A 223,580-nucleotide genomic window follows, 5' to 3' on the forward strand; every position below is an offset into this window, starting at 1 on the left:
GCCCTCGCTCTGGACGGCCTCGACCACCGCTTCGCGCAGGCGCTGCCAGTACTCGGGGGTCATGTTGGCGCTGTCGATCAGCGGCGCCATTTCACGAAAGCGCCAGGCCGGTACCGGCAGGTCGGGACGGGTGTCGAGGTAGTCGCGCATCCGGGCTTCGAAGCCGGATGCCGGGGCCAGCCCGTCGGCACTGGCCTGCATGCCGATGGTGCCACCGGTGTAGAGCACCATGACGTGCTGGGCGGCAGGGTAGGTCGAAGGGTTCATGGGATTCTCCGAAACGGTGAGTTCCTGTGGGAGCGGGCAAGCCCGCTCGCACATTTATCGAACTGTAACCGACGGGTGCAGAGGATGCGCCCGTCGTTCACCCGTCAGCGTTGCGCTGTGGGCGCGCCTTGCGGCTCGGCCTGGGCGGCGGCCGCAGGTTCGGCGGGCCAGGCCTTCAGGTCCAGGTCCAGGTCGGCGAATTTGCGCGAGTCGAACACAGGCTGGTCGACGCCGGCGCGGCGCTGCTCGTCGTAGTCGCGCATCACGCGCATGCCGACTTTGAACAGCATGGCCAGGGCTACCAGGTTGACGAAGGCCAGGCAGGTCATGGTGATGTCGGCGAAGGCGAACACGGTCGACAGGTCCTGCATCGAACCCCATACCACCAGCGCCAGCACCAGGCCGCGGAACAGCATCAGCACGGTGCGGTTGCGGGTGAGGAACTGCAGGCTGTTCTCGCCCAGGTAGTAGTTGTAGAGGATGCAGGTGAAGACGAACAGCGACAGCGCGACGCTGACGAACAGCCGACCCCAGTCACCGACCACGGCAGCCAGCGAGTTCTGGGTCAGGACGATGCCGTCGCCTTCGAAGCCGGGGGTGTAGAAGCCCGACAGCAGGATCAGCAGCGCGGTGCAGGTGCAGATCACGAAGGTGTCGAGGAACACGCTGAAAGCCTGGACCACGCCCTGGGCGCCCGGGTGCTTCACGGCGGCCACGGCGGCGACGTTCGGCGCACTGCCCAGGCCCGCTTCGTTGGCGAACACGCCACGCTTCACGCCCATGACGATGGCGCTGCCGAGCAGGCCGCCGAAGGCCGGGTCGAGGCCGAAGGCGCTCTTGATGATGGTCTCCAGCATGGCCGGCACTTGTTCGATCTGGGTGCCGATCACGTACAGGGTCACGGCGATGTAGGCCAGGGTCTTGATCGGGACCAGCAGGTCGGACACCGCGGCGATGCGCTTGATGCCACCGATGAAGGTGATGGCCAGCAGCAGCGCCAGGACGATGCCGGTGTGGCTAGGGTCGAAGGCAAAGGCGTCCTGCAGCGAATGGGTCACGGTGTAGGACTGCAGGCCGATGAAGGCGAAGCCGTAGGTGACCAGCAGCAGGATGGAGAACACCACCGCCATGCCTTTGAGCTTCAGGCCGTGCTGGATGTAGTAGGCCGGGCCGCCGCGGTACAGGCCGTCGCCATCGGCGCGCTTGTAGACCTGGGCCAGGGTGCATTCGAAGAAGCTGCTGGACATGCCCACCAGTGCGGTCACCCACATCCAGAACACGGCGCCCGGACCGCCCAGGGTCACGGCGATGCCGACGCCCGCGATGTTGCCTGCGCCCACCCGGCCGGCGAGGCTGAGCATCAGCGCCTGGAACGAGCTGAGCTGGCCGCCGCTGCTTTTCAGGCTGTCGCGGAACACCGCGAACATATGGAGGAAGTGGCGCAATTGAACGAAACGCGAGCGGATCGTGAAGTAGCCGCCGAGCCCGACAATGAGCACGATCAGCACTTTCCCTGAGAGGAAGTCGTTGATGACTTCGAGCATGGAGTATTCCTCGCTGTTTTTTGTGTAGGCAAAAGCAGAGCGGACAGAAACACCTTGTTACACCGCTGATTGCACGCACGGCAAAGCGGTGGGGCGAGTGTTCGTCCCGGTTCTCTATTCGCGGGTTGTTATTAGTTCGGGTTTCCCGTGGGTTGGAGCCTCGTTACCGACGGCTGTCCACGCGAAGAGGGGGCGCACTATACCGGTGCGCGGGCTTGCCGTCTGCATGTAGCGCGTCGAACCGAGGAACGGCAGGAGGGCGTGAGGCTGAATCGGTTCTTGTGAAATCTCCCCAAACCCTTGCGACAAGGGCCTGGAGAGAGGCTGCCGGCATGGCGGGCAGGCTTGCTCCCGTTCGTCCGCGCAGCGTTGGCGATAGTTAGAAGTAATAACCGATGTTCAGGTTGGTCCGGTAGTACCAGCGATTGCTGCCCGAGGACGTGGCGCTGGTGAAACCGCTGGCGTTTTCCGCGCCGCCATAGGGGTTGGCGTTCCTGGCCCAGGTCAGGTCGAGCCAGGCCATCACCGGCATTGCCAGGAACTGCGCGCCCAGGGTGAACATCTGCGAGTCGTCCCACTCGCGCTGGTCCTTGCGCATCAGGCTGTAGTCGCTGTAGAGCTTGATCTTCTTCAACTGGCCCAGCCGCGGGGTGTGGATGTCGTATCCCAGGTTCAACGCGCCCACGCTGGCGCGGGCGGCGATCAGGTAGGCCGGAGTCAGGCCGTTGCCCCCCATGAGCACCGAATGCTTGCTGACACCTGTGGGATTCTTCGGATCGAACTGGTAGCGGATGGCCTGGCTGGTCAGGGTCCAGGGGCCGTGGTTGACCACGGCATGCAGGCCCACGGCCCAGTAGTCACCGTTGTCCCGGGTGCTGGCGTTGTACAGCCGGGCGCTGGCCAGGGAGGCGCCGATCTCGGTTTTCCAGTCTCCCTGGGTGAGGGTCCTGGCCAACCGGGCATTGAGCTGATGGCGTTTCTCATTGTCCTGGCGCGATTGCACGGCGGCGATGGCGTTGTCGTCCAGGTCAGCGTAGCGGCCCACCTCCGGCGAATAGCGCAGGCTGCTCGGCAGCATGCGCGGGAAGTAGGCCAATTGCAGGTCCCAGTCCGCATCCTTGTAGCTGTACTTCAAGCCACTGCCGGCACTGGAGCCGTAGCCGAGGAAAAACGGGATGTGATAGCTCCAGCCGAACTGCGGGTAAGGCTCCAGCCCGAATGGCTTGAACGGTGCCCCCAGTTGCAGGCTGGCCTGGGGGCTCAGCTGGTAGCCGATGAAGCCGCGGTCGATGGAGCGCTTGCCATCGTCCTGGAACCAGTAGCCCAGGTCGCTGTAGAAGTCGCGGTGCCGGCCCTGGATATCCAGGCGGAAGGTATCGAACAGGAACCGGCCGTTGTTCTCGGTGGTGTCCCAGTGTTCGTCGCGGTAGTTGATGCGCAATGCGCCGCCGATATCCAGGCTGCTGTGGCCATCCGCGCTGTTCCAGGAAACATGCGGGAAGGGCTTGTTGGCGGCATTGAGGCGCACCGGCTCGGAAGGTACGGGTTCGGCGGCGAAACCGCTGCAACCGATCATTGCCAGGCAGGCGCCCAGGACATGACGCTTCATCTTGACCTCTCCTTTGCTAAGAGCCGCTCTTTTTCCGGCAAACCGCGCCATTGCCCGGGTTCGACGAGGGGCTGGGCGGTGGTTGGTTTTATCGGTGAACCGCTGTTTTCCCCATGAGCCGCCAGGGCCGTGAGCAGAAACCGTGCCAGTGGTTTTGAGTGCCCTGTGCTTTGGATTTATCTTTTAAAAACAATTGTTTAAATGCGAAACGCAAGGCTTGTACAGCCCTTGGAACATGCGCTGCCGGCGGTAACGGCGGCGGCTGCGCAAGTGCGTCTTTATTGCACCTTGGGTGCTACCCCGAGGGCTGGGCGTTTTGCCTGTGAACCAGCGCCGGACGAAGCACAGGCAAGAAAAAGGTCTGGTTCCCGGACCGGCCTGAAGACTTGGCCGGTACGCGGGCCTGGCGCCTGCATATAGCGCATCGAGCCGAGGAGTGGCAGGAGTACGGGACGCTGCATCGGTTCTTGTGAAAGCTCTCCAGACCCTTGCGCCCAGGGCCTGGAGAGAGGCTGCCGGCATGGCGGGCAAGCTTGCTCCCGTTCGTCCGCAGCGCTGGCGAGGGTCAGAAGTAATAACCGATGGTCAGGTTGGTCCGGTGATACCAGCGATTGCTGCCCGAGGACGTGGTGCTGGTGAAGCCGCTGGCGTTTTCCGCGCCGCCATAGGGGTTGGCGTTCCTGGCCCAGGTCAGGTCGAGCCAGGCCTTCACCGGCAGCGCCAGGAAATGCGCGCCCAGGGTGAACATCTGCGAGTCGTCCCACTCGCGCTGGTCCTTGCGCATCAGGCTGTAGTCGCTGTAGAGCTTGATCTTCTTCAACTGGCCCAACCGAGGGGTGTGGATGTCGTACCACAGGTTCAGCGCGCCCACGCTGGCGCGGGCGGCGATCAGGTAGGCTGGACTGAGGCCGTTGTTACCCATGAGCACCGAATGCTTGCTGACACCTGTGGGGTTCTTCGGGTCGAACTGATAGCGGATGGCCTGGCTGGTCAGGGTCCATGGGCCGTGGTTGACCACGGCATGCAGGCCTACGGCCCAGTAGTCACCGTTGTCCCGGGTGCTGGCGTTGTACAGCCGGGCGCTGGCCAGGGAGGCGCCGATCTCGGTTTTCCAATCGTCCAGGATGAAGGTCCTGGCCACCCGGGCGTTGAGCTGATGGTGTTTTTCATTGTCCTGGCGCGATTGCGCGGCGGCGTTGGCGTTAGCACTCAGGTCGGCGTAGCGGCCCACTTCTGACGAATAGCGCAGGCTGCTCGGCAGCATGCGCGCGAAATAGGCCAATTGCAGGTCCCAGTCCGGGTCCTTGTAGCTGTACTTCAAGCCGTTGCCGGTACTGGAGCCGTAGCCGAGGAAAAACGGGATGTGATAATTCCTCCAGTCGAACTGCGGCGTGGCATCCAGCCCGAATGGCTTGAACGGTGCCCCCAATTGCAGGCTGGCCTGGGGGTTCAACCGGTAGCCGATGAAGCCGCGGTTGATGGAGCGCTTGCCATTGTCCTGGAACCAGTAGTGCAGCTCGCTGTAGAAGTCGCGGTGACGACCCTGGATAGCCAGACGGAAGCTGTCGAATAACCAGCGACCGTTGTTTTCCGTGGTCTGCCAATGCTCGTCGCGGTAGTTGGTGCGCAATGCGCCGCCGATATCCAGGCTGCTGTGGCCATCCGCGCTGTTCCAGGAAACATGCGGGAAGGGCTTGTTGGCGGCATTGAGGCGCACCGGCTCGGAAGGTACGGGCTCGGCGGCGAAACCGCTGCAACCGATCACTGCCAGGCAAGTGCCCAGGGCATGACGCTTCATCTTGACCTCTCCTCTGCTAAGAGCCGCTCTTTTGTCCGGCAACCCGCGCCAGCCCACTGGTTCGGCGAGTGGCTGGGCGAGGTCGGTACTGGCGGCTTCAGGTCATGGGCGCTGGTTGGTTTTATGGGTGAAACGCTGTTTTCCCATGAGCCGCCGGGGCCGGAGCAGAAACTGTGCCAGTGGTTTGCAGTGCCCTGTGCTTTGGATTTGTCTTTTAAAAACAATTGTTTAGATACGGAACGCTAGGCTTGTGCAGCCCATGGAGCGAGCGCTGCCAGAAGTAACGGGCGAGGCTGGGCAAGTGCGTCTTTATTGCACCTTGGGTGCTACCCCGAGCGCTGGGCGTTTTGCCGGTGGACCAGCACCGGGCCGGGCACAGGCAAGAAAAAAGGCCGGTCCCCGGACCGGCCTGAAGCCTTGCAGTGAAGCCGGGGCGCTGCTCTACAGGTCCAGCACCAGGCGCTGGCTCTTGCAGCCGGAAACGCAGACCATCATCGAGCGGTTGGCCGCTCGCTCGGTCTTGCTCAAGACCGCATCACGGTGGTCGATCTCGCCCTCCAGGACGCGAGTCTCACAGGAACCGCAGACACCCTCCTGGCAGCTATGGTCGATGTCGCAGCCAGCATCCAGCAGCACCTGCAACAAGCTTTGGCCAGAGCCGACCGCGAGGGTACGCCCGGATTTGCGCAGCTCCACGCTGTACTGGCTGCGGGCGTCTTCACTGGCGACGATCTCGCCGGCACTGAAGCGCTCGATATGTGCGTGGGCATAACCCAGGCGCTCGCAGGTATTTTCGAAGGCATCGAGCATGGGCGTCGGCCCGCAGCAATAGAAATGCGTGTCGCCCGGATAGCCGGCCAGGTAGTTCGCCAGGTCCGGGGGCAGGCCCTGCTCGACGTCGAAGTGATAACGCACCGTTGCCCCGAGCTGGTCGATGGTCGCCACCAGCGCCGCCTCTTCGCGGGAGCGGGCGCAGTAAAGCAATTCGACGGATTTTCCCAGGGCCAGCAACTGGCGCAACATGCAGTAGATCGGCGTGATGCCGATGCCCCCGGCCACCAGCACGCTGTGCCCGGCGCCAAGGTCCAGGGCGAAGTTGTTGCGTGGCGCCGAGATCGGCAACGTCATGCCTACCCGTAGCTCGCTATGGATGTACTCCGAACCACCGCGGCTGCTGCGATCGCGCAGGATGCCAATGTGGTAGCGGTCCTCGTCGCTGGGGGCGTTGAGCAGCGAGTAGCTGCGCACCAGGCCGTTGCCCAGGTGCAGGTCGATATGGGCGCCGGCCTCGAAAGCCGGGAACCGGGTATCGCCCACCGGCCGCAGCTCGATGCTGATGATGCCCTGCGCTTCATAGTGCAGGCTTTGCACCCGGGCGTTGAGGAGCGGGGATTTGCACATCGTTCACCTCTTTCAGGACGACGGTGGCGGGGTCGCTCCCCCGCCGGCCGGGCTCATGCCAGTTGCTTGGTATCGATCAGTTCCAGCTGGTCCTTGGCGGCGCTCTTCAGGTAGCGCCGCAAGCGCACCACGCCCAGGTCATGCTGGTAGAGGTTTTCCCGCTGGTTGGCGTCGGCCTCCATGAACTCCAGCAGCACCCGGTCCTGCTCCAGCACCACCCAGTGGCGCGCCTCCAGGCGGTTCTTGTAGAGAAAGCGCCAAGTGTCGCGCTGCCAGCCGGTCAGGGGCCGGCAGCGCCAGTGGAAGACTGCGGCCAGGCTGCGGCTGGCCGGGGTGTAGCTGCCGATGATGGTGAAGTTGCCACCCGGGCCGCCGGTCTTCGGATAGGGGATTTCCAGGCGTAGCCAGTGGCAGCCGTTGTCGAGGAACTCGGTCCAGTCGAAGTTGACCCCGCGCTGGCCTTCCTTCTCGAAGACGAAACCCTGTTCGGTATCGCGGGTGATGAAGCGTGCGGTCGCTTCGCCCTCGCTCATGGAGTGGGACATCTTGTGCAGGTAGGTGCCATGCATCGGGTCCATGACGTTGTCCAGCACATAGCGATAGTCGCCTTGCCATTCGGTGTAGCAGAGGAAGCTGCTCCATTCGGGGCTGCTCAACTGCTCCGGCAGCACCAGTTCCGGCGGCTGTTCCAGATGCGGGTCGCTGGCGTTGAACAGGAAGATCGCCCCGGCGGCCTCGCGGGTATGGAACATGCGTGTGGGCCGGCTGCCTTCCAGCTTGCAGCCCGGGCTGCCGGGTACCTTGAGGACAGTGCCATCGCAACGCACTTCGATGCCGTGGTAGGGGCATTGCAGGCGATCGCCCAGCACCGGCCCCTGGGACAGCGGTGCACCACGGTGTGGACAATGATCTTCCAGGGCATGGACGCTGCCATCGTTGTCGCGCCACAGGGCGATCTTGTAGCCCAGGCGGCGGATGGAAACCGGTTTGTCGCCCACCTGGTTCGCCGGCAGTACCGGGAACCAAAGGTCCTTCAGGCCATTGGCCAGGTGTTGTTCAACAGGATCGACGGTCAGTTGCAGGTTCATTTCTTATTGTCCTCCGAAGGGTCATTCGCCCAACCGCGCCATCAGGGTTTTATAGGCATCGGTCGTCCATTGGCCGCTGGTCAGCGGGCACGGCGGTCCGGCCTGGTCCAGATGCGCGAGCAGCGCCGGCAGTTCGCTGATGCCATTGCCGAAGGCGCGTTCGATGGAGTCTCCCAGCAGGTCTTCGAACGGCGTGCTGGGGCGCTTGCGAGCCTGGTGCGGCTCCAGGTACGGGGCAGGGGTGGTCATTGCATGGGCTCCTTTACAGGTTCTGCTCAGGTCTTGGGTTTGTCGGTCAGGAACTTGCCCTGGGGCGCCTCGACGTGCTGCTGGCGCCGGGTGTGGCCGTCGATGCCGCCGGCGATCGCCCATTCGGCGAACACCGTCGGGCCAGGTTCGAAGCTGCGCGGTTGCCATTCGCCGGTCAGCTGGTCTTCGTCGGCGTAGTACTCCACCAGTGCGCCGGCAGGGCTCTTGAAGTACCAGAAGAACGCCGATGAGACCGGGTGCCGGCCCGGACCGATCTCGGTGGCCCAGCCGCTGCGGGAAATGTGCATGCCGCCGCCGAACACCTCATGCACGTCGCGCACGGTGAAGGCCACATGGTTGAGTCCGGCCCTGGGGGCAGGCAGTTGCAGCATGAACAGGTCGTGGTGGCCACCTTCCTCGGCGCTGCGCAGGAAGGTCCCGCGGTTGGGGTAGCGATCCGAGGCCTCAAAGCCCAGGCGCTGGTGGTAGAAGACTTCGCAGGCATTCACGTCAGTGACGAAGAACACCACATGGCCCACCTCGATCGGGGTCGCGCGTTCGTAGATCGGTGCCGGCTTGTTGATCCGTCCCTTGACCTGCCAGGTGTTGTGGCCGCTGCACTCGATATCCAGGGGGCGCTTGCGACTGACCTGCAGGCGGATCGCCAGGCCGTTGGGGTCGGTGCAGCCGATGCGGCCGTCGCCCTCGACGAACCCCGGATCGTTGGCGATGCGTTGCCGGTACAGATCCAGGTCGGCGGCGCAGGACACGCCCCAGACCACTTCACGCACCGTGGACCCGGCCTCGATGGCCGCAGGCAGGGCCGGGTCGTCGAGATGTGCCAGCACCACCCGGCAGCCGTTGAGGGTTTCGAACACCGCCCGGTCGCTGCTCTGTTCGACCAGGTCCAGGCCCCAGTCGCTGAAAAAGCGCGTGCAAGTGGCGAGATCCTCGACCCCGTAAGTGACTTCGTCGATGCCAAGAACACTCATGGCGCTACCTCGCGCGACAGGCCGGCCCAGGCCAGCGGTTGTTGATTCATGCCCCAGTACAGGCTCTTCTGCTCCATGTACTGGAGGATTCCCAGGCGCCCCTTTTCCCGGCCCAGGCCGCTGTCACGCCAGCCACCGAATGGGGTGGAAATGGAGAATTGCTTGTAGGTGTTGATCCACACCGTGCCGGCCTGGAGCTTGCGCCCCAGGTCCCAGGCGCGTTTGTAGTCGCGGCTCCAGATGCCGGCGGCGAGGGCGTAGAGACTGTCGTTGGCTTGCTCGAGCAGCTGTGCTTCGTCGGTGAATGGCAGGGCCACCAGTACCGGGCCGAAGATCTCTTCCTGGCAGACCTGCTGGCGGTTGCTCAGGCCTTCGAGAATGGTCGGTGGGTAGTAGAAGCCCCGTTCGTAGGCAGGCCCGCCGAGGCGTTCGCCACCCAGGCGCAGGCAGCCGCCAGCCGCGAGGCCCATGGCCACGTAGCGTTCCACCGATTGACGGTGCTCGGCGCTGATCAACGGTCCCATCTGGGTCCGCTCGTCTGCCGGATCGCCGACCCGCAGCTGGCTCGCCGCGTCCACCAGCCGCTGCATGAACGGGTCGTACAGGTGTTGGGCGACGAACAGGCGCGAGCCGGCGATGCAGGACTCGCCCGAGGAACTGAAGATCCCGTACAGCACCCCGGCCACGGCATGTTCGAGGTCGGCGTCGTCGAGCACGATGGTCGGCGACTTGCCGCCGAGCTCCAGGGATACCGGCATCATCTTGTCGGCGGCGATATGGGCGATGTGCTTGCCGGTGCGGGTGCCCCCGGTGAAGGACACCCGCTTCACCAACGGATGCCGGGTCAAGGCGTCGCCCAGCAGCGAACCCTTGCCCGGCAGCACGCTGAGCAAACCCTTGGGGAGCCCGGCTGCATCGCAGATATGGGCCAGTTGCAGGGCTAGCAGTGGGGTGATTTCCGCCGGCTTGAGCACCACCGCATTGCCGGCGGCCAAGGCGGGAGCCACCTTCTGTGCCTCGCTGGCGATGGGCGAGTTCCAGGGGGTGATCGCCGCGATCACGCCCATGGGCTCGTACAGGCTCATGCTGACGAAGTCCCCCCGGGAAGGGGTGATGGTTTCCTCCAGGGTTTCACAGGCAGCGGCGAAGAACTGGAAGGTACCCGCGGCGCTGGCCACCAGGGCCCGGGTTTCATTGATGGGCTTGCCGTTGTCCTGGCGCTGCAATTGCGCCAGGTCCTCGCCGTGCTGGCGGATCAGCTCGGCGATGCGATACAGCACCGCAGCCCGTTCATGGGGTTTGCGCTGGGCCCAGCCGCTATGCAGGAACGCCTGGTGTGCGCCCTGGATCGCGTCTTCGACATCCTGCAAGTCGGCGGCATTGAGCCAGGCCACGACTTCGCCGGTGGCCGGGTAGCGGCTGGCGTAGCGTTCGCCCCGGCCAAGGCGCCATTGGCCGGCAATGCAAATGGGTAAAGACGAGTCTATGGACATAAAAGAACCTCGTTGTAAGCGGCAAGCGGCAAGCGGCAAGCGGCAAGCGGCAAGCGAAAGCCAGGGCCGCGCGGTGCGTTCCTGCTTGCCGCTGCTTGTTCATATCGATATGCCATGGGCGTGATTGCCCAGGGCCCGGATGATGCTGTAGACCGTCAGCGCCGAAGTCTTGGGGTTGGCCGCCAGGGGCCTGCCCCGCAGGTTCAGCTCGAAGCCGCCGAAGGCGCCGCGGGCCTGGAACTGATGAACGTTCTCCTCGCTGTGGGGATCGGCGATCAGGGTCACCCGGGTGCGATCCAGGCCGATCCCGGCCAGGGACAGGGTGGCGGCGACGTTGGCGTTGCGTGGATACAGGCGCGCGGCTTCCCGGGCGCTGCCCTGGAAGATCACCGTGGCTTCGCTGATGTGCTCCAGGTCGCAGGCCTGTTCACCGGGCGTGTTCTTCCAGGCTCGCGGTGGCTTGCGTCCGGTGTAGTCCACCGAGTCCAGGCCACCGACCCTGGCCGCCGATAGCGCATCGATGCCGCCAATGGCTCCGGGTAACAGTTCGATGCGGGTATTGCCGCGTTCGGCCGCGGCTTCCAGGCGCTCCACCAGGCCCGGCTGCGAGAGCGCGCCCACCGAGACGATCAGGCAGGCGATGCCTTTCTCCAACGCCGGCAGTACATGTTCCTCCAGGGCCTGGTGCCCGGCGCATTCGAGCAACAGGTCGGGGCGGGCGTACTCCGGCAGGGCGGTGACCACCTGGGGTGGGGACGAGCGCCGGGCCAGGCGTTGGCCGATCGCCTCTTCGGAGCCGGGCGGGACTATCACGCGCTCCACCAGCAGGTGCGGGTCTTGTTCCAGCAACTCCAGCACGCCGAGGCCAATGGCCCCGCAGCCGATCATGGTGATATGCAACATGGCGCGCTCCTCAGGCGTTGGTTTTCTGGGCTTGGGTTTCACTATTGGGCGGTCCGGCGAAGCAGGTGGCGAAATTGCCCACGCTGAGCATGTCGACCTCCAGCAAGAACGGGCCGGGTTCGCCCTGGGCCCGGTCCAGGGCCCCGGCGAAGTCCTTGAGGTCGCTGACCAGGGCGTGGCGCAGGCCGATGGCCGCGGCGAGCTGGCTATAGTCCGGGGTGTGCAGGTCGACGTAGCAGTGACGACTGCCGTAGATCGCGTCCTGGATATTGCGGATGACCCCGTAGCGCTGGTCGTTCATCAGCAGGATCACCAGGTTGACGCGCTCCTGGACCAGGGTCGCCAGTTCCCCGAGGTTGAGGATGAAGCCGCCATCGCCGGCCAGGGCGAAGACCTTGCGCCGTGGAGCATTGACCGCTGCGGCCACGGCGGCGCCAATGCCCATCGCCAGGCCCTGGCCGATGCCGCCACCGAGGGCGTGGATCCCGGAGCGCGGGTGACATAGGGTCAGCAGGCGGTTGCCCCAGATGCTGTTGGACAGGGTCACGTCGCGGACCCAGGTGAAGTCGCGGCCCGTGCCGGCTTGCAGCTGCTCGACCATGGCCGAGTAGGGGCCCAGGTCCCCTAGCAGTTGCTGGCGCGAGGAGGCGCGCACCGCCTTGAGTTCGGCGAGGAATTGCGGGTCGCCGCGCAGGCGTCCCTCGAGCCGCTCGGCCAGGCCTTCCAGGGCCAGGGCGGCGTCGCCGCAGACGAACAGCTCGCTGGCGTAGCTGCGACCTTCGATGGCCGGGTTGGCGTCGATGCGCAGGATCCTGCGCGGCAGTTTCAGGCTGTACTTGAAGGTTTCGTTGCTGCGCAGGCGCGAGCCGGCCACCAGCAATGCATCGCAGCTTTGCAGGAACTGCTCGACCTGCTTGTTCTGCGAGAAGGCGCCGAGGCAGCGTTCATCGTCTTCGTTGACCACCCCCCGGCCCTGGGTCGAGGTGATCACGCCAAGACCGAGGTCCATCAGGCGCTTGACCTGTGGGCCGGCATGCCGCGCCCCGCCACCGAGCCACAACAGTGGACGCCGGGCAGTGGCCAGGCGCTCGGCCAACTGGTCCAGGGCTTCTACGGCGGGCACCGCCAACGCCACCGGCAATGGCGACAGGTCGGCGGGCATGGGAATCAGGCTCGCCTGGATATCGATGGGGATCTCCACGCTCACCGGGCCGGTGGGCGCGGTCAACGCGGTCTGTACCGCCAGCTTCAGGGTGCTCAGGGCGGTTTCCACGCTGCGCACGCGAAAGGCCGCCTTGGATACCGCCTTGAGCATGGTCAGCTGGTCGCGGGCTTCGTGGATGTAGGCCAGCTCCTGGTCCAGATAGGGAGTTTCGATCTGCCCCGTGAGATGCAGGAGCGGAGTCCCGGCGGTGAGCGCCTCCACCAGGGCGCCAGCGGCGTTCCCGGCGGCGGTGCCGGTGGAGGTCAGGCATACGCCCAGGCCGCCGCTGGCCCGGGCATAGGCGTCGGCCATGTTGGTCGCGCCGGCCTCGCCCCGGGCCATCACGAAGCGGATGTTGCCGCGCACGGCGAAGGCATCGAGGATCGGCATGTTGTGGATCGAGATCACGCCAAAGGCGGCCTTGACCTCGCATTGTTCGAGAAAGGCGGTGATGACGGCACCGACGGTGACCATGGGTTCGTTACGCATGACGGCAGAGGCCTCCGGAAACATCGATATGGCTGCCTGTGGTGTAGGCCGACAGGGGCGAAGCCAGGAACAGGATGGCTTGGGCCGCCTCGGTGGGCTGGCCCAGGCGTCCCAGGGGAATCTGTTTGCGCAGGGCCAGCTGGCTGGTCCATTGCTCCCAGTCGAGGTCGTGCTGCTCCCGGGCCTCGAAGCGCCGGCGCCACTGCGCGGACTCCACCAGGCCGATGAGGATGCCGTTGACCCGGATATCCTCGGGTGCGAACTCGGTGGCCATGGAGCGCACCAGGTTCATGACCCCGGCACGCGCCGCGGACGTGGCCACCATGTGCGGTTCCGGCTGGCTGGCCAGCAGCGAGTTGACGCAGACGATGGCCGCCTGGGGCTGGCTGGCCAGTTGCGGCTTGAAGGCCCGCACCGGGTTGATCACCGAGAAGAACTTGAGGTTCAGCTCCTGGTTCCAGGCGTCGTCGCTGGTCTGGGCGAAGGTCGACACCCGACCCTGGCCGGCGTTGTTGACCAGCACGCTGGCCGGCCCCAGGGTCTCAAGGCTAGTGCTGGCGAAGGCGGCCACGGCATCGGCGTCCAGGACGTCGCAGGCCTGGGCGAGCAACGCCGCAGTGGGGAAGCGCCGACGCAGGTGCTCCTCGGCGTTGGCCAGCCGATCCGGGTCGCGACCGCAGAAGGCGACCTTGGCGCCGGCTTGCAGCAACAGTTCGACGCAGGCCAGGCCGATGCCCGAGGAACCGCCGGTTACTATGGCTACACGGTCTTGCAGTCGATAAGGGTGCATTTCAATCCCTCATCAAGGCGGTGACGCGCGGCTGCCCGTCGTGGGCGGCGCTGTTGTAGTTGAGCAGGCGCGACAGCTCATCGGCGCTGCGGCGTACCTGCAGCAGCAATTCGTTGTAGTTCAGATGGCCGACCTGGATGGTGGGAATGGTCACGCCCAGGGCGGCGGCCGTGCTGCCGCTCTGATCGCGAACCGGTGCCGCGACGGTGGAAATGGTCGTTTCGAAGAAACCTTCGCCGCTGACGAAACCGCGCTGGCGGTCGGCCTGGACCATGTCGAACAGTTCCAGCACGGTTTTCGGCGTGCTGGGGGAGTGCTGCTCCAGGTGCTCTTCCGGGTACAGCTCACGCAGCTCCGCCAGGGACAAGTCCCCCAGCAGCACGCGGCCAAGCACCGTGGCATGGGCCGGCAGGCGGGTGCCGACGCTGACCGCGCTGGAGAACACCGAGGGCGGCGAGACCTTGGCCACATAGACGATCGAGCGGCCGTCACGCACCACCAGGTTGCTCGGGTAGTTGAGGCGGTCGCACAGGCGCGCCAGCAACGGTTGCCCCAGTTCGGTGAGCTCCAGGGACGCCAGGTACTCGAAGCCCAGGCGCAACACCGACATGCCCAGGCGGTACTCGTTGCCGTTGCGGGTGACGAACCCCATGGCCTCCAGGGTGGCCAGCAGGCGGAAGATGGTCGAGCGCGGCAGCGCCAGGCGCCGCGCCAACTCAGGCGCGGTAAGGGTACGGTTGCGCCGGCTGAATTCGCATAGCAGCAACAGGCCTCGTTCCAGGCCCGGGACGATGTATTTGTCCTGCGGGTCCTTCAGCAGATCCGAGTCGCTCATGGACAGTCACCTTTCAAGCAGGGAGTAAGGAGGGCAGCCAGGCGCCCGGCGACCTCATGGGGTCGTTCGATGGGGCTGGCGTGACCGGCGTCGGCGATGACCTGGAAGCTGGCCCCCAGTGCCTGGGCAATGAGCCGGCAGCTGACGACGGGGGTGATCTGGTCGACATCGCCGCAATGCACGGTGCATGGCATGGCGGGGGCGCCGTGGCGCAGCAGTTCATCGCCACAGAGCAACTCGATGGCCTGGCGATAACCCTGGGGATTGAGCCGGGCCATGTTCCACTGGGCCCAGGCGCGGGCCTGGGCCGTCGCCCTGGGCGAAACCAGGTCGGGGCCGCGCTGCTGGGCAAGGGCGGCCAGGCCCAGGTACTGCAACTGGTCCAGGCGCTGCTGACGCACTTCCCGACCCACTTGCATGCGTTGCGCCTCGCCATACCCCCGGGCCGGGCTGATCAGTGCCAGGCGCTCGACCCGGCGCGCGCCTTCGGTGCAGGCGTAGGCCAGGGCGGGCAACGCACCCAGGGAGTGACCCACCAGCAGGCAACGCTCGACCTGCAGCGCGTCGAGCATCTGGCCCAGGCGTTCGGCATAGTCCTCGGCCTTCGGGGCCGGGCTGGCCAGTGGACTGGATTCGCCGTAGCCAGGAGCATCCCAGGCGATCACCCGGGCGTGGCTGGCCAACTGCAGGGCCACCTGGAGCCAGGAGGCCGCCGTGGAGCCGATGCCGTGCAGCAGCACCACGACCGGACCCTGGCCGCACTCGCGCAGGGCCTGCTGGCCGCCGGGCAAGGGCAGGCGGCGCAGGGCGAAGTCGGTCTCCAGCCGAGCCTCCAGCTCGGCGGTGAGCGATTGGGAGCGATTAGCGCTATCCATGACCCTATCCGCGCTTGATCGAGGCCAGGGGATGCTCTGGCGGATAGGTGGGAGTGATGGGTTTCTTCGCGCCGAGCATCACGCACATCAGCGCGTCCTCGTCGCCGATATTGATTTCCTCGCGGTAGACCCCTGGCGGTACCGAGACCAGATCGCGCTCGTTAAGGATGGTTTCATACCGCTCGCCGTCCTTTTCCAGCACCAGCTTGAGCTTGCCGCGCAGGACGAAGAACACTTCCTCCACATCGATATGCAGGTGTGGCGGACCTTCGTGGCCAGCGGGAATGACCATGGTGGAGAAGGTGAAGTGCTCGGCCGCCACGGTATTGGCGTCGTTGTTCACCCCGGTGCCACCGGTGCCGATGTAGCGCATTTGCGCGCGCCGGTACTTGGGGTCGTAGTCGGCCTGGAACTTCAGCGCGTTCCAGTCGTACTTGCGGGTCTGGTAGCGGGCGATGCGGGTGTTCATCCAGCTTTCCAGGCTGGCTCCCGCAGGGCGGTCCCAGCTCTTGGCTTGATGGTTCGCGGATAGATCGGTCATGGCGGTCTCCATTCAGGGCATGACGAACCCGCCGTTGACCGGCAGGGTTTGTCCAGTGATGAAGCGGGCAAGGTCGGACAGCGCGAACAGCACCGCGCCGCTGACGTCCTCGGGAAGCTGAGCGCGCTGCAGGGCACGCTGGTCGCGGTACAGGAGGTGGCGGGCTGTGGGCACGTAGGCGGTGGCTTCCACCTGTACCAGGCCCGGGGCGATGGCGTTGACGGTGATTGCGTCGGCGCCCAGCTCCCGGGCCAGGCTGCGGGTCATGGCGATGATCGCGCCCTTGCTGGCGACATAGGCCAGCAGGTTCGGCGCACCCCACAGCGGGGTATCCGAGGCCAGGTTGACGATGGCCCCGCGTCCACTGGCGCGCAGGGCCGGCAGGCAGCCCCTGGTCATCAGCCAGGTGCCGCGCACGTTGACCTGCATGACCTGGTCCCAGGTCTCGAGGCTCAGTTGTTCACAGCTCTTGCCGCCGGAGTCGGTGATCGAGGCATTGTTCACCAGGCCATCCAGGCCACCGAGCAGATCGATGGTCCGCGCGATGCATGCCTCGACGGCGACCGGGTCGGCCAGGTCCAGGGCCAAGGCGTGGACGTGCAGTTCCTGGCGGCGCAACTCGGCGGCGGCTTGTTGCACCTGCTGTTCGCGGATGTCGGCGATGACCACCCGGGCCCCGGCGCGGCCGATGGCCTCGGCGAAGGCGTAGCCCAGGCCGCGGGCTCCGCCGGTAACCAGGACTCGGCGGCCCTGGAGCAGTCCGGTCGAGGTATTCATCATTGGCTACTCAGCATGGCTTTGGGCAGGTAGTGCAGGACGCGCTTCTCGGCCCAGACCACGGCGCCGTAGGCCACCACCCCGATCAGGGTCAGCATGGCGATGGCGACGAACACCCCGGCGGTATTGCCCTGGCCTTCGGCGTCCACCAGCAGGAAGCCCAGGCCCTGGTTGCCGCCTACCAGCTCGCCGACGGTGACGCCGATCACCGCCAGGGTCGAAGCGATGCGCAAGCCGGAGAACAGTGCGGCCATGGCGGAAGGAAACTCCACCAGGCGGAAGATCTGCCAGCGGCTGGCGCTCATGGTGCGTACCAGGTTGATCATGTCCGGGTCGACGGTACGGATCGCCGACAGCACGTTGATCATCACCGGGAAAAACACGATCAGGATGGCGATCAGGATCTTCGGGTAGACGGTGTAGCCCAGCCACATCACGAACAGCGGCGCGAAGGCCACCTTGGGGGCGATCTGCAGGGCCAGGATGTATGGCGAAAGCACGGCCTCGGCGGTGGGCGAAAGCCCCAGGGACACGCCGATGGCCAGGCCCAGCAGGGCTCCGAGACAGAAGCCGACGATGATTTCCAGGGCGGTGAGCAGCGTGTGCTGCCAGAGGTTGCCGGTTTGCCACATCACCAGGCTTTCCTGAAGCACGCGGCTGAGCCTGGGCATGACGAATTCGGGCATTCCCAGAAGCCCCGGGCCCCATTGCCAGAGCAACAGGAACACCAGGAGCAGGGCGACGCTGCCGAGCACTGAGTTATGGGCAAGGGTTTTCATCCTGGTCGCTACCTCGAAGGTTCCGGCCGTCATTGCGCGGCCATGGGGCTGTCGATGAACTGATTGGTGTAGAGGTCCTCCAGACGTGGTGCCTGGCTGACGATGCCTTCGCTGACGTAGAACTGGCGTATCTGCTCCATGCGCTGCGGGTCGATATGCCCCAGTACCTGCTGGCTGGCGTAGACGTGCTCGACGTAGAGCCGCAGGACCCGCTCCACGGCCTCTTCCTTGCCGGCGTAGGCGGGTACCGCCTTGACGAAGACCCGGGCGGCGTCCCGAGGGTCCTGGATGACGTCGCGCATGCCTTGCAGGGTGGCCTGGACCACTCCACGCACCAGTTCCGGCTGCTCGCGGATCGCCTTGTCGGAGGCGAGGATCGCCTGGGCCATGCTTTCGAAGAGGGGAATCAGTCGCACCTCGACCCCGGCGTTCTCGACATTGGTCACCCAGTCCGGCGACGCCGCCATGGCCTGGGCCTTGCCGGCGGCGAACAGCTGCCAGACCCCGGAGGGGCCGGCGGCCTGGATGTCCACGTCGTTCTTGCCCAGGCCGACTTTGCGCAGGGAGGCGAGCAGGGAGTAGTAGATGTTGTCCGAGTAGGACATCACGGTCATGGTCTTGCCCTTCAGGTCGGCGATGCCGGCGATCCCGGCACCTCGTCGCGTCGCGACCTGGGCCAGCCCGCCGTTGCCCAGCAGCGCCACGGCCCGGACCGGGATGTCGTTGGCCCGGACCACGATGGAGGTCTCGCCCATGGCGCCGCCTATCAGGGCGTTGCCGGCACCGAGTTGCTTGGCGACATCGACTCCGCCCTTGGCGGCGATGAAATTCAGTTCGAGGTCATGGGCGGCGTAGTAGCCTTTCTCCTTGGCGATGATCCAGGGGGCGAAGGCCGGCAGGTTGGGCGGCGCCGGCAGCAGGTAGGTGACCTTCACCGGTGCGGCCAGCACTCCCTGGGCCAGGCTCAGGCCGAGCGCGATGGCTGCGGCCTGGGCGAATCTTTGAAGCAGCGACTTGGGCATGGGGAACTCCTGAAAGCGTTGCTGGGGTGGATCAATGCAATTCGAGGTCTTGGCCGACTTGCAGCAACTCCATCAGGCGCCCCACCAGTGGCCCGATCTGCGGCAACTTGCGGCGTTCCAGCGGGTTGTCCCGCAAGGGCAGGTCGATGGGGATTTCCTCGACGATGGTTCCCGGACGGGCACTCATGACCAGCAGCCGGTCGGACATGGCGATGGCTTCGATCAAGTCGTGGGTGATGAACAGGGCGGTCTTGTTGCTGTCGGCGAGCATGCGCGCCATGTCCTGCTGCAGGATCATCTTGGTCTGGGCATCGAGGGCCGAGAACGGCTCGTCGAGGAACAGCACCTGGGGATCGACCGCCAGGGTCCGGGCCAGGGCCGCGCGCTGGCGCATGCCCCCGGACAGCTGGAATGGATAGTGTTCGGCGAACCCCTTGAGGTGGCAGCGTTCCAGCAGGTCGTTGGCCACTGTCGCGCGGGTGGCGATGTCCACGCCCTGGATCTCCAGCCCCAGTTCGACGTTGCGGCGGATGCTGCGCCAGGGCATCAGCAGATCCTTCTGCAACATGAAGGCGACCTGGCGTACGGGGCCGGTGACCGCTTCGCCGCCGACCAGGACTTCGCCTTCGCTGGGCAGGTAAAGGCCTGAGCCCATGTTCAGGAGGGTGCTCTTGCCACATCCCGATGGGCCGATGATCGAGACCACTTCGCCCTTGCGGATCTTGAAATTCACATTGCGAATGGCGAAGGCGGAATTGGATTGGCCTTTGTTAGGAAAACTCTTACCAACGTTTCGGAATTCTATTTCCGTAAGTCCCGGTTCTTCTCTAGGAAGTTGCGGATTGCATTGTTGGGCGACGGCATACATCTCTTTCACAGCCATGGGAATTATTCTCTGGTCTGTTTTTTAGGTGATACGCCGTTTAGTGCATGAACAATGCCAGTGAAATACTCTTCGGCTTGATAGTCTGGTTTGGCCTTTTATATCAATTGGTTGTGAGTTTTTAGTTGTATTTTTAATGTTTTATATATGAAACGCTGTTTATTATCTGGCACGAAAATTCCCAGCGCCGCGAGACACTCTATGAATGGAGGTTGTTCCAGGTAACGCGATTTTATTAATTAATGGGTTATTTGTTTTATATGTGAAACGGCGCAAGTAAGAGTTCTTGATGTTGCAAGCTCAAAGAGTTGTCGGAGGGTAGTTGCCCATTGATGCGCATGAGCTGAACAAGAGGCGCTGGCAGGTTTCCAGCAGGCACTGGTCCAGATTCTGCATTGGCGCCCGCGGCGTGGCGCAGCTTCAGGCCGGGAATTGTTCAAGGTGCTCTTGCACCCACTGCACCAGGCGTTCGTCCAGCTGGGGCAGGTGTTGGCGATAGGCGTCCTGGCAGGCGCAGAACCCTGGGTCCTGGTTGATCAGGTTCGTCAGTTCGATTGGGGCTGTTGCGGGCTTGTGGACAGCGCGTAGGTGGTCTTGGCGCCGGCTGGCCTGCTCCAGGCTATCGGCGAGGGCATGTTGTTGGAGCTGGCGAAATTGGGCGAGGGCTTCGGGCAGGTGGAAGTACAGGGCGCTATCGAAGCCTTCCCAGCTTTCGTAGGCCAGCCACTCGTGGAGCACCATGAAGCAGCGCAGTGCTGGAGGCAGTTGCGCCAGCTGGTCGAAGTCCAGCCAGTACTGGCGGGGCAACGCCTGGGCGGTTTCGATGGCCTGGGCGATCAGGTCCACGGCCTGGCCCGGGTCCCGATGATGCTTGCGCAGGATGCGCTGCGTCAGGGTGAAGCGCGCTTGTTCTATAGCGTGCAGGGCGCGGTTCAGGTCGTACTCGGCGCCATGCAGGTACTCCCGGGCTTGTTCGGCGGGCAGGCCGGTCTTTTCCACCAGCACCTGCAGCAGCTCAGTTTTGTAGAGCTCGGCTGCTTGCTGCGGATCGCCTGCGCAGCGTGCGAGCAGTGCCTGGGCGTGGCGCAGGCCGATGGGGATCAGGGCGCGTAGCTGTTGCAGGGCATGGGTGTGCGTCGGGTCCATCGACAGGGTGCCTCGGGGGTGGAGCGGCGGATTATCCACCGTGTTGGCCGATTGTGCTTGGTCAAAACCTGGATCGGTGGCCGTCGTCGCATGCGAGCAGCGTTCTTGCCGAGGGAATCGCGGTACCTGGTTTGCGGCCACTGCGGTGCCGTTCGCAGACTCGCGCTTGGCAGCGGCTACAGGATCGAGGCGCGGTTGGGGCGGGCGAGTGCCGTGGCAGGGAAAATCCCAGGCAAAAAAAAGGGCCTGGAGACGAATCTCCAAGCCCTCAAAAGGTGAGAGGTGTCTAGTCCCTCAACCTGGTGAGCGGTGTTGCATGTTTCGGTGTCGCGGCGGTTACGCCTTCAGCGGAACCAGGCGCGGGGCAATCATGTTTTCCGGACGCAGGATGTCGTCGAGCATGGCGTCGTCCAGCAGGCCTTCTTCGCGAACCAGTTCCAGTACGCCGCGGCCGCTTTCCAGGGCGATGCGGGCGATACGGGTGGCGTTTTCGTAGCCGATGTACGGGTTCAGCGCGGTGACCAGGCCAATGGAGTGCTCAACCAGCTCGCGGCAACGGGTTTCGTTGGCGGTGATGCCGGTGATGCAGTGCTCGCGCAGCATGTCCATGGCGCGTTGCAGCAGGCGGATCGAGTCGAAGATCTTGAAGGCGATCAGCGGCTCCATCACGTTCAGTTGCAGCTGGCCGCCTTCGGCCGCGATGGTCAGGGCCAGGTCGTTGCCGATGATCTGGAACGCCACCTGGTTGACCGCTTCCGGGATAACCGGGTTGACCTTGCCGGGCATGATCGAGCTGCCGGGCTGGCGCGCTGGCAGGTTGATCTCGTTGATGCCGGTACGCGGGCCGCTGGACAGCAGGCGCAGGTCGTTGCAGATCTTCGACAGCTTGACCGCGGTGCGCTTGAGCATGCCGGAGAACAGCACGAAGGCGCCCATGTCGGAGGTGGCTTCGATCAGGTCGGCCGCCGGGACCAGCGGTTGACCGCTGATGGTGGCCAGGCGTTGCACGGCCAGGTTCTGGTAGCGCGGGTCGGCGTTGATGCCGGTGCCGATGGCGGTACCGCCCAGGTTGACTTCGGTCAGCACTTCCGGCGCCAGGGTCTTCAGGCGGGCCAGGTCTTCACCCAGGGTGGTGGCGAAGGCGTGGAACTCCTGGCCGAGGGTCATCGGCACGGCGTCTTGCAGCTGGGTACGGCCCATCTTCAGGACGTGGCTGAACTCTTCACCCTTGGCGGCGAACGACTGGATCAGGCTGTCGAGGCTGGCCAGCAGTGCGTCGTGACCCAGCAGCAGACCCAGGCGGATCGCGGTCGGGTAGGCGTCGTTGGTCGACTGCGCCATGTTCACGTCGTTGTTCGGGTGCAGGTACTGGTATTCGCCCTTGCTGTGGCCCATGGCCTCCAGCGCGATGTTGGCGATGACTTCGTTGGCATTCATGTTGGTCGAAGTGCCAGCGCCGCCTTGAATCATGTCCACCACGAACTCTTCGTGGAAGTCGCCGCGGATCAGGCGGGCACAGGCCTCGCTGATGGCCGCGTGCTTGGCCTCGCTCAGGTGACCCAGTTCGCGGTTGGCGTCGGCAGCTGCCTGCTTGACCATCGCCAGGGCCACGACCAGTTTTGGGTAATGCGAAATCGGAACGCCCGAGAGGCGGAAGTTGTTTACCGCTCGCAGGGTCTGGATGCCGTAATACGCTTGAGCCGGTACTTCGAGTACGCCAAGCAGATCTTTTTCTGTGCGGAAAGATGCAGCGGAGGACATGACGGAAATCATCTCGGTAGGGACCCGGTCAGTGCCGGGAGCGCTGCGAATCCTAGGGCTAAGGGAAATTTTGGGCCAATGCTGTTAAACACTGGCCTATGCATATTCGGCATAATGCCCGTGTGACGCCGCGTTGCCGGCAAGCGTGTGACCTAAAATGGTGCGTGTCCGGGAGGACGTGATGAATCTGGAAAGCAAATGGCTCGAGGACTTCAGTGCCCTGGCCGCCACCCGTAGCTTCTCGCAGGCCGCCGAGCGCCGCTTCGTGACCCAGCCGGCGTTCAGCCGGCGCATCCGCAGCCTGGAGGCCGCCTTGGGCCTGACCCTGGTCAATCGCTCGCGCACGCCGGTGGAGCTGACGGCCGCCGGCCAACTGTTCCTGGTGACGGCGCGCACGGTGGTCGAGCAGCTCGGCGAGGTAGTGCGCCATTTGCACCACCTGGAAGGCGGGCAGGGCGAGGTGATGCAGGTGGCGGCGGCCCACTCCCTGGCCCTGGGCTTCTTCCCGCGCTGGATCGCGCAACTGCGCAACGAGGGCCTGAACATTGCCACTCGGCTGGTGGCGACCAACGTCGGTGATGCGGTACACGCCCTGCGTGAAGGCGGCTGCGACTTGATGCTGGCCTTCTATGACCCGGACGCAGCCTTGCAGATGGATTCGGAAATCTTCCCTTCGCTGCACCTGGGGCACACCGAGATGCTTCCGGTCTGCGCCGCCGATGCCCAGGGCAAGCCGCTGTTCGACCTGGAGGGCGAGTCCAGCGTGCCGCTGCTGGCCTACAGTGCCGGAGCCTTCCTCGGGCGCTCGGTCAATTTGCTGCTGCGCCAGCGCAACCTGCGATTCACCACCGTCTACGAGACCGCCATGGCCGATAGCCTCAAGAGCATGGCCCTGGAAGGCCTGGGCATCGCCTGGGTCCCCCAGTTGAGCGTGCGCGCCGAGCTGGCCCGGGGCGAACTGGTGGTGTGCGGTGGTGCGCAGTGGCACGTGCCGCTGGAGATTCGCCTGTACCGCTGCGCCCTGGTGCGCAAGGCCAACGTGCGCCTGCTGTGGCGCAAGCTGGAGAGCGCCGCGGGGCAGGGCACGAGCAACCCGTGACCTTGTAGCCGCTGCTGAGCCGGCGAGGCTGCGACAAGGCCTGCTGGGCCTCCGGGTAGATGGCCGGCTGGACCTTTCTGCGATCGCTGCGCGCCTTTGCGCAGCCTGCGGCAGCCGCTACGAGAAACCGCCAGGGTCGCAGGGATTTCCAATGCGGGGCGGCTGACTTCAAAGTCAATAAAACCGGGCCTTTGGGCAAAAAAGGCCGGGGTGTCGCAGGTGGTCGGTGAGCGTGCGTTGCGAACATTTTTTTGGGTATACTGCGCGGCCTCCAGCCGGTTCGCCTGGCTAGAATTCGTACAACAAGCCACGCCATTCGCGTGGCTTGTTGTTTTTTGACGCGCCTGCGGGCGCCCAGAGAGAAAGAGGCACGACGATGAGTGCACTGGTTGGCGTGATCATGGGCTCCAAGTCCGATTGGTCCACCCTTAGCCACACCGCGGATATGCTGGACAAGCTCGGCATTCCCTACGAGGTGAAGGTGGTTTCTGCACACCGCACCCCGGACCTGCTGTTCCAGTACGCCGAAGAAGCCGAGTCGCGCGGCATCGAGGTGATCATCGCCGGCGCCGGTGGCGCGGCCCATTTGCCGGGCATGTGCGCGGCCAAGACCCACCTGCCGGTGCTGGGCGTGCCGGTGCAGTCCTCGATGCTCTCGGGCGTGGATTCGCTGCTGTCGATCGTGCAGATGCCCGCTGGCATCCCGGTGGCGACCCTGGCCATCGGCAAGGCCGGTGCGATCAACGCCGCCCTGCTCTCGGCGAGCATCCTGGGCGCCAAGCACCCGCAGTTCCATGCGGTGCTGAAAAAATTCCGTGCTGAACAGACAGACAGCGTCCTGGACAATCCAGACCCGCGCGTCGCCTGAGGTCGTTGACGATGAAGATCGGTGTAATCGGTGGCGGCCAGCTGGGCCGCATGTTGGCCCTGGCGGGAACCCCGCTGGGAATGAACTTCGCTTTCCTCGACCCGGCCCCGGATGCCTGCGCAGCCGCCCTGGGCGAACACCTGCGGGCCGATTATGGCGACCAGGACCACCTGCGCCAGCTGGCCGACGAGGTGGACCTGGTGACCTTCGAATTCGAGAGCGTGCCGGCCGAGACCGTGGCCTTCCTGTCGCAATTCGTGCCGGTCTACCCGAGCGCCGAGGCGCTGCGCATCGCCCGTGACCGCTGGTTCGAGAAGAGCATGTTCAAGGACCTGGGGATTCCCACCCCCGAGTTCGCCGACATCCAGTCCCAGGCCGACCTGGACGCCGCAGTGGCGCGCATCGGCCTGCCGGCGGTGCTCAAGACCCGGACCCTGGGCTACGACGGCAAGGGCCAGAAGGTCCTGCGCAGCGCTGCCGATGTCGAGGGCACCTTCGCCGAGCTGGGCAGCGTGCCGTGCCTGCTGGAAGGCTTCGTGCCGTTCACTGGCGAAGTCTCGCTGATCGCCGTGCGTGCCCGTGATGGCGAGACCCGTTTCTACCCGCTGGTGCACAACACCCACGACAGCGGCATCCTGCGCCTGTCGGTGGCCAGCAGCGATCACCCGTTGCAGGCGCTGGCCGAGGATTATTCCAGCCGCGTGCTCAAGCAACTGGACTACGTGGGTGTGATGGCGTTCGAGTTCTTCGAGGTGGACGGCGGCCTGAAGGCCAACGAAATCGCCCCGCGGGTGCACAACTCCGGGCACTGGACCACCGAAGGCAGCCAGTGCAGCCAGTTCGAGAACCACCTGCGGGCGGTTGCCGGCCTGCCGCTGGGCTCCACCGCCAAGGTGGGCGAAAGCGCGATGATCAACTTCATCGGCGAAGTACCGCCGGTGGACCAGGTGATCAGCATCGACGACTGCCATCTGCATCACTACGGCAAGGCCTTCAAGGCCGGGCGCAAGGTCGGCCATGCCAACCTGCGCTGCGCCGACCAGGCGACCCTGCAGGCGCAGATCCTCAAGGTCCAGGCGCTGGTCGCCAAGTAACAAATCCACCGGCTGGCGGGAACCTTCGTTTCCCGCCGTTCTCTGATAGCAGGATGCCAAGGCGCTGACTAGGCTTTGGTTTACCCACTCCTACAGAGGAACAGCCATGGGCATTATCGGAACCATTTTCATCGGCTTGATCGTTGGTCTGCTGGCGCGTTTCCTCAAGCCGGGAGACGACAGCATGGGCTGGATCATGACCATCCTGCTGGGTATCGGCGGTTCGCTGGCGGCCACCTACGGCGGCCAGGCGCTGGGTATCTACCAGGCTGGCCAAGGTGCCGGTTTCTTCGGGGCGCTGGTGGGCGCGATCGTGCTCCTGGTGATCTACGGCTTCATCAAGAAGAACTGAGCCGGTGCGTCGGTCCCCCTTCGCCGCTCGCGCGGAGGGGGCGATTTTCTTCATCTGAAACTTCAACGCAGCCCATGGTTTGGGCACTAGAATGCCCGCCTTCTTCCGTCCTTTCCCTTGACCGAGCCCCACCCTCATGCGTCGTCTCTTGTTGACCCTCGTTCTGCTGGGCTGCGGCCTGGCCCAGGCTGCCGAACTGCCGGAAACCGACTGGCTGGAACTGATGCCCAAATCGGACCAGAAAGCCCTGGAACAGATGCCGGAAATCGATCACAACTCGCCTGAAGCCAACGGCACCTTCACCCAGAAAGGTGGCTTGAAACAGAGCAAGGGCCTACCAGCGGTGATGTATTCGACCAAGACCGTGGCGGCCATGAACGGCAAGCAGATCCGCATCGGTGGCTACCCGGTGCCATTGGAGGCCGATGCCAAGGGTCACAGCACGCTGTTCTTCCTGGTGCCATACCCGGGGGCCTGCATCCACGTGCCGCCACCTCCGCCCAACCAGCTGGTGCTGGTGCGTTTTCCCAAGGGCGTGAAGCTCGATGATATCTACACCCCCCTGTGGGTGACCGGCACCCTGAAGGTCGAGAAGGTCAGCAACGATCTGGCGGACGCCGCCTACGCCCTGGACGCGGCGAAGGTGCGGGTAGTGCAGGATTCGGATCTGTAGCCGATAGGAGGGTTGGCTGCGGGGAAGGAGCGACTCCTTCCCCATGGCCTGCAGTCAGAGCGCGAGGCTGTCGATGCTCACGCTCAAGGTGTGGCTGGCGCCGGGAGCCAGGGTCACGATGTCGTCCATGACGTTGGCGGTCTCGATGCACAGCATGCGCTGCCAGCCATCGTCGGCCATGTCGCTGAACTGCGCGGCGCGAGCGATCCATGGGTTCCAGATCACCGCAGTGCGCGAGCCCTGGCTGGCCAGGCGGATGCGCCGCTGCCACTGCGGGTCGACGATCGCCAGCTGCGCCGGCGCATCCAGGTAGATGCGGTCGGTCTCCCCGGCAAAATGCAGGTCGCCGTCCTGGCGCTTGGTCGTCCAGTCTTCCAGGGTCTCGATGTAGTCCAGCCCGTCCACGCCCTCGACATGCACCTGGCGCACGTCGCTGACCGCGAAGTAGCTGTGCAGCGCCTGGCTGATGCTGACGCTTTGATTGCCCAGGTTGTGGCTGCTCAGGCTGATGTGCAGTTGCTGGTCGAGGCGGATGAGCAAGCTGGGTTCCACCTGGTGCGGCCAGCCGGGAAAACCTCCGGCGGGGCAGGGCAGGCGCAAGCGCACCAGCAGGCTGTCGCCTTCGCTCTCGATGCCTTGCAGTTCCCAGTCGGTGGCGCGTACCAGGCCGTGGGCCGGTGCCGCGTCGTCGCCCTGGCGCATGGCCTGCACGCTTTGCGGATTGCGCGCGAAGTTGCCGAACCACGGCCAGCACACCGGGACGCCGGCGCGGATGCTCTTGCCGGTCTTGAACTGCGCTTCTTCGTTCAGCCAGATCAGCGGCGGTTGCCCGGCCACCTGGTAGCTGAGGATGTGCGCGCCCTGCTGGGCCACCAGCAGTTCGGCATCGCCGTGGCGGATGCGCCAGCAGTTCAGTTGGTCCAGTTGTACTGTTTCAACGTGGGGCGTAGGCATGGCGGTTCTCGTTCAGAAGGCTTGGGCTGCCATGGACTTCCAGGCAGCCTGCGGGTTCAACGTGCCCTGGGCGGGACCGAGCGGGTACGACCGCTGCCGTCGATGGCGACGAACACGAATACCGCCTCGGTGACTTTGCGCCACTCGCTGGACAGCGGATCGTCGCTCCACACTTCCACCATCATCTGGATCGAGCTGCGGCCGATCTCCAGGGTCTGGGTGTAGAAGGACAATTGCGCGCCGACGGCCACCGGTACCAGGAACGCCATGCGATCGATGGCCACGGTGGCTACCCGGCCACCGGCGACGCGACTGGCCATGGCGGTGCCCGCCAGGTCCATCTGGGCCACCAGCCAGCCGCCGAAAATATCGCCGAAACCGTTGGTTTCACGTGGCAGGGCGGTGATTTGCAGGGCCAGGTCGCCTTGCGGGATTGGATCTTCTTGTTCGAGCTCTATCATGCCGAGGGGCCTCTGACCCGTGACGCTTCATGGGTACTTCAGGTGAATAGCCGTCTTCAGGAAAAACGATTCAGCCCGAACATACTACGTTCGTCACGTTCTTTCGAAGGCGTGCTAGCGGGAAACTCTGCGAAACCGGCTGCTCATGCACAGGAAGAAGCATTGCGCGCCGGGCACCTGGAGTGGGGCATGCACTGGTATTCCTGTCTGGTCTTGCTGGCGCCGGGCGGTTGCCGGCGGTCATGAGTATAACGACGTTTTCGCACAACAACCCTTGCCGGGAGCGGCTTTGCGCGCCGGGCCCTGCGAGTATATCGGTCGATAGACTCCGCGACGACCCGTCTGGTTCGCAATTTTGTGCGTCATTTGTGCGTCGCTGTGTAGGTATTCGAACAATTTGCTATCGTGCCGAACCTGCCAGGCCCCAACCAGAGCTGTTGCGGCTTCCAGAACCAACTAATAAGAGAAGCCCCTTGCCATGACCACTGTGCCCTCCAGCGCCGCGCAAGCAGCGCCTCCCGCTCGTCCCTTGACTCGTAGTGACTACAAGACTCTTTCGCTGTCCGCCCTGGGCGGCGCGCTGGAGTTCTATGACTTCATCATCTTCGTGTTCTTCGCCACCGTGGTGGGCAAGCTGTTCTTCCCGGCGGACATGCCCGAATGGCTGCGCCTTATGCAGACCTTCGGCATCTTCGCCGCGGGCTACCTGGCCCGGCCCCTGGGCGGGATCGTCATGGCCCACTTCGGCGACCTGCTGGGGCGCAAGAAGATGTTCACCCTGAGCATCTTCATGATGGCGGTGCCGACCCTGATCATGGGCCTGCTGCCCACCTACGAGCAGATCGGCCTGTGGGCACCGGTGCTGCTGTTGCTGATGCGGGTGATCCAGGGTGCGGCCATCGGTGGCGAAGTGCCCGGGGCCTGGGTGTTCGTTTCCGAGCACGTACCGGCGCGGCACATCGGCTATGCCTGCGGCACCCTGACCTCGGGGCTGACTGCCGGCATCCTCCTGGGCTCGCTGGTGGCCACGGCCATCAACAGCATCTATACCCCGGAAGAAGTGACGGCCTATGCCTGGCGCGTGCCGTTCCTGCTGGGCGGGGTGTTCGGCCTGTTCTCGGTGTACCTGCGTCGCCTGCTCCACGAGACCCCGGTATTCGCCGAGCTGCAACTGCACAAGGCCCTGGCCCAGGAGCTGCCGCTGCGGGCGGTGCTGCGTGACCACCGCGGCGCGATCCTGATCTCCATGCTGCTGACCTGGCTGCTGTCGGCCGGGATCATCGTGGTGATCCTGATGACCCCCACCGTGCTGCAGACGGTCTACAAGTTCTCGGCGATCACCGCCCTCGAGGCCAACAGCCTGGCCATCGTGTTCCTGAGCCTGGGCTGCGTGCTGTTCGGCAGCCTGGCCGACCGTTTCGGCGCCGGGCGGGTATTCGTCTTCGGCAGCCTGCTGTTGCTGGCCTCGTCCTGGGTCTTCTACCACGTGCTGCAGGACAACCCGCACCTGCTGTTCCCGCTCTACGCCCTGACCGGCCTGTGCGTCGGCCTCGTCGGCGCGGTGCCCTACGTGATGGTGCGGGCCTTCCCGGCGGCGGTGCGCTTCAGCGGTCTGTCGTTCTCCTACAACCTGGCCTACGCGATCTTCGGCGGGCTGACGCCGATGGTGGTGACCTGGATGCTCAAGAGCAGCCCCATGGCGCCGGCCTACTACGTGGCGATCATCTGCGGCATCGGCCTGCTCTCGGGGCTGTATCTGTGGAAAAAGGGTCGCTGAAACCTGCAGCCGTACCTGCATGAACGGCGCGCTGCGGCGCTTGTGAAAAAAAGGCCGGCTCGCGGGTATCGCGATGCTGGCCTTTCATCTAATTGTCATATTCCGGACATAGAGTGTTCACACGGCCTACAGATACTTGGCCCCGACTTAACACACCCTATCTGCTAGGAGTAAGGCATGAAACTGAAGCGTTTGATGGCGGCAATGACCTTCGTCGCCGCTGGCGTTGCGACTGCCCACGCGGTTGCCGCTGTCGACCCTGCTATCCCGAGCTACACCAAGACCACTGGTGTGTCGGGCAACCTGTCCAGCGTCGGTTCCGATACCCTGGCCAACCTGATGACCCTGTGGGCCGAGCACTACAAGAAAGAATATCCGAACGTAAACATCCAGATTCAGGCCGCTGGCTCCGCCACCGCGCCACCCGCGCTGACCGAGGGCACCTCCAACCTGGGCCCCATGAGCCGCAAGATGAAGGACACCGAGCTGGCCGCCTTCGAACAGAAGTACGGCTACAAGCCAACCGCCATCCCGGTTGCCGTGGACGCCCTGGCCGTATTCGTGCACAAGGACAACCCGATCCAGCACCTGACCATGGAACAGGTCGACGCGATCTTCTCCTCGACCCGCCTGTGCGGTGCCAAGGAAGAAGTGAAGACCTGGGGCGACCTGGGCGTGAAGGGCGACCTGGCCAACAAGCCAGTGCAGCTGTTCGGTCGCAACTCGGTATCCGGCACCTACGGCTACTTCAAGGAAGAAGCCTTGTGCAAAGGCGACTACAAGCCTAACGTCAACGAGCAGCCAGGTTCGGCTTCGGTCGTGCAGTCCATCAGCTCCTCGCTGAACGGCATCGGCTACTCGGGCATCGGCTACAAGACCGCCAGCGTGAAGACCGTGGCCCTGGCCAAGAAAGGCAGCAGCGACTTCATCGAAGACACCGAAGAAAACGCCCTGAACGGCAAGTACCCGCTGTCGCGCTTCCTGTACGTCTACGTCAACAAGGCCCCGAACAAGCCTCTGGCCCCGCTGGAAGCCGAGTTCGTGAAGCTGGTCCTGTCCAAGCAGGGTCAGGAAGTGGTCGTGAAGGACGGTTACATCCCACTGCCAGCCAAAGTCGCCGCCAAGGCCCTGGCTGACCTGGGTCTGAAAGAGGGCGCATAAGCCGCCGCCGAAGGTCCGGCCTGGCCGGACCTTCTTGCAGCAGCCGGCCACTGGGTCAACTGCCCCGGCCGGCTCCTGTCACCTCCATTTTCTGTCCGCTGCCGGCCCAGCCATGCGGCGGATTTGTTGCGTCACTGCATTGTCATCTTTCTGTCATACAGGATCGCTAGGGTGTGCGCATGAATGATCTGGCCAATTCCACCATGACTACGACTTCTCCCCCCAAGCGCATTGACTTCAATACGCCTGAACTGCAACGCAAGCGCCGCATCCGTGCGCTCAAGGACCGCCTGACCCGTTGGTACGTCCTCGTCGGCGGCCTGGCCGTCCTGGCGGCGATCACCCTGATCTTCTTCTTCCTGGCCTACGTCGTCGCCCCGCTGTTCCAGGGCGCCGAGCTGACCTCCAAGGACCCCCTGACGCCCGCCTGGATGCAAGACGCCGGCAAGCCCCTGATGTTCTCCCTGGAAGAGCAGAACCAGGTCGGCATGCGCGTTTCCGACAAGGGCCAGGCGCTGTTCTTCGATATCGATAACGGCGCCGAGCTGCGCAAGGTCGACCTGCCGATCCCTGCGGGCACCCGCGTCACCTCCATCGGCAAGGACCAGCCCGGTATCCCCATGGTGGTGGTCGGCTTGTCCAACGGCCAGGCCCTGGTGTTGCGCCACACCTACAAAGTCAGCTACCCGGATGGCAAGAAGACCATCTCCCCGGCGATCGAATACCCCTACGGCGAAGCCCCGATCACCCTCAATGCAGAAGGCGGCGCGCTGGAGCACGTCAACCTCAACGCCAGCGATACCACGCTGGTGCTGGCCGGCTCCACCGGCTCGCAGCTGCATGTGCTGAAGCTCTCGCGCGAAGAAAACATGATGACCGGCGAGGTCACCAGCGAGCAGAGCGCCATCGACCTGCCGCAGATGACCGAACCGGTCAAGGCCATGTACATCGACCCACGCCAGCAGTGGCTGTACGTGATCAACGGTCGCGCCCAGGCCGACGTCTTCAGCCTGCGGGACAAGAGCCTCAACGGTCGCTACAAGCTGCTGGAAGACGCCAACACCGAAGTCACCGCCAGTGCCCAATTGGTGGGCGGTATCTCGCTGATCATCGGTACTTCCAAAGGTGGCTTGGCCCAGTGGTTCATGGCCCGCGACCCGGACGGCGAGCTGCGCCTGAAGCAGATCCGCACCTTCCAGATGGGCACCGCGCCCATCGTCGAAATCACCGCCGAAGAGCGCCGCAAGGGTTTCGTCGCCCTGGACGCCGCCGGCAAGCTCGGGGTCTTCCACAGCACCGCCCACCGCACCCTGCTGGTGGACCAGGTGGTGGATGGCCAGGGCCTGTTCGGCCTGTCGCCTCGCGCCAACCGGGTGATCGTCGAGGCCGGTGGCAAGCTGCAACCCCTGGTGCTGGACAACCCGCACCCGGAAGTGTCCTGGAGCGCGCTGTGGAGCAAGGTCTGGTACGAGAACTACGACGAGCCCAAGTACGTCTGGCAGTCCACGGCGGCCAACACTGACTTCGAGCCCAAGCTGAGCCTGTCGCCGCTGACCTTCGGCACCTTGAAGGCCGCCTTCTACGCCATGCTGCTGGCGGCCCCGCTGGCCGTGGCCGCGGCGATCTACACCGCCTACTTCATGGCCCCCGGCATGCGCCGCAAGGTCAAGCCGGTGATCGAGCTGATGGAGGCGATGCCGACGGTGATCCTCGGCTTCTTCGCCGGCCTGTTCCTGGCGCCCTATGTCGAAGGCCACCTGCCGGGCATCTTCAGCCTGCTGGTGCTGCTGCCGATCGGCATCCTGGTGGCCGGCTTCACCTGGAGCCGGCTGCCCGAGTCTCTGCGCCTGAAGGTGCCGGACGGCTGGGAGAGCGCGATCCTGATCCCGGTGATCATCCTGGTCGGTTTCCTCTCGCTGTACCTGAGCCCGTTCATGGAGAACTGGTTCTTCGGCGGCGACATGCGCATGTGGATCTCCCACGACTTAGGCATCACCTACGACCAGCGCAACGCCCTGGTGGTGGGCCTGGCCATGGGCTTCGCGGTGATCCCGAACATCTACTCCATCGCCGAAGACGCCGTGTTCAGCGTGCCCCGTGGCCTGACCCTGGGCTCCCTGGCCCTGGGCGCCACCCCATGGCAGACCATGACCCGCGTGGTGATCCTCACCGCCAGCCCGGGCATCTTCTCGGCCCTGATGATCGGCATGGGCCGCGCCGTGGGCGAGACCATGATCGTGCTGATGGCCACCGGCAACACCCCGGTCATGGAGATGAACCTGTTCGAAGGCCTGCGCACCCTGGCGGCCAACGTCGCGGTGGAAATGCCGGAATCGGAAGTCGGCGGCAGCCACTACCGCGTGCTGTTCCTCTCGGCGCTGGTGCTGCTGTTGTTCACCTTCATCATGAACACCCTCGCCGAGCTGATCCGTCAGCGTCTGCGCAAGAAATACTCGTCGCTTTAAGAAAGGTAGAAGTCTGTGAAACAGAACTCCCTCAAAGACTGGTTCAAGAGCGGCGCCCCCGGCGTCTGGATCAGCGGTGGCGCAGTGTCCATCGCGGTCATCATGACCATCGGCCTGCTGGCGGTGATCGCCGTGCGCGGCCTGGGCCACTTCTGGCCGGCGGACCTGGTGCATGCCAGCTACGACGTGCCTGGCCAGGCCAATCACCTGGTCGTCGGTGAAGTGGTGCAGAAGGAAGAAGTGCCTCGGGCCCGCCTGAAGAGTGCCGGCTTGCCGGTGCCCGACCAGGGCCCCGAGTTCATGACCCGCGAGTTGCTCAAGGTGGGCAACCGCGACCTGAACGGCAGCGATTTCACGTGGATCGTCGGCGAATGGCTGACCAACCAGAGCTACCCCAAGGAACTGATGGCCATCGAGCGCCGTGAGTGGGGCAACTTCTACGGCTACCTGGTCAACGTCAAGGAAAACGGCAAGGTGGTCGCCGAGGGCGAAGCCGCCTGGCCCGAGCTGCAGGCGCGGATCGACCGGGTGAACAAGCTGGCGACCCAGCTCAAGAGTCTGGAGAAGTCCGACATCGGCGCGATCAACGCCGGCCTGGAGCGCATCCGCCTGCACGGTCGCAAGCTGGAACTGGCTGGCAAGCTGGATGCCGCCGCCCAGGCCGACATGGATGCCGAGCGCGCCGAACTCAACGCCCGCTACCAGGACATCGAGGCCCGCTTGAGCGAGCTGCATACCCAGTTCAACCGCGACAGCCTGACCGCCCGCGATGCCAACGGCAAGGAAGTGGAGATCGGCCTGGGCAAGGTGGTGCATGCCTACCAGCCGAACGCCATGGGCACCTTCACCAAGGTTGGCTTCTACTTCAGCAAGGTCTGGGAGTTCCTCAGCGACGACCCGCGGGAAGCCAACACCGAGGGCGGGATCTTCCCGGCCATCTTCGGCACCGTGATGATGACCCTGATCATGGCCATGATCGTCACGCCGTTCGGCGTGCTGGCGGCGGTCTACCTACGTGAATACGCCAAGCAGAACGCCCTGACCCGGGTGATCCGCATCGCGGTGAACAACCTGGCGGGCGTACCGGCTATCGTCTACGGCGTGTTCGGCCTGGGCTTCTTCGTCTACGTGCTGGGCGGGTCCCTGGACCGCCTGTTCTTCCCTGAGGCACTGCCGGCGCCGACCTTCGGTACCCCGGGCCTGCTCTGGGCATCCCTGACCCTGGCGCTGCTGGCGGTGCCGGTGGTGATCGTGGCCACCGAGGAAGGCCTGGCGCGGATCCCGCGGACCGTGCGCGAAGGCTCCCTGGCCCTGGGCGCGACCAAGGCCGAGACCTTGTGGAAGATCGTCCTGCCCATGGCCAGCCCGGCGATGATGACCGGCATGATCCTCGCCGTGGCCCGTGCCGCCGGCGAAGTGGCGCCGCTGATGCTGGTGGGTGTGGTGAAGCTGGCGCCGTCGCTGCCGGTGGATGGCAACTACCCGTACCTGCACCTGGACCAGAAGATCATGCACCTGGGCTTTCATATCTACGACGTCGGCTTCCAGAGCCCCAACGTCGAGGCCGCGCGGCCGCTGGTGTACGCAACCGCGTTGCTGCTGGTGCTGGTGATCGCCGTGCTCAACCTGTCGGCGGTATGGATCCGTAACCACCTGCGCGAGAAGTACAAGGCGCTGGACAGCTAAAGCCATTAGCCACAAGCGGCAAGCTACAAGCCGCTTTTGCTCAAAACTTGCGGCTTGCAGCTAGAAGCTTGCAGCTACGAACGGAGTGAGACCGATGCAACACGAAACCCATACCCACGGCATCAACATGTCCGCCCTGGGTCGCGACAAGCAGAGCTTGAGCCTGGAGCAGGAAACCGTGGCGATCGAAGTGCCCGGCCTGAGCCTGTTCTACGGCGAGAAGCAAGCGCTGTTCGACGTCAGCATGAACATTCCCAAGCAGCGCGTAACCGCCTTCATCGGCCCGTCCGGCTGCGGCAAGTCGACCCTGCTGCGCACCTTCAACCGCATGAACGACCTGGTGGACGGTTGCCGCGTGGAAGGCGCCATCAACCTGTACGGCAACAACATCTACCGCAAGGGCGAGGACGTGGCCGAGTTGCGCCGCCGGGTGGGCATGGTGTTCCAGAAGCCCAACCCGTTCCCCAAGACCATCTACGAGAACGTGGTCTATGGCCTGCGCATCCAGGGCATCAACAAGAAGCGCGTGCTCGACGAAGCCGTGGAGTGGGCACTCAAGGGCGCGGCCCTGTGGGATGAGGTCAAGGATCGCCTGCACGACTCGGCCCTGGGCCTGTCCGGTGGTCAGCAGCAGCGCCTGGTGATCGCCCGCACCATCGCCGTGGAACCGGAAGTGCTGCTGCTGGACGAACCCTGCTCGGCCCTGGACCCGATCTCGACCCTGAAGGTCGAGGAACTGATCTACGAGCTCAAGTCCAAGTTCACCATCGTCATCGTGACCCACAACATGCAGCAGGCGGCGCGGGTCTCGGACTACACCGCGTTCATGTACATGGGCAAACTGGTGGAATTCGGCGACACCGACACCCTGTTCACCAATCCGGCCAAGAAACAGACCGAAGACTACATCACCGGACGCTATGGCTAGGAGCAGCTACAAGCCGCAAGCTTCAAGCGGCAAGACAGAAGCGGTAGGCGATATCCGGATCAATATTTAACTGCTTGAAGCTTGCGGCTTGAAGCTTGCAACTTTCGCGGAGCGAACCATGATTTCGAAGGAAGGCTTAACCCATCACATCTCTCAGCAGTTCAATGCCGAGCTGGAAGAGGTGCGCAGCCACCTGCTGGCCATGGGCGGGCTGGTGGAGAAACAAGTCAATGACGCCGTCACCGCGCTGATCGAGGCCGACTCCGGGCTGGCCCAGCAAGTGCGCGAGATCGATGAGCAGATCAACCAGATGGAGCGCAACATCGACGAGGAATGCCTGCGCATCCTCGCCCGTCGCCAGCCTGCGGCTTCCGACCTGCGCCTGATCATCAGCATCTCCAAGTCGGTGATCGACCTGGAGCGCATCGGCGACGAAGCCACCAAGATCGCCCGTCGGGCCATCCAGCTGTGCGAGGAGGGCGAGGCCCCACGTGGCTACGTCGAAGTGCGGCATATCGGCGACCAGGTGCGCAACATGGTGCGTGACGCGCTGGACGCCTTCGCCCGGTTCGACGCCGAACTGGCCCTGTCGGTAGCCCAGTACGACAAGATCATCGACCGCGAGTACAAGACCGCGCTGCGCGAGCTGGCCACCTACATGATGGAAGACCCGCGCTCTATCTCGCGGGTTTTGAGCATCATCTGGGTATTGCGCTCGCTGGAGCGGATCGGCGATCACGCGCGCAACATCTCCGCGCTGGTGATCTACCTGGTGCGTGGCACCGATGTGCGCCACCTGGGCCTCAAGCGCATGAAGGAAGAAGTTGAAGGACCGGCTGGCGATTCGGCTAATGTTCCGGGTGAAGCTGACGATAATTAAGATTGCCCGAGAAGAGCGCCCGGCCTTTTGGCCGGGCGTTTTTGTTTGCGGTCCTTGAATTTGAAAAGCAGCACCCGCGAACGAAAAGTCCCGGCGTGACTGAAGAGTTTTGGCAAAGTGCCATCAGCCAGCGTTATGCTTGCCGGGATTTTTAGAGGGGTGGTCGATGAGTAAGGTAAGTGTGTTGGTGGTGGACGACGCGTCGTTCATTCGTGACCTGGTGAAGAAGTGCCTGCGCAACTACTTCCCGGGCATCAAGATCGAAGACGCGGTCAACGGCAAGAAGGCCCAGGCGATGCTCGCCCGCGAAGCCTTCGACCTGGTCCTGTGCGATTGGGAAATGCCGGAAATGTCCGGCCTGGAACTGCTGACCTGGTGCCGTGGCCAGGAAGCGCTCAAGGCCATGCCGTTCGTCATGGTGACCAGCCGGGGCGACAAGGAAAACGTGGTGCAGGCGATCCAGGCCGGGGTTTCCGGCTATGTCAGCAAGCCCTTCACCAACGAACAGCTGCTGACCAAGGTCAAGCAGGCGCTGAACAAGGTCGGCAAGCTCGACACCCTGATGAACAGCGCTCCGACCAAGATGAACTCCGCCTTTGGCAACGATTCCCTGAGCGCCCTGACCGGCGGCAAGGCCGAGGTGGTCGCCCCGGCTGCGCGGCCAGCCGCTCCGGCAGCCGCTGCACCAGCCCCGGCTGCGGCGCCATCCCGTGGCCTGCTCAACAGCCCACCGGTCAAGGCACCTGCCGCCGCCGCTGCCGCCAGTGGCGGCCGTGGCCAGGGCCAACTGCGCCTGCCTGGCGGCACCCAGCCTTGCGTGATCAAGGCCCTGAGCATCAAGGAAGCGCTGTTGGTGGTGAAGCGCACCGATAACCTGCCGCAGGTGCTGGACAGCGCAGTACTGGATCTGGAGCAGGGCGAGAACGCCGAAGTGGCCCGGCTCAATGGCTACCTGCATGCGGTAGTGGCGCACGAACCGAAGCCCGACAGCGAGTGGCTGCAGCTGACTTTCCGCTTCGTCGACCAGGATGCGCAGAAGCTGGACTACATCTCGCGCCTGATCGCCCGCGGCACCGCGCAGAAGCACTTCGTTCCAGGCGCGGGCTGATCCTCGCCGGCCGCTTCGCTGTAGGAACTGCCAAGCCCGCTCCTACAGCGAAGCGCAAATCTGCTGAAAACACTTTTCCACGCCGATTTTCTGCCAGCCACCCAGGCCAGCGGCTGCGTTATCCCCAATCCCGCCAACAATCCGCACCTTCGGCTGCAACCCCAGGCCACAGGGGCTTGACCGTTCCTCCCGCCACCTTCCGCCGTACGTCTGATTAACTGTCCTGCACTTGATTTATATCTATTTGGATATAAATTGCCGGAAGCGCTCTACCTGATTCACCCTTTGCAGCCATGCGTTGAAACAACCCCGTGCGGCCAGCCCTGGCAGTCTTGATTAGCCTTGTTCCTGGTCACTGACAGGAGAAGTTCGATGCCCAGGCACAAGGATGTGGTGTTTGTCGGGAGCGCGCTGCGGGATCTCAGGGCATTCCCTGAAGATGCCCGTCGGGCTGCCGGGTTTCAGCTGGATCTGCTGCAGCAGGGCGAACAGCCCTACGATTGCAGGCCGGTGAAAACCATCGGCCCGAGTGTCTTCGAAATCAGGATTCATGAAGATTCAGGGGCGTTTCGGGTGTTTTATGTGGTCAGGCGGCCTGCAGCCATCTATGTGCTGCACGCGGTGCGCAAGACTACCCGCAAGACCGAAGCGCGGGATATCGAGCTGGCTCGTGCCAGATTTCAGCAAGCAGGTTCATGCCATGACTGACCAACAGATCAACCCGCGCTTTGCCAGCGTCTGGGATGCCCTTGAAGCCACCCCCCAGGAGGCCGCCAACATGCGCCTGCGGGCCAAGCTGATGCTGGAGCTGGGCAAGACCGTGCAGGCCTGGGGGCTGTCGCAGAAGGAGGCGGCCAAGCGTCTCAACATCACCCAGCCCCGGCTCAACGATGTGCTTAGCGGCAGGATCAACAAGTTCTCCCTCGATGCGCTGGTCAACCTCTGCGAGGCCGCGCAACTGGGGGTGGAGATCCGCTTCGACGTGGGCGGTATTGGGCCCCTGGCACCCGCCTGATTCATACAAGCTCCATATCAGGCTGCTAGCATGGTTTTTCCCCTGCCAAGAAACTGCTCAATGTTCGTACGCCTGCTGTTCCTCTGCGGCTTGTCCATGGTCGCCAGCTCGCTGGCGGCGATGACGGTCTACAAGTCCGTCGACGCCGACGGTGTAGTGTCCTACAGCGACCGGCCTTCGCCGGGAGCGCAGGCGTTCGTGTTCCGCGATCGCATGGAGGAACACCTGGAGCGCCAGGTGCGGCTGGATATCCAGAAACACAGGGGCGTGGATGCGCTGTACGTGCGCAACGACCTGCATGGGCCGGTGGAGGTGGAGCTGGGGTTCGCCAGCCTGAGCAACGTCAGCGGCGCGCCGGCGCAGCCGATCCGCCGGGTGCTGCCAGCCCGCAGCAGGCAGCGCCTGGCGCTCTTGACGGCGACCCGGGCCGACCAGCCCTTGAGCTATGTCCCAAGGTTTCGTTACTCCCTGGGCGACCCGGGAGGAGCCGTGCAGGCCTACCGCTACCCCTTGCCCTGGCGGGGTGGGCCGTTTCGCCTGACCCAGGGCGCCAACGGCCAGTACAGCCATTCCAGCCCCAAGAGCCGTTATGCGATGGACATCGCCATGCCGGTGGGTACGCCGATCATCGCGGCCCGAGGTGGGATGGTGGTCAAGACCGAGAACGCCCAGAGCGGTCGGGGCGACAACCCGGCCGGCAACTTCGTCCGGGTGCTGCACGACGACGGCACCATGGGCGTGTACCTGCATCTCAAGCAAGGTTCGGTGAGCGTGCGCGAGGGCCAGCGGGTGGCGGTGGGCAGCCCGCTGGGGCTGTCGGGCAATACCGGCAACAGCAGCGGGCCGCACCTGCACTTCGTGGTGCAGCGCAATACCGGGTTGGGGCTGGTGTCGATTCCCTATCAGTTCGACCAGCCCCTGGGGGATTTGCCGAACTTCGCCCTGGGCAATAAATAGGGCGTGAGTGGCCGGCCGGCTCGCACAGGAGCCGACCGGTGCGGGCTCGATCAGTCGAGCATCAGGACCTTGGCCAGGATGATCTTCGGCCCCTTCATCTTCTTGATGATGATGCGCAGGCCTTCGACTTCCAGCACTTCTTCCTCTTCAGGCACCCGTTTCAGGGTCTCGTACACCAGGCCCGCGAGGGTTTCGGCCTCGATATGGTCCAGGTCGATGCCCAGCAGGCGCTCGACCTTGAACAGCGGGGTGTCGCCGCGTACCAGCAGCTTGCCCGGCTGGTAGGCGAGGATGCCGCGCTCGGTCTTGCGGTGTTCGTCCTGGATGTCGCCCACCAGCACTTCCAGCACGTCTTCCATGGTCAGGTAGCCGATCACCTTGCCGTCGGCTTCCTCCACCAGGGCGAAGTGCGAGCCGCCCTTGCGGAACTGCTCCAGCAGCTGGGACAACGGCATGTGCCGCGATACTCGCTCGAGCGGGCGGGTCAGCTCGGCCAGGTTGAACGACGCCGGGATATGGTCCAGCGCCGCCAGCTCCAGCAGCAGGTCCTTGATGTGCAGCAGGCCGACGAACTCGTTGCGCTCGCTGTCGTAGACCGGGTAGCGGCTGAACTTGTGGCGGCGGAACAGCGCCAGGACTTCCTTGAGGGGCGCCGTGGACTCGACGCTGATCAGGTCTTCCCGGGAGTTGGCCCAGTCCACCACTTCCAGCTCGCCCATCTCCACCGCCGAGGCCAGTACCCGCATGCCTTGGTCGCTGGGGTCCTGGCCACGGCTGGAGTGCAGGATCAGCTTGAGCTCTTCACGGCTGTAGTGGTGCTCGTGGTGCGGGCCGGGCTCGCCCTGGCCGGCGATGCGCAGAATGGTGTTGGCGCTGGCGTTGAGCAGGTAGATGGCCGGGTACATCAGCCAGTAGAACAGGTACAGCGGTACCGCCGTCCATAGCGACAGCAGCTCTGGCTTGCGGATCGCCCAGGACTTGGGCGCCAGCTCGCCGACCACGATGTGCAGGTAGGAAATGATGAAGAACGCGGTGAAGAACGATACGCCGCGGATCACTTCCGCAGAGTTGACGCCCACGGCGCCCAGCAGCGGTTCCAGCAGGTGGGCGAAGGCCGGCTCGCCGACCCAGCCCAGGCCCAGGGAGGCCAGGGTGATGCCCAACTGGCAGGCCGACAGGTAGGCGTCCAGCTGGCTGTGTACGGTGCGCAGGATCTGCCCGCGCCAGCCGTTCTTGTGGGCGATGGCCTCGACCCGGGTCGAGCGCAGCTTGACCATGGCGAACTCCGCCGCCACGAAGAAGCCGTTGAGCAGGACCAGGAGCAGAGCGAAGACAATCATGCCGAAGTCGGCGAACAGAGACGCGAGGGTAAAACCAGGGGAAGGGTCCATGATGGGGTTTTGCGGATTCCATGTATTCGAAAAGAGGGTGACACGGTGCCTGGAGGGCAGGCACAAGCTACGCAATGTAGCGGCTGACAGGGCGGTTGCCTAGGGGGCAGGCCGCTGTCAGCGCTGGTCGGTCAGGCTGGCGATGCGGTTTTTCTTCATCTGGGCCGGGGCGAAATGGCAGGTGAAGGTGCTGCCATGGCCCAGCACGCTGCTGATCTCCAGGCGGGCGCGGTGGCGCAGCAGCACATGCTTGACGATGGCCAGGCCCAGGCCGGTGCCACCGGTATTGGAGTTGCGGCTGGAGTCGACCCGGTAGAAGCGTTCGGTCAGGCGCGGCAGGTGCTTGCTGTCGATGCCGATCCCGGAATCCTGCACGCTCAGGTGCGCACCCTGTTCGTCGCCCCACCAGCGGATGCGGATGTTGCCTTCGGCCGGGGTGTACTTCACAGCGTTGAACACCAGGTTGGAGAAAGCGCTGCGCAGTTCGGCCTCGCTGCCCTTGAGCAGTACCGAGGCATCGGCTTCCAGGGTGATGTGCTGGTTGCGTTCGCCGGACAACGCCTGGGCATCGCTCTTGATCGATTGCAGCAGCGTGTCGATGGGCACCGGATGGTTGTCCGAGGGGTAGTCGGTGGCCTCCAGCTTGGCCAGCAGCAGCAGGTCGTTGAGCAGGGTCTGCATGCGCCCGCCTTGCTGCTGCATCTGCTGCAGGGCGCGGCTCCAGCGCGGGTTCACCTCGTCGACGTTGTCCAGCAGGGTCTCCAGATAGCCGCAGATCACCGTCAGCGGCGTGCGCAGCTCGTGGGACACGTTGGCGATGAAGTCCTTGCGCATCTGCTCCAGCTGGTGGATGCGGGTGACGTCGCGCACCAGCATCAGGTGCTCGTTGTTGCCGTAGCGGGTGATGTACAGCTGGATGCGCACGCGGTCGTTGGCCGGGGAGGGGATCTCCAGCGGCTCGGCGTAGTTGTCCTGCTCGAAGTATTCCTTGAAGCGTGGATGACGCACCAGGTTGGTCACCGGCTGGCCGCTGTCCTGGGGCGTCTTGAGGCCCAGCAGGGTCTCGGCGGCACGGTTCCACCATTCCAGGTTGCCGTCGCTGTCGAGCATGATCACCGCATCCTTGAGCGCCGCGGTGGACTCCTGGACGCGGTCGATCACCGCTTGCAGGCGCCCACGGACCCGCTGGTCGCGGCGTTGCAGGTGGTAGATGCTGTCGAACACCTCGCCCCACAGGCCATAGCCGTCGGGTGGTGCTTCGTCGGGCTGGTGCAGGCGCAGCCATTCGTGCAGGCGCAACAGCTGCTTGAGGGTCCAGGCCAGGTAGATCCCCAGGCCGGCGGCCAGGCTCCAGCCGTAGTAGCCGCTGAGCAGCCCCACCAGCAGGCAGCCGGTGAGCAACAGCAACATGTGGCGAATCAGGGTGCCATGCCAGTTTTGATTCACAATCGGTCCTTCGGACGGTGAAAAGTTTCAAGCTGCAAGCTGCAAATCAAAGCAGACGGGTTCCTACTTGCCGCTTGTAGCTGGCAGCTTGCAACTGCTTTCAACCTTTGGTTGAAAACCGATACCCGGTGCCGCGCACGGTTTGTACCAGATTTTCGTAGGCATCCCCCAGTGCCTTGCGCAGCCGGCGGATATGCACGTCCACGGTGCGCTCCTCGACGTACACATTGCCGCCCCAGACTTGGTCCAGCAGTTGGCCACGGGTGTAGGCGCGCTCCTGATGGGTCATGAAGAACTGCAGCAGGCGGTATTCGGTGGGGCCCATTTCCGCCGGCTTGCCGTCGATGGTCACCCGGTGGCTGATGGGGTCCAGCAGCAAGCCGCCGACTTCGATGGGAGCCTCGCCGTCGGACGGGCCGGCGCGGCGCAGCACGGCCTTGAGCCGGGCCACCAGCTCGCGGGGGGAGAACGGCTTGGTGATGTAGTCGTCGGCACCGACCTCCAGGCCCTGGATCTTGTTGTCCTCTTCGCCCTTGGCGGTGAGCATGATGATCGGGATGTCGCCGGTCAGCTCGTCACGCTTGAGGCGGCGCGCCAGCTCGATGCCCGAGGTTCCCGGGAGCATCCAGTCCAGCAGGATCAGGTCCGGCTTGCGGTCGACGATGATGGCATGCGCCTGCTGGGAGTTCTCTGCCTCCATGCAGTCATAGCCGGCCATTTCCAACGCAACGGCGATCATCTCGCGAATGGGCGCTTCGTCGTCAACGATCAGAATGCTTCTGCCAACCATGCTTGAACCTCTTGTCATTCAACTGTCTTGCGCCGCATTAGATAACGGAATTATTGCAGTCGTGTGACAGTATTTCAGGTCGCGGGGCGTGGCGCAGCTTCCTCGACTAAGCTTGGGGTCCGATTCCTGACAACCACAAAAGAAGGTTTCCATGACTCTGTTCAAGCAATCCCTGAAAGTCCTGCTGGTGGGTGCCGCCCTGGCCCTGCCGACCCTGGCCCTGGCCGCCGAGCCGGCGATGAGCAAGGACGGCATGCTGGTGGATCACAAGGGCATGACCCTCTACACCTTCGCCAAGGATGCCGATGGCAAGTCCATGTGCAACGACAAGTGCGCCGCCAACTGGCCGCCGCTGATGGCCGAGGCCGGCGACAAGGCCGAAGGCAAGTGGACGGTGATCAAGCGCGACGACGGCAAGATGCAGTGGGCCTATGACGGCAAGCCGCTGTATGGCTTCGTGATGGACAAGAAGGCCGGCGACATGACCGGCGAAGGCAAGATGGACGGCGCCTGGAAGGTCGCCAAGCAGTAATCCCACCTGTGGCGGCTACAGGTCCTGTAGCCGCTGCTGAACCCGCCAAGCTGCGCAAAAGGCCCGTGGGGCCTTGCCTGGCGCTCCCGGCGAACCTCTGGCGGCCTCTCAAGTGCGCTGTGTCCCTCCAGGCCCAGGTCCGAACGCGGCACGAGCCTTCGACAGCGGCTATACGGCCCTAGCGCAGGGCGTAGTCCAGGACCACGCCGATGAAGATTGCCATGCCCGCCCAGTGGTTGTGCAGGAAGGCCTTGAAGCATTTCATCCGGTCGCGATCCCGGGTGTACCAGAACTCCCAGGCGAAGCACGCCGCCGCCACTACCAGGCCCAGATGGAACCAGCCCCCCAGGTCGAACCGCGCGCCCGCCAGCAGCAGGCAGGCCAGGGACAGGCCCTGCAGGGTAAGGATGATCACCCGATCGGCCTCGGCGAACAGGATCGCCGTGGATTTCACGCCGATCTTCAGGTCGTCGTCGCGGTCGGTCATGGCGTAGTAGGTGTCGTAGCCCACCGTCCACAGCAGGTTGGCGATGTACAGCAGCCACGCCGTAGCCGGCAGTTGGCCGTCCTGGGCGGTGAACGTCATCAGGATGCCCCAGGAGTAAGCCGCCCCCAGCACCACCTGCGGGTAATAGGTGTAGCGCTTCATGAAGGGGTAGCAGGCGGCCAGGGCCAGGGCGCCGAACGACAACCAGACGGTGGTGGCGTTGGTGCACAGCACCAGCAGGAAGGCCGTACCCATGAGCACCGCGAACAACACCAGGGCCTCCTTGGCGCTGACCTTGCCGGTGGCCAGCGGACGCTGGTCGGTGCGCTTGACCTGGCCGTCGACCTTGCGGTCGGCGAAGTCGTTGATCGCGCAACCGCCGGCCCGGGTCAGGACCACGCCGAGGCCGAAGATCAGCACATGGCCCAGGGATGGCGCGCCCTTGGCCGCGATCCACAGGGCGCTGAGGGTCGGCCACAGCAGCAGGTAGATGCCGATGGGCTTGTCCATGCGGGTCAGTTGCAGGAAATCCCAGGTCCGCGGGTGCAGGCGGTTCAGGGACTGGAGCAGGCGCAAGTACATCAGCAAGCCTCCGATTGGGTCTCTATGGCGTGCCACAGCCCGGGCAGGAAGACCTCGGCCACCAATAGGCTAAGAGGCCCGCGATCGAAGCGCGAGCGCCGGCCCCACAGGTCGCTGGCAGCGACCTGGGCGGGCAACCACGGCTGGGGATAGCGGCAGACTTCGATGGGCTGGCGAGTGAAGGCTTCGTCGCAGAACAGCAACTCGCCCAGGGACCGGCTACCCAGTTCGTCGATGTTCAGCCCGCCGTCTTCGAGGGCACTGCGGGCGGCCACGCTGCGGGCGAATACCCAGGCCTCGCCATGCCCGCGCAAGTACACCTCGCGGACCCAGCCCTGGCTGTGCTCGGGCAGGCCCAGGGCGGCGCACTCGTCGCTGCGCAAGGTTTGCCATTGTTCCACCAGCGGCGTGACGCTGAAGCCATTGTTGGACAGGCGGGTCAGGCGTCGGGTCAGCGATCCTTCGTCGAACAGCCAGTTGGCGACCAGTGCGCCGGGAACAGGGGACAGACGGCTTTGCACCAGCCAGGTCGGGGCCGGCGCGGGGGGCATTGAGTGCGGCACGGTGGTTCGTTATTGGCAGCAAATGAGGCGGCGAGCTTAGCACGGCCACCGGTGGTTTTGATTGACCGGGGACGCCAGGCGGCACGAACGTGCTTGCATCTGCCGGTAGCGACCAGTAAAAAACCCCAGTGCCGGAAGCTGATCAGCGTGGGGACCTTCCAGAGTCGACCCATCGACCGCCCCGCCGGCAAAGCCTGAATGCTCGAGGATATGCATCGATGAAGAAGTGGCAGTGTGTGGTCTGTGGCTTGATCTACAACGAAGCGGAAGGTTGGCCGGACGACGGTATCGCGCCGGGCACCCGTTGGGAGGACGTGCCTGAAGACTGGCTCTGCCCGGATTGTGGCGTGAGCAAGACCGACTTCGAAATGATCGAGATCGCTTGATCGACTTTTGCAGACAATGACCAATAACAAGGAGCAGGGAATGAGCGCACCGGTAGTGATCGTAGGGACGGGCCTGGCGGGGTACAACCTGGCCCGGGAATTTCGCAAGCTCGACGGCGACACGCCGCTGCTGCTGATCACCGCCGATGACGGTCGTTCCTACTCCAAGCCGATGCTCTCCACCGGCTTCGGCAAGAACAAGGACGCCGATGGCCTGAGCATGGCCGAGCCCGGTGCCATGGCCGAGCAGCTCAAGGCCGAGGTACGTACCCATACCCGGATCAGCGGCATCGACCCGGGCCACAAGCGCCTGTGGATCGGCGAGGAAGCGGTGGTCTATCGCGACCTGGTCCTGGCCTGGGGCGCCGAGACCGTGCGGGTGCCGGTGCAGGGCGATGCATCGGACCTGATCTTCCCGATCAACGACCTGGAAGACTATGCGCGCTTTCGGGCCGCCGCAGCCGGCAAGCGCCGGGTGCTGCTGCTGGGAGCCGGCCTGATCGGCTGCGAGTTCGCCAACGACCTGATCCTCGGTGGCTACGAGGTGGACCTGGTGGCGCCTTGCGAGCAGATCATGCCGACCCTGTTGCCTGCGGCGGCAGCGGCGGCGGTCCAGGCCGGCCTGGAAAGCCTGGGCGCGCGCTTCCACCTGGGCCCGGTGCTCAACCGCCTGCAACGCAATGCCGACGGCCTGGAGGCCCATCTGTCCGATGGCCAGGTGATCATCTGCGACCTGGTGGTCTCGGCCATCGGCCTGCGCCCGCGCATCGACCTGGCCGCCGCTGCCGGGCTGATGGTCAATCGCGGCGTCGTGGTGGACCGCGAGCTCAAGACGTCCCACTCCAATATCTACGCCCTGGGCGACTGCGCCGAGGTCGATGGCCTGAACCTGCTGTATGTGCTGCCGCTGATGAGCTGCGCCCGGGCCCTGGCGCAGACCCTGGCCGGCAACCCGACTGCGGTCAGCTATGGCCCGATGCCGATCACCGTCAAGACCCCGGTCTGCCCGCTGGTGGTGTCGCCGCCGCCACGGGGCATGGAAGGCGTCTGGACCGCCGAAGGGCAGGGCGCCGACGTTCGGGCCCTGTGCCGCGACGCCAGTGGCCAGCTGCTGGGCTACGCCCTGACCGGGGCCGCGGTGATGGAAAAACTGGCCCTGAACAAGGAGCTTCCGGCGCTGCTGGCCTGAATACCGGTCGTTCTGTCGGAATAACCGGGTTTTTGCCTTCACAAAGCTCGCCCGGAGACTGGCGCCACTCTCCAGCGCGTGCCATCCTCACTCCCGTCTGCCGCAGTGTAGAGCCTGCGGCGCCTTGGGCGCTGTTCCCGTGAACAGCACGGACATAACAACAAAAAACCGTCAAAGAGGCTTCACACTATGCGTAAACCAGAACTCGCCGCAGCCATTGCTGAAAAAGCAGACCTGACCAAAGAGCAAGCCAACCGCGTGCTCAACGCCATCCTCGAGGAAATCACCGGGGCCCTGCATCGCAAGGACAGCGTCACCCTGGTCGGTTTTGGCACCTTCCTGCAACGTCATCGTGGCGCCCGTACCGGCAAGAACCCGCAGACCGGCGAGCCGGTGAAGATCAAGGCCAGCAACACCGTGGCATTCAAGCCTGGCAAATCGCTGAAAGACAGCGTCAATCCATAAGCATTGAGTGCTCTCCCGCCAGCGGGGGCGCACAGGGGGAAATAGGCACGCCGAGCGCATCGGGTGCCTATTTTTTTTGCCTGCCGCAAACCAAAGGCTTGGCTTGCGAAGGCCTGTGGGCGTGGCTAGGATGCCCGCCTGTTTGCGTCGCGACCCAAGGCCAAGGATGACCCGCTCGATCAACAACTCCCCGCTATCGACCGACTTGCTGCGCCGTCTGTTCGTCCCGGCCTGCGTCGCCGGTTTCCTGGCCCTGGGCCTGCCGTCGGCTCTGGCCGGCAATCAGCCGCGCCTGGAACAGATTGGCTATCGCGAGGCCCTCAGCTGGTTCCACAGCCAGAAGTACGACGACACCGGCTCCTGGATCTGCGGTTACTCCCTGGCTCGCGAAGACTACAGCGTGGCGCCCAAGGCCCCGCGCTTGTTGGTGGAGGTGGCGCAGCGTTTTCTCTACCTCAAGACCGGCGGCCAGTTGCTGGAGCTCACGGGCGCGGTGCAAAGCCCGGAGCGTAGCGAGTACCAGAATCTGGGCGCGGGTATCCGGATCACCCTGGACATTCTCAAGCGCAACAATTTCAGCGAGTACCAGGAGTCCCACGATCGCCAGGTGCTGGCACGCATCGAAATCAACGATCAGGTCCAGACCCTGACCCTCAAGGGGCAATCGTGCGGCACCTGAACCTGGCCGGCCTTGGCCTGCTGATCGCTTGCAGCGTTTTTTCCGTCCGGGCCGATGAGTCGGCTCCGGGCCAGGGCTGCTACGGCTACCTCACCGAGATGGTGCGTAGCAGTGATTATCCCTACCGTGACTTCACCACCCCGGACAAGCTCAAGCTGCTGGTCGATCGGGATGATGGCCAGCAGTTGAGCCTGCAGCTGTTCTATGAAACCTCCGGTAGCGGGATCATCGGCTGGGTCCGTTATGACGTGGCGCGACAAGCCTTGTGGAACGTCACCATCGATCCCGAGGAACCTCGAGCCCTGACGTTCGATCGGCGCTTGGCCAAGGCCTATGCATCCTGCCTGGATGCGCGCTGAGCCCTGGCCGTGCATCAGCACGGACGATGCTGTGTTAGTTCAAAGTTGCCGACGGGTTCCTTGATTGTTACCGGGCATTGCTTGAAGATTTGCCGCAGAACGACCCTCCCTTTTCAGCATGGAACGCCAGCCCTTGTCCTCTTACCGTCTCCAAGAAGCCGATCTCGACATTCCTGACTCCTGGCAGGACCAGAGCATCAACATCTTCAAGCTGCCCGCGGTCGGCGGTGCCCAGGAAGCCAGTTTCGTCATCAGCCGCGACCCGAGCCAGGGCGACGCCTCCTTCAGCGACTACGTAGCCCGGCAACTGAGCAGCGCCGAGCAGCAACTGCCAGGCTTCAGCCTGATCAAGCGCTGGGACTTCGACATGCACGGCCACGCCGCCGTGTTGCTGGACTACAGCTGGAAGCGCGAAGGCCGCGAGCTGATGTTGCGCCAGGTGTTCGTCGAACGTAAGCCGGCGGTACTGATCACCACCCTGACCACCACGGTCAACGACCTGCCCCATCACGAGCCAGCCTGGAAGCAGGCCATGCAGAGCCTCAAGCCGCAGCCGTCGGTGGCCTGACTGCAAAGGTTGCGGAGTACGCGCTGAATAGCCTGGTAGCCACGCTCCCGCGGAGGGAGTCGGCCAGGCTCCAGTGAGTGGCCAGCGAGGCCTTGACCGGCGCCAGAGCTCTTGAGTTCGACTTGAATGGGACGATCTTCAGCTTCCAGGGAGCAATATGAAGTTCAGCGCTCTGTTCGTCAGCCGTGAGGAGCTGTTCTCGATGGGCGTCGAAGAAATTTCCGGTCAGTACTACCTCTCCTTCCCGGTCAGCAGCGGCGTGGTCGATTACGAGGAGTACTACACCATCGACCGGGCGACTTTCGAGTTGTTCGAGAGGGATATGCAGGCCGCGCTGGAGTTCGTCACCCGCGCCCGGAAGCAGGAGCTGGACCAGTTGCTGATCATCAAACCGGGCAAGAGGCGCGGTACGGCGATCTGACCCGGCCAGCCTCGATCTTCAGGCATTGTTCCGATAGGGCACGAAGCGCCGTTCGGCACTGTAGAGGCCCAGGCCCTTGTCGCCCTTGAAGCCGCTATCGATCAGTCGATCGGCCAGGCCCGAGCTGAGCAGCAGGTCTCCAGACTGCGCCTCCCTGGCGATCTGGCCCATATCGGGCACCGCATCGAGAAACCAGGTCTGCTTGAAGTAGATGATGTTGCCGTCATCGTCGCGCTCGGCTTCGGAGCGTCCGTGGTCGATGGCATTGACGGCCCTGGAGGCATTGACGATATAGAACGGCTCGCTGATCTGCTGGCCGTCGGCAGTGATGCTGCGCGGTTGGAGCAGTTCGATGTCGCTGCCCGCATGCTCGCGCAGAAAGTCCGCCAGTCGTGCGGATACCAGGGGCACGCTCCCCAGCAGCCACAGGCAGTCCAGCGCCAGCAGTTTCTTCACCGTGCACTGGAAGAACAGTGGTGGTTTGTCCATCGCTGCCGGATACGGCTCGCCTTCCAGCAGGGCCAGGTAGTCGAAGTCGGAACCGGAAGTCTCATATGAGCCGCTGTCGGCGTCATAGGAGCCAATCAGTTTCTCGTTGTAGTGGATCGGGGCTTTCCAGCTCAGGATCATCTCGTTGTCCCTAGTCGTAATAGGCGCCCGGCCGGGCGTTCTTGTTCAGTTGTCGATCGCCCGAGCGCAACAACTTGCGCTCATCGGCGACGATCTTGTCCAGGGCCTTGCGGTACTGCTCCTGGGTCCATTTGTTCTTCTTGCCGAGTTTTTGTGCCTGGGTCATTTTCGTCGCCAGGTTTTCGCTGACTCGGCTTGCATGGCGGCCCTGGTGGATCGACCTTTTCTTGTAGGTCAAGGCGGCCTTGTTGTTCGGCAGGAAGATCTTATTCTGCCGGCTCTGCAGATCGTAGCCAGCCAGCTTAAGCAATGGATGGTTCTTCGTGCTGGGGTGCTTGTCGCTGAGGATATGGTGGTCCTGGAAGCCTTGCTTCTTGAGCGCCTTGATCTTCCTGTTGATCGACGCGGTGCAGCTCCAGCCCAGCGGGTCGATCCAGCCGAAGGGATTGGGAGCATAGAGGTAGAGGTTCAGGCCACCATCCAGGCCAATCGGGTCCGGTGTGGTAAAGCGCCCTACGTCCGGGTCATAGAAGCGGAAGGTGTTGTAGTGCAGGCCGATCTCACGGTCCAGGTATTGTCCCTGGAAGCGCAGGTTCTGCTCTTCGATGTAGTAGGGCTCACGTGCTTCTTCCCAGGTGTTGCCCCAGATCCGGTAGCTGGCCTTCCAGACGTTATGGCCGTCGACCTCGGTCAACTGCTCGGGCAACCCGCTGAAGTCGTTATGGTAATACCGGACTTTCTGCGCGGCACCTTGGCCATCGACCCGGGCCAGGGGCTCGTCACTGTCGGGGGCGTAGATGTAGAGGCTGTCCAGGCGGCTGCTGCGCTCCTGCAACAGCTGCATGCCATCCCAGGTGAAGTGGGTCTGCTCCAGGAGCTGGCCCTGGCTGTCGTAGAGGCTCTTGGCAACGCGCCGGCCGAACGGGTCGTAGCTCATGCGCACCAGTGTCTGGCCTGCGGCGCCCTGGTTGCGCACTTCCACCAGGCGATGCTCGGCATCGTAGGTGAAGAGCTGCAGGCCCCGGCTGGTGCTGCGTTTTTCGATCATCCGGCCGAAACCGTCGTAGCGATAGCGTTTGTCCTGGTAGGTCAGCAGCTTGTTGTGACGCACCAGCCCGCCGGATGGCCGCGACGGATCGAGCAAATTGGCCGCCGCGTCGTAGCCGAAGGTTTCGTCCTGACCGTTGGCGCGGTTCTGGCTGGCGATGATCAGGCCGCTGGCATCGTAGTGCAGCAATTGCCTGTCTTGCCCGTGGGGCTGGCGCTTCATCCGCCCGATCAGGTTGTCGCCAGGGTCGAACTCGAAATGCTTGTGCAACTCCAGCGCTGGATTGCCCTGAGCCTGGGTCGGGTGTTGCAGGCGTGCGCGCAGGCGACCCCCGCGATCATATTCGCTGCGCGTGCTGATTCGGCCCTGGGTGCGCAGCACCTCGCGATGCAGACGGTCGCGCTCGAAGTCGCTGATGACCTGGCCGTCGAGGTTGATCTGGTGCAAGTGACCACTGCCGTAATACAGGCGATTGAGCCAGCGGCCATCCGGTAGTTGGGTGCGAGTGAGGTTGCCCAGCTCGTCGTATTGGTAATGCAGGTTACCGCTGGGGTTGTGTTCTGCGAGCAATTGGCCGATGGCATCGTAGGCGAACGCCAGTTTCTGTTGCTGGCCGGCCTTGTCGGTGAATGTCACCTCGGTCAGCTGGTCCAGGACGTCGTAGCCATAGAGCGTTTGGCCGTCGCTGGTGATCTTGCCGACCAGGCGGCCAATCGCGTCACGCTGTAGCTCATGCACGATGGGGTCTATCGCCGTGGATTCTGCGCTTGGGGGTGCGGGAACGAATTCCAGCCGGGCAACCTGGTCCAGGCGGTCGTAGACGAAGCGGCGGGCGCTGCCGTCCAGATCCTGCTGTTGCACCAGGCGGTCACCGGCATCCCAGGTGAAGCGGTAGCTTTCGCCGTTTTCATTGGTCAGTGCCAGCAGGCGGCCAAAGACATCGTACTCCAAGCGTACCTGCCGCCTCAGTGGGTCGATACGCAGTTGTAGCTGGCCCCGGTGGTCGTACTGGTAGGCGGTGCTCTGGCCTGCCGGGTCGGTGTATTGGGTCAGCAGGCCGCTGGCGTCGTACTGGTAGCGTTCGCTGCGTCCGTCAGGCAACTGGTTCTGCAGCAGGTTGCCCTGGACATCGTGCTCGAAGACTTGGCGCTCGCCGAGCGCGTTGGTGATGACTTGCAGATAGCCCTGACGGTCATAGCTGAAGCTGGTCGGGTAGCCGGAGCAGTCCACATGCCTGAGCAACTGGCCCTGGTCGTTCCAGGCCAGGGTCTTGCTCTTGCCGCTGGCATCGATGATTTCCAGGACCTGGCCGCGCCCGTCATGGTGATAGCGGGTGCTGTGTCCCAACGGGTCGGTTTCACGAATGCAGTTGCCACGCTCATCGTATTGATAGGTCCAGGTATTGCCCGCGGCGTCGGTCTGCGCCAGCGGCAATGCCCAGTGCTCCAGCCAGAGGGTCGACTCGGTCCGCCCCAGGGGGTCGACACTGCGGCAGAGGTTGCCGGCCTCGTCGTACTGGTACTGGTACTGCCCGCCCTGCGGGTCGGTGGCGCCAAGCAACTGGCGTTCCTCGTTCCACTGGAAATGCCAGGCCTGTCCCAGGTTGTCCTGGTACTCGGTGATCTGCTGTTGTCGGTTCCAGCGGCGCAGGCTCTGGCGCTGCAGGTTGTCGGTCACCCGCGTGAGCCCTGCCTGCAAGTCGTATTCGTAGCGAAACTCCTCGCCAGCGTCGGTGGAGTGGCGCACCACCCGCCATTCGCGCTCGTCGATGCAGGCCCACTCGTAGAAGCAGCGCAGGCCGGTAGGCAGTCGGTGCTCGATCATGCGCCGACCGCTGTCATAGGCGAAGCGTCGCTGCACCTGCTGGCTGATGTCCTGAACTTGCGCCAGGTCACCGCGATCGTCATAGGCATAGCTGGCCAGCAACTGGCGCTGCCGGTCGGGATAAAGGCGCTCGATGCGTGCCACCCGGGCCGGCCACTGAGTGCTGTAGACCAGCTCGGCCTGGACCTGGTCGAAGGTGTCGCGCAGGCGCTCAAGGCGCCCGCTGGTGTCGTAGTCCAGGTAAATACGGTTGTGGTTGCGATCGCCCAGCTGGTTCAAGCGCAGCCGCTGTGGGTTGGCCGGACTGGGCTCGAACAGGCGGTACAGCCCATCTTCGCTTTCGATCAGCAGGCGCCCATCGGGATTGCGCCGTACGCTGAGCCCTTCGCCATCACTGAACACCGCCGAGCCCAGGGGAATCGAGCCCATGTCGATGCGCCGTCCCTGCTCATCGGTATAGACCAGTCGCTCGCCGCCCAGGGGATGTGCTTGCAGCTCGACGCAGACTTCGTAGCGCACGCTCCAGCCCGCGCCGAACAAGCCGTCACGACGCTCGTCACGGCTGTTGTAGACACGCTGCCAGTCGATGGGCAGGACGCCGGGCAGCGCGAAGTCCAGGTCGTCGTCATCGCCCAGTACCTTGGCCCCGGTGGCCGCATGCACCGGATTGGTCGAGCTGACGATAGCCTGGGTCAGGGCGCTGGTGGCCTGGCTGACCACGAAGGAGTTGACCCCCGACATCAGCATGCACGGCAGGTTGCTCCAGAACTTGCCCTTGCCGCCCTTGAGCATCATCAGCACGGTCAGCGCCAGGCCGATGCCCGGAGTCTTGCCGCTGCGGATCTCGCGCACCACCACCGAGCCGCCACCGATGGTCACGTCGGGGGAGATGGGGCCGGCCGATACCACCTTGGCGTCACAGGTGCTGCGATCGCCACTGCGTACCGCCGGCTGGCCGTTGATGCTGACCTTCTCCGAGCCTTCGGCCAGGTACTGCGGTGGCATGGGCGGGTGCTTGGTGCAGGTGATCAGGTCCTGGTCCCTGGGCTCGGAGCCGGGAGCAGGGGTGGCCACGGTGGGCCGCCACATCTGCGAGAAAAACTCCTTGGCCATGTCGATGAAGCCTGGTTCTTCCTCCGGGGTCGCCGATGGGCTGTCGGTGCTTTCGCCTTCCTCGGCGCCGTCACCGCTGATCCGGGTCGGTGGCGCGATCCCGGCGGCCCGGGCCGCGGGGATGTTGTTGATCTTGGTGTCGTCGGAGCCGCTGGCGATGTTGGCCTGGATCGAGGGCGGGAACAGCGCGTTACCTATGTCCTCGCATAAACTGCTCAGGCCCTTATCGGCGCCGGTCTTGCTCATGGCCACGCCGACCACCACGCTGACCACCAGCCCCAGGACGCAGGCGCCGAGGCCGCCGGTGGCCAGGCTGACGCCTACCGCCGCGGCCACGGCCATGGTGGCCAGAGTGCCGATGGCGATGGTAGCGGCTGCCTCCAGTACGCCGCCGAGGATGTCGGCCATCATCGAGGTGTGTTCCAGCCCGTCGCCCAGGCGGGCGGCCCAGAGTGCATCAGACATGCGCGAACCTCAGCCCAGGACCAGGGTGTTCTTGATCTGCTGCCAATGCGCGGCTTCGGCGTCGCCGAGTTTCTGGGCCTTGACGTAGCTCATGGCGAGCATTTGCCGGGTGCCGGGTAGCACCAGCGCCAGCTGGTACTGGAATACGCGCTCCTTGCCCTTGGTGAACTGGCTGCGCAGCTCCATGGCCTGGATGTCCTTGGCTGGTCCCACCAGCACCGGCTGGGGTTCTTGCACACGCAGTTCCTGCACCTGCTGCTCCAGGCGTTGCAGCTGGCTGGCCAGGTTGCTCTCCAGGGTTTCGTCAGCGGCCAGCAGGCTGCGGCTGACGATCAGCGAAGTGCCCAGGGCCGGGAACTTGAGGATGTTGATCGAGGCGTCCTGCAGTTCGCCGGCTGGCGGCTGGAACTGCAGTTCATTGAGGCGATAGGTCATGACCCATGTGTCCTTTGATTAACCCTTGGGGGCGGGAAAGACCGCGTTGACCTTGGCAGTGATGGCGCCTTGTACGCCCTGGCCCTCGGTGGTGGTGCCCGGACCGCCGCCATTGTTCAGGTGCAGCACGCCGCCGGTATTGATCTGCGCGTCGCTGGAGGCGTGGACGCTGATGTTGACCCCACACAGGTTGATCTGGCCGCTGGCGTTGAGCTCCAGGATGCTGGCGCCGCAGACCAGGCGCAGGCGCTCGCCGACCTCGATCACGTAGCTCTGGCCGATGCTGTCGAGTTTCTTCTCGCCCACCGCCAGTTCATCCACGTGCCGGACGATGCGCACCCGCTTGTTGCCGATGGTCACGAACTCGTCGTGGCCGATGCTCTTGTTGCGGTTGTTGCCCACCGAGTGGCTCTCGTTGACCTCGACCACGATGTCCTGGTTGCGCTCGGCATGGATGTACAGCTGCTCGGCGCCCTTCTTGTCCTCCATGCGGATTTCGTTGAAGTTGGCCGGCGAGCCGCCCTTGCTCGAGCGGCTCTTCATGCCGCTCTGGGTGGCGTTGGCCGGCAGGTCGTAGGGCACGCTCTGCTCGGCGTTGTATACGCGGCCGGTGATGATCGGCCGGTCGGGGTCACCCTCGAGGAAACTGACGATGACTTCCTGGCCGATGCGCGGGATCTGCATCGAGCCCCAGTTCTTGCCGGCCCAGGCCTGGGACACGCGGATCCAGCAGGAGCTGTTTTCGTTGGACTGGTCATGGCGATCCCAGTGGAAGTGCACCTTGACCCGGCCGTACTGGTCGGTCCAGATCTCCTCGCCGGAAGGGCCCACCACCCGTGCGGTCTGCGGGCCCTGGACCAGCGGTTTGTGGGTGCTGGAAAGGGGCCGGAAGCTCTGCTGGGAGTCGATGCAGGTCAGGTGGCTTTCGAACTGCGCGCCACCGCCGCCGCCACCGCTTTCCAGGCTTTCCTGGACCACGTAGTAGCGGATGCCGACGATCAGGTACTCGCGGTTCTGGTCCTGGCGGCTGAAGCCGGTGAGGCTGAACAGGTTGCCCACTCCCAGGCCACGGGCGTTGCCGCTGAGCTCGATGCGCTCGTGCAGGCTTTGCAGGGCCTCGATGCGGGTCTGCGCATAGTGCTCGCCGTCGCTGCTCTGCACGTAGGTGCCGGGATAGTCGTACAGCGGGTAGTCGCCGGCGGTGTGCGGGCGCGGCATGGCCGAGCGTACATCGATTCGCGCGCTGGGCCGCTGGAAGTCGTAGTCGTTGAGCTCCAGGGAGCCGGGCTGGACTTCCTGGGCCAGGTGCCAGTCGAAGATATGGTCGCGCTCGCGCTGCTGTTCATCACGCGGGTAGTAGGGCACCGAGGCGTAGCCGGGCACGCTGCCGTGGGCACCGTAGGCGTCGGCGAGCACCAGCACATGGCGGTCCTTCTCGTGGCGGAAGAAGTAGTAGATGCCTTCCTGCTCCATCAACCGGCTGACGAAATCGAAGCTGGTCTCGCGGTACTGTACGCAGTATTCCCACTCGCGGTAGGGACGGCTCAGGGCGTCTTCGAAATCCGAGAAACCCAGGTCGCGGAACACCTGCTTGATGATCTGCGGAATGCTCAGGTTCTGGAAAATCCGGCAGTCGGAGGTGCGGCTGAGCAACCACAGCCAGGGCCGCAGCGTCACCTGGTAGCTGGCGAACTGGCCGGTGTCGACGTTCTGGCTGCAACGCGCCACGATGCCGTGGAAATGCCGCTGGCCGCCGCCGTCCAGTTGCACGCTCAAGCCCATGGGCTTGCCCAGAAGCTGGTTGAGGTCGATGGCCGCGTCGCTGGAAGTCAGCTGCAGCTGGTAGTCGAACAGGCGCCCCAGCTCCTCGCCGCCGCCCATGCTCTTGAGCAGCAGGACATCCGGGCCCAGGGGGCAGTTGACCTGCGCCAGTCGTGTGGATTGCTGAAATAGCATCGTCAGTCTCGTTGAGGGGGAAAGCAGCGGCAAGCTGCAAGTTGCTGGCTACAAGCCTGCCGCTGATGCTTAGTTTGGCTCGCTGAAGTCGTAGTGCAGTTCGTTGTCCCGCTGGCTGATGCGCACTCCGGCCAGGGCCTTGCCTTCGAGCATGCGCGTGAGGAACTCGCGGCTCATGTCCGGCAGCAGGCTGTTGGTCAGGATGGCGTCGATCATGCGGCCACCGCTTTCGGTCTCGGTGCAGCGCGAGACAATCAGGTCGACCACCGCGTCGTCGAAGTCGAAGCCCACCTTGTGGGTGCTCTCCACGCGCTTCTTGATCCGTCCCAGTTGCAGGCGGGTGATGGCCTTGAGCATCTCGTCGCTCAGCGGGTAATAGGGGATGGTCACCAGGCGGCCCAGCAGCGCCGGCGGGAAGATCTCCAGCAGCGGCTGGCGCAGGGCCTTGGCGATCTCTTCCGGCTCCGGCACGTCCTGCGGGTTCTTGCAGACATCGGCGATCAGCTCGGTACCCGCGTTGGTGGTGAGCAGGATCAGGGTGTTCTTGAAGTCGATCATGCGGCCTTCGCCGTCTTCCATGACGCCTTTGTCGAATACCTGGAAGAACATCTCGTGCACGTCCGGGTGGGCTTTTTCCACTTCATCCAGCAGCACCACGCTGTAGGGCTTGCGCCGCACCGCTTCGGTCAGCACGCCGCCTTCGCCGTAGCCGACGTAGCCGGGCGGGGCACCCTTGAGGGTGGACACGGTGTGGGCTTCCTGGAACTCGCTCATGTTGATGGTGATGACGTTTTGCTCGCCGCCGTACATGGCCTCGGCCAGGGCCAGGGCGGTCTCGGTCTTGCCCACCCCGGAGGTGCCGGCGAGCATGAACACGCCGATCGGCTTGTTGGGGTTGTCCAGGCCTGCGCGGGACGTCTGGATGCGCTTGGCGATCATCTGCAGGGCGTGGTCCTGACCGATGATGCGCTTCTTCAGGTGCTGGTCGAGGTTGAGCACGGTCTCGATTTCGTTGCGGGCCATGCGACCCACAGGAATCCCGGTCCAGTCGGCCACCACCGAGGCCACCGCCTGGTAGTCCACGGTCGGCAGGATCAGTGGGTTCTCGCCCTGCAGGGCGCTGAGGCGTTGTTGCAGGTCCACCAGCTTCTCGCGCAGGCCATGGCCTTCATCGCCCGCATCGCTGTCCACCAGGCCGACGTTCTCGCGCAGTTGGGCACGGGTGGCCAGCAACTCGTCCACCAGGGTCTTTTCTTCGCTCCAGCGGCTTTCCAGCTCGGCCAGGCGCTCACGCTCGGCGGCCAGCAGGTTCTCGCTGTTGACCTGGCGCTGGCCGATGGCGACGCCGATCGCCTGTTCCCGGGCGATGATCTGCAGCTCGGTTTCCAGGGCCTCGATGCGCCGGCGGCTGTCGTCCACCTCGGCCGGCACCGCATGCAGGCTGATGGCGACCCGGGCGCAGGCGGTGTCCAGCAGGCTCACCGATTTGTCCGGCAACTGGCGCGCCGGGATGTAGCGATGGGACAGCTTGACCGCCGCCTCCAGGGCTTCGTCGAGGATCTGCACCTGGTGGTGCTGTTCCATGGTCGAGGCCACGCCGCGCATCATCAACAGCGCCTTGTCTTCCGACGGCTCGGCCACTTGCACCACCTGGAAGCGCCGGGTCAGGGCCGGGTCCTTCTCGATGTGCTTCTTGTACTCGGCCCAGGTGGTGGCGGCCACGGTGCGCAGGGTGCCGCGGGCCAGGGCCGGCTTGAGCAGGTTGGCCGCGTCGCCGGTGCCGGCGGCGCCACCGGCACCGACCAGGGTGTGGGCTTCGTCGATGAACAGGATGATCGGCTTGGGCGAAGCCTGGACGTCCTCGATGACCTGGCGCAGGCGCTGTTCGAACTCGCCCTTCATGCTGGCGCCAGCCTGCAGCAGGCCGACATCGAGGCTACGCAGTTCGACGTCCTTGAGCGCCGGTGGCACGTCGCCGGCGACGATGCGCAGAGCGAAACCTTCGACCACGGCGGTCTTGCCCACCCCGGCCTCGCCGGTGAGGATCGGGTTGTTCTGCCGGCGGCGCATGAGGATGTCCACCAGCTGGCGGATCTCTTCGTCACGGCCGACGATGGGGTCGAGCTTGCCGCTGCGGGCCTGTTCGGTCAGGTCCACGGTGAAGCGCTTGAGGGCTTCCTGCTTGCCCAGGGCGCTGGGGGCCATGGCGCCGCTGGCTTCGCCGGGCACCGCGCCGGCATTGAAGCCGTCGCTGGCGGCCAGGGCGTTTTCCGGCGAGTCGCCGATGTATTCGTCGAAGCGTTCGGCCAGGGTCTCGACCTTGATCTTGTCGAACTCCTTGGACAGCCCCAGCAACGCATGGCGCAGGCTTGGGGTCTTGAGGATGCCGATCACCAGGTAGCCGGTGCGTACCTGGCTTTCGCCGAACATCAGGCTGCCGTAGACCCAACCGCGCTCCACCGCTTCCTCGACGTGGGACGACAGGTCGGTGATCGAGGTCGAACCCCGGGGCAGGCGGTCCAGGGCCTCGGTCAGGTCCTTGGCCAGGCGCGCCGGCTCCAGGTTGAACTGGCGGATGATGCGGTGCAGGTCCGAGTCCTGCAGCTGCAGCAACTGATGGAACCAGTGGGCCAGCTCCACATAGGGGTTGCCCCGCAACTTGCAGAAGACCGTGGCGGCTTCGATGGCTTTGTAGGCAACGCTGTTGAGTTTGCCGAACAGCGCCGCGCGACTGATTTCACCCATGCTCTGTGCTCCTTGGTGTTTGTGAGGTAGTGGCCTGATCGGCGTAGTGCCGGGCCAGAATGAGGTCTTCGGCATCGCTGCCGGGGCGCCCGAGCCAGGTGTTGAAACCCAGGCGCTGGCGGCCGTCGAGTTGCAGTTTGGGGACCTCGTCCTTGCGCAGGACCAGGTTCAGGTCCCAGTCCAGTTCGTGGCCCAGGTATTCGGCGACCCAGGCCACCAGTTCCTTGAACTGCTGGCCGTCGGGGAGCATCCCCAGGTAGTCGTCCAGCTTCAGCGGGCCGAGGCGGATGCGGAATTTGTGCTGGCGATCCCAGACATGGCTGCCCAGGCAGAAGTCCACTCCCAGCTGGTGGGCCTGGACCCCGACCCGGCTGCGCTCGGGCAACTCCAGCCATTGGCCGACGTATTCCTCGATCGCCACCGGCAGGCCGAAATACTCGCCGATGATCGCCCGCAGGCCATCGGGGTAGCGGGTCTGGGCCGAGAGGTGGCCGCTGTAGTGCAGCTTGGCGGTGTCGGCGATCAGCCCCTGCTTGAGCAGGCTTTGCATGCCCCGGCCGCTCAAGGCCGCCAGGCGCGCCGACCAGTAGTCGTCGTCCGGGCGGTCGTGGCTGACCGTTGGCCGGGCTTCGGCCCAGGCGCGATAGAACAGGCTCAGCAGGCGATGGTGGAACACGTCCAGGAAGCGCTTGCTGGTGCTGTCGGCGTTGTTGCGCTGGCGCTCGCGCACGTATTCGGTGAAGTGCAGCGGCATCGGCCCGTTGGGCCCGCCCAGGCCGAAGAAGAACTGTTCCAGGCGAGTGCTGGCGCCATCGTTGCCGGGGGTGACCGAAGCCAGGGTCGCCGGGGCGAAGGTGCAATCGGCCTGCTGGCCCAGGCGCAGCGGATCGTCCGCCAGGCGCAGGGAGTGACCGAAGCGCGGCAGTTGCGGCGACAGGCATTCGATACGCCGCAGGGCCTGGAAGAAGTCGTACTCCCAGGGCTCGGCGTGCATCGCCGCCAGCGTATTCAAAGAGTCGGACGACGTCCGGGCTTGGCTTTCCATCGCATGATCTCGCCGCGTTCGGTGGTACGGATCACCGTCTCGGTAAAACTGTTGATCGACACGTAGCGTGCCAGGAAGCGTTCGAACACTGCCCCGAGCAGGAACACCCCGGTGCCGCGAAACGCGTTTTCATCGAATTCCAGGGTGATCTCCAGGCCCCGTCCGAAGACGATCGGCCCGGGCATCGGCAGGCGCCGGGTCACCGCCTTGCTGCTGACTTCGCGCAGGCCTTCGATCTGTAACTGCAGGGCCGCGTCGTTGCTGTCGCCATACAAGCGCAGCAATTCGCGCAGGGCCGCCGCGCCCTGGCCCTGCTCGGCGAGCGACAGGTAGTTCAGCGACAACTGGCTGATCAGGCGCCAGGCCTTGCCGTCATGGGCGTGGCTGGGACGTGGCCGGCTCGGTCCGGCCAGGCAGCGGATGGCCTGCACCGGGGCGCTGTCGGCCAGGGTGAAGTCGGTCTTGCCGCTGCCCACGTTCATGAACAGCGGCAGGTCGCGGTTGGTGCACAGGGCGCTGACCCCGAGCTGGCGCAGGTCATGGCGATAGGGCGCCTGCTGGCTGTCCACCAGGCTGACGAAGGATTCGCTGCCGATGTAGGTCGAGCGCGGGCCGTTGCGGCGTTGGTCGCTGGACAGCACCCGGGGCTCGCGCCGCAGGATGTAGTAGGCCTGGTCGCGGCCGTAGCGTGACGGGTCGCGCACCGCATAGAACGGCAGGAACGGCTGCTCCGGCCCCGTGCCGTGGCCGCTGAGGGTGCTCAGCGAGTGCACTTCATAGTCCATCGGCCGGGTACGGTCGGCGATCACATGGTGCTCGTTGACCCGGTCGGACAAGTGGATACGGTCCAGGCGCTTGGGAAACAGGTTGATCGCCGGGGTGCAGAAGGGCACGAACTGGCTGCTGCCGACGCTGCCTTCCAGGCTCTGCTCGAAGCGCTCGAACAGCACGATCAGCTCCAGCTCCTGGCCGGCACAGCGCTGGACGGCGCGGCCCAGCTGGGCGAACTCGACGAACAGGAAGCGGTTGGGCAGGGCGAAGTATTCCTGCAGCAGGCGGTAGCCCTGGAACGCCTGGGGCACCACGGGCAGCGCCGCATCGCGATCGTCGAAACCCCGCGAGCGCAGGGCGTCCTGGGGCAGGCGTTCGACCCAGTCGCCGCCCGGAGCCCGGGCGAAGATCGCGCAAGCGTTGCCCAGCAGTTGTTCGTAGAGACGGAACGGCAGCTCGTCGTTGCCGTTCAGGTACAGCGGCAGCTCGTCCAGGGCCAGGCTGCAAAATGGCAGCTCGGCACCGGTGCGCAGGGTCAGGCGCAGCCCGGCCTTGGCCTTGGGCTCGCTGGCGGCCAGGCGCCCGAGCACCGCCGAGGGGTTGCCGAAGTATTCGGCCTGGCTCACCTGCAGCGGCCACAGGGTCACCGGGTGGGCGGTGCGGTATTCGCAGCAGGTCTGGGTGTCGCGACCCAGGGCCGCGCGCAGGCTGGTGCCACGCTCCAGGGTGAAGCCGCTGCCCAGGCTGCCTTCATCGGGATCGGCCTGCAGTTGCACCACGGTCATCGACGGGGTCGGCGCCAGGTAGTGCGGGTAGGCGATCTCCAGCAGGTTATGGGTGAAGGTCGGGTATTCGGCATCGAGCTTGAGTTGTACCCGTGCCGCCAGGTAGGCGAAGCCTTCCAGCAGGCGCTCGACATACGGGTCGGCGCAGTCCATGCCCGACAGGGTCAGGCGGCTGGCGATCTTCGGGTATTCCTTGGCGAACTCCGCGGCGCTCTCGCGCACGTGGTGCAGTTCCTGGTTGTACAGGTCCAGCAGGCGCGGGTTCATGAGCGCCTCCGGGAGTCGCCCTGGACCACCCGGACATGTCCGGATTCCAGGTCCATGTCGGTTTGCAGCAACAGGCGCAGGGGCATCGGCTGTGCCCACAGGTCGCCTTCGATCTCGAAACTCAGGGCGTTGTGGTTCATCTCGCCAGGCGCGGTGCGCGCACGGACCCGCAAGGTGTTGCGCAGGATCCGCGGTTCGAAGGTGGCGATGGCCTGGTGGATCAGGTTCTCCAGGGCCGGTATATCGATGCTCGACGCGCTGTACCCGGCCAGGGCCGGCAGGCCGTAGTTGACCACCGAGGTGCCGGCGGGGGTGTGCAGGGTGGCGTCGGCTTCGAGCAATGAGGTGGTATTGAGCAGCCAGGCGAGATCGCGCAGGACCGAGGCCTTGAGCTGGCTCAGGGACAGGACGCGCTTGTCCGGGCTTTCTTTCAGGTTGCCGGGTTCGTCGTCGGTCAGACGATCCAGCAGGGAAGGTTGCAAGCGATCGCGGGCGGCGATGTCGGTTACCACGGGGTTCGCTCCAGGATCGGATTGCGCAGGCAGGACGTCAGGAAAATGAATGCAGCCTCAAAACGCGCCAACCTGTAGCCGCTGTCGCAGGCCACCAGACCCGGGACGTTGCCCGGGCCGGTTGCCTGCGATGCGGCCGCAGTGGATCAGCGCTTGGTGTTCGAGCGGATGTTCCAGCCGTACTTGATCGGGCCGCCGTCCTTGGTGCCGTCGGCTTTCTGCGGCTGGTACTCGACCGCCACCTGGGCGAAGTTCAAGGTGATGTTTTCGGTCAGGCGATCATCGCTGCCCGAACCGCCGGTGCTCAGGGAAGTGATCAGCACTTCTTCCAGGTCGATGATCATGTACTCGACCTGGCTTTCACCGCCGGCCTTGCGCACGGTCAGGCGCACCTTGTCGATGTGCTTGCCGCTGGAGCAATGCATCATCAGGTTCGGCGAAGCCTTGTCGACGTACTTGGTCAGCGACAGGTCCTGGATGTTGACCTTGCCCGCGCCACCGCCACCGCCTACGTGCATGTTGCCGGACTGGGACATGCCCCAGCTCCAGTTCAGCACGTCGATTTCGTCCTTGTGGGCTTTGTCCATGGACTCGCCCTTGATGTCACCGATCTTGATGAAAATATCAACAGCCATGTTTTCTCCCTGTGTGGCCCTTGCCACGATGTTTGTTCAGCTTGGCGGCCGCTGCCGGCGTTCGGGCAGTGGCCGCTAGTTGGGGTGTCAGGCGCCTTTTGCCGATGGCAGCTTGGAAACCAGGCGCAGCGAAACGGTCAGTCCTTCGAGCTGGTAGTGCGGGCGCAGGAAGAACTTGGAGTTGTAGTAGCCCGGGTTGCCCTCGACTTCCTCGACCACCACTTCCGCCGCGGCCAGCGGGTGCTGGGCCTTGGTGGTCTCGGTGGAGTGCGCCGGGTCGCCATCGACGTAGTTGAGGATCCAGTCCTGCAACCAGCGCTGCATCTCGTCCTTCTCTTTGAAGGAGCCGATCTTGTCGCGCACGATGCACTTGAGGTAGTGGGCGAAGCGGCAGGTGGCGAACAGGTACGGCAGGCGCGCGGCCAGGTTGGCGTTGGCGGTGGCGTCCGGATCGTCGTACTCGGCCGGTTTCTGCAGCGACTGGGCGCCGATGAAGGCCGCAAAGTCGGTGTTCTTCTTGTGCAGCAGCGGCATGAAGCCGTTCTTGGCCAGTTCCGCCTCGCGCCGGTCGGAGATGGCGATCTCGGTCGGGCACTTCATGTCCACGCCACCGTCGTCGGTGGGGAAGGTGTGCGCCGGCAGGTTCTCTACCTCGCCGCCGGACTCCACGCCGCGGATCCGCGAGCACCAGCCGAAATGCTTGAACGAACGGTTGATGTTCACCGCCATGGCGTAGGCCGCGTTGGCCCAGGTGTACTTGGAGCTGTCGGCGCCGTCGGTGTTTTCTTCGAAGGCGAAGGCTTCCACCGGGTCGGTCTTGGCGCCGTAAGGCAGGCGTGCCAGGAAGCGCGGCATGGTCAGGCCGATGTAGCGCGAGTCTTCCGATTCACGCAGGGAGCGCCAGCCGGCGTATTCCGGGGTGGTGAAGATCTTGGTCAGGTCCCGTGGGTTGGACAGTTCCTGCCACGAGCCCATGCCCATCACGGTCGGCGAAGCCGCGGAGATGAACGGCGCGTGCATGGCCGCGCAGACCTTGGACAGCTCGCCCAGCAGCTCGACATCCGGTGGCGACTGGTCGAAGTAGTAGTCGCCCACCAGGCAGCCGTAGGGCTCGCCGCCGAACTGGCCGTATTCCTCTTCGTACATCTTCTTGAACATCGGGCTCTGGTCCCAGGCCGTGCCCTTGAATTTCTTCAGGGTCTTGTGCAGCTCCGGCTTGGAGATGTTGAGCACGCGGATCTTCAGTTGCTCGTCGGTCTCGGTGTTGTTGACCAGGTAGTGCAGGCCGCGCCAGGCGCTTTCCAGCTGCTGGAATTCCGGGTGGTGGATCACCTGGTTGACCTGGGCGGTGAGCTTGGCGTCGATGGCCGCGATGATCGATTCGATCGACTTGATCGCGTCGTTGGACACCAGGTCGGTCTGCGCCAGGGCCTGTTCGGCCAGGGTGCGGACCGCGGTTTCCACGGCTTCGCGAGCGCGTTCGGTCTTGGGCTTGAACTCTTGCAGCAGCAGCGAGGCGAATTCGCTGGCCTGTTCGGTGGCGCCGGGTTGGGCCTGATTGTCACGCATCAATTCGGTCATGATCGTTGGTCCTGATTAAGCGTTAGGCTCGGAGTCCACAGGCTTTGGCGCACTCGCCAGGGCCTGGAGCAACGCCGGATCCTTGATGGCTTTCATGATGATTTCTTCGGCGCCGGTCTTGCCGTCCATGTAGGTCAGCAGGTTGGCCAGCTGGGTACGGGCTTCCAGCAGCTGGTTCAGCGAGTCGACCTTGCGCGCCACCGCCGCAGGGCTGAAGTCGTCCATGCTCTCGAAGGTGATGTCCAGGCTCAGGTTGCCTTCGCCGGTCAGCTCGTTGGGCACGTGGAACGCCACCCGTGGCTTCATCGCCTTGAGGCGCGAGTCGAAGTTGTCGACGTCGATTTCCAGGAACTTGCGGTCGGCCACGGCGGCCAGGGGCTCGGCCGGCTTGCCCGCCAGATCGGCCATGACACCCATGACGAAGGGCAGCTGGACCTTTTTCTCGGCGCCGTAGAGTTCGACGTCGTATTCGATCTGTACCCGGGGCGCGCGGTTGCGCGCGATGAACTTCTGAGAACTTTGCTTCGCCACGTTGTGCTCCTGGTCGCTGCTGCGACGGTGTTGGCGTCGGTCGGTGATTGCCGTTGACGTTACTGTTCGGTCCGTCCGCGATTAGTCGGATTCGGGACCGCGCAGGTTTTCAAATTGGGACATGCCGTCGGGGATCAGGTTGCGCACGATGGCCGCGAAGTCGGCGTTGACCAGGTTCTTGGCCCGGTTGAGCAAAACCGGCAACGGGCTCGAAGGCTCGTGGCGGCTGTAGTAGGCCAGTAGCCGGTCGAGGCTGCGCAGCACGTCGTCGCGGCTGTTGATCTCCCCCGACACCCGGGGCTGGGCCGGCGCCGTGGGGGCGCTGGGCTCTTGGCCGGGTGCTGGCTCGACCTCGGCTTCGGCGGGGCTGTCGGCCGCCTGCGCAGCGTGCTGGCCCAGCACCTGCAACGCCAGGCGCAGCGGTTGCTTGAGGGCGCTGAGGTCCACGCCACTGGCGGAGCCGACCTGTTCGCTGACCTGCTTTTCGATGGACTCGACCGCCGAGCGAGCGCTGCTCAAGGCGTGGCGAATGGCATCCAGGTGCTCCGGGTCGCTGTCTTGCAGCGCACCGGCCAGATGGTCGGAGCCCAGGCTCTCGCCGGAAAAATGCTGCAAGCCGGCCGCATTCAGGGCGGCCCGCACGCTGACCGGGCCGAAGGTCCGGGAACGGGTGAGGATGGCGTCGCGCAGCAGGCCGATGGTGGTATCGGAAGCCAGGCCGGCGAGGGCGTTGATACGGACGGTAGGGTCGTTGTCGTCGTCGGCGTCCAGGCGTGGATGCAGTTGCTCCCAGTAGTCGCGCAACAGGCCGTCGATCAGCTCGAGGCTGGTGGCCAGGCCCGGCAGGCCTTCGAGGGCCAGGGTGCTCTGGAGCAGGAAATGGGTGATGCGCAGGTCCTTGCTGCGAGACAGCAAGTCCAGGCTCTGCTGCTGGATGCCGCGCCACTCCGGCGGTTCGGCCGGAAGGATCGAGTCGCCCATGCTGCGCTCGGGCTGGCCCTGGGCGGACCGCTCCAGATGCAAGAAATCCGCGTCGTATTCCAGGTCTTCGCCACAAGGCGAAGTTGCTGAAATCGCAGCGAGCAACATCGGTACATCCACCTGGTTCGATCTCCCTATCGGCCTGCAGGACAGTCAGGCAGTTAATGCACTAGTTAATTGTGAACTCGCGCACATTTCTTGGTTTATATAGACTCTTTGATACTAGTGAGCCATCATCCGTGTTCAAGAAGTTGTGCATTTTTGGTGTAGTACTTGTGCCTTGTCAAGGTAAGCTATTCACCTTGCATGACAGTGATATGTCGCCTTACTTGGCCCCCTGACCGAAGGGTCAAATCGAGGGCGTAAGAAAGGCTTTTGTCATCTGTGTCGGTTAGGTTGAGCGAACGTGCTGTGAACTGTGCGATTTAAGGGATTTTTGCGGGCTTTTCATCTTTTTACGGAACTTTTTACCCAACGCCGGTTCGCACGCGGATGTACAGCAAGGAGGCGCGATGTCGCTGTGTTTGACTATCACTAGTTATCATAAGATTACCCCCGGTCAATGCCCTGAGAAACTAATGAACCAGGGAGTGATGGCAATTGGCCGTAGTTCTGATAACGATTGGGTACTTCCCGATCCCGAGCGCTTAGTCTCCGCGCGACATTGCGTCATCCAATACAAGGATGGCCGCTATTACTTGACCGATAACAGTACTAATGGTGTGGAGTTAGTCCGCGCCGGTATCCGCATGCGCCGAGGCGCCAGCGAGCTGCTGGAAGATGGCGAGGTCATTCGGATCGGCGATTACGAGATCAGCGCGCGAATCGATTTCAGCATGAGCCGGTCCCAGGCCGAGGTTTTCGCCGGGGACAACGCCAATAGCTTCGAGGCGCTGATGGGGCGCCAGGCGGCGCCGCCGACGCCGCTCGAGCCGATCTCCATGGCGCCGGTGGCGCACTTCCAGGGCGCTTCGGCCCAGGACACCTTTCCCGATCTGTTCGACTTCCTGGCCCCGGGCGCGACCCCGCCGGCGACCCAGCCCGACCATGTCCCTGCCGAGCAGCACGACTTCCGGCCGCCGACGCCTACCGCCATTCCCCAGCCGCTGCCCCAGGTGCCGCCGGTGGCGCCAGCGCCCCAAGGGGTGGGGATGATCCCGGAAGACTGGGACCTGTTCGCCGAGACGCCGTCCAGGCCGGCGCCCGCACCGCTGCCCGAGGCCGCCCCGCCAGTGCCGCCGGCGGCGACGCCGTTCCCTGATATCGGCGAGTTCGCCACGCCATTCGAGGAGTCGCAACCCGTGGCCGTTGCGCCAGTCGCACCTGTTGCACCTGTTGCACCTGTTGCACCTGTTGCACCTGTTGCCGCTCCTGCCGCCCCGGTCGCTTCGCCGGCCACCGCGCCAGCCGGCGAGCCGCTGCCGCCAGCCGACCTGCTGCAAGCGTTCCTGCGTGGCGCTGGCCTGGAACATTTGCGTATCGATCCGCAACAGGCCGCGGCGCAGATGGAAAGCCTGGGCCGCAGTTATCGGCTGATGGTCGAGGGGCTGATCGACGTGTTGCGTGCCCGCAGTAGCCTCAAGGGCGAATTTCGCATGCAGCAGACGATGATCCGCCCAGTGGAGAACAACCCGCTGAAGTTCGCGCCGAATGTCGACGAGGCGATGCTTTTGCTGCTGCGTCACAGCAGCCAGGCGTTCATGGCCCCGGACCAGGCGGTGCAGGACAGCTTCGACGATTTGCGTGCCCACCAGCTGGCGGTCATGGCCGGCGTGGAAGCGGCCATCAAGCACCTGCTCGGGCGTTTCGAGCCCAGCGAACTGGAAGCCCGCATGAGCAAGCCCGGCGGCCTGGGCAACCTCTTCGGCGGTTCGCGCCAGGCGCAGAACTGGCAGCAGTTCACCGCGCTCTACAAGCAGATTTCCCAGGAGGCCCAGGATGATTTCCAGGACCTCTTCGGTCGCGAGTTCAGTCGCGCCTACGAAGAACACACCCATCGGTTGCGCCGCTCCTGAGCGCCCCTGGAAACCCCCAGACACGGATACACGGACAGCTGACACGTCATTGAGGACGCAGGATGATTCAACGATTACTGACATTGGTCGCCATGCTGGTACTGGCGGCTTGTGCCAAGGACACCCCGCTACCAGCGGCCGATCCGGCCAAGGACGGTCCCGGCGCCACCTCGGTGGAGCTGCATTTCCAGGCCACGCCCGGGCTCAATCCCAGCCCTGACGGCAGCAGCACGCCGGTGCGGGTACGGATCTTCGAACTGAAGAACCCCGCGGCCTTCATGCGTGCCGATTACTTCGCCCTGGCGGAGCGCGCCCCGGCGACCCTCGGCCCCGACCTGATCGACCAGGACGAAGTGCTGGTCCAGCCGGGCGATCAGTTCACCCTCAAGCGCACCCTGGACCCGGCCACTCGCCAGGTCGGCCTGCTGGTGGGCTTTCGCGAGATCGACCGGGCCCAGTGGCGGGTCAGCGTCAATACCGCGGCACACCTGAACAACGCATATCAGATCAGCCTCGACCTGCGCGCGGTCAGCGCCGAACTCGCGGCGTCCCCATCCAGCCCCGCCCAATAGGCAATCGGAGCAACCATGTCCTGGAACAATCGAGTGGTCTGGTCGGAAGGCATGTTCATTGGAACCCAGCACTTCCAGCAGCACGACCGTTACCTGGAGAACCTCATCGACGCCCGCAGTCGTCCGCTGGCGACCGGCGCCTGGGGGTTTTCCGAGCTGCGTATCGACCAGGGCCTGCTGGCCCAGGGCAAGCTGGCGATCATCAGCGCCCGTGGCCTGTTGCCCGACGGCACGCCGTTCAACATTCCCCATGACGACCTGGCGCCGAGCCCGCTGAGCATCGACGACAACCTGCGCGATGGCCTGGTGTACCTGGCCCTGCCGCTCAAGCGCGCGGGCGCCCGGGACACCGTGGACGAAGGCGAGGAGCTGGGCGGGGCGCGCTACCTGAGCCAGGTGCGCGAGGTGCGTGACGATAACGCCGCCTTCGAAAACCGCGCGCCGGTGGCCGTGGGGTCACGGGCCCTGCGCCTGCTCACGGCCCAGGACGGCTTGAGCGACTACGCCGCCGTCGGCGTGGTGCGGATCAAGGAAAAGCGTGCCGACCGCGCCCTGGTGCTGGACGACAGCTACATCCCGCCGTTGCTGGATGTGGCGGCTTCCAAGCCGTTGAGCGCCTTTCGCAGCGAGCTGCTGGGGCTGCTGCACCAGCGTGGCGAGGCCCTGGCCGGACGCGTGGTGGCCTCGGGGGCCGGTGGCGCTTCGGAAATCGCCGACTTCATGCTGTTGCAACTGGTCAACCGCGCACAGCCGTTGATCAGCCACCTGAACCAGATCAGCCCGCTGCATCCGGAGCGCTTTTATAGCGAACTGGTGGGCCTGGCCGGCGAGTTCTCGACCTTCTCCAACAGCAGCCGGCGTCCGGCGGAATACCCGCAGTACCAGCATGACGAGCTGGCGCTGAGCTACGCCCCGGTCATGCAGGCGCTGCGCGAGGCCCTGTCGATGCTGATCGACAGCAAGGCCACGCCGATCCCGATCGTCGAGAAGGCCTACGGTGTGCACGTGGCGATGCTGGCCGACCGGACCTTGCTGGACAACGCCAGCTTCATCCTGGTGGTGCGCGCCGACGTGCCCGGCGAGACCCTGCGCGGGCGTTTCGCCCAGCAGAGCAAGGTCGGTTCGGTGGAGCACATCCGCGACCTGGTCAACCTGCAACTGCCGGGCATCGGCCTGCTGCCGCTGCCGGTGGCGCCACGCCAGTTGCCGTATCACGCGGGTTCGACCTACTACGAACTCGACCGTGGTAGCGAGCACTGGAAGCAGCTGGCCCATTCCGGTGGTTTCGCCTTCCACGTCGCAGGGGAATTCCCGGGGTTGAACCTGGCCTTCTGGGCCATTCGAGGATAAGTCGCGATGCATCCGTTCGACGATTCGGCAGGGCAGCCGTCCCCGGCCAACGACCGCACCCAATTCATGCCGCGCCCCGGTGGTCGCGCGCCCGAGCCCGGGCGCCCGGCAGCCGCTCCGGCGCCCTCGCTGGCGATACCGGCGGCGCCGCTGGCTTGCGGCCAGGCCCAGGGCCTGAACCCCCTGGAGAGCGCTGCTGGCCCGTTGCTGGCATTGCTCACCCGCCTGCGCAGCACCCTGGCGCATCCGGCGCCGGCCAGCCTGCGGGCGCAACTGCTGGCCTACCTGCGCCAGTTCGAGGAGCGTGCCGAGGCCGCTGGCGTACCGCGCAACGATGTGTTGCTGGCCCGCTATGCGCTGTGTACCGCCCTGGACGAGGCGGTGCTGAGCACGCCTTGGGGCAGCACCAGCGACTGGGGCAAGCAGAGCCTGTTGATCACCGTGCACAACGAGGCCTGGGGCGGCGAGAAGGTGTTCCAGCTGCTGGAGCACTGCCTGCAGAGCCCGCGCGAGCGTTTGTACCTGCTGGAGCTTTTGTACCTGTGCATGTGCCTGGGTTTCGAAGGCCGCTATCGGGTGATGATCGACGGTCGCAGCCAGCTCGAGGCCCTGCGCGAGCGTACTGCGGCGACCATTCGCAGCGCCCGTGGCGAACATGAGCGTGAGCTGTCGCCCCACTGGCGCGGAGTGACCGTGGCCCGGGACCGCCTGGCCCAGTTCATGCCGCCCTGGGTCGGCATCGCCATCGGTGTGGCGTTGCTGCTGGCCCTGCTGTTCGGCCTGCGCCTGAAGCTGGCGGCGGATGCCGAGCCGGTGTTCAAGAACATCCATGCCCTGGGCGAGATCCCGGTGCAGACCCTGGACCGTCCGGTGATCCAGCCCAAGGTGGTGGAGCGTCCGCGCCTTTCCGGGTTCCTGGCCGACGATATCCGTGCCGGGCGCGTGGCGGTGGAAGACACCGCCGACCGCTCGGTGGTGACCATCCGTGGCGACGAGCTGTTCGCTTCCGCCAGCGCCAGCATCCGCGACGAGTACCAGCCGTTGATGCTGCGCATCGCCGATGCCGTGCGCAAGGTCAAGGGCCAGGTACGGATCACCGGCCATAGCGACAATCGGCCGATCGCCACCCTGCGCTTCCCCTCCAACTGGAAGCTGTCCCAGGCCCGCGCCGAATCGGTGCAGGAGATCCTCGTGGCGAAGACCGGGCAACCGGCACGCTTCAGCGCCGAAGGCCGCAGCGATACCGAACCGCTGGCCACCAATGCCACTGCCGAAGGGCGGGCGCGTAATCGTCGGGTAGAAATCAGCGTATTGGCGGAGGGGGTCGAGTGAAGGCGTTTTTCAGTTTTGTGATTCGCTGGGTGATCCCGCTGCTGGGCCTGATCGCCCTGAGCCTGATCATCTGGTTCATCGGCCCGCTGCTGGAGTTCCTGGTGCCGGAAGGCCGGCGCTGGGCGCTGATCATCTTCATCTTCGCGGTGTGGATCGCCTACCGGGTGTTTCGCATCATCCAGGCCCGCCGGCATGCGGCCAAGGTCTTGCAGAGCCTGGCGGCCGACACGCCACCGGACCCGGACAGCCTGGCCACCGCCGAGGAGCTGGCGGCCCTGCGCCAGCGCATGGACGAGGCCCTGGTGCTGCTGAAGAAGGCCAAGCTCGGCGGTGACGAGAGGCGCAACCTCTACGAACTGCCGTGGTACGTGATCATCGGTCCGCCCGGCTCGGGCAAGACCACCGCGCTGGTCAACTCCGGCTTGCATTTCCCCCTGGCGGCACAATTGGGTGCCGGCGCCGTGCGTGGTGTCGGCGGGACGCGCAATTGCGACTGGTGGTTCACCGACCAGGCCGTGCTGCTGGACACCGCCGGCCGCTACACCACCCAGGACAGCCATGCCAACGTCGACAAGGCGGCCTGGCTGGGCTTTCTCGACCTGCTCAAGACCCAGCGCTCGCGGCGGCCGATCGATGGCGCCTTCGTGGCCATCAGCCTGTCCGACCTGCTGCTGGGCAGTGAAGCGGAGCGAGCGGCCCATGCCGCGGCGATCCGCCTGCGGATCCAGGAGCTGTACACCCAGCTGGGCGTGCGCTTCCCGATCTACCTGATGCTGACCAAGCTCGACCTGGTGCCGGGATTCATGGAGTTCTTCGACTCCCTGAGCAAGGAAGAGCGAGCCCAGGTCTGGGGCATGACCTTCGCCCTGGATGACGGCAAGGGCAGCGACAGCCCGCTGGCGCACTTGCCGGCGGAGCTGGCGGCCCTGGAGCAGCGCCTCAACGAACGCCTGGTGGAGCGCCTGCAACAGGAGCGCGACCCGGCACGGCGCGACCTGATCTACGGCTTCCCGCAGCAGTTCGCCGCGCTCAAGGAGTCCTTGCAGGGCTTCCTCGAAGGCGTGTTCAAGCCCAATGCCTTCGAAGAGCGGGTGCTGCTGCGCGGGGTGTACTTCACCAGTGGCACCCAGGAAGGCAGCCCCATCGACCGCCTGATCGGCGCCATGGCCCAGAGCATGAACCTGGACCGCCAGCACCTGGCGCGCCAGACCGGCACCGGCCGCAGCTACTTCATCGAGAAGCTGTTCAGTGCCGTGGCTTTCGCCGAGCGCGGGCTGGTGGGGGTCAACCCCAAGGTCGAGCGTCGGCGCAAATGGATCGCCCGTGGCGCCCTGGCCGCCAGCGTGGCCCTGGTGCTGGTGGTCGGCACCCTGTGGATCGTCAGCTACCGGGCCAACCAGAGCTATATCGCCCAGGTCGACCAGCGCGTGGCGCCGGTGCGCCAGGGCGTGCAGAACCTCAGCCCGGCCCAGCGCGATGTGCTGGCGGTGCTGCCGCTGCTCAACGCGACCCGCAACCTGGCCGGCGATGCCCCGGGCTGGGCCGAGGGTCTTGGCCTGTACCAGGGCGATATGCTCGAGGCCGAGTCCGCCAGCGTCTATCGCAAGCTGCTGGTGGCGGTGTTCGCCCCACGGTTGATGACCCGCATCGAAGAACAACTGCACAGCGGCGGCAACTCGGACTTCCTCTACGAGGGGCTCAAGGCCTACCTGATGCTGGCTGACAACGAGCATTACGATGCCGACTTCATCAAGGCCTGGATCACCCTGGACTGGGACCAGACCCTGTCCCGCGAGCTGCCGCCCGACCAGCGCCAGGCCCTGACCGGGCACTTGCAGGCGTTGTTCGAGAAGCATCCGCCCAATGCCCGCCTGGACCAGCGCCTGATCGACGACCTGCGCCGCCAGTTGCAGCAGTTGCCGGTGGCCCAGCGGGTCTACGACCGGGTCAAGCGCGCCAAGCTTCCGGCCGGCGTGCCGGACTTTCGCCTGAGCGAAGCCGGTGGCCGCGATGCGGCGCTGGTGTTCACGCGCAAGAGCGGCAAGCCATTGAGCGAACCCCTGAGCGGGCTGTTCACCGCCAAGGGTTATCGCGAGGGCTTCCTGCTGGCCAGCGTCAACCAGGCCGGCACCCTGGCCGAGGAGCAGTGGGTGCTGGGCCGCGACCAGGCCGAGCAACAGAACGTCGCCAGCCTGGCCGCCGATGTGCGCCGCTTGTATTTCCAGGACTACCTGCGCCAGTGGGACGCGCTGCTGGCCGACATCGACTTCGTGCCGATCACCAGCGTGGCCCAGGCCGCCGACGTGCTGCGGATCATCTCCGGTCCCACCTCGCCGTTGAAAAAACTGCTGGTGGCGGTATCCAGGGAAACCGACCTGCAACAGGAAGAACGCCTGCTGGCGGCCCAGGGCCAGAAGGTCGAGGGCGGGGTCGACCAGCTCAAGCAGCGCCTGGGTTCGCTCCTGGGCCAGGAGCAGGCAGCGGGTCCGGCGGCCGTGGCCAGCGAAGACCCGGTGAGCCTGCACTTCGCCGACCTGATCAGCCTGGTGAGCAAGGGCGAGGGTGAGCCGGCGGCCATCGATGGCCTGCTGGCGGACATGAACGCCCTGTACGTGCAGGTCAGCGCCATGGTCGGCGCCAGCGGCGATGCGCTGCTGGGCGAAGCCAAGAACCAGGCCAGCGCCGCCGCGGCCCGGGTCAGCCTGACCGCCGCGCGCCAGCCGCCAGTGGTCCAGGGATTGGTCAAGTCGGTGGTCGGTTCCACCACCAACACCATGATGGGCGGGGTGCGCAACCAGTTGAACGCGGCCTGGGTCAGCGAGGTGGTGAATGTCTACCGCCAATCCCTGAGCGGGCGCTACCCGATGTCGCCGGGCAGTTCGCGGGATGCGACCCTGGAGGACTTCGGCCAGTTCTTCGGTGCGGGCGGGGTGATGGACAGCTACTTCCGCAAGTACCTGCAGCCCTACGTCAACACCTCCACTGCTACCTGGAGCTGGCAGCCGGGAGCGGCGCAGAAACTGGGGATTTCCCCCGGGGTGTTGCAGACGTTCCAGCGTGCTTCGAACATCCGCGATGCGTTCTTCCGCTCCAGCGGCGGCACCCAGCCGGCTGTGCGCTTCGAGCTCAAGCCGGTGGAGATGGACGCCAATATCAGCCAGTTCCTGCTCGACCTGGATGGCCAGCAACTGAGCTACGACCACGGCCCGAGCCGGCCGGTGGCCATGCAATGGCCGAACCCGGGAAGCATCGGCGTGGTGCGCCTGTCGATCATGCCGCCGTCGGCCAGCGGGCGTTCGGGGATCACCCTGGACGGCCCCTGGGCCTGGTTCCGCCTGCTGGAGCAATCGGACCTTTCCGCCACCAACTCGCCGGACCGCTTCAACCTGCGGTTGCGGGTCGATGGCGCGAGCATTTCCTATGAGCTGCGTGCCAGCAGCGCCTTCAACCCCTTCAAGAGCCGGGTGCTCAGCGGCTTCAGCCTGCCGGAGCGGCTATGACGGCGCCCGGCCTGTACGGCAAGCTGGCCAGCCGTGGCGATTTCGTCAGCCGTGGCCTGCCGCAGAGCTTCATCGGCCCCTGGGACAGCTGGCTGGCGGCGGGTTTGCTGGCCAGCCAGAACGCCATGGGCGAGCACTGGCTCAACGCCTACCTGGTCAGCCCGTTGTGGCGTTTCGCCCTGGCCCCGGGCCTGTGCGGGCCCCAGGCGGCGGTCGGGGTGGTGATGCCGAGCATCGACCGGGTCGGGCGCTATTTCCCCCTGACGGTCGCCGCGCTGCTGGAGCCCGGCGAAGACCTGGCCTCGCTGGTGAGCGGCCCGGACCAGTGGTTCGAACAGGTGGAGGAGCTGTTGCTGGCAACCCTCGACGAGGGCGCCAGTTTCGAGGCTCTGGAAGAAGGCTTGCAGGGCCTGGGGGCGCCGCTGGCGACAGCGCGTGCCGAGGGCAGCCATTACGCCGGCCTGCAACGGTTCTATGTCAATGATCCGCAGGCCCGGGGGACGGTACTGGCCGCCCTGGCCCTGGACGGGTCGAGTGTCTGGTGGGGACGTGGCTCGCAGTACATCAGTCCGATGCTGCTGCGTTGCCAGGGGCTGCCGCCAGCCAGTGATTTTGGGCAATTTCTGCTCGGGCAAGAGGGTGCCGTCTAAATGCGTTCAGCGCCACAACTGTCCTATCAGTCCGCCAGCTACAGCCATGTCGGCATGGTGCGGAAAATCAATGAAGACGCCTGGCTCGAAGCCCCGGAAACCGGCCTCTGGCTGGTGGCCGACGGCATGGGCGGGCACGCCGCCGGCGACTACGTCAGCAGCCTGATCGTCGATAGCCTGCGCGCGGTGCCGGGCGGCGACAGCCTGGAACACTACGTCGCGGCGTTGCGCAATGCCCTGGCGGCGGTGAATGCCGCGGTGCGCGAGGAAACCGCCAACCGTGGCGTGACCATGATGGGCAGCACCGTGGTGCTGCTGGCGGTACGCGGCGACCAGGCGGTGTGCCTGTGGGCTGGCGACAGCCGCCTGTACCGGCTGCGTGACGAGCAACTGGAGGGCATCTCCCGGGATCACAGCTACGTCCAGGACCTGCAGGACAGCGGCCTGCTCAGCGAGGCCGAGGCGCGGGTTCATCCGCGGGCCAACATCGTCACCCGTGCCATTGGTGTCGAGGCCCAGTTGGAGCTGTCCCAGGTCGACCTGCAAGTGCAGGCCGGCGATACCTTCCTGCTGTGCAGCGATGGCCTGAACAAGACCGCCGAGGACTTCGAGCTGCGCGACGTGCTCAGTCACAACGAGCCCAACGATGTGGTGCGCAGCCTGATCCACCTGGGCCTGACCCGGGGTGCGCCGGACAACATCACCGCGATCGTGATCAAGGCCGCAGGACACTGACCATGGACATTCTGATTCCCGGCTTCGATATCCAGGGCGAGATTGGCGAAGGCGCCATGGCCAGCGTGTACCTGGCCACCCAGCGCTCCCTGGAGCGCAAGGTGGCGCTCAAGGTCATGGCTGCCTCGCTGGCCGCCGACCCGAGCTTCTGCGAGCGCTTCCTGCGCGAGGGCAAGACCCTGGCGCGGCTGTCCCACCCGCACACCGTGACCATCCACGACATCGGCAATGTCGGCGAGCTGTACTACATGGCCATGGAGTACCTGCCCAACGGCACGCTCAAGGAGCGCATCGCCGCCGGGCTGACCCCGGAGCAAGGCCTGACCTACATCCGCCAGATCGCCTCGGCCCTGGGTTATGCCCACGCCCAGGGGCTGGTACACCGTGACGTCAAGCCGGCCAACATCCTGTTCCGCGCCGATGGCACGGCGGTACTCTCGGACTTCGGCATCGCCAAGTCCCTGGATGATCGCACCCAGTTCACCCAGGCCGGCTTCGCCGTCGGCACTCCGAGCTACATGAGCCCCGAGCAGGCCCGTGGCCAGGACATCGACGGCCGCGCCGACCTCTATGCCCTGGGCGTGGTGCTGTACGAAATCCTCGTCGGCAAGCTGCCGTACAACGGCACCGATGCCTTGTCCACGGCCCTGGCCCACCTCACCGAACCATTGCCCGAGCTACCGGTGCACCAGGGCCGCTACCAGCACATCCTGGGCAAGCTGCTGGCCAAGGACCCGGCGGAGCGCTACCCGGATGCCGCAGCCTTGCTGGCGGCCCTGGACAACCTGCCGGCGGCGGCCCCGGAGGTCGAGGCGACGCTGATCCAGCCGTTGCCCTTGCCGCCCCTGGAGGTGCCCGCGGGCAACGACCTGGCCGGGTTGACCCCGGTCTCCATCGAGATTCCCCGGCAGGCCCCGCAACCGGCCCCGCGCCAGGAGCCGCGTGCGGAACCTGTGGCGCAGCCCCAGCGCGTCTCCAGCCTGCCGCCCCAGGGCGCCGAGCCGGCCGGGCAGCGGCGTGGCCCGGTGCTGGCCCTGGCCGGCGTGGCCGTGGCGGTAGCCCTGGCCGTGGCTGGTGGTGGCTATTGGTGGCTGTCCGGGGACAGCCCGCAGCCAGCGCCCAAGACCGTGGCCGGCACCCCGGCCTCCGGTAGCGCCAGCACGCCCAGCGTGGCGCCGCCGGTGAACCAGCCCGTGGCGAGCGATGCCGATGGCGGCCAGCGGCCGTTGCTGATGGCGGGCAAGAAGACCCTGTTCCAGCGAGTGCTGAGCAAGCCTGGGGCGAGTTTCTCCAGCGAGCCCGGAGCTGCCCCGGGCGCGGCGGTGCCGGCGTTCTCGGTGCTGTACGTGTATCAGCGCAAGAGCCTCGACGGCCGCACCTGGTTGCGCCTGGGCGCGGCCAGCGATGGTCGCAGCGCCGGTTGGCTGCCTGAGGACCAGGTCAGCGACTGGAAGCAGAGCCTGGTGCTCAAGTTCACCGAGCGCTCCGGGCGAGCGCCGGTGATGTTCGTGCGCCAGGCCAGCCAGTTGGAACGCCTGCTGGCCGATCCTGCGGCGGCCAAGAACCTGCTGCTCAATGCGCAGAAGAACCCCCAGGATGACCAGCAGGTGCTGGCCTTGGAACCCAATGCCAGCGCGGTGCCCCAGGACCAGTTCTACCTGCTGCCGATCTTCGACGCCAAGGAGAGCTTCGACGAGAACGGCCAGCCGGTGCAGTTGCTCAATGTCGCTTCCATCGACCCGGGCAATAGCCCGCAGAGCATCAGCGACAGCGCCGGCAAGCGCCTGCCGGTGAATACCGCGCCAGCCGCCGGTGACGCGTTCCGCACCGCCGTGGTGCTGGTGGTGGATACCTCGGTGTCGATGCAGCCCTACATCGACCGGGTCCGCGATGTGGTGCATGAGCTGCAAGGCAAGCTGGCCGCGCGCGGCGATCTGGACAGCGTCAGCTTCGGCCTGGTGGGCTTTCGCAACAACATCAAGAAGACCCCGGGCCTTGAGTATGTCGCCAAGACCCTGGTGACCCTGGACCAGGGCCGCGATCCCCAGCGGTTCCAGGAGCTGGTGAGCCAGGTCAAGGCCACCAGCGTGTCCAGCCACTCGTTCAACGAAGATGCTTTCGCCGGGATCATGCAGGCAGTGGAGGGCATGGACTGGAAGGGCTACGGCGGCCGCCTGATCCTGCTGGTCAGCGATGCCGGCGCCCTGCGCAAGAACGATCCCTACAGCCGGACCCAGATGAACGAGGCCGAAGTGCGCCAGGCGGCCCTGGGCAAGCAGATCAAGATCTATGCCCTGCACCTGCGCTCCGATGCCGGCAAGAAGAACCACGCCCAGGCCGAGACCCAATACCGGGTGCTGACCGCCGACGCCAACCCGAAGATCGGCGACCTGTACATCCCGGTACCCGGTGGCGACGTGGGCAAGTTCGGCGAGCGGGTCGACGAGATCGGCACGGTGTTCGCCGACCTGGTGCACCAGGTGCGCAGCAACCAGGAGCAGGCCGTCCCGCTGCTGGCGGCGAGCCCGAGCATCGCCGAGAAGTCGGCGGCCATCGGCTACGCCATGCACATGGATTTCCTCGGGCACAAATCCGCCAGCCAGGCGCCGCAACTGGTCAGCGCCTGGACCGCCGACCGCGACCTGACCAACCCGGCGCTGCCGGCGTTCCAGGTCTGCGTGATGCTCACCAAGCTGCAGCTCAACGACTTGCAGCAGTCGCTGAAATTGATCGTCGACGCGGCGCGCAAGACCCAGACCTCGCCCAAGGATTTCTTCCAGGAAATCGCCAGCGCCAGTGCCTACATGAGCCGCGATCCGGCGGCCCTGCGCAAGGGCGGCAACCTTGCCGATGGCGGCGTGCTGGGGGAATACCTGGAAGGCCTGCCGTATCGCAGCAAGTCGCTGAACATGACCCAGGACCTGTGGTTGTCGTTGAGCGTGGCCGAACAGGAAGACTTCATCGACGAACTGGATTCGAAGATCCGTCTCTACGAGACCTTCCACAACGACCTGGCCAACTGGGTGCGCTTCGGCGATGCCGAGCCGGGTGATGCCCTGTACCGCGTTCCGTTGTCGACCCTGCCCTGATGCTGAACCTTCTGGATGTGCGCAAGAGCCGCGGCGAGGGACGCCAACGCTACAGCCTGGTGATCCCCAGGCTGCAATTGCGCGCGGGCGACCAGTTGGCGGTGGTGGGCCCCAGCGGCTGCGGCAAGAGCACCTTGCTCGACCTGCTGGCGCTGGTGCTGGCCCCGGATTCGAGCCGGCGCTTCGATTTCGCCCCGGACCGGGAAACCCTCGATATCGCCGGGATCTGGAAGCAGGCCGGGCACAGCGTCCTGGCCGATCTGCGCAGCCGGCACCTGGGTTATGTGCTGCAGACCGGCGGCTTGCTGGGGTTTCTCGATGTGCGGGGCAACATCAGCCTGCCGCGCAAGATGCTGGGCCTGGCCGACGAGGGCATTCCCCGGCGCCTGGCCGAGCGCCTGGAGATCGTCGACCAGCTCCACAAGAAGCCCGCCGATCTGTCGGTGGGCCAGCGCCAGCGGGTCAGTTGCGCCCGGGCCCTGGCCCATGGACCGCAGGTGCTGCTGGCGGACGAACCGACCGCGGCCCTGGACCCGTTGAATGCCCAGCGGGTGATGCAACTGCTGGTGCAACAGGCGCGGGACCAGCAGCTGTGCTGCGTGGTCGCCACCCACGATGAACCGCTGGCGCGGGCCAATGGCTTGCAGATCCGGCGTATCGCCTGCCAGCGCGATGTCGATGGCGGCGTGACCGCGACCCTCGGGGAGGCGTGCTGATGCGTGCAGCCCTGATCGCGGCGCTGGCCTGGCAGGACTACCGGGCCGATACCTGGCTTTCGGCCTGCTCGGTGCTGGCCCTGGTGGCGGTGATCGCGCCGTTGCTGGTGCTGTTCGGACTCAAGTTCGGCCTGGTCGGCAGCCTGACCGAGCGCCTGGAGAAGGACCCGGCGGTGCGCGAGATCATCCCCTTGGGCGGCGGGCGCTTCAGTGCCGCGTTCATTGCCGAACTGCGTCAGCGCCCGGACGTGGCGTTCGCCTTGCCCAGGACCCGGCAGATCGCCGCCACGGCGGAGTTGGCGCGAGGCGAGGGGGATGTTGGCCTGACCGTGGAAATGCTGCCTACCGCGCCTACCGATCCCTTGCTGGGGTCGTTGCCGGCATTGCAAGGCATGAATGGGGTGGTGCTCAGCCGTACCGCCGCCGAGAAGCTCGGGGCCCGGCCTGGGGATTGGCTGCAGGCCAGTTTCGGCCGCCAGGTGGCCGGGCGAAGCGAGGTGCAGCGGACCCGGGTCCAGGTCGAGGGTGTGTTGCCCCTGGAGGCTTTTGCCCGCGATGCCTTGCTGGCGCCGCTGGAGTTGCTGGAGGCTGCCGAGGACTATCGCGACGGCCGTGCGGTGCTGGCCATGGGCTGGGCCGGTGGCGCCCCGACCCAGGCCGGGCAGCGGGTGTACCCGGCGTTTCGCCTGTATGCACGCAGCCTCGACGATGTCGAGCCGCTGCGCCGCTATTTCGCCGAGCGCGGCCTGCTGGTGTCGACCCAGGCCCAGGCCATCGCCCAGGTGCAGTCGTTGAGCCGCAACTTGTCGATCGTGTTCTGGATCATCGCCGGGCTGGCCCTGGCCGGGGCCTTCGCGGCGATCTTCGCGGGCGCCCTGGCGGCGGTGGAGCGCAAGCGCCGGGAGCTGTCGGTGCTGCGCCTGCTGGGTTTTTCCACCGGGGCTCTGCTGCTGTTCGTGGTGGCCCAGGCGCTGTACAGCGCCGCTTTCGCCGCCGTGCTGAGTGGCGTGTTGTATGCCCTGGCCCAGGCCGGGCTGAATCATTTGTTCATGCAGGTGCCGGGCGAGTACGCCAGCCATCTGCTGCCGGGCCACTTCGGCCTGGCCCTGTTGGCGACGCTGGGCGTCAGCACCCTGGCCGCCGCGCTGGGCGGCTGGCGGGTGGCGCGCATTGAAGCCTGTGAAGGAATTCGCGATGTATAAGTTGATCAGCGCCGTGCTGGCCATGACTCTGGCCGGCGCCGTGTGGGCCGAAGAGCCCGACAACAAGATGGACAACCCCAAGCCCCTGGCCGGCGATGTCAGCCTGCCGTTGCCATGCGATGGCGAGATGGTGTTCCGCTACGTCTACGTGCTGGCCCAGGGCACCCTGGATGACCGCGAGATCAACCTCGGCTATCCCTTCGCCGAGGGCGAGAGCGGCTACCAGCAGTCGTTCATTTCCGGCTACCGGCGGGACTACATCAACGGCCAGTTCACCCTCAAGGACTTGCCGGGCCCCTGGGCCAAGACCATCGGCCCGCTGCTGCCCAAGGCCGGCACCGGGGTGCCGCTCAAGCCGATGATGTACTTCATCGGCAAGTACGAGGTCACGGCTCGCCAGTACGCCCAGGTGATGGCCCAGGCCCAGTCCCTGGCCAGCGGCGAGCCGGCTCCGGCCTGCGAGGCGCCGCAAGGCATGCAGGGGCGCCTGCCCAAGGTCAAGCTGTCGCGCTTCGAGGCCGAGCGCTTCGCCGCGGTGTACAGCGCCTGGCTGATGAAGAACCACCGCGACCTGCTGCCGGTCAGCGGGCGTGGCGGTTCTGCCGACGACGGCGGCCTGGGCTTCGTGCGCCTGCCCACCGAAGTGGAGTGGGAATACGCTGCCCGTGGTGGCCAGGCGGTGAGCCGCCAGGAGCTGGAAGGCCGGCTATTCCCACGGCGTGTGGAGGGCAGCGAGAGTGATGGCCCGCTGGGCGATTGGGCGGTGTTCAACCAGGTGGCTGGCGGTACCGGCCAGGCGGCACGACTGATGCCCATCGGCACCAAGTTGCCCAACCCCATCGGTTTGTTCGACGTGATCGGCAACGCCGCGGAGATGGTCCAGGAGTCCTTCCAGCTGGTGCACGCCGGCCGGCGCCAGGGCACCTATGGTGGTTTCGTGGTCAAGGGCGGCAACTACCTGGAAGGCGAGGGCACGCTGTTCACCGGCATGCGCCGCGAATACCCGCTGTTCGCCGCCGATGGCACCGAGCAGAGCAACGAGACCACCGGCTTCCGGGTGGCCATTGGGGCGCTGTCGGCGCCGCGCTCGCGCTACAAGGAACTGTTCGCCCAGTGGCAGAAGGAAGGGCGCCTGGCGTCCCTGACCGACGCCATCGACGACGCCCAGGACCCGACCAAGCGCCTGGACAGCATCATCGCCGCCAGCGTCGACCCACGGCTACAGGCCGAGCTGGGGCTGGTGAACGAAGAGCTCAAGCGCAACGTTTCGCTGATCGCCCAACAGCGCGAGGAAGCGGCGGGCAACCTGATCCAGTCCTCGGCACTGGTGGCCGAGACGATCAACAACTACAACATTCGCCTGACCAACCTGAAAAAGAGCCAGCAGCAAGCCCTCGATGCCAAGGATGAACCCAGCGCCAAGCTGTTCGCCGAAGCCATCGACAACGGCCGCAGCGCCCTGGACGGGGCGGTGGCGATCTATATCGATAACCTGGCCACGGGCACCCGTTACACCGACGCGGTGATCCAGGCGCAATTTCAACGGATCAAGGAAGAGCTCAATCGCAAGCCGGTGCTCGGCAAGAGCCTGGTGACGCGCGCTACGTTATTCGTTCGCCATGTCGGGGACTACCGCCAGAAACAGCGGGCCGACCCGGCGACGATTTTGAAGGAACTGCTCGCATCGACCGGTCAGAAGTCGTGACCGGCCGCTGTCTGTCGAGCCTGGAGGATCTCGGACGACCTTGAGTCGCGCCGAGTTGGTCAAACTTAATCGAGATCACGAACATGCTTTTTTCCCGCAACCCATTTGCTTCAACGTCCAAGCGTCACCTGCTGTTGGTTGCCGCCGGGTTCAGCACCGTATTGACCGGTTGCGCGACCTCTCCGGTATCCAAGGTGGCCTCCACCACCAAGGTCGAGTACTACCCGAGCTGCTACGAGCCGGTGCAGCACCTGCGTGCCACTGATTCGGACATGACCAAGTCGGTCGTCACCGGTGCCGCCCTGGGTGCTGCTGGCGGCGCCTTGCTCGGTGCCCTGACCGGTGATGGCGACCACCGTGGTCGCAACGCGGCCATCGGCGCTGCTGGTGGTGCCCTGGCTGGCGGTGCTGCCGGCTACTACACCGAGCGCCAGAAGCAGATTGCCGATGACAACCAGCGCATCGCTTCCTACGCTACCGACGTCAACAAGAGCGTGGCCGACATCGACCGCAGCACCGCTTATGCCCGTGCTTCGCAGACGTGCTACCAGCGCGCTTTCGACAGCCTGATCAGCGCGCGCAAGGCCAACAGCATCAACGATGTCGAAGGTCGCAAGCGCCTGGCGGAAATCGTCAGCGGCCTGAAGGAATCCAACGACCTGATCACCGCGGTGAACGGTCGGGCCAGCGAGGACCTGAGCAAGTACAACCAGGCCTATGAGCAAGACCTGCAGCAGGTGGGCGTGCAGCGCACCGACGTGGTCAAGGTCGCCACCGCCGACACCACTGCAGTGACCAGCACCGGCAAAGGCAAGGGCAAGGGCAAGACCCCTCCGAAGGCGAAGCTGCCAGTGGTGCCCAAGGAAGCGGTGAGCACCGAGAAGTCGATGCAGCAGGCCAAGACCAAGCAGGCCGAGAGCAACAAGGTGGCCACCACCGGCCAGACCCAGGTCAACAGCATGTGCAAGAACCCGGACCTGGGCGACTGGGCACCGGTACCTTGTCCTAACGTCTGAGTCAGTGATTGTCTGACAAGATGTAGCGATAAGCGCTGAACGCCAGGCGATCTTCGAGCAATCGAACGGATCGGCTGGCGCTCGGCGAGTTACAGGTTACACTGCGCCGGCCATCCAATAATTCCACTGAGGCGCCGCGCATGAAATTTCGTTTTCTCCTCTGGGTGCTTGGCCTGTTGATGGGCAAAGCCAGTCGCAACAATCCCGCTTTCCAGCAACAGTTGGGCGACAAGGAGCTGGTTTTCCAGCTGCAGACGCTCGATGGCAAGGTTGCTCGGCATTTCTTCGTCAAGGACCAGCGTGTCACCAGTCGTTCGGGGTTCTATCCCGAGCCGGCGTTCGCCATCGCCTTCAAGGACGCGGCGTACGGCTTTGCCACCATGCAGGCGAAGAACAAGCAACTGGCGTTCATGACCGGGATCCAGGACAAGTCGATCCAGATCAAGGGCAATCCGGCGCTGGTGATCTGGTTCCAGGGGCTGACCAAGTACCTGAAGCCCAAGAAGTCCAAGCCCAAGGCTTGAGGCGTTCGACGCGCCAGTCGGCGGCAGGGCCGCGACCGGTCGCAGGAGATGATCCGGAAGGGACTCTGCAGGCCGCAAGGGCCTGCAGAAAGACTCAGGCCTGGCTGAATTGCGAGGCCAGTTCGCGCAGCAATACCTCGGCTTCAAGCACCTTGCTCACCACATCCTCGGCCTTGTCGCGACTGAGCCCCAGGCGTTCGAACAGGGCCTCGGGAATTTCTTCGCGGGGGCCGGAGCCGATGCCCCGGCTGCGCAGCAGGCGCACTGCCAGGCAGACCAGGTTCGGGTACTCGGCATTGGCGCCGTCGTAGCCTGGGTCGTGCTGGAAGCGCAGGGCGGTGCACAACTCGTCCGGCATGTCCCAGTAGCGCATCAGCCAGGAGCCGATCTGCTCGCGACTGATGCCCAGCAGGTGCTGCTCGATGTAGCTGTGGCACAGGTGCGGGTTGACCTCCAGGTGCCGGCAGATCAGCGAAAAGTGCGGCGGGAACACATGGGCCAGCAGCAGGTAGCCGAAGTTGTGCAGCAGGCCGGCGAGGTAGGTCAGGCCGGCTTCGGGGCGCTGGGCCCGGGGCATGGCGCGGGTCAGGCCCTCGATCACCGCGGCGGTGTAGATCGACTGCTGCCAGTACGGCGTGGCGTGCTGCGGCTGGTCCTTGGGCAGGCTCAGGGTCTTGCCCAGGGCCAGGCCCAGGGCGAGGTTGATCACCAGGTCGAAGCCGAGCACGCGGACGATGGCGTCTTCCACCGAGCGGATCTTGCCCGGCGAGGCGTAGTAGGGCGATGCCGCCCAGCTCACCACCTGCGCGGCCAGTGCCGGGTCGGTTTCCACTACCCCGGTGATGTCGTCGATGGTGGCGTTGGGGTCGACCCGCAGCTTGATGATCTTCTGTGCGGTTTCCGCCAGGGGCGGGATCTCGATGGTGGCTTCCAGGCGCTGCTGGATGCGCCGGGCGGTGAAGGCCTGCATCGCCTGGGAGATTTCCTCGCGGTCATCGTCCGGGCGGTCGAGGTTGGGGCGGATGCTGCTCAGGGACTCGCCGAAGGTACCGGCGCTGGCCTTGCTGAGCATGCCCTTGAAGTCTTCGCGAGTGATTTCCAGCAGCACGCCCGGCTCGCCCGAGTGGATCAGCAGGCTGGGCTCGTGCAGCAGGCTTTCTTCGTACAGGCAGGGCGAGCTGGTCAGGGCCGGCAGGCCAGGCAGCAGGCTCAGGCTGTGCTTGCCGAGCATGCGCTCCAGGCGTTCGGTGGAGACCGAGCGCAAGCGTCGGCCGGTGAGCTCGGCGAGGCGGTTCAGGTCCAGCAACTGGCTCTGTGGGAACAGCACCATCAGGGCGCCGACGGCGTCATCGAGCAACACCGCCTGGACTTTGCGCGAGGCGGGCAGTTCGGGGTGGTCGATGACTTCGTTATAGCCGATGGCCAGCTTGCCGAGCAGCAACCGGATGACAGATGGCGCGTGCGGGGCTGCAGTGGCGAGGGCAACTTCTGTCATGGCGTGGTATCCGTTTTTCTACAATGTGACCAGTATAACCAGCTTGGTCATTCCAATGGTTCACTAACTGAGGCTTGGTTCACACTTGACCGTATTGCTGGCCGTGGCGCAACCAGCGCTCCAGCAGCGGACTGACGTGGGTCGGCCAGCGCTCCAGCAGTGCCTGGGCGGCGTCGCGCACGGCGGGCAGCAAGTCGGCATCGCGCATCAGGTCGGCGACCTTGAACTGCAGCAGGCCGGTCTGCCGGGTGCCGAGCATTTCCCCCGGGCCGCGCAATTCCAGATCCTTTTCGGCGATGACGAAGCCGTCGTTGGTTTCACGCATGATGCCCAGGCGTTGACGACCGATTTGTGAAAGCGGCGGATGGTAGAGCAGCACGCAGTGGCTGGCGGCGCTGCCACGGCCGACCCGGCCGCGCAACTGGTGCAGTTGCGCCAGGCCCAGGCGTTCCGGGTTCTCGATGATCATCAGGCTGGCATTGGGCACGTCGACCCCGACCTCGATCACCGTGGTGGCCACCAGCAGTTGCAGGTTGCCGGCCTTGAATTCGGCCATGACCGCGGCTTTTTCCGGCGCCTTCATGCGGCCGTGGATCAGCCCCACCCGCAGTTCGCCGAGGGCGCTGGAGAGGTCCTCGTAGGTGGTCTCGGCGGCCTGGCAGGTGAGTTCCTCGGACTCCTCGATCAGGGTGCAGACCCAATAGGCCTGGCGTCCCTCGGCACAGGCGGCGCGCACTCGCTCGATCACCTCGATGCGGCGGCTGTCGGTCACCAGCACGGTGTTCACCGGAGTACGCCCGGGCGGCAGTTCGTCGAGGATCGAGGTGTCCAGGTCGGCATAGGCGCTCATGGCCAGGGTCCGGGGAATGGGCGTGGCGGTCATGATCAACTGGTGCGGGCAAAGCCGGCCGCCCACGCCTTTCTGGCGCAGGGCCAGGCGCTGCTGGACGCCGAAGCGGTGTTGCTCGTCGATGATCACCAGGGCCAGGTTCTTGAATTGCACTTCGTCCTGGAACAGTGCGTGGGTACCCACCACCATGGGCGCGCCGGCGGCGATCTGTTCCAGGGCGGCGCTGCGGCTCTTGCCCTTGAGCTTGCCGGCCAGCCAGGCGACTTCCAGGCCCAGCGGCTCCAGCCAGCGCTTGAAGGTGATGAAGTGCTGTTCGGCGAGGATCTCGGTGGGCGCCATCAGCGCCACCTGGTAGCCGGCCTCCAGCGCTTGCAGGGCCGCCAGGGCGGCGACCACGGTCTTGCCGGCGCCGACGTCACCCTGGATCAGCCGCAGCATGGGTTCGGGCTGGCTCAGGTCGTAGGCGATCTCGTTGCCTACTCGCTGCTGGGCGCCGGTGGGAGCGAAGCCCAGGTTCTTCAGGTAGCGGGCCGGCAGCTTCTTGGCCACTGGCAGCACCGGCGCGCGCTGGGAGCGCTGGCTGTCGCGCAGACGCTGCTGGGACAACTGGTGGGTCAGCAGCTCTTCGAAGGCCAGGCGGTGCTGGGCCCAGTGATGACCCAGGGCCAGCTCATCGACATCGGCGTCGGCCGGTGGGTGGTGCAGGTAGCGGATCGCGTCGTCCAGGGGCGCCAACTGATAGTCCCGGGCCAGCTCCTCGGGCAGCCAGTCCGGCAGGCTGCGGGGGCCGAGCATGGCCAGGCTCTGCTGGCAGAGCATGCGCAGGCGCTGTTGGGTCAGGCCTTCGGTGAGCGGGTAGATGGGGGTCAGGGTCTGGTCCACCGGCGGTGGTTCGTCGCCGCTGATGGCGCGGTATTCGGGGTGGTAGATCTCCAGCCCCGAGGCGCCCGGGCGGGCCTCGCCGTAGCAACGTACCCGGGTGCCACGCTTGAGGCCTTCCTTCTGGGCGTTGCTGAAGTGGTAGAAGCGCAGGCTCAGGCCGCCGGTACCGTCCTGCAGGCGCACCAGCAGGCTGCGGCGCTTGCCCATGACCACGTCGGCGCCGCTGACGGTACCCTCGACCACCGCATCCTGGCCCGGGCGCAGGGCGCCGATGGGGACCACGCGGGTACGGTCCTGATAGCGCAGGGGCAGGTGGAACAGCACGTCCTGGAGGTTTTCCAGGCCGACCTTGGCCAGCTTCTCGGCCATGGCCTCGCCGACGCCCTTGAGTGCCGTCACCGGCACCTTCGACAACTCGGTCATGGTGGCGGCTTAGCTGGCGACGGGCGGCTTGGCCACGGAGCACAGGCGGATCGAGTCGGCGAGGATCTCGATGGCCTTGGGCCGCGGGAAGCTCGCGCGCCAGGCGATGGCCACGGTGCGAAATGGTGCCGGCGGGGTCAGCGGACGGACCTCGATGACCCCCGGGGCGTAGTGGTGGCTGTCCACCGCCGACAGCGGCAGGATCGAGACGCCCAGGCCCGAGGCGACCATGTGGCGGATGGTTTCCAGCGAGCTGGACTCCACGGTGGTGTGCTTGGCGCCGTCGTTGCCCTTGGTCAGGGTCGGACAGGCTTCCAGGACCTGGTCGCGGAAGCAGTGGCCTTCACCCAGCAGCAACAGGCTCTTGTCGTTGAGCAGGCTGGCGTCGATGGTTTCCTTGCGGGTCCAGGAGTGGTCGCTGGGCATCAGCACATAGAAGGGTTCGTCGTACAGCGGCAGGGTCAGCACATCGGCTTCGTTGAACGGCAGGGCGATGATGATCGCGTCCAGCTCGCCGTTGCGCAGCTTGTCGCGCAGCACGTGGGTGAAGTTCTCCTCGATGTACAGCGGCATCTGCGGGGCGACCCGGTGCAGCTGTGGAATCAGGTGGGGGAACAGGTACGGGCCGACGGTATAGATGGCGCCGACCTTGAGCGGGGCGGTCAGCTGGTTCTTGCCGGCCTGGGCCAGTTCACGGATGCCCTGGGCCTGCTCCAGGACCTTCTGCGCCTGGGCGACGATGGTTTCGCCTACCGGTGTCAGGCGCACGGCGCTCTTGCTGCGCTCGAAGATCAGCACGCCGAGTTCGTCCTCGAGCTTCTTCACGCCGACCGAGAGGGTGGGCTGGCTGACATGGCAACGCTCGGCGGCATGGCCGAAATGCTGCTCCTGGGCAAGGGTAACGATGTAGCGCAGTTCTGTAAGGGTCATAGCGGGCGTCCGTGAGGTTGCGGCCAAGCATAACGGCTGCAATCGATAGACGCACGTTATCAGACTGAGGGAGGAGTGCGACACCCGCCAATGCTTGCGTCGGACGGGTTGAATGCGAAGGGCACCCTGGGGTGCCCTTGCCTTGGATCAGCGGCGGCCGCGGCTGCGGTCGATCTCGTAGTTGTACGAGGCGGTGATTTCCACGCTGCCGTTGTTGAGCATGTCGGCGGGTGGCTTGGGCAGCGGTTGGGCGCGACGGATCATGTCCAGGGTGGCGCGATCCAGGTCGGCATTGCCTGAACGCCCGACCAGCTCGTAGGACAGTACCTTGCCTTCGGCATCCACCACGAAGCGCAGGGAGTTGGTGCCTTCCTTGCCGCGTCGCTGGGCTTCGCTCGGGTAGCGCTTGTACTTGGCCAGGTGCGCCTGCAGCTCGCCCTGCCAGTTGGCCTTGGCGGCCGCCTGGGCTGGCGATGGACCTGGGGTCGCCGGTGCCGGGTTGCTCGACGTTGCCGGTGTCACCGGAGCGTCGCTGGGCTTTTCGTCGGAAGGTTTTTCCTTCGGCGGCTCAGGCTTTTCCACTGGCTTTGGTGGTTGTGGCTTGGGCTTCTGCTTGACCGGCTTGGGCACCGAGATGGTGGGTTTGGGCGCTTCGGCGAGTTTGGGCAGCGGCAGCTCTTCCACCGGCGCCGGTGGTTGTGGCGGGGTCACCACTTTCGGTGGTGCCGGAGGAGGCGGCACAGGGGCAGGCGCCAATTCGACCACCATGGCTTGGGGTGGAATGGGCATCGGCTGTGGCTTGGACCAGTTGAGGGCGAGTGCGATCGCCGCCGCGTGGACGCCCAGCACCACGGCCAGGCTACCGCTGTAACGCGTCAGTCTTTGGCGCGTCGTGATCATTTCTTGGCTGCCGTCTCGAGTCCGACCAGGCCGACTTTCAGGTAGCCGGCCGCACGCAGGTTGTCCATCACGCCCATCAGGTCGCCGTAGTCAACGCCCTTGTCGGCCTGGAAGAAGATCGTGGTGTCCTTCTTGCCCTGGGTCTTGGCGTCGAGGGCGGCGCCCAGGGTCTCGGCCTTGATCTCATCGTCGCCGAGGAACAGGCGCTGGTCGGCCTTGACGCTGAGGAACACCGGTTTCTCAGGGCGCGGCGCCGGCTTGGCGCTGGAGGCGGGGAGGTCGACCTTGATGTCCACGGTGGCCAGGGGAGCGGCCACCATGAAGATGATCAGCAGCACCAGCATCACGTCGATGAACGGCGTGACGTTGATCTCGTGGTTTTCGGCCAGGTCGTCGCCTGCCCCTTCCTTCAAATGCAAGCCCATGGCCGATTACCCCACTTTCACCATGTGCGGTTGTGCGGAACGCTCACCTGGCTGGTGGTCCAGGTCGCGGCTGACCAGCAGCAGGACTTCAGCCGAAGCGTCGGTCACCTGGGCCTTGTAGCCGGTGATCGAGCGGGCGAAGACGTTGTAGATCACCACTGCCGGGATCGCGGCAACCAGGCCCAGGGCGGTGGCCAGCAGGGCTTCGGCGATACCCGGGGCAACCACGGCGAGGTTGGTGGTCTGGGTCTTGGCGATGCCGATGAAGCTGTTCATGATGCCCCACACGGTACCGAACAGGCCGACGAAGGGGGCGGTGGAGCCGATGGTGGCCAGCACGCCGGTGCCGCTGCTCATGTTACGGCCGCAGGCGGCTACCAGGCGCTCCAGGCGGAAGCTCACGCGCTCCTTGATGCCTTCCTTCTCCCGGCTATTGGCCGACAGGCGCATTTCTTCCAGGGCATCGTGGACCAGCAGGTTGATCAGCGTGCCTTGCTTGGTTGCGCCGGCGCTGGCTTCCTTGAGGTTGGTGGCCTTCTTCAAGGCAGCGATTTCATGGCGCAGGCGGCGCTTGGCGCCCATCAGCTCGAAGCCCTTGGCGATCCAGATGGTCCAGGTGATGATCGAGGCGATGGCCAGGCCGATCATCACCAGCTTCACGATGATATCGGCGTTCTGGTACATGCCCCAGGGCGACAGGTCGTGGGCCATGCCCAGGGTGTTGTCGGCTTCCAGGACTTCGGGAAGATCCTGGGCGGCTAGTGGCTGGCCATCGACCGGAGCTTGTTCGTCGTTTGCCGCAGCTGCGGCGGGAGCCGTGGCAGGTGCTGCCGGATCGGTGGCTGGGTGCTCGGCGACCGGCGCGGAGGCGGCTGGAGCCGGGGCTGGTGCGTGCTGGTCGGCCCAGGCTGCGGTCGGGGCCAGCAGCAGGCTGCACAGCAGCGCGGTGGCTGCGCCCATGGTGCGCAGCGGGCTTGGGCGTGTGGTTGGCGAGACGGAGAATGGGTTGCTTGTCATGCTGGCCGGACCTGAGAGGAGAATAGGGTGAATGTCCTTCTAGGCCTCGCAGGGCCGAGAACAAAATGGGTGGTCATTATTGCAAGTAATTCTTGTTAACAGAAGTAATAGAGTATCTTTTTTTCTTCGATTGCTAGCCGTTCGTCCACTGCGAAAGCTAGGCTTGACCTTTGTGCAAGGAGTTTTCTGATGTCTGCCCCCTCTATTCTGATCGCCGGTTGCGGCGATGTCGGAAGTCGCCTGGCGACTCAACTGTTGGCCGAGCAATGGCGAGTCCATGGCTTGCGTCGTACGGTGTCGCATTTGCCCCAGGGGGTGCTTGGCGTCGCCGGCGATTTGTTCAGCGAGCAGTGCCCGACGGACTGGCCCCGGGAACCCCTGGACTACCTGGTGTATTGCGCCGCGGCCACCGAGCATGATGAGGCCGGGTATCGCGCCGCCTACGTCGAGGGGTTGCAGCACGTGCTGGGCTGGCTCAAGCAGCACGGCCAGCGCCCCAAGCGCCTGTTGTTCGTGTCCAGCAGCAGCGTCTACGAACAGAAGGATGGCGAGTGGATCGATGAAACCTCTCCCGCCGAGGCCAGTGCCTACTCCGGGCGCCTGATGCTGGAGGCGGAGCAAGTGGCCTTGGATAGTGGAGTTCCCGCCAGCCGGGTGCGCCTGACCGGCATCTATGGGCCTGGGCGTGAGTGGCTGTTGACCCAGGTGCGTCGGGGCTATCGAGTGGCGGTGGAGCCGCCTTTGTATGGCAACCGTATCCACGCCGACGATGCCGCCGGCCTGCTGGCCTGCCTGCTCAAGGCCGACCACGCGGGGGTAGTGCTGGAGGATTGCTACATTGGCGTGGACGATGCGCCTGCGCCGCTGGCAGAGGTGGTCGGCTGGCTGCGCGAGTACCTGGGAGTGACGGAATGGGCGGCGGACTCCAGCGTCCGGCGCACCGGGAGCAAACGTTGCAGCAACGCCCGGGCGAAGGCCCTGGGTTGGGTGCCACGCTATCCCAGCTATCGCGAGGGGTATGCGGCGATTCTTGAAGGACAGGGCTGAGGCAGACCTTCTGACCTGTCGCCTGCGCCAAGGCCGGGGCCGGCTCCCGAGGGGAGCCGCTACCGCTAAGGCGCAAGGCCTTGCGGGCCTTGTCACCGACTGCGGCAGCGGTCACCGGCGAATTACTGCTTCTCCAGCAGCCACTGCTGGTTGCCCGGGGTCAGCGATGGAACCTCGTCCGCCAGGGCGGTATTGACCGCCTGGAAGATCTCCAGTTGCTGATCCTTGCGCACGAAGATCCAGGAGTTGCCACGGCCATTGAGTTGCAGCCAGATGCTGTCGTTGCCGCCGCTCATCGAGGCGCAGTCGCCGGCCAGGCACAGGGCATAGCGGTCCACGCCCGGCAGGCCTTGTACTGCGCCGTCGGCCTGGAACTCCACGCCGTTGCCTAGGCCTGACCCGTTGACGATCTTCCATTTGCCGCCCAGGTACGCCGAGTACAGGGCGCGCTCGAAGTTGGCGCCCAGGGGTGCGCCCTCGGGAGCTGGCTCCTTGGGGCGGTCGAAGACTTGCTCGGGCTCGTTGTCGTTGGCGACCTGGAGCAGGCGCTTGCCGTTGCGCTTGAGTTCTGTGGGCGCGCTGCCGTAGACCTCGATCTTGGCGGAGTCGGTGCTTTCGCTGGGCAGTTTGCCTTCGACGGTCTCGAAACCATTGGTGTAGCGGGCCTGGCCAGCCTTGGTGTTGATCTCCCACTCCAGGGTCGGGCCATTGGCCTGGAGGGCTTCACGCAAAGGTCCGCCCTTGGAGGCGGCGTCAATCGCTACCTGATTGATCCAGATGCCGCCGACATCGTGTTTGGCGGGGTCGCTGGCACAGCCGCCGAGCATTGCGGCGAGCAGCGAAACAGCTAGCGCTTTGCGCATGATGAAATCCTTTCAGAACGAAAACGGCGCGGCCTGGACGGCCGCGCCGAGGGTGTCACTCGATGACCAGAATGGCATCCATTTCGACCTGCGCGCCCTTTGGCAGGGCGGCCACGCCGATGGCGGCGCGAGCTGGGTAGGGCTGTTCGAAGTACTTGCCCATGATCTCGTTGACCTTGGCGAAGTGGCTCAGGTCGGTGAGGAAGATGTTCAGCTTGACGATGTCCTTGAACGAACCACCAGCAGCCTCGGCGACCGACTTGAGGTTTTCGAACACCTGGACGGTCTGGGCTTCGAAGCCTTCGACCAGTTCCATGGTCTTTGGATCCAGCGGGATCTGGCCCGACATGTAGACGGTGTTGCCAGCCTTGATCGCCTGGGAGTAGGTGCCGATGGCGGCCGGGGCCTTGTCGCTGGTAATAACGGTCTTGGTCATGAATGACTCCTTGTAATGGGCGGGCTTTGAGGCGGGTTAGGCACGCATGCGGGTGATGCGGATGACTCCGATCAGGGCGCGCAGTTTCTTGATCACGCGGGCCAGGTGCACGCGATCGTGCACGCTGACCACCAGTTGGACCACGCTGATGCGGCCATCGCGTTCGTCCATGCTGATTTTCTCGATGTTGCCGTCGGCGGCGTTGACGCTACTGGCCAGCAGGGCGATCAGGCCACGCTGGTGCTCCAGCTCGACGCGCAGTTCGACGTTGAACTCGCCGGTGACATCCTTGGCCCAGGAAAGCTGGATGCATTTTTCCGGGTTGTGGCGGATTTCACTGATGTTGCGGCAGTTTTCCAGGTGCACCACCATTCCCTTGCCGGCCGATAGGTGGCCGACGATGGGGTCGCCCGGGATCGGTGTGCAGCATTTGGCATAGCTCAGCACCAGGCCTTCGGTGCCGCGGATGGCCAGTGGGCCCTCTGGGCTCGGCAACTGTTCGCCCTCGCCCAGCAGGCGGCGGGCCACGACGTAGGCCATGCGGTTGCCCAGGCCGATGTCTTCCAGCAGGTCTTCGATCAGTTCCAGGCGGTATTCGTGGAGGATCGCCTGGATCCGCTCGGCCGGGATTTTCTCCAGGGCGCTGTCGAAGCCGTTGAGCACCTTGTTCAGCAGGCGTTCACCGAGGCTGATGGACTCGGAGCGACGTTGCAGCTTGAGGGCATGGCGGATGTGGGTGCGGGCCTTGCCAGTGACCACGAAGTTGAGCCAGGCCGGGTTCGGCCGGGCGCCCGGGGCACTGACGATTTCCACGGTCGAGCCACTTTGCAGCGGTTCGGACAGTGGCGCCAGGCGGCGATTGATGCGGCAGGCGATGCAGCTGTTGCCCACGTCGGTGTGCACCGCGTAGGCGAAGTCGACTGCCGTGGAGCCCTTGGGCAGCTCCATGATCCGGCCCTTGGGCGTGAAGACGTAGACCTCGTCCGGGAACAGGTCGATCTTCACGCTTTCGATGAATTCCAGGGAGTTGCCGGCCCGTTGCTGCATCTCCAGGACGCCCTTGACCCATTGGCGGGCGCGGGCGTGGGTGCCCTTGGGCTGCTCGTCGCCGCTGGACTTGTACAGCCAGTGGGCTGCGATGCCGTTGTTGGCCATCTCTTCCATTTCGCGGGTGCGGATCTGGATCTCGATCGGAACCCCGTGCATGCCGAACAGCGTGGTATGCAGCGACTGGTAGCCGTTGGCCTTGGGAATGGCGATGTAGTCCTTGAAGCGCCCGGGCAGCGGCTTGTACAGGTTGTGTACGGCGCCGAGCACGCGATAGCAGGTATCGACCTTGTCGACGATGATCCGGAACGCGTAGACATCCATGATCTCGTTGAAGGCCCGGCGCTTGCCGCGCATCTTCTTGTAGATACCGTAGAGGTGCTTCTGGCGGCCGCTGACTTCGCCCTGGATGCCGTCGATGGCCAGGCAGTGGCCCAGGGACTCTTCGATCTTGTTGACGATTTCCTTGCGGTTGCCCCGGGCGCGCTTGACCGCCTGGTAGATCCGCGCGGAGCGCATCGGGTGCATGGCCTTGAAGCCCAGGTCCTCGAACTCGATGCGCACGGTATGCATGCCCAGGCGGTTGGCAATGGGTGCGTAGATTTCCAGGGTTTCCTTGGCGATTCGCCGGCGTTTCTCGCCGGACAGCACTTCCAGGGTGCGCATGTTGTGCAGGCGGTCGGCCAGCTTGACCAGGATCACGCGGATATCGCGAGCCATGGCCATGGCCATCTTCTGGAAGTTCTCGGCCTGGGCTTCGGCCTTGGTCTCGAAGTTCATCTGGGTCAGTTTGCTGACCCCGTCGACCAATTCGGCCACGGTCTCGCCGAACTGGGCGCTGAGCGCTTCCTTGGCGATGCCGGTGTCTTCGATCACGTCATGCAGCATCGCGGCCATCAGGCTCTGATGATCCATGTGCATGTCGGCAAGAATGTTCGCTACCGCCAGTGGGTGCGTGACGTACGCCTCGCCGCTGCGACGGCGTTGACCGTCATGGGCTTGTTCGGCGTAGAAATACGCTCGGCGGACCAGGTTCACCTGGTCCGTGCCGAGATAGGTCGATAAGCGATCGGCGAGGGCGTCTATGCTCGGCATGATGTCTCCTGCCGTAGGCTGTGATCCCGCGCCGTGCTACGTCGACCAGGCATAGGCTCAGACGGCCTCGTTGGACTCGTCCTCGAAAGCAGCGAAAAGCGGCTCGTCTTCGACGATCTCGGCTTCGGCGATGGCTGCATAGTCGATCAGGCCTTCAGCGATTTCGCGCAGGGCGACAACGGTAGGCTTGTCGTTTTCCCATGCTACTTTCGGCTCTTTGCCGCCGGTGGCCAGCTGGCGGGCACGCTTGGTAGAGAGCATGACCAGCTCAAAGCGGTTATCCACGTGTTCTAGGCAGTCTTCAACGGTTACGCGGGCCATGGTCTTCCTCGTAGCAAATGCAATAAGCGCGGTGCCCGGATGGGCGAGCGGACTCAACAGTTTAAAAAATCACCAGCGTTTAGGGAAGCGCTGATTTTTTGACCAAGCCCTTCAACGCGCTGCAAGCACCAATGTAAAGCGCTTGCAGCGGTTTTGGGAAGTGCTGTTTTCAACCCAGCAATTCAGCCAGCAATTTGCCGAAACGCTGTTGCTGGCGCTTCTGCTGCAGCTGGTTGGTGCGGAAAATCGCTTTCAGGTCGTCCAGGGCATGGGCGAAGTCGTCGTTGATGATCAGGTAGTCGTAGTCGACGTAGTGGCTCATCTCGCTGACCGCTTCACGCATCCGGCCTTCGATGATCTCGTCGCTGTCCTGGCCGCGATTGGTCAGGCGCTGGCGCAAGGCTTGCTGGGATGGCGGCAGGATGAAGATCGAGCGGGCCTGGGGCATCAGCTTGCGCACCTGCTCGGCGCCCTGCCAGTCGATTTCCAGGATCAGGTCGTGGCCTTCGTCCAGGGTTTGCTGCAGATGGCTCTGGGAGGTCCCGTAGAGGTTGCCGAAGACCTCGGCGCGCTCGAGAAAGTCGCCGTGCTCGATCATCCGCACGAACTCTTCGCGCTCGACGAAGTGGTAGTTCACCCCGTTGGTCTCGCCCGGGCGCATGGCGCGGGTAGTGTGGGAGATCGAGACGCGGATGCTGGCATCGGCGTCGATCAGGGCCTTGACCAGGCTGGTCTTGCCCGCGCCCGAGGGGGCGGAAATTATGTACAGGGTGCCGGTGCTATGGGTCATGTCAGTTGCCTTACTCAATGTTCTGCACTTGTTCGCGCATCTGCTCGATCAACACCTTGAGGTTGACCGCAGCCTGGGTGCTGCGCGGGTCGAAGGCCTTGGAGCCTAGTGTGTTGGCTTCGCGATTGAGCTCCTGCATCAGGAAGTCCAGGCGCCGGCCGGCGGCGCCGCCGGACTTGAGTACACGGCGAACTTCGATGATGTGCGTGCTCAGGCGATCCAGTTCTTCGGCGACGTCGCTCTTCTGCGCCAGCAGGACCATCTCCTGCTCGAGACGAGTCGGGTCCAGCTCGGCTTGCATGTCGGCGAAGCGATCGAGGATCTTCTGCCGCTGCGTCGCGAGCATCTGTGGAACCAGTTCGCGCAGGGTCGCCACGTCTTCTTCTATAGAGGACAGGCGCTCGTTGATCAGCCGGGCCAGCTCGGCGCCTTCGCGCTCGCGGCCATTCTTCAATTCCTTCAGGCCTTGGTTGAACAGCGCCAGGGCCTCGTTGTTCAGGGCCTGCGGATCGTTGGCATCCGCGACCAGGACTCCGGGCCAGGCCAGGACTTCCAGGGGGTTGAGCGCGGCTGGTTGCTTGATCAGGCTGGCAACGGACTCGGCGGCGGCCACCAGCTGCGCGGCGCGCTCGCGGTCGACCTGCAGCGGCTTGCCGGTGGTTTCCTCGGTGAAGCGCAGGGTGCACTCGACCTTGCCTCGCGACAAGCCCAGGCGCAGGGCCTCGCGGACCGCGCCTTCCAGGTCGCGAAAGGCTTCAGGCAGGCGCAGGTGCGGTTCCAGGTAGCGACTGTTGACCGAGCGCAATTCCCAGCTCAGGGTGCCTTGGGTGCCGGCCCGTTCTACCCGGGCGAAGGCGGTCATGCTGTGCACCATGGAGGTCCCTCCGATTCAGCGCCGGCGCCAACCATGAATGGATTGGGTGGGCTGATAGTGATGAATTAAAGCCGACAGGCTGCGAAGGCGCAGGATTGTAGCGCAGTGCGGTGGGAGCCCCCAAACCCTGGCGTGGGCTCATAGTGACAGGGCTTTGCCGGGGCAAATTGACCTTTGGCGGTTTTTGGTCTGCCCTGGCGCGGTCGCGGGCCTTATAATGTTCGGCAGTTTTCCGTCCTCGTACAGGTGTTCCTCTATGAAACGTCCAAGTGGTCGCGCTGCCGATCAGCTTCGCTCGATCCGCATCACCCGCAACTACACCAAACACGCCGAGGGATCCGTACTGGTCGAGTTTGGCGATACCAAAGTGATCTGCACGGTCAGCGTCGAGAACGGCGTGCCGCGCTTCCTCAAGGGCCAGGGCCAGGGTTGGCTGACCGCCGAATACGGCATGCTGCCGCGCTCCACCGGTGAACGTAACCAGCGTGAAGCCAGCCGTGGCAAGCAGGGCGGCCGGACCCTGGAGATCCAGCGCTTGATCGGCCGTTCGCTGCGTGCTGCGCTGGACATGTCCAAGCTTGGCGACATCACCTTGTATGTCGATTGCGATGTGATCCAGGCCGATGGCGGTACCCGTACCGCATCCATCACTGGCGCCATGGTGGCCCTGGTGGACGCCCTGAAAGTGATCAAGAAGCGTGGTGGCCTCAAGGGCGGTGACCCGCTCAAGCAGATGATCGCCGCGGTCTCGGTGGGCATGTACCAGGGCGAGCCGGTGCTGGACTTGGACTATCTTGAAGATTCGGCGGCTGAAACCGACCTCAACGTGGTGATGACCAGCACGGGTGGTTTCATCGAGGTCCAGGGCACTGCCGAAGGCGCGCCGTTCCAGCCGGCCGAACTGAATGCGATGCTGGCCTTGGCCCAGCAGGGCATGACCGAGATCTTCCAACTGCAACAGGCCGCCCTCGCCGATTGATCCAGGCGGCCATGGCAAGGAGAGCGTTATGAGTGATGAGCAACTTCCGCTGCCTACGCCGAGCCATGAGGTTCGGCAATGGGCGATGTTCTGTCACCTGTCTGCCTTGCTGGGGCTATGGATTCCGTTCGGTACGCTGATCGGGCCGCTGATCCTCTGGCAGATGAAGCGCGAGACCGACCCCTTCATCGACGCCCAGGGCAAGGAGGCGTTGAACTTCCAGTTGACGGTCGCCATAGCCTCGGCGGTGTGCTTCCTGCTGATGTTCGTGCTGATCGGCTTCGTCCTGTTCGGCCTGCTGGCGTTGGGCGCCCTGGTGCTGACCATCATCGGCGGAGTCAAGGCCGGGGAGGGCGTGCCTTATCGGTATCCCTTCACCTGGCGGCTGGTCAAGTAGATTGAGCGAGCACAAAAAAGCCGACATTGATGTCGGCTTTTTTGTGGGGTATGCAAGGACGCTTAGATGGTCAGCGTCCAGTCATAGTCCACGATCAGCGGTGCGTGCTGCGAGAAGCGCGGCTGGCGCGGCAGGCGCGCGCTACGTACGAAGCGCCGTAGGCCGGGAGTCAGCAGCTGGTAGTCGAAGCGCCAGCCCAGGTTGAGCATCTCGGCCTGCTCGTTGTCCGGCCACCAGCTGTACTGGTCGCCTTCACGGCTGACTTCGCGCAGGGCGTCGACATAACCCATATTCCCGATGATCTCGTCCATCCAGGCGCGTTCGGGCGCCAGGAAGCCCGGAGACTGCTGGCTGTCGCGCCAGTTCTTGATGTCCAGCTTCTGTTGCGCCACGTACAACGAGCCACAGTAGATGTACTCGCGCCGCTTGCGCCGCTGCTTGTCCAGGTAACGGGCGAAGTCGTCCATTAACTTGAACTTCTGGTTCAAGTCTTCATCGCCGTTCTGCCCTGATGGAAGCAGCAAGGTCGCGATGCTGACCTTGTCGAAATCGGCTTGCAGGTAGCGCCCGTAACGATCGGCTGTTTCAAAGCCGAGGCCGCTGATGACCGCCTTCGGCTGCAACCGCGAGTACAAAGCCACGCCACCTTGGGCGGGAACTTCAGCATCGCAGGCATAAAGGAAGTAGCCATCCAGTTGGAAGGCTGGGTCGTCCAGTTCAAAGGCGGAGGCGCGGGTGTCCTGCAGGCAGATGACGTCGGCATTCTGTGCCTGCAGCCAACTGAGCAAACCGCGCTCGACTGCAGCCTGAATACCATTGACGTTCACACTGATGATCCGCATAAATGGCCCCAAAAATCACGTGCGTGTATGATACCCGAGCTCTACCTAATTAGCTAAATCCGTGGTATCTGGGGTTTTTTCATGCAGGCGTATCAGCGCGATTTCATTCGTTTTGCCATCGATCGCGGGGTTTTGCGCTTCGGTGAGTTCACCCTGAAGTCCGGGCGTACCAGCCCCTACTTCTTCAATGCCGGCCTGTTCAACAGCGGCACGGCCCTGGCCCAGCTGGGGCGTTTCTATGCTGCGGCGATCGTCGACAGCGGCATTTCCTTCGATGTGCTGTTCGGGCCGGCCTACAAGGGCATTCCCCTGGCAGCGGCGACCGCAGTCGCCCTGGCCGAGCATCACCAGCGCGACCTGCCCTGGTGCTTCAACCGCAAGGAAGCCAAGGCCCATGGCGAGGGTGGCAGCCTGGTGGGCGCGCCGTTGACCGGCGATGTACTGATCATCGATGACGTGATCACTGCCGGTACGGCCATTCGTGAAGTGATGCAGATCATCGGCTCCCAGGACGGCGCCAGGGCGGCCGGCGTACTGATCGCCCTGAACCGCCAGGAGCGCGGTAACGGCGAGCTGTCGGCGATCCAGGAAGTCGAGCGCGACTTCGGCATCCCGGTGGTAAGCATCGTCTCGCTGAACCAGGTCCTGGAGTTCCTGGCGGACGATCCGCAGCTCAAGCAGCACCTGCCGGCGGTGGAAGCCTATCGCGCGCAATTCGGCGTCTGAGTATTGCTGCGAGGCCTGCCCGTGATAGCGGCCTGCCTGGTGCGCCGATATCGCGGACAAACTCAGCTCCTGCAGAAGACGCAAAAAAAGACCCCGCCAGGCAAAGCCCGGCGGGGTCTTTTTCATTGCTGCTTTAAGGGCGCTTGCGATTGCTGATCAAGGTGCCCACGCCGGTGTCGGTGAAGATCTCCAGCAGGATCGCGTTGGGCACGCGACCATCGATAATCAGCGAGCTGCCCACGCCGCCCTGTACCGCTTCCAGGGCGCAGCGGATCTTCGGCAGCATGCCGCCGTAGATGGTGCCGTCGGCGATCAGCTCGTCCACTTGCTGGGTGCTCAGGCCGGTCAAGACCTTGCCCGACTTGTCCATCAGGCCGGCGATGTTGGTCAGCAGCATCAGCTTCTCGGCTTTCAGGGCCTCGGCCACCTTGCCAGCCACCAGGTCGGCGTTGATATTGTAGGACTCGCCATTGGCACCCACGCCGATCGGTGCGATCACCGGGATGAAATCACCCTTGACCAGCAGGTTCAGCAGGTCGGTATTGATGCCTTCCACTTCGCCCACATGGCCGATGTCGATGATTTCCGGGGTGGTCATTTCCGGCGTCTGGCGGGTCACGGTGAGCTTCCTGGCCCGGATCAGCTCGGCATCCTTGCCGGTCAGGCCGATGGCGCTGCCGCCATGGCGGTTGATCAGGTTGACGATGTCCTTGTTCACCTGGCCACCGAGGACCATCTCCACCACGTCCATGGTCTGCGCATCGGTCACGCGCATGCCATCGACGAAGTGGCTTTCGATCGACAGGCGCTTGAGCAGGTCGCCGATTTGCGGTCCACCGCCGTGTACTACCACCGGGTTTATCCCTACAGCCTTCATCAACACGATGTCGCGGGCGAAGCCGGTTTTCAGCTCCTCGCTTTCCATAGCGTTGCCGCCGTACTTGATCACCAGGGTCTTGCCGACATAACGGCGGATATAAGGCAGCGCTTCGGATAGGACCTTGGCGGTATTGGCGGCGGCGTCGCGTTCGATGGTCATTCAGGGCTCCGGTGCTTCAAACAATCAAAACGGTAGTTGGAGATCAGGTGCAACACGTTTCAGTTGGACATGGAACACGTCCTTAATCCGCTGCAGTTCGGCTGCATTGTCAGCCTCGAAGCGCAGCACCAGCACAGGGGTGGTATTGGAGGCGCGAACCAGTCCCCAGCCCTTGGCATAGTCGACTCGCACCCCGTCAATGGTGGTCAGGTTGGCACCCTCGCCCCACTGTGCGTCGTGCAAGGCATCAATGATGCTGAATTTGCTCTCTTCGGTCACATGGATATTGATTTCCGGCGTGGAAATATCGTTCGGGAAGGTGGCGAACAACTCTTCCGAAGTGGTTTTTTCCTGGCTGAGGATCTCCAGCAGGCGTGCCGCGCTGTAGATGCCGTCATCGAAACCGAACCAGCGCTCCTTGAAGAACACATGGCCGCTCATCTCGCCGGCCAGCAGGGCGCCGGTCTGCTTCATTTTCTTCTTGATCAACGAGTGACCGGTTTTCCACATTAGCGGACGGCCGCCATATTCCTTGATCAGTGGAACCAGGCGCCGGGTGCATTTGACGTCGAAGATGATTTCCGCGTCCGGGTTGCGCGCCACCACATCCTTGGCGAAGAGCATCAGCAGGCGATCGGGGAAGACGATGCTGCCGGTGTTGGTCACTACCCCGACCCGGTCGCCATCGCCGTCGAAGGCCAGGCCCAGGTCGGCCCCGGTTTCCTTGACCTTGGCGATCAGGTCCTCGAGGTTCTCGGGTTTGCCCGGGTCCGGGTGGTGGTTGGGGAAGTTGCCATCCACCTCGCAGAACAGCGGGATGACTTCGCAGTTCAGGGCCTCGATCAGTTGCGGGGCAATGACCCCGGCTGCGCCGTTGCCGCAATCGACCACCACCTTCATGCGACGGGCCAGCTTCACGTCCCGGGTGATCTCCTCGAGATAGCGCGGCAGGATATCGACCTTGGTGACACTGCCCTGGGCGCTGCTCAGGTTGTTGCTCTTGAGGCGCTCGTGCAGGGCCTGGATCTGTTCGTTGGCCAGGGTGTCGCCAGCGATGACGATCTTGAAGCCGTTGTAGTTCGACGGGTTGTGGCTGCCGGTGAGCATCACCCCGGATTTGCCAGCCAGTACATTGGCTGCGTAGTACAAGGCCGGGGTCGGAACCAGGCCGACATCGCTGACGTGGCAGCCGCTGTCATGCAGGCCCTGGATCAGCTGAGCCACCAGTTCTGGTCCGGACAGGCGGCCGTCACGGCCGACGCAAACGTTGGGTTCGCCCTGGGCCAGGCTCTGGGAGCCGATGGCGCGGCCGATCCAGTAGGCGGTTTCGGCGTTCAGGGTTTCCGGTACAACGCCACGGATGTCGTAGGCGCGGAAGATGCTGTCGGGAAGTTTCGGGGCGACTTTGGCTGCGGTGCTCATCACTGAGGGTGCTCCATCTGAAGGGGGTGCGGTACGGCCGTGGAATGACAGGCCGGCAGGCTCAAACTGAAGGGTATGACGGCGTTTTCAGCATAGAGTTCGTACTGCGAAAGTGCCATCGGGGGGTTATGGCTGGTGTGCCATCAGCCTGAAGCCGGGGCGGTTGGGGCGGATTCGCCGGCGATGACCGACGATCGTTCATCCTGAAATTTCCCAGGTGAGATGATCGGGCCGGGCAGGGCGCCCGGCCCGCAGCCAGCCTCAATGGCTACCGGAGTGGCCGAAACCGCCAGCTCCGCGCTGGCTCTCATCGAATGCCTCGACTACCTCGAAGTGGGCCTGGACCACAGGTACCAGCACCAGCTGGGCGATACGCTCGCCGACAGCGATGTTGAAGGCACTCTGGCCTCGGTTCCAGCAGGACACCATCAGTTCGCCCTGGTAGTCCGAGTCGATCAGGCCCACGAGGTTGCCCAGCACGATGCCGTGTTTGTGGCCCAGGCCGGAGCGGGGCAGGATCAGGGCGGCCAGGCCCGGGTCGCCGATGTAGACCGACAGGCCAGTAGGGATCAGCAAGGTCTGGCCCGGCTCCAGTACGGTGTCTTCCTTGAGCATGGCGCGCAGGTCGAGGCCGGCGGAGCCTGGCGTGGCGTACTGCGGCAGGGGGAATTCGCTACCGATGCGTGGGTCGAGGATCTTGGCTTGTAAAGCGTGCATGCGAGTTAAACCTGGTTCAGCCGTTCGGCGATGAAGGAGATCAGCTGGCGGGCAATCTTGCCCTTGCTGGTCTGGGCGAAGAGGGTTGCGTGCAACTCTCGGTCAATCACGCTACAGGCGTTTTCCTCGCTGTTGAAGCCAATGCTCGGGTTGGCCACGTCGTTGGCGACGATCAGGTCGAGGTTCTTGTCCTTCAGTTTGCGTGCAGCGTAGTCGAGCAGGTGTTCGGTCTCGGCGGCGAAGCCGACGCTGAATGGGCGGTCAGGACGGGTGGCGATGGTGGCCAGGATGTCCGGATTGCGCACCATTTGCAGCAGCAGGCCGTCACCGTTCGTAGGGTCTTTCTTTAATTTTTGTGGGGCAACGACTTCCGGGCGGTAATCCGCGACCGCCGCAGAGGCGATGAAAATGTCGCATGGAATGGCCGCCTCGCAGGCCGCCAGCATGTCGCGAGCGCTGACGACGTCGATCCGCGTGACTCGGTCGGGGGTTGGCAGGTGCACTGGTCCGGTGATCAGGGTGACCCGGGCGCCGGCTTCGACGGCGGCCTCGGCCAGGGCGAAGCCCATTTTCCCTGAGCTATGGTTGGTGATGTAGCGCACCGGGTCGATGTTTTCCTGGGTCGGCCCGGCGGTGATCAGTACATGCTTGCCGGTCAGGGCCTGGTGCTGGAAGCAGTCGGCGGCGCACAGTGCCAGGTCGTTGGCTTCGAGCATGCGGCCCAGGCCGACATCGCCGCAGGCCTGGCTGCCGGAGGCCGGGCCGAATACTCGCAGGCCGCGGCTCTGCAGGAGCTGGGTGTTGGCCTGGGTGGCAGGATCGCGCCACATGGCCTGGTTCATGGCCGGGGCGATGGCCACGGTGGCGTCGGTGGCCAGGACCAGGGTGGTCAGCAGGTCATCGGCGATGCCCTGGGCCAGGCGGGCGATCAGGTCGGCCGTGGCCGGGGCGATCAGCACCAGGTCGGCCCACTTGGCCAGCTCGATATGGCCCATGGCGGCTTCGGCCGCCGGGTCCAGCAGGTCGAGGTGGACCGGATGCCCGGAGAGGGCCTGGAGGGTCAGCGGGGTGATGAATTCACAGCCGCCCCGGGTCATGACCACGCGCACTTCGGCGCCCTGGTCGAGAAGTCGGCGAACCAGCTCCGCGCTCTTGTAGGCGGCAATGCCGCCACCGACGCCGAGCACGATGCGTTTGCGATACAGCCGCTGCATAGGCCTGTCTTTCCGTTCAGAGATTACTGCGTGGAGTTCCCCTCCCCAGGTGAAATACCACGCAAAAAAGAGGGGGCTAAGATAGCACAGCGTCCGCCATGGAACAGCGGCGCCATGCACAGGGAGGTGTGATGAGCATTCGTGATTGGCCCGCGGCGGAGCGCCCGCGGGAACGGCTTCTGGAGCAGGGCGCGCTCAGCCTTTCCGATGCCGAGTTGCTGGCGATCTTCCTGCGTACCGGTATCGCCGGCAGGAGCGCGGTCGACCTGGCCCGGCTGCTGTTGCAGCGTTTTGGCAGCTTGCGCAGCCTGTTGGAGGCGGACCAGCTGACCTTTACCCGCCAGCCGGGGTTGGGACCGGCCAAATATGCGCAGTTGCAGGCCGTGCTGGAAATGGCCCGGCGCAACCTCGCGCAGGAGCTGCATCGGCACTCCGCGTTGGAAAACCCACTGGTGGTGCGCGATTACCTGAAGTCGATGCTGCGGCACGAACCCCATGAGGTGTTCGGTTGCCTGTTCCTGGACACCAAGCATCGGGTCCTGGCGTTCGAGATCCTGTTCCATGGCTCGATCGATAGCACCACGGTGCATCCGCGCCAGGTGATCAAGCGCACCCTGGCCCACAACGCCGCGGCGGTGATCCTCTGCCACAACCACCCGTCGGGCATTTCCGATCCCAGCCCTGCGGACCGGGTGGTCACCCGGCGCTTGCAGCAGGCATTGGAGCTGATCGATGTCAGGGTGCTGGATCACTTCATCATCGGCGAGGGCGATCCGCTGTCGATGGCCGAGTACGGCTGGCTCTGAACCCGAGGCAAGCCCGCTACTCCGGGGCTTGCCATGGTGGGTAGGGGGAGGCTAGCGGAGGCTGACCTTGGAGTAGTCCTGGCGGCCGAAGGGGCTTACCTGGTAGCCCTGGACCTGCTTGCGGGCCAGGGCGAAGGCGGTCGGGTGGGCCAGGGGCAGCCATAGCGCCTGCTGCTGGATCTGGGTCTGGGCCTGCTGGTACAGCTTGCTGCGTACGCCTTGCTCGCTGGTGGTCTTGCCCGCGGTGATCAGCTTGTCCAGGTTCTGGTCGCAATAGCGGGCGAAGTTGGTCCCGGACTTGACCGCCGCGCAGGTGAACTGTGGCGAGAGGAAGTTATCCGGGTCGCCGTTGTCGCCGGCCCAGCCCATGAACAGCAGGTCGTGCTCGCCAGCCTTGGCCCGGCGAATCAGTTCGCCCCATTCGATCACGCGGATCTCCGCCTGGATCCCCACCTGGGCCAGGTCCGACTGGAGCATTTGCGCGCCCAGGCTCGGGTTGGGGTTGAGCAGGCTGCCGGAAGGGCGGGTCCAGATGGTGGTCTGGAAGCCGCTCTTGAGCCCGGCCTTGGCCAGGAGCTGGCGGGCTTTTTCAGGATCGAAGGCGTAGCCCGGCAGTTCCTTGGCGTAGCTCCAGGTGTTGGGCGGGTAGGGGCCATTGGCCGCTTCGGCAGTGCCTTCGAAGACCGCCTTGAGGTAGTTGGCCTTGTCGAATGCCAGGTTGATCGCCTGGCGCACCTCGGGTTTATCCAGTGGCGGGTGCTGGCTGTTGATGGCGACGAAGGCGGTCATGAAGGCCGCGGTGTGCTCGACCTTCAAGGCTGGGTCGGCGCTGGCGGCCTGGACATCCAGGGGCTTGGGCGACAAGGCGATCTGGCATTCGTTGCGCCGCAGTTTCTGCAGGCGCACGTTGGCATCCGGAGTGATGGCGAAGATCAGCGTGTCCACTGCCGGCTTGCCGGCGAAGTAGTCGCGGTTGGCCTTGTAGCGGATCGCGGCGTCCTTCTGGAAGCGGCCGAAGATGAACGGCCCGCTGCCGATCGGTTGGCTGTTGAGCTTTTCCGGGGTGCCGGCCTTGAGCAGCTGGTCGGCGTATTCCGCGGAATAGATCGAGGCGAAACCCATGCTCAAGGTGGCGAGGAAGGTGGAGTCGGCATGGTCCAGGGTGAAGCGCACGGTCAGCGGGTCCAGGGCGTCGATCTTCCTGATCAGGCCGGGAAGCTGCAGGGACTGGGCGTGGGGGAAGCCGCTCTGGGCCACCTGGTGCCAGGGGTTGGCCGGGTCGAGCATGCGTTCGAAGCTGAACTTGACGTCCTCGGCGGTCATCTCGCGGCTGGGGCTGAAGTATTCGGTGCGGTGGAATTTCACCTTCGGATGCAGCTTGAACACATAGGTCAGCCCATCGGATGAAATCTCCCAGCTGTCGGCCAGGCTGGGGACCACCTTGCCGCTACTGGCATCGAACTCCACCAGGCGATTCATCAATACGTCGGCGGAAGCGTTGGTGGTGGTCAGCGAGTTGTATTGCACCACGTCGAAGCCTTCCGGGCTGGCTTCGGTGCAGACGCTCAGCGCGGCGGCCTGGGCCAATGGGCTCAGGAGGGGGGCGAGCAGGAGCGGGAGGGCGGCAAGACGCATGGTCGGGTTCCTTGTGCAGATCGAAAGCCCATCTGCGAGTGCAGTCTGGAATTGCCTTACCCTAGTGACCTCGTGGGAAAATGACTATCCCTTTCGTACCGTCCAACTGCCACCTGGAGGCTGCCTGTGGGCCTGCGGGAGGGTTGCCCTGCAACGTTGGCGGCGCCTGGAAAGTATTCAGCGACGAGTGGTCATTTTCTGCGGTAGCCTTTGCCGCAGGCGTCCGGCGCAAGAAAATCAGTACTTTTCATCATCCCGAGCGCAGCGGCTGTTGTTGCTATGGGGTCTTTCTGGTATAAAGCAGCGCTCTTTTCTAGGGGCCCGGTTCCTTGCACCTGCAGGCGTAGCCGGTAAGACCCTAAAGAAACGCGGCGCCTGGCGCCAAATGACTGAGAGATTAAGCGGCCAACCCATGCCGGGTTGGGCATGTGGTTTTAGAGGGCTGAGGCATGTCTAGAGTCTGTCAAGTTACCGGTAAGGGTCCGGTGACTGGGAATAACATTTCCCACGCAAACAACAAAACCCGTCGTCGTTTCCTGCCGAACCTGCAGCATCACCGCTTCTGGGTTGAGTCCGAGAAACGTTTCGTGCGTCTGCGCGTATCTGCCAAAGGCATGCGTATCATCGACAAGCGCGGTATCGACGCCGTTCTGGTCGACATCCGTCGCGATGGCGGCAAGGTTTAAGGGAGCTAATCATGCGTGAATTGATTCGTTTGATCTCGAGCGCCGGTACTGGTCACTTCTACACTACCGACAAGAACAAGCGTACTACTCCGGACAAAATCGAGATCAAGAAATACGATCCGGTTGTTCGTAAGCACGTGATCTACAAAGAAGGCAAAATCAAGTAATTGATTTTTCTTCTGACAAAAAAACCCGCCTTCAAGCGGGTTTTTTTGTGCCTGCGATTCAGGCTTTCTGTTCGAAGGCCACGTAGACCTTGCGGCAGGGTTCCAGCACTTCCCAGGTGCCCCTGAAGCCGGCCGGGATCACGAAACGGTCGCCCGCGCGCAGGGTCTTGGCGTTGCCGTCGTTGTCGCGCAGGACCGACACACCCTGCAGGATCTCGCAGTATTCATGCTCGGTGAAGTTCACCGTCCACTGGCCTACGGCGCCTTCCCAGATCCCGGCATTGAGTTGGCCGCAGGGGCTGGCGTAGTGGTTGAGCACCGCTTGCTCGGGGTCGCCCTTGAGGATCTTTTCTGCGGCGGGCCGATAGCGTTCGACCTCGGTGGCGGCCTGGCTGAAGTCGACGACGTTGTGGATGCTCATTGCTGGATTCCCCCGTGATTACGGCGTGAGTGGCTATGAAGGGCAGAGTCTATGTTTATTAAAATGCACATAGCAATCCGGTTTGCCCGGGCTCTGTCAAATATATTGAAAGTACCGGTCCCGCTGGTTTAGGGTGGCGAGTGCCTCGGGCCGAAGACAGGCTGGCCGGGCAGAATTCTTCAAGAGTGCCAGCGTCGTTCGCGTGGCGCTTGCATCCACAACAAGAGGAGGCTACTCGCATGACCACCCTGACTCGTGCCGACTGGGAACAACGCGCCCGGGAACTGAAGATCGAAGGCCGCGCCTATATCAACGGTGAATACACCGCTTCGGTTTCCAATCAAACCTTCGAATGCATCAGCCCGGTAGACGGTCGTGTGCTGGCCACCATCGCCAGTTGCGATGCGGCAGACGCCCAGCGCGCGGTGGAAAATGCCCGCGCTACCTTCAACTCCGGTGCCTGGTCGCGCCTGGCCCCGGCCAAGCGCAAGTCGGTGATGATCCGTTTCGCCGGCCTGCTCAAGCAGCACGCCCAGGAGCTGGCCCTCCTGGAAACCCTGGACATGGGCAAGCCCATCACCGACTCCCTGGAGATCGACGTTCCCGGCGCGGCGCAGGCCCTGAGCTGGAGCGGCGAGGCCATCGACAAGATCTACGACGAAGTCGCCGCCACTCCCCATGACCAGCTGGGCCTGGTCACCCGTGAGCCAGTGGGTGTGGTCGCGGCCATCGTGCCGTGGAACTTCCCGCTGATGATGGCCTGCTGGAAGCTGGGGCCGGCGTTGTCCACCGGCAACTCGATAATCCTCAAGCCATCGGAGAAATCGCCACTGACCGCGATCCGTATCGCTGCCCTGGCGGTTGAAGCCGGCATTCCCGCCGGTGTGTTCAACGTGCTGCCAGGCTACGGCCATACCGTCGGCAAGGCCCTGGCCCTGCACATGGACGTGGACACCCTGGTATTCACCGGTTCCACCAAGATCGCCAAGCAGCTGCTGGTGTACTCCGGCGAGTCGAACATGAAGCGCGTCTGGCTCGAGGCCGGCGGCAAGAGTCCGAACATCGTGTTCGCCGATGCCCCCGACCTGCAGGCCGCCGCCGAATCCGCGGCCAGTGCCATTGCCTTCAACCAGGGCGAAGTCTGCACCGCCGGCTCCCGCCTGCTGGTGGAGCGCTCCATCAAGGACAAGTTCCTGCCCATGGTGCTCGAGGCCCTCAAGGCCTGGAAACCGGGCAACCCGCTGGACCCGGCCACCAATGTCGGAGCCCTGGTGGATAGCCAGCAGATGAACACCGTGCTGTCCTACATCGAGGCCGGCCACGCCGACGGCGCCAAGCTGCTGGTCGGCGGCAAGCGCACCCTGGAGGAAACCGGCGGCACCTACGTCGAGCCGACGATCTTCGACGGCGTCAGCAACGCCATGAAGATCGCCCAGGAAGAGATCTTCGGCCCGGTGCTGTCGGTCATCACCTTCGACACTGCGGAAGAAGCGATCCAGATCGCCAACGATACCCCTTACGGGCTGGCGGCAGCGGTGTGGACCGCGAACATCTCCAAGGCCCACCAGGCTGCCCGGGCCTTGCGTGCCGGCAGTGTATGGGTCAACCAGTACGACGGTGGCGACATGACCGCGCCGTTCGGTGGCTTCAAGCAATCGGGCAACGGCCGTGACAAGTCGTTGCACGCATTCGACAAGTACACCGAGCTGAAGGCGACCTGGATCAAGCTCTGAGTCCCTTGTGTCCAGTCCGTCCCTGAAGGGGCGGGCGATCGTAGCGCAGCCGGGCTTTCCGCAAGGGAAGTCCGGCTGTGTTGTCTGTGCCTTGCAGAACAATGATCCACAGGAGCGTGGAAATGCGTTGGGCGACCTATTTCGCCGTTTTATCCGCTGTCCTGAGCGTGGGCCTGGCCCTGGGCATGACCATGCCGCTGGTGTCCTTCCGCCTCGAAGGCTGGGGCTACGGGCCCTTTGCCATCGGCGTGGTCGCGGCGATGCCGGCTATCGGCGTATTGCTCGGGGCGAAGATTTCCAATCGCCTGGCGGCCCGCCTTGGCACCGCCAGCCTGATGCGCCTGTGCCTGTGGGCGGGGGCGGTGTCCATCGGCTTGCTGGCGCTGTTGCCCAGCTACCCGGTGTGGCTGGTGCTGCGGCTGATCCTGGGCATGGTGCTGACCATCATCTTCGTGCTCGGGGAAAGCTGGATCAACCAGCTGGTTGTGGAGCAGTGGCGCGGGCGCCTGGTGGCGCTGTATGGCAGCGGCTACGCCCTGAGCCAGCTGGCCGGACCCTTGCTGCTGGGAGTGTTGGGCACCGAGCATGACTACGGCTTCTGGGTGTCGGTCGGCCTGCTGGCGGTGGCGCCCTTGTTCCTGCTGGGCCGCAGCGGTGCCCCGGCCACCGAGTCGTGCAGCGTGACCCTGGTGGGCCTCTGGCACTTCTGCAAGGCATTGCCGGCGATTGGCTGGGCGGTGGCGCTGTTCGCCACCTTCGAGGCGCTGATCCTCACCCTGTTGCCGGTGTATTGCCTGAGCCAGGGTTTCAGCGAGGACATCGCCCTGGCGATGGTCAGTACCGTGGTGGTGGGCGATGCCTTGCTGCAACTGCCGATCGGCGCCCTGGCCGACCGGATATCGCGCCGTGGGTTGTTCACCGGCTGCGCGGTGATCCTGCTGTGTTCCAGCCTGGCCATTCCGCTGCTGCTGGATAATCGCTGGCTGATCTGGCCGCTGTGGGTGCTGTTCGGCGCCAGCGCCGGTGGCTTGTTCACCCTGTCTCTGATCCTGATCGGCGAGCGCTATCGCGACGATGCACTGGTGCGGGCCAATGCCCATGTGGCCCAGCTCTGGGGGATCGGCTGCCTGGTCGGTCCCCTGGTGGCGGGAGCGGGCAGCCAGTGGGTCAGCGGCCATGCCATGTTGCTGCTGGTGGCGGCCGGTGCCTTCGGGTTGCTGCTCCTGCTGCTGCGCCCAGGCGCCTTCGGTAGCCCCCAGGCCCAGCCCTCGTAGTGGCTAGAGCATGCGTTCCAGGCCGATGCGGGTGCTCAGCCAGGCGTTGATCCGGCGCCACCAGCTGCCAGGCTCGTAATCCAGGCTGTGCAGCCGGCCCTGGTCCTCGGTGACCCAGGTCAGCTTGCCGTCCTCCAGCCTGACCTCGTAGCTCAGGGCCGGCGCCATCCCCTGCCGGGCCAGCTCGCGCACGTGCCCGGCCAGCTCCGGGCTGTCCACCAGCACCCCGACCTCGGTGTTCCACAGCACCGAGCGCGGGTCGAAGTTGAACGAGCCGATGAAGCTCTTGCGCTGGTCGAAGATCATCGCCTTGCTGTGCAGGCTGGAGTCCGAGCCATGGATGGAGCCACCGTGAAACAGCCTGGGCCCGCTGCCGCCGCGCTCTCCAGGCTGGCGTCGCAGCTCGTAGAGCTTGACCCCGTGCTCCAGCAGTGCCTTGCGATAGGGTGCGTAGCCGCCATGCACCACCGGGACATCGGTGGCTTCCAGGGAGTTGGTCAGCAAGCTCACCGCGACCCCGGCATCGGCGCGGCCTGTCAGGTATACCAGGCCGGACTGGCCGGGGACGAAGTAGGCCGAGACCATGATCAGCTCCTGGCTCACGCGCCGTAGTTCCGGTGCCAGCTGGGTGGTCAGCAACAGTTGCGGATCGGGGTCGCCCTTGGCCAGGACCTTGGCCGGCGCGTCCCACAGCGCCTGGTTCCAGGCCCAGATCAGTTCCCTGCGCCAGAGCTCCATGCGCGGCTGGGTCTGGTAGGCCATCAGCTGTCGATACAGCGCCTGGTTCTGCCGGCGACTGTCCTGCAGCGATTGCTCCAGGCGTAGCCGGGTGTTGTCCAGGTCGTTGGCCGATGGGGCCCGGGACAGGAACTCATCCACCGGCTTGCTCAGGGCGCTGTTCCAGTATTGGTCGAAGCTGTGGCCCAACTGCTCGGCCACCGGGCCGACGCTGAGCATGTCGATGTCGGTGAAGTTCAGGTTGGGCTCGGCATCGAAGTACTCATCCCCCAGGTTGCGCCCACCGACGATGGCCACGCTGTTGTCGGCCAGCCACAGCTTGTTGTGCATCCGCCGATGTTGCTGCGAGAGGTTGAACAGGCGGCCCATGGAGCGGGTGAGGACGGTGCTGCGCCCCAGGTGCAGGGGGTTGAACAGGCGGATCTGGATCTGCGGGTGGGCCGCCAGGGTGGCGATGATCTGGTCCAGGCCGTCGCTGGTGGTGTCGTCCAGCAAGATGCGTACCCGCACGCCGCGATCGGCGGCCTTGAGCAGTTCGTCCACCAGCATCCGTGTGCTGATGCCGTCGTGGACGATGTAGTACTGCAGGTCGAGGCTGCTTTGCGCCCGGCGAATCAATTCGGCGCGGGCCATGAATGCCTCGGTGCTGTTGGGTAGCAGGCGAAAGCCCGAGCGCCCTTGGTAGGGAGCGGCCTGGGCCTTGATCGATTGGGCGAACGCCGAGTCAGTGGCGGCCAGGGCCTGGCTAGGCCGGGGTGGCGTTTGTGGAGTGGCGCAGCCGCCGAGCCCGAGGCCCAGCAGCAGAAGCAAGGAGAACGCCTGTTTACGGCTCAAGTCGGGTTATCTCGTATCACTGCACGGGGTACATGCCTGGCTTGGGACGAAAGGGGCAGGCGTCAGTCCTGGATGTCGCTGAGTAGCTGGCTGGCCGCGGCGCCGACCTTGCGTACCGCGTCCTCGACCTGCGGGGTTGGCTTGGCAGCGTAGTTCATCCGCAGGCAATTGCGGTATTTGCCCGAGGCGGAAAAGATGCTGCCCACGGCGATCTGCACCCCCTGGTCCAGCAGGATGCGGTTGAGCTTCAGAGAGTCGAAGCGCTCGGGAAGTTCGATCCACAGCAGGAAGCTGCCTTGCGGGCGGCTGGCGCGGGTGCCGGCGGGAAAGTAGCGGCTGACCCAGTCCAGCATCAGGTCGCGGTTGCGCTGGTACTGGTTGCGCATCTTGCGCAGGTGGGGCTCGAAATGGCCGCCCTTGAGGAACTCGGCGATGGCCACCTGGGGCTGCGGAGCCGTGGAGCCGGTGCTGATGTACTTCATGTGCAGCACCCGTTCCAGGTAGCGCCCGGGGGCTACCCAGCCGATGCGCAGGCCCGGCGCCAGGGTTTTCGAGAACGAACTGCACAGCAGCACGCGGCCATCATCGTCGAAGGACTTGATGGTCCGTGGGCGTGGGTAGGTGTAGGCCAGTTCGCCATACACATCGTCCTCGATGATCGCCACGTCGAAGCGCTGGGCCAGGGTCAGCAAGGCGCGCTTGCGCTGCTCGGGCATGATGTAGCCCAGGGGGTTGTTGCAGTTCGGGGTCAACTGTATGGCCTTGATCGGCCACTGCTCCAGGGCCAGCTCCAGGGCTTCCAGGCTGATGCCGCTGACCGGGTCGGTGGGGATCTCCAGGGCCTTCATGCCCAGGCCCTTGAGGGTCTGCATGGCGCCGTGGAAGCTCGGCGAGTCCACGGCGACGATATCCCCGGGCTGGCAGATGGCGCGGATGCTGGTGGACAGCGCTTCATGGCAACCGGTGGTGATCACCAGGTCGTTGGCTCCCACCTGGCAGCCTGAATCCAGCATCAACCGCGCGACCTGCTCGCGCAACTCCAGCACGCCGTAGATGTTGTCGTAATGCAGGCCGGGCATGTCCTGGCGGCGGCTGAGCCGGGCCAGGGCCCGCAGCAGCGGCTTCATGGTCGGCGTGGTGATATCCGGCATGCCGCGTCCCAGCTGCACCACGTCCTTGCGCGGCACTGCGCGGACCAGCTCCAGCACCTGGTCCCACTGGGAAATCTCCACCGGCCGCTGGGCCGGGCGGCCCACTGCGGGCAGGGCCGGCAGCTCGCGGCTGGGCGGCACGAAATACCCCGACTTGGGCTTGGGCATCGCCAGGCCGTTGTCCTCGAGCAGGCGATAGGCCTGCTGCACCGTGCTCAGGCTGACTCCATGCTCGAGGCTCAAGGCACGCACCGACGGCAGCCGGTCGCCGGGTCGGTAGAAGCCCTGTTCGATGCGGGTGCCCAGGAGTTCGGCGAGATTCACATAGAGGGTCATGCTGTTGCCTCGTAGTGGTGGGCGTGAGGACCGGTACAGATCGGCAAAAAATCCAGGATTCAGCAGGATTCTGGCTAAATCTGTATGGAGTTAATACAGATGCTTTGGCTCTGTATCGGTTTTTGCTTGCCACGCATCATGTCGGCTCATGGCAACTTGAGCAACAGGAGCGATGCAGATGAGCGGCTTGAGCGATGTGCGGCTGTCGTTACACAGTCAGGAACTGGTGGCGGAGCAGGAACAGGCAGTGGAGCGAGCATCGTCCCGTTCCGCGCCTTCCGGCCTTGGTCGCTGGGGCTTGTACTGGCATCGGCTGAGCACGCGCAGGGCCCTGCTGGAGATGCCGGCCGAGCAGTTGCGGGATATCGGCCTGAGCCCTGACGAAGCCCGGGAAGAAGGGCTCAAGCCCTTCTGGCGGCGGTAGCGGCGCTTGCCTGCCAGGGGCCCTTGGCCCTGGCAGCGGGGAAGGTTCCTGGTGTTCAGGCCAGTTCTTTCAGGCGATGCCAGAGCATGCCCAGGGCCAGCAGTGGCGAACGCAGGTGCTTGCCGCCGGGGAAGGTGATGTGCGGCACCTTGTCGAACAGGTCGAACCCCCCACCGTGCTGGCCGCTGATGGCTTCGCCCAACAGCTTGCCCGCCAGGTGCGTGGCATTCACTCCATGGCCCGAGTAGGCCTGGGCGTAATACACATTGGGCTGGTCCTTGAGCCGGCCGATCTGCGGCAGGCGGTTGGCGCCGATGCCGATCATCCCGCCCCACTGGTAGTCGATCTTCACGGCGGACAGCTGCGGGAACACGTCCAGCATCTTCGGCCGCATGTAGGCGGCGATATCCTTGGGGTCGCGCCCGGAGTAGTGGCAGGCGCCACCGAACAGCAGGCGCCGGTCGGCCGAGAGCCGGTAGTAGTCCAGGGCCACTCGCTGGTCGCAGACGGCCATGTTCTGTGGCAACAGCTCTTGGGCCTGGTCCGGGCTCAGGGGCTCGGTGGCGATGATGTAGCTGCCGGCCGGCAGGACCTTGCCGCCCAGTTGCGGATTGAGGTCGTTGAGATAGGCGTTGCAGCCCAGCACCAGGGTCTTGGCGCGCACCGTGCCGCGGGCCGCATGCACCTTGACCTCGGCCCCGTAGTCGATGCGGGTCACGCACGAATGTTCGAACAGGCGCACCCCCAGCCGTTGGGCGGCCTGGGCCTCGCCCAGGGCCAGGTTCAGCGGGTGCAGGTGGCCGGAGCCCATGTCGACTAGGCCGCCGACGTAGCGCTTGGAGCCCACCACGCTGTGCATTTCGCTGGCCTGCAGCAGACGGGTCTCGTGGCGATAGCCAAGGCTGCGCAGTTCCTCGGCTTCTTCGGCAAAGCCTTCGAGCTCGGCGGGTTTGTTGGCCAGGTCGCAGTAACCCCAGGTCAGGTCGCAAGGGATCTGGAAACGCTCGATGCGCTGGCGGACGATCTCCACCGCCTCCAGGCCCATGAGTTTCATCTGCCGCACGCCTTCGCTGCCGATCACCTTGGTGAACTGCTCCAGGCCGTGGCCGACGCCGCGAATCAATTGCCCGCCATTGCGCCCACTGGCGCCCCAGCCGATTCGCCGGGCTTCCAGCAGAACCACGCTGAGGCCGCGCTCGGCCAACTCCAGCGCGGTGTTGAGCCCCGAGAAGCCGCCGCCGACCACGCATACGTCCGCGACCTGCTCGCCGGCCAGGGCCGGATAGTCCGGTTGTGGCAGGCTGCTGGCGGCGTAATAGGAAGCGGGGTGCCGGTCGCTGGCGGCGTGCTGGAGGCTGGCGGGCATGAAGGGCGTCGTCCTGATCGGGTCTGGAAAATGCACGGAGGATAATCCGCGCCTTTCCGGCGGGGCAACCGCAGGGCGGTCGGCGCTGACCTGGCGGGTGGATTTGAGGCAGAATTCACGGCCGTCCACGCGCCTGTAGGCCTTTTAATGAGCTGTAACCGCCAGATCGTCCGTAGCCTGCGCCAGCAGATTCCCTCCTTCGAATGCGTGCCTGGTTGCCACGACTGCTGCGGCCCGGTCACCACGTCGCCGGAGGAGATGTCCCGCCTGCCACGCAAGACTGCCGCCGAGCAGGACGCGGCCATGGCGGCGCTGGACTGTGTGCACCTGGGCCCCGAGGGGTGCACGGTGTATGACGAGCGACCGCTGATCTGCCGCCTGTTCGGCACCACGTCGAGCCTGCCGTGCCCCAATGGCCGGCGCCCGGTGGAGCTGATCCATCCGCAGGTCGAGAAGCAGATCCACGACTACATGGCCAGCCAGCGCCAGGTGCTGGTCTAGCAGGCCGTTGAAAATCTACCTGCGTTGCCATCGCTGCCTTGAAAACAGGCTGGTGCGCCAGCCCGGTCAAAATGCCCATTTACCACGCGTAGACCGCGCTTTTTCGCCTGTTTGCGCCTTGCGCTAGCTGCCTCGCCTAGGTTTTTCAACGGCCTGCTAGCCTTCAGTCGGGAATCGGCAGGCTCAGGCTTTCCTTCACTTCCTCCATCACGATGTAGCTCTTGGATTCGCGCACGTGGGGCAGCTTGAGCAGGATGTCGCCCAGCAGCTTGCGATACGAGGCCATCTCCGAGATCCGTGCCTTGACCAGGTAGTCGAAGTCGCCGGAGACCAGGTGGCACTCCAGCACGTGGGGCAGCTTGAGCACCGCCCGGCGGAACTCCTCGAAGGTGTCGCCGGACTTGTAGTCCAGGCTGATCTCGACGAAGACCAGCAGGCTGCCCTTCAGATGCTGCGGGTTGAGGCGGGCGTTGTAGCCCATGATGATCCCTTCGCGTTCCAGGCGCCGTACCCGCTCGGTGCAGGGGGTGGTGGAGAGGCCGACCCGTTCCCCCAGCTCGGTGAAGGAAATGCGTCCGTCGGCCTGCAGGATGCGCAAGATGTTGCGGTCGATCTTGTCCAGGGCGCGGCGGGTCTGGTGGTTGGTTCTCATAGGGGATGCCCCTCCGTGAAAAGCGATATTGCCGAGAATTCTCGCCAAATATAGGCGGTTATATAGTGAAAATCACTGCCTGATGTTTCTTACACTGCGCGCATCTTTGCTTCGAATAACAACCGGCGGCGGTCAGCCGCGATGAGGATATGAAAATGCGCGTTCTGGTCTTGGGCAGTGGCGTTATCGGAACCACCAGTGCCTATTATCTGGCTCAAGCCGGATTCGAAGTGACCGTGGTGGACCGTCAGCCTGCCGTTGCCATGGAAACCAGCTTCGCCAACGCCGGCCAGGTGTCGCCTGGCTATGCCTCGCCATGGGCCGCCCCGGGCGTTCCGCTCAAGGCCATCAAGTGGCTGCTGCAACGCCACGCCCCGCTGGCGATCAAGGCCACCGCCAACGTCGATCAATACCTGTGGATGGCGCAGATGCTTCGCAACTGCACCGCCAGCCGCTATGCCGTGAACAAAGAGCGCATGGTGCGCCTGTCCGAATACAGCCGCGACTGCCTCGACGAACTGCGGGCGGAAACCGGCATCGCCTATGAAGGTCGCAGCCTGGGTACCACCCAGCTGTTCCGTACCCAGGCGCAACTGGACGGTGCGGCCAAGGACATTGCCGTGCTCAAGGAGTCCGGCGTGCCTTTCGAACTGCTGGACCGCGACGGCATCGCCCGGGTCGAGCCGGCCCTGGCCAGCGTCACCAACATCCTCGCCGGTGCCCTGCGCCTGCCCAACGACCAGACCGGCGACTGCCAGATGTTCACCACCCGCCTGGCGGAAATGGCCGTCAAGCTGGGCGTCGAGTTCCGCTTCGGCCAGGACATCCAGCGCCTGGACTTCGCCGGCGACCGGCTCAACGGCGTGTGGATCGACGGCAAGCTGGAAACCGCCGATCGCTACGTGCTGGCCCTGGGCAGCTACTCGCCGCAATTGCTCAAGCCACTGGGCATCAAGGCGCCGGTGTATCCGCTCAAGGGCTACTCCCTGACCGTGCCGATCACCAACTCGGCGATGGCCCCGACGTCGACCATCCTGGACGAAACCTACAAGGTCGCGATCACCCGTTTCGACAACCGTATCCGGGTCGGCGGCATGGCCGAGATCGCCGGTTTCGACCTGTCGTTGAACCCACGCCGGCGTGAAACGCTGGAGATGATCGTCAACGACCTCTATCCTCAGGGCGGCGACCTGTCCCAGGCCAGCTTCTGGACCGGGCTGCGTCCCACCACCCCGGATGGCACGCCGATCGTCGGCGCCACGCCGTATCGCAACCTGTTCTTGAACACCGGCCACGGTACGCTCGGCTGGACCATGGCCTGCGGTTCGGGCCGCCTGCTGGCGGACCTGATGGCCAAGAAGAAGCCGCAGATCAGTGCCGAAGGCCTCGACATTTCCCGTTATGGCAACCCTCAGGAGTCAGCTAAACATGTCAATCCAGCGCCAGCTCACCAATGAGCGCATGAGCCAGATCGTTGTTCACGGCGGTACCGTCTACCTGGCCGGACAGGTCGGGGACAACCTGCAGGCCGGGATTGAGCAACAGACCCGGGAAACCCTGGCCAGCATCGAGCGCTTGCTGGACCTGGCCGGCACCGACAAGACCCGGCTGCTGTCGGTAACCATCTACCTGAAGGACATCGATGCCCATTTCGAAGGCATGAACAGTGTCTGGGACCAGTGGCTGCCCAAGGGCGTGGCACCGGCCCGGGCCACCGTCGAGGCCAAGCTCTGCGAGCCGGAAATCCTCGTCGAGCTGTCGGTAGTGGCCGCCCTGCCTTAAACGAAAAGATCCCTCTCCCGGTGCCGGTGGCGGTTCTGCGCCATCCAGCACCGGTTTTTATTCCCATGACCGCCTAGAAGTCTGCCGCCATGCGTCCTGCCCGTGCCCTGATCGATCTCCAAGCCCTGCGTCACAACTATCAACTGGCCCGCGAAGTCTCGGGTGCCCGTGCCCTTGCGGTGATCAAGGCCGATGCCTATGGCCATGGCGCGGTGCGCTGCGCCCAGGCCCTTGAGGATTGCGCCGACGGTTTTGCCGTGGCCTGCATCGAGGAAGCCCTGGAGCTGCGCGCCGCGGGCATTGGCGCGCCGGTGTTGTTGCTGGAGGGGTTCTTCGAGGCGTCGGAGCTGGCGCTGATCATCGAGCATGATTTCTGGTGCGTGGTGCACTCGCTGTGGCAGCTGGAGGCCATCGAGCAAGCGAGCCTGGCCAAGCCGCTGACGGTCTGGCTCAAGCTGGACTCGGGCATGCACCGGGTCGGCCTGCACCCCAAGGACTACCAGGGCGCCTACCAGCGGCTGCAGGCCAGCGGCAAGGTCGAGAAGATCGTGCTGATGAGCCACTTCGCCCGTGCCGACGAATTGCATTGCACCAGCAGCACCGAGCAGATCGCGGTATTCGAAGCGGCCCGCCAGGGCCTTGGGGCCGAGGTCAGCCTGCGCAACTCGCCGGCGCTGATGGGTTGGCCGAGTGCGCCCAGCGACTGGGTGCGCCCGGGCATCATGCTCTACGGGGCGACGCCGTTCGAAGAGGCCAACTCGCTGGCCGAGCGCCTGCAACCGGTGATGACCCTGGAGTCCAAGGTCATCTGCGTGCGTGAGCTGCCTGCCGGCGAGCCCATCGGCTACGGCGCCAAGTTCATCACCGACAAGCCGATGCGGATCGGCGTGGTCGCCATGGGTTACGCCGACGGCTATCCGCGCCATGCGCCCACCGGCACCCCGGTACTGGTGGCCGGCCAGCGCAGCCGCCTGCTGGGCAGGGTTTCCATGGACATGCTGTGTGTCGATTTGACGGACGTGCCCGAGGCCGGCCTGGGCTCGACCGTGGAACTGTGGGGCAAGAACATCCTGGCCAGCGAGGTCGCCCTGGCGGCCGATACCATTCCCTACCAGTTCTTCTGCAACCTGCGGCGGGTGCCGCTGGTGTACAGCGAGGGCTGAGGCCCCGCGGGCCGTACCGAAAGTCGCCTATCCTGGGGGAATCCGGGGCAAGTGTTGTAAATACTGAACGCTGTCGCCATGATAACGCTCGATTACAACAACGCCTGATTCCCGCCTAGGAGACTGCCGTATTGGACGTCGGTGAACGACTGCAATCCATCCGTAAACTGAAGGGTTTGTCCCAGCGTGAACTCGCCAAGCGCGCGGGCGTCACCAACAGCACCATTTCAATGATCGAGAAGAACAGCGTCAGTCCTTCGATCAGCTCGTTGCGCAAGGTGCTGGGCGGCATCCCCATGTCCATGGTGGAGTTCTTTTCCGAGGAAGTTCTCCAGGAGACTCCTTCGCAGATCGTCTACAAAGCCCACGAACTGATCGACATTTCCGATGGCGCCGTGACCATGAAGCTGGTGGGGCGCGCCCGCCCGAGCCGCGCTATCGCCTTTCTCAACGAGATCTACCCGCCGGGCGCCGACACCGGTGACGAGATGCTCACCCATGACGGCGAAGAAACCGGGATCCTGCTCGAAGGTCGCCTGGAGCTGGTGGTAGGTCTGGAAACCTTCATCCTCGAGGCCGGTGACAGCTATTATTTCGAAAGCACCAAGCCCCATCGTTTCCGTAATCCGTTCGATGTGCCGGCGCGACTAATCAGCGCAGCCACCCCAGCGAATTTCTAGACCAAGAGGCGTCCTGCAAGGCTTGCAGCGAGGCTCCAGCGACATTTCGCCGCGATCAAGACCCCTTCGACTTTGGGGTTGTTTCAGTGTGGCGGGCTAACCGTTATACTTTCGCCCGCCTGCGAAACCGTGGCCGCAGGCGTGACTAGCCACCATTGAGGGTGTACGCGTGAACCTAATTATGAAAATGCTGGCCGCACCAGCAACCGTATTGGCCCTTTGGGCAGTCAGCGCTCAAGCTGCGACCAATGACGATATCGCCAAGCGCCTCGAGCCCGTTGGCCAGGTCTGTGTCCAGGGTCAGGAATGCAAGGGGATGGAAGTCGCTGCCTCCGCTGGCGGTGGCGGTGGCGCCAAGTCGCCGGACGACGTGATCGCCAAGCACTGCAACGCTTGCCACGGCAGTGGCCTGCTGGGCGCACCGAAGATCGGCGATACCGCTGCCTGGAAAGAGCGTGCCGATCACCAGGGCGGCCTCGATGGCATCCTGGCCAAGGCGATTACCGGCATCAATGCCATGCCTCCTAAAGGCACCTGCGCCGATTGCTCCGATGAGGAGCTCAAGGGCGCGATCCAGAAGATGTCCGGCCTGAAATAAGCGGTCATCTGCAGCGAAAAAGCCGCTTGCGAGCGGCTTTTTTGTGGGCGCGATTTGACCTGCGCCCTGTTCAATGCAGCAAACTCCCGGCAAGCTCGGTCCAACCCCAATTCACGGACGGTTCCTGGAGGGTCAGATGCTGCAATCCTGTTCCATCGAGCAGGCGGTGGATGAAGTACTCGCCCGCTTGCCGCAACACATCCACATGGGCATGCCCCTGGGGCTGGGCAAACCCAATCGGTTCGCCAATGCCCTGTACCGGCGCATCGCCCAGTTGCCCGAGCGCCAACTGACCATCTACACCGCCCTGAGCCTGGGGCGCCCGGCCCTGGGCGACGGCTTGCAGCGGCGGTTTCTCGAACCCTTCGTCGAGCGGGTGTTCGGCGACTATCCCGAGCTGGACTTCCTTGCCGACCTGCACCGCGACAGCCTGCCGGCCAACATCCGCGTCGAGCAGTTCTTCATGCAGCCCGGCAGCCTGCTGCACAGCGCGGCGGCGCAACAGGACTACGTCAGCAGCAACTACAGCCATGCGGCCCGGGACATCAATGCCGCCGGCCTGAACCTGGTGGCCCAGCTGGTGGCCCGCGATCCGCAGCGGCCTGGCCAGCTGAGCCTGAGCTGCAACCCGGACATCACCCTGGACATGCTGCCGCTGATCGCCAAGCGCCGCGCCGCCGGGGAGACCATCCTGATCCTCGGCCAGGTCCATGCGGACCTGCCCTACATGCCGGGCGACGCTGAAGTCCAGGCGAGGGACTTCGACCTGCTGATCGACGAAGAAGAGCGCAGCACGCTGTTTTCCACGCCGAACATGCCGGTGGGCGTGCAAGACCATTGCATCGGCCTGCACGCCAGTACCCTGGTGCGCGATGGCGGCACCCTGCAGATCGGCATTGGTTCCATGGGCGATGCGCTGACCGCCGCCTTGCTCGCACGCCAGGCGGACAACCAGGGCTACCGTGCCTTGCTGGCGGACTTGCAGGTGGATCATTGGCAGCCGCTGATCGATCGCGAGGGCGGCGTCGAGCCGTTTGCCCAGGGGCTCTATGGTTGCAGCGAGATGTTCGTCAACGGCTTGCTGGCCCTGGCCGATGCCGGGATCGTGCGGCGCAAGGTCTACCCGAGCCAGGAGCTGCAGGAACAGGCCAATGCCGGAACCCTGGACCCGTCCACGCCGGGCGGGGTTGCGATCCATGGCGGCTTCTTCCTCGGGCCGCGCAGCTTCTACCAGCGCCTGCGCGAGCTGCCCAAGGAGCGGCTCGCGGAGTTCAACATGAGCGCCATCAGCTACATCAACGAGCTGTATGGCCACGAGGAGCTCAAGCGCCTGCAACGTCGCGATGCGCGCTTCATCAACAGCGCGTTCACCATGACCCTGCTGGGCGCTGCGGTGTCCGACCAATTGCAGGGCGGGCGGGTGTTGAGCGGCGTGGGCGGGCAGTACAACTTCGTGGTCCAGGGCCATGCCCTGGCGGATGCCCGTTCGGTGCTGATCCTGCGCAGTTGGCGGGAGTCGGCCGGGGAGGTCAGTTCCAACATCGTCTGGGAGTACGGCCATTGCACCATCCCGCGGCACCTGCGGGACATCGTCATCACCGAGTACGGGATCGCCGATCTGCGGGGCAAGTCCGATGCGAAGGTGATCGAGGCGTTGCTCAACATCAGCGATTCACGTTTCCAGCCCGGGCTGATGGAACAGGCACAGAAGGCCGGCAAGCTGCCCAGGGACTTCCGCCTGGATCCGCGCTTTGCCGATAACACTCCGCAGCGCTTGCTGGACATCCAGGCGCGCCACCGCCACCTGTTTCCAGAGTATCCGCTGGGCAGTGATTTCACCGCCCAGGAGCGCGACTTGCTGCGGGCGCTGAACTGGCTCAAGAGCAAGTTCAAGCTCAGCGAGATCCTCGAGCTGGGCAAGGCAGCCTTCGACGCGCCGGAGCCCGAGGCATTTCCCGAGCACCTGGAGCGCATGGGGCTGGAGCAGCCCGAGGGCCTGCGTGAAGACCTGTACCAGCGCTTGTTGCTGGCTGGCCTGCAGGCCACTCGTCAGCCGTGAGCCTGGCGCCGGGTCACTCGATGAAAGTGACCACGCCGCCGGCCAGGGATTTGACCCGCGCCAGGGATTCCACGCGGTAGCCCTGGGAGTCCAGTTCGGCGCGGCCGCCCTGGAAGGATTTCTCGATCACGATGCCCAGGCCGGCCACGGTGGCGCCGGCCTGCTTGATGATCGAGATCAGGGCCTGGGAGGCCTTGCCGTTGGCCAGGAAGTCGTCGATGACCAGCACGCGGTCGCTGCTGGTCAGGTGCCGTGGCGAGATGGCCACGGTGCTTTCCACTTGCTTGGTGAAGGAATAGACGGTGGCTGAGAGCAGGTTCTCGGTCAGGGTCAGGGATTGGTGCTTGCGGGCGAAGATCACCGGTACACCCAGGTTCAGGCCGGTCATGACCGCAGGAGCGATGCCGGAGGCCTCGATGGTCACGATCTTGGTGATGCCCGAGTCCTTGAACAGCCTGGCGAATTCGTCGCCGATCAATTTCATCAACTGCGGATCGATCTGATGGTTCAGAAAGGCGTCGACTTTCAGTACTTGATCGGAAAGCACGATGCCTTCTTCGCGAATTTTCTGGTGCAGTGCTTCCACGGAGCTTCCTCTGATGGCCACTTTGGGGCCAAGGGTCTGTTGAAAAATAGTCGATTTTACCGCTTTAGCATCGCGCGTATATCGGCCAAAGCGTTGTTGCCGCGAACGGCCTTGACCTCGGTCGGCGTGTCGTCGTTGCCTTCCCAGGCCAGGTCGTCCGGAGGCAGTTCGTCGAGAAAGCGGCTTGGCGCGCAGTCGATGATTTCGCCGTACTGCTTGCGCTTGGCCGCGAAGGTGAAGGCCAGGGTCTGGCGCGCGCGGGTGATGCCTACATAGGCCAGGCGTCGCTCCTCCTCGATGGTATCGGCTTCGATACTGGAGCGATGGGGGAGGATTTCCTCCTCCATGCCCATGATGAACACGTAGGGAAACTCCAGGCCCTTGGAGGCGTGCAGGGTCATCATCTGTACCCCTTCGGCGCCGTCTTCCTCTTCCTGCTGGCGTTCCAGCATGTCCCGCAGGACCAGCTTGCCGATGGCGTCCTCGACGGTCATCTCGCCGTCTTCGTCTTTTTCCAGGGTGTTCTTCAGGGCCTCGACAAGGAACCAGACGTTGCCCATCCGGTAGTCCGCGGCCTTGTCGCTGGAGCTGTTGGTGCGCAGCCAGTTCTCATAGTCGATGTCCATGATCATGCTGCGCAGGGCGCCGATCGGATCTTCGCCGGCGCATTGTTCGCGGACCCGGTCCATGAAGCGCTTGAAGCGTGCCAGGCGGTCGGTGAAGCGGCTGTCCAGGTGCTCGCCCAGGCCGATTTCCTCGGTGGCGGCGTACATGGAGATACCGCGTCCGGTGGCGTAGTTGCCGAGTTTCTCCAAGGTCGTGGAGCCGATTTCCCGGCGCGGCACGTTGATCACCCGCAGGAAGGCGTTGTCGTCATCGGGGTTCACGATCAGGCGGAAGTAGGCCATCAGGTCCTTCACTTCCTGGCGGCCGAAGAAGCTGTTGCCGCCGGACAGGCGATAGGGCACCTGGTGGTGCTGCAGCTTCAGCTCGATCAGCTTGGCCTGGTAGTTGCCCCGGTAGAGGATCGCGAAATCGCTGTAGGGACGGTTGGTGCGCAAGTGCAGGGTGAGGATTTCCATGGCCACCCGCTCGGCCTCGGCGTCCTCGTTCTTGCAGCGGATCACGCGGATCTCGTCGCCGTGGCCCATCTCGCTCCACAGCTGCTTTTCGAATTCGTGGGGGTTGTTGGAGATCAGCACGTTGGCGCAGCGCAGGATGCGGCTGGTGGAGCGGTAGTTCTGCTCCAGCATCACCACTTTCAAGGACGGGTAGTCGTCCTTGAGCAGCATCAGGTTTTCCGGGCGCGCGCCGCGCCAGGCATAGATCGACTGGTCGTCGTCGCCTACCACGGTGAACTGGTTGCGCGTGCCGATGAGCATCTTCACCAGCAGGTACTGGCTGGCGTTGGTGTCCTGGTATTCGTCCACCAGCAGGTAGCGCACCTTGTTCTGCCACTTCTCGAGGATGTCGGCGTGCTCCTCGAACAGCTTCACCGGCAGCAGGATCAGGTCGTCGAAGTCCACTGCGTTGAACGCCTTGAGCGTGCGCTGGTAGTGGGTGTAGACGATGGCCGCGGTCTGTTCCTTGGGGTTGCGCGCGTTTTCCAGGGCCTGGGCGGGCAGGATCAGGTCGTTCTTCCAGGCGCCGATCATGTTCTTGATCTCGTCGACGCCGTCGTCCCCGGAATACTCCTTCTGCATGATGTCGGTCATCAGGGCCTTGACGTCGGTCTCGTCGAAGATCGAGAAGCCCGGCTTGTAGCCCAGCCGCGCATGCTCCTTGCGGATGATGTTCAGGCCCAGGTTGTGGAAGGTCGATACGGTCAGGCCGCGACCCTCGCCGCTGCGCAGCAGGGTGCCGACCCGTTCCTTCATTTCCCGTGCCGCCTTGTTGGTGAAGGTCATGGCGACGATGTACTGGGCGCGGATCCCGCAGTTCTGGATCAGGTGGGCGATCTTGCGGGTGATCACGCTGGTCTTGCCGGAGCCTGCACCGGCGAGCACCAAAAGAGGGCCGCCGACGTAGTTCACGGCTTCTTGCTGCCGGGGATTGAGTCGGGACATGACGGTAAAAAGGGATCGATTGCGAAAAGGGCGGGCATTTTAACAGGATGAACGGATTCTGCTGCGTCTCTCCGACTTGTGACGCATAACGCTATCTAAATTTGCCGGTTTTGATACTTTCCCGCAGGATGCGCGCTAAATATGCGTCTAATGTTCGAATTAGAGCGGTACAAGAAATTGCGTATGATAATCAATATCAATTGATATTGTCCTTTTGCGCGCCATAATGCCCGCCGCCAACTTTTTTGCAGAGTCTAGGGAGCTAGCTTGTCCAAGCCTGTCGAACCCTTGCGTGTGCTGCTACTGGCCCTCGAGCCGGTATGGACAGCGTTGTTGCGCGAGTGTGTCGCTCCGTTGGGAGACTCGGTGGTATTGATCAACGCTCCCAGTTGGGAGTCGGTCAGCCGACTGTTCGAAGATGATCGCAACGCGGTCCTGTTGACCATTCCACAACTGCAGCCCGGACCCGGGCGTTGCAGCCTGCCCACTATCCTGTTGCTGGACCAGGAGCCCACGGTGACGCCGGTGGGGGCCAGCGACTGGCTGGTGGGTTCGAGCCTGAGCACCGACGCCTTGCGTCGTTGCCTGCGCCATGTGCGCGAGCGCGGAGTGCTGGAGAACACCTTGCAGCGCCTGGCCGAGCAGGACCCCTTGACCGGCATCGCCAACCGCCAGGGTTTTCAGACGCTGCTGGCGGCGCGCCTGGCGGAAAACGACGGGCGCGGCCTGGCCCTGGGCCACCTGGACCTGGACAACTTTCGCCACGCCAACGATGCCCTGGGCCACCAGGCCGGTGACCGGCTGATCCTGCAGGTGGTCTCGCGGCTCAAGAGCCAGCTGGAGGCCGGTGACCAGCTGGCGCGCCTGGGCAGCGATGAGTTCGCCTTGCTGATCGATACCCGCCGCGCTCCACAGCGCGCCGAATGGATGGCCGAACGCATCACCGAAGCCATGGCCGAACCCTATTGGATCGATGGTGAAAGCCTGTTGATCGGCTGCAGCCTGGGGATCGCCCACGCTCGCGCCAACGCCGGTGCCGATCCGCTGATGTGGCATGCGCACATCGCCATGCAGCAGGCCAAGAGCACCCAGGGCTGCACCTTTCATATCTTCAACGAGCGGATCAACCGCAACGCGCGCAGCCTGGCCGACCTGGAAAGCGAGCTGCGCCGGGCCCTGCGCCGTGATGAGCTGGAGCTGCACTACCAGCCGCGGCTGAACCTGCATGATGGCAAGATCGTCGGCCTCGAGGCCCTGGTGCGCTGGCGCCATGGCGAACGCGGCCTGTTACCGCCCAGCGAGTTCGTGCCCCTGGCCGAGCAGAGCGGACTGATCGTGCCCCTGGGCTACTGGGTCATTTCCCGCGCCCTGCGGGATATGCAAGCCCTGCGCGAGCGCGGGCTGGAGCCGCTGCACATGGCGGTCAACTTGTCGTTTCGCCAGTTCCAGGACAGCCAGCTGCTGTCGACGCTGGGGCGCTTGATCGCCGAGCATGGGGTGCAAGCGCAGTGGCTGGAGTTCGAGCTGACCGAAACCGCCGTGATGCGCCGCAGCGACCTGGTGAAGCAGACCATGGACGCCCTGGGGCGGCTGGGCGTGCGCTTTTCCCTGGACGACTTCGGTACCGGTTTCTCTTCGTTCGTGCACCTCAACAGCCTGCCGATCGCCCTGCTCAAGGTGGACAAGAGCTTTGTCGGCGGCATGGAGCAGCGCGAGGAAAACCGCAAGCTGGTCCACGCCATGATCAACCTGGCACACAACCTCAACCTGGAGGTGGTGGCCGAAGGCGTGGAGACCGCCGAGCAACTGGCGCTGTTGCGCGACTTCGGCTGCGACCAGGCCCAGGGCTACCTGATCAGCAAGCCGCTGCCGCTGGCCGAGCTGGTGGAGTACCTGACCTTCGGCAACAGCCAGCGCGCGCTCCACGAAGAAGTGGTCTGAGCCAGGGGCTCACTCCGGCTGCAGGTCCATGGCCGGCGTCGCCCCCTCGCGCTTGATCATGCGCCGCATCCGCCACTCGAACGCCAGGGTCAGGCTGATGGCGGCGCAAGCCAGGCCCAGGGCCAGGCCCCACCAGACGCCGGTCGGCCCCCAGCCCAGGGTGAAGGCCATCAGCCAGGCCGAAGGCGCGCCAATCAGCCAGTAGCAGCCCAGGCCCACCAGGAAGGTGGTCTTGGCATCCTTGAGGCCGCGGATCGCTCCCATGGCGATGGTCTGGGTGCCATCGAACAGCTCGAACCAGGCCGCCACCGCCAGCAGGCTCACCGCCAGATGGATCACCGGGGCGAAGGCCGGGTCGTTGTGATCCAGGAACAGTCCGATCAACTGGTTCGGCAGCAGCCAGAACACCGCCGCGAATCCCAGCATCACCACTGCGCCGAAAGCGATGCCGACCCTGCCTGCCAGGCGCGCGTCCAGCAATTGCCCGGCCCCGTAGTGCTGGCCGATGCGCATGGTGATGGCGTACGAGACTCCCGCCGGGACCATGAACGCCACCGAAACGATCTGCAGGGCGATCTGGTGGGCCGCCAGCTGGGTGCTCCCCATGGTGCCCATGCACAGCGCGGCGAAGGCGAACAACCCGACTTCCACGGCATAGGTGCCACCGATGGGCAGGCCCAGGCGCCACAGCTCCTGCAGGTAACGGGTGTTGATCCGCGACAGCCCCTGGCGTAGCGGGTAGGCGGCATAGGCCGGGTGACGCTTGATGTGCCAGGCCAGGGCCACGGCCATGCAGTTGGCGACGATGGCGGTGACCAGGCCGATGCCCACCAGCCCGAGCTTGGGCAGGCCGAACATGCCGGTGATCAGCGCGTAGTTGAGCAGGAAGTTGGCCACCGTGCCGCACAGGCTGATGACCATCACTGGCGTGGCCCGGCCGATGGCGCTGGTGAAGCCGCGCAAGGCCATGAAGCTCAGGTAGCCGGGCAGGGCGAAGGGCAGGATCAGGAGGAACTGGCCGGCGGCCTGGACGTTACTTTCGGTCTGGCCGAACAGCAACAGCACTGGCTTGAGGTTCCACAGCAGCAGGCCGGCCACCAGGGCCATCAGCCAGGCCAGCCACACGCCGGCCTGGGTCAGGCGCGTGGCGCCCTCGATGTCGCCAGCGCCATGCCGGATCGCCACCAGGGTACCCACCGCGGCGATCACCCCGATGCAGAAGATCGAGACGAAGGAATAGCTGGCCGCCCCCAGGCTGCCGCCGGCCAGGGCCTCGGGGCTCAGGCGAGCCATCATCAGGGTGTCGGTGAGGACCATCAGCATGTGCGCCAGCTGCGAGGCGATCAACGGCCCCGCCAGCCGCAGGATGGCCCAGAGTTCGGTACGTGCAGGATGCTGCATGGTCATCAGGCTCGATCAGGTGGATATCGGTAGAGGCGCTGATTCTCGGCGCTCTTGGCCCGTTGCACAAAGCGATAAATATACTTGCTCGCATGATAAAAACTCATGCGAAGCGCTTTCTGGTAGCGTGGCGTCATTGCGCTGTCGGAGCCCGAGCATGTCCCGCCGTCTACCCCCTCTCTACGCCTTGCGGGCCTTCGAGGCCGCCGCCCGGCACAGTTCGTTCACCCGGGCCGCCGAAGAGCTGTCGATCACCCAGAGCGCCGTCAGCCGGCACATCCGTACCCTGGAAGAACACTTCGCCTGCCGATTGTTCCAGCGTAGCGGACGCAACCTGCTGTTGACCGAGGCGGCCCGCCTGCTGTTGCCGGGCGTGCGTGAAGGGTTCGCAGCCCTGGAGCGTGCGTGCAGCATCCTGCACGGTGAAGACGGCATCCTGCGCATGAAGGCGCCGTCGACCTTGACCATGCGCTGGCTGCTGGCGCGGCTCAGTCGTTTCCGCCACTTGCAGCCGGGCAACGAAGTGCAGCTCACCAGTGCCTGGATGGATGTGGACTCGGTGGATTTCAACCAGGAGCCTTTCGACTGTGCGGTGCTGCTGAGCAACGGCCACTTTCCCGCCGACTGGGAGTCCAGCTGCCTGTTCCCGGAACTGCTGATCCCGGTGGGCGCGCCGAACCTGCTCAACGACCAGCCCTGGGATGCGGCGCGCCTGGCGAGCGCCGAGTTGCTGCACCCGACCCCGGACCGTCGCGACTGGCGCAGTTGGCTCGAGCACATGGGGCTGGCCGACCGGGTTTCGCTCAAGGGCGGACAGGTGTTCGACACCCTGGAGCTTGGGATGATCGCTGCGGCACGGGGCTACGGTGTGTCCATGGGCGATCTGCTGATGGTGGCCGAGGACGTGGCCCAGGGGCGCTTGAGCCTGCCCTGGCCGACGGCGGTGGCCAGTGGCCTGGACTACTATCTGGTATGGCCCAGGACCCGGCCCGGCGGCGAGCGCCTGCGGCGCCTGAGCGACTTCCTGCAAGGGGAGGTCGCGGCCATGCAGCTGCCCCAGGTGGAGCGTCTGGGCTGAAACGTTGAAGCTCCCGGTTGGCGGGGCTGGAGATATATCCTTGCAAGCCGCTCAAGTATTGCCGGGCGCCGCCGAATCCTGGGATATGGAACCAGCGTTCAGGAAGGTCCTAACTCACTAGAAAATCTTGGAATTATTGCTGCCGAGCGTGCCACGTGATCAGGATGATCCGCCTTCTCGGCCAGGAGCCATCATGTCCCAACCCCGTGCCCGGATAGCCTCCCAGCTAGGGCTAGCCCTTGCCCTGGTACTCGCCCTGGTGATCAGCGGCAGCACCCTGTTTGCCTTGCGTTCGCTGGATTCGGCGAACCTCGATACCCGCGAAGAACACCTGGCCAGCGAAGCCCGCCTGCTGGCCGACCAACTCAACACCTTCCATGGCAGCCTGCGCGAGAGTACCCAGCGCCTGAGCGGCTTGTTCGAGAACCGCTTTCGCAGTGGCCTGAGCGTGCATCCCGACGAGCCGGTGACCGTCGCCGGGGTGCAGACTCCTGGCTTGCACCTGGGCAATGTGGTACTGAACAACAATTTCGATGAAGTGGATGGGTTCAAGCAGATGACCGCCGGGGTCGCGACCCTGTTCGTGCGCAGCGGCGACGATTTCATCCGTGTCAGCACCTCCCTGAGCAAGCAGGATGGCAGCCGCGCCATCGGCACCTTGCTCGACCACGCCCATCCGGCCTACCAGAAGCTCATGGCCGGGCAGGGCTACGTTGGCCGGGCGCTGCTGTTCGAGCGCTTCTACATGACCCAGTACACCCCGGTGACGGACCGCAGTGGCCGAGTGATCGCCGTGTTGTTCGTGGGTTTCGACTACACCGACGCGCAGAACGCGCAGTTCGCCAATCTCAAGCGCTTCCGCATCGGCCAGAGCGGCTCCCTGGCCCTGCTCGACGAACAGCACAAGTGGCTGGTGCCGCCGGCCGGCGTGCAGGCCCTGGACCAGGCAGCGCAGGTCCTAGTAGACGCGGCGAAGGAGCCGGGCAAGGGGCGTTTCTGGAGCGATGGTGGCGAGGACTTCTACAGCCTGGCGATGCCTTTCGCCGACGGCCCCTGGTCGGTGGTGGCGAGCATGCCCAAGTCCGAGATCCGCCAGGTGACCTGGAGCGTGGGGCTGCGCCTGGTGATCGGCAGCCTGTTGGCGATGCTGCTGGCGGTGGGCGCCACGGTCTGGTTGCTGCGTAGCAAGCTGGCGCCCCTGGGCGACCTGGTACGCCAGGCCCAGGCCCTGGGCGGTGGTGACCTGAGCGCGCGGCTGAATGTTTCCAGCCACGATGAGATCGGCCAACTGGCCCGCAGCTTCAACCAGATGGGCGAGGCCTTGTCGACCATGGTCGAGCACATCCGCCGCTCCGCCACCGAGGTCAGTGGCCGGGCCCAGGCGCTGTCCGGGCTGTCCAGCGGTGCCTACGAAGGCATGGAGCAGCAGTCCGGGGAAATCACCAGCATGGCCGGGGCCGTGGAGCAGTTCAGCGCCACGTCGCTGAACATCGCCGACAACATGGGCAGCACCCAGCGCCTGGCGGAGGAGAACGCCGAGCAGACCCATATCGGCCGCGAGTCCATGGAGCAGGCTTCGTCGTCCCTGGAACAGATCGCCGGGGCGCTGGGCAGCACCGCGGCGGTGATCGACACCCTGGGCCAGCGCTCCGAGGAAATCGGCGGGATCGTCGGGGTCATCACCGCCATCGCCGACCAGACCAACCTGCTGGCCCTCAACGCAGCCATCGAGGCGGCCCGTGCCGGGGAGCAGGGGCGGGGCTTCGCGGTGGTGGCCGACGAGGTACGCAACCTGGCTTCGCGTACCCGCGAGGCCACCGCGCAAATCTCGCAGATGATCAGCAGCATCCAGCAGGAAACCGGCAATGCCATCCAGACCATGGAGCAGGGCAACCGCTTGATGCAGGAAGGTTTGTCACGCAACGCCGGAGTGGCCGCGGCGCTGGCCTTAATCGACGAGCAGAGCCAGAGTGCCGGCGAGCAATTCGCCGCCATCACCACCGCGACCCAGGAGCAGAGCAGCACGGCCACGGTCCTGAGCCGCAACCTGCAGAGCATCGCCCAGGCCAACAGCGAACAGCGTGAGGTGGTGTCCAACCTGGCGGTTACCGCACGCGAGCTGGAGGCCCTGGCTGCCGACCTGCGCCACGAGGTCGATCGCTTCCGTTGACGGCACCTGCCCTCCGGCCTGGCGTTGGAGGGCGCTGGTTGCAATGACGCATGATTGGACTAAAACAGATGAGCGGTTGATTGCCCTTCAAGGACTGACCTTTCAGCAGGAGCAAGCATGACTCGTCTATCCCGTTTCGTTCCCCCTCTATTGGCTGTGTCGACGCTTTTGCTCGGCCACGCAGCCTTCGGCCAGGAAAGCCCGGCGTTCATCGCCCCGGCAGCCTGGACCACGCCGTTCAACCGCATTGCCCAGGTGGCCTGCCACAACTGCTATGAAAAGCAGTACGCAGGCACCTTCAGCAGTGTGCTCGACAGTGTGCGCACCCTGGAGCTGGACTTCTGGGACCAGCGCGACGCGGCCACCGGAGGCTCGCCACGGCATTGGTTCGTGCGGCATAACCCGGGCACCCTGTTCCAGTCCGGCAACGACAATAACTGCACGGGCGATGGCACCGGCAAGAACGACCTGGAAGCCTGCCTGAACGACATCAAGAACTGGAGCGACGGCCATCCGGGGCATTTCCCCATCACCGTGATCCTGGACAAGAAGCAGGGTTGGTCAAAAGCCAGTTCCGGGCGCACACCGCAGGATTTCGACGATCTGGTGAGCCGGATCTTCCAGGGCAAGCTCTATACCCCCCAGGACCTGGCGAGCTCCATCGGCAGCAGTGCCGGGGCCTTGCAGAAGAACCTCAAGGGCAAGGACTGGCCCACCGCCAGCCAGTTGCAGGGCAAGGTTTTGCTGGTGCTCAACCACTCCGAGAACCAGAAGCTCTCGCAGTACGCCGAGGCCCGGACCTCCAGTGCCAAGGTGTTCATCTCCCCGGTCACCAATGGCCAGAACGATGTCAGCGGCAAGGTCAGTGGCATGTCCGACCAGTCATCGGGCTACGTGGCCATGAACAACATGGGCAAGGGCGACAAGAAGTGGGCGGCCCAGGCCTTTGCCTACAGCCATATCGGCCGGGTCTGGGGTGACGATGGGGTGTCCTTCGCCCAGCACATCGCCGAGCAGGTCAACCTGTCGGCGTACTACAAGTTCGCCGATCAGGGGGACGGTGGTGTGCGCATCCGGCCGTTCTGAGCCTTATTGGGGTTCGGTGGCGTCGCCGAGCCCCGGATCCACGCGCTTGCCGATATCCCGCAGGCGCGCCAACTGGTCGACCATGCTTGGCGCTTCGTCGATGCTGCTGACGAAGGTCCACAGGTAGGTCATGACTGCGTACACATGGCCGGCCTTGACCTCGGGTAATAGCGACAGCTGGGTGATGGCGATCACGAACAGCACTGCCGCCACCACGCCGAGGAACAGGTAGGCCGTGGCTTCCCGGTCCGAGAGCCAGATCCGTAGCCGCGACAGCAGGCGGTAGTGGCGCTGCAGGGATTGGGCACCGACCCTGGACACCAGGCCGATTTCCTTTTCCAGGCGGTTGTTCAGGCGCTCGTGCAGCTGCTGGTTGCGCCGGGCGAAACGCGGCAGCAACACCACGCACAGGACCAGCGCCACCAGGCAGGCCAGGCCGATCCAGGGTTCGATGGCCAGCAGCATCACCGCCGCACCGATGATCGAGACCAGGGCGGTGGCGATGATCGGCACGTGCTTCTCGAAGAAGTCGACGAACTCCCGGGCCAGCACCACCCGCGCCGCCGCGGTCGAGGTGTTCTGCTGTTGCTGGCGCTGGTTGAGGATCACCGGTACGGCCAGGTCCGCATAGATGCGGGTGAAGGTCCGGGTATCCACGGCCCGTCGGGCCGCGCCGACGACCCAGAAACCCAGCACCACCATGGCGTAGACCAGGGCGTGGGTGGTATCGCCACGCAGGATCGAGTCCACGGCGAACCCGGCGAACAGCGGGTAGGCCAGCAGCAGGGCGTTCTCCAGGGCCACTAGCGACAAGGTGACGAACAGCTTGCCTGGATAGGCGCGAGCGATGGCCTTGAGGGTCTGGCCGGCAGACTGCTGGCCGAGTTTCTGGGTGGGATCCGCGATGGCGGGGCGAGTGACGACAGACATGACTGCACCACAAATGAGATAACGGTTAATATTGAGCGAGTGCTCAATTATCCTTGAGCGATCGCTCAAAATGCAAGTGCCGGTCATCCCGGCACCAAGAGGTTCGATTGCCGATGTCCCGTAACGACCGAAAGGACCAGATCATCGGCGCAGCCCTGGAACTGTTTCACAGCAAGGGTTTCGCCGAGGTTTCCACCCGTGACCTGGCCGAGCATGCCGGCCTGTCCCGCAGCCACATCTACCACTACTTCAGCGACTTCAAGGAACTGCGCCGCGAGGCCTTCGTGCGTTTCGCCGATGGCCAGTTGGCGGCGGTGGAGGACCTGGTGCGCGATGTGCAACCGGCCGAGGCCCTGCGGATATTTCTCCTCGATTGCCTGACGGACTCCAACTCCGTCGGTTGGGGGCTGTGGCTCGATGCCTGGGATGAAGCCATGCACGACGCCGAGCTGGCCGAGGTCTACCTGCGAATCAATGGCCAGTGGCAGGCGTTGCTGGCATCGATCATCGCCGCTGGCGTCCAGGCCCGGGTGTTTCGCTGCGCGGATGCCGGGCGGGCGGCGCGGCAGATCTTCGCCCTGGCCATGGGCTACACCGACGATCTGCTGCTGCAGGCTTCAGCCGCGGCGCAACAGGCCGCGTTGACGGAGGTCATGGAGGTCGCCGGGTTGCTGCTGGGTTTGGATGACTGAACCTTCAACCGCTGCCGTGGCGATAGTGCAGTGCCTCCGCCAGGTGCTCGCGGCCGATGGCGGTGGCCTGTTCAAGGTCGGCCAGGGTCCGGGCCACCTTGAGCAGGCGGTGGGCGGCGCGCAGCGACAGGCCGAGGTTCTCGCAGGCTGCTTCCAGCCAGCGCTCGTCGGTTGTGGATAACCTGCAATGGCGCGCCAGGCCGGGCAGGTCGAGCAGGGCGTTGGTGCAGCCCTGGCGCCGCAGTTGCAGGTTGCGCGCACGGGCCACCAGGTCGGCGGCGCTGGCACTGTCGTTGCCCGGTTGCGGCGCGGGGTTCAGGGCCGTGGCCTCGCGGGCGACGGTCAGGTGCAGGTCGATGCGATCCAGCAGCGGGCCGGAGAGCTTGTTGCGATAGCGCTGGATCTGCTCCGGCGTGCAACGGCAGCGGCCACTGGGTTCGCCCAGGTATCCACAGGGGCAGGGGTTCATCGCCGCCACCAACTGGAAGCGTGCCGGAAACTGCACCCGCTCGCGGGCCCGGGCGATGACGATCTGCCCGGATTCCATGGGCTCGCGCAGGACCTCCAGGACCTTGCGGTCGAACTCCGGTAGCTCGTCGAGAAACAGCACGCCATGGTGGGCCATGGTGATTTCCCCGGGCTGCGGTTTCGAGCCACCGCCCACCAGGGCCGCGCTCGACGCCGAGTGGTGGGGTTGGCGGAACGGACGCTGTGGCCAGTGTTCCAGCGGGGCGGGGCTGCTCACCGACTGGATGGCTGCTACCTCAAGGGCCTCGTGTTCTTGCAGCGGTGGCAGCAGGCCGGGCAGGCGGCTGGCCAACAGGGTCTTGCCGGTGCCGGGCGGGCCGCAGAACAGCAGGTTGTGGGCCCCGGCCGCAGCCACCAGCAGGGCCCGCTTGGCGGCCAGCTGGCCCTGGACGTCGCGCAGGTCGGGGTAGGGCGCGCGGTCATGGGGCAGGCCCTGGCTGACGCAGGCCGGGATCGGCGCCTGCCCGTTGAGATGGGCCGCCGCCTCCAGCAAATGGTCGACCGCGATCACGCTCAGGCCCGAGGCCAGGCAGGCTTCCTCGGCATTGGCCCGGGGCACCAGCAAGGCATGGCCGGCATCCCGTGCTGCCAGGGCCGCCGGCAGCACGCCGCGCACCGGGCGCACGGCCCCGGACAACGCCAGCTCGCCCAGGCACTCGACGCGATCCAGCGCCGTGGCCGGTAGTTGCTGGCTGGCCGCGAGGATGCCCAGGGCGATCGCCAGGTCGAAGCGGCCACCGTCCTTGGGCAGGTCGGCGGGAGCCAGGTTGAGGGTGATGCGCCGGGCGGGGAAGTCGAAGCCGGCATTGAGGATCGCGCTGCGGACCCGGTCCTTGCTTTCCTTGACCGCGGTTTCGGGCAGCCCCACCAGGGTCAGGCTCGGCAGGCCGTTGGCCAGGTGCACTTCGACACTGACGGCCGGAGCCTGTACGCCCATCTGGGCGCGGCTGTGGATGATGGCCAGGGACATGCGACGTTCTTCCTTGCAGCGGCGGGAACCGCATCCTGCGGTGTTGCAAGGATAGGCGAGGGGGGCAGCGCGAGCGCTGGGCAATGCAGACAGGATGTGTCGCCGGCCTGTTCTTCAGCCTTGATGAAGGCGCGCGGCCGGCGAGGAGGGTGTCAGCTCATTGATCCTTCGGCTCAAGCCTGGCTTCCAGCTCGGCGACCTTGGCTTCCAGGCTTTCCAGGCGGGCCCGGGTGCGCGCCAGGACCACCATCTGGCTGTCGAATTCTTCCCGGCTGACCAGGTCCAGCTTGCTGAAGCCGCTTTGCAGCAGGGCCTTGAACTGGCTTTCGATTTCGTTGCGCGGCAAGGGAGTTTCGCCGCTGAACAAGCGCGAGGCATGGCCGCTCAGGGCGTCGAGGAGATCTTTGGGGGCGAGCATGGGAATGTCCTGAATAGCTGATGGGCCGCAGTGTATCACGCACGAACCGAGGGCTTGGCGCCGCCCGGCCTGCACGTTTTTTGCGCATCGGGCCGCCACCGCGCGCACCGTTATCGTGCGTATCGGTGGCGGGTTTTCCCGCCCCTGGCCGCGGGCCGCGGGCAACTTCATGAAATCGCTGGTGTTTCCCGACCTGGCAAGCTTTCTGCTTAGACCCTGGTGACCCATGCACTGATGCAGTCGCTGTGACGAATGCAGTGCGACCGACGAAACGGGGAGTGTTTCGTCAGGGCGGCTAGCGTCGGTCCGGCTGAGGAGGGCCGACGATGCGTTACAAAGCCAGGCACTGCGCTTAGACTTGAGTCGGGTTTGTTTTCCTGGGGCAAGTCCACCAATTCGGGAGAGAGTTTCATGAAGCTAGTCACCGCCATCATCAAGCCGTTCAAGTTGGACGACGTGCGCGAGTCGCTGTCCGAAATCGGCGTGCAGGGCATTACCGTCACCGAGGTCAAGGGCTTCGGTCGGCAGAAGGGCCATACCGAGCTGTACCGCGGCGCGGAATACGTGGTCGATTTCCTGCCCAAGGTGAAGATCGATGTCGCCATCGACGACAAGGATCTGGACCGGGTCATCGAGGCCATCACCAAGGCTGCCAACACCGGCAAGATCGGTGACGGCAAGATCTTCGTGGTCAATCTGGAACAGGCTATTCGCATCCGTACCGGCGAAACCGATACCGACGCAATCTAAGCCGCCCCAAACCCAACGCCCCAGGAGAAAACAACATGACTCTGCGTAAATTCGCAGGGCTAGGAGCCCTTTTGCCCCTCGTAATGCCTGGCTTGGCCATGGCGGCAGACGAAGCGGCTGCTCCAGTCCTCAATTCCGGCGACACCGCCTGGATGCTCACCTCCACCGCCCTGGTACTGTTCATGACCATCCCCGGGCTGGCGCTGTTCTACGGCGGCATGGTGCGGTCCAAGAACATTCTTTCGGTGATGATGCAGTGCTTCGCCATCACTGGCCTGGTGACTGTCCTGTGGTTCATCTATGGCTACAGCATCGCGTTCGACACCAGCGGGATGGAAGCTGGCGTGGTCAACCTCAATTCCTTCGTCGGCGGCCTGTCCAAGGCCTTCCTCGCCGGTATCACCCCGGCCAGCGTGACCGGTCCGGCGGCGCTGTTCCCCGAGGCGGTATTCGTCACCTTCCAGATGACCTTCGCCATCATCACTCCGGCGCTGATCGTCGGTGCCTTCGCCGAGCGGATGAAGTTCTCGGCGATGCTGATCTTCATGGGCATCTGGTTCACCGTGGTCTATGCGCCCATCGCGCACATGGTCTGGAGCGGTCCGGGTTCGCTGATGGGCGATTGGGGCGTGCTGGATTTCGCCGGCGGCACCGTAGTCCATATCAACGCCGGTATCGCCGGCCTGGTCTGCTGCCTGGTGCTGGGCAAGCGCAAGGGTTTCCCGACCACGCCGATGGCCCCGCACAACCTCGGCTACACCCTGATGGGCGCGGCGATGCTGTGGATCGGCTGGTTCGGTTTCAATGCCGGTTCCGCCGCAGCGGCCAATGGCACTGCCGGCATGGCCATGCTGGTGACCCAGATCGCTACCGCTGCCGCGGCCCTGGGCTGGATGTTTGCCGAGTGGCTCACCCACGGTAAACCCAGCGCCCTGGGGATCGCCTCGGGCGTGGTGGCAGGCCTGGTGGCGATCACTCCGGCGGCCGGTACCGTCGGCCCGATGGGGGCCCTGGTCATCGGTCTGGCGGCGGGTGTGGTGTGCTTCTTCTGCGCGACCAGCCTCAAGCGCAAGCTGGGGTATGACGACTCCCTGGATGCCTTCGGCGTGCATGGCATTGGCGGCATTCTCGGAGCGATCCTGACCGGGGTCTTCGCCGCCCCGGCCCTGGGTGGCTTCGGCACCGTGACCGACGTCGCCGCGCAGGTCTGGGTCCAGGCCAAGGGCGTGGGCCTGACCGTGATCTACACCGCCGTGGCGACCTTCATCATCCTCAAGGTGCTGGATGCGATCATCGGCCTGCGGGTGACCGAGGAAGAAGAGGCTGTCGGCCTCGACCTGGCCCAGCACAATGAGCGCGGTTACAACCTGTAAGCACCCTGCTCGAAAAAGCCCGGCTTCGGCCGGGCTTTTTTTTGCCTGGTGCTTGTCATTGAGGAAGGCTGAAAGGTTTTTATGGTGAGCCTTGGCAGGTTTGCCAGACGATTTTTAGTAGGGCAAATGCTTACACTAAAGCAGGATTATTCGGCGCTTTGTTTTTTTCCTGAGCGCGCTAGAATGCGCGCCGAAGCGTGGAGATAGGTATGTGGCAACAGACCCTGATTACCCTGCGGGCCAGGCCCCGGGGCTTTCACCTGGTAACGGACGAGTTGCTCGCCGGCTTGCCTGAGTTGAAGGCATATCGAGTCGGACTGCTGCACTTGTTGCTGCAACATACCTCGGCCTCGTTGACCGTCAACGAGAATGCCGACCCGGCGGTCCGGCGCGACTTCGAGCGTTTCTTCAATACCCTGGTGCCCCAAGGCATGAGCGGGTACGAACACAACGACGAAGGCGCGGACGACCTCCCGGCCCACTTCAAGGCCAGTTTGCTAGGCTGTCAGCTGACTTTGCCGATCTCGGCGGGCCGGCTGGCGTTGGGCACCTGGCAAGGTGTTTACCTGGGCGAGCACCGTGATCACGGCGGTGCTCGTAAAGTCCTTGTCACCTTGCAGGGTGATAAGGCATAAGCCGCTGAGTATCAGTGGATGTTGATTTTTTCCGGCAGCCTTCGACAGATGGCCGAGCTGGGCTATAACTAATCTGCTTTTCGCAAGTCATGAGGTAGAACATGAGCGACGATGATCTGGAAAACGACGACCTCGAAGTAGGTGACGAAGACGATACCGAAGAAGGTCTTGAAGCGGCCGCCGAAGATGTGGCGGAAGACGATGGCGGTGAGGCTCCCGCTCCGACCGCCAAAGGCAAGTCCAAGGCCGCTGTCTCGGTAGACGAGCTGCCGAGTGTCGAAGCCAAGAACAAGGAGCGCGATGCACTGGCGCGTGCCATGGAAGAATTCCTGGCCCGTGGCGGTAAAGTGCAGGAAGTCGAGGCCAACGTGGTCGCCGACCCGCCCAAGAAGCCTGATAACAAGTACGGCAGCCGGCCTATCTGAGCCTTGCTACTTGCTTGCTGAAAAAACCCGCCGTCGCTGCGGGTTTTTTCATGCCGGTGTAAAAAGCGGGCGAGCGTCTAGAGGGACTTCCAGCGTCCCAGCAGCGCGGGCAGTTCGGTCAGGCTGCGGATCTGCGCATCGGGTGCGCGCTCGGCTTCCCAGGCCTTGCCGCCCGGGTTGAACCAGATGGCGCGCAAACCGGCCTGCTGGGCGCCGGCGATGTCGTCGCCCGGGTGGTCACCGATATGCACCGCGGTGTCGGCACTGGCGCCGCCGCGCTGCAGGGCCTCCTGGAACAGCCGGGCATCGGGCTTGGCGATGCCGATGTCCTCGGCGCACAGGGCGAACTGGAAATAGTCCGCCAGGCCCAGGCGACGCACGTCGGCATTGCCGTTGGTGACCACTCCCAGGGCGAAGTGATTGGCCAGGGCCTCCAGGGTCGGTTGCACCTCGGGGAAGATGTCCAGCTGGTGCCGGGCATGCAGGAACACCTCGAAGCCCTCTGCGGCCAGCCGGCTGGCCTCAGCCTGTTCATACCCCGCTTCCTCCAGTGCATGGAACAGCACGCGCCGGCGCAAGGCGCTGATCCGGTGCTTGAGCTCGGGCTCGCGCTCCAGCACTTGCGCGCGGATCGCCCACAGGTGCTCCACCGGCACGCCGCCCAGGTCCGGGGCATGTTCGGCCAGCCACTGGCGCAGGGTGGCCTCGGCGCTGACGATCACCGGAGCGGTGTCCCACAAGGTGTCGTCGAGATCGAAGGTGATCAGCTTGATGGTCATTGTTCACCGCCTTTGTTGCGTTTGGCCCGTGGATGGGCGCTGTCGTAGACCGCGGCCAGGTGCTGGAAGTCCAGGTGGGTATAGATCTGCGTGGTCTTGATGTCCGAATGGCCCAGCAGCTCCTGCACGGCACGCAAGTCCTGGGAGGACTCCAGCAGGTGGCTGGCAAAGGAGTGGCGCAACATGTGCGGGTGCAGGTTCTGCCCCAGCTCGCGCTCGCCCGCGGCCTTGACCCGCAGCTGGATGGCCCGGGGGCCGAGGCGCCGGCCTTTCTGGCTGACGAACAGGGCGCCGTCCGGCGGGTTGCTCAAGGCCCGCAGTGGCAGCCACAGCGCCAGGGCCTCGCGGGCTTTGCGGCCCACCGGCAGGACCCGGGTCTTGCTGCCCTTGCCGTGGACCTGCACCAGGCCGTCGGCCAGGTCCAACTGCGCAAGATCCAGGCTGGTCAGCTCGGACAGGCGCAATCCGCAGGAATAGAACAGCTCCAGGATCGCCTGGTCGCGGTGGGCCAGGAAGTCGTCTTCCACCGCGCCATCGAGCAGTTGCAGGGCCCGGTCGGTATCCAGGGTCTTGGGCAGCCGCCGCTCGCCCTTGGGTGGCGCCAGGCCGTTGGCCGGGTCGTGCTCGCACAACCCTTCGCGATTCAGGTAGTGATACAGCCCGCGTACCGCGGACAACAGCCGGGCCAGGCTGCGGGAGGACTGCCCCTGCTGGTGCAGGCGTACGATCAGGCTGCGCAGGCCCTGGATATCCAGGTCGACCCAGCTGCGTATCTGCTGCTTCTCGCAGAACCCCAGCACCTTGCCAAGATCGCGGCGGTAGGCCTCCAGGGTGTGGGGCGACACCTGGCGCTCACTGCGCAGGTGCGCGCAGTAGGCGTCCAGTTGTCCTTGCATGCTCAGCGGACCGAGCGCAGGGAGTGGGTGAAGCGCGGCAGCACGCGGCCGGTGACTTCGGCGATGTAGTTGAGGAACAGGGTGCCCACCGAACTCTTGTAGTGCTGTGGATCGCGGCTGGCGATGGCCAGTACGCCGTGCATGCCCTGGTGCGCCAGGGCCACCACTGCAGTGGAGCCGATCTGCTTGCGCTGTTCTTCGCCGAACAGGAAGTCCAGCTCATGCTCGCGCAGGCTGCCGCTGACGCTCTTGCCTTCGGACAACAAGCCGCCGATGGCACCCTGGGCCTCGGCTGCCGATACCCAGCGGCCCACCGGCATGGGGTTGTCGCTGAACAGGATCAGGCTGACGAAAGGTACCTGGAACTCCTGGCGCAGGCTGTCCTCGACGCTCATCACCACTTCTTCCAGGCTGGTGGCGTCCAGCAGCGCGAGGATCAGGCGCCGGGTCTTGTCGAATAGCCGGTCGTTGTCCCGGGCCACGTCCATCAGTTGCGACAGGCGATGGCGCATCTCGATGTTGCGCTCGCGCAGGATCTTCATCTGCCGCTCCACCAGCGAGACGGTATCGCCGCGCTGGTGGGGAATGCGCAAGGCCGGAAGCAGTTCTTCGTGGGCGACGAAGAAGTCCGGGTGCGCCTCCAGGTAGGCGGCGACGGCCGCCGCTTCCAGGTTCTGCGCGGGGGATTCGTCGGGCGTGGTGCTGGGAACCTGCGGCTGGTCGGTCATGGATTTCGCTCACTCATAGACGCACCTGTCCTTCGTATACGCGTACTGCCGGGCCGGTCATCAGCACCGGTTGGCCAGGGCCTGCCCATTCGATGGACAGGCGTCCGCCCGGCAGGTCGATCAATAGCGGCGAATCCATCCACCCCTGGCTGATCGCGGCCACTGCGGCTGCGCAGGCGCCGGTCCCGCAGGCCTGGGTTTCCCCGGCGCCACGTTCCCACACCCGCAATTGCGCGCGCTGGCGATCCAGGACCTGGAGAAAACCGACATTGACCCGGGCCGGGAAGCGCGGGTGGTGCTCGATCTTCGGGCCCAGCTCGTGGACCGGTGCGCTGTTGATGTCATCGACCCGCAGCACCGCATGGGGGTTGCCCATGGAGACGGCGGCCAGCTCGACCTGGCGTCCGTCGACCTCCAGGGCATAGCTGGTGGCCTGGGCTGGCGCCTGGAACGGGATATCGGCCGGCACCAGGCGTGGCGGGCCCATGTCGACGCTGATCTGGCCGTCGTTGCGCACGTCGAGCTCGATCACGCCGCTCTTGGTCTCCACGCGGATCCGGCGCTTGGTGGTCAGGCGCTTGTCCAGTACGAACCGGGCGAAGCAGCGCGCACCGTTGCCGCATTGCTCCACCTCGGAACCATCGGAATTGAAGATCCGATAGCGGAAATCCACATCCGGGTTGGTCGGGGCCTCGACGATCAACAACTGGTCGAAACCGATCCCGGTATTGCGATCCCCCCATTGCTTGGCGTGCTTGGGTTGGATGTGCGCGTGCTGGCTGACCAGGTCGAGAACCATGAAGTCATTGCCCAGGCCGTGCATCTTGGTAAAACGCAGCAGCATGGTCTTACTCCGGCAGCAGGCTTTCGCCAGCGAATAACTCGGCCACCGTTTCGCGGCGACGCACTTGCACAGCCTGGTCGCCATCGACCAGTACTTCGGCGGCACGGCCGCGGGTGTTGTAGTTAGAGCTCATGACGAAACCATAGGCGCCGGCGGAATGCACGGCCAGCAGGTCACCTTCGGCCAGGGCCAGCGAACGTTCCTTGGCGAGGAAATCGCCGGTTTCGCAGATCGGGCCGACGATGTCGTAGGTACGGGGTTCGGCATCCCGGGGCCGGACGGCGCTGACATCCATCCAGGCCTGGTACAGCGCCGGGCGGATCAGGTCGTTCATGGCGCCGTCGACGATGGCGAAGTCCTTGTGTTCGGTGTGCTTGAGGTATTCCACGCGGGTCAGCAGCACGCCGGCGTTGGCGACGATGAAGCGGCCCGGCTCGAACACCAGGGCCAGGTCGCGCCCGGCCAGGCGCTCGCGTACCGCCTTGACGTAATCGGCGGCCAACGGCGGCTCTTCGTCGCGATAACGCACGCCCAGGCCGCCACCGAGGTCGATGTGGCGCAGGTAGATACCGCATTCGGCGAGGCGATCCACCAGGTCCAGCAGGCGGTCCAGGGCATCGATGAAGGGCGCCAGGGTGGTCAGTTGCGAACCGATGTGGCAGTCGACCCCGACGATCTCCAGGTTGGGCAGCTGTGCCGCGCGGATGTACACATCCTCGGCGGCGGCGATGGCGATGCCGAACTTGTTTTCCTTGAGGCCGGTGGAAATGTACGGATGGGTGCCGGCATCGACATCGGGGTTGACCCGCAGCGACACCGGGGCGCGCACGCCCAGCTCGGCGGCCACCTGTTGCAGGCGCTCCAGTTCCTCGGCGGATTCGACGTTGAAGCAGTGGACGCCCACTTCCAGGGCGCGGCGCATGTCATCACGGGTCTTGCCGACGCCGGAAAAGACGACCTTGTCGGCCTGGCCGCCGGCAGCCAGCACTCGTTCCAGTTCGCCACCGGAGACGATGTCGAAGCCGGCGCCCAGGCGCGCCAGGACATTGAGCACACCCAGGTTGGAGTTGGCTTTCACCGCGAAGCAGACCAGGTGCGGCATGCCGGCAAGAGCGTCGGCATAGGCCTGGTACTGGGCTTCGATATGCGCCCGGGAATAGACGTAGGTGGGCGTACCGAAACGCTCGGCAATGGCGGACAGGGCTACGCCTTCCGCGAACAGCTCGCCGTCGCGGTAGTTGAAAGCGTCCATGGCGGGCCCTTAGTAGGTGTCGTAGGTGTCGTGCTTGTGCGCCTTGGACTGCTCTTCAGGGGATTTGCTGTCGTCAGGCAGGTACAGCGGGCCTTTCTGGCCGCAGGCGGTTACAAGGCAGGCAACCGCGACGAGCGCAGCAAGGGCGGAGATCAGGCGCTTCATGGCGAAATCCTTGAGAATGCGTAAATTGCGCCCGAGTATACCGGCCACCCGGCAGCTTGCCTATGCAAGGCAAAACCCGCCGGGGGAGCCTTCGTCAACGGCTGCGGGGCCTGCCGGAGGATTGGTCGCCCCGGGTGGCTGCAGGTTCTGTATCCTTTGCATTCACCGGGAGGCGCCCGTATCTTGCGGCGCTTGAGCGTGACTAGACACTTTTCGAGGTTCCCGCAATGAGTTTGACCGAAGCCCGTTTCCACGACCTGGTGGACGCCACCCAGCAGGCGCTGGAGGATATTTTCGATGAGAGCGACCTGGACATCGACCTGGAAAGCTCGGCCGGCGTGCTCACCGTCAAGTTCGACAACGCCAGCCAGGTGATCTTCAGTCGCCAGGAGCCCCTGCGCCAGTTATGGCTGGCCGCGCGCTCCGGTGGTTTCCACTTCGACTACGACGAAGAAAGCGAACGCTGGGTGTGCGACAAGAGTGCCGAGCAACTGGGCGAGATGCTCGAGCGCATCGTCTTCGAGCAGGCCGACATCAAGCTCGAGTTCGACGGGCTCTGAGTCGTGAGCCAGGGCCCTGCGGTTCGTCCGCCCAAGCCGCTCTACAGCAACGTCAGCCCCGCCGTGGGTTCGCCGTGCATCAGCCTGTGCCGCCTCGATGAGGAAAAGGTCTGTCGCGGCTGTTTCCGGCATGTGGAGGACATCCGCGAATGGCGCTCGGCCGACGATGAGCGTCGCCGGGTGATCTGCGCCCAGGCACTGCAGCGCAAACAGGCCGCTGCACCGGGGGACCTGTAGCGTATATCCGCACGGTTTGTTTATTGCGAATGCTGTGATAGTGTCCGACTTCGCCTCGCTACCTCGAGGCCGGTGAGAACCCCGTCTTATTTGGCGGGGTTTTGCTTTTTTGTGCAGAAAAAACAGGAGTCAGCCAGGATCATGAGTACTGCACCATCCATCATCCTTACCCGCCTTGACGTACAGCGTCTGGAGCGCCTGATCGATAGTCTGGACGACTCGCTGCCAGGCGTCATTGCCTTGCAAGCCGAGCTGGATCGCGCCGAAACGCTGGTGGGTCACGATGAGGTTCCGGCCGGTGTCGTCACCATGAACTCGCGAGTGCACTGCCGTGAAGAAAGCAGTGGCAAGGACTATCACCTGACCCTGGTCTATCCACAGGATGCCAATGCCGACGAAGGCAAGATCTCCATCCTGGCGCCGGTGGGCAGTGCGCTGCTGGGTTTGCAGGTCGGTCAATACATCGACTGGCCGGCCCCGGGCGGCAAGACCCTGAAGCTGACCTTGCTGGAAGTCGAATACCAGCCGGAAGCCGCAGGCGACTTCCACCTCTGATACCCGCCTAGACCTGCTCCAGCGCCTCGTTCAGGGCCCGCTCCAGGCTGGCCTTGTAACGCAGGTAGAGAATGCTCGAGCTTTGCCCATCACCGAGCAGGCCGGACAGGTCCAGGTCGGTGATGTAGCAGCGGTAGCGTTCCGGTTCGCGTCGTTGCTCGACGATTTCCTGGACCACCGCACTGAACAGCTGGTCGCCATATTCCAGTTCGGAAAACTCCCGTTGATTGCAGTACAGCGAGACTTGCACCTGCCCCGGTGCGGCCTTGCCGATGATCGCCTGCACGTCGTAGAACCCCTTGTCGATCGGGGTCAGCGGGGCGGGGCGAGCCTCTACCCGGCGCGCCCTGCCCGTGCCTGACGGCAATATCTGGAAATAGAGTGTATCCAGTGGTTTCTCGCCGGGGCTGTTGTCCATGGGCAACAGGGCCTCGCGGCGGTAGAGGATCGATTGCAAGAAACGCTGCAGTGGCACCAGCAAGCTCTGTTCGTCGTGGTAGGGCAGGGTCTGCTGCCACAGGGCGTTGTGCTCATCCAGGACATACAGCTCGGCCTGGTTCTCGACGATCCGGTAGAACACCTGGATGCAGTCCGGCTGGCCCATGGGCAGGACCAGCGCCAGGTCGTGCTCCTCCAGGGCCATGGGGTCCAGGTGCAGCGGGCTGTAGCGGGTTTGCTCCTGCCCCAGGTACTCCAGCAGCGCCGCGGGGGTGGCCATGGCCCGGTGCCGGACTTGCCCAGGCAGCAGTTCGAGGACGTGATAGTGCTGCTGCACCTGGATCAGGTAGCGGTAGTTGAGTTGGCTGAGCAGCAGGTCTTGCGCGGTCTCGAACAGTTCCTCCACCCGGCGTGCGATGAACTGCGCGCGGTTGTGGCAGAAACAGCGGACCCGCAACCGTGGCTGAGGCCCCGACGGCAGGTTGTTGAGGTAGTCGCGCAGGCACTCGAGCAGCGCATGTTCGCCATCGTGGCGGCCCACCATGACTTCGTTCCAGCTGTTGAGTGTGACCTGGTCCAGGGTCAGCACCAGGTTCTCGCGCACCCCGGCATAGCTCAGTGAGTCGGTGCGCTCGGTGGTCATGTGGATGTTCAGCTCGCGATGGTGCTTGAGCGGGTCCACTGCGACGTTCACCAGCACCAGCACCTCGCTGGGGACGCTGGCATGCAGCAACTGGTCCTCGCTGACAGTGTTCAGCGGCAGGGCCACGGTCTGTTGCAGGCTGCCCAGCAGGTTGAACAGCTCGAACTCGCTGAGGTCGCTGCTGCCGGGGTGCAGGGCCAGGCGGGTGCTGCTGTCGATGACGCCGTTGCGATGGCACCAGGTGAGCAACTCCACCAGCTCGCGACTGCGCTTGATCGGCGCGAAGTGTTCCCACTCCAGGGCCGTCAGGTTGCCGTTGTACAGGCCCCAGTGGGTCTGGCCGGGCTCCTTGCGGTTCGGCGACTGCACCAGGGTCAGGGTGTCTTCGGCCAGGTCCGGGGCGATGCCCGGGTTGATGAATTCGATTTTTCCGGCCTTGCGTTCGAAGGCCGCGTACAGGCGCCGTCCCAGCACGTTCAGGTCGCGCTTGTTGATCAGGCTGGCGGCCTGTTCGGTGCGGGCGAACTGGGTCAGGAAGCGATAGCTGTAGTTCAGTTCGTTGACCAGGGAGCGCCGCTCGGCGCCGACCTGGCGCACCTTCCACTGGCTGCGGCTGTCGAGCAGGGCCAGCTGGCGCTGGTCCCATCCCCATTCCTCGGCCAGGCGCTCCAGCAGTGCCCGCTGCCAGCTCGTATTGCGGGCGCCGTTGCCAGTAGTCAGCTTGCGGTTGACCTTGAGATACAGGCTGCGGCGCACCAGCTCCAGGCGCTCGGGTTCGCCGCGGGCCTTGAGGTATTCCTCGATACGCCGGTAGACCACGATGTAGGGGTCCAGCTCATCCAGGTCCAGGCGGTTGGCGAACACCGCCTGCTTGAAGCGCAGGCTCAGGCACTGGACCCGAGGGTGCTCGCTGGCGTAGACCTCGATCAGCAGCAGCTTGAGCACCGACTTGTAGGGCGACTCGATGCCCTTGAACAATTGCCAGAGCCCCGCGCCGATGAATTCCCCCGGGGGAATGCGCGCCATGTGCCCCAGATCGAGGTTTTCCTCGGCGGGCACGAAGCGCTTGGACAACAGCGTATGGGTGTACTGCTCGTAGCGCGATTCCTCGTACACCGGTACCAGCCACCAGAGCGGCGTACGTCCGGCGAGCCAGATGGCGGTGCGATAGAACTCGTCCAGCAGCAGGTAGTGCTGGGTGGTACCGCAGTCGTCCGAGCTCAGCTGGGTGTCGCGTTCGCCGCGGACGAAGCGGCTCGGGTCGATGAGGAAGAAATGCGCTTCGGCGCCCTGGCCTTCGGCCCAGGCCTCCAGCAGTTGGCACTTCTTCTGTAGTTCGGCCAGTTCGTTCTCGTCCAGGTCCGGGGCATGGCAGACCCAGACGTCCATGTCGCTCTGGTCGGCCTGGGCCAGGGTGCCCAGGCTGCCCATCAGGAACAGTCCATGGATCGGTCGCGGCGGGTTGCCGTGGCGGGCCTTGTAGGAAAAGGAGCGAGTCAGGCGCTGGGCTTCGGCCAGTACCTGGGGATCGGGTTCGTAGTTGGACAAGCCCGCTGGCGTCGCCCCGGAGACGTAGCCGGGCAGCAGCGGGTGATTGACGTGGAAGAACAGCGGCAGCAGGTTGAGGACCAGTTGCTGGCGCGCCGACAGCCCCTCCATCGCCCGGGCCATGCGTCCTTCGTTGAGGGTCAGAAAGCGCGCGCGAAGTTGGCTGAGAACCTTGCGGTCGATTCCTTCATCCAGGTCGGGACGGATTTCATGGGTATGGGGCATTTCAAGCGGGGCTCGAACGTGGCGAGGTTCAGGGTCGGGGACAGTTTACCGGCAGATGGGGCTGAGCCTTAAGCTGATTTTATTTTTTGACGCCGGATTTCTAACGCATTGGCGCGAGACGGCCTACGGAATCCCGACAGACGGGAGCTCCGCAGGCCCGGGAAGACTTCAGGCGGTTTCAGCGACGGTGAGGATGGTCAGCAGGCCCTGGGCATGCTCGGCGGCGTCGCGGCCAAGGCTGGTGAGGTAGCCGCCATCGGGCTGGGTGATCAGCTCCTTGGTGTACAGGCGCTGGGCGGCAGCGATGGCGGAAGGGGCGGCGGTCTGATGGATCTTCAGGCCTTCCTGGGAGTTGTCCAGGTTGAACAGTGCGAGGATTTCCAGTTCGGCAACCAACTCAGGGGTATACGACATAAGGACTCCAGACTTTCTAGGAATGAAAGGTCAGCGTTCTTAAGGTGACCGCACGGCGGCGGTGTGTCCAGCGTTCGCTGAGTTCTTTTGCGGCCCGGGACAGCGGTGTTTGGCCGCAGGGTGGTTGCAGTGTAGCCAGCGGCTGGAGGGTTGGTGGGGCACCGCATGAGGTGGCGCCCCGGCAAGCGAGGGTCACTGCTTCTCGGGAGGCAGCTGCGGCAGGGCCCGCAGGGCGGTTTCGTACCACTGGGTGTCGAAGGGGCGGTCTTCTTCGAGGATTGCATCGATCTCGATCGCCAGGACATGGGCCATCAGGTTGAGGATTTCTTCCCGCTCGTAGCCCACCAGGGTCAGCTTGTTGAACGTGGCCTTGGCCGCTGGCGGGTTGTCGCTGGCGATCTGGTTCTCGATCGCCTCGATCAGGGTGTTTTCGGCGAACTCTTCTTCGTCGTTGTCGATATCGGTTGGCTCGCTCATGGCAGGCTCCTCAAGGAAAGGCGCCAGTCTACCCGGATTCCGGGGCCGGGTGCTTGGCGGCCGGAGGGTTAAGCTTCTATGAAACAGCCGACACCGCGCGGCCTGGAGGCAATGGAATGTTCAAGCTTTATGGGTTCGCCATCAGCAACTACTACAACATGGTCAAGTTGGCGCTGCTGGAAAAGGGCCTGCCCTTCGAAGAGGTGCTGTTCTACGCCGGACAGAGTCCCGAGGCCCTGGCCATCAGCCCCCGGGGCAAGGTGCCGGTGCTGGAGGTGGAGCAGGGTTTCATCAGCGAGACCAGCGTTATCCTCGATTACCTGGAGCAGGTCCGGCCCGAACCTGCGCTGGTGCCGAAAGAGCCTTTCGAGCGGGCCAGGGTGCTTTCGCTGGCCCGGGAAATCGAGCTGTACATCGAGTTGCCGGCCCGCGCCTGTTTTCCCGAAGCGTTCTTTGGCGTGAACGTGCCCGAGGCGATCAAGGAGAAGGCCGGGATCGAGCTGCTGCAGGGGTTCGCCGCGTTACAGCGCCATGCCCGGTTCGATCCTTACGTGGCGGGCAGCGACTTGAGCGTCGCCGATCTGTATTTCCAGTACAGCGTGAACCTTGCCCTGGTGGTTGGGGACAAGCTGTTCGGGATCGATTTTCTGGCCCGGATGCCCGAGGCCAGGGCGCTGTTGCAGCGCCTGGAGCAACGCCCCCACGCCCGGCGCATCGCCGCCGACAAGGCTGCGCTGATGACCGCGCGAAGAGGCTGAAGGCGTGCCCGCCCGGGCGCTGTCCAGGGCGGCACGGGTGGGGCTTAGCGGCTGCCCAGCAGGGCCTGGCCGCGAGCCACGGCGGCGCGGACCTGGGCCGGTGCGGTACCGCCGATGTGGTTGCGGGCGTTGACCGAGCCTTCCAGGGTCAGCACGGCGAACACGTCCTGGTCGATCTGGTCGCTGAACTGGCGCAGTTCCTCCAGGCTCATCTCGGCCAGGTCCTTGCCGGTGTCCACGCCGTATTTCACCGCATGGCCGACGATTTCGTGGCAGTCACGGAACGGCAGACCACGACGCACCAGGTAGTCGGCGAGGTCGGTGGCGGTGGAGAAACCACGCAGCGCCGCTTCGCGCATGATGGCGTGCTTGGGCTTGATGGCCGGGATCATGTCGGCGAAGGCCCGCAGCGAGTCGCGCAGGGTGTCGGCGGCGTCGAACAGCGGTTCCTTGTCTTCCTGGTTGTCCTTGTTGTAGGCCAGTGGCTGGCCCTTCATCAGGGTCAGCAGGCCCATCAGCGCGCCGAACACCCGGCCGCTCTTGCCACGCACCAGTTCCGGCACGTCGGGGTTCTTCTTCTGCGGCATGATCGAGCTGCCGGTGCAGAAGCGATCGGGCAGGTCGATGAACTGGAACTGGGCGCTGGTCCACAACACCAGCTCCTCGGAGAAGCGCGACAGGTGCATCATCGCCACGCTGGCGGCGGCGCAGAATTCGATGGCGAAGTCACGGTCCGACACGCTGTCCAGGGAGTTGCCGCCCACGGCCTCGAAGCCCAGCAACTGGCAGGTCAGCTCGCGATCGATCGGGTAGGTGGTGCCAGCCAGCGCGGCGCTGCCCAGGGGCATGCGGTTGGTGCGCTTGCGGCAGTCCACCAGGCGCTCGTAGTCACGGCTGAGCATTTCGAACCAGGCCAGCATGTGGTGGCCGAAGGTCACCGGCTGGGCGGTCTGCAGGTGGGTGAAGCCGGGCATGATGCTGTCGGCTTCGCGCTCGGCCAGCTCCAGCAGGCCTTTCTGCAGGCGGGTGATCTCGCCCAGGATCAGGTCGATCTCGTCGCGCAGCCACAGGCGGATATCGGTGGCCACCTGGTCGTTGCGGCTACGGCCGGTGTGCAGCTTCTTGCCGGTGATGCCGATGCGGTCGGTCAGGCGCGCCTCGATGTTCATGTGCACGTCTTCCAGGTCCACGCGCCAGTCGAAGCTGCCGGCCTCGATCTCGCCCTGGATGGTCTTCAGCCCGTCGATGATGCTGTCGCGCTCGGCGTCGGTGAGCACGCCGACCTTGGCCAGCATCGTGGCGTGGGCGATCGAGCCCATGATGTCGTGGCGATACAGGCGCTGGTCGAAATTGACAGAGGCGGTGAAGCGGGCGACGAAGGCGTCGACGGGTTCACTGAAGCGGCCGCCCCAGGACTGATTGGTCTTGTCAGTGCTCATGAATTCGCTCGTGATCTGCTGAAGGAAGATGGCATAAAAAACAGGCGCCGATGATAGCAGGGTTGCCCGGGCTGTCGCTGGCACTGGTCGGCAGCTTTTTACCTGCGACCCCGGGACCGCTTGCCGCCGGCCCGGGCGGCGCGGAGACTGGAACCGGCGCGCCTGGACGAGGTCGGTTGCCTGAGTGCCGAAGGTGATATCGATCAAACGATATTTATCGATTGAGCAATATCGTCTTGGCAACCGTCTACAGTTGGACAAGAGGCACGGCGCAACCGTCTGGCATCCCTGTGGGGCGCTGCGGTGGGCCGGCCATCGAGTTCATAACCGCGCAGGGCCATGCAACCCGTCCACTAAACGAGACGAGTGCGGCCAGGTTGGGCGCCGGCCACAAACGAGGGGGGCTTAGTGTTGAGTTCCAGCATTCCCTGCGACCTTGTCGCGCATCCAGCGGCCCGACGCGGCATCGGGCAGGTACGGGTAAATATTGGTGCCCGACTTGCGGCACTTTTTGGCCTTCGCACTAGTCTTAGCGTGGATCGCCGTGACGGACGTCACTCCACCTGTCTACGCTATCCTTGTGCGAGACTCACGCAGGAATCCAGCGCAATATGAATGTCCTGATCGTTGATGACGAACCCCAAGCCCGCGAGCGCCTGAGCCGTATGGTCGGCGAGCTCGAGGGATACAGTGTCCTGGAGCCCAGCGCCACCAATGGCGAAGAGGCATTGAGCCTGATCGACAGCCTGAAGCCGGATATCGTCCTGCTCGATGTGCGGATGCCAGGCCTGGACGGCCTGCAGGTCGCCGGCAAGTTGTGCGAGCGCGAAACGCCTCCGGCGCTGGTGTTCTGCGCGGCTCCGGATGAATTCGCCCTCGAGGCTTTCAATGACAGCAGCGTGGTCCACCTGGTCAAGCCGGTGCGCCCCGAGCTGTTGCTGGAAGCGTTGAAGAAGGCCGAGAAACCCACCCGCGTGCAGCTGGCTGCCCTGACCCGGCCTGCGGCGGAAACCGGCAGCGGCCCGCGAAGCCATATCAGTGCCCGTACCCGCAAGGGCATCGAGCTGATTCCCCTGGGCCAGGTGGTGTATTTCATTGCTGACCACAAGTACGTGACCTTGCGCCACGAGAGCGGCGAAGTGTTGCTGGATGAACCGCTCAAGGCCCTTGAAGACGAGTTCGGCGAGCGCTTCGTGCGTATCCACCGCAATGCCCTGGTGGCCCGCGAGCGTATCGAACGCTTGCAACGAACGCCCTTGGGGCACTTCCAGCTGTACCTCAAGGGGCTCAATGGTGACGCGCTGATCGTCAGCCGGCGGCATGTGGCTGGCGTGCGCAAGATGATGCAACAGCTCTAGGGCGCTGGACGGAGCCTGCCAGCAAGGAAGCTTGGCAGCGAGAGGGCACCAGGTTCCTGATACAAGTCAAAGCTGCTTTGGCTGAGCTGTTATCATCTGCCGTATTTATTCAGTACGGATTGATCCATGTCCTCTCGCGAAATCCGCATCGCTACCCGCAAAAGTGCCTTGGCCTTGTGGCAGGCCGAATACGTCAAAGCCCGCCTGCAGGAGGCCCATCCAGGTCTTGTCGTGACCCTGGTGCCCATGGTCAGCCGTGGCGACAAGCTGCTGGACTCGCCACTGTCGAAAATCGGCGGCAAGGGCCTGTTCGTCAAGGAGCTGGAGGCCGCCCTGCTGGAGAACCAGGCCGATATCGCCGTGCACTCGATGAAAGACGTGCCCATGGACTTTCCCGAAGGCCTGGGCCTGTTCTGCATCTGCGAACGTGAAGACCCGCGCGATGCATTCGTCTCCAATACCTACGCCAGCCTCGAGCAGCTGCCGGCCGGCAGCGTGGTCGGCACCTCTAGCCTGCGCCGCCAGGCCCAGTTGCTGGCCCGTCGCCCTGACCTGCAGATCCGCTTCCTGCGGGGCAACGTCAATACCCGCCTGGCCAAGCTGGATGCCGGCGAGTACGACGCGATCATCCTGGCCGCTGCGGGCCTGATCCGCCTGGGCTTCGAAGACCGCATCCGTTCCTCCATCAGCGTCGAAGACAGCCTGCCCGCCGGTGGCCAGGGCGCGGTCGGTATCGAGTGCCGTAGCGCCGACAGCGAGATCCATGCGCTGCTGGCGCCCCTGCACCATGCCGACACCGCCAGCCGGGTGACCGCCGAGCGGGCGTTGAACAAGCACTTGAATGGTGGCTGCCAGGTGCCGATCGCCTGCTACGCCGTGCTCGAAGGCGACCAGCTCTGGCTGCGTGGCCTGGTTGGCGAGCCCAGCGGTGGTGTGTTGCTCAGCGCCGAGGCCCGGGCTCCGCGGGCCAGTGCGGCCGAGTTGGGTGTGCAAGTGGCTGACGACCTGCTGGCCCAGGGCGCTGGCGATATCCTGCGCGCGGTCTATGGCGAGGCGGGCCAGGAGTGACCGGTTGGCGCCTGCTGCTGACCCGGCCGGCCGAGGATTGCGCTGCACTGGCGGCGATCTTGGCCGAGGCCGGAGTGGCCAGCGCCAGCCTGCCGTTGCTGGACATCCAGCCCCTGCCCGTGACTCAGGCACAGCGTTCGATCCTGCTCGAGCTGGATCGTTACTGCGCGGTGATCGTGGTCAGCAAGCCGGCAGCCAACCTCGGTCTTGAGCTGCTGCGCCAGTATTGGCCGCAGCCTCCGGCCCAGGGCTGGTTCTGCGTGGGGGCCGGTACCGGCCAGATCCTCGCGGATGCCGGGCTGCCGGTGTTCTATCCCCAGGCCGGTGACGACAGCGAGGCCTTGCTTGAACTTCCCCAGTTGCGCGAGGCTATCGGCCAGCCAGAGCCCAGGGTGTTGATCGTGCGGGGCGAGGGTGGTCGCGAATTGCTCTCCGAGCGCTTGCGCAGTCAAGGTGCTAGTGTCGATTATCTGGAACTCTACCGCCGTTGCCTGCCGCACTATGCCGAGGATGTGCTGCTACGGCGGATCCAGGGGGAACGCTTGAACGGGCTGGTGGTCAGCAGTGGACAGGGTTTCAGTCACCTGCAGCAATTGGCCGGCCAGGCCTGGCCGCAGTTGGCGAAGATGCCGTTGTTTGTTCCAAGCCCTCGGGTCGCCGAGATGGCGCGCGCCGCCGGGGCGGAAATAGTTGTGGATTGCCGCGGCGCCAGTGCCGCGGCTTTGCTAACGGCGTTACGGGAGCATCCCGTGCCCGTTCTCTAAACGCAAAGGATGGATACGTGAGCGAAACAGCCTTGCCTAAAGATGAACTCCAGCCGGTGCCCGAGACGCCGGCGCAACCCACGACCCCAACCGTTGAGCGTCGTGGCAACGGGTTGGCGATACTGGCCCTGCTGCTGGGGGCGGCGGGGGTCGCTGTTGGTGGCTGGGGAGTCTGGCAGGTGCGCAACCTGCAGACCAACAACCAACAACAGTTGAGCCAATTGCAGGCACTGGGCGACCAGGCCCAGAGCTTCAAGCTCAGTGAGCAGCGCCTGAGCTCGCGACTGGAACAACTGCCTGCGGCCGATGAGCTGGAAGACCGCCGCCGCCTGGTAACGCAATTGCAAGGCGACCAGCAGCGCCTGAGCCAGCGCCTGGAGACAGTGCTCGGCGCCAGCCGCAAGGACTGGCGCCTGGCCGAGGCCGAGCACCTGTTGCGCCTGGCCAGCCTGCGCTTGTCGGCCCTGCAGGACATCAGCAGTGCCCAGGCCCTGGTCCAGGGTGCCGACGATATCCTGCGCGAGCAGAACGACCCGGGCGCCTTCGCTGCTCGCGAGCAACTGGCCAAGAGCCTGGCAGCCTTGCGCAGCACCGAGCAGCCGGATCGTACGGGCCTGTTCCTGCAATTGGGCGCCCTGCGTGACCAGGTACTGGAACTCAGCGCCGTGGCGCCGGAATACAAGGACCGGGGCGATTCGCTGCTGGGACTGACCGCCGACGGCGACGGCGCCAGTCGTTGGGCGCAGTGGTGGGACCAGGTTTCCCGCTACTTCCGCATCGATTTCAATGCCGACAAGAACATCCGTCCGCTGCTGGCCGGCCAGGGCCTGACCCAGGTACGCCTGGCCCTCAGCCTGGCGCTGGAGCAGGCGCAATGGGCGGCGCTCAACGGCCAGGCGGCGGTCTATACCCAGGCCCTGAGCGAAGCTCGTGACGTGCTGACCGGCAACTTCAACCAGGACAATCCGCAGAGCAAGATCATGCTCGAGCGCCTGGTCGAACTGGGCAAGCAGCCGGTGACCGTGGTCACCCCGGACCTGGCCAAGACTTTGAGCACGGTCCAGGCCTACCTGGAGCGGCGTAGCCTCAGCGTCGAGGAGTCGGTCAAGCCCCTGGCCAAGCCTGCGGCGAACACCGCCCGGGAGACCAGCCCATGAAGCGCGCCTATGTGATCGTCCTGCTGCTGATCGCCGCGATCGGCCTGCTGGGATTGGCCATCGCCGAACACCCGGGCTACGTGCTGATCGCCTACAGCAACTTCCGCTATGAATCGAGCTTGTGGGCGACCCTGGCCCTGGTGGCGTTGGTGTGGCTGGTGATCTGGGGCATCAAGCTGCTGGTTGAGCTGGTGATGGTTTCCGGCGGTGTGGTCAACCCCTGGTCGCGCCGCAATCGCAGCCGCCGGGTGCAGATCGCCATCGAGCAAGGCCAGATGGACCTTGCCGAAGGACGCTGGGCCAGCGCCCAGAAGCACCTGCACCGCGCCGCCGAGGCCGAGCGCCAACCGCTGTTGTATTACCTCGGCGCGGCCCGGGCGGCCAACGAGCAAGGCCACTACGAAGAGTGCGATAGCCTGCTGGAGCGGGCGCTCACCCGCCAGCCCCAGGCTGAATTGGCCGTTGCCCTGAGCCACGCCCAATTGCAGACCGACCGGGGCGACACCGAAGGTGCGCTGACCACCCTGCAAGCCATGCATGAGCGCCATCCCCATAGCGTCCAGGTCTTGCGTCAACTGCAGCGCCTGCACCAACAGCGTGGCGACTGGCCGGCGCTGATCCGCCTGTTGCCGGAGCTGCGCAAAGGCAAGGCCTTGCCGGCCAGCGAGTTGCAGGAGCTGGAGCGCCGCGCCTGGGGCGAGAACCTGGGACTGGCCGCGCGCCGTGAAGAAGACCAGGCCACGTCCTTGCAGTCGCTCAACCGCTCCTGGCAGCAATTGACCGCCGCCCAACGCCAGGAGCCACAACTGGTGCTGGCCTATGCCGAACAGTTGCGCCAGCTGGGTGCCGGGGCCGAAGCCGAGGAGACGCTGCGCACGGCGATCAAGCGCAAGTATGAAAGCCACTTGGCGCGGCTGTATGGCCTGGTGCGTGGCAGCGACCCTGCGCGTCAGTTGCAAACGGCCGAGCACTGGCTCAAGGAACATGCGGATGATCCGGGGCTGCTGCTGACCCTGGGCCGCCTGAGCTTGCAGAACAGCCTCTGGGGCAAGGCACGCGATTACCTGGAGAGCAGCCTGCGTCTGGAGCGCAATCCCGAAGCCTGCGCCGAACTCGCCCGCCTGCTGGCACAGCTGGGAGATACCGAGCGCAGCAACCAGCTGTTCCAGGAGGGCCTGGGATTACTGGACGAGCGCCTGTTGGCCGCTCCCTTGCCAGTCCCGGCACGGGCCTGACGCACCCTGGGCCGGTTGCCTGTCGCGGGCAACCGGCCTTTTTACACTCCGCTTGCCCAGCCACAGCCGATCGGGCTTCGAGCGGACATGGCTTGGCTCCTTGAAAGGAGCGAGCGCTTTCTCTACCGTGGCTGCCTGTTTCTTCCGTTGCGGATATCCCATGTCGCTGGCCGGCTCTCGCTCGCTGTTCTCCCTGGTGTTCCTGGTGGGGGCCTTTGCCTCGTGGGCGGCCTTCAACCTGCAGGCCGGAGGTGGCCTGGACTCGTGTCCGCTGTGGGGCGTGCAGCGCGGGCTGATGCTGCTGCTCGCCGGCACCAACCTGCTGGCTGCACTGCAGGGGCCCATGCGTTGGGGGCGCCCGTTGTACTGGGGGCTGAACCTGCTGCTGGGAGTGTTGGGGGTGATCACCGCAGGGCGCCATGTACTGCTGCAGAACATTCCTTCCGAGCAATTGCTGGCGTGCCTGCCGGACATGCCATTCATGCTGCGCCACCTATCTTGGTGGCAAGCGCTGCAATTGGTCTTCATGGGGACTGCGGACTGCGCAGAGGTTTCCTGGACCCTGCTCGACATGAGCCTGCCGGAGTGGAGCCTGCTGTTTTTCCTGCTGGTCCTGGCCTTGGGGGGTTATCGCCTGCAACGCTCGCTACGGGCCGCGCGCCAGGCTGCGGCGTTGCCCTGAGTCAGTGTTTGGCGGGGGACAGCGGATTAAACGCTTGTATGAACTTTATCTCCTGCGTACCTTGAAGCTGTTGTCGTGCGGGCATAATCTGGCCCGCACCTGTCACTCTAATTCGCCTGCTCGATGCTGTTGCGCCTCACCTGATCCAGGGTCTCCATGGGGGACGGCGGTCAATGGCATGACCCTTGAGGGAAGAGAGATCACCATGCTCGAAAGTTGTCAGAATGCTCAGGAACGTTGGGGTGGAGTTCATCTGCTGATCGACCGCTGGTTGCAGGCGCGTCATGAACTGGTTCGAGCCTATGATGTGCTTGGCGCCGAACCCGAGGCGCTGAGCAAGAGCAAGAAACCCCTGCAAGAGTTCTGCGGGATCCTGGTGGATTATGTCTCCGCCGGACATTTTGAAATCTACGAACAGCTGACCAGCGAAGCCAAGGCCTTTGGTGACAAGCGCGGTCTGGAGCTGGCCGACACCCTCTACCCGCGCATCGACGTGATCACCGAGAAGCTCCTGGCCTTCAACGACCTGTGCGACGCCGGACAGTGCGTGGCGCAAAAATTCAAGGAGCTGGGTGGCCTGCTGCACGAGCGCTTCGAGCTTGAAGATTGCCTGATCGAAGTGCTGCACAACGCCCACAAGCAGGAGACGGTGGCCCAGGCCTGAGAGCCGGTCCGCTGGTACATGAAATGGCACGCCAAGGCGTGCCGTTTTCGTTTCCGGGTTTCAGCCGGCGACAGCCAGCAACTCGATCTCGAACACCAGTGGCGTGTAGGGCGCGATCAGGTCGCCGGCGCCTTCGGTGCCATAGGCCTGGCTGGATGGAATCACCAGGCGCCAGCGGGCGCCGGTAGGCATCTGCGCCAGGGCGCTGCGCCAGCCGGCGATCACGCTGTCCAGGCGAAACCACTGCGGCTGCCGGGCTTCGTCGAACACGGTGCCATCGGGCAGGCGGCCGGTGTAGCGCACCTGGACCGAGCCGTTGGGGTTGGGTTTTGTACCATTGCCGGGAGCCAGCTCAGTAAGCAGGATGCCGTCCGTCAGTTGGCGAACCCCGGGCCTGGCCTTTTCCTCGTCGAGAAAACGTCGTTCGTTTTCCAGTGCGGCTTCGATCTGCGATTTGGCCGATCGCTCGCTGATCTGCGCGTCGTGCTGGGCAAGGATCTGCTCGATGCGCTCGTTCTTGAGCGCCAGCGGCTTGCCGCGGTACGCGGCTTTCAAACCATCCACCAGGGCCTGGATCTGCAGGTCCGGAACTTCGTCGCGCAGCCGTTCGCCGAGGCTCGCACCGAGGCTGTAGGCAAGATCGTGGGCGTCGTCGGGCGGCGGTTCGGCGGAGGCGTGGGCCAACGACAAGAACAGGCTCAAGGACAAAAACAGGTAACGCGACATGGGCACTCTCCGGCCTGAGTAGCGGTGGATTATGCCAGCGACGAAGCGCTCGTTGGTGGGCAACTTCCAGGGCGTCGAAGAACATTTTCGATCGGCTGCAACGCGCGGCTTTCGATACTGTCAACATGGCCTAGCGGCGGTAACAGCAGAGGTCTAGTATGAGCCGCAACTCACGTCAGCCAGGAGGTAAACCATGTCGGCCAACAAGAAGCCTGTAAATACTCCGTTGCACTTGCTCCAACAGCTGTCGGGCAGCTTGCTCGAACACTTGGAAAACGCTTGTTCCCAAGCCCTGGCCGATGCTGAAAAACTGCTCGCCAAGCTGGAGAAACAACGAGGCAAGGCCCAGGAAAAACTGCACAAGTCACGCACCAAACTGCAAGACGCCGCTGCAGCCGGCAAAGCCAAGGCACAAGCCAAGGCCAAGGCCGCGGCGCAAGAACTCGAAGAGTTGCTGGACGCACTGAAAGAGCGTCAGGCACAAACCCGCAGCTACATCCTGCAACTCAAGCGCGATGCCCAGGAAAGCCTGAAGCTGGCCCAGGGCGTTGGCAAGGTGAAGGAAGCCGCCGCCAAGGCGCTGACTACTCGTGACGCCAAGCCAGTTGTGGTCGCCGCGAAAAAGCCGGCCGCCAAGCCAGCGGCTAAACCTGCCGCCAAGGCCGCCGCGAAACCAGCAACCAAACCAGCAACCAAACCGGCTGCCAAGGCTGCTGCTAAACCTGCCGCCAAGCCGGCAGCAAAACCCTCTGTCAAACCAGCACCGGCCAAGACTGCCGCAGCCAAACCTGCTGCGAAGCCAGCAGCCAAGCCTGTCGCCGCCAAGCCCGCTGCAGCCAAGCCAGCGGCTAAGCCAGCTGCCAAGGCCGGCGCGAAACCAGCCGTCAAGTCCGCTGCCAAACCGGCAGCCAAGGCCGCACCGGCCAGGACTGCTGCTGCCAAGCCAGCTGCAGCAAAGCCAGCCGCCAAACCTGCTGCGACCAAGGCCCCAGTGAAGGCTGCGGCCAAACCGGCAGCCAAGCCAACTGCTGCTGCCAAGCCTGCTGCATCTTCGGCAGCCAAGCCTGCTGCCGCCAAACCTGCGGCCAAGCCCGCAGCGAAGAAGCCAGCCGCCAAACCTGCGACCGCCAAGCCAGCTACCAAGCCAGCCGCCGCCAAACCCGCTGCACCAGCCGCCAAGCCAGCCGCGGCAGCTCCAACCCCAGCGGCTTCGCCGGCTCCCGCCGCGACAAGCGCTCCGGCTGCTGCTCCAGCGACCCCGGCCGCCAGCACCCCCTCCAGCGCTTCCTAAGCGCTAGCCACCGCGGCGCTCAGCACCTGCAGTGCGCCGCGGTCGGTGGTTCCGGCCGCCAGTCCTTCCAGCCAGTCGTCCAGGCTCCCGGCCTGGTCTGCGGGCCAGTCCCGTACCTGCTCCTGCAAGCGCAACAGCAACCGGCGCTCGGCTTCCAGTTCCAGTGACTTGAGCTGCTCGCGCAGCGTGCCCAGGTCGGTATCGGTGTTTGCCGCCGTGCGCCAATCAATGCGCAACGCCCGCAGGGGTCGGATCACGTCTCGCTGCCATGGCCCGGCCAGCGCCATGAGCCGCGCCAGGCGCTGGCCATCGCACTTCACGCCGCGCCAGCCAAGCCAGGCGCCGCAGAGCAGCAGGCAGACATCGGCGCCGTCGTCCTGCAAGCGCAGGCAGGCTTCCTGCACGCCGGGCAGGGCATAGGTCTTGAGGGAAAAACTCCACAGGTCCGAGGACATAGTGCTACTCGCGCCAGTTGCGAGCGAAGCTGGTAGACTCCGCCGCCATTATGATTCGACTTCAGAACCTGACTTTACAGCGTGGTCCGCAACGTCTGCTAGAAGACGCCGAGCTGACCCTGCACGCCGGCCAGAAAGCCGGCCTGATCGGTGCCAATGGTGCCGGAAAATCCAGCCTGTTCGCCTTGCTGCGCGGTGAGCTGCATCCGGATTCGGGTGACTGCTTCCTGCCCGCCGATTGGCGCATCGCCCACATGCGCCAGGAGGTCGATACCCTCGAGCGCCTGGCCGTGGACTATGTGCTCGATGGCGACCTGCGCCTGCGAGAGGTGCAGCGCGACCTGGCCGCCGCCGAAGCGGCCCAGGACGGTGCCGCCCAGGCCCGCCTGCACGCCGAGCTCGACAGCGCCGATGGCTATACCGCCGATGCCCGGGCGCGCAAGCTGCTGGCCGGGCTGGGGTTCACCAACGAGCAGATGGATCGCCAGGTCGGCGACTTCTCCGGGGGCTGGCGGATGCGCCTGAACCTGGCCCAGGCCCTGATGTGCCCATCGGATCTGTTGCTGCTCGACGAGCCCACCAACCACCTGGACCTGGACGCGATCCTCTGGCTGGAAGACTGGCTCAAGGGGTATCCCGGTACCTTGCTGCTGATTTCCCACGACCGCGATTTCCTCGATGCCGTGGTCGACCATGTAGCCCATGTCGAGCAGCGCAAGCTCACCCTCTATCGCGGTGGCTACAGTGCCTTCGAGCGTGCCCGGGCCGAGCGCCTGGCCCAGCAGCAGCAAGCCTACGAGAAGCAGCAGGCGCAGCGTGCGCACATGGAGAAGTACATCGCCCGCTTCAAGGCCCAGGCCACCAAGGCCCGCCAGGCCCAGAGCCGGATCAAGGCCCTGGAGCGCATGGAAGAGCTGTCGGCGGCCCACGTCGATTCGCCTTTCGACTTCGTGTTCCGTGAGTCGCAGAAGATCTCCAGTCCACTGCTCGACCTGTCCGATGCTCGTCTGGGCTATGGCGACAAGACGGTGTTGGAGAAGGTCAAGCTGCAGCTCACTCCGGGAGCGCGGATCGGCCTGCTGGGCCCTAACGGTGCTGGCAAGTCGACCCTGATCAAGAACCTCTCCGGCGAGCTGGCGCCGCTGGCCGGGCGCCTGACCCGGGGCGAGAACACCGTGGTCGGCTATTTCGCCCAGCACCAGCTGGACTCCCTGGATTCCAAGGCCAGCCCGCTGCTGCACTTGCAGCGCCTGGCGCCCACCGAGCGTGAGCAGACCCTGCGCGACTTCCTCGGCGGGTTCGACTTCCGGGGGGCACGTATCAACGAGCCGGTGCTGAATTTCTCCGGTGGCGAAAAGGCCCGGCTGGCCCTGGCACTGATCGCCTGGGATCGCCCCAACTTGCTGCTGCTCGACGAACCGACCAACCACCTGGACTTGGAGATGCGCCTGGCCCTGACCATGGCCCTGCAAGAGTTCAGCGGTGCGGTACTGGTGGTCTCCCACGATCGCCACCTGCTCAAGAGCACCACCGACAACTTCCTGCTGGTGGCCGACGGCAAGGTCGAGGAGTTCGACGGCGACCTGGATGACTACGCCCGCTGGCTGGTGGACTACCGCCTGCGCAGCGCGCCAGCCAGCAGTGCGCCGGTGAACGCCGACAAGACCGACAAGAAGGCCCAGCGCCAGGCCGCCGCGGCCCTGCGCCAGCAACTGGCACCGCACAAGCGCGAGGCCGAGAAGCTCGAGGCCGAGCTGGGCAAGGTCCATGCTCGCCTCGCGCAGATCGAGGCCAGCCTTGGTGACAGCGAGCTGTATGAAGCGGCCCGCAAGGATGAGCTGCGCGACCTGCTGGCCGAGCAGGCCAGGCTCAAGATCCGCGAATCCGAGCTGGAAGAAGCCTGGATGCAAGCCCTGGAACTGCTGGAGAGCATGCAGGCGGAGCTGGAGGCGTTGTCCTGATGGAGACCCTGCAACTGCCGTTGCCGGCGCAGTGGATCGGCCCGTTGTGGCTTGGCGTGCAGATCCTGCTGATCCTCCTGGCGGGCTACCTGGCCCAGCGTTTCGTGGCCCGTGGCCTGACCCGCCTGGGCCAGCGCTATCCATTCCCGCCGCAGTTGCTGATGCCCCTGCGTGGGGGGCTGCGCTGGCTGATCATGGGCAGCGCGGTGATCTTCGTGCTGGAGCGCCTGGGCGTATCGGCCACGGTATTGTGGACCGCCCTGTCCGGTTTCGTCGCGGTGGCGGCCGTGGCGTTCTTCGCCATGTGGAGCGTGCTCTCCAACCTGCTGTGCGCGATTTTGATCTTCACCGTCGGCCCGTTTCGCCTGGGCGATGTGGTGGAGTTGGTGGATACCCTCGACAAGCCGGGAATCAAGGGCCGGGTGGTGGCCATCAACCTGCTCTACACCACCCTGATCGAACCCGAGGAGGCCGGTACCGGCAGCGCCATGGTGCAGGTGCCCAACAGCCTGTTCTTCCAGCGCTCGGTGCGCCGTTGGCGTGGCACTGATGTGCTGCCTGTGGGGCTCGACGAGACGTAGCCGGCAATAGCCCGTTCGCTGTGGCCGTTGCCGAAGTCCGCGAGCAGCAGCGGCTCTTGGCCAGGCCCGCATCACTTCCCGATAAAAAAACATGGTCAGCCACGGATCGGAGGATTAGCTTAGGCAGTCACGTCCAATTCGATCCGAGGTGTGCGATGGTGCTTGAGACATGGCTGGCGTTCTTCGCCGCCAGTTGGGTAATCAGTCTTTCTCCGGGAGCCGGCGCGATCGCGTCGATGTCCTGTGGCCTGCAATACGGCTTCTGGCGTGGTTACTGGAACGCCCTGGGACTGCAACTGGGCCTGGCCATGCAGATCGCCATCGTCGCCGCGGGTGTCGGCGCGATCCTGGCGGCTTCCGCCACGGCCTTCTATGCCATCAAGTGGTTCGGCGTGGCCTACCTGGTGTACCTGGCGGTCAAGCAATGGCGCTCCGTACCCAGCGATCTTGGCGACGACGCGGCCATCCGGCCGATCGGCAAGCCCCTGGCCCTGGTGTTCCGCGGGTTCCTGGTGAACATCAGCAACCCCAAGGCGCTGGTGTTCATGCTGGCGGTACTGCCGCAGTTCATCGACCCCCACGCCCCCCTGCTCAAGCAGTACCTGATCCTCGGCGCCACCATGATCGTCGTCGACCTGATCGTCATGGCCGGCTATACCGGGCTGGCTTCCAAGGTCCTGCGCCTGTTGCGCACCCCGGTCCAGCAGCGGCGCATGAACCGTACCTTCGCCGGTCTGTTCCTGGGCGCGGCGGGCTTGTTGGCGACGATCCGCAAGGCTGCGGTCTAGTTGCCCCGGCCATAAAAAAGGCGACCTGCGGGTCGCCTTTTTCATTGCCTGCCTGCTCAGCGCAGGATCACCGGAGCGGTGTCTGCCGGCAGGTTGTTGCGGGTCGGCGCCTGGCCCTGGGGCGCGTAGCCGCCGCGGCCCAGTTGCTCGGCCATCTGCCGGGTGACGTCCTCGCCCAGGGCCTTGGAGACTTCGCGCACCACCCGTGGACGGTTCAGCGAGACACGAATGTCGCGGCTGTTCACCAGCTTGGTGTCCTGGCCTTCGCCCATGGCGGTGAACGCCGAGGTGATCTCGAAGGTGCGGGTGTTGATCAGGCTGAAGTCCGCCACCAGGGTCAGGCCCAGGATCGCCGAGTAGCTGTTGGTTTCAGCGATCTCGTTGATGTCCTGGGTGAAGTCGATATCCGACACCGTACCGAACAGCACGTAGTCGGCGCCCTTGAAGTTACCGGCCTTGATGCGCTTGATCACGTCGTAGACGTTGGCCTTGGACGCCTCGGTGTGGGGCGAGCCCTGCACCAGCTGGAACATCCCGGACTTGAGGAGCCCGCCCTTGATGTCACCGGTGAACTTGCGCAGCTCGCCTTCCTCGATGTAGCTGGTGCTGGCTTCCAGCTCGTTGTAGCTGGATGAGCCACTGGCGCTGTAGTAGCCCTCGCGGTAGTTCTGCTGGGCCGAGACCACGTGGATGTATTCCTGCACACGTTCCTGGTAGGCCAGGTCCATGACTGCGACTTTGGGGGCCGCCTGCGCACCGAATGCGCAGGCCAGGGCCAGGATGCCGATCCATGCACGCATTGCTTAGCGCTCCGTGGTCTTGCGGATCTCTTTTTCGTCCATCCATTCAGCCAGACCGCTTTCGACGTCGATCAGTTGCAGGCTGAATTTGTAGAAGACGTCCTTGTAGTCGCTGCTGCGCTTGACGATGGAGCTGATGGAGCCCTCGAGGCGGTACTTGGCGGCGATCATGTTGCCGGTCTTGGCCACGCTGGACTTCTTGTACAGGCCGCTCTGGTTCTGCAGCTTGAGCTGGTCGACCTGGCTCTGCATGGCGTTGTTGTCGCTGGCGAAGCGGGCAGTGCCGGACTTCATCAGCTGGGTCTTGATCGACGTGGTGATCTCGCGGGTGTCGATGTACTCGCTGGTCTTGTTCTTCACGTCGTAGACCTGCACCACTGGGCGACCCTGGAGGATGCCGGACTGGGCCAGGGAGCGGGTCATGGATTCGGCGATCATCTGCAGGTCGGTGGAGCCGAACTCGTTGGTCACCAGTTCCACGGCCTTGCTGTCGCCGTAGCTGATGTTCTTGCCGCCCAGGACCGGGGAGTTGTTGGCGCAGCCGCTGGCCAGCAGGGCGGCCACGGCGAGGAAGGAAAAGCGTGCAAACATGGAAGTGCTCTCTTGATCGGGTTCAGGGACGACTTATTGGGTTTTGACTTCCAGGCGGAAGTCGGTGGCCTTGGGTACCGGGGCGATGGCCGGCAGGAAGCTGGCCTGGGAGCCGTACAGGTTGAAGACTTTCCAGCTTTCTTCATCGGCGACCGGGAAGCCGTCGTCGCCCAGCCAGGCAAAGCGGTAGTACATGGCCTTGTTGCTGCGGCTGGTGTTGTTCAGCGCCACCTTGACCGTCAGGAAGCCGTTCTCACGGGCGACCCGCATCGCACCGACGGTGATGTCGTCGAACTTGCCCATCACCACCACCTTGCTGGCGGCGCTGCCGGGGGCGGGAGGTGGTGGGGTGGCGCAGCCGGCCAGGAGGGCCAGGGCAGCGACGGCGAGAAGTTTCAAGCGCATGGGATGCTCCGCTCAGGGACGTTGGTTGCTGGCCATGTTCTGGCCGACGTTGTTCGGGATGACGTGGGCGGCCAGGCCGCTGCTGAACACCTGGTTGCCGACCACTCGCAGGGCGATCACCTGGTAGCGCTGTTCGACCTTGACCAGCACCTGGGTGCCGCCCAGGGCGCTGGGCAGGCTGAGCCTGTGCTCGCCCTGCTTTAGGCGCAGGCGTGTCACCTGGGTGGCGTCCGGCAGGGTGCGCCAGGTGCGGGTGTCGGCGCCTTCGGTGATGGCCGAGGCCAGGCCCACGGCGAGGCCGGCCAGGGGGTTGGCCTCGTTCAGGTTCTTTTGCGCGACGCCACGGGTCACGGCGCGCACGGTGGTGCGCAGGATGATGCCCGGCATGTCGTCGCGCAGGGCGCGGCGGGACATGGCAGTGGTGCTGTTGAGCAGGGTCAGGTCCTGCTGCCGGCCGTCGATGCCGATCTGGGCGAAGGCCTGGGTCGAGGTGTCGGCCTTGATCACCGGGAACGACAGCGGGGTGATCACCAGCTTGTCGTGGATCGGGATGGGCAGGGGGATGCGCACCGAGTCGCGGGCCGGGGCCAGGCCGCTCTGCACCACGATCAGCACTTCGCTTTCATCCGCTGCCAGGGCCGCTGGCGCCGGTGGGCGGACCGGGGCCTTGGCCGCGACCTTGCGTTTGTTGTTGCCCGAGGCCTTGGCCGGAGCCTCGACCTGTACCGGTTCCACCGGGGCGTCCAGGTTCAGCAGGGCCTGTTCCAGCAGCGGTGTGTTGGGGCGCAACTCGGCGGCCTTGCGGTAACCGGGGGCCGCCAGGTCCTTCTCGCCCAGGGCCTCGTAGACGAAGCCCGCCAGGTAGTGGCTGAAGGCGCTCTGGTAGCTGTTCTTCAGGTTGGTCACTTCCGGGGCGTCGAGGGCGGCCACCGGGTAGCCCTGGAGGTCCTTGTACTGGGTCTTGATTCCTTGCTTCTCGGCTTCGTCCTCGCGCTTGAGGTATTCCTTGTCCCGCAGTTCGGCGATCACCGCCTCGCGTTCGTGGGTCTTCTTGATCGCCATGCGGGCGCCGTCGAAGTCGTTGCTGGCCAGCAGGTTCATGGCCATCTGGGTGGTCAGCATGACCTTTTCGTAGTCGTAGCCTTCGTAGCGGCGGACCTTGTCGTTGATCAGGAAACTACCGAACTGGGCCAGGTATTTCTCGCTGTCGAACTTGACCGAGTCTTCCCAGTTGCCCACCACTTGGTCGGCGTGGCCCCAGGCTGCCTGGCTGCCGGCCAGGTCGCCCTTGGCGCGCAGCAGTTCACCTTTTTCGAAGTAATAGAGCAGGTCCTTGTCTCCACCCTGGTTGTTCTTTTCCAGCAGGGTCAGGGCGGCATCGAGGTTGCCGGCGCGAAGCTGCTGGTTGGTTTCCTGGAGTTCGCTGTCGTAGCTGCGAAAGACCGAACAGCCGGCAAGCAGGGTGATTGCGCCGAGCGCAACCGTGGTGAGGGCGCGGGATGCCATGGGTACTTCTTCTTCCCTGAATGAAACAGCCTGGCTGCGGGTCGGGCTGGACGAACCCTCTGGCAGGAAAGCTGGACACCTGCCAATTCCTCATTAAAAAAGGAGCTTGAATAGCGATTCGCGATAACGAGGGCGCGGCATTATAGACATCGGACCTGGCGCTGTAATGGCTTTTTAATGTTGTTTTGATCGGTGATTGCCAGTATTGGGCAACGACTTGCGAAGATCTTCGACGCGCAGTTGCGGGCTGTTGCGGCAGGCAGTGCAGAGGAAACATGAGCTTGCCGGTGCTGAAACGCTTGCTCGGCAATAGATGCCGACAATGTGTGTTAACCCGATTGATACCTGTGCCGGTGCCATCGGCCTGGCCGCGAGGCTACGCAAGAAACAGCAGAGGAGGAACCGCAGGGCTAGTGCTTGCGGGCTGAAGATGTTTCAGAGGGCCGATAAACCTTGAGTGAAACCGATTGGAAGGGAACAATATGTTACTTCGTATTTCCCTTTGAGAATCATTCATGACTGCCCCTTCCCGTTTACTGGCGCTGCTGGTACTGCCGGTACTGGTGTTCTGCAGCTCCAATCTCCTGGCCGATACCGTCGATGGCGCGCCCAAGGCCTTGCATTTGCTGGACTACATCGGCGCGGACTACCCGGCCACGGTGGCGGACGGCAAGGTCATCGATGAGTCCGAGTACCGTGAGCAGGTGGAGTTTCTTGGGGTCTTGCAGGGGTTGATCGCCGACTTGCCGGCCAAGCCGGAGAAGGCCGAGCTGGAGCAGGACATCGCCAGCTTGCGCAAGGCGGTCGCCGACCGTGTGGATGGCGGCCAGGTAGCGCATCAGGCACGGCAGATGGGCGCTCGGCTGGCGGTGGCCTACGAGGTCAGCCAGGCCCCGGTCATCACCCCGGATCCTTCCCGTGGAGCGCCGTTGTACGCCCAGCACTGTTCGGTATGCCATGGCCAGCAAGGGGCCGGTGACGGCCCGGCGGGCCTGGGCATGACGCCGCCGCCGGCCAACCTGCGGGATACCGAGCGCCTGGATCGCCTGAGCCTGTACGCCATCTACAACACCTTGGGACTGGGAGTGGAGGGCACCGACATGCCGTCCTTCGCCGATCAGCTGGATGACCGCCAGCGTTGGGACCTGGCGACCTACATTGCCGGCTTCAGCGCCGATCCGGCAGCGGCCAAGGGCGAGCAGGACTTCAATCTGGCGGACCTGGCCCGGCAGACCCCGGGGGAGGTCCTGGCCGCCCAGGGGCCACGGGCCGCGGCGACTTTCCGGGCCCAGCGGGCCCAGCCACCGCAGGTCAAGCGCGGTCCGGGGCAATTGCTGGACTACACCGCGTCGACCCTGGACAAGAGCCTCGCGGCCTATCGCAACGGCGATCGTGAGCAGGCCTACGATCTTTCGGTGGCAGCCTACCTGGAAGGGTTCGAGCTGGTGGAAAGCTCCCTGGACAACGTCGACACCGCTGTGCGCAAGGACACCGAGAAAGCCCTGATGGCCTACCGTCAGTCGCTGCAGGATGGGCTGGCGGTGGAACAGGCCGAGCAGCGCCTGGACGCAGCCAAGGCCAAGCTCAAGGAGTCCGCGGAACGGCTGGGCGGCGACAGCCTGAGCTGGTCCCTGAGCTTCATCTCCGGCTTGCTGATCCTGCTGCGCGAGGGCCTGGAAGCCATCCTGGTGCTGGCGGCGATCCTCGCCTTCCTGCGCAACACCGGCCAGCAGTCGGCGGTACGCAGCGTCAACGTCGGCTGGGGCCTGGCCCTGTTGGCTGGCCTGGGAACCTGGGCCCTGGCGGCCTATGTGATCGATGTCAGCGGTTCCCAGCGCGAGTTGCTGGAAGGCGCCACCGCGCTGTTCGCCAGCGTGATGGTGTTGTGGCTCGGGGTATGGATGCACGACCGCCGGCACGCGGCGGCCTGGCAGGACTACATCAAGAGCAGCCTGGTGGGCGGCGGCGGTCGCTTCGGGTTCGCCGTGCTGGCGTTCTTCTCGGTCTACCGCGAGCTCTTCGAAGTGATCCTGTTCTACGAAACCCTGTGGCTGCAGGCCGGTCCAGCCGGACACAACGCGGTGCTGGCCGGTGGCGGCACCGCCCTGGTGCTGCTGGTGGGTCTGGCTTGGGTGATCCTGCGGGGTTCGGCCAAGCTGCCCCTGGCGCTGTTCTTCAGCATCAACGCCGCATTGCTGTGCGCCTTGTCGGTGGTTTTCGCCGGCCATGGCGTCAAGGCACTGCAGGAAGCGGGGATCTTCGGTACCCGGCCGGTGCCGTTCTTCGACTTCGACTGGCTGGGCATCCATGCCGACGCCTACTCGCTGGGGGCCCAGGCCATGGCGATCGTGGCGATCGCGGTACTCTACAGCCGCAGCCGGATGAGCGAGAAGCGCCGCCTGCAGGCTTCCTGAACCGAGGCCTGACCCTCGCGGGCAAGTCGCTCCTACAGCGGCTTGCCCGTTTTGCATTGTGTAAGGAGAAGATTCGATGCGTGTCTGGATCGATGCCGACGCTTGTCCGAAGGCCGCCAAGGAACAAGTGGTGCGCTTTGCTCTCAAGCGCCAGTTCGAGGTACTGCTGGTGGCGGGGCAGCCGCAGATCAAGCCGCCGTTCGCCTGCGTCAAGCTCATCGTGGTGCCCAGTGGCCCGGATGCCGCGGACGACTACCTGGTGGAGCACGCGGTGCCCGGCGAGCTGGTGATCTGCAGCGACGTGCCCTTGGCCGACCGATTGGTGAAAAAGGGCGTGGCGGCCCTCGACCCACGGGGCAAGGAGTTCGATGCGCAGAACATGGGCGAGCGCCTGGCGGTACGCAACCTGTTCACCGACTTGCGGGAGCAGGGCCAGGTCAGCGGCGGGCAAGCGCCCTATGGGGATCGGGAGAAGCAGGCGTTCGCCAATGCCCTGGACCGGATCCTGACCAGGCTGGCGCGCCAGGGCTGATGCGGCGGGGGAGCACGCGCTCCCCGGCCGTTGGCGTAGTTGTTACTGCTGGCCTTCGTGGGTCAGCTCCAGTACTCGGTCCACCAGCTTGTTGATGCCGGCGGCGGCCTGGCTGATGGACTGCGCCAGCATGTAGGCCGGAGTGGTCACCAGCTTGCGTGCCTTGTCCTCGATGATCTCGTCCACCGCGCACTCGGCATGGTTGGCGCCCATCTTGCCCAGGGCTGCGGCGGTGTCGGCATCGTTGCCGATGGTGCATGTCACGCCGGGGCCATAGATCTTCGCGGCCATGGCCGGGGCGATGCACATCAGGCCCACCGGCTTGCCGGCTTCGGCGAAGGCTTCGGCCAGGGCCAGGACATCGGCCTGGACCGAGCAGGCCGCGCCTTCGGTGGCGAAGCTGGAGAGGTTCTTGGCGGCGCCGAAGCCCCCGGGAACGATCAGCGCGTCGAAGTCCTCGACCTTGGCCTCGCGCAGGTCCTTGACCTCGCCGCGGGCGATGCGCGCCGATTCCACCAGGACGTTGCGGGTCTCGGGCATGGTGTCCCCGGTCAGGTGGTTGAGCACGTGCATCTGCGGGATGTCCGGGGCGAAGCACTGCACCTGGGCACCACGCTGGTCGAGGCGCAGCAGGGTGATCACGCTTTCATGGATCTCGGCGCCGTCGAAGACTCCGCAACCGGAAAGGATCACTGCAACTTTTTTGCTCATGGGGTTTCTCCAGGTTCATCACGCTAAATGTCCGGCAGTTTGTCATCAGTCGCCGCAGAGGGATATCACGATCGGGCCGGGATTTTTCCGGGCGCGTCGAGCCGCGGCCATACCGTCTTGGAAAGCCGTTGGGTGCGCGAGTTCAGGAGTTCGAGGAGTAGGGGTTCGAGGAGTCGAGAGTCGCGGCGCCCATGTCCAGGCGCCGCGTAGGGGCCGCTTACTCGGCCGGCTTATTGTGCTGCTCGGCTTGTTCGGCTTCGTAGATCTGCTTGGCCAGGCGGGCATTCTTGAAACGCCGCCGCAGCCACAGGCAGAAGCCCAGGACCAGCAGGGCGCCCAGGACCCACAGCTCGTACTTCTTGATGCTGCCGAGCATGCCTTCCATGACGGCGCCGAAGTGGAAGGCTGCCTGCGCCAGGGCTACCGCCCAGATCGCCGCGCCAATGCCGTTGAGCAGCAGGTAGCGTCCCGGCGGATAGCCGGACAGGCCAATGGCCACCGGCATCACGGTACGCAGGCCATAGACGAAGCGGAAGCTCAACACCCAGATGTCCGGGTGCTTGCGGATGTGCTCCAGTGCCCGATCGCCCATCATCTGCCAGCGCGGCCTGCGCGCCAGCAACTTGCGGCCATGCTTGCGCCCCAGGAAGTACCACAGTTGGTCACCGGCATAGCTGCCGAAGAAGGCAACCACCATCACCAGGTTGATATCCATGTATCCACGGAACGCGAGAAACCCGGCTAGAACCAGAATGGTCTCGCCTTCGAAGAACGTGCCGAGAAAGAGGGCGAAGTAGCCGAAATCCTGAAGAAATTGTTGGAGCATTGTCTGGATGCTGGCGAAATGAACGCGCAGCCTACCCCTTCGACGGCGTTGGGGAAAGTATCGAAATGTGTCTCGACGTGAACATTTCCCCTCAATGACAATGTGTGTTGCTGTCGGTCAACAGCTTGAGCATAACTGTCATCTGTTCGTCATAATGCCCGCTTATAACTGTCACGCTCGCCCGCCAGCGCGGGCCATGGAGTCCGTCGTGAGCTTTACTCCCGCCAATCGTCTGTTTCCGGCCACTCGTCTGCGGCGTAACCGTCGCGATGACTTTTCCCGACGTCTGGTGCGCGAGAATCGCTTGAGCGTGGACGACCTGATCCTGCCGGTGTTCGTGCTCGACGGCGAGAATCGCCGTGAGGCGGTGGCCTCGATGCCGGGCGTCGAGCGCCTGAGCGTCGACCTGCTGCTGGAAGAGGCGGCGCACTGGGTCGAGCTGGGGATTCCCGCCCTGGCCCTGTTCCCGGTGACGCCCGGGGAACTCAAGTCCCTGGACGCTGCCGAAGCCTGGAACCCGGCTGGCATCGCCCAGCGTGCCACCCGTGCCTTGCGCGAACGCTTCCCGCACCTCGGGGTGATCACCGACGTCGCCCTGGACCCGTTCACCACCCACGGCCAGGACGGCATTCTCGACGCACAGGGCTACGTGCAGAACGACGTCACGGTCGATGCCCTGGTGCGCCAGGCCCTGTCCCACGCCGAAGCCGGAGCCCAGGTGGTGGCACCCTCGGACATGATGGACGGTCGCGTCCAGGCGATCCGCGAAGCGCTGGAGCTGGCGGGTCATGTCAACGTGCGGATCATGGCCTATTCGGCCAAGTATGCCAGCGCCTACTACGGGCCGTTCCGCGATGCGGTGGGGTCGGCGCTGAACCTGGGCAAGGCCGATAAGGCCTCGTACCAGATGGACCCGGCCAATGCCGAGGAAACCCTGCATGAAGTGGCGGCGGACCTGGCCGAAGGCGCGGACATGGTCATGGTCAAGCCGGGGATGCCTTACCTGGACATCCTCTGGCGGGTCAAGGACGCCTTCAAGGTGCCGACCTTCGTCTACCAGGTCAGCGGCGAGTACGCCATGCACATGGCGGCGATCCAGAATGGATGGTTGGCCGAGGGGGTCGTTCTCGAGTCCCTGACTGCTTTTAAACGTGCAGGTGCCGATGGCATCCTGACTTACTTTGCCGTTCGTGCTGCTCAATTGTTACGAGAGCAAAAATAGCCCTCCCAGGAACACGCGATGAATACCGAAGGACTCACAGAAGTTGCCGTAAAAGAAGCCCAGCCAGTGGTCGAGCAAGTAGCCGAGACCCCGCCGGAGCTGGAGCCCGTTCCCGCGGCCCCGGCCACCGAGGCGCAACCGGTACCGGCCATCGTCATCCCCAACCTGGACGACAGCAGCCTGTACATTCACCGCGAGCTGTCGCAACTGCAGTTCAACATCCGCGTGCTGGAGCAGGCGCTGGACGAGTCCTATCCACTGCTGGAGCGCCTGAAGTTCCTGCTGATCTTCTCCAGCAACCTGGACGAGTTCTTCGAGATCCGGGTCGCCGGCCTGAAGAAGCAGATCACCTTCGCCCGTGAACAGGCTGGCGCCGACGGCCTGCAACCGCACCAGGCGCTGGCACGCATCAGCGACCTAGTGCACGGTCATGTGGATCGCCAGTACGCGATCCTCAACGACATCCTGTTGCCGGAGCTGGAGAAGCACCAGATCCGCTTCATCCGCCGTCGCTACTGGACCGCCAAGCTCAAGACCTGGGTCCGTCGCTACTTTCGCGACGAGATCGCGCCGATCATCACCCCCATCGGCCTGGATCCGACGCACCCCTTCCCGCTACTGGTGAACAAGAGCCTGAACTTCATCGTCGAGCTGGAAGGCATCGACGCCTTCGGCCGCGACTCGGGCCTTGCGATCATCCCGGCCCCGCGCCTGTTGCCGCGGATCATCCGGGTGCCGGAAGAGGTGGGTGGTCCTGGCGACAACTATGTGTTCCTGTCGTCGATGATCCATGCCCATGCCGATGACCTGTTCCAGGGCATGAAGGTAAAAGGCTGCTATCAGTTCCGCCTGACTCGAAACGCCGACCTGGCACTGGATTCCGAGGACGTCGAGGACTTGGCCCGTGCCCTGCGCGGCGAGCTGTTCTCCCGCCGTTACGGCGACGCGGTGCGCCTGGAAGTGGCCGATACCTGCCCCAAGCACCTGTCGGACTACCTGCTCAAGCAGTTCAACCTGCATGAGACCGAGCTCTACCAGGTCAATGGTCCGGTGAACCTCACGCGCCTGTTCAGCATCACTGGGCTGGACAGCCATCCGGAGCTGCAGCACCCGCCGTTCACCCCGCAGATTCCCAAGTTGCTGCAGAACAGCGAGAACATCTTCAGCGTCGTTAGCAAGCAGGACATCCTGCTGCTGCATCCCTTCGAGTCCTTCACCCCGGTGATCGACCTGCTGCGCCAGGCCGCCAAGGATCCCCACGTGCTGGCGGTGCGCCAGACCCTGTACCGCTCCGGGGCCAACTCGGAGATCGTCGACGCCCTGGTGGATGCGGCGCGCAACGGCAAGGAGGTCACGGCGGTGATCGAACTGCGCGCGCGCTTCGACGAAGAGTCCAACCTGCAGATGGCCAGCCGCCTGCAAGCGGCCGGCGCGGTGGTGATCTACGGCGTGGTGGGCTTCAAGACCCACGCCAAGATGATGCTGATCCTGCGGCGCGAGCAGGGCGAGATCGTGCGTTATGCGCACCTGGGCACGGGTAACTACCATGCGGCCAACGCCCGCCTGTACACCGACTACAGCCTGCTGACTTCCGACGATGCGCTGTGCGAGGACGTCGGCAAGCTGTTCAGCCAGCTGATCGGCATGGGCAAGACCCTGCGCATGAAGAAGCTCTTGCATGCGCCGTTCACCCTGAAGAAGGGCATGCTCGACATGATCGCCCGGGAGACCCAGTTCGCACTGGACGGCAAGCCGGCGCACATCATCGCCAAGTTCAACTCGCTGACCGATCCGAAGATCATCCGCGCGCTGTACAAGGCCAGCCAGTCCGGCGTGCGCATCGACCTGGTGGTGCGTGGCATGTGCTGCCTGCGTCCGGGGATCGCCGGGGTGTCGCACAACATCCACGTGCGCTCGATCATCGGGCGCTTCCTGGAGCACACCCGGGTGTTCTACTTCCTCAACGGCGGCGAAGAGCAGATGTTCCTGTCCAGCGCCGACTGGATGGAGCGCAACCTCGACAAGCGGGTCGAGACCTGCTTCCCGGTGGAGGGCAAGAAGCTGATCCTGCGGGTCAAGAAGGAGCTGGAGAGTTATCTCACCGATAACACCCACAGCTGGAGCCTGCAGTCCGACGGGCGCTATGTGCGCAACACGCCGACCGGCAACCAGAACCCGCGTAGTGCCCAGGCTACCTTGCTGGAGCGCCTTGGCAGCCCGGTCTTGCCGGTGCGCTAGGTTCAGCCGGCGCCAATGAAAAAGGCCAGCCCGAGTGATCGGGCTGGCCTTTTTGTTTGCCCGGCGCTGGGCTCAGCTGACGTTGAGTACGATGCCGACCCGGGTCAGCCACTCGGCCTCGAGGGCGAAGTCCGCCTGGGTCAGCTGGTTTTCATCCAGCCAGTTGGCCGGGAACTGCACGTCCAGCTGGTCGCCGTTGGCGCTGAGCTGCACCTGGGGCATCTGCTGGGTACCGCGGATATGGTGGAACAGGATGGCGAAGCGCAGCAGCACGCACAGACGGATCAGCTTGATGCCGTCGTCGCCGAACTCGGCGAACTTCTCCCTGGGAATATTGCGGCGGTGACCGCGTACCAGCAGGGCCAGCATTTGCTGGTCCTCACGGGAGAAGCCAGCCAGGTCCGAGTGTTCGATCAGGTAGGCGCCGTGCTTGTGATAGTGATAGTGGGCGATATCCAGGCCCACTTCATGCACCTTGGCGGCCCAGCCCAGCAGCTCGCGCCAGATGCCGTCTTCCAGGTCCCAGTCGGCCGCGACCTGGTCGAAGGAGCGCAGGGCCTTGCCTTCGACCCGCGAAGCCTGTTCCAGGTCCACGTGGTAGCGCTCCATCAGCGAGCCCAAGGTGCGCTCGCGGACGTCTTCATGGTGATGACGGCCCAGCAGGTCGTAGAGCACACCTTCGCGCAGGGCGCCTTCGCAGTGATCCATGCGCTGCAATTCCAGGGCATCGAAGATCGCCTCGAGGATCGCCAGGCCAGCAGGGAAGATGGCCCGGCGGTCGGGCTTGATGCCTTCGAAGTCGATCTTGTCGACGTCGCCGAGCTTGAACAGCTTGCGCTTGAGCCAGGCCAGGCCTTCGACGTTGATCTCGCCGCTGCCCTGGCCGCCGGCCTTGAGGGCCAGGCCGATGGCGCGAATGGTGCCGGAGGAGCCGATGGCTTCATCCCAGGTCAGGCGATGCAGCGCATGTTCGATGCTCATGATTTCCAGGCGTGCGGCGGTATAGGCCTGGGCGTAGCGGGCCGGGGTGATCTTGCCGTCGCGGAAATAGCGTTGGGTGAAGCTCACGCAGCCCATCTGCAGGCTTTCGCGCAGCAGGGGCTCGAAGCGCTGGCCAATGATGAACTCGGTACTGCCGCCGCCGATGTCGGCCACCAGGCGCTTGCCGGGGGTGTCGGCGAGGGTATGGGAAACCCCGAGGTAGATCAGGCGCGCTTCTTCACGTCCGGAGATGACTTCCACCGGGTGGCCTAGGATCTCTTCGGCCCGGCGAATGAACTCGCCACGGTTGCGAGCCTCGCGCAGGGCGTTGGTGCCTACGATGCGCACGGTGCCCTGGGGCATGCCGTTGATCAGCTGGGCGAAACGCTTGAGGCAGTCGAGCCCGCGTTGCATGGATTCTTCGTTGAGCTGGCGTTCTTCATTGATGCCAGCGGCCAATTGAACCTTTTCACCCAATCGCTCGAGAATGCGGATTTCACCGTTCCGGGCCTTGGCCACGACCATGTGAAAGCTGTTGGAGCCCAGATCGATCGCGGCGATCAAGGACAGATTCTTGGCTTGGGATTGGGGCATGGCTGGGGTCTCGGTCGATAACCTCGCCATCCTGCCACGATCAACGGCTCGCGCCAACGCGCAGTGGCCAATGCGTTGATGCATCGCATCAAACCTTGCGCCAGCCAGCATTCCCAGATGTGCCATGAGGGACTTGAGAGCGCTGGTGCTACCGCTCATCCGGTCGATATTCGTGCGCAGGATTGCCCGAAGGGCGCCTGGACCGCGTGGAAAGGCACATGTAGCGGCCTCGACGACATTAATAGGAGATGCCGCACGAAGTTGTCCCGGCTTTTATAGGCATCGGTGGAATTCTCGCTTTGCGCCGGGCTGAGCTATACCCAAACTCAAGGGGCACCATAGTGAGAGTCAATCACCTGCGGCTTCCTGAACGCAGGAAGGGCAGATATGATGGGCCACGTTTTTTTGCTTACAACCTGGAGAATTCCATGAGCAGCGATCTCATCAAACACGTCAGCGACGCCAGCTTCGAGACCGATGTACTCAAGGCCGAAGGCGCTGTACTGGTCGACTACTGGGCTGAGTGGTGCGGCCCATGCAAAATGATCGCTCCGGTTCTGGACGAAATTGCCGAGACCTACAAGGGCAAGCTCACCGTTGCCAAACTGAACATCGACGAGAACCAGGAAACCCCGGCCAAGCATGGCGTACGTGGTATCCCGACCCTGATGCTGTTCAAGAACGGTAACGTTGAAGCCACCAAGGTCGGTGCGCTGTCGAAGTCGCAACTGGCGGCTTTCCTCGACGCGAACATCTGAACCTCGGTTTCAGCATGTTAGAAAAGGCCCCGCAAAATGCGGGGCTTTTTCGTAATTGAGGGCTAGACGCTCCGAAACTCAGGTGTTACATTCGGCCCCGCACTGGTTTCTCCAGTGCCCCCTGCAAGCCGTCGCCGACGCTCTCCTTTTCGAATAAGTACGCGATCCTGTCGCCTTCTCCGCGGCGCGGCCTCATTAAGCCAAAAGCTTAATTTCCCCCTCTATAAATGATTACGTCATTCCTATATGAATCTGACTGAACTCAAGCAAAAGCCGATTACCGAACTGCTCGAATTGGCCGAACAGATGGGCATAGAAAATATGGCCCGTTCGCGCAAGCAGGACGTGATTTTCTCCCTGCTGAAAAAGCACGCGAAAAGCGGTGAGGAAATCTCCGGTGATGGCGTGCTGGAGATCCTCCAGGACGGCTTCGGCTTCCTTCGCTCCTCCGATGCCTCCTACCTGGCCGGGCCGGACGATATCTACGTGTCGCCAAGCCAGATCCGTCGCTTCAACTTGCGCACCGGTGACACCATCGTTGGCAAGATCCGCCCTCCGAAGGAAGGCGAGCGTTACTTCGCGCTGCTCAAGGTCGATACCATCAACTACGACCGTCCCGAGAACGCCAAGAACAAGATCCTGTTCGAGAACTTGACCCCGCTGTTCCCCAACGATCGCCTGAAGATGGAAGCCGGCAACGGTTCCACCGAAGACCTCACCGGCCGTGTCATCGACCTGTGCGCCCCGATCGGCAAGGGCCAGCGTGGCCTGATCGTCGCTCCGCCGAAAGCGGGTAAAACGATCATGCTGCAGAACATTGCGGCCAACATCACCCGCAACAACCCCGAGTGCCACCTGATCGTCCTGCTGATCGACGAACGTCCGGAAGAAGTGACCGAGATGCAGCGCACCGTGCGTGGCGAAGTGGTCGCCTCCACCTTCGACGAGCCGCCAACCCGCCACGTGCAAGTGGCCGAGATGGTGATCGAGAAGGCCAAGCGCCTGGTCGAGCACAAGAAGGACGTGGTGATCCTGCTGGACTCCATCACCCGCCTGGCCCGTGCCTACAACACCGTGATCCCGAGCTCCGGCAAGGTCCTGACCGGTGGTGTCGATGCCCACGCCCTGGAGAAACCCAAGCGTTTCTTCGGCGCCGCGCGGAACATCGAGGAAGGCGGCTCGCTGACCATCATCGCTACCGCGCTGGTCGAGACCGGCTCGAAGATGGACGAAGTGATCTACGAAGAGTTCAAGGGTACCGGCAACATGGAACTGCCCCTGGACCGTCGTATCGCCGAGAAGCGCGTATTCCCGGCCATCAACATCAACAAGTCCGGTACCCGCCGCGAAGAGCTGCTGACGGCCGACGACGAGCTGCAGCGCATGTGGATCCTGCGCAAGCTGCTGCATCCGATGGATGAAGTCGCCGCCATCGAGTTCCTGGTCGACAAGCTGAAGCAGACCAAGACCAACGATGAATTCTTCCTGTCGATGAAACGCAAGTAACATCAGCAGGTCGAGCGAAAGCCGGGGCAACCCGGCTTTTTGCTGTCTGCACTTTGGCCATTGCGGCCTGAACGGCGCTACACTCTGCACCCCGACCGATACGGCCAACACGAGGCTCTTGCATGCAGTATCGCGATTTGCGCGACTTCATTCGTGGCCTGGAACAGCGCGGTGAACTCAAGCGCATCCAGGTTCCCATCTCTCCTGTCCTGGAAATGACCGAAGTCTGCGACCGCACCCTGCGTGCCAAGGGCCCGGCGCTGCTGTTCGAAAAACCCACGGGTTTCGACATCCCGGTGCTGGGCAACCTGTTCGGCACCCCCGAGCGAGTGGCCATGGGCATGGGCGCCGAGTCCACCGACGAATTGCGCGAGATCGGCAAGCTGCTGGCCTTCCTCAAGGAACCCGAGCCGCCCAAGGGCCTGAAGGATGCCTGGTCCAAGCTGCCGATCTTCAAGAAGGTCGTGTCGATGGCGCCGAAGATGGTCAAGGACGCGGTGTGCCAGGAAGTGGTGGTCGAGGGCGACGATGTCGACCTTTCGCAGTTGCCGATCCAGCATTGCTGGCCGGGCGACGTGGCGCCGCTGATCACCTGGGGCCTGACGGTGACCCGCGGACCGAACAAGGACCGGCAAAACCTGGGCATCTATCGGCAACAGGTGATTGGGCGCAACAAGGTGATCATGCGCTGGCTCAGCCACCGTGGCGGCGCGCTGGATTACCGCGAGTGGTGCGAAAAGCACCCGGGCCAGCCATTCCCGGTTTCCGTGGCCCTGGGGGCCGACCCGGCCACCATCCTCGGAGCCGTGACCCCGGTGCCGGACACCCTGTCCGAATACGCCTTCGCCGGCCTGCTGCGGGGCAACCGCACCGAGCTGGTGAAGTGCCGGGGCAATGACCTGCAGGTCCCGGCCACCGCCGAGATCATCCTCGAGGGCGTGATCCATCCGGGCGAAATGGCCCCGGAAGGCCCCTATGGCGACCACACCGGCTACTACAACGAAGTGGACAGCTTCCCGGTGTTCACCGTGGAACGCATCACCCATCGCACCAAGCCGATCTACCACAGCACCTACACCGGGCGTCCGCCGGATGAGCCGGCGATCCTCGGCGTGGCGCTCAACGAAGTGTTCGTGCCGATCCTGCAGAAGCAATTCCCGGAGATCACCGACTTCTACCTGCCGCCCGAGGGCTGCTCGTACCGCATGGCGGTGGTGACCATGAAGAAGCAGTACCCGGGCCACGCCAAGCGCGTAATGCTCGGCGTGTGGTCGTTCCTGCGACAGTTCATGTACACCAAGTTCGTTATCGTCACCGACGACGATATCAACGCCAGGGACTGGAACGACGTGATCTGGGCCATCACCACGCGCATGGACCCCAAGCGCGACACGGTGATGATCGACAACACCCCGATCGACTACCTCGACTTCGCCTCGCCGGTATCCGGCCTGGGTTCGAAGATGGGGCTGGACGCCACTCACAAGTGGCCCGGAGAAACCACCAGAGAGTGGGGACGGGTCATCGTCAAGGATGAGGCGGTCACCCGCCGGATCGATGCCATCTGGAATCAATTAGGAATAGATTGATGCGTGTAACCTTGCAGCCCTCCGGAGCGGTGCTAGAGACACTGCCCGGCGAGCGTATTCTCGATGCGGCGAGGCGCCTGGGCTATGACTGCCCCCAGAGCTGCCGCAATGGCAACTGTCACGTCTGTGCTGCCCTGTTGGTGGAAGGCAGCGTGCGGCAGGCCGGCGATGTGCGTGACCACGGCGAGTTCTACACTTGTATCGCGGAGCCGCTGCAAGACTGCATCGTGTTGTGGGACGGCGTCCTTGCGCTGGGAGAGTTGCCGGTGCGCAGCCTGTCGTGTCAGCTCGTTGAATGCCTGGAAGTCGGCGGTGATGTCTGGCGGGTCCGGCTGCGGGCGCCGGCGGGCAAGCCGCCGCGCTACCACGCCGGCCAATATTTGCTGCTGGAGCGGGACAACGGCGAGAAGTCGGCGTTTTCCCTGGCATCGGCGCCTCACTGCGGGCGTGACCTGGAGCTGCATGTGCTGGCTCGGGAAAACAGCGCGCAAAGCCTGATGGAACAACTGCAGCGCAACGGCATGGCCCGGGTCGAGTTGCCGTTTGGCGACACCCACCTGGCCGAGCTGCCCGATGGTCCGCTGGTGCTGATCGCCGCTGGCACCGGCATGGCGCAGATGCACAGCTTGATCGAGCATTGCCGGGCCAAGGGTTTCAAGCACCCGGTGCACCTGTATTGGGGGGTACGCCGGCCCGAGGACTTCTACCAGTTGGAGCACTGGGACCAGTGGCAGCAACTGCCCAATCTCTACCTGCACAAGGTGGTCAGCGACCTGTGTGGCTGGGAAGGGCGCTGCGGCATGCTGCATGAGGCCGTGAGCGAGGACATCGACGACCTGTCGTCGGTGCATGTCTATGCCAGCGGTTCGCCGGCGATGATCTACGCCACCCTCGACGCCCTGGTGAACGCCGGCATGGACGCCCACCAGATGCGTGCGGATGTGTTCGCCTACGCTCCGCGGTCCTGATCCTGCCGCCCCTGTACCGCGCGTTATAACTTGCTATATAGCCCATCGATATTTATCTAATTTGATAAATATCGGTAGGTTATATACCTGTCCTTCAAGTTAAGTAGCCTTGGTTATTGTTACTTACCTTGCCTTGTAACTTATGTGTCTTGTAGTTACTGCCGGGCGTTCTATTAAGTAACTTCTTTCTCGCGGGGAGCTGAACGCTATTCGCCATGACCGCCCTTGAATCCAGCTACCTGAACCTGGCTTACCCTCCGCGTCTCGATCTCGGGCCGCAGCTGACCCACGAACAACTTCGCAGCTCCATGCAAGCCACCATGGCCCGCCATCAGGGCGGGCCGGTCTGGTTGTTCGCCTACGGTTCGCTGATCTGGCGTCCGGAGTGCTCGGCGGTCGAGCGGGTACGCGGGCGGGTACATGGTTATCACCGGGGCCTGTATTTGTGGTCCCACGAGCACCGGGGGACGCCCGAGCTACCGGGCCTGGTCTTCGGCCTGGACCGTGGCGGCTCCTGCAGCGGTTTCGCCTACCGATTGTCGGAAGAGTGCCTGGAAGATTCGTTGTATGCGCTGTGGCTGCGGGAAATGCCTTATCCCTCCTACCGTCCGCACTGGCTCAACTGCCGCCTCGAAGACGGCAACCAGGTCCAGGCGCTGGGGTTCGTATTGGAGCGGCACCTGCCCAGCTACGCCGGCAACCTGCCGGACCACGTGCTGAACCAGGTGTTCGAAAGCGCCTGCGGGCGCTACGGCACCACCCGCGACTATGTCGAGCAGACGGTCCACGCCCTGCGCAGCCACGCCATGCCGGATCGCAATCTGGAGGCGCGGCTCAAGCGTTGCAAGGCCTGCTGAGGGCGTAGCTCCTGGCGGCTCAGCGCACCTGCACCACCACCTTGCCCACGGCCTTGCGCTGGCCGAGGTTGTCGATGGCCCGGGCCGCCTCGGCCAGGGGATAGACTTGCGACACCAAGGGCTTGAGCTTGCCTTCGGCGTGCCAGGCGAACAGTTGCTGGAAGTTCGCCGCATTGTCCTGGGGTTGGCGCTGGGCGAAGGAGCCCCAGAACACGCCTACCACCGCAGCACCCTTGAGCAGGGCCAGGTTCACCGGCAGCTCGGGGATGCGCCCGCTGGCGAATCCCACCACCAGCAGCCGGCCGTTCCAGGCGATGGAACGGATGGCCTGGTCGAACAGGTCGCCGCCCACCGGGTCGTAGATCACATCGGCGCCATTGCCGCCTGTCAGGCGCTTGATCTCGTCCTTGAGGCTGGCCTCGCTGTAGTTGATCAATTCGTCGGCACCGGCGGCCTTGGCCACGGCGAGTTTCTCGGCGCTGCTGGCGGCGGCGATCACCCGGGCCCCCATGGCCTTGCCGATCTCCACCGCTGCCAGGCCCACGCCACCTGAAGCGCCGAGCACCAGCAGGGTTTCGCCGGGCTGCAGGTTGCCCCGTTGCTTGAGGGCATGCATCGAGGTGCCGTAGGTCATGCTGAAGGCCGCGGCGGTGTTGAAGTCCATGGCCTGGGGAATCGGCAGCACGTTATAGCCGGGCACCGCCACCTGTTCGGCGAAGCTGCCCCAGCCGGTCAGGGCCATGACCCGGTCGCCGGCCTTCAGATGGCTGACCTTTTCGCCCACTGCACTGACCACGCCGGCCGCCTCGCCACCCGGAGAGAAGGGGAACGGTGGCTTGAACTGGTACTTGCCCTCGATGATCAGGGTGTCCGGGAAGTTGACCCCGGCGGCATGCACGTCCAGCAGGATCTCGTTCTTCTTCGGCACTGGGCTTGCGACCTCTTCCAGCACCAGCGTTTCGGCAGGGCCGAAGACTTTGCACAGCACGGCTTTCATCAGGGCTATTCCTTTGGGAGTGGTGGCCGATAAGTGTAGGAGTGTGAACCAGGTGGTCAACGAGCATGCCCGGCCCTGATAACCAGCCATAAGCTTGTGCTTGGGCTCAGGCTGGCGGGCCTTTATGCTAGGCCGCAAACCGGATTAAGGAGCGAATTGTGAAAGCGTGGATCATGTTGCTGCTGGCCCTCTCCCTGCCTGTGGCAGCGATGGCCGAAGAGGCTAAAGAAGGCGAAGCGCCGAAAGTCAGCTACATCAGCCTGACCCCGCCCTTCGTGGGCAACTACGGCCTGGATGGCGGCCCCAAGCTCAAGGTCTACAAGGCCGACGTGGCCCTGCGGGTGACCGGCGACCCGGCGGCCCAGGCGGTCAAGGCCAATGAGCCGCTGATCCGCAACCAGCTGGTGGCGCTGTTCGCCCAGCAGACCGCCGAGACCATGAACAATGTCGAGGCCAAGGAAAAACTGCGCCAGGAAGCCCTCAAGCAGGTGCAACAGGTGATGAACGACGAGACCGGCAAGCCGGTGGTCGAGGACCTGCTGTTCAATAACCTGATCATCCAGTAATGCTGGATCCGTAGGAGCGAGGCTTGCCCGCGATAGCGATATCGCGACCCCCGCCAGATTCCAGCCTTGCGGCTGATCGCGAGCAAGCTTCGCTCCTGCATATCGGCGTCCCGAGGCAACCTCAGGACGCCAGGCTCTTGCGAAACCGCGCCAGGGCGATGGCGAAGAACGCCAGGCCGATCCCGCCCAGGGCCAGCAGGTCGGGCCAGACCACGCTGACGCCGGCGTCGCGGAACAGGATCGCCGCGCTCAAGCTGACGAAATGCGTCGATGGCGAACCCTGCATCACCCATTGCAACCACTGCGGCATGCTGTCCAGCGGCGTACTGCCGCCGGATAACAACAGCATCGGAATGATCACCGGGATCGCCAGCAGGCCGAACTGCGGGGTCGAGCGGGCCAAAGTGGCGAGGAAGATGCCCAGGGCCGTGCTGGCGAACAGATAGAGCGCGGTGACCATCAGGAACAAGCCCAGGGAGCCGGCCAGCGGCACGCCCAGCAACCCCTTGACGACCACTTCCAGCGATATCCAGGTGCACAGCACCACCACCAGCATGTTGCTCCAGATTTTCGCCAGCATGATCTCCAGGGCTGTGAGCGGCAGCACCAGCAAGTGATCGAGAGTACCGTGCTCGCGTTCGCGCAGCAGCGCGGTGCCGGTGAGCACGATGGCCAGGATGGTGATGTTGTTGACGATCTGGATCACCGCCAGGAACCAGCCGCCCTGCAGGTTGGTGTTGAACAGCGCGCGGGTGGTCAGCAGGGCCGGGGCCTTGGCGGGTGTGTCTCCCTGGCCGGCGTAGTCGAGCAGCTCGCGCTGGAAGATCCGGCCGATGTAGCCCGCCCCCATGAAGGCCTGGCTCATGGCGGTGGCGTCGACGTTGACCTGTACTGCCGGCTGGCGCCCGGCCAGCAGGTCGTTCTGGAAGTTGGCCGGGACGTTGATCACGAAGGTGTACTGGCCGCTGTCCAGCACTGCGTCCAGCCGGTCGTAGGGCAGGGTTGCCGGGGCCTGGAATTCCGGCGGTTGCAGGGACTCCCCCAGCAGGCGCGACAGTGCGCTGTGGTCCTCGTCCACCAGGGCCACGCTGGCGTTGTGCACGCCGATCACCGAGCCGGCGGCTGGCAGGTAGATGGCCACGGTGAAGGCGTACATCAGGAACAGCAACAGTACGCTGTCATGGCGCAGGCTGGTGAGTTCCTTGAGGCCCAGGCGCAGGATATGGGCAAGCCGGTTCATCAGACCTCCTGCTTTTTCAACATGACCAGGCTCAGCCCGGTGAAGCCGAGGAAGAACCCCACCAGCGCCAGGCACTGGGGCCAGAGTTCACGCACGTCCAGGGCCTTGGTGAAGGTACCGACCGCGATGTCGAGGAAGTAGCCCGCGGGGAACAGCTGGCCCATGATCGCCGCCGAACCGTCCAGGGACGAGCGCGGCACGATCAGCCCGGAGAACTGGATGGTCGGCAGGCTGGTGATGATCATGGTGCCCAGGATCGCCGCGATCTGGGTGCGGGTGAAGGCCGAGATCAGCAGGCCCATGCTGGTGGTGGCCAGCACGTACAGTACCCCGCCCAGGGCCAGGGTCAGGCCGCTGCCCTTGAACGGTACGCCGAACAGCCAGCGGTTCATGGCCACCAGCAGCCCCAGGTTGATCAGGCTGACGGCCAGGTATGGCGCCTGCTTGCCCAGGAGGAATTCCAGACGCGTCAGTGGTGTGGCGTAGAAATTGGTGATCGAACCCAGCTCCTTCTCGCGGACGATGCCCAAGGCGGTGAGCATGGCCGGGATGAACGCCAGGATCAGCGCCATGACGCCGGGGCCGATGGCGTTCACGCTAACCACGTCCTGGTTGTAGCGGAAGCGGGTTTCCAGCTTGGCCGCAGGTCGTGAGTTGCGCGGCAGGCTACTGTGTTCCGCCAGCAGTTCCAGGTTGCCCTGGTGCACCGCCTCGACATAGTTGCGGCTGGTCTCCGCGCGAAACGGCATGCCACCGTCGAGCCAGGCGGCGACCACGGGCTGGCGCCCGGCATAGAGGTCGCGGCCGAAGCCGGGAGGGATTTCCAGGGCCAGCTTGATCTCCGAGCGTTGCAAGCGCCGGTGCAGCTCGGCGGAGTTGCGGATCGTCGGTTTTTCCTCGAAGTAGCGTGAGCTGCGGAAGGCTTCCAGGTAGGCGCGGCTTTGCGGGGTCTGGTCCTGGTCGTAGACGGCGAAGGCCAGCTTCTCCACATCCAGGGAAATACCGTAGCCGAAGATCACCATCATGAAGATCGCTCCGAGCAGGGCGAACCCCAGGCGCACCCGGTCGCGCAGCAGTTCCTTGCCTTCGCGGGTGGCCACCGCCAGCAACCGCGCCAGGCTCAGGCCCGAGTGCACGGGGGCGCTGGCCGCAGCCGGGGCTGCTGGTTCCGGCTGGGCGGGAGGTGGAGTGTCCGGGGCGCCCTGGACGTCTTCCAGGCAGCGCACGAAGGCCGCTTCCAGGGTCTCGCCGGCGTACTGGCGCTGCAGCGCCTCTGGGGTATCGCAGGCCAGTACCTTGCCGGCGTGCAACAGGGAAATGCGGTCGCAGCGCTGGGCTTCGTTCATGAAGTGGGTGGACAGGAAGATGGTCACGCCCTGTTCCCGGGACAGCTCCACCAGCAGGCGCCAGAAATCGTCGCGGGCCGCCGGGTCCACCCCGGACGTGGGCTCGTCGAGGATCAGCACTTCCGGCCGGTGCAGCACCGCCACCGCCAGCGACAGGCGCTGGCGCAAACCCAGGGGCAGGGCGCCGGACTGCTGCTCGGCGATTGCGCCCAGGTCGAAGCGCTGGATCAGTTCCTCGATGCGCGGGCCGCTCTGGTCCTTGGGCAAGTCGAACAGGCGGGCGTGCAGCTCCAGGTTCTGGCGCACGCTGAGCTCGCCGTACAGCGAGAAGCTCTGGGACATGAAGCCGACCCGCTTGCGGGTGGCCAGGTCCTTGGCATTCACCGGGTTGCCCAGCAGCTTGGCGCTGCCCTCGGTGGCCGGCATCAGCCCGGTGAGAACCTTCATGGTGGTGGTCTTGCCGCAGCCGTTGGAGCCCAGGAAGCCGAAGATCTCCCCGCGGCCGATGGCGAAGCTGACCTTGTTCACGGCGGTGAAGTCGCCGAAGCGCAGGGTCAGTTCATGGGCCTCGATGGCGATGTCCTGGTTGGCGCTGGAGCGGGGCGGGATCACCAGCGGCGGATTGTCCTGGCCGCCGTCGCCCTGGAAGTGGGTGAAGGCGTCGTCCAGCTTGCCGCTGGCGGTGACCTTGGCCAGCTCCTGGCTCAGGCCCTGGGCGATCAACCGGCCGCGATCGAGCATCAGGCAATGCTCGAACTGCTCGGCTTCCTCCATGTAGGCGGTGGCCACCAGCAGCGTCAGCTGTGGTCGTTGCTGGCGCACGTCCTCCACCAGTTCCCAGAAGCGTCGGCGCGAGAGCGGATCGACGCCGGTGGTCGGTTCGTCGAGGATCAAAAGGTCCGGCTCGTGGATCAGTGCGCAACACAGGCCGAGCTTCTGTTTCATCCCGCCTGACAGCTTGCCGGCCGGGCGCTCGGCGAAGCGCAGCAGGTCGGTGGCCAGCAGCAGGCTGTGCATGCGCTGCGCGCATTCCTTGGCGGGCAGGCCGAACAGGGTGGCGAAGAAGCGGATGTTCTCGCTGATGGACAGCTCGGGGTACAGGTTGCCGCCCAGGCCCTGGGGCATGAAGGCGATGCGCGGATAGAGGCTGCTGCGGTGGCGCCGCTGGGTGATGTCGCCCCCGAGTACCTGGAGCTGGCCCTGCTGGAGTTTCTTGACCCCGGCGATCAGCCCCAGCAGGCTCGACTTGCCGGCGCCGTCCGGACCGATCAGGCCGCAACGGGTACCGGCCGGCAGGCTGAAGGCTATATCGACCAGAGCCTGTTGCGGACCATAGCGATGAGCGATGCCGGTCGCTTGCAGCGCCAGGCCGCTCATTGCAGGTTAGCCGGCCAGTCCACGGGGGCGGTGCGCACGTAACCGGCACCGGGCATGCCCGGCTTGGCTTGTGGCACGGCGGCGGGTTGGGTCAGGCGCACCTTGACCCGGAACACCAGTTTCTGGCGTTCGTCGCGGGTCTCCACTTCCTTGGGGGTGAACTGGGACTTGGCCGCGACGAAGTTGATCTTCGCCGGTAGTGGCTGGTTGGGCAGGCCGTCGAGCAGCAGGCGTGCTTCATCGCCCACGGTCAGGCGCCCGGCGACGGAGGCGGGCAGGTAGAGGTTCATGTACTGGTCGTTGGGATCGATCAGCAACAGCACCCGGCCACCCGCGCCCAGGACCTCGCCAGGTTCGGCCAGGCGCAGTTGAATGATGCCGTCGATGGGCGCGCGCAGGCTGCTGTCGTCGATTTCGCTGATGAGCTGGGCCACCTGGGCCTGGGCGGCGCCGATGGCGGCCTTGACCGAGGCGACCTGGGCCTGGGCCGCCAGCACTGCCGCGTTGCCGGTGCTCAGGCGGGCTTGCTGCTGGTCGATGATCTGCTGGCTGGCGAAGCCGCGACGGAACAGTTCCTGGGAGCGCTTGAGTTCCTGGTTGGCCAGTAGCAGTTCGCTCTGGCGCAGTTGCACATTGGCTTCGGCGGCAGAGAGGTTTTCCCGGGCCCTGGCCACTTCGGCCTCGGCCTGGGCGCGCTGGGCTTCCAGGGTCCGGGTATCCATGCGTGCCAGGAGTTGGCCCTGGAGCACCTTGTCGCCCTCATGGACTCGCACTTCGGCCAGGCGCCCCGGGATCTTGCTGGCGATCTGCAACTCGGTGGCCTCCAGGCGGCCGTTGCCCATGCTCAAGCCTTCGGGCAGGCGGTCCTGGAGGGACTTCCAGTAGCCGAAACCACCGGCAGCGAGCAATAGGATCAAGAGGGAAACAGCGAAAACACGGGAGGAACGGCGGTTCTTCGACATGGGGTCTGCGTCCTGCGGCTATAGCGTCCTAGTCTGACGAACCTCAAGCCTGGGCCGCTTGATGCTCGTCAAATGTAAAGGGCGCTAGCCTAACCTCAATGGTTGCAGGCTGCATGAGGGACGTGACAAAAAACCGGCAACGCTGCCATGGCTTGCATGGCCATGGCGTGCGCGGGGATCAGCGCAGCGCGAGCACCGCCGCCCACTGCTCGGCGGTTACGGGCATCACCGAGAGGCGGCTGCCTTTGTGCACCAGGGGCATCTCGGCAAGGGCTGCCTGCTGCTTGAGGTAGTCCAGGCGCAGGACCTTGCCGAAGGTCTGCACATGGGCCACGTCGATGGCGCTCCAGGCGTTCTTCTCGGCGCTGGACTTGGGATCGAAATAGACGCTGTCCGGCTCCAGGGCGGTGGGGTCCGGGTAGGCAGCCTTGACGATCCGGCCAATCCCGGCGATGCCCGGCTCGGGGCAGCTGGAATGGTAGAAGAAGAACTCGTCGCCCTCGGCCATGGCCCGCAGGAAGTTGCGTGCCTGGTAGTTGCGCACGCCATCCCAGCGCGCCTGGCCGAGTGCCTGCAGGCCTTCGATGGAGAGCTCGTCCGGCTCGGATTTCATCAGCCAATAGGCCATGTGGTTGCCCTCCGACAAGGTGGGTGAACGGGTGATCTGGCAATTTTATGACAAACCGACGGTCGGTTGACGCCAGCATTTGCGTGTCGGTTCACGTTATCGCAAAATGCCGGGATTTTAAGCTTGACGCTGCCGCATGGCTTGTTATGGATGCCGTGCCGCCAGCGTGTGTGATTTGCCTGAGGGGGGGCAATCGATGAAACGCCAACCGGATTTGCTATGGATTTTGGTTATTTTGTTCGGTTTGGGCGTTGTGACCACCGGTTATGCACAGAGCCTATGGGCCAGCAAGACCGATGCTCCGGTCGAGATCGCACAACAGCAGCAACCTCTCAAGCGCTGAGTCAGCGTCGATAGAATGCGGCGCCTAGCGGGCGCCGTACCATCCCCGATCGGTCACCGTGCCCTGCAGCGGCACATCCCAGCTGGCCTGATCCAGTCTTCCGACTTTCTGGCATTCATGGGCCAGCCCCAGCAGCTTCGGCTTGCGCCATGTTTTCCGGCACGCCAGATAGGCCAGGCTGCGGTCGTAGAATCCACCGCCCATCCCCAGGCGTCCTCCCTCTTCATCGAACCCCACCAACGGCAACAGCACCAGGTCCAGGGCCCAGACCTTGCGTTGCCGGGCGACATTGATTTTGGGTTCGAGAATGCGAAAGCGATTGGGCCGCAGCTGCTCGCCCGGACGAATGCGCTGGAAGACCATCTTGGTACGTGGCCAGGCGCTGAGGACCGGCAGGTAGGTGGCCTTGCCCCGGCGCTGGGCGGCGCGCAACAGCAGGCGCGGGTCGATTTCACCGTCGGTGGGCAGGTACAGCGATAGATGTCGCGCGCGGCGAAATACCGGATCCTGCGCCAGCTGTCGATACAAGCCACGGGCGGCCTGGCGCTGCTGGGCGGGTGTCAGGGCGCGACGGGCTTTGCGCAGCATGCGGCGAAGTTGCGGGCGGGAGGGCGGCGCAGGTGCAGTCATGGAGGAGGCTTTGCAAGTCGGGATGGCAGGACAGCCTACCCGGAAAAACCAATGCCAGCATGGATAACTGGCATTGATCGATGATTCAGGCTCCCCAGGCGAACCGCTGTCGACTTAGCCCTTGAACCCGAGAGTTCAAGGCGGGAGATGCAGCAGGCTTTAAGGCTTTCCGTCTAGCGGACATGCACACCAGCCCAACGTGCAACTTCCAGGGTAGTGCAAATCGGCTCAGGGACATCGCCAACTGGCAAGCACCCCAGGGAGTGGCGGGAGTATAACGCAACCGCTGTCAGGAATCAGCCTTGCTTGCGTCCGATTCTGTCGCCAGGACCAGATCGACCCGCTCCAGCAGGTCGCGTACCTGTTCGCGGGTGGTCGTGCTGGCCTGCACGTCCGGGCGTTCCTGGCGATGCAGCAGGTCGTGGGTGATGTTCAGGGCGGCCATGACTGCGATCCGATCGGCGCCGATGACCTTGCCGCTGCTGCGGATCTCGCGCATCTTGCCGTCCAGGTAGCGGGCGGCGCTCACCAGATTGCTGCGTTCTTCCTGGGGGCAGATGATCGAATATTCTTTGTCGAGGATCTGCACGGTAACGCTATTGCTTGAACTCATGAGTCTTGCTCCAGGGCCTTGAGGCGCGAAATCATCGATTCGACCTTACGCCGGGCGATTTCGTTTTTTTCAATGAGGTGCGCGCGTTCCTCGCGCCAGGTCTTTTCCTGAGCTAGTAAGAGTGCGTTTTGACTCTTTAGTTGCTCGACCCGGGTAATCAGCAGTTCGAGTCTGGCCATCAGTGCGTGCAGGTCGGTGTCTTCCATTGTGTCCCACTGAATTTGATCTGATGAGTGGCAACTGGCAGGACAGCAGCCGGCGCATCCGGTGCTGTCCGCTCGGCGAACTGTCCGTCGCCCAAGGCCCCGCGCACCGTTGTGACAGGGCGCAAGGCACAACGCGACGCTAGCAATGAGTGATGACACGCCCTACGATACAAGGCCTTCATTCTAGACATTGCGCCGCTTGGCGCCTAGCTGCCCATGCCCATTCAGAACTCCCCTTACGATGCCTTCGCCACCCTGCTCAGCAGCAGCGGCCATTCTGTTTCTCCCGCCGAACTGCACGGCCTGTTGCTGGGGCGCAGTTGCGCCGGCGCCGGCTTTGAAGTCGACGGCTGGCTGGTGGACGCTGCCGAGCTGCTCGAAGGCGAACCTCAGGAAAACGTACGCAACGCCTTGATCGGCCTGCAGGAAATGGTCAAGGGCGAGCTCACCAGCGACGACATGACCGTGGTCCTGCTGCTGCCCAGCGACGATGCTCCGCTGGCCCAGCGCGCCACCGCCCTTGGCCAGTGGTGCCAGGGTTTCCTCTCCGGTTTCGGCCTCAACTTCCGCGACAGCAGTGCCCTGAGCACCGAAGGTACGGAAGTGTTGCAGGACCTTGCAGCCATCGCCCAGGTCCAGGACGCGCTGGAAGAATCCGACGACGGTGAGAACGACTACATGGAAGTGATGGAGTACCTGCGGGTCGCGCCACTTCTGCTGTTCACCGAAACCAACAAGGCCGGCGCACCGGCTGCCAAGCCTTCTCTGCATTGACCTGACAGGGACCCGGGCCTGCCCATGATCCATATCCCGAAAGCTGAATACAGCCGGCGCCGCAAGGCGCTCATGGCGCAGATGGAGCCCAACAGCATCGCGATCCTGCCGGCGGCGGCCGTGGCCATTCGCAATCGCGACGTGGAGCACGTCTACCGCCAGGACAGCGACTTCCAGTACCTCAGCGGCTTTCCCGAGCCACAGGCGGTGATCGTGCTGATGCCCGGTCGCGAGCATGGCGAGTACGTGCTGTTCTGCCGCGAGCGCAATGCCGAGCGCGAGCTCTGGGATGGCCTGCGGGCCGGCCAGGAGGGGGCGATCCGCGACTATGGCGCGGACGATGCCTTTCCCATCACCGATATCGACGACATCCTCCCGGGGCTGATCGAGGGGCGCGACCGGGTCTATTCGGCCATGGGCAGCAACCCCGAGTTCGACCGGCACCTGATGGAGTGGATCAACGTGATCCGTTCCAAGGCCCACCTGGGTGCCCAGCCACCGAACGAATTCGTTGCCCTGGATCATCTGCTGCACGACATGCGCCTGTATAAATCGGCGGCGGAAGTGAAGGTGATGCGCGAGGCCGCGCGGATTTCCGCCCAGGCACATATCCGGGCGATGCAGGCCAGCCGTGCCGGCCTGCACGAATACAGCCTGGAGGCCGAGCTGGACTACGAGTTCCGCAAGGGCGGGGCGAAGATGCCGGCCTACGGGTCCATCGTTGCGGCTGGACGCAACGGTTGCATCCTGCACTACCAGCAGAATGATGCCGTGCTCAAGGACGGCGACCTGGTGCTGATCGACGCCGGCTGTGAAATCGACTGCTATGCCAGCGACATCACCCGCACCTGGCCGGTCAATGGCCGGTTCTCGCCGGAGCAGAAGGCGATCTACGAGCTGGTGCTGGCCGCCCAGGAGGCTGCCTTCGCCGAGATCGCCCCGGACAAGCACTGGAACCAGGCCCACGAAGCGACAGTCCGGGTGATCACCACCGGCCTGGTGGAGCTGGGCCTGCTGGAGGGCGCTGTCGACGACTTGATCGCCAGCGAAGCCTACAAGGCGTTCTACATGCACCGCGCCGGGCACTGGCTGGGCATGGATGTACACGATGTCGGCGAATACAAGGTCGGCGGCGAGTGGCGGGTGCTGGAGGTCGGCATGGCGCTGACCGTAGAGCCGGGGATCTACATTTCCCCGGACAACCAGCAAGTGGCGAAGAAGTGGCGCGGCATTGGCGTGCGCATCGAGGACGACGTGGTAGTGACCAAGCAGGGCTGTGAAATTCTGACAGGCGGCGTGCCCAAGAGCGTCGCCGAGATCGAGGCGCTGATGGCCGCGGCCCGGGGCCAGGCGTCATGAGCCGGGTCAATCTCGCCATCATCGGTGGCGGCCTGGTCGGCGCCAGCCTGGCCCTGGCCCTGCAAGCGGGCGCCAAGGCCCGGGGCTGGAAGATCGTGCTGATCGAACCCTTCGCTCCTGGCGACAGTTTCCAGCCCAGCTATGACGCACGCTCCTCGGCGCTGTCCTTCGGCGCGCGGCAGATCTACCAGCGCCTGGACCTGTGGCAGGCAATCTCCCGGCGCGCCGAGCCGATCAAGCAGATCCATGTGTCCGACCGTGGCCGTTTCTCCACTGCGCGGCTGTCGGCCATGGAAGAGGGCGTCCCGGCCCTGGGTTACGTAGTGGAGAACGCCTGGCTCGGCCAGTGCCTGTGGCAGGGGCTGGACCAGGACGTGATCAGCTGGCGCTGCCCGGCGGAAGTCACCCGCCTGGAGCCCCTGGAAGGCGGCTACCGCCTGACCCTGGATGACGAGACCACCCTGGAATGCGACCTTGCGGTGCTGGCCGATGGCGGTCGTTCCAGCCTGCGCGAGCAGCTGGGCATCGGGGTTCGCAAGCGCCCTTACAACCAGAGTGCGCTGATCGCCAACATCACCCCCAGCGAAGCCCATGGCGGCATGGCCTTCGAGCGCTTCACCGACGACGGGCCCATGGCCTTGTTGCCGCTGCCGGAAAACCGCTGCGCGCTGGTCTGGACCCGCCAGGGCATGGATGCGCAGCGCCTGGCCGCGCTGGACGAACGCAGCTTCCTCAGCGAATTGCAGGGAGTGTTCGGTTATCGCCTGGGCACTCTCAAGCAAGTGGGCGCCCGGCACCTGTACCCGCTCTCCCTGGTGGAGGCCGAGGAGCAAGTGCGCCCGCACCTGGTGGTGCTGGGCAACGCCGCCCACAGCCTGCACCCGATCGCCGGCCAGGGATTCAACCTGTCCCTGCGCGACGCCCAGGCCCTGGCCGATGCCCTGCTCGGCAGCGAACGCACGCCGGGTGATTTCTCGGTGCTGCAGGCCTATCGCGAGCGCCAGCGCCTGGACCAGGACCTGACCGTGGGCTTTTCCGACCAGGTCACGCGGCTGTTCGGCAGCAAGCTGCCGCTACTGTCGGTAGGGCGCAACCTCGGCTTGCTGGGCCTGGATCTGCTACCGCCGGCCAAGCGCTGGTTCGCCCGCCAGGCCATGGGCCTGGGTGTTCGCCCGGATGCGTGACTGGTTGGCCCGGCGTGTCGGCAAGGCACGCCTGTTGCGTTGGGTGTTGAATCTGTACCCACCCTACTTCGGCGCAGGAGTACGGATTCGCCACATCGCCGCGGACTTTCGCGAGGCTCGCGTGTCCATGGGCCTGGGCTGGTACAACCGCAACTATGTCGGCACCCAGTTCGGCGGCAGCCTGTATTCGATGGTGGACCCGTTCTTCATGTTGATGCTGATGGAAAACCTGGGACGCGACTACATCGTCTGGGACAAGGCCGCGGCCATCGACTTCATCGCACCGGGCAAGGGTCCGGTGTTCGCCCGGTTCAGCATCGACCAGGCCCTGATCGACCAGATCCGCCAGCACACCGCTGCCGGAGAAAAGTACCTGCCGCAGTTGCAGGTCGAGATTCACGATGGCTCCGGCACCCTGGTGGCGCGGGTCGACAAAACCCTTTATGTGCGGCTCAAGCCGCAAGCGAGACAGGCCTAAGCATGGAAATGCGCGCAGATGTGCTGATTGTCGGAGCCGGCATGGTCGGCAGTGCCCTGGCCCTGGCGTTGCAGGGCAGCGGCCTGGAAGTGCTGCTGCTCGACGGTGGTTCCCTGAGTGTCAAACCTTTCGACCAGCAGGCGCCGTTCGAGCCCCGGGTCAGTGCGCTGTCGGCGGCCAGCCAGCGGATCCTGCAGCGCCTCGGCGCCTGGGACGGCATAGCCCGGCGCCGTAGCAGTCCCTACCGCGACATGCAGGTCTGGGATGGCAGCGGCACCGGCCAGATCCACTTCTCGGCGGCCAGCGTGCATGCCGAGGTATTGGGGCATATCGTCGAGAACCGAGTGGTCCAGGATGCCTTGCTCGAACGCCTGCATGAGTGCGATATCGGTTTGCTGGCCGATGCCCGGCTGGAGCAGATGCGCCGTTCCGGCGACGACTGGCTGCTGACCCTGGCCGACGGCCGGAGCCTGCGGGCGCCGCTGGTGGTGGCCGCCGACGGTGCCAACTCGGCGGTGCGCCGCCTCACCGGTTGCGCTACGCGGGAGTGGGATTACCTGCACCACGCCATCGTCACCAGCGTGCGCAGCAGCCAGCCCCACCAGCTGACGGCCTGGCAACGCTTCACCGACACCGGGCCGCTGGCCTTTTTGCCTCTGGTGCGGGATGGGCAGCACGACTGGTGCTCCATTGTCTGGTCCACCACACCCACCGAGGCCGAACGCCTGATGGCCCTGGACGACGCAAGCTTCTGCGCCGAGCTGGAACGGGCTTTCGAGGGTCGCCTGGGCCAGGTGCTTGGCGCCGATCCACGGCTTTGCGTGCCGCTGCGCCAGCGCCATGCCAAGCGCTACGTGGCCGAGGGCCTGGCGCTGATCGGCGATGCGGCCCACACCATCCATCCGCTGGCGGGGCAGGGGGTCAACCTGGGGTTCCTCGATGCGGCGGTACTGGCCCAGGTGTTGCTGGGGGCCGCCGGACGTGGCGAGCGCCTGGCCGAGGTCAAGGTGCTCAGCCGTTTCGAGCGCAAGCGCATGCCTCACAACCTGGCGCTGATGGCCGCCATGGAGGGCTTCGAGCGGTTGTTCCAGGCCGACCCGTTGCCGCTGCGCTGGTTGCGCAACACCGGGCTGAAGGTGGTCGACCAGATGCCCGAGGCCAAGGCCCTGTTCGTGCGCCAGGCACTGGGCCTGAGTGGCGACTTGCCGGAGTTGGCCCGGGCCGAGTGATCCGGATCCAGGGAGGTGCCTGCCGATGACGAGCAGGCGCCGCCGCACAGGGCAAGGCTTTCCGCGCAACATCTGGTTACTCCTCGGCTCCGGGTTCGGTTGAGCCAGCAAATGGGAGTCCTTATCATTTCGCCTCACTTTGCATACGAGAGACTGCTCCCATGTTGGCACCGAAGCGTCTACTGACCGCCCTGGCACTCACCCTCATCGCCGGCACCGCCCAGGCCGCCGACGAAGTGGTGGTCTACTCCTCCCGTATCGACGAGCTGATCAAGCCGGTGTTCGATGCCTACACCCAGAAGACCGGGGTGAAGATCAAATTCATCACCGACAAGGAAGCGCCGCTGATGCAGCGCATCAAGGCCGAGGGCGAGAACGCCACCGCCGACCTGCTGTTGACCGTGGACGCCGGCAACCTCTGGCAGGCCGAGCAGATGGGCATCCTGCAGCCCTTCACCTCCAAGGTCATCGACAGCAACATTCCCCTGCAATACCGCTCTTCCAGCCACGCCTGGACCGGCCTGAGCCTGCGGGCGCGGACCCTGGCCTACTCCACCGAGCGGGTCAAGCCGGGCGAGCTGACCACCTACGAGGCCCTGGCCGGCAAGCAGTGGGAAGGCCGCCTGTGCCTGCGCACCGCGAAGAAGGTCTACAACCAGTCGCTGACTGCCACGCTGATCGAGACCCACGGCGCGGACAAGACCGAGGAGATCCTCAAGGGCTGGGTCAACAACCTGTCCACCGATGTGTTCTCCGACGACATCGCCGTGCTGGAAGCGATCAATGCCGGCCAGTGCGACGTGGGGATCGTCAACACCTACTACTACGGCCGCCTGCACAAGCAGAAGCCGAACCTGGCGGTGAAGCTGTTCTGGCCGAACCAGGGCGATCGCGGAGTGCACGTCAACCTGTCGGGAATCGGCCTGACCAAGCATGCACCGCATCCGGAGGCCGCCAAGGCGCTGGTGGAATGGATGACCACCCCAGAAGCGCAGAAGATCTTCGCCGACGTCAACCAGGAGTTCCCGGCCAACCCGGCGGTGGCGCCGTCTGCCGAAGTCGCCAGCTGGGGCAAGTTCGTGGCCGATACCCTGCCGGTGGAAATCGCCGGCAAGCGCCAGGCCGAGGCCATCCGCCTGATGGACCGCGCTGGCTGGAACTGAGCCTGCCGTTATACTGCGCCCCGCTTTTGCGGGGCGTTTTCTTTAGCGGCTGGGCTTTTTGTGGCGAGGGAGCTTGCTTGCGCTTCAGCGCGCAGCGCTGGCAAAGCCTGATTTCGTGATTCAACTGTCGGAACGGGTTTGCAGCCCTTGGGGCGGCCAAGTCGCCCGCGGGAGCAAGCTCCCTCGCCATGCGTGTCTTGCACAAGTATTTTGTCTGTTCAATCTGCCCGAGAGTTTTTTGTGGCCCATCCCGCCCAACGTCGTTGGTATCCCCTGGTCTTTGCCGTCGCGGCCCTGGTCCTGCTGCCGCTGAGCGTACTGCTGTTTTCCTGGCAGGCGGTCGACCAACAGATCTGGTCCCACCTGTGGGAGACCCAGATGCCGCGCCTGCTCGGCAATACCCTGACCCTGGTGCTCGGGGTCGGCGTCGGGGTCACGTTGCTGGGGGTGAGCCTGGCCTGGCTCACCAGCCTCTGCGAGTTCCCGGGGCGGCGCTGGCTGGACTGGGCGCTGATGCTGCCGTTCGCGATCCCGGCCTATGTGCTGGCCTTCGTCTTCGTCGGCCTGCTGGACTTTTCCGGGCCGGTGCAAAGCCTGTTGCGGGAGTGGTTAGGCAGTGGCCTGCGGCTGCCCAGGGTGCGCTCCACCGGCGGGGTCATCCTGGTACTGGTGCTGGTGTTCTACCCCTACGTCTACCTGCTGGCGCGCAGTGCCTTCCTGGCCCAGGGCAAGGGCTTGATGGAGGCTGCGCGGGTGCTCGGGCAATCGCCCTGGCAGGCCTTCTGGCGCGTGGCCCTGCCCATGGCCCGACCGGCCATCGGCGCCGGCGTGGCCCTGGCGTTGATGGAGACCCTGGCGGACTTCGGCGCGGTGGCGGTGTTCAACTTCGATACCTTCACCACTGCCATCTACAAGACCTGGTACGGCTTCTTCAGCCTGTCCAGCGCCGCACAGCTGGCCAGCCTGTTGCTGCTGGCGGTGATGCTGGTGCTGTACGGCGAGCGGCGTGCCCGGGGCGCCAGCCGTACCGGCAACGAGCGTCCTCGGGGCAAGGCCCTGTACCAGCTGCGGGGATTCAAGGCGCTGGCGGCCAGCGGCTGGTGCCTGCTGGTGTTCGCCTGCGCCTTCGTGATTCCGCTGCTGCAACTGCTGGCGTGGTTCTGGCAGCGCGGACGCTTCGACCTGGACGAGCGCTACGCCGGCCTGATCGTCCACACCTTGTACCTGGGAGGCATGGCGGCGCTGATCACGGTCAGCGTGGCCTTGTTGCTGGCCTTCGCCCGGCGCCTGGCGCCGACCCGGGGCATCCAGGCGGGTGTCAGCCTGGCCAACCTGGGCTACGCCTTGCCGGGGTCGGTGCTGGCGGTGTCGATCATGTTGGCCTTCAGCTACCTGGACCGCGAACTGGTGATCCCGCTGTCCGGCTGGCTGGGCGGAGCGGGCAAGCCCTTGTTGCTGGGCAGCCTCTGCGCCTTGTTGCTGGCCTACCTGGTGCGTTTCATCGCCGTGGCCTACGGCCCCTTGGAAACCAGCCTGGAGCGCATCCGTCCGTCACTGCCGGAAGCCGCCCGCAGCCTGGGAGTCGGTGGCCCGCGACTGTTTTTCAAAGTGTATCTGCCGCTGCTGCTACCCGGGACCTTGAGCGCCGCCCTGCTGGTGTTCGTCGATGTGCTCAAGGAAATGCCCGCCACCTTGCTGATGCGCCCATTCGGCTGGGACACCCTGGCGGTGCGGATCTTCGAAATGACCAGTGAGGGAGAGTGGGCGCGGGCCTCGTTGCCGGCCCTGACCCTGGTGCTGGTGGGACTGTTGCCGGTGATCGGCCTGATCCGTCGCTCGGCCCATCGAATCGGTTAGGTGTCAGCCCGCCACCTTGCGGCTACAATGCGCGGCATTCGGTGCGGTCTGTTGTTTGGCCGGGACGCTGGAACCGGCTGGGAGCCATGTATTCCAAGGCTTTCACCTTTGCAGCGCCAGGCCGCACCCTCGCCACGCCCGGAAGGAGAAACCCATGGGACAGCGTACGCCTCTGTATGACCTGCATCTCGCCCTCGGCGCGAAAATGGTCGATTTTGGCGGTTGGGATATGCCCTTGCATTACGGCTCGCAAGTCGAGGAACACCATCAGGTGCGCCGGGATTGTGGAGTGTTCGATGTATCCCACATGACCGTGATCGATGTCGACGGCGACCAGGCCAAGGCCTGGCTCCAGCACTTGCTGGCCAATGACGTCGAACGCCTGCAAAGCCCCGGCCAGGCCTTGTACAGCGCCATGCTCAACGAGCAGGGCGGCATCGTCGACGACATGATCGTCTACCGCCTCCAAGACAGTTATCGCCTGGTGGTCAACGCCGCGACCCGCCAGCAAGACCTGGCCTGGATGCAGTCCCGACTGGGAGACTTCCAGGTCCGGCTGCGCGAGCGGGCGGAACTGGCCATGCTGGCGATCCAGGGACCCCAGGCGCGCCAGCGCATCGCCGAACTGGTGAGCCAGCCCCGGGCCACCCTGATCCAGCAACTCAAGCCTTTCGAGGGCCGTGTCGACGGTGACTGGTTCATCGCCCGCACCGGCTACACCGGCGAAGATGGCCTGGAGATCGTCCTGCCCGCCGAACAGGCGCCGGCCTTTTTCAACGACCTGGTGGGCGCGGGCATCTCGCCCATCGGCCTTGGCGCCCGTGACACCCTGCGCCTGGAAGCCGGCATGAACCTCTATGGCCAGGATATCCATCAGCAGGTTTCACCCCTGGCGGCGAACATGGCCTGGAGCATCGCCTGGGAGCCGGCTACGCGCCAGTTCATCGGGCGTGCCGCCCTGGAAGCCGAGCGGGCGGGCGGAATACAGCACAAGCTGGTGGGCCTGGTGCTCGAGGAACGTGGCGTCTTGCGGGCGCACCAGGTGGTACGCATCGCCGATGTTGGCGAAGGTGAGATCACCAGTGGTAGTTTCTCCCCTACGCTGAGCAAGTCGATTGCCCTGGCGCGAGTACCGATGGCCACCGGCGATCGGGCCGAAGTGGAAATCCGTGGCAAGTGGTACCCGGTGCGGGTAGTCAAACCGACCTTCGTGCGCCATGGCAAAACCTTGATCTAACATTTTTGCAGCCGGCATTGCGCCGCTGTTCATTTCTTCTTGAGGACACAGAACATGAGCGATATCCCTGCCCACCTGCGTTTTGCCGAAAGCCACGAGTGGGCCCGCCTGGAAGCCGACGGCAGCGTGACCGTGGGTATTAGCGACCACGCCCAGCAAGCCCTGGGCGATGTGGTATTCGTCGAGCTGACCGAAGTCGGCCAGGTGTTCGGCGCAGGGGACCAGGCCGGCGTGGTGGAGTCGGTCAAGGCTGCTTCGGACATCTACGCCCCGGTGGCCGGTGAAGTAATCGAAGTCAACGAGGAGCTGAGCGCCAGCCCCGAGTTGCTCAACAGCGAGCCCTACGACGCCTGGATCTTCAAGCTCAAGCCGGCCAACCCGGCGGACCTGGAAAAACTGCTGGACGCCGCAGGCTACAAGGCCTCCATCGGCGAATAAGGCATACGCGGCCGGCCCCCGAGCGGGCCGGCCGCGAGCCCCTTACCTCTGCAACACCTCCTTGACCGCGGCTACCGCGCGCTCAACATCGCTCTTGTCCATCGCCGTGAACATCGGCAACGACACGATCAGGCGTCCCACCCGTTCCGCTACCGGGAACATTCCTTCCTTGAAGCCGCGCTCGCGGTACAGGCTCAACAGGTGAATCGGCGGATAGTGATAGCCGATGCCGATACCCCGTTGCTGCATCTGCTCCATGAACGTGGCGCGGGCCGGCTGGCCATCCTGGCGCTCGGGCAAGACCAGCTGGAACAGGTGCCAGTTGCTGTTGCTGAAGTCCGCCGGTGGCAGCTGGGCGCCGTAGCGCTCCTGGAAATCGCTGCCAAAGCATTCGAAATAGTGCCGGGCCAGCTCGCGACGGTGGGTGGTGATCGCCTCGATATGGGCGAACTGCCCGAGGCCGATGGCCGCGGCGACGTCGGTCATGTTGAACTTGCCGCCCAGCACATCCACGTCCAGGCCGTCGTGGCCGCTGCGGGTCACCCCTTGCAGGCGGTACTTCTCGGCCAGGCGCACTTCTTCCCGGGTATTGAGCACCAGGCAGCCACCTTCGGAGCAGGTGACGTTCTTGTTGGCCTGGAAGCTGAACGACACGAAGTCGCCGCCGGCGCCGATGCGCTGGCCGTTCCAGCTGGAGCCCAGGGCCTGGGCGGCGTCCTCCACCACCCGCAGGCCATGCTTGCTGGCCAGGGCGTAGAGGCGGTCCATGTCCAGCGGCAGGCCGGCCAGGTACACCGGGATGATGGCCTTGGTGCGCGGGGTGATGGCGGCCTCGACCTGGTCCAGGTCGAGGTTGCGGGTCACCGGGTCGATGTCGGCGAACACCGGCGTGGCGCCCACTTCGAGAATCACGTTGGCGGTGGCGACCCAGGAGATCGGCGTGGTGATCACTTCGTCGCCCGGGCCGATGCCGGCGATGCGCAGGGCGATCTCCATGGTGCAGGTGCCGGAGTTGAAGGTCCGCACGGTGCGGCCGCCGAAGAACTGCGAAAGCTGCGTCTCGAAGGCCTGGACCTTGGGACCGCTGGTGATCCAGCCCGAGCGCAGCACCTCGCCGACGGCGGCGATGGTGGGTTCATCGATGGTGGGTTTGGAGAACGGCAGGAAGGGCAGTTGGCTCATGACGATGGGACACCCGATAAGCGGACGCTGGGAACATGGATTGAGGCGCGCCGGGGCGCGCGCTGACGCCCAGCATGATGGTCCCGAAAGCCTTGGGACGCCAGAGCGCCGAGGGGCAAAATCGGCTGCTATGCTGCTTGGCACCCTGTCGCATCGACGCTGAGCGCCGTTCATCGAAGAGAGACTGCCATGCCATCCCTGACCCAGCTACGTGAGCCCAATGCATTTCTCGACCGGCACCTGGGACCCGATGCCCAGGAGCAGCAAGCCATGCTTGCCAGCCTCGGGCTCGGCAGCCGGGTCGAGCTGATCGAGCAGACGGTACCGCCAGCCATTCGCTTCAATCGTGCCCTGGACCTGCCGCCGGCCCTCGACGAGACGGCGGCCCTGGCGCGGCTCAAGGGCTATGCGGCGCAGAACCAGGTCTGGACCAGCCTGATCGGCATGGGTTACCACGGCACCCGCACGCCCAACGTGATCCTGCGCAACGTGCTGGAAAACCCCGGCTGGTACACCGCCTATACCCCTTACCAGCCGGAGATCGCCCAGGGCCGGCTCGAGGCGCTGCTGAATTTCCAGCAGATGACCATCGACCTCACCGGCCTCGACCTGGCCAATGCCTCGCTGCTGGACGAAGCCACTGCCGCGGCCGAGGCCATGGCCATGGCCAGTCGCGTGGCCAAGTCCGGGAGCAAGCGGTTCTTCGTCGACGAACATTGCCATCCGCAGACCATCTCGGTGGTGCGGACCCGGGCCGAGGGCTTCGGCTTCGAGCTGGTGGTCGATAGTCTCGACAAGCTTTCCGAGCACGAGGTCTTCGGCGCCTTGTTGCAGTACCCGGATACCCACGGCGAGATCCGCGACCTGCGGCCGCTGATCGACCAATTGCATGCCCGCCAGGCCCTGGCTTGCGTCGCCACCGACCTGCTCAGCCTGTTGCTGCTGGCCCCGCCTGGCGAGCTGGGCGCTGACGTGGTGCTGGGTTCGTCCCAGCGCTTTGGCGTGCCCATGGGCTACGGTGGCCCCCACGCGGCGTTCTTCGCCTGCCGCGACGAGTACAAGCGGGCCATGCCGGGGCGCATCATCGGCGTGTCCCGCGATGCCCGGGGCCAGGTGGCCCTGCGCATGGCGTTGCAGACCCGCGAGCAGCACATCCGCCGCGAGAAGGCCAACTCCAACATCTGTACCGCCCAGGTACTGCTGGCCAACATCGCTGCTTTCTATGCGGTGTACCACGGCCCCAAGGGGCTCAAGCGCATCGCCCAGCGGGTGCATCGGCTGACCTGCATTCTCGCTGCGGGGCTGGAGCGCCATGGCATCGCCCGGGTCAACCGGCACTTCTTCGATACCCTGACCCTGGAGGTGGGCGGCAGCCAGACCGCGATCATCGAGAGCGCCAGGGGCCAGCGGATCAACTTGCGGATCCTCGGCCGTGGCCGGCTGGGCCTGAGCCTCGACGAGACCTGCGACGAAACCACCGTCGCCCGGCTATGGGATGTGTTCCTGGGGGCCGACCATGGCCTGGACGTAGCCGTGCTGGATGCCGAGGAGCTGGAGTCCGGCGTGCCCGATGAGCTGCTGCGCCGCAGCCCGGTGCTGGGGCATCCGGTGTTCAGCGCCCATCACAGCGAGACGCGGATGCTGCGTTACCTCAAGCAGCTGGAGAACAAGGACCTGGCGCTCAACCAGTCGATGATTCCCCTGGGCTCCTGCACCATGAAGCTCAACGCCAGCAGCGAGATGATCCCCATCACCTGGCCGGAGTTCGCCGACCTGCATCCCTTCGCGCCCCGGGAGCAGGCCGCCGGCTACAGCTTGATGATCGACGAACTGGAGCGCTGGCTGTGCGCGATCACCGGTTTCGATGCCATCTGCATGCAGCCCAACTCCGGGGCCCAGGGCGAATATGCCGGGCTTTTGGCCATCCGCCGCTACCACGAGAGCCGGCACCAGGGACAACGGCACATCTGCCTGATCCCGGCCTCGGCCCACGGCACCAACCCGGCCTCGGCGCAGATGGCGGGGATGCAGGTGGTGATCGTCGAGTGCGACGAGGCCGGCAACGTCGATCTGGCGGACCTGGCGGCCAAGGCTGCGCAAGCCGGCGAGCGCTTGTCCTGCCTGATGGCGACCTATCCCTCGACCCATGGGGTCTATGAAGAAGGCATCCGCCAGATCTGCGAAGTCGTCCACAGCCATGGCGGCCAGGTATACATGGACGGCGCCAACCTCAATGCCCAGGTGGGCCTGGCCCGGCCCGCGGATATCGGCGCCGACGTCTCGCACATGAACCTGCACAAGACTTTCTGCATTCCCCACGGCGGCGGTGGCCCGGGGATGGGACCGATTGGCGTGCGCACGCACCTGGCGCCCTTCGTCGCCAACCACCCGGTGGTGCCGATCGATGGCCCGCTGGCCCAGAACGACGCAGTCAGCGCCGCGCCCTGGGGCAGCGCGAGCATCCTGCCCATCAGCTGGATGTACATCGCCATGATGGGGCCGCAGCTGGCCGATGCCAGCGAGGTGGCGATCCTCGCCGCCAACTACCTGGCCACCCAGCTCAGCGGCGCCTTCCCGGTGCTCTACAGCGGACGCAACGGACGGGTGGCCCATGAGTGCATCCTCGACCTGCGGCCCTTGAAGGCGTTGACCGGGATTACCGAGGAGGACGTGGCCAAGCGCCTGATGGATTACGGCTTCCATGCGCCGACCATGTCGTTCCCGGTGCCGGGCACGCTGATGGTCGAGCCCACGGAGAGTGAGTCCAAGGCCGAGCTGGACCGGTTTGTCGAAGCCATGCTGAGCATTCGCGCCGAGATCGCCCAGGTCCAGGAGGGCCAGTGGCCGGCCGAGGACAATCCGCTCAAGGGCGCGCCCCATACCCTGGCCGATATCACTGGCGCCTGGACGCGGGCCTACAGCATCGAGCAGGCGGTCTTGCCCAGCGCCCATGTGCGGGCCCACAAGTACTGGCCGGCGGTGAACCGGGTGGACAATGTCTACGGCGACCGCAATCTCTTCTGCGCCTGCGTACCGGTGGACGCCTACCGCTGAGCCGGTTGCCAGGCCGACCGGGCAGTCTGGGCGCGGGTCCGGCGCGGCTGGGCCTCGAGAGGGTACAGGTGCAGCAGTTCTTCCTCGACGACCTGGTTGCTCAGGCCCAGCTCCAGTTCCGGGCAATCCAGGTCCAGCCAGTCGCCATGTTGCAGTTGCAGTTCGCTCTCGCGGCGGCTGGCGCTGTGGAACACATAGTGGACCATGCCCGGCTGCAGGAACTGTTCGTGCTGTTCGAGGAAGGCCTGGGAGTACTTGCGAATCGCCCCCCAGGCCTGCTGGTCGAGGCGGTAGCTGAGGTAGGACAGCTGCGCACCCTGGCGCTCGACCCGGACGTTGAGCGACAGGCTGCCCTGCAGCTCGCCGAGGATCAGCGCCGGGGTGATCGCGCAGTGGCGCAGGCGCGACTGTGCGCAGGAGCTGGCGTCCTGGCGGCTCAGCAGCGGGTCGCGGATGTCATGGCCGAGGCTGAAGCCTACGAACCGCAGCTGGCCGAAATGATCCACCAGGTACACGCAGACCACCCCGGGTTGGCTGGCGATGCTCAGGGCGTGATAAGGAACCGCCAGTGGCTCGCCGTCGGTCTTGAGCAGGCTGCCGTTGCCCTTGTAGAACCAGCCCTGGTGGGTGTGCTGGGTATTGAGGGTGACTTCGCTGACCTGGGCCAGCAGGCTGTCGCTGGGCTTGAGGGGCGGGCGCAACGGGCCCTCCTGGCGCCCGTCGGCGGCGAGCTGGGGATGGGCCGGCAGGCTGCGCAGGTGCTCGCTCCAGCCCAGGTGCCGCCGGGCGCAGAACTGCAGGGTCTCGTACAGCCCGCCGTGTTCGGAGAGCGCCCGCACACTGCGGCCATTGTGCAAATCGAACAGCCCGATGGCGCGCTGGTCCTTGTGGCAGACATCCAGCAACAGCAGGTAATCATCCATGATTCTCTAGTCCTCAATCGGCAAGGGGGCGGGGAGGCAAGGGGCGTGGCTCGAGGCTCGGTGTGCGGCCGGGCTCGAGGGCGCTTTCCTTGAGCAGCAACGACAGCAGCAGGCCGGCCAGGCTGCCGCTCAGGGCGACATACAGGATCGACGGCAGGCCGAAATGGGTGGCGGCGAACCCGGCTACCGCCGGCGACAGCCCGCCACCGAGGATCTCGCCGAAGCCCACGACTATCCCGGTCGCGGTGGGCAGCAGGGCAGCGGGCACCGACTCGCTGGTCAGCGGGCCGACGGTCATGCAGATCAGGCTGAAGTTGAAGAACGACAGCAGGAACAGCAGCAGGAACAGCAACCAGGGAATGGCCGGGCTGACGATCAGCAGGCCGACCAGGGTGCTGCTGGTCATGAAGCACACCGAGACCACCGGCTTGCGCCCCAGGCGATCGGACATCCCGGGGATGATCAGCTGGCCGATGAAACCGCCCAGGCCGATGGCCGAGATGATGAAGGCCATGGACAGGGTTTCCAGGTGCAGGTAGTCGGTCAGGTAGCTGGGCAGCATGGCGCAGAGCACGAACTGGCAGGTGAGGATGCAGAACATGATCAGGATGTTCAGGCTCACGTTGCCGCTCTTGAAGGCTGCCAGCCAGCGCGTCCCGGCATGGCCGCAGGCTTGTTCGGCAGTGGGTGCCGGCTGTGGCCGGTAGACCTTCCACAGGTAGGCGGCCAGCACCAGGCCCGGCAGCGAGATGATGGCGAATACGGCGCGCCAGGAACCGGTCATCTGCAGCAGGCTGGCGGCGATCAGCGGGCCCAGGCACAGGCCGAGAATCGGGAACAGCGCTTGCTGGATCCCCAGGTTCAGCCCGCGTCGACCGGGGCGCGACACTTCGTTGGTGACGATGATGCTGGTGGGGGTGAAGGCACCTTCGCAGATGCCCATCAGCCCGCGCAGGATCACCAGCCCCAGCACGCCGGTGGCCAGCGCGGAAAAACCGGACAGCAAGGACAGGACGGTGATGGACACCACCAGCACGCGGCGGGTGCCCAGGCGCTCGATCACGCTGCCCATGCCCAGGGCCGACAGGCCCCAGGTGAAGGCCAGCGCGGCGGACAGGTAGCCCAGGTCCTGATAGTCAAGGTGCAGGTCATGCATGATCACCGGGAACAGCGGCAGGATGATGAAGCGATCCAGCCCCACCAGCCCGAAGCTCAATGACAGCAATAGCACCATGGATCTTTCGTAGCGGCTGTTGGCCGCCGTGATTGGCATTCCAGTGTTCATCGCTCAGCTTCCTTGGCAAACCATGAACTCGGCGCGAGGCGCCGTGGAGGGTACGGCCTGGCGCTGCCTTGTAGCCCGGCAGCGTCAGGTCGCACAGACGCGGGGTGTCACATCAGGCGGTCCACTGGCCGACCGCCATCTCCGCGGTGAAGCCCGGGCCGAAGGCCGCCAGCAGGCCGATATCGCCCTTGTTCAGGTTGGAATCGAACTGGCGCTTGAGGACGTCGAACACCACCACGCTGGCGATGTTGCCGGCCTCGGACAGGCTGCTGCGCGATTGCGAGACGCGGTTCGACGCCAGGTCCAGGTGCATCACCAGTTCGTCGAGGATCTTGCGGCCGCCGGTGTGGAAGATGAAGAAGTCGTTGTGCGCGCAGTTCTGCTCGAAGCTCTCGTAGTTGAGGCGCTCCATGACCGGTGCCACGTCCTTGATGGAGTTCATCACCGCCTTGTCGAGGGTGAAGTGGAAGCCGGTGTCCTTCACGTCGTACTTGATGTAGTGCTCGCTCTTGGGCAGGAAGTACGACTCGGTCTTCTTGATCTTGAAGCCGCCGGCCTGGTCGTCGGCGCGCAGCACGCAGGCCGATACCGCATCGCCGAACAGCGCCGCCGAGATGAAGGCGTGCAGCTTGGTGTCGTCCGGCTGGTAGCACAGCGAGGAGAACTCCAGGGACACGATCAGCACGTGGTTGCGCGCATCCAGGCTGGCGAAATCGTTGGCCCGGTTGATCGCCGCGGCACCGGCCACGCAGCCCAGCTGGGCGATCGGCAGCTGCACGGTGGAGGTGGGCAGGCCCAGGTCGTTGATCAGGTGCGCGGTCAGCGACGGCATCATGAAGCCGGTGCAGGAAGTGACGATCACCATGCGGATGTCGCTGATCTGCAGCCCGGCATTCTCGATGGCCTGGCGTGCGGCGGCCGACGACATCTGCCGTGCTTCACGCTCGTAGACGATGCTGCGGTGGGTGAAGCCGGTGTGCACCGCCAGCTCGTCGATCGGCAGCACCAGGTGGCGCTCGTTGACCTCGGTGTTGGCGATCATGCGCTTGGCCAGGGCCATGCGTGGGTGGTCGGCGTGCAGGCCTTCCAGGTGATCGACCATCTGTTGCTGGGTGATCTTGTGTTTCGGAAACATTACGTGTGGGAGGCAAAGAGTAGACATGACCAATCCTTGGCTGTATTCAGGCCAATAAGTAAGTGTTGGGGAGTGTCCCCGTTAATAGGCAATAGAATTCATAGAGCCCAAGCAAACCGGGGCCCAAGGGCGACTTCCAGAACTGAAGTTGCCGCTGATGTAACTTTTAAGTTGGATTTTATTTTTATGGCTTACTTCAAGGTGCCTTTTGGCAAGGCACCTTGAACAACAAGTTATTTATCCAGCACGAACTTGTAGGCGTACTGCCAGGCCAGGTTGCTTTCGCGCACGTGCTTGCGCACCACCATGCGCACCGGCGCGCCGACCTTCAGTTGCTGGGCATCGCAGACATCGACGATTTCCGAGGCGATCACCAGGCCGTCGTCCAGGCGGACCATGGCCATGCAGCGCGGTACGGTCTCGCCGTAACCCATGGCCGCCAGGATCGGGTTGTCGGCATGGGCCATGACCTCGATCTTGCCGGTGCGGGCGCAACGATAGGGTTTCACGCTCATGGAGTTGCAAGCGCCGCAGACCGTACGCCGGGGGAAGAAAATCTCGTTGCACTCTTCGCACTGGCTGCCTTCGAGGCGGTACTTGCCACCATGCTCGCGCCATTCGCGGAGCATGCTGGCGGTGGTCATTCTGTGGATCTGTTCTGGGTACATGGACATGGTCCGGGCTCCTTAGTCGTTCGAGAGGACAATCACCGAGTTGTGCGCCGCATAACCGCCAAGGTTCTGCGACACGCCGATGCGCGCGCCCTTGACCTGGTTGTCGGCTTCACCCCTCAGCTGCCGGAACAGCTCGGTGATGTGCAGGATGCCGTCGCAGCCGGACGCATGGCCGCGGCCGATGTTGCCGCCGTCGGTGTTCAGTGGCAGCTGGCCGTCCAGGGCGATGCCGCCTTCGAGAACGAAGTCGCCAGCCTGGCCCTTGCCGCAGACGCCCATGGATTCCATCTGGATCAGGCCGGCGCCGAGCAGGTCGTAGACCTGGGCGACGTCGATGTCCTTGGGAGTGATCCCGGCTTTCTTATAGGCAATCTCCGCGCAAGCGATGGAGTTGGCCGAGACGGCCATGCCCACGTCCTTGGGCAGGCCCGGGTGGTGCAGGGTCGGGTTGTGGAAGCGGGTACCGAAGTAGTGGGAAACCCCGGTATAGGCGCAACCCCGCACGAACACCGGTTTGTCGGTGTACTTGTGGGCCAGGTGTTCGGCGACCAGGATCGCGCAGCCACTGGCTTCGCCCCAGGCCAGCATCGAGCCGCAGGCTTCGCTGTTCTTCAGCGCTTCGAGGGTCGGGATCGCCTGGCCATAGCGGGTGGCGGTAGGGGTGTTGTGCGCATAGATGCGCATCTGCCGGCCAAAGGTGGCCAGGACGTCGGCTTCGCGGCCGGCATAGCCGAACTTCTGGAAGTACTCGGCGGTCGCCAGGGCGAAAGCGTCGGTGTGGGAGATGCCGAGGAAGTAGTCGTACTCGCACTCGGTACTGGAACCGATGTATTCGGCATAGTTGAAGTGGTCGGTCATCTTCTCGAAACCGCCGCACAGGACGATGTCGTACTCCCCGGAAGCCACCATCTGGTGGCCCATCTGGAAGGATACCGAGCTGCTGGTGCAGTTGGCGGTGCTCATGAAGGTCGGCGCCGGGCTGATCCCCAGGGCGTCGGAAATGGTCGGGCCCAGGCCGCCATATTCGGAGATGCCCTCACCGTGATAACCATAGGCTACGCCCTGGATTTCGCGGGGATGCATCTTGGCATCCTTGATGGCCTTGTAGGCGGATTCGACGATCATTTCCTTGAACGTCTGCCGAACTCGTGAACTACCGGGCTTCGGCGTATAGGCAGCCGAAACTATTGCAACACGACGTGCGCACATGTACATGCTCCTTGCGTAGACAGGCGTAATCAGAGATAGGCGGTCAGGGCGTAGTCAGCCCGCAGGTACTTGAACTCGTACTTGATGGACGTGCCGTAATCGACATAGGTCTTGTCCTCGAGCAGTTGGCGCAGCGGCTTGTTGCGCTTCTGGTACTGCCCGATGGCGTCGGTGACGGTCAGGGCGATGGCGTCGCTGCCGGCGCCGAAACCGTAGGACACCATGAGGATCTTCTGCCCCGGACGGGCCTGGTCCAGGACGTTGATCAGGCCCAGCAGCGGGCTGGCTGCCCCGGTATCACCGACGCTGCCGGCGTAGATGCCCGGTTCGATCTGCTTGGCGTTGAAGCCCAGGTGCTTGCCCAGGGAGTAGGGCGTGGACACCAGGTTCTGCTGGAACACCACGTAGTCGTAGTCGGCGGCGCTGGTGTGCAGCTTGGCCATCAGTCCTTCGGCGGCGCGACGGGTCTGGTCTTCCAGGCCGATGCTGTTCTTGTCCGAACCCAGGCCCATCCCGGAACGAATGTAGCGATCGCCCTGGGGGCGGATGTTGTCGGCGATGTCGGCGGCGCAAGAGAAGCTGCCATCGAATTGGGCGATGACATTCTCGGTGCCGACCAGCAGCGCGGCGGCGCCGGCGCCGGCATAGGACTCGGTCAGGTCACCGGGAGCGGTGTTGCGGTTGATGGTGTCGGCGCCAATGGCCAGGGCGCTGCCGGTCATGCCCGAGGCCACCAGGGCCTGGCAGATCTGCAGGGCGGAGGTACCGGATTTGCCGGCGAACTGGACGTCGGCGCAATAGGCGTCGTAGCCGCTGCCGAGCATTTCCAGGATGATCGAGGCCGAGGCCCGCGAGTCATAGGGGTTGGTGCAGGTTCCCAGGTACAGGGCCTGGAGTTCATGGCCGGGGACTTTGTCCAGGGCCCGCTGCGCTGCCAGTACGCCGAGGGTGATGACATCTTCATCCGGCTGCAGCACGGCTCTTTCGGTGACGCCCAGGTTCTCCTCGACCAGCTTCAGGTCGGTGTTCTTCCAGACGTTGATGACTTCCTGCACTTTGAGGCGGCAGACCGGAATGCCCGCGCCATAGCTGACTATGCCTACTTTTTTCACGTTCATTTTCCTCTTGATTCCATTCTCTTCAGAAAACTGGGGCGTGCCTGCTTCAGGAGCAGTCTTGAAACATACGGAAAACTGTTTTGCTGCCTTCAGCTGGCCGGCGTCATGCAAACCCGCGAAGTAGAGCGGTTCTTCTATAGAAGAAAGCCATACGAAAGCAGTTTTTTTTTCACCTCGTTATGTTATAATACGGAACGTTTCGTTTAATAAGAATCTAGGGCGATCTTTGCTCTTGAAAGCAAAAGATCGAGGCCTTGAATTCGAAGCTGTATTTGCCTAAGGCCCCGTATTATCTGGCTATTAGGCAATAATTAAAAAATCTAGATGGATCGGTACAAGAAATTCGTAGATCTCTTTAGAATGAAACGAAACGGACCGTTTCATTTCGATTCGGGGGAATCCTATACCCTGCGTTGCGTTTGTCAAGCGCCCTGCCTGGAGATTTTTTTATCGTGGCTCGTACACCATCTCGCAGCTCCATCGGCTCTTTGCGAAGTCCTCATACTCATAAAGCCATCCTCACTTCCACCATCGAAATCCTCAAGGAATGCGGCTATTCCGGGCTCAGTATCGAGTCTGTGGCTCGTCGAGCCGGTGCCAGCAAACCGACGATCTACCGCTGGTGGTCGAATAAAGCGGCGTTGATCGCAGAAGTCTACGAAAACGAGAGCGAGCAAGTCAGAAAGACTCCTGATCTCGGCTCGTTCAAGAAAGATCTCGATTTTTTGCTGCACAATCTCTGGAAAGTCTGGAGAGAAACCATTTGCGGGGAGGCTTTCCGTTGCGTGATAGCTGAAGCGCAACTGGATCCAGCAACATTGATCCAGCTCAAGGATCAGTTCATGGAGCGCAGGAGGGAGTTGCCAAGAAAGCTGGTGGAAAATGCCATCAGCAATGGTGAGTTGCCCAAGGACACCAACCGTGAATTGTTGCTCGATATGATCTTCGGTTTTTGCTGGTATCGACTGCTGACCGAGCAGTTGACGATGGAGCAGGACATCGAGGAGTTCACTTCCATGCTGATCAACGGTGTTTGCCCTGGTGCACAACGTTGATTCATTCCAACCAATGAGCCCGCGAATATCGCGGGCTCATTGGTTTTGTGCGTCAAGCTGAAGGTTTCGCGAACTCCCGATACAGGTCCGGAAGAAAGCTGGCCAGGTGGTTGAACTCGCACATGTCGTGTACGGCGAATTCATAGGCCAGGGTTTCCAGCTCGGTGGCACCCAGGCCGTTTTCCCCCAGGATGGCCGCCGCCTTGTCTGCCCCGGGAAAGCGGGCCATCGAAGGATGCGCGCCGATCCAGTAGCGGCTGGTCAGGTACATGCCGCCCGGCACTTCCTTGAACAAGTGCACCATCAATGACACCGGAACCTGTGGATGATCGGCCAGGCTCATCAGGGCGCTGACGCTGCCGTCGATTTTCGCTTCGCGATAAAGATCGGGGTCCAGGCCCAGCTTGCCTGGCTCCTGGAAGTCGATATGCAGGTGCATCAGGCGGTCGCCGACATACTCGGAGGCGCAGAAGGTGTTGCCATATAGCCGCTCTTCGAAGCTCAAGGATTCGTCGCACAGGCGCTGATGGTTCACGCAGGGGTTGCTCACATGGGCGTAGGGGAACCACAGGGTGTAGCGCTCCGACTCCAGCGGGTGCCACATGAACCACCACTTGAACATCTCGGCTGTGCAGCTGGGAAAGAACTTGCGGCTTTGCACATAGGCCATCGGCCCCGGCAGCAGGGCATAGCCGGACTCCTCGCTGACGAAGTCCGGATCGAGCAGGCGGTTGATGTCCTCGATGCTCGGGGTGAGGGTGTCCTTCAGGGGCATGGGGCCTTGCTGGATCTTGCGCACCGCGGACAGCGGCACCTGCATGTCCCCGCGAAAGTACTTGGCATAGGGCTTGTTCCTGACCTCCGCCTGGTTGTGCAGGAACAGCTTCTGCATGGGCAGGGAGAAGTAGGTGAAGGGGGTCATGACGCGTGCTTCCATGCTGATATCCTTTGGCTGAATAGACGAGTAGCCGCCACTTCACAGCAACCTTGGATCCTGGTTGAACGAGAAACTGGCGCTTTGTAGCTAAGCAGTCCATAAACAAAAGTCAAATTTGAATTTAACTTAGTGAGGAGCTCATGGTCGTTCCCGTTTCCCCGCAGGCAGCTGTAGCTCGTGCACCGCGCCAGGATGGCCAGGCGACTCGCCAGCAGATTCTGGAGATGGCCGGCCAACTGTTTGCCGAGCTGGGGTATGCCAATACCACCAGCAAGCAGATCTGCGAGAGTTCCAGGGCCAACAATGCGTCGGTCAATTATCACTTCGAGAACAAGGACGGCCTGTATCGGGCGGTGTTGCGCGAGGCTCATGATCGCCTGGTTGGAATAGAAACCATGATCAGCCTGAGCGAGAGCCAGCAAAGCCCTGAAGACAAGCTGCGGGCGATCATCACCATGCTGATCGAGGGCCTTGGGAGCGCGCGCCAGGGCTGGGCCTTGAAGGTGCTGACCCGCGAGCTGCTGTCGCCCTCTTCGGTCTTGCCCGAGGTGCTCGAGGAGCAGGCCTTCCCGAAGGCGCTGATCGTGCGCACCATCCTTGGTCAGATCATGCAGCGCTCGCCCGACGATCCAGCCACCTTGCGCTGTGCGGTCAACGTATTCGCGCCCTGCCTGTTCCTGCTGATCGCCCATGGCCAGTTACAGCGCAATGTGCTGCCCGGCTTGCAGCTCGATCCGCCCGAGTTGATCGAGCACATGATGAGCTACGCGCTGGCCGGTTTGCAGGCGGTGTCCCGGACTGCCCAGACCGGCTAGGAATTGGCCTGGCAAAAAAAACGCCGACCCTGTGGTCGGCGTTTGCTGTCGGCCATCCCTGGGACGATCCTTACTCCTGGGCGACGGCGTTCTTCGCCAGGATGGCGTTGGCCAATTCCATGTCGCTGGCCTGCAGGCCAGGGTTCTCGGCGCGGACCTTCTGGATCGCGGCCTCCAGGTACGGGCCGCGAATGCTGCCCTGGCTGGCGACGAAGCTGCCAGCGTCGTCCTGGGCGGCGACGATCAGCTTGTGGTCCTTGAAGGTCAGGTAGGTGGAACCTGTGGTCGCACCGGAGGAAATGACGTTACGCCAGAAGGTGTCGGCCATTGCCGAACCTACGGGGAGCGATAGCAGGGCAATTGTGACGACAGCTGTTTTCAGACGCATGATGGGTGACTCCGACTAGGGGGGAACTACAGGGTTTGATTCTAGTTTCCGCGGTCGAGTTCCGTGACTGTTCAGTCGAGATTTTCGACCAGCAGGATCGCCCCCTCCTGGCCCACCACCCGGACCCGCGCGCCTTCCGGGGCGTCGGCACCCTTGGCGATCCAGACGCCATCGGCAACCTTGATCCGGCCCCGGCCGTTGACGATCGCCTGATGCACCACGAAGGTCTTGCCGATCAGCTCGCGGCCCCGCAGGTTGAGGTTCGGCTGGTCGCTGGCGCGGATCGCGCTGCGCTGGCGTCGCCACCAGTACAGGGCCGTCAGCAGCGACAGCAGGCCGAATAGCAGCAATTGAACTTCCCACGCCAGGCTCGGGACCAGGAACGCCAGGACCCCCACGCAAATCGCCGCCAAGCCGATCCATAGCAGGTAGCCGCCGGCACCGAACACCTCGAAGATCAACAGGACGGTGCCCAGGGCCAGCCAGTCCCAGAACGACAGTGCTTGCAGGAATGCCGACATGACGCTTGCCTCAGGTCTTCTTGCCGTCGAAGGTGGCCTTGACGATCTCGCTGATGCCGCCCACCGCGCCGATTACCTGGCTGGCCTCCAGCGGCATCAGGATCACCTTGCTGTTGTTGGCCGAGGCCAGCTTGCCCAGGGTATCGACGTATTTTTGCGCCACGAAGTAGTTGATCGCCTGGACGTTGCCGCTGGCGATGGCTGCGGACACCACCTGGGTCGCCCGGGCCTCGGCCTCGGCCTGGCGCTCCCGGGCTTCGGACTCGAGGAAGGCCGCCTGGCGCTCGCCCTCGGCTTCCAGGATCTGTGCCTGCTTCTTGCCCTCGGCGGTAAGGATGGCCGCCGCCCGCAGGCCCTCGGCCTCGAGGATTTGCGCACGCTTGACCCGTTCGGCCTTCATCTGTCCGGACATGGCGGCCATCAGGTCGGCCGGCGGGCTGATGTCCTTGATCTCGATACGGGTGATCTTGATCCCCCAGGGCGCGGTGGCTTCGTCCACGGTCTTCAGCAGTTTCTCGTTGATCGCGTCACGTTGGCTGAGCATCGCGTCCAGTTCCATGGAGCCCAGCACGGTGCGGATGTTGGTCTGCAACAGGTTGCGCACGGCATGCTCGAGGTTGTTGACCTCATAGGCGGCCTGGGCGGTGTTGACCACCTGGAAGAAGCACACCGCGTCGATCTGCACCGTGGCGTTGTCGGATGTGATGACCTCCTGGGGCGGGATGTCCAGGACATTTTCCATGACGTTGAGCTTGCGCCCGATACGGTCCATCACCGGGATGATGATGTTCAGCCCCGGCTTGAGGGTGGTGGTGTAGCGGCCGAAACGCTCCACGGTCCACTGGTAGCCCTGTGGCACTACCTTGAAGCCCATGAACACCAGGGCCACGGCCAGGCCCACGAAAAGTAGCAGCACGCTTGTGATCTGCATCAGGCTCACCTGTTCACTGTTGGTTCATGGGGCCGGCCTCGGCTTCACAGCTGGAAGCGCGTGACCGAGGTCTGCAGGGTGGCTACCGAACTCTCCATCTGTTCCACGGTGAGGCTCAGGTCACGCATGGCCTGGCTGTTGCGCCGGGCCACTTCACTGATCATCTCCACCCGCTGGGCGACTTCGCTGCTGGCCTTGGATTGTTCGCCGATGGTGTGGGAGATCTCCTGGACCATCAGCGCCGAGCGCTGGGCGCCCTGGCGGATCTCGTTGATCGAGGTGCCCGCCTGCTGGGCCATGTGCACCCCGTCGTTCACCCGGCTGACTCCGGTCTGCATGCTGCTGACCGCTTGCTCGGTGGTTTCCCGGATGCGCTGGATCATGCCGGTGATCTCCTGGGTCGATTGCGCGGTTCGTGCCGCCAGGTTACGGACCTCGTCGGCGACCACTGCGAAGCCGCGTCCGGCCTCGCCGGCCCTGGCGGCCTCGATGGCGGCGTTGAGCGCCAACAGGTTGGTTTGCTCGGCGATGCTGTTGATCACCTGGATGATCGAGTGGATTTCTTCGGAGGACTGGCCCAGGGCGGTGATGCTTTCAGAGGACTGGTTGACCGCCTCGGCAATCTGGCTCATGCCGTCCACCACCCCGAGTATCACTTGGCCGCCGCTGCCGGCCAGGGATTCGGACTGGGCCGAGATGCTCTGGGCATTACGCGCATGTTCGGCGACCTGGGCGATGTTGCTGATCATCTGCTCCATGGCCGCCGCCATGTTGGTGGCGCCATCGGCCTGCTCGCTGGCGCCGTCGGCGATGTTCGACGAGGTACCGCTGAGGCTGTGGGAGCGGCCACGCAGTTCCTCGCTTTCATGGCGGATGGTGGTGATCATCCGCCGCAGGTTGTCCTGCATTTCGCCCAGGGCCTGTTGCAGCTGGCCGGCTTCGTCGTGGCTGTCGACGCTGATGCTGCGGGTCAGGTCGCCCTGGGCAATGGCCCGGGCCGTGGCCACTGACTTCTCCAGGGGCTTGAGCACGCGGTTGAGCAGTTGCCGGGTCAGCAGGCACAGGGCCAGGGCGGCGCACAGGCTGCCACCGATCAGCCAGCCGGCGGCCTGGCGCACGGCCGTTTCGCTACGGTCGCGGGTTTGCGCGCTGCTGGCTTCGATCTTGCTGCTCAGTGCCTCGTTGCGGGTTTCCACTTCCGTGAAGCGCTGGGAGAACTCCGCCATCTGCAGGCGTGCGGCCTGGGGATCCTTGAGGGCCAGCCCGGCAATGTCCTGGGCGGCCCGGATGTAGTTCTCCAGCACCGGCTGCAGTTCGGCGATAGCCTCGCGGATATCCGGCGCCAGGGGCAGCCGGGCATTCTCGGCCAGGGACTTGCGGAACCAGTCGCCATGCTCGCGCAGGCTGTCGCGCACCTCGTTGCCCGCCGCCTCGTCACCGGGCTGGCTGCTCAGCGCTTGCAGCACATCGGCCCGCAGGGCGTCATGCATCATGTCGGCTTCCAGGTGGTTGCGCAGGGCGCTGGCATTGAGTTCGTTGTCATGCAGGGCGCTGGCCAGGCGCGACTGGCCCCAGAGGCCGATACCGGCCACCAGGGCGATAGCCAGTAGGCTGATGGCCCCTGAAGTGATCATGTTGTGGCGGATGTTCATGCCCGGCTCCCTGCACGTTTCGGCTGTGCCTAAAGCGTAGTCCAGCCCTTGGGGCGCGCCCTCGTGGCACTGTCAGGACTCGTTACAGGGCGTGACCCGCAGGGCTTCCTCCAGGCTGGTCAGCCCTTGCGTCACCTTCTGTGCGGCTGCCAGGCGCAAGCTGCGCATACCGTCGGCAGCAGCTTGGCGGCGCAGCCTGGCCAGGTCGAGGTCCGGCTGGATCAGGGGCCTCAGGGCATCGTTCAAGCGCATGATTTCGTAGATCCCGACCCGCCCGCGGTAGCCGGTGCCCCGGCACTCGGCGCAGCCTATGGCGCGGTGGGCGTGCAGGGACGCCGGCAGTCGTTCGGCCGGGGCCAGGCTGCGCCATTGATCCGCGTCGAGAACCACCGGTTGCTTACAGTGCCGGCACAGGGTGCGCACCAGGCGCTGGGCCATGACCCCGAGCAGCGTGGCCTTGATCAAGTAGTGCGGCACGCCCAGTTCCAGCAGGCGGCTGATGGCGCCCGGGGCATCGTTGGTATGCAGGGTGGACAGCACCAGGTGCCCGGTGAGGGCAGCCTGGATGGCCATCTCGGCGGTTTCCAGGTCGCGGATCTCGCCGATCATGATGATGTCCGGATCCTGGCGCAGCAGCGCACGCACACCGCTGGAGAAGCCCAGGTCGATGTTGTGCCGGACCTGCATCTGGTTGAAGGACGGCTCGATCATCTCGATCGGGTCCTCGATGGTGCACAGGTTGACCTGGGGCGTGGCCAGCTTCTTCAGGGTGGCGTAGAGGGTGCTGGTCTTGCCCGAGCCGGTGGGGCCGGTGACCAGGATGATGCCGTGGGCCTGGGCGGTCATGGCCTGCCAGCACGCCAGGTCCTCGGCGGCGAAACCCAGCTGGTCGAAGTCCCTGAGCAGTACCTGGGGATCGAAGATGCGCATCACCAGTTTCTCGCCGAAGGCGGTGGGCAGGGTCGAGAGCCGCAGCTCGACGGCGTTGCCCTCGGGAGTGAGGGTCTTGATCCGGCCATCCTGGGGCTTGCGACGTTCCGCGACGTTCATCCGGCCCAGGCTCTTGAGGCGGCTGACGATGGCCTGGGTCACATGGGGTTCGAAGGCATAGACCTCGTGCAGCAGGCCGTCGATGCGCAAGCGCAGGTTGCCCTGTTCACGCCGAGGTTCGATATGGATATCGCTGGCTCGCTGTGCGAAGGCGTATTGCAGCAGCCAGTCGACGATATTGACGATGTGGGCGTCGTCGGCGTCCGGCGCCTGGCCGCTGTTGCCTGGTTTGAGCAATTGCTCGAAGTTGCCGGGGCCGTTGCCCCGATGTTCGTTGCTGGCGCCGCTGACCGACCTGGCAAGGCGATAGAACTCCAGGGTCAGGTGACGGATCTGCGCCGGGCTGGCCAGCACCCGCCGCACGGAGCGCTTCAGGGCATGGGCCAGGTCGGCTTCCCAGGCGCTGACATAGGGCTGGGCGCTGGCCACGGTCACGCTCAGGGTATCCACGGCGATGGCGAGGATTCCGTGTCGCTGGGCGAACGCCCGGGACATCAGCGGGGTGATGGCGACTGCATCGATCTGCAGTGGGTCGAGGCGTAGATAGGGCTGGCCGGCTTCCTGGGCGAGCCAGGCGGTGAGGCTGTCCAGGTCCAGCTGGCGGCCCGGCCGATGCAGGTCTGGCAATTGCTGTTCGGCAATGTTTTCCAGCGGGTGCCGGGGTTCTCCGATGTCATGTTGCCTTGCCGCCATGACCTGCCCGGCGGCTTCCTGGCTGATCCGCCCCTGGGCCTGCAAGTCGCGCAGCAGCTTGCCCAGCTCCAGCTTGCGATCCCGGGGCAGATGGTTGGCACCCATGGGGTTCTCCCTGCTCGTGGTCGAGAGCCGACCGGAACAGCCAAGGGTAGCCCCGAGTAGCGCCGGGGCGGCCAACCAAGGGTTGCAGGATTTTGCCGGCTTCAGCCAGCGGCTTGCAGGCGCATGGGTTCCAGTTGTTGCAGCTCGACCGAGCAGACGCACACCAGGTTGCGCAGTTTTTCGGCAATCACTCCGGCGCGATGCCAGCTCAAGCCTGCAAGCTCCACTTCCATGTGCAGCATATCGTCCTGCTGTTGCATCGAGATCCGTTGTGGCACCAGGAACTGCAAGGCGAAATGGTTGAGGACCCGGCACAGCACATCGGCTTCGGCGTCGGCTGCCAACTGGTATTGCACGCGACAATGGGCCTGGCTGGGGCTCCAGACATCAGGACGGGGCGAGGGGCCAAAGGCGGTGTCGAGCGAGGGCATGGTGGTCTCCAATTCAATGGAGAAATTTTTACATTCGGTTTCGGGTATTTCTTATCTAAGATTGATCATTATTCAAATTTATTGAATTTAAATATTCGCGATTTAACCAATATGGAGATTATTCATGCATAGCGAGCTGGACGCCTATGACCGCCGGATTCTCGCCCTCTTGCAGGAAGATGCCTCGCTATCCAGCGCGCAGATCGCCGAGCAGGTGGGATTGTCGCAGTCGCCATGCTGGCGGCGGATCCAGCGTTTGAAGGAGGAAGGGGTGATTCGCGGCCAGGTGACCTTGCTGGATCGCAAGAAGA

The 223,580-nt window shown here is 64.5% G+C and carries 211 protein-coding genes, 1 other RNA gene and 3 pseudogenes (2 of these 215 running past the window's edge); 103 read left to right on the plus strand and 112 right to left on the minus strand.

Annotated elements, in window-relative coordinates:
* The 4 genes from CAG11_RS01100 to CAG11_RS01115 form a co-directional block, all read right to left on the minus strand.
* Window positions 1-267, minus strand: partial view of an asparaginase gene (locus CAG11_RS01100; protein ID WP_085594105.1) — the beginning only. Its footprint begins 738 nt before the window's first position; only the first 267 of its 1,005 coding nucleotides appear in the window; it begins with the start codon at window positions 265-267; the stop codon falls past the left edge of the window.
* A 104-nt stretch (window positions 268-371) separates the two neighbouring features.
* The gene (locus tag CAG11_RS01105; protein ID WP_022641923.1) at window positions 372-1,811 is read right to left on the minus strand and encodes a sodium:alanine symporter family protein; all 1,440 of its coding nucleotides are present in this window, start codon (window positions 1,809-1,811) and stop codon (window positions 372-374) included.
* 379 nt (window positions 1,812-2,190) lie between these two features.
* Window positions 2,191-3,420, minus strand: a complete 1,230-nt coding sequence (locus CAG11_RS01110; RefSeq protein WP_085594107.1) for a hypothetical protein — start codon at window positions 3,418-3,420, stop codon at window positions 2,191-2,193.
* A 565-nt stretch (window positions 3,421-3,985) separates the two neighbouring features.
* Window positions 3,986-5,218, minus strand: a complete 1,233-nt coding sequence (locus CAG11_RS01115) for a hypothetical protein (protein WP_085594109.1) — start codon at window positions 5,216-5,218, stop codon at window positions 3,986-3,988.
* Between CAG11_RS01115 and CAG11_RS33075 the strand changes: the two genes are divergently transcribed.
* The gene (locus CAG11_RS33075) at window positions 5,207-5,464 is read left to right on the plus strand and encodes a hypothetical protein (protein WP_143494491.1); all 258 of its coding nucleotides are present in this window, start codon (window positions 5,207-5,209) and stop codon (window positions 5,462-5,464) included. The two genes, CAG11_RS01115 and CAG11_RS33075, sit on opposite strands and share 12 nt — an antisense overlap.
* Before the next feature lie 195 nt (window positions 5,465-5,659).
* On the opposite strand, the gene CAG11_RS01120 is transcribed toward CAG11_RS33075, so the two are convergent.
* The 17 genes from CAG11_RS01120 to aspA form a co-directional block, all read right to left on the minus strand.
* Window positions 5,660-6,619 carry a PDR/VanB family oxidoreductase gene (locus CAG11_RS01120; protein ID WP_085594111.1) on the minus strand — a complete coding sequence of 320 codons (960 nt, stop codon included), beginning with the start codon at window positions 6,617-6,619 and terminating at the stop codon, window positions 5,660-5,662.
* A gap of 53 nt (window positions 6,620-6,672) precedes the next feature.
* Window positions 6,673-7,707, minus strand: a complete 1,035-nt coding sequence (locus CAG11_RS01125) for an aromatic ring-hydroxylating dioxygenase subunit alpha (RefSeq protein ID WP_085594113.1) — start codon at window positions 7,705-7,707, stop codon at window positions 6,673-6,675.
* A 21-nt stretch (window positions 7,708-7,728) separates the two neighbouring features.
* The gene (locus tag CAG11_RS01130; protein ID WP_085594115.1) at window positions 7,729-7,956 is read right to left on the minus strand and encodes a recombinase-like helix-turn-helix domain-containing protein; all 228 of its coding nucleotides are present in this window, start codon (window positions 7,954-7,956) and stop codon (window positions 7,729-7,731) included.
* A 26-nt stretch (window positions 7,957-7,982) separates the two neighbouring features.
* Window positions 7,983-8,948 (minus strand): VOC family protein, encoded by a 966-nt coding sequence (locus CAG11_RS01135; protein ID WP_085594117.1) that lies wholly within the window; start codon window positions 8,946-8,948, stop codon window positions 7,983-7,985.
* A complete protein-coding gene (locus CAG11_RS01140; protein ID WP_085594120.1) occupies window positions 8,945-10,441 on the minus strand; it encodes an aldehyde dehydrogenase in 1,497 nt (498 codons plus the stop codon). The genes CAG11_RS01135 and CAG11_RS01140 overlap by 4 nt, the downstream gene beginning before the upstream one ends.
* A gap of 99 nt (window positions 10,442-10,540) precedes the next feature.
* Complete coding sequence (locus CAG11_RS01145; protein WP_085594123.1) at window positions 10,541-11,344, minus strand: aspartate dehydrogenase; 804 nt, start codon at window positions 11,342-11,344, stop codon at window positions 10,541-10,543.
* Between the two features lie 10 nt (window positions 11,345-11,354).
* A complete protein-coding gene (locus CAG11_RS01150) occupies window positions 11,355-13,037 on the minus strand; it encodes a thiamine pyrophosphate-binding protein (RefSeq protein ID WP_085594612.1) in 1,683 nt (560 codons plus the stop codon).
* The gene (locus CAG11_RS01155) at window positions 13,030-13,827 is read right to left on the minus strand and encodes an SDR family oxidoreductase (RefSeq protein WP_085594125.1); all 798 of its coding nucleotides are present in this window, start codon (window positions 13,825-13,827) and stop codon (window positions 13,030-13,032) included. The genes CAG11_RS01150 and CAG11_RS01155 overlap by 8 nt, the downstream gene beginning before the upstream one ends.
* A gap of 1 nt (window position 13,828) precedes the next feature.
* A complete protein-coding gene (locus CAG11_RS01160) occupies window positions 13,829-14,662 on the minus strand; it encodes an IclR family transcriptional regulator (RefSeq protein ID WP_085594127.1) in 834 nt (277 codons plus the stop codon).
* The gene (locus CAG11_RS01165; protein WP_085594130.1) at window positions 14,659-15,537 is read right to left on the minus strand and encodes an alpha/beta fold hydrolase; all 879 of its coding nucleotides are present in this window, start codon (window positions 15,535-15,537) and stop codon (window positions 14,659-14,661) included. The genes CAG11_RS01160 and CAG11_RS01165 overlap by 4 nt, the downstream gene beginning before the upstream one ends.
* A 4-nt stretch (window positions 15,538-15,541) precedes the next feature.
* Window positions 15,542-16,078: a cupin domain-containing protein gene (locus tag CAG11_RS01170; protein ID WP_085594132.1), complete on the minus strand. Its 537-nt coding sequence runs from the start codon at window positions 16,076-16,078 to the stop codon at window positions 15,542-15,544.
* A gap of 12 nt (window positions 16,079-16,090) precedes the next feature.
* A complete protein-coding gene (locus CAG11_RS01175) occupies window positions 16,091-16,855 on the minus strand; it encodes an SDR family oxidoreductase (protein ID WP_085594615.1) in 765 nt (254 codons plus the stop codon).
* Window positions 16,855-17,634 (minus strand): ABC transporter permease, encoded by a 780-nt coding sequence (locus CAG11_RS01180; protein WP_085594135.1) that lies wholly within the window; start codon window positions 17,632-17,634, stop codon window positions 16,855-16,857. Before CAG11_RS01180 ends, CAG11_RS01175 begins: the two co-directional genes overlap by 1 nt.
* A 29-nt stretch (window positions 17,635-17,663) precedes the next feature.
* Window positions 17,664-18,656: an ABC transporter substrate-binding protein gene (locus tag CAG11_RS01185; protein WP_085594137.1), complete on the minus strand. Its 993-nt coding sequence runs from the start codon at window positions 18,654-18,656 to the stop codon at window positions 17,664-17,666.
* A 31-nt stretch (window positions 18,657-18,687) separates the two neighbouring features.
* Window positions 18,688-19,524, minus strand: coding sequence for an ABC transporter ATP-binding protein (locus tag CAG11_RS01190; protein WP_256578553.1), 837 nt, complete (start codon window positions 19,522-19,524; stop codon window positions 18,688-18,690).
* Window positions 19,525-19,959: 435 nt separating this feature from the next.
* Window positions 19,960-20,685 (minus strand): hypothetical protein, encoded by a 726-nt coding sequence (locus tag CAG11_RS01195; RefSeq protein ID WP_085594141.1) that lies wholly within the window; start codon window positions 20,683-20,685, stop codon window positions 19,960-19,962.
* 336 nt (window positions 20,686-21,021) lie between these two features.
* Window positions 21,022-22,446 carry an aspartate ammonia-lyase gene (gene aspA, locus CAG11_RS01200; protein ID WP_068578453.1) on the minus strand — a complete coding sequence of 475 codons (1,425 nt, stop codon included), beginning with the start codon at window positions 22,444-22,446 and terminating at the stop codon, window positions 21,022-21,024.
* Between the two features lie 181 nt (window positions 22,447-22,627).
* On the opposite strand from aspA, the gene CAG11_RS01205 reads away from it, so the two are divergent.
* From CAG11_RS01205 to CAG11_RS01225, 5 genes are all read left to right on the plus strand, one after another.
* Entirely contained in the window at window positions 22,628-23,545 is a 918-nt protein-coding gene (locus CAG11_RS01205) for a LysR substrate-binding domain-containing protein (protein WP_022641920.1), read from the plus strand.
* A 376-nt stretch (window positions 23,546-23,921) separates the two neighbouring features.
* A complete protein-coding gene (gene purE, locus CAG11_RS01210) occupies window positions 23,922-24,413 on the plus strand; it encodes a 5-(carboxyamino)imidazole ribonucleotide mutase (protein WP_022641919.1) in 492 nt (163 codons plus the stop codon).
* 11 nt (window positions 24,414-24,424) lie between these two features.
* Window positions 24,425-25,507: a 5-(carboxyamino)imidazole ribonucleotide synthase gene (locus tag CAG11_RS01215; RefSeq protein WP_022641918.1), complete on the plus strand. Its 1,083-nt coding sequence runs from the start codon at window positions 24,425-24,427 to the stop codon at window positions 25,505-25,507.
* A gap of 106 nt (window positions 25,508-25,613) precedes the next feature.
* Window positions 25,614-25,859, plus strand: a complete 246-nt coding sequence (locus CAG11_RS01220; RefSeq protein ID WP_022641917.1) for a GlsB/YeaQ/YmgE family stress response membrane protein — start codon at window positions 25,614-25,616, stop codon at window positions 25,857-25,859.
* A gap of 136 nt (window positions 25,860-25,995) precedes the next feature.
* Entirely contained in the window at window positions 25,996-26,532 is a 537-nt protein-coding gene (locus tag CAG11_RS01225; protein ID WP_031320732.1) for a DUF3299 domain-containing protein, read from the plus strand.
* 54 nt (window positions 26,533-26,586) lie between these two features.
* Here the strand turns inward: CAG11_RS01225 and CAG11_RS01230 are convergent, their stop codons facing one another.
* On the minus strand, window positions 26,587-27,486 hold the full coding sequence (locus CAG11_RS01230) for a D-hexose-6-phosphate mutarotase (RefSeq protein ID WP_085594143.1): 900 nt from the start codon (window positions 27,484-27,486) through the stop codon (window positions 26,587-26,589).
* 56 nt (window positions 27,487-27,542) lie between these two features.
* The gene (locus CAG11_RS01235; protein WP_003229628.1) at window positions 27,543-27,947 is read right to left on the minus strand and encodes an acyl-CoA thioesterase; all 405 of its coding nucleotides are present in this window, start codon (window positions 27,945-27,947) and stop codon (window positions 27,543-27,545) included.
* 487 nt (window positions 27,948-28,434) lie between these two features.
* On the opposite strand from CAG11_RS01235, the gene CAG11_RS01240 reads away from it, so the two are divergent.
* From CAG11_RS01240 to CAG11_RS01285, 10 genes are all read left to right on the plus strand, one after another.
* Window positions 28,435-29,724 carry an MFS transporter gene (locus CAG11_RS01240; protein WP_177409103.1) on the plus strand — a complete coding sequence of 430 codons (1,290 nt, stop codon included), beginning with the start codon at window positions 28,435-28,437 and terminating at the stop codon, window positions 29,722-29,724.
* 177 nt (window positions 29,725-29,901) lie between these two features.
* Window positions 29,902-30,885, plus strand: coding sequence for a phosphate ABC transporter substrate-binding protein PstS (locus tag CAG11_RS01245; protein WP_022641895.1), 984 nt, complete (start codon window positions 29,902-29,904; stop codon window positions 30,883-30,885).
* 179 nt (window positions 30,886-31,064) lie between these two features.
* Complete coding sequence (locus tag CAG11_RS01250; RefSeq protein WP_085594147.1) at window positions 31,065-33,350, plus strand: ABC transporter permease subunit; 2,286 nt, start codon at window positions 31,065-31,067, stop codon at window positions 33,348-33,350.
* A gap of 15 nt (window positions 33,351-33,365) precedes the next feature.
* Complete coding sequence (gene pstA, locus CAG11_RS01255; protein ID WP_085594149.1) at window positions 33,366-35,036, plus strand: phosphate ABC transporter permease PstA; 1,671 nt, start codon at window positions 33,366-33,368, stop codon at window positions 35,034-35,036.
* A gap of 94 nt (window positions 35,037-35,130) precedes the next feature.
* Window positions 35,131-35,964: a phosphate ABC transporter ATP-binding protein PstB gene (pstB, locus tag CAG11_RS01260; protein ID WP_016964959.1), complete on the plus strand. Its 834-nt coding sequence runs from the start codon at window positions 35,131-35,133 to the stop codon at window positions 35,962-35,964.
* A 118-nt stretch (window positions 35,965-36,082) separates the two neighbouring features.
* A complete protein-coding gene (gene phoU, locus CAG11_RS01265; RefSeq protein WP_022641892.1) occupies window positions 36,083-36,844 on the plus strand; it encodes a phosphate signaling complex protein PhoU in 762 nt (253 codons plus the stop codon).
* A 166-nt stretch (window positions 36,845-37,010) separates the two neighbouring features.
* Window positions 37,011-37,952, plus strand: coding sequence for a response regulator (locus tag CAG11_RS01270; protein ID WP_085594151.1), 942 nt, complete (start codon window positions 37,011-37,013; stop codon window positions 37,950-37,952).
* Between the two features lie 372 nt (window positions 37,953-38,324).
* On the plus strand, window positions 38,325-38,660 hold the full coding sequence (locus CAG11_RS01275) for a type II toxin-antitoxin system RelE/ParE family toxin (RefSeq protein ID WP_022641889.1): 336 nt from the start codon (window positions 38,325-38,327) through the stop codon (window positions 38,658-38,660).
* Window positions 38,653-38,967, plus strand: a complete 315-nt coding sequence (locus CAG11_RS01280) for a helix-turn-helix domain-containing protein (protein WP_022641888.1) — start codon at window positions 38,653-38,655, stop codon at window positions 38,965-38,967. The genes CAG11_RS01275 and CAG11_RS01280 overlap by 8 nt, the downstream gene beginning before the upstream one ends.
* A 60-nt stretch (window positions 38,968-39,027) precedes the next feature.
* Window positions 39,028-39,924, plus strand: a complete 897-nt coding sequence (locus CAG11_RS01285) for a peptidoglycan DD-metalloendopeptidase family protein (RefSeq protein WP_085594153.1) — start codon at window positions 39,028-39,030, stop codon at window positions 39,922-39,924.
* A gap of 50 nt (window positions 39,925-39,974) precedes the next feature.
* Here the strand turns inward: CAG11_RS01285 and CAG11_RS01290 are convergent, their stop codons facing one another.
* From CAG11_RS01290 to phoB, 3 genes are all read right to left on the minus strand, one after another.
* A complete protein-coding gene (locus CAG11_RS01290) occupies window positions 39,975-41,315 on the minus strand; it encodes a hemolysin family protein (RefSeq protein WP_022641886.1) in 1,341 nt (446 codons plus the stop codon).
* A 117-nt stretch (window positions 41,316-41,432) separates the two neighbouring features.
* The gene (phoR, locus tag CAG11_RS01295; protein WP_219738353.1) at window positions 41,433-42,725 is read right to left on the minus strand and encodes a phosphate regulon sensor histidine kinase PhoR; all 1,293 of its coding nucleotides are present in this window, start codon (window positions 42,723-42,725) and stop codon (window positions 41,433-41,435) included.
* A gap of 136 nt (window positions 42,726-42,861) precedes the next feature.
* Window positions 42,862-43,551: a phosphate regulon transcriptional regulator PhoB gene (gene phoB, locus CAG11_RS01300; RefSeq protein ID WP_022641884.1), complete on the minus strand. Its 690-nt coding sequence runs from the start codon at window positions 43,549-43,551 to the stop codon at window positions 42,862-42,864.
* A gap of 151 nt (window positions 43,552-43,702) precedes the next feature.
* On the opposite strand from phoB, the gene CAG11_RS01305 reads away from it, so the two are divergent.
* Window positions 43,703-44,083 (plus strand): hypothetical protein, encoded by a 381-nt coding sequence (locus CAG11_RS01305; RefSeq protein WP_085594157.1) that lies wholly within the window; start codon window positions 43,703-43,705, stop codon window positions 44,081-44,083.
* Window positions 44,084-44,261: 178 nt separating this feature from the next.
* Here the strand turns inward: CAG11_RS01305 and ubiA are convergent, their stop codons facing one another.
* Together ubiA and CAG11_RS01315 are read right to left on the minus strand one after the other, a co-directional pair.
* Window positions 44,262-45,152, minus strand: a complete 891-nt coding sequence (ubiA, locus tag CAG11_RS01310; RefSeq protein ID WP_053133571.1) for a 4-hydroxybenzoate octaprenyltransferase — start codon at window positions 45,150-45,152, stop codon at window positions 44,262-44,264.
* Window positions 45,152-45,715 (minus strand): chorismate lyase, encoded by a 564-nt coding sequence (locus CAG11_RS01315; RefSeq protein WP_031320717.1) that lies wholly within the window; start codon window positions 45,713-45,715, stop codon window positions 45,152-45,154. The genes ubiA and CAG11_RS01315 overlap by 1 nt, the downstream gene beginning before the upstream one ends.
* A gap of 218 nt (window positions 45,716-45,933) precedes the next feature.
* Between CAG11_RS01315 and CAG11_RS01320 the strand changes: the two genes are divergently transcribed.
* From CAG11_RS01320 to CAG11_RS01350, 7 genes are all read left to right on the plus strand, one after another.
* Window positions 45,934-46,101, plus strand: a complete 168-nt coding sequence (locus CAG11_RS01320) for a rubredoxin (protein WP_022641880.1) — start codon at window positions 45,934-45,936, stop codon at window positions 46,099-46,101.
* Between the two features lie 40 nt (window positions 46,102-46,141).
* Window positions 46,142-47,290, plus strand: a complete 1,149-nt coding sequence (locus CAG11_RS01325) for an FAD-dependent oxidoreductase (RefSeq protein ID WP_085594159.1) — start codon at window positions 46,142-46,144, stop codon at window positions 47,288-47,290.
* Between the two features lie 189 nt (window positions 47,291-47,479).
* The gene (locus CAG11_RS01330) at window positions 47,480-47,755 is read left to right on the plus strand and encodes an HU family DNA-binding protein (protein WP_011064269.1); all 276 of its coding nucleotides are present in this window, start codon (window positions 47,480-47,482) and stop codon (window positions 47,753-47,755) included.
* 166 nt (window positions 47,756-47,921) lie between these two features.
* Window positions 47,922-48,434: a hypothetical protein gene (locus tag CAG11_RS01335; protein ID WP_085594161.1), complete on the plus strand. Its 513-nt coding sequence runs from the start codon at window positions 47,922-47,924 to the stop codon at window positions 48,432-48,434.
* Window positions 48,422-48,793: a hypothetical protein gene (locus CAG11_RS01340; protein ID WP_085594163.1), complete on the plus strand. Its 372-nt coding sequence runs from the start codon at window positions 48,422-48,424 to the stop codon at window positions 48,791-48,793. The genes CAG11_RS01335 and CAG11_RS01340 overlap by 13 nt, the downstream gene beginning before the upstream one ends.
* 133 nt (window positions 48,794-48,926) lie before the next feature.
* Window positions 48,927-49,361, plus strand: a complete 435-nt coding sequence (locus CAG11_RS01345) for a DcrB-related protein (protein ID WP_053134095.1) — start codon at window positions 48,927-48,929, stop codon at window positions 49,359-49,361.
* Window positions 49,362-49,518: 157 nt separating this feature from the next.
* Window positions 49,519-49,782 (plus strand): hypothetical protein, encoded by a 264-nt coding sequence (locus CAG11_RS01350; RefSeq protein WP_053133580.1) that lies wholly within the window; start codon window positions 49,519-49,521, stop codon window positions 49,780-49,782.
* 18 nt (window positions 49,783-49,800) lie between these two features.
* Here CAG11_RS01350 and CAG11_RS01355 read toward each other — a convergent pair whose 3' ends face one another.
* The 12 genes from CAG11_RS01355 to tssA all read right to left on the minus strand — a co-directional run bounded on the left by CAG11_RS01355 (window position 49,801) and on the right by tssA (window position 67,226).
* Window positions 49,801-50,412 (minus strand): imm11 family protein, encoded by a 612-nt coding sequence (locus tag CAG11_RS01355; RefSeq protein ID WP_085594165.1) that lies wholly within the window; start codon window positions 50,410-50,412, stop codon window positions 49,801-49,803.
* Window positions 50,413-50,422: 10 nt separating this feature from the next.
* Window positions 50,423-54,862 (minus strand): RHS repeat-associated core domain-containing protein, encoded by a 4,440-nt coding sequence (locus CAG11_RS01360; protein ID WP_085594167.1) that lies wholly within the window; start codon window positions 54,860-54,862, stop codon window positions 50,423-50,425.
* Window positions 54,863-54,871: 9 nt separating this feature from the next.
* On the minus strand, window positions 54,872-55,297 hold the full coding sequence (locus CAG11_RS01365; protein ID WP_085594169.1) for a DcrB-related protein: 426 nt from the start codon (window positions 55,295-55,297) through the stop codon (window positions 54,872-54,874).
* A gap of 18 nt (window positions 55,298-55,315) precedes the next feature.
* A complete protein-coding gene (locus tag CAG11_RS01370; RefSeq protein WP_085594171.1) occupies window positions 55,316-57,253 on the minus strand; it encodes a type VI secretion system tip protein VgrG in 1,938 nt (645 codons plus the stop codon).
* A 69-nt stretch (window positions 57,254-57,322) separates the two neighbouring features.
* The gene (gene tssH, locus CAG11_RS01375) at window positions 57,323-59,998 is read right to left on the minus strand and encodes a type VI secretion system ATPase TssH (protein WP_085594173.1); all 2,676 of its coding nucleotides are present in this window, start codon (window positions 59,996-59,998) and stop codon (window positions 57,323-57,325) included.
* A complete protein-coding gene (gene tssG, locus CAG11_RS01380; protein WP_085594175.1) occupies window positions 59,991-61,043 on the minus strand; it encodes a type VI secretion system baseplate subunit TssG in 1,053 nt (350 codons plus the stop codon). Before tssG ends, tssH begins: the two co-directional genes overlap by 8 nt.
* Window positions 61,007-62,866 carry a type VI secretion system baseplate subunit TssF gene (gene tssF, locus CAG11_RS01385; RefSeq protein ID WP_085594177.1) on the minus strand — a complete coding sequence of 620 codons (1,860 nt, stop codon included), beginning with the start codon at window positions 62,864-62,866 and terminating at the stop codon, window positions 61,007-61,009. The genes tssG and tssF overlap by 37 nt, the downstream gene beginning before the upstream one ends.
* Entirely contained in the window at window positions 62,863-63,378 is a 516-nt protein-coding gene (gene tssE / locus CAG11_RS01390; RefSeq protein ID WP_022641871.1) for a type VI secretion system baseplate subunit TssE, read from the minus strand. Before tssE ends, tssF begins: the two co-directional genes overlap by 4 nt.
* Window positions 63,379-63,524: 146 nt before the next feature.
* Window positions 63,525-64,013: a type VI secretion system tube protein Hcp gene (locus CAG11_RS01395; protein WP_022641870.1), complete on the minus strand. Its 489-nt coding sequence runs from the start codon at window positions 64,011-64,013 to the stop codon at window positions 63,525-63,527.
* A gap of 87 nt (window positions 64,014-64,100) precedes the next feature.
* Entirely contained in the window at window positions 64,101-65,594 is a 1,494-nt protein-coding gene (gene tssC, locus CAG11_RS01400) for a type VI secretion system contractile sheath large subunit (RefSeq protein WP_022641869.1), read from the minus strand.
* A gap of 15 nt (window positions 65,595-65,609) precedes the next feature.
* Window positions 65,610-66,125, minus strand: a complete 516-nt coding sequence (tssB, locus tag CAG11_RS01405; RefSeq protein ID WP_022641868.1) for a type VI secretion system contractile sheath small subunit — start codon at window positions 66,123-66,125, stop codon at window positions 65,610-65,612.
* Window positions 66,126-66,206: 81 nt separating this feature from the next.
* Window positions 66,207-67,226, minus strand: a complete 1,020-nt coding sequence (tssA, locus tag CAG11_RS01410; protein ID WP_085594179.1) for a type VI secretion system protein TssA — start codon at window positions 67,224-67,226, stop codon at window positions 66,207-66,209.
* Window positions 67,227-67,618: 392 nt separating this feature from the next.
* Between tssA and tagH the strand changes: the two genes are divergently transcribed.
* The 13 genes from tagH (at window position 67,619) to CAG11_RS01475 (ending at window position 85,512) form a co-directional block, all read left to right on the plus strand.
* On the plus strand, window positions 67,619-69,121 hold the full coding sequence (gene tagH / locus CAG11_RS01415) for a type VI secretion system-associated FHA domain protein TagH (RefSeq protein WP_085594181.1): 1,503 nt from the start codon (window positions 67,619-67,621) through the stop codon (window positions 69,119-69,121).
* Window positions 69,122-69,183: 62 nt separating this feature from the next.
* Window positions 69,184-69,693, plus strand: coding sequence for a type VI secretion system lipoprotein TssJ (gene tssJ, locus CAG11_RS01420; protein ID WP_085594183.1), 510 nt, complete (start codon window positions 69,184-69,186; stop codon window positions 69,691-69,693).
* A gap of 15 nt (window positions 69,694-69,708) precedes the next feature.
* On the plus strand, window positions 69,709-71,043 hold the full coding sequence (tssK, locus tag CAG11_RS01425) for a type VI secretion system baseplate subunit TssK (protein WP_085594185.1): 1,335 nt from the start codon (window positions 69,709-69,711) through the stop codon (window positions 71,041-71,043).
* Between the two features lie 6 nt (window positions 71,044-71,049).
* Window positions 71,050-72,375, plus strand: a complete 1,326-nt coding sequence (locus CAG11_RS01430) for a DotU family type VI secretion system protein (RefSeq protein ID WP_085594187.1) — start codon at window positions 71,050-71,052, stop codon at window positions 72,373-72,375.
* Complete coding sequence (gene tssM, locus CAG11_RS01435; RefSeq protein WP_053133605.1) at window positions 72,372-75,875, plus strand: type VI secretion system membrane subunit TssM; 3,504 nt, start codon at window positions 72,372-72,374, stop codon at window positions 75,873-75,875. The genes CAG11_RS01430 and tssM overlap by 4 nt, the downstream gene beginning before the upstream one ends.
* Window positions 75,872-76,525 (plus strand): type VI secretion system-associated protein TagF, encoded by a 654-nt coding sequence (gene tagF, locus CAG11_RS01440; RefSeq protein ID WP_085594189.1) that lies wholly within the window; start codon window positions 75,872-75,874, stop codon window positions 76,523-76,525. The genes tssM and tagF overlap by 4 nt, the downstream gene beginning before the upstream one ends.
* On the plus strand, window positions 76,526-77,260 hold the full coding sequence (locus CAG11_RS01445; RefSeq protein WP_022641861.1) for a PP2C family serine/threonine-protein phosphatase: 735 nt from the start codon (window positions 76,526-76,528) through the stop codon (window positions 77,258-77,260). It begins immediately after the preceding gene.
* A gap of 2 nt (window positions 77,261-77,262) precedes the next feature.
* Complete coding sequence (locus tag CAG11_RS01450; protein ID WP_085594191.1) at window positions 77,263-80,349, plus strand: serine/threonine-protein kinase; 3,087 nt, start codon at window positions 77,263-77,265, stop codon at window positions 80,347-80,349.
* A complete protein-coding gene (locus tag CAG11_RS01455) occupies window positions 80,349-81,065 on the plus strand; it encodes an ABC transporter ATP-binding protein (protein ID WP_085594193.1) in 717 nt (238 codons plus the stop codon). The genes CAG11_RS01450 and CAG11_RS01455 overlap by 1 nt, the downstream gene beginning before the upstream one ends.
* Complete coding sequence (locus CAG11_RS01460; protein WP_085594195.1) at window positions 81,065-82,267, plus strand: ABC transporter permease; 1,203 nt, start codon at window positions 81,065-81,067, stop codon at window positions 82,265-82,267. Before CAG11_RS01455 ends, CAG11_RS01460 begins: the two co-directional genes overlap by 1 nt.
* A gap of 22 nt (window positions 82,268-82,289) precedes the next feature.
* Complete coding sequence (locus CAG11_RS01465) at window positions 82,290-83,972, plus strand: SUMF1/EgtB/PvdO family nonheme iron enzyme (protein ID WP_256578554.1); 1,683 nt, start codon at window positions 82,290-82,292, stop codon at window positions 83,970-83,972.
* Window positions 83,973-84,055: 83 nt separating this feature from the next.
* Window positions 84,056-84,988: a type VI secretion system-associated lipoprotein TagQ gene (gene tagQ, locus CAG11_RS01470; protein ID WP_085594200.1), complete on the plus strand. Its 933-nt coding sequence runs from the start codon at window positions 84,056-84,058 to the stop codon at window positions 84,986-84,988.
* A 140-nt stretch (window positions 84,989-85,128) separates the two neighbouring features.
* Entirely contained in the window at window positions 85,129-85,512 is a 384-nt protein-coding gene (locus tag CAG11_RS01475; RefSeq protein ID WP_022641855.1) for a hypothetical protein, read from the plus strand.
* Between the two features lie 94 nt (window positions 85,513-85,606).
* Here CAG11_RS01475 and CAG11_RS01480 read toward each other — a convergent pair whose 3' ends face one another.
* The 6 genes from CAG11_RS01480 to exbB form a co-directional block, all read right to left on the minus strand.
* Window positions 85,607-87,007 (minus strand): aminoacyl-tRNA deacylase and HDOD domain-containing protein, encoded by a 1,401-nt coding sequence (locus tag CAG11_RS01480; protein WP_085594202.1) that lies wholly within the window; start codon window positions 87,005-87,007, stop codon window positions 85,607-85,609.
* Window positions 87,008-87,086: 79 nt separating this feature from the next.
* Window positions 87,087-89,162: an ATP-dependent DNA helicase RecG gene (gene recG, locus CAG11_RS01485; RefSeq protein WP_022641854.1), complete on the minus strand. Its 2,076-nt coding sequence runs from the start codon at window positions 89,160-89,162 to the stop codon at window positions 87,087-87,089.
* 9 nt (window positions 89,163-89,171) lie between these two features.
* Window positions 89,172-90,092: a hydrogen peroxide-inducible genes activator gene (locus CAG11_RS01490; protein ID WP_022641853.1), complete on the minus strand. Its 921-nt coding sequence runs from the start codon at window positions 90,090-90,092 to the stop codon at window positions 89,172-89,174.
* Between the two features lie 147 nt (window positions 90,093-90,239).
* Window positions 90,240-90,992, minus strand: coding sequence for an energy transducer TonB (locus CAG11_RS01495; RefSeq protein WP_085594204.1), 753 nt, complete (start codon window positions 90,990-90,992; stop codon window positions 90,240-90,242).
* The gene (gene exbD, locus CAG11_RS01500) at window positions 90,989-91,417 is read right to left on the minus strand and encodes a TonB system transport protein ExbD (protein ID WP_085594206.1); all 429 of its coding nucleotides are present in this window, start codon (window positions 91,415-91,417) and stop codon (window positions 90,989-90,991) included. The genes CAG11_RS01495 and exbD overlap by 4 nt, the downstream gene beginning before the upstream one ends.
* A gap of 6 nt (window positions 91,418-91,423) precedes the next feature.
* Window positions 91,424-92,434, minus strand: a complete 1,011-nt coding sequence (gene exbB, locus CAG11_RS01505; protein ID WP_085594208.1) for a tonB-system energizer ExbB — start codon at window positions 92,432-92,434, stop codon at window positions 91,424-91,426.
* 189 nt (window positions 92,435-92,623) lie between these two features.
* Between exbB and CAG11_RS01510 the strand changes: the two genes are divergently transcribed.
* Window positions 92,624-93,481: an NAD-dependent epimerase/dehydratase family protein gene (locus CAG11_RS01510; protein ID WP_085594210.1), complete on the plus strand. Its 858-nt coding sequence runs from the start codon at window positions 92,624-92,626 to the stop codon at window positions 93,479-93,481.
* Between the two features lie 122 nt (window positions 93,482-93,603).
* Here the strand turns inward: CAG11_RS01510 and CAG11_RS01515 are convergent, their stop codons facing one another.
* From CAG11_RS01515 to CAG11_RS01540, 6 genes are all read right to left on the minus strand, one after another.
* Window positions 93,604-94,344, minus strand: a complete 741-nt coding sequence (locus tag CAG11_RS01515; protein ID WP_085594212.1) for a hypothetical protein — start codon at window positions 94,342-94,344, stop codon at window positions 93,604-93,606.
* Between the two features lie 55 nt (window positions 94,345-94,399).
* On the minus strand, window positions 94,400-94,780 hold the full coding sequence (locus CAG11_RS01520) for a RidA family protein (protein WP_003176922.1): 381 nt from the start codon (window positions 94,778-94,780) through the stop codon (window positions 94,400-94,402).
* 36 nt (window positions 94,781-94,816) lie between these two features.
* Window positions 94,817-96,922: a bifunctional GTP diphosphokinase/guanosine-3',5'-bis pyrophosphate 3'-pyrophosphohydrolase gene (gene spoT, locus CAG11_RS01525; protein WP_022641846.1), complete on the minus strand. Its 2,106-nt coding sequence runs from the start codon at window positions 96,920-96,922 to the stop codon at window positions 94,817-94,819.
* 57 nt (window positions 96,923-96,979) lie between these two features.
* A complete protein-coding gene (gene rpoZ, locus CAG11_RS01530; protein ID WP_007921129.1) occupies window positions 96,980-97,243 on the minus strand; it encodes a DNA-directed RNA polymerase subunit omega in 264 nt (87 codons plus the stop codon).
* A 169-nt stretch (window positions 97,244-97,412) separates the two neighbouring features.
* Window positions 97,413-98,033, minus strand: coding sequence for a guanylate kinase (gene gmk, locus CAG11_RS01535; RefSeq protein ID WP_022641844.1), 621 nt, complete (start codon window positions 98,031-98,033; stop codon window positions 97,413-97,415).
* Between the two features lie 10 nt (window positions 98,034-98,043).
* Window positions 98,044-98,907 carry a YicC/YloC family endoribonuclease gene (locus tag CAG11_RS01540; RefSeq protein ID WP_085594214.1) on the minus strand — a complete coding sequence of 288 codons (864 nt, stop codon included), beginning with the start codon at window positions 98,905-98,907 and terminating at the stop codon, window positions 98,044-98,046.
* Between the two features lie 256 nt (window positions 98,908-99,163).
* Here CAG11_RS01540 and rph point away from each other — a divergent pair, with 256 nt between their 5' ends.
* Window positions 99,164-99,886 carry a ribonuclease PH gene (rph, locus tag CAG11_RS01545; RefSeq protein ID WP_022641842.1) on the plus strand — a complete coding sequence of 241 codons (723 nt, stop codon included), beginning with the start codon at window positions 99,164-99,166 and terminating at the stop codon, window positions 99,884-99,886.
* A gap of 28 nt (window positions 99,887-99,914) precedes the next feature.
* Entirely contained in the window at window positions 99,915-100,283 is a 369-nt protein-coding gene (locus tag CAG11_RS01550; protein WP_085594216.1) for a DUF4870 domain-containing protein, read from the plus strand.
* 62 nt (window positions 100,284-100,345) lie between these two features.
* Here the strand turns inward: CAG11_RS01550 and CAG11_RS01555 are convergent, their stop codons facing one another.
* A complete protein-coding gene (locus CAG11_RS01555) occupies window positions 100,346-101,125 on the minus strand; it encodes an exodeoxyribonuclease III (RefSeq protein WP_011064227.1) in 780 nt (259 codons plus the stop codon).
* An 81-nt stretch (window positions 101,126-101,206) separates the two neighbouring features.
* On the opposite strand from CAG11_RS01555, the gene pyrE reads away from it, so the two are divergent.
* Window positions 101,207-101,851 (plus strand): orotate phosphoribosyltransferase, encoded by a 645-nt coding sequence (pyrE, locus tag CAG11_RS01560; RefSeq protein ID WP_022641841.1) that lies wholly within the window; start codon window positions 101,207-101,209, stop codon window positions 101,849-101,851.
* 133 nt (window positions 101,852-101,984) lie between these two features.
* Here the strand turns inward: pyrE and argB are convergent, their stop codons facing one another.
* From argB to coaBC, 4 genes and pseudogenes are all read right to left on the minus strand, one after another.
* Window positions 101,985-102,890, minus strand: a complete 906-nt coding sequence (gene argB / locus CAG11_RS01565) for an acetylglutamate kinase (protein ID WP_085594219.1) — start codon at window positions 102,888-102,890, stop codon at window positions 101,985-101,987.
* Between the two features lie 24 nt (window positions 102,891-102,914).
* Window positions 102,915-104,315 (minus strand): annotated as a pseudogene (locus CAG11_RS01570) (phosphomannomutase/phosphoglucomutase); the annotation flags it as partial.
* Window positions 104,316-104,573: 258 nt separating this feature from the next.
* Window positions 104,574-105,029: a dUTP diphosphatase gene (dut, locus tag CAG11_RS01575; protein ID WP_022641837.1), complete on the minus strand. Its 456-nt coding sequence runs from the start codon at window positions 105,027-105,029 to the stop codon at window positions 104,574-104,576.
* A 5-nt stretch (window positions 105,030-105,034) separates the two neighbouring features.
* The gene (gene coaBC, locus CAG11_RS01580; RefSeq protein WP_022641836.1) at window positions 105,035-106,243 is read right to left on the minus strand and encodes a bifunctional phosphopantothenoylcysteine decarboxylase/phosphopantothenate--cysteine ligase CoaBC; all 1,209 of its coding nucleotides are present in this window, start codon (window positions 106,241-106,243) and stop codon (window positions 105,035-105,037) included.
* Between the two features lie 131 nt (window positions 106,244-106,374).
* On the opposite strand from coaBC, the gene radC reads away from it, so the two are divergent.
* A complete protein-coding gene (gene radC / locus CAG11_RS01585; RefSeq protein WP_053133645.1) occupies window positions 106,375-107,049 on the plus strand; it encodes a DNA repair protein RadC in 675 nt (224 codons plus the stop codon).
* 51 nt (window positions 107,050-107,100) lie between these two features.
* On the opposite strand, the gene CAG11_RS01590 is transcribed toward radC, so the two are convergent.
* Entirely contained in the window at window positions 107,101-108,684 is a 1,584-nt protein-coding gene (locus CAG11_RS01590) for an ABC transporter substrate-binding protein (protein WP_085594223.1), read from the minus strand.
* Between the two features lie 449 nt (window positions 108,685-109,133).
* Between CAG11_RS01590 and rpmB the strand changes: the two genes are divergently transcribed.
* Together rpmB and rpmG are read left to right on the plus strand one after the other, a co-directional pair.
* Entirely contained in the window at window positions 109,134-109,370 is a 237-nt protein-coding gene (gene rpmB, locus CAG11_RS01595; RefSeq protein ID WP_031320695.1) for a 50S ribosomal protein L28, read from the plus strand.
* Window positions 109,371-109,381: 11 nt separating this feature from the next.
* Window positions 109,382-109,537 carry a 50S ribosomal protein L33 gene (gene rpmG / locus CAG11_RS01600; RefSeq protein ID WP_003177274.1) on the plus strand — a complete coding sequence of 52 codons (156 nt, stop codon included), beginning with the start codon at window positions 109,382-109,384 and terminating at the stop codon, window positions 109,535-109,537.
* A 58-nt stretch (window positions 109,538-109,595) separates the two neighbouring features.
* Here rpmG and CAG11_RS01605 read toward each other — a convergent pair whose 3' ends face one another.
* Complete coding sequence (locus tag CAG11_RS01605) at window positions 109,596-109,958, minus strand: cupin domain-containing protein (RefSeq protein WP_022641832.1); 363 nt, start codon at window positions 109,956-109,958, stop codon at window positions 109,596-109,598.
* A 239-nt stretch (window positions 109,959-110,197) separates the two neighbouring features.
* Between CAG11_RS01605 and CAG11_RS01610 the strand changes: the two genes are divergently transcribed.
* Both CAG11_RS01610 and CAG11_RS01615 read left to right on the plus strand, forming a co-directional pair.
* Complete coding sequence (locus CAG11_RS01610) at window positions 110,198-111,691, plus strand: aldehyde dehydrogenase (RefSeq protein ID WP_022641831.1); 1,494 nt, start codon at window positions 110,198-110,200, stop codon at window positions 111,689-111,691.
* 122 nt (window positions 111,692-111,813) lie between these two features.
* A complete protein-coding gene (locus CAG11_RS01615; RefSeq protein WP_085594225.1) occupies window positions 111,814-112,965 on the plus strand; it encodes an MFS transporter in 1,152 nt (383 codons plus the stop codon).
* Window positions 112,966-112,968: 3 nt separating this feature from the next.
* On the opposite strand, the gene CAG11_RS01620 is transcribed toward CAG11_RS01615, so the two are convergent.
* Window positions 112,969-114,537 carry a phospholipase D family protein gene (locus CAG11_RS01620; RefSeq protein ID WP_085594227.1) on the minus strand — a complete coding sequence of 523 codons (1,569 nt, stop codon included), beginning with the start codon at window positions 114,535-114,537 and terminating at the stop codon, window positions 112,969-112,971.
* Between the two features lie 62 nt (window positions 114,538-114,599).
* The gene (locus CAG11_RS01625) at window positions 114,600-116,024 is read right to left on the minus strand and encodes a PLP-dependent aminotransferase family protein (protein WP_085594229.1); all 1,425 of its coding nucleotides are present in this window, start codon (window positions 116,022-116,024) and stop codon (window positions 114,600-114,602) included.
* A gap of 178 nt (window positions 116,025-116,202) precedes the next feature.
* Here CAG11_RS01625 and CAG11_RS01630 point away from each other — a divergent pair, with 178 nt between their 5' ends.
* A complete protein-coding gene (locus CAG11_RS01630; protein ID WP_053133659.1) occupies window positions 116,203-116,448 on the plus strand; it encodes a DUF1127 domain-containing protein in 246 nt (81 codons plus the stop codon).
* Between the two features lie 55 nt (window positions 116,449-116,503).
* Here CAG11_RS01630 and CAG11_RS01635 read toward each other — a convergent pair whose 3' ends face one another.
* The gene (locus CAG11_RS01635; protein ID WP_085594231.1) at window positions 116,504-117,814 is read right to left on the minus strand and encodes an FAD-binding oxidoreductase; all 1,311 of its coding nucleotides are present in this window, start codon (window positions 117,812-117,814) and stop codon (window positions 116,504-116,506) included.
* Between the two features lie 147 nt (window positions 117,815-117,961).
* Here CAG11_RS01635 and CAG11_RS01640 point away from each other — a divergent pair, with 147 nt between their 5' ends.
* Complete coding sequence (locus CAG11_RS01640) at window positions 117,962-118,315, plus strand: YkgJ family cysteine cluster protein (RefSeq protein ID WP_022641826.1); 354 nt, start codon at window positions 117,962-117,964, stop codon at window positions 118,313-118,315.
* A 163-nt stretch (window positions 118,316-118,478) separates the two neighbouring features.
* Here the strand turns inward: CAG11_RS01640 and CAG11_RS01645 are convergent, their stop codons facing one another.
* Window positions 118,479-118,967, minus strand: a complete 489-nt coding sequence (locus CAG11_RS01645; protein ID WP_011064210.1) for an Lrp/AsnC ligand binding domain-containing protein — start codon at window positions 118,965-118,967, stop codon at window positions 118,479-118,481.
* Between the two features lie 155 nt (window positions 118,968-119,122).
* On the opposite strand from CAG11_RS01645, the gene dadA reads away from it, so the two are divergent.
* The 6 genes from dadA to CAG11_RS01675 all read left to right on the plus strand — a co-directional run bounded on the left by dadA (window position 119,123) and on the right by CAG11_RS01675 (window position 125,249).
* Window positions 119,123-120,424 (plus strand): D-amino acid dehydrogenase, encoded by a 1,302-nt coding sequence (dadA, locus tag CAG11_RS01650; RefSeq protein ID WP_053133665.1) that lies wholly within the window; start codon window positions 119,123-119,125, stop codon window positions 120,422-120,424.
* Window positions 120,396-120,749: a RidA family protein gene (locus CAG11_RS01655; RefSeq protein WP_022641824.1), complete on the plus strand. Its 354-nt coding sequence runs from the start codon at window positions 120,396-120,398 to the stop codon at window positions 120,747-120,749. The genes dadA and CAG11_RS01655 overlap by 29 nt, the downstream gene beginning before the upstream one ends.
* A gap of 89 nt (window positions 120,750-120,838) precedes the next feature.
* Entirely contained in the window at window positions 120,839-121,912 is a 1,074-nt protein-coding gene (gene alr, locus CAG11_RS01660) for an alanine racemase (protein WP_085594233.1), read from the plus strand.
* Between the two features lie 131 nt (window positions 121,913-122,043).
* The gene (locus CAG11_RS01665) at window positions 122,044-122,592 is read left to right on the plus strand and encodes a cupin domain-containing protein (protein ID WP_085594235.1); all 549 of its coding nucleotides are present in this window, start codon (window positions 122,044-122,046) and stop codon (window positions 122,590-122,592) included.
* Window positions 122,593-122,773: 181 nt separating this feature from the next.
* Window positions 122,774-123,190: a cytochrome c5 family protein gene (locus CAG11_RS01670; protein WP_031320691.1), complete on the plus strand. Its 417-nt coding sequence runs from the start codon at window positions 122,774-122,776 to the stop codon at window positions 123,188-123,190.
* A gap of 136 nt (window positions 123,191-123,326) precedes the next feature.
* Window positions 123,327-125,249, plus strand: a complete 1,923-nt coding sequence (locus CAG11_RS01675; RefSeq protein ID WP_085594237.1) for an acetyl-CoA hydrolase/transferase C-terminal domain-containing protein — start codon at window positions 123,327-123,329, stop codon at window positions 125,247-125,249.
* 13 nt (window positions 125,250-125,262) lie between these two features.
* On the opposite strand, the gene CAG11_RS01680 is transcribed toward CAG11_RS01675, so the two are convergent.
* Together CAG11_RS01680 and rep are read right to left on the minus strand one after the other, a co-directional pair.
* Window positions 125,263-125,835 (minus strand): xanthine phosphoribosyltransferase, encoded by a 573-nt coding sequence (locus CAG11_RS01680; protein WP_022641819.1) that lies wholly within the window; start codon window positions 125,833-125,835, stop codon window positions 125,263-125,265.
* A 56-nt stretch (window positions 125,836-125,891) separates the two neighbouring features.
* Window positions 125,892-127,901: a DNA helicase Rep gene (rep, locus tag CAG11_RS01685; RefSeq protein ID WP_085594239.1), complete on the minus strand. Its 2,010-nt coding sequence runs from the start codon at window positions 127,899-127,901 to the stop codon at window positions 125,892-125,894.
* A 267-nt stretch (window positions 127,902-128,168) separates the two neighbouring features.
* Between rep and CAG11_RS01690 the strand changes: the two genes are divergently transcribed.
* Window positions 128,169-129,842 carry a bifunctional diguanylate cyclase/phosphodiesterase gene (locus CAG11_RS01690; RefSeq protein ID WP_053133681.1) on the plus strand — a complete coding sequence of 558 codons (1,674 nt, stop codon included), beginning with the start codon at window positions 128,169-128,171 and terminating at the stop codon, window positions 129,840-129,842.
* 9 nt (window positions 129,843-129,851) lie between these two features.
* Here CAG11_RS01690 and CAG11_RS01695 read toward each other — a convergent pair whose 3' ends face one another.
* Window positions 129,852-131,243 carry a NorM family multidrug efflux MATE transporter gene (locus CAG11_RS01695; RefSeq protein ID WP_172681657.1) on the minus strand — a complete coding sequence of 464 codons (1,392 nt, stop codon included), beginning with the start codon at window positions 131,241-131,243 and terminating at the stop codon, window positions 129,852-129,854.
* Window positions 131,244-131,400: 157 nt separating this feature from the next.
* Between CAG11_RS01695 and CAG11_RS01700 the strand changes: the two genes are divergently transcribed.
* The 4 genes and pseudogenes from CAG11_RS01700 (at window position 131,401) to CAG11_RS01710 (ending at window position 135,577) form a co-directional block, all read left to right on the plus strand.
* Window positions 131,401-132,321, plus strand: a complete 921-nt coding sequence (locus CAG11_RS01700) for a LysR substrate-binding domain-containing protein (protein ID WP_085594241.1) — start codon at window positions 131,401-131,403, stop codon at window positions 132,319-132,321.
* Window positions 132,322-132,514: 193 nt separating this feature from the next.
* Window positions 132,515-133,588, plus strand: a pseudogene (locus CAG11_RS34390) (Cache 3/Cache 2 fusion domain-containing protein); the annotation flags it as partial.
* Window positions 133,589-133,768: 180 nt separating this feature from the next.
* Window positions 133,769-134,491: a methyl-accepting chemotaxis protein gene (locus CAG11_RS34395; protein ID WP_371857886.1), complete on the plus strand. Its 723-nt coding sequence runs from the start codon at window positions 133,769-133,771 to the stop codon at window positions 134,489-134,491.
* Window positions 134,492-134,608: 117 nt separating this feature from the next.
* Window positions 134,609-135,577 carry a Ca2+-dependent phosphoinositide-specific phospholipase C gene (locus CAG11_RS01710; RefSeq protein ID WP_085594246.1) on the plus strand — a complete coding sequence of 323 codons (969 nt, stop codon included), beginning with the start codon at window positions 134,609-134,611 and terminating at the stop codon, window positions 135,575-135,577.
* Window positions 135,578-135,580: 3 nt separating this feature from the next.
* Here the strand turns inward: CAG11_RS01710 and CAG11_RS01715 are convergent, their stop codons facing one another.
* Complete coding sequence (locus CAG11_RS01715) at window positions 135,581-136,507, minus strand: ABC transporter six-transmembrane domain-containing protein (protein ID WP_256578552.1); 927 nt, start codon at window positions 136,505-136,507, stop codon at window positions 135,581-135,583.
* A gap of 113 nt (window positions 136,508-136,620) precedes the next feature.
* Here CAG11_RS01715 and CAG11_RS01720 point away from each other — a divergent pair, with 113 nt between their 5' ends.
* Window positions 136,621-137,199: a TetR/AcrR family transcriptional regulator gene (locus CAG11_RS01720; RefSeq protein WP_085594250.1), complete on the plus strand. Its 579-nt coding sequence runs from the start codon at window positions 136,621-136,623 to the stop codon at window positions 137,197-137,199.
* A 4-nt stretch (window positions 137,200-137,203) separates the two neighbouring features.
* On the opposite strand, the gene CAG11_RS01725 is transcribed toward CAG11_RS01720, so the two are convergent.
* Together CAG11_RS01725 and CAG11_RS01730 are read right to left on the minus strand one after the other, a co-directional pair.
* Window positions 137,204-138,697 (minus strand): YifB family Mg chelatase-like AAA ATPase, encoded by a 1,494-nt coding sequence (locus CAG11_RS01725; protein WP_085594252.1) that lies wholly within the window; start codon window positions 138,695-138,697, stop codon window positions 137,204-137,206.
* 157 nt (window positions 138,698-138,854) lie between these two features.
* On the minus strand, window positions 138,855-139,115 hold the full coding sequence (locus CAG11_RS01730; protein ID WP_022641805.1) for an accessory factor UbiK family protein: 261 nt from the start codon (window positions 139,113-139,115) through the stop codon (window positions 138,855-138,857).
* Window positions 139,116-139,526: 411 nt separating this feature from the next.
* Between CAG11_RS01730 and glnK the strand changes: the two genes are divergently transcribed.
* The 4 genes from glnK (at window position 139,527) to sutA (ending at window position 142,298) form a co-directional block, all read left to right on the plus strand.
* Entirely contained in the window at window positions 139,527-139,865 is a 339-nt protein-coding gene (glnK, locus tag CAG11_RS01735; RefSeq protein WP_002555808.1) for a P-II family nitrogen regulator, read from the plus strand.
* 35 nt (window positions 139,866-139,900) lie between these two features.
* Window positions 139,901-141,238: an ammonium transporter gene (locus tag CAG11_RS01740; RefSeq protein WP_031320686.1), complete on the plus strand. Its 1,338-nt coding sequence runs from the start codon at window positions 139,901-139,903 to the stop codon at window positions 141,236-141,238.
* A 209-nt stretch (window positions 141,239-141,447) separates the two neighbouring features.
* The gene (locus CAG11_RS01745; protein WP_022641803.1) at window positions 141,448-141,873 is read left to right on the plus strand and encodes a secondary thiamine-phosphate synthase enzyme YjbQ; all 426 of its coding nucleotides are present in this window, start codon (window positions 141,448-141,450) and stop codon (window positions 141,871-141,873) included.
* Window positions 141,874-141,974: 101 nt separating this feature from the next.
* Window positions 141,975-142,298: a transcriptional regulator SutA gene (sutA, locus tag CAG11_RS01750; RefSeq protein ID WP_085594254.1), complete on the plus strand. Its 324-nt coding sequence runs from the start codon at window positions 141,975-141,977 to the stop codon at window positions 142,296-142,298.
* 77 nt (window positions 142,299-142,375) lie between these two features.
* On the opposite strand, the gene CAG11_RS01755 is transcribed toward sutA, so the two are convergent.
* Genes CAG11_RS01755 through CAG11_RS01780 form a run of 6 tightly spaced genes read right to left on the minus strand, consistent with a single transcriptional unit; the run spans window position 142,376 to window position 146,962 of the window.
* On the minus strand, window positions 142,376-143,077 hold the full coding sequence (locus tag CAG11_RS01755; RefSeq protein ID WP_053133693.1) for an HAD family hydrolase: 702 nt from the start codon (window positions 143,075-143,077) through the stop codon (window positions 142,376-142,378).
* Window positions 143,074-143,973 (minus strand): tyrosine recombinase XerC, encoded by a 900-nt coding sequence (xerC, locus tag CAG11_RS01760; RefSeq protein ID WP_022641800.1) that lies wholly within the window; start codon window positions 143,971-143,973, stop codon window positions 143,074-143,076. The genes CAG11_RS01755 and xerC overlap by 4 nt, the downstream gene beginning before the upstream one ends.
* 2 nt (window positions 143,974-143,975) lie before the next feature.
* Window positions 143,976-144,701, minus strand: coding sequence for a DUF484 family protein (locus CAG11_RS01765; protein ID WP_022641799.1), 726 nt, complete (start codon window positions 144,699-144,701; stop codon window positions 143,976-143,978).
* 13 nt (window positions 144,702-144,714) lie between these two features.
* A complete protein-coding gene (gene dapF / locus CAG11_RS01770; RefSeq protein WP_022641798.1) occupies window positions 144,715-145,545 on the minus strand; it encodes a diaminopimelate epimerase in 831 nt (276 codons plus the stop codon).
* Window positions 145,546-145,549: 4 nt separating this feature from the next.
* On the minus strand, window positions 145,550-146,797 hold the full coding sequence (lysA, locus tag CAG11_RS01775) for a diaminopimelate decarboxylase (RefSeq protein WP_053133699.1): 1,248 nt from the start codon (window positions 146,795-146,797) through the stop codon (window positions 145,550-145,552).
* A gap of 9 nt (window positions 146,798-146,806) precedes the next feature.
* Window positions 146,807-146,962: a lipoprotein gene (locus tag CAG11_RS01780; protein WP_022641796.1), complete on the minus strand. Its 156-nt coding sequence runs from the start codon at window positions 146,960-146,962 to the stop codon at window positions 146,807-146,809.
* Window positions 146,963-147,189: 227 nt separating this feature from the next.
* Here CAG11_RS01780 and cyaY point away from each other — a divergent pair, with 227 nt between their 5' ends.
* The 3 genes from cyaY (at window position 147,190) to rnk (ending at window position 148,314) form a co-directional block, all read left to right on the plus strand.
* Complete coding sequence (cyaY, locus tag CAG11_RS01790) at window positions 147,190-147,522, plus strand: iron donor protein CyaY (RefSeq protein WP_053133702.1); 333 nt, start codon at window positions 147,190-147,192, stop codon at window positions 147,520-147,522.
* A 3-nt stretch (window positions 147,523-147,525) separates the two neighbouring features.
* Window positions 147,526-147,759: a DUF1289 domain-containing protein gene (locus CAG11_RS01795; protein ID WP_085594256.1), complete on the plus strand. Its 234-nt coding sequence runs from the start codon at window positions 147,526-147,528 to the stop codon at window positions 147,757-147,759.
* 141 nt (window positions 147,760-147,900) lie between these two features.
* A complete protein-coding gene (rnk, locus tag CAG11_RS01800; RefSeq protein WP_022641793.1) occupies window positions 147,901-148,314 on the plus strand; it encodes a nucleoside diphosphate kinase regulator in 414 nt (137 codons plus the stop codon).
* A 7-nt stretch (window positions 148,315-148,321) separates the two neighbouring features.
* On the opposite strand, the gene CAG11_RS01805 is transcribed toward rnk, so the two are convergent.
* The 3 genes from CAG11_RS01805 to CAG11_RS01815 form a co-directional block, all read right to left on the minus strand.
* Window positions 148,322-151,168 (minus strand): class I adenylate cyclase, encoded by a 2,847-nt coding sequence (locus CAG11_RS01805; protein WP_085594258.1) that lies wholly within the window; start codon window positions 151,166-151,168, stop codon window positions 148,322-148,324.
* A gap of 168 nt (window positions 151,169-151,336) precedes the next feature.
* The gene (locus CAG11_RS01810; protein ID WP_085594260.1) at window positions 151,337-151,582 is read right to left on the minus strand and encodes a TIGR02647 family protein; all 246 of its coding nucleotides are present in this window, start codon (window positions 151,580-151,582) and stop codon (window positions 151,337-151,339) included.
* A 192-nt stretch (window positions 151,583-151,774) separates the two neighbouring features.
* Window positions 151,775-152,059 carry a hypothetical protein gene (locus CAG11_RS01815; RefSeq protein ID WP_022641790.1) on the minus strand — a complete coding sequence of 95 codons (285 nt, stop codon included), beginning with the start codon at window positions 152,057-152,059 and terminating at the stop codon, window positions 151,775-151,777.
* A gap of 116 nt (window positions 152,060-152,175) precedes the next feature.
* Here CAG11_RS01815 and CAG11_RS01820 point away from each other — a divergent pair, with 116 nt between their 5' ends.
* On the plus strand, window positions 152,176-152,817 hold the full coding sequence (locus CAG11_RS01820; protein WP_085594262.1) for a glutathione S-transferase family protein: 642 nt from the start codon (window positions 152,176-152,178) through the stop codon (window positions 152,815-152,817).
* A 44-nt stretch (window positions 152,818-152,861) separates the two neighbouring features.
* On the opposite strand, the gene argH is transcribed toward CAG11_RS01820, so the two are convergent.
* Entirely contained in the window at window positions 152,862-154,256 is a 1,395-nt protein-coding gene (gene argH, locus CAG11_RS01825) for an argininosuccinate lyase (protein ID WP_053133705.1), read from the minus strand.
* Window positions 154,257-154,867: 611 nt separating this feature from the next.
* On the opposite strand from argH, the gene CAG11_RS01835 reads away from it, so the two are divergent.
* From CAG11_RS01835 to CAG11_RS01865, 7 genes are all read left to right on the plus strand, one after another.
* The gene (locus CAG11_RS01835) at window positions 154,868-155,614 is read left to right on the plus strand and encodes a LytTR family DNA-binding domain-containing protein (RefSeq protein ID WP_053133708.1); all 747 of its coding nucleotides are present in this window, start codon (window positions 154,868-154,870) and stop codon (window positions 155,612-155,614) included.
* A gap of 126 nt (window positions 155,615-155,740) precedes the next feature.
* Window positions 155,741-156,682 carry a hydroxymethylbilane synthase gene (hemC, locus tag CAG11_RS01840; RefSeq protein ID WP_085594264.1) on the plus strand — a complete coding sequence of 314 codons (942 nt, stop codon included), beginning with the start codon at window positions 155,741-155,743 and terminating at the stop codon, window positions 156,680-156,682.
* Window positions 156,679-157,446 (plus strand): uroporphyrinogen-III synthase, encoded by a 768-nt coding sequence (locus CAG11_RS01845; protein WP_085594266.1) that lies wholly within the window; start codon window positions 156,679-156,681, stop codon window positions 157,444-157,446. The genes hemC and CAG11_RS01845 overlap by 4 nt, the downstream gene beginning before the upstream one ends.
* A gap of 17 nt (window positions 157,447-157,463) precedes the next feature.
* A complete protein-coding gene (locus CAG11_RS01850; RefSeq protein WP_085594269.1) occupies window positions 157,464-158,603 on the plus strand; it encodes a uroporphyrinogen-III C-methyltransferase in 1,140 nt (379 codons plus the stop codon).
* Window positions 158,600-159,838: a heme biosynthesis protein HemY gene (locus CAG11_RS01855; RefSeq protein WP_053133715.1), complete on the plus strand. Its 1,239-nt coding sequence runs from the start codon at window positions 158,600-158,602 to the stop codon at window positions 159,836-159,838. The genes CAG11_RS01850 and CAG11_RS01855 overlap by 4 nt, the downstream gene beginning before the upstream one ends.
* Window positions 159,839-159,998: 160 nt before the next feature.
* Window positions 159,999-160,520, plus strand: coding sequence for a disulfide bond formation protein B (locus CAG11_RS01860; RefSeq protein ID WP_085594271.1), 522 nt, complete (start codon window positions 159,999-160,001; stop codon window positions 160,518-160,520).
* Between the two features lie 205 nt (window positions 160,521-160,725).
* Window positions 160,726-161,184 (plus strand): Rsd/AlgQ family anti-sigma factor, encoded by a 459-nt coding sequence (locus CAG11_RS01865; RefSeq protein ID WP_022641784.1) that lies wholly within the window; start codon window positions 160,726-160,728, stop codon window positions 161,182-161,184.
* Window positions 161,185-161,244: 60 nt separating this feature from the next.
* On the opposite strand, the gene CAG11_RS01870 is transcribed toward CAG11_RS01865, so the two are convergent.
* A complete protein-coding gene (locus CAG11_RS01870; RefSeq protein ID WP_085594273.1) occupies window positions 161,245-161,910 on the minus strand; it encodes an FKBP-type peptidyl-prolyl cis-trans isomerase in 666 nt (221 codons plus the stop codon).
* A 193-nt stretch (window positions 161,911-162,103) separates the two neighbouring features.
* Here CAG11_RS01870 and CAG11_RS01875 point away from each other — a divergent pair, with 193 nt between their 5' ends.
* Window positions 162,104-163,201 (plus strand): AlgP family protein, encoded by a 1,098-nt coding sequence (locus CAG11_RS01875; RefSeq protein WP_085594275.1) that lies wholly within the window; start codon window positions 162,104-162,106, stop codon window positions 163,199-163,201.
* Here CAG11_RS01875 and CAG11_RS01880 read toward each other — a convergent pair.
* Window positions 163,198-163,656, minus strand: a complete 459-nt coding sequence (locus CAG11_RS01880; RefSeq protein ID WP_085594277.1) for a TIGR02444 family protein — start codon at window positions 163,654-163,656, stop codon at window positions 163,198-163,200. The genes CAG11_RS01875 and CAG11_RS01880 overlap by 4 nt on opposite strands.
* Window positions 163,657-163,706: 50 nt before the next feature.
* On the opposite strand from CAG11_RS01880, the gene CAG11_RS01885 reads away from it, so the two are divergent.
* From CAG11_RS01885 to CAG11_RS01895, 3 genes are all read left to right on the plus strand, one after another.
* Window positions 163,707-165,617, plus strand: a complete 1,911-nt coding sequence (locus CAG11_RS01885) for an ATP-binding cassette domain-containing protein (protein WP_085594279.1) — start codon at window positions 163,707-163,709, stop codon at window positions 165,615-165,617.
* Window positions 165,617-166,198: a mechanosensitive ion channel family protein gene (locus tag CAG11_RS01890; RefSeq protein WP_022641777.1), complete on the plus strand. Its 582-nt coding sequence runs from the start codon at window positions 165,617-165,619 to the stop codon at window positions 166,196-166,198. Before CAG11_RS01885 ends, CAG11_RS01890 begins: the two co-directional genes overlap by 1 nt.
* A gap of 155 nt (window positions 166,199-166,353) precedes the next feature.
* The gene (locus CAG11_RS01895; protein WP_085594281.1) at window positions 166,354-166,986 is read left to right on the plus strand and encodes a LysE family transporter; all 633 of its coding nucleotides are present in this window, start codon (window positions 166,354-166,356) and stop codon (window positions 166,984-166,986) included.
* Window positions 166,987-167,042: 56 nt separating this feature from the next.
* Here CAG11_RS01895 and CAG11_RS01900 read toward each other — a convergent pair whose 3' ends face one another.
* The 4 genes from CAG11_RS01900 to CAG11_RS01915 are packed head-to-tail and all read right to left on the minus strand — an operon-like array spanning window position 167,043 to window position 170,288.
* Window positions 167,043-167,786, minus strand: a complete 744-nt coding sequence (locus CAG11_RS01900) for a penicillin-binding protein activator LpoB (protein WP_085594283.1) — start codon at window positions 167,784-167,786, stop codon at window positions 167,043-167,045.
* Window positions 167,787-167,789: 3 nt separating this feature from the next.
* Window positions 167,790-168,377: a penicillin-binding protein activator LpoB gene (lpoB, locus tag CAG11_RS01905; protein ID WP_022641774.1), complete on the minus strand. Its 588-nt coding sequence runs from the start codon at window positions 168,375-168,377 to the stop codon at window positions 167,790-167,792.
* A 33-nt stretch (window positions 168,378-168,410) separates the two neighbouring features.
* Entirely contained in the window at window positions 168,411-168,782 is a 372-nt protein-coding gene (locus CAG11_RS01910) for a YcfL family protein (protein WP_022641773.1), read from the minus strand.
* Window positions 168,783-168,794: 12 nt separating this feature from the next.
* On the minus strand, window positions 168,795-170,288 hold the full coding sequence (locus CAG11_RS01915) for a COG3014 family protein (protein ID WP_085594286.1): 1,494 nt from the start codon (window positions 170,286-170,288) through the stop codon (window positions 168,795-168,797).
* A 515-nt stretch (window positions 170,289-170,803) separates the two neighbouring features.
* Here CAG11_RS01915 and CAG11_RS01920 point away from each other — a divergent pair.
* Window positions 170,804-172,702, plus strand: a complete 1,899-nt coding sequence (locus tag CAG11_RS01920; protein WP_085594288.1) for an FTR1 family protein — start codon at window positions 170,804-170,806, stop codon at window positions 172,700-172,702.
* A gap of 76 nt (window positions 172,703-172,778) precedes the next feature.
* Window positions 172,779-173,234, plus strand: a complete 456-nt coding sequence (locus CAG11_RS01925) for a YaiI/YqxD family protein (RefSeq protein ID WP_022641771.1) — start codon at window positions 172,779-172,781, stop codon at window positions 173,232-173,234.
* Window positions 173,235-173,276: 42 nt separating this feature from the next.
* Here CAG11_RS01925 and elbB read toward each other — a convergent pair whose 3' ends face one another.
* Together elbB and CAG11_RS01935 are read right to left on the minus strand one after the other, a co-directional pair.
* Window positions 173,277-173,945, minus strand: a complete 669-nt coding sequence (elbB, locus tag CAG11_RS01930; RefSeq protein ID WP_085594290.1) for an isoprenoid biosynthesis glyoxalase ElbB — start codon at window positions 173,943-173,945, stop codon at window positions 173,277-173,279.
* Between the two features lie 217 nt (window positions 173,946-174,162).
* On the minus strand, window positions 174,163-174,771 hold the full coding sequence (locus tag CAG11_RS01935) for a DedA family protein (protein WP_053133727.1): 609 nt from the start codon (window positions 174,769-174,771) through the stop codon (window positions 174,163-174,165).
* A 208-nt stretch (window positions 174,772-174,979) separates the two neighbouring features.
* Between CAG11_RS01935 and hemB the strand changes: the two genes are divergently transcribed.
* A complete protein-coding gene (gene hemB, locus CAG11_RS01940; RefSeq protein WP_085594293.1) occupies window positions 174,980-175,993 on the plus strand; it encodes a porphobilinogen synthase in 1,014 nt (337 codons plus the stop codon).
* A gap of 18 nt (window positions 175,994-176,011) precedes the next feature.
* A complete protein-coding gene (ppk1, locus tag CAG11_RS01945) occupies window positions 176,012-178,231 on the plus strand; it encodes a polyphosphate kinase 1 (protein ID WP_085594295.1) in 2,220 nt (739 codons plus the stop codon).
* 72 nt (window positions 178,232-178,303) lie between these two features.
* Here the strand turns inward: ppk1 and ppx are convergent, their stop codons facing one another.
* Window positions 178,304-179,806: an exopolyphosphatase gene (gene ppx, locus CAG11_RS01950; RefSeq protein ID WP_085594297.1), complete on the minus strand. Its 1,503-nt coding sequence runs from the start codon at window positions 179,804-179,806 to the stop codon at window positions 178,304-178,306.
* 428 nt (window positions 179,807-180,234) lie between these two features.
* Here ppx and trxA point away from each other — a divergent pair, with 428 nt between their 5' ends.
* From trxA to CAG11_RS01975, 5 genes are all read left to right on the plus strand, one after another.
* Complete coding sequence (trxA, locus tag CAG11_RS01955; RefSeq protein WP_044465682.1) at window positions 180,235-180,564, plus strand: thioredoxin TrxA; 330 nt, start codon at window positions 180,235-180,237, stop codon at window positions 180,562-180,564.
* 246 nt (window positions 180,565-180,810) lie between these two features.
* Window positions 180,811-182,070: a transcription termination factor Rho gene (gene rho / locus CAG11_RS01960; RefSeq protein WP_022641764.1), complete on the plus strand. Its 1,260-nt coding sequence runs from the start codon at window positions 180,811-180,813 to the stop codon at window positions 182,068-182,070.
* 122 nt (window positions 182,071-182,192) lie between these two features.
* Complete coding sequence (gene ubiD, locus CAG11_RS01965; protein ID WP_085594299.1) at window positions 182,193-183,659, plus strand: 4-hydroxy-3-polyprenylbenzoate decarboxylase; 1,467 nt, start codon at window positions 182,193-182,195, stop codon at window positions 183,657-183,659.
* Window positions 183,659-184,627, plus strand: a complete 969-nt coding sequence (locus CAG11_RS01970; protein ID WP_085594301.1) for a CDP-6-deoxy-delta-3,4-glucoseen reductase — start codon at window positions 183,659-183,661, stop codon at window positions 184,625-184,627. The genes ubiD and CAG11_RS01970 overlap by 1 nt, the downstream gene beginning before the upstream one ends.
* A 215-nt stretch (window positions 184,628-184,842) precedes the next feature.
* Window positions 184,843-185,484: a gamma-glutamylcyclotransferase gene (locus CAG11_RS01975; protein WP_085594303.1), complete on the plus strand. Its 642-nt coding sequence runs from the start codon at window positions 184,843-184,845 to the stop codon at window positions 185,482-185,484.
* 19 nt (window positions 185,485-185,503) lie between these two features.
* Here the strand turns inward: CAG11_RS01975 and CAG11_RS01980 are convergent, their stop codons facing one another.
* Complete coding sequence (locus CAG11_RS01980; protein ID WP_085594305.1) at window positions 185,504-186,481, minus strand: NADPH:quinone oxidoreductase family protein; 978 nt, start codon at window positions 186,479-186,481, stop codon at window positions 185,504-185,506.
* A 158-nt stretch (window positions 186,482-186,639) separates the two neighbouring features.
* On the opposite strand from CAG11_RS01980, the gene CAG11_RS01985 reads away from it, so the two are divergent.
* On the plus strand, window positions 186,640-187,047 hold the full coding sequence (locus tag CAG11_RS01985) for a flagellar basal body-associated protein FliL (RefSeq protein WP_022641759.1): 408 nt from the start codon (window positions 186,640-186,642) through the stop codon (window positions 187,045-187,047).
* A gap of 121 nt (window positions 187,048-187,168) precedes the next feature.
* Here the strand turns inward: CAG11_RS01985 and CAG11_RS01990 are convergent, their stop codons facing one another.
* The 4 genes from CAG11_RS01990 to CAG11_RS02005 form a co-directional block, all read right to left on the minus strand.
* The gene (locus tag CAG11_RS01990; protein ID WP_085594307.1) at window positions 187,169-188,287 is read right to left on the minus strand and encodes an ABC transporter permease; all 1,119 of its coding nucleotides are present in this window, start codon (window positions 188,285-188,287) and stop codon (window positions 187,169-187,171) included.
* Complete coding sequence (gene rbbA, locus CAG11_RS01995; protein ID WP_085594309.1) at window positions 188,287-191,010, minus strand: ribosome-associated ATPase/putative transporter RbbA; 2,724 nt, start codon at window positions 191,008-191,010, stop codon at window positions 188,287-188,289. The genes CAG11_RS01990 and rbbA overlap by 1 nt, the downstream gene beginning before the upstream one ends.
* The gene (locus tag CAG11_RS02000; RefSeq protein WP_085594311.1) at window positions 191,007-191,972 is read right to left on the minus strand and encodes an HlyD family secretion protein; all 966 of its coding nucleotides are present in this window, start codon (window positions 191,970-191,972) and stop codon (window positions 191,007-191,009) included. Before CAG11_RS02000 ends, rbbA begins: the two co-directional genes overlap by 4 nt.
* Window positions 191,973-192,150: 178 nt before the next feature.
* Window positions 192,151-192,600 carry an EVE domain-containing protein gene (locus CAG11_RS02005; protein WP_022641755.1) on the minus strand — a complete coding sequence of 150 codons (450 nt, stop codon included), beginning with the start codon at window positions 192,598-192,600 and terminating at the stop codon, window positions 192,151-192,153.
* Window positions 192,601-192,796: 196 nt separating this feature from the next.
* Here CAG11_RS02005 and CAG11_RS33755 point away from each other — a divergent pair, with 196 nt between their 5' ends.
* The gene (locus CAG11_RS33755) at window positions 192,797-192,943 is read left to right on the plus strand and encodes a hypothetical protein (protein WP_164485043.1); all 147 of its coding nucleotides are present in this window, start codon (window positions 192,797-192,799) and stop codon (window positions 192,941-192,943) included.
* Window positions 192,944-192,967: 24 nt separating this feature from the next.
* Here CAG11_RS33755 and CAG11_RS02010 read toward each other — a convergent pair whose 3' ends face one another.
* The 4 genes from CAG11_RS02010 to CAG11_RS02025 all read right to left on the minus strand — a co-directional run bounded on the left by CAG11_RS02010 (window position 192,968) and on the right by CAG11_RS02025 (window position 194,392).
* Entirely contained in the window at window positions 192,968-193,573 is a 606-nt protein-coding gene (locus tag CAG11_RS02010; protein WP_085594313.1) for a 5-formyltetrahydrofolate cyclo-ligase, read from the minus strand.
* A gap of 87 nt (window positions 193,574-193,660) precedes the next feature.
* A non-coding RNA gene (ssrS, locus tag CAG11_RS02015) (6S RNA) lies at window positions 193,661-193,839 on the minus strand.
* 23 nt (window positions 193,840-193,862) lie between these two features.
* A complete protein-coding gene (locus CAG11_RS02020) occupies window positions 193,863-194,186 on the minus strand; it encodes a cell division protein ZapA (protein WP_022641752.1) in 324 nt (107 codons plus the stop codon).
* Window positions 194,183-194,392 carry a TIGR02449 family protein gene (locus CAG11_RS02025; protein WP_011064144.1) on the minus strand — a complete coding sequence of 70 codons (210 nt, stop codon included), beginning with the start codon at window positions 194,390-194,392 and terminating at the stop codon, window positions 194,183-194,185. The genes CAG11_RS02020 and CAG11_RS02025 overlap by 4 nt, the downstream gene beginning before the upstream one ends.
* A gap of 216 nt (window positions 194,393-194,608) precedes the next feature.
* Between CAG11_RS02025 and CAG11_RS02030 the strand changes: the two genes are divergently transcribed.
* The 9 genes from CAG11_RS02030 to gcvH all read left to right on the plus strand — a co-directional run bounded on the left by CAG11_RS02030 (window position 194,609) and on the right by gcvH (window position 204,111).
* Window positions 194,609-195,166 (plus strand): YecA family protein, encoded by a 558-nt coding sequence (locus CAG11_RS02030; protein WP_022641750.1) that lies wholly within the window; start codon window positions 194,609-194,611, stop codon window positions 195,164-195,166.
* Between the two features lie 24 nt (window positions 195,167-195,190).
* Window positions 195,191-196,525 carry a Xaa-Pro aminopeptidase gene (pepP, locus tag CAG11_RS02035; RefSeq protein ID WP_085594315.1) on the plus strand — a complete coding sequence of 445 codons (1,335 nt, stop codon included), beginning with the start codon at window positions 195,191-195,193 and terminating at the stop codon, window positions 196,523-196,525.
* The gene (ubiH, locus tag CAG11_RS02040; RefSeq protein ID WP_085594317.1) at window positions 196,522-197,709 is read left to right on the plus strand and encodes a 2-octaprenyl-6-methoxyphenyl hydroxylase; all 1,188 of its coding nucleotides are present in this window, start codon (window positions 196,522-196,524) and stop codon (window positions 197,707-197,709) included. Before pepP ends, ubiH begins: the two co-directional genes overlap by 4 nt.
* Window positions 197,702-198,187, plus strand: a complete 486-nt coding sequence (locus tag CAG11_RS02045; RefSeq protein WP_031320682.1) for a DUF4442 domain-containing protein — start codon at window positions 197,702-197,704, stop codon at window positions 198,185-198,187. The genes ubiH and CAG11_RS02045 overlap by 8 nt, the downstream gene beginning before the upstream one ends.
* Before the next feature lie 8 nt (window positions 198,188-198,195).
* Complete coding sequence (locus tag CAG11_RS02050; protein WP_177409187.1) at window positions 198,196-199,416, plus strand: 2-octaprenyl-3-methyl-6-methoxy-1,4-benzoquinol hydroxylase; 1,221 nt, start codon at window positions 198,196-198,198, stop codon at window positions 199,414-199,416.
* 161 nt (window positions 199,417-199,577) lie between these two features.
* Complete coding sequence (locus tag CAG11_RS02055; protein WP_053133756.1) at window positions 199,578-200,579, plus strand: extracellular solute-binding protein; 1,002 nt, start codon at window positions 199,578-199,580, stop codon at window positions 200,577-200,579.
* A 240-nt stretch (window positions 200,580-200,819) separates the two neighbouring features.
* Entirely contained in the window at window positions 200,820-202,436 is a 1,617-nt protein-coding gene (locus CAG11_RS02060; protein WP_085594321.1) for an iron ABC transporter permease, read from the plus strand.
* A 154-nt stretch (window positions 202,437-202,590) separates the two neighbouring features.
* Complete coding sequence (gcvT, locus tag CAG11_RS02065; protein ID WP_085594323.1) at window positions 202,591-203,673, plus strand: glycine cleavage system aminomethyltransferase GcvT; 1,083 nt, start codon at window positions 202,591-202,593, stop codon at window positions 203,671-203,673.
* A 54-nt stretch (window positions 203,674-203,727) separates the two neighbouring features.
* Window positions 203,728-204,111: a glycine cleavage system protein GcvH gene (gene gcvH, locus CAG11_RS02070; protein WP_022641742.1), complete on the plus strand. Its 384-nt coding sequence runs from the start codon at window positions 203,728-203,730 to the stop codon at window positions 204,109-204,111.
* 42 nt (window positions 204,112-204,153) lie between these two features.
* Here the strand turns inward: gcvH and CAG11_RS02075 are convergent, their stop codons facing one another.
* Window positions 204,154-205,293 carry a DegT/DnrJ/EryC1/StrS aminotransferase family protein gene (locus tag CAG11_RS02075; protein WP_085594325.1) on the minus strand — a complete coding sequence of 380 codons (1,140 nt, stop codon included), beginning with the start codon at window positions 205,291-205,293 and terminating at the stop codon, window positions 204,154-204,156.
* Window positions 205,294-205,482: 189 nt separating this feature from the next.
* Between CAG11_RS02075 and gcvP the strand changes: the two genes are divergently transcribed.
* The gene (gcvP, locus tag CAG11_RS02080; protein ID WP_085594327.1) at window positions 205,483-208,347 is read left to right on the plus strand and encodes an aminomethyl-transferring glycine dehydrogenase; all 2,865 of its coding nucleotides are present in this window, start codon (window positions 205,483-205,485) and stop codon (window positions 208,345-208,347) included.
* Here gcvP and CAG11_RS02085 read toward each other — a convergent pair.
* From CAG11_RS02085 to CAG11_RS02110, 6 genes are all read right to left on the minus strand, one after another.
* Window positions 208,338-209,270, minus strand: a complete 933-nt coding sequence (locus tag CAG11_RS02085; protein ID WP_085594329.1) for a fumarylacetoacetate hydrolase — start codon at window positions 209,268-209,270, stop codon at window positions 208,338-208,340. The genes gcvP and CAG11_RS02085 overlap by 10 nt on opposite strands.
* Before the next feature lie 13 nt (window positions 209,271-209,283).
* A complete protein-coding gene (locus CAG11_RS02090) occupies window positions 209,284-210,555 on the minus strand; it encodes an MFS transporter (RefSeq protein WP_371857923.1) in 1,272 nt (423 codons plus the stop codon).
* A gap of 112 nt (window positions 210,556-210,667) precedes the next feature.
* The gene (locus CAG11_RS02095) at window positions 210,668-211,717 is read right to left on the minus strand and encodes a type III polyketide synthase (protein WP_031320680.1); all 1,050 of its coding nucleotides are present in this window, start codon (window positions 211,715-211,717) and stop codon (window positions 210,668-210,670) included.
* Between the two features lie 206 nt (window positions 211,718-211,923).
* Window positions 211,924-212,364 carry a Zn-ribbon domain-containing OB-fold protein gene (locus CAG11_RS02100; protein ID WP_053133774.1) on the minus strand — a complete coding sequence of 147 codons (441 nt, stop codon included), beginning with the start codon at window positions 212,362-212,364 and terminating at the stop codon, window positions 211,924-211,926.
* Window positions 212,365-212,376: 12 nt separating this feature from the next.
* Window positions 212,377-213,573, minus strand: a complete 1,197-nt coding sequence (locus CAG11_RS02105) for a thiolase family protein (RefSeq protein WP_031320678.1) — start codon at window positions 213,571-213,573, stop codon at window positions 212,377-212,379.
* Window positions 213,574-213,602: 29 nt separating this feature from the next.
* Window positions 213,603-214,691 carry a hydroxymethylglutaryl-CoA synthase gene (locus CAG11_RS02110; RefSeq protein WP_085594331.1) on the minus strand — a complete coding sequence of 363 codons (1,089 nt, stop codon included), beginning with the start codon at window positions 214,689-214,691 and terminating at the stop codon, window positions 213,603-213,605.
* Window positions 214,692-215,143: 452 nt separating this feature from the next.
* On the opposite strand from CAG11_RS02110, the gene CAG11_RS02115 reads away from it, so the two are divergent.
* On the plus strand, window positions 215,144-215,746 hold the full coding sequence (locus CAG11_RS02115) for a TetR/AcrR family transcriptional regulator (RefSeq protein WP_085594333.1): 603 nt from the start codon (window positions 215,144-215,146) through the stop codon (window positions 215,744-215,746).
* 52 nt (window positions 215,747-215,798) lie between these two features.
* Here CAG11_RS02115 and CAG11_RS02120 read toward each other — a convergent pair whose 3' ends face one another.
* Complete coding sequence (locus tag CAG11_RS02120) at window positions 215,799-216,683, minus strand: DAPG hydrolase family protein (RefSeq protein WP_085594335.1); 885 nt, start codon at window positions 216,681-216,683, stop codon at window positions 215,799-215,801.
* A 140-nt stretch (window positions 216,684-216,823) separates the two neighbouring features.
* Here CAG11_RS02120 and CAG11_RS02125 point away from each other — a divergent pair, with 140 nt between their 5' ends.
* Window positions 216,824-217,498 (plus strand): TetR/AcrR family transcriptional regulator, encoded by a 675-nt coding sequence (locus CAG11_RS02125; RefSeq protein WP_085594337.1) that lies wholly within the window; start codon window positions 216,824-216,826, stop codon window positions 217,496-217,498.
* Between the two features lie 70 nt (window positions 217,499-217,568).
* Here CAG11_RS02125 and CAG11_RS02130 read toward each other — a convergent pair whose 3' ends face one another.
* The 7 genes and pseudogenes from CAG11_RS02130 to CAG11_RS02155 form a co-directional block, all read right to left on the minus strand.
* On the minus strand, window positions 217,569-217,886 hold the full coding sequence (locus tag CAG11_RS02130; protein ID WP_031320675.1) for a DUF2388 domain-containing protein: 318 nt from the start codon (window positions 217,884-217,886) through the stop codon (window positions 217,569-217,571).
* Between the two features lie 71 nt (window positions 217,887-217,957).
* Window positions 217,958-218,407 carry an NfeD family protein gene (locus tag CAG11_RS02135; RefSeq protein ID WP_085594339.1) on the minus strand — a complete coding sequence of 150 codons (450 nt, stop codon included), beginning with the start codon at window positions 218,405-218,407 and terminating at the stop codon, window positions 217,958-217,960.
* 10 nt (window positions 218,408-218,417) lie between these two features.
* A complete protein-coding gene (locus tag CAG11_RS02140) occupies window positions 218,418-219,338 on the minus strand; it encodes an SPFH domain-containing protein (protein WP_022641726.1) in 921 nt (306 codons plus the stop codon).
* A 44-nt stretch (window positions 219,339-219,382) separates the two neighbouring features.
* A complete protein-coding gene (locus CAG11_RS34400; RefSeq protein WP_371916602.1) occupies window positions 219,383-220,246 on the minus strand; it encodes a methyl-accepting chemotaxis protein in 864 nt (287 codons plus the stop codon).
* Window positions 220,238-220,990 (minus strand): annotated as a pseudogene (locus CAG11_RS34405) (HAMP domain-containing protein); the annotation flags it as partial. The gene CAG11_RS34400 and the pseudogene CAG11_RS34405, both read right to left, overlap by 9 nt.
* A 72-nt stretch (window positions 220,991-221,062) precedes the next feature.
* Window positions 221,063-222,838: a GspE/PulE family protein gene (locus tag CAG11_RS02150; RefSeq protein WP_085594343.1), complete on the minus strand. Its 1,776-nt coding sequence runs from the start codon at window positions 222,836-222,838 to the stop codon at window positions 221,063-221,065.
* A gap of 101 nt (window positions 222,839-222,939) precedes the next feature.
* A complete protein-coding gene (locus CAG11_RS02155; RefSeq protein ID WP_085594345.1) occupies window positions 222,940-223,269 on the minus strand; it encodes a hypothetical protein in 330 nt (109 codons plus the stop codon).
* A gap of 124 nt (window positions 223,270-223,393) precedes the next feature.
* Here CAG11_RS02155 and CAG11_RS02160 point away from each other — a divergent pair, with 124 nt between their 5' ends.
* A protein-coding gene (locus tag CAG11_RS02160) for an Lrp/AsnC family transcriptional regulator (protein ID WP_085594347.1) crosses the window boundary here: on the plus strand, window positions 223,394-223,580 show its 5' portion. Its footprint extends 284 nt past the window's final position; the window shows 187 of its 471 coding nt (coding positions 1-187); the start codon lies at window positions 223,394-223,396; its stop codon lies beyond the right edge, outside the window.

Source organism: Pseudomonas sp. B6(2017), assembly GCF_002112765.1.
Lineage (GTDB): Bacteria > Pseudomonadota > Gammaproteobacteria > Pseudomonadales > Pseudomonadaceae > Aquipseudomonas > Aquipseudomonas piscis.

Bases quoted from the DNA above. Each gene is read 5' to 3' on its own strand.
- CAG11_RS01105 (WP_022641923.1), bottom strand. From the start codon at position 1,811: ATGCTCGAAGTCATCAACGACTTCCTCTCAGGGAAAGTGCTGATCGTG.
- CAG11_RS01110 (WP_085594107.1), bottom strand. From the start codon at position 3,420: ATGAAGCGTCATGTCCTGGGCGCCTGCCTGGCAATGATCGGTTGCAGC.
- CAG11_RS33075 (WP_143494491.1), top strand. From the start codon at position 5,207: ATGACGCTTCATCTTGACCTCTCCTCTGCTAAGAGCCGCTCTTTTGTC.
- CAG11_RS01115 (WP_085594109.1), bottom strand. From the start codon at position 5,218: ATGAAGCGTCATGCCCTGGGCACTTGCCTGGCAGTGATCGGTTGCAGC.
- CAG11_RS01120 (WP_085594111.1), bottom strand. From the start codon at position 6,619: ATGTGCAAATCCCCGCTCCTCAACGCCCGGGTGCAAAGCCTGCACTAT.
- CAG11_RS01125 (WP_085594113.1), bottom strand. From the start codon at position 7,707: ATGAACCTGCAACTGACCGTCGATCCTGTTGAACAACACCTGGCCAAT.
- CAG11_RS01130 (WP_085594115.1), bottom strand. From the start codon at position 7,956: ATGACCACCCCTGCCCCGTACCTGGAGCCGCACCAGGCTCGCAAGCGC.
- CAG11_RS01135 (WP_085594117.1), bottom strand. From the start codon at position 8,948: ATGAGTGTTCTTGGCATCGACGAAGTCACTTACGGGGTCGAGGATCTC.
- CAG11_RS01140 (WP_085594120.1), bottom strand. From the start codon at position 10,441: ATGTCCATAGACTCGTCTTTACCCATTTGCATTGCCGGCCAATGGCGC.
- CAG11_RS01145 (WP_085594123.1), bottom strand. From the start codon at position 11,344: ATGTTGCATATCACCATGATCGGCTGCGGGGCCATTGGCCTCGGCGTG.
- CAG11_RS01150 (WP_085594612.1), bottom strand. From the start codon at position 13,037: ATGCGTAACGAACCCATGGTCACCGTCGGTGCCGTCATCACCGCCTTT.
- CAG11_RS01155 (WP_085594125.1), bottom strand. From the start codon at position 13,827: ATGCACCCTTATCGACTGCAAGACCGTGTAGCCATAGTAACCGGCGGT.
- CAG11_RS01160 (WP_085594127.1), bottom strand. From the start codon at position 14,662: ATGAGCGACTCGGATCTGCTGAAGGACCCGCAGGACAAATACATCGTC.
- CAG11_RS01165 (WP_085594130.1), bottom strand. From the start codon at position 15,537: ATGGATAGCGCTAATCGCTCCCAATCGCTCACCGCCGAGCTGGAGGCT.
- CAG11_RS01170 (WP_085594132.1), bottom strand. From the start codon at position 16,078: ATGACCGATCTATCCGCGAACCATCAAGCCAAGAGCTGGGACCGCCCT.
- CAG11_RS01175 (WP_085594615.1), bottom strand. From the start codon at position 16,855: ATGAATACCTCGACCGGACTGCTCCAGGGCCGCCGAGTCCTGGTTACC.
- CAG11_RS01180 (WP_085594135.1), bottom strand. From the start codon at position 17,634: ATGAAAACCCTTGCCCATAACTCAGTGCTCGGCAGCGTCGCCCTGCTC.
- CAG11_RS01185 (WP_085594137.1), bottom strand. From the start codon at position 18,656: ATGCCCAAGTCGCTGCTTCAAAGATTCGCCCAGGCCGCAGCCATCGCG.
- CAG11_RS01190 (WP_256578553.1), bottom strand. From the start codon at position 19,524: ATGTATGCCGTCGCCCAACAATGCAATCCGCAACTTCCTAGAGAAGAA.
- CAG11_RS01195 (WP_085594141.1), bottom strand. From the start codon at position 20,685: ATGGACCCGACGCACACCCATGCCCTGCAACAGCTACGCGCCCTGATC.
- aspA (WP_068578453.1), bottom strand. From the start codon at position 22,446: ATGTCCTCCGCTGCATCTTTCCGCACAGAAAAAGATCTGCTTGGCGTA.
- CAG11_RS01205 (WP_022641920.1), top strand. From the start codon at position 22,628: ATGAATCTGGAAAGCAAATGGCTCGAGGACTTCAGTGCCCTGGCCGCC.
- purE (WP_022641919.1), top strand. From the start codon at position 23,922: ATGAGTGCACTGGTTGGCGTGATCATGGGCTCCAAGTCCGATTGGTCC.
- CAG11_RS01215 (WP_022641918.1), top strand. From the start codon at position 24,425: ATGAAGATCGGTGTAATCGGTGGCGGCCAGCTGGGCCGCATGTTGGCC.
- CAG11_RS01220 (WP_022641917.1), top strand. From the start codon at position 25,614: ATGGGCATTATCGGAACCATTTTCATCGGCTTGATCGTTGGTCTGCTG.
- CAG11_RS01225 (WP_031320732.1), top strand. From the start codon at position 25,996: ATGCGTCGTCTCTTGTTGACCCTCGTTCTGCTGGGCTGCGGCCTGGCC.
- CAG11_RS01230 (WP_085594143.1), bottom strand. From the start codon at position 27,486: ATGCCTACGCCCCACGTTGAAACAGTACAACTGGACCAACTGAACTGC.
- CAG11_RS01235 (WP_003229628.1), bottom strand. From the start codon at position 27,947: ATGATAGAGCTCGAACAAGAAGATCCAATCCCGCAAGGCGACCTGGCC.
- CAG11_RS01245 (WP_022641895.1), top strand. From the start codon at position 29,902: ATGAAACTGAAGCGTTTGATGGCGGCAATGACCTTCGTCGCCGCTGGC.
- CAG11_RS01250 (WP_085594147.1), top strand. From the start codon at position 31,065: ATGAATGATCTGGCCAATTCCACCATGACTACGACTTCTCCCCCCAAG.
- pstB (WP_016964959.1), top strand. From the start codon at position 35,131: ATGCAACACGAAACCCATACCCACGGCATCAACATGTCCGCCCTGGGT.
- phoU (WP_022641892.1), top strand. From the start codon at position 36,083: ATGATTTCGAAGGAAGGCTTAACCCATCACATCTCTCAGCAGTTCAAT.
- CAG11_RS01270 (WP_085594151.1), top strand. From the start codon at position 37,011: ATGAGTAAGGTAAGTGTGTTGGTGGTGGACGACGCGTCGTTCATTCGT.
- CAG11_RS01275 (WP_022641889.1), top strand. From the start codon at position 38,325: ATGCCCAGGCACAAGGATGTGGTGTTTGTCGGGAGCGCGCTGCGGGAT.
- CAG11_RS01280 (WP_022641888.1), top strand. From the start codon at position 38,653: ATGACTGACCAACAGATCAACCCGCGCTTTGCCAGCGTCTGGGATGCC.
- CAG11_RS01285 (WP_085594153.1), top strand. From the start codon at position 39,028: ATGTTCGTACGCCTGCTGTTCCTCTGCGGCTTGTCCATGGTCGCCAGC.
- CAG11_RS01290 (WP_022641886.1), bottom strand. From the start codon at position 41,315: ATGGACCCTTCCCCTGGTTTTACCCTCGCGTCTCTGTTCGCCGACTTC.
- phoR (WP_219738353.1), bottom strand. From the start codon at position 42,725: ATGTTGCTGTTGCTCACCGGCTGCCTGCTGGTGGGGCTGCTCAGCGGC.
- phoB (WP_022641884.1), bottom strand. From the start codon at position 43,551: ATGGTTGGCAGAAGCATTCTGATCGTTGACGACGAAGCGCCCATTCGC.
- CAG11_RS01305 (WP_085594157.1), top strand. From the start codon at position 43,703: ATGACTCTGTTCAAGCAATCCCTGAAAGTCCTGCTGGTGGGTGCCGCC.
- ubiA (WP_053133571.1), bottom strand. From the start codon at position 45,152: ATGTACTTGCGCCTGCTCCAGTCCCTGAACCGCCTGCACCCGCGGACC.
- CAG11_RS01320 (WP_022641880.1), top strand. From the start codon at position 45,934: ATGAAGAAGTGGCAGTGTGTGGTCTGTGGCTTGATCTACAACGAAGCG.
- CAG11_RS01325 (WP_085594159.1), top strand. From the start codon at position 46,142: ATGAGCGCACCGGTAGTGATCGTAGGGACGGGCCTGGCGGGGTACAAC.
- CAG11_RS01330 (WP_011064269.1), top strand. From the start codon at position 47,480: ATGCGTAAACCAGAACTCGCCGCAGCCATTGCTGAAAAAGCAGACCTG.
- CAG11_RS01335 (WP_085594161.1), top strand. From the start codon at position 47,922: ATGACCCGCTCGATCAACAACTCCCCGCTATCGACCGACTTGCTGCGC.
- CAG11_RS01350 (WP_053133580.1), top strand. From the start codon at position 49,519: ATGAAGTTCAGCGCTCTGTTCGTCAGCCGTGAGGAGCTGTTCTCGATG.
- CAG11_RS01355 (WP_085594165.1), bottom strand. From the start codon at position 50,412: ATGATCCTGAGCTGGAAAGCCCCGATCCACTACAACGAGAAACTGATT.
- CAG11_RS01360 (WP_085594167.1), bottom strand. From the start codon at position 54,862: ATGTCTGATGCACTCTGGGCCGCCCGCCTGGGCGACGGGCTGGAACAC.
- CAG11_RS01365 (WP_085594169.1), bottom strand. From the start codon at position 55,297: ATGACCTATCGCCTCAATGAACTGCAGTTCCAGCCGCCAGCCGGCGAA.
- CAG11_RS01370 (WP_085594171.1), bottom strand. From the start codon at position 57,253: ATGCTATTTCAGCAATCCACACGACTGGCGCAGGTCAACTGCCCCCTG.
- tssH (WP_085594173.1), bottom strand. From the start codon at position 59,998: ATGGGTGAAATCAGTCGCGCGGCGCTGTTCGGCAAACTCAACAGCGTT.
- tssG (WP_085594175.1), bottom strand. From the start codon at position 61,043: ATGGAAAGCCAAGCCCGGACGTCGTCCGACTCTTTGAATACGCTGGCG.
- tssF (WP_085594177.1), bottom strand. From the start codon at position 62,866: ATGAACCCGCGCCTGCTGGACCTGTACAACCAGGAACTGCACCACGTG.
- CAG11_RS01395 (WP_022641870.1), bottom strand. From the start codon at position 64,013: ATGGCTGTTGATATTTTCATCAAGATCGGTGACATCAAGGGCGAGTCC.
- tssC (WP_022641869.1), bottom strand. From the start codon at position 65,594: ATGACCGAATTGATGCGTGACAATCAGGCCCAACCCGGCGCCACCGAA.
- tagH (WP_085594181.1), top strand. From the start codon at position 67,619: ATGTCGCTGTGTTTGACTATCACTAGTTATCATAAGATTACCCCCGGT.
- tssJ (WP_085594183.1), top strand. From the start codon at position 69,184: ATGATTCAACGATTACTGACATTGGTCGCCATGCTGGTACTGGCGGCT.
- tssK (WP_085594185.1), top strand. From the start codon at position 69,709: ATGTCCTGGAACAATCGAGTGGTCTGGTCGGAAGGCATGTTCATTGGA.
- CAG11_RS01430 (WP_085594187.1), top strand. From the start codon at position 71,050: ATGCATCCGTTCGACGATTCGGCAGGGCAGCCGTCCCCGGCCAACGAC.
- tagF (WP_085594189.1), top strand. From the start codon at position 75,872: ATGACGGCGCCCGGCCTGTACGGCAAGCTGGCCAGCCGTGGCGATTTC.
- CAG11_RS01445 (WP_022641861.1), top strand. From the start codon at position 76,526: ATGCGTTCAGCGCCACAACTGTCCTATCAGTCCGCCAGCTACAGCCAT.
- CAG11_RS01450 (WP_085594191.1), top strand. From the start codon at position 77,263: ATGGACATTCTGATTCCCGGCTTCGATATCCAGGGCGAGATTGGCGAA.
- CAG11_RS01455 (WP_085594193.1), top strand. From the start codon at position 80,349: ATGCTGAACCTTCTGGATGTGCGCAAGAGCCGCGGCGAGGGACGCCAA.
- CAG11_RS01460 (WP_085594195.1), top strand. From the start codon at position 81,065: ATGCGTGCAGCCCTGATCGCGGCGCTGGCCTGGCAGGACTACCGGGCC.
- CAG11_RS01465 (WP_256578554.1), top strand. From the start codon at position 82,290: ATGACTCTGGCCGGCGCCGTGTGGGCCGAAGAGCCCGACAACAAGATG.
- tagQ (WP_085594200.1), top strand. From the start codon at position 84,056: ATGCTTTTTTCCCGCAACCCATTTGCTTCAACGTCCAAGCGTCACCTG.
- CAG11_RS01475 (WP_022641855.1), top strand. From the start codon at position 85,129: ATGAAATTTCGTTTTCTCCTCTGGGTGCTTGGCCTGTTGATGGGCAAA.
- CAG11_RS01480 (WP_085594202.1), bottom strand. From the start codon at position 87,007: ATGACAGAAGTTGCCCTCGCCACTGCAGCCCCGCACGCGCCATCTGTC.
- recG (WP_022641854.1), bottom strand. From the start codon at position 89,162: ATGACCGAGTTGTCGAAGGTGCCGGTGACGGCACTCAAGGGCGTCGGC.
- CAG11_RS01490 (WP_022641853.1), bottom strand. From the start codon at position 90,092: ATGACCCTTACAGAACTGCGCTACATCGTTACCCTTGCCCAGGAGCAG.
- CAG11_RS01495 (WP_085594204.1), bottom strand. From the start codon at position 90,992: ATGATCACGACGCGCCAAAGACTGACGCGTTACAGCGGTAGCCTGGCC.
- exbD (WP_085594206.1), bottom strand. From the start codon at position 91,417: ATGGGCTTGCATTTGAAGGAAGGGGCAGGCGACGACCTGGCCGAAAAC.
- exbB (WP_085594208.1), bottom strand. From the start codon at position 92,434: ATGACAAGCAACCCATTCTCCGTCTCGCCAACCACACGCCCAAGCCCG.
- CAG11_RS01510 (WP_085594210.1), top strand. From the start codon at position 92,624: ATGTCTGCCCCCTCTATTCTGATCGCCGGTTGCGGCGATGTCGGAAGT.
- CAG11_RS01515 (WP_085594212.1), bottom strand. From the start codon at position 94,344: ATGCGCAAAGCGCTAGCTGTTTCGCTGCTCGCCGCAATGCTCGGCGGC.
- CAG11_RS01520 (WP_003176922.1), bottom strand. From the start codon at position 94,780: ATGACCAAGACCGTTATTACCAGCGACAAGGCCCCGGCCGCCATCGGC.
- spoT (WP_022641846.1), bottom strand. From the start codon at position 96,922: ATGCCGAGCATAGACGCCCTCGCCGATCGCTTATCGACCTATCTCGGC.
- rpoZ (WP_007921129.1), bottom strand. From the start codon at position 97,243: ATGGCCCGCGTAACCGTTGAAGACTGCCTAGAACACGTGGATAACCGC.
- gmk (WP_022641844.1), bottom strand. From the start codon at position 98,033: ATGACCCATAGCACCGGCACCCTGTACATAATTTCCGCCCCCTCGGGC.
- CAG11_RS01540 (WP_085594214.1), bottom strand. From the start codon at position 98,907: ATGGTGCACAGCATGACCGCCTTCGCCCGGGTAGAACGGGCCGGCACC.
- rph (WP_022641842.1), top strand. From the start codon at position 99,164: ATGAAACGTCCAAGTGGTCGCGCTGCCGATCAGCTTCGCTCGATCCGC.
- CAG11_RS01550 (WP_085594216.1), top strand. From the start codon at position 99,915: ATGAGTGATGAGCAACTTCCGCTGCCTACGCCGAGCCATGAGGTTCGG.
- CAG11_RS01555 (WP_011064227.1), bottom strand. From the start codon at position 101,125: ATGCGGATCATCAGTGTGAACGTCAATGGTATTCAGGCTGCAGTCGAG.
- pyrE (WP_022641841.1), top strand. From the start codon at position 101,207: ATGCAGGCGTATCAGCGCGATTTCATTCGTTTTGCCATCGATCGCGGG.
- argB (WP_085594219.1), bottom strand. From the start codon at position 102,890: ATGACCATCGAACGCGACGCCGCCGCCAATACCGCCAAGGTCCTATCC.
- dut (WP_022641837.1), bottom strand. From the start codon at position 105,029: ATGCACGCTTTACAAGCCAAGATCCTCGACCCACGCATCGGTAGCGAA.
- coaBC (WP_022641836.1), bottom strand. From the start codon at position 106,243: ATGCAGCGGCTGTATCGCAAACGCATCGTGCTCGGCGTCGGTGGCGGC.
- radC (WP_053133645.1), top strand. From the start codon at position 106,375: ATGAGCATTCGTGATTGGCCCGCGGCGGAGCGCCCGCGGGAACGGCTT.
- CAG11_RS01590 (WP_085594223.1), bottom strand. From the start codon at position 108,684: ATGCGTCTTGCCGCCCTCCCGCTCCTGCTCGCCCCCCTCCTGAGCCCA.
- rpmB (WP_031320695.1), top strand. From the start codon at position 109,134: ATGTCTAGAGTCTGTCAAGTTACCGGTAAGGGTCCGGTGACTGGGAAT.
- rpmG (WP_003177274.1), top strand. From the start codon at position 109,382: ATGCGTGAATTGATTCGTTTGATCTCGAGCGCCGGTACTGGTCACTTC.
- CAG11_RS01605 (WP_022641832.1), bottom strand. From the start codon at position 109,958: ATGAGCATCCACAACGTCGTCGACTTCAGCCAGGCCGCCACCGAGGTC.
- CAG11_RS01610 (WP_022641831.1), top strand. From the start codon at position 110,198: ATGACCACCCTGACTCGTGCCGACTGGGAACAACGCGCCCGGGAACTG.
- CAG11_RS01615 (WP_085594225.1), top strand. From the start codon at position 111,814: ATGCGTTGGGCGACCTATTTCGCCGTTTTATCCGCTGTCCTGAGCGTG.
- CAG11_RS01625 (WP_085594229.1), bottom strand. From the start codon at position 116,024: ATGACCCTCTATGTGAATCTCGCCGAACTCCTGGGCACCCGCATCGAA.
- CAG11_RS01630 (WP_053133659.1), top strand. From the start codon at position 116,203: ATGAGCGGCTTGAGCGATGTGCGGCTGTCGTTACACAGTCAGGAACTG.
- CAG11_RS01635 (WP_085594231.1), bottom strand. From the start codon at position 117,814: ATGCCCGCCAGCCTCCAGCACGCCGCCAGCGACCGGCACCCCGCTTCC.
- CAG11_RS01640 (WP_022641826.1), top strand. From the start codon at position 117,962: ATGAGCTGTAACCGCCAGATCGTCCGTAGCCTGCGCCAGCAGATTCCC.
- CAG11_RS01645 (WP_011064210.1), bottom strand. From the start codon at position 118,967: ATGAGAACCAACCACCAGACCCGCCGCGCCCTGGACAAGATCGACCGC.
- dadA (WP_053133665.1), top strand. From the start codon at position 119,123: ATGCGCGTTCTGGTCTTGGGCAGTGGCGTTATCGGAACCACCAGTGCC.
- CAG11_RS01655 (WP_022641824.1), top strand. From the start codon at position 120,396: ATGTCAATCCAGCGCCAGCTCACCAATGAGCGCATGAGCCAGATCGTT.
- alr (WP_085594233.1), top strand. From the start codon at position 120,839: ATGCGTCCTGCCCGTGCCCTGATCGATCTCCAAGCCCTGCGTCACAAC.
- CAG11_RS01670 (WP_031320691.1), top strand. From the start codon at position 122,774: ATGAAAATGCTGGCCGCACCAGCAACCGTATTGGCCCTTTGGGCAGTC.
- CAG11_RS01675 (WP_085594237.1), top strand. From the start codon at position 123,327: ATGCTGCAATCCTGTTCCATCGAGCAGGCGGTGGATGAAGTACTCGCC.
- rep (WP_085594239.1), bottom strand. From the start codon at position 127,901: ATGTCCCGACTCAATCCCCGGCAGCAAGAAGCCGTGAACTACGTCGGC.
- CAG11_RS01695 (WP_172681657.1), bottom strand. From the start codon at position 131,243: ATGCAGCATCCTGCACGTACCGAACTCTGGGCCATCCTGCGGCTGGCG.
- CAG11_RS01700 (WP_085594241.1), top strand. From the start codon at position 131,401: ATGTCCCGCCGTCTACCCCCTCTCTACGCCTTGCGGGCCTTCGAGGCC.
- CAG11_RS34395 (WP_371857886.1), top strand. From the start codon at position 133,769: ATGGCCGGGGCCGTGGAGCAGTTCAGCGCCACGTCGCTGAACATCGCC.
- CAG11_RS01710 (WP_085594246.1), top strand. From the start codon at position 134,609: ATGACTCGTCTATCCCGTTTCGTTCCCCCTCTATTGGCTGTGTCGACG.
- CAG11_RS01715 (WP_256578552.1), bottom strand. From the start codon at position 136,507: ATGTCTGTCGTCACTCGCCCCGCCATCGCGGATCCCACCCAGAAACTC.
- CAG11_RS01720 (WP_085594250.1), top strand. From the start codon at position 136,621: ATGTCCCGTAACGACCGAAAGGACCAGATCATCGGCGCAGCCCTGGAA.
- CAG11_RS01725 (WP_085594252.1), bottom strand. From the start codon at position 138,697: ATGTCCCTGGCCATCATCCACAGCCGCGCCCAGATGGGCGTACAGGCT.
- CAG11_RS01730 (WP_022641805.1), bottom strand. From the start codon at position 139,115: ATGCTCGCCCCCAAAGATCTCCTCGACGCCCTGAGCGGCCATGCCTCG.
- glnK (WP_002555808.1), top strand. From the start codon at position 139,527: ATGAAGCTAGTCACCGCCATCATCAAGCCGTTCAAGTTGGACGACGTG.
- CAG11_RS01740 (WP_031320686.1), top strand. From the start codon at position 139,901: ATGACTCTGCGTAAATTCGCAGGGCTAGGAGCCCTTTTGCCCCTCGTA.
- CAG11_RS01745 (WP_022641803.1), top strand. From the start codon at position 141,448: ATGTGGCAACAGACCCTGATTACCCTGCGGGCCAGGCCCCGGGGCTTT.
- sutA (WP_085594254.1), top strand. From the start codon at position 141,975: ATGAGCGACGATGATCTGGAAAACGACGACCTCGAAGTAGGTGACGAA.
- CAG11_RS01755 (WP_053133693.1), bottom strand. From the start codon at position 143,077: ATGACCATCAAGCTGATCACCTTCGATCTCGACGACACCTTGTGGGAC.
- xerC (WP_022641800.1), bottom strand. From the start codon at position 143,973: ATGCAAGGACAACTGGACGCCTACTGCGCGCACCTGCGCAGTGAGCGC.
- CAG11_RS01765 (WP_022641799.1), bottom strand. From the start codon at position 144,701: ATGACCGACCAGCCGCAGGTTCCCAGCACCACGCCCGACGAATCCCCC.
- dapF (WP_022641798.1), bottom strand. From the start codon at position 145,545: ATGCTGCTGCGTTTTACCAAGATGCACGGCCTGGGCAATGACTTCATG.
- lysA (WP_053133699.1), bottom strand. From the start codon at position 146,797: ATGGACGCTTTCAACTACCGCGACGGCGAGCTGTTCGCGGAAGGCGTA.
- CAG11_RS01780 (WP_022641796.1), bottom strand. From the start codon at position 146,962: ATGAAGCGCCTGATCTCCGCCCTTGCTGCGCTCGTCGCGGTTGCCTGC.
- cyaY (WP_053133702.1), top strand. From the start codon at position 147,190: ATGAGTTTGACCGAAGCCCGTTTCCACGACCTGGTGGACGCCACCCAG.
- rnk (WP_022641793.1), top strand. From the start codon at position 147,901: ATGAGTACTGCACCATCCATCATCCTTACCCGCCTTGACGTACAGCGT.
- CAG11_RS01805 (WP_085594258.1), bottom strand. From the start codon at position 151,168: ATGCCCCATACCCATGAAATCCGTCCCGACCTGGATGAAGGAATCGAC.
- CAG11_RS01810 (WP_085594260.1), bottom strand. From the start codon at position 151,582: ATGTCGTATACCCCTGAGTTGGTTGCCGAACTGGAAATCCTCGCACTG.
- CAG11_RS01815 (WP_022641790.1), bottom strand. From the start codon at position 152,059: ATGAGCGAGCCAACCGATATCGACAACGACGAAGAAGAGTTCGCCGAA.
- CAG11_RS01820 (WP_085594262.1), top strand. From the start codon at position 152,176: ATGTTCAAGCTTTATGGGTTCGCCATCAGCAACTACTACAACATGGTC.
- argH (WP_053133705.1), bottom strand. From the start codon at position 154,256: ATGAGCACTGACAAGACCAATCAGTCCTGGGGCGGCCGCTTCAGTGAA.
- CAG11_RS01835 (WP_053133708.1), top strand. From the start codon at position 154,868: ATGAATGTCCTGATCGTTGATGACGAACCCCAAGCCCGCGAGCGCCTG.
- hemC (WP_085594264.1), top strand. From the start codon at position 155,741: ATGTCCTCTCGCGAAATCCGCATCGCTACCCGCAAAAGTGCCTTGGCC.
- CAG11_RS01855 (WP_053133715.1), top strand. From the start codon at position 158,600: ATGAAGCGCGCCTATGTGATCGTCCTGCTGCTGATCGCCGCGATCGGC.
- CAG11_RS01860 (WP_085594271.1), top strand. From the start codon at position 159,999: ATGTCGCTGGCCGGCTCTCGCTCGCTGTTCTCCCTGGTGTTCCTGGTG.
- CAG11_RS01865 (WP_022641784.1), top strand. From the start codon at position 160,726: ATGCTCGAAAGTTGTCAGAATGCTCAGGAACGTTGGGGTGGAGTTCAT.
- CAG11_RS01870 (WP_085594273.1), bottom strand. From the start codon at position 161,910: ATGTCGCGTTACCTGTTTTTGTCCTTGAGCCTGTTCTTGTCGTTGGCC.
- CAG11_RS01875 (WP_085594275.1), top strand. From the start codon at position 162,104: ATGTCGGCCAACAAGAAGCCTGTAAATACTCCGTTGCACTTGCTCCAA.
- CAG11_RS01880 (WP_085594277.1), bottom strand. From the start codon at position 163,656: ATGTCCTCGGACCTGTGGAGTTTTTCCCTCAAGACCTATGCCCTGCCC.
- CAG11_RS01885 (WP_085594279.1), top strand. From the start codon at position 163,707: ATGATTCGACTTCAGAACCTGACTTTACAGCGTGGTCCGCAACGTCTG.
- CAG11_RS01890 (WP_022641777.1), top strand. From the start codon at position 165,617: ATGGAGACCCTGCAACTGCCGTTGCCGGCGCAGTGGATCGGCCCGTTG.
- CAG11_RS01895 (WP_085594281.1), top strand. From the start codon at position 166,354: ATGGTGCTTGAGACATGGCTGGCGTTCTTCGCCGCCAGTTGGGTAATC.
- CAG11_RS01900 (WP_085594283.1), bottom strand. From the start codon at position 167,786: ATGCGTGCATGGATCGGCATCCTGGCCCTGGCCTGCGCATTCGGTGCG.
- lpoB (WP_022641774.1), bottom strand. From the start codon at position 168,377: ATGTTTGCACGCTTTTCCTTCCTCGCCGTGGCCGCCCTGCTGGCCAGC.
- CAG11_RS01910 (WP_022641773.1), bottom strand. From the start codon at position 168,782: ATGCGCTTGAAACTTCTCGCCGTCGCTGCCCTGGCCCTCCTGGCCGGC.
- CAG11_RS01915 (WP_085594286.1), bottom strand. From the start codon at position 170,288: ATGGCATCCCGCGCCCTCACCACGGTTGCGCTCGGCGCAATCACCCTG.
- CAG11_RS01920 (WP_085594288.1), top strand. From the start codon at position 170,804: ATGACTGCCCCTTCCCGTTTACTGGCGCTGCTGGTACTGCCGGTACTG.
- CAG11_RS01925 (WP_022641771.1), top strand. From the start codon at position 172,779: ATGCGTGTCTGGATCGATGCCGACGCTTGTCCGAAGGCCGCCAAGGAA.
- elbB (WP_085594290.1), bottom strand. From the start codon at position 173,945: ATGAGCAAAAAAGTTGCAGTGATCCTTTCCGGTTGCGGAGTCTTCGAC.
- CAG11_RS01935 (WP_053133727.1), bottom strand. From the start codon at position 174,771: ATGCTCCAACAATTTCTTCAGGATTTCGGCTACTTCGCCCTCTTTCTC.
- ppk1 (WP_085594295.1), top strand. From the start codon at position 176,012: ATGAATACCGAAGGACTCACAGAAGTTGCCGTAAAAGAAGCCCAGCCA.
- ppx (WP_085594297.1), bottom strand. From the start codon at position 179,806: ATGCCCCAATCCCAAGCCAAGAATCTGTCCTTGATCGCCGCGATCGAT.
- trxA (WP_044465682.1), top strand. From the start codon at position 180,235: ATGAGCAGCGATCTCATCAAACACGTCAGCGACGCCAGCTTCGAGACC.
- rho (WP_022641764.1), top strand. From the start codon at position 180,811: ATGAATCTGACTGAACTCAAGCAAAAGCCGATTACCGAACTGCTCGAA.
- ubiD (WP_085594299.1), top strand. From the start codon at position 182,193: ATGCAGTATCGCGATTTGCGCGACTTCATTCGTGGCCTGGAACAGCGC.
- CAG11_RS01970 (WP_085594301.1), top strand. From the start codon at position 183,659: ATGCGTGTAACCTTGCAGCCCTCCGGAGCGGTGCTAGAGACACTGCCC.
- CAG11_RS01975 (WP_085594303.1), top strand. From the start codon at position 184,843: ATGACCGCCCTTGAATCCAGCTACCTGAACCTGGCTTACCCTCCGCGT.
- CAG11_RS01980 (WP_085594305.1), bottom strand. From the start codon at position 186,481: ATGAAAGCCGTGCTGTGCAAAGTCTTCGGCCCTGCCGAAACGCTGGTG.
- CAG11_RS01990 (WP_085594307.1), bottom strand. From the start codon at position 188,287: ATGAACCGGCTTGCCCATATCCTGCGCCTGGGCCTCAAGGAACTCACC.
- rbbA (WP_085594309.1), bottom strand. From the start codon at position 191,010: ATGAGCGGCCTGGCGCTGCAAGCGACCGGCATCGCTCATCGCTATGGT.
- CAG11_RS02000 (WP_085594311.1), bottom strand. From the start codon at position 191,972: ATGTCGAAGAACCGCCGTTCCTCCCGTGTTTTCGCTGTTTCCCTCTTG.
- CAG11_RS02005 (WP_022641755.1), bottom strand. From the start codon at position 192,600: ATGGCCTATTGGCTGATGAAATCCGAGCCGGACGAGCTCTCCATCGAA.
- CAG11_RS33755 (WP_164485043.1), top strand. From the start codon at position 192,797: ATGAAACGCCAACCGGATTTGCTATGGATTTTGGTTATTTTGTTCGGT.
- CAG11_RS02010 (WP_085594313.1), bottom strand. From the start codon at position 193,573: ATGACTGCACCTGCGCCGCCCTCCCGCCCGCAACTTCGCCGCATGCTG.
- CAG11_RS02020 (WP_022641752.1), bottom strand. From the start codon at position 194,186: ATGAGTTCAAGCAATAGCGTTACCGTGCAGATCCTCGACAAAGAATAT.
- CAG11_RS02025 (WP_011064144.1), bottom strand. From the start codon at position 194,392: ATGGAAGACACCGACCTGCACGCACTGATGGCCAGACTCGAACTGCTG.
- CAG11_RS02030 (WP_022641750.1), top strand. From the start codon at position 194,609: ATGCCCATTCAGAACTCCCCTTACGATGCCTTCGCCACCCTGCTCAGC.
- pepP (WP_085594315.1), top strand. From the start codon at position 195,191: ATGATCCATATCCCGAAAGCTGAATACAGCCGGCGCCGCAAGGCGCTC.
- ubiH (WP_085594317.1), top strand. From the start codon at position 196,522: ATGAGCCGGGTCAATCTCGCCATCATCGGTGGCGGCCTGGTCGGCGCC.
- CAG11_RS02045 (WP_031320682.1), top strand. From the start codon at position 197,702: ATGCGTGACTGGTTGGCCCGGCGTGTCGGCAAGGCACGCCTGTTGCGT.
- CAG11_RS02050 (WP_177409187.1), top strand. From the start codon at position 198,196: ATGCGCGCAGATGTGCTGATTGTCGGAGCCGGCATGGTCGGCAGTGCC.
- CAG11_RS02055 (WP_053133756.1), top strand. From the start codon at position 199,578: ATGTTGGCACCGAAGCGTCTACTGACCGCCCTGGCACTCACCCTCATC.
- gcvT (WP_085594323.1), top strand. From the start codon at position 202,591: ATGGGACAGCGTACGCCTCTGTATGACCTGCATCTCGCCCTCGGCGCG.
- gcvH (WP_022641742.1), top strand. From the start codon at position 203,728: ATGAGCGATATCCCTGCCCACCTGCGTTTTGCCGAAAGCCACGAGTGG.
- CAG11_RS02075 (WP_085594325.1), bottom strand. From the start codon at position 205,293: ATGAGCCAACTGCCCTTCCTGCCGTTCTCCAAACCCACCATCGATGAA.
- gcvP (WP_085594327.1), top strand. From the start codon at position 205,483: ATGCCATCCCTGACCCAGCTACGTGAGCCCAATGCATTTCTCGACCGG.
- CAG11_RS02085 (WP_085594329.1), bottom strand. From the start codon at position 209,270: ATGGATGATTACCTGCTGTTGCTGGATGTCTGCCACAAGGACCAGCGC.
- CAG11_RS02090 (WP_371857923.1), bottom strand. From the start codon at position 210,555: ATGAACACTGGAATGCCAATCACGGCGGCCAACAGCCGCTACGAAAGA.
- CAG11_RS02095 (WP_031320680.1), bottom strand. From the start codon at position 211,717: ATGTCTACTCTTTGCCTCCCACACGTAATGTTTCCGAAACACAAGATC.
- CAG11_RS02100 (WP_053133774.1), bottom strand. From the start codon at position 212,364: ATGTCCATGTACCCAGAACAGATCCACAGAATGACCACCGCCAGCATG.
- CAG11_RS02105 (WP_031320678.1), bottom strand. From the start codon at position 213,573: ATGTGCGCACGTCGTGTTGCAATAGTTTCGGCTGCCTATACGCCGAAG.
- CAG11_RS02110 (WP_085594331.1), bottom strand. From the start codon at position 214,691: ATGAACGTGAAAAAAGTAGGCATAGTCAGCTATGGCGCGGGCATTCCG.
- CAG11_RS02120 (WP_085594335.1), bottom strand. From the start codon at position 216,683: ATGGAAGCACGCGTCATGACCCCCTTCACCTACTTCTCCCTGCCCATG.
- CAG11_RS02125 (WP_085594337.1), top strand. From the start codon at position 216,824: ATGGTCGTTCCCGTTTCCCCGCAGGCAGCTGTAGCTCGTGCACCGCGC.
- CAG11_RS02130 (WP_031320675.1), bottom strand. From the start codon at position 217,886: ATGCGTCTGAAAACAGCTGTCGTCACAATTGCCCTGCTATCGCTCCCC.
- CAG11_RS02135 (WP_085594339.1), bottom strand. From the start codon at position 218,407: ATGTCGGCATTCCTGCAAGCACTGTCGTTCTGGGACTGGCTGGCCCTG.
- CAG11_RS02140 (WP_022641726.1), bottom strand. From the start codon at position 219,338: ATGCAGATCACAAGCGTGCTGCTACTTTTCGTGGGCCTGGCCGTGGCC.
- CAG11_RS34400 (WP_371916602.1), bottom strand. From the start codon at position 220,246: ATGCAGGACAACCTGCGGCGGATGATCACCACCATCCGCCATGAAAGC.
- CAG11_RS02150 (WP_085594343.1), bottom strand. From the start codon at position 222,838: ATGGGTGCCAACCATCTGCCCCGGGATCGCAAGCTGGAGCTGGGCAAG.
- CAG11_RS02155 (WP_085594345.1), bottom strand. From the start codon at position 223,269: ATGCCCTCGCTCGACACCGCCTTTGGCCCCTCGCCCCGTCCTGATGTC.